Here is a 223,194-nt window from a genome sequence, read left to right on the forward strand (position 1 = left end):
ACGCTCGGTCATCGTCTTCTCGCGGCGGGCCTTGGAGTAGCCGACGAGCCAGCGCAGTGCCAGGGCGGTTGCGCGGCCGGGCTTGACCTCAACGGGAACCTGGTAGGTGGCACCGCCAACGCGGCGGGACTTGACCTCAAGGCTCGGCTTGATGTTGTCCATGGCCTTCTTCAGGGCTGCAACCGGATCCTGTCCGGTCTTCTCCTGCGCTCCGGCGAGGGCACCGTAAACGATGCGCTCGGCGGTGGACTTCTTGCCGTCGACGAGGACCTTGTTGATCAGCTGCGTGACCAGCGGGGAGCCGTAGACGGGATCAACTGCGAGCGGCCGCTTGGGGGCCGGACCCTTGCGGGGCATATTACTTCTTCTCCATCTTCGCGCCGTAGCGGCTGCGAGCCTGCTTGCGGTTCTTGACACCCTGGGTGTCAAGCGCGCCGCGAACGATCTTGTAACGGACACCGGGCAGGTCCTTCACACGGCCACCGCGGACCAGCACGATGGAGTGTTCCTGCAGGTTGTGACCCACACCGGGGATGTAGGCGGTAACTTCAACGCCGCCGTTGAGGCGGACGCGGGCTACCTTGCGCAGAGCCGAGTTCGGCTTCTTCGGGGTGGTGGTGTAAACACGGGTGCACACACCACGGCGCATCGGGCTGCCCTTAAGGGCGGGAGCCTTGGTCTTGGAGACCTTGGGTGAGCGGCCCTTCCGGACCAGCTGCTGAATCGTAGGCACTTATCAGTTCTCCGTTTATCTCGAGATAGATTCTCTGGTTGCAACGCCGGGCTGCCGGCTGTCTGCAGCCTCAGGCGACGCTTTTCAAAGTTTGTTGCCGCAGTGCCCCGAGACGTTCCGTTGAACCGAAAGCGACCGTAGGCGTGCAAAAGTGTGGCATTCGTTGCACAAGAACCCTGCAACCCGGAAACAGGCCCCCACCCGCACTTCGGATAAATCCGGAGAACATGCGAGCGGCCTTCATCCACTGCCACACAAACAATTGTAATAAGTCTAGCAGACTCCACCCACAGCCTGTGACCGGTACTGGCCGGGGTTGAATTCCGGCCTGCCGGCACGTGCGGTCGAAGCCTAGCTCCGCGCCGCCAGGGCCTGCGTGATTTTCCGTGAAGCCTCCTGCAGATGCGGCAGCACGGAGGCCGCCGCTTCCTCCAGTGTAGGACCATCCAGTCCGAGCGTTGCCTGCATCGAGGTATTCAGCGCAGCAACCACTTCACCGGACGGGCTGAAAATTGGGACCGCCACCGAGCGAAGGCCCCGTTCGAGCTCCTGGTCCACCACGGCCCAGCCCTGGTCGCGGACCCGCTGCACTTCTGCGCGCAGATCGGCTTCGGTAGTCAGTGTCCGCTCCGTGAGGGGTTTGAGTTCCACCTCTGCCAGATAGGCCGTGAGCCGGTCCTCCGGCAGGCCTGCCAGCAGGACCCGGCCCATGGACGTGGCGTAGGCGGGGAACCTGGTCCCAACAGTGATCCCGACAGTCATCAGCCGCCGGGTGTGGATCCTGGCCACGTAGACGATTTCGTTTCCATCGAGGATGGAAGCCGAGGTGGACTCATGGATGTCCCGGGACAGATCCTCGAGCAGCGGCTGGGCCAGCTGGGGCAGGGTCTGCCCGGCAAGGTAGGAATAACCGAGCTGGAGGACCAGGGCTGTCAGCTCGAAGCTGCGGCCATCGGTCCGGACATAACCAAGCTCGACCAGGGTCAGCAGGAATCGCCGGGCCGTGGCCCGGGTCAGTCCGGTGCGGCGGGAGACATCGCTGAGCGTCATCTGCACGTGTTCGGCATCGAAAGCCCGGATAACGGACAGTCCGCGGGCCAGCGACTGTACAAACTGGTCGCTGGCCGCGATGGTTTCGCTCATTTATCCCCCATTGAAGGTCCTAGGCTGCGTCCGCGGAAGGTGCGGTCAGCGGCACATCCATCTTGGCGGCAAGCTCCTCGAAGCTGATTCCGAAGGTCTCGCGGACATGGACGCCGTCCTCCTTCAGGAGGAACACCGCTTCATTAGTGTAGACGCGGGTGACACATCCCACTCCTGTCAGCGGGTAGGAGCACTCCGCGACGAGCTTGCTGACGCCTTCCCGGGTGAACAGGGACATCATGACGTAGACGTCCTTGGCTCCGGTGGCCAGGTCCATGGCACCGCCGACTGCTGGAATTGCGTCCGGTGCGCCGGTGTGCCAGTTCGCCAGGTCGCCCGTTGCCGAGACCTGGAAGGCGCCCAGTACACAAACGTCGAGGTGCCCGCCGCGCATAATTGCGAAGGAATCGGCGTGGTGGAAGTAGGAGGCGCCGGGCAGTTCGGTGACCGGAATCTTGCCGGCGTTGATCAGGTCGCCGTCAATTTCGTCGCCATGGGCTTCCGGGCCCATACCCAGCATGCCGTTCTCGGTATGCAGCGTGACGTGCTGCTCCGGGCGGAGATAGTTGGATACGAGGGTCGGCTGGCCGATGCCCAGGTTCACGAAGGAGCCGGGTGCAATGTCCCGGGCGACCAGTTCTGCCAGCTGGTCGCGGTCCAGTTTTTCGCTCACGATGGTGTTCACTGCCTTCTCACTCATGCTGCTGCCGGTGCTTTCTCGCTGGATACCTGGACCAGGGAGTTCACGTAGATCCCGGGGGTGACGATGATTTCCGGATCGAGGTCCCCGGTTTCGACGATTTCACGGACCTGGACAATGGCGTTCTTCGCGGCGGCTGCCATGATTGGGCCGAAGTTCCGTGCGGTCTTGCGGTAGATAAGGTTGCCGGTCCGGTCCGCCTTCAGCGCCTTCACCAGCGCGAAATCAGCGTGGATCGGCGTCTCGAAGACGTAGCCGCGGCCGTCGATCATACGGGTTTCCTTGCCCTCTGCCAGCGGTGTGCCGTAGGCGGTCGGCGTGAAGAAACCGCCGATTCCGGCACCGGCAGCCCGGATGCGCTCGGCGAGGTTGCCCTGCGGAACCAGCTCGAGTTCGATCTCCCCGGCGCGGAACTTGGCGTCGAAGATGTGGGAATCGGACTGGCGCGGGAAGGAGCAGATGATCTTGCTGACCCGGCCGGCACCGATGAGTGCAGCCAGTCCCTCCTCACCGTTGCCGGCGTTGTTGTTCACCACGGTCAGGTCCTTGGCGCCCTGGCGCAGCAGGGCCTCAATCAGCTCGACGGGCTGCCCGGCCTTGCCGAAGCCGCCGATCATCACGGTGGCCCCGTCATAGATTGGCGCGACTGCTTCGTCGGCGTCCTGCAGAATATTCAGCACGGTTCTCCCTGGAAAGTTAGGCTTTGGTGTTTTCAAGTACGACGGCGAGGCCCTGGCCGACGCCGATGCAGATGGCGGCGACGCCCCAGCGTTCACCGGAGGATTCCAGGCGGCGGGCCAGCGTGCCGAGGATCCGGGTTCCGGAGGCGCCCAGCGGGTGGCCGATCGAAACGGCGCCGCCCCAGGCGTTGACGATGTTGGGATCAATGTCCCAGGCATCCATGCAGGCCAGTGACTGCGCGGCGAAGGCTTCGTTAAGTTCGACGGCGGAAACGTCGCTCCAGGAGATGCCTGCCCGTTTCAGGGCGGTATTGGCTGCTTCAACCGGTGCGTAGCCGAAGTACTGCGGCTCGTTGGCGGCCGCTCCCCTGCCGGCGATGCGGGCCAGCGGATCAAGTCCGAGCATCTGTGCTGCGGCTTCGCTGCCCAGCCACGCGGCGGAGGCGCCGTCGTTCAGCGGGGAGGCGTTGCCGGCGGTGACCGTGCCGCCGGAGGGTTCTTCGGAGACGGGACGGAAGACCGTCTTCAGCGTGGCCAGTTTCTCCACGGTGGACCCGGCTCGGATGCTCTCGTCGCGGGAGAGGTCAACGCCGTCCACGGCGACGGTCAGGTTACCGTAGCGCCCTTCATCCCAGGCTTTGGCTGCCAGCTCGTGCGACCGCGCCGCGAAGGCATCCTGGCGTTCCCGGGTGATTCCGTACTTCTCCCGGAGCTGCTCGGTGGCCTCACCGAGGGACACTGTCCATTCCTTGGGCATGTTCCGGTTGACCAGGCGCCAGCCCAGCGTGGTGGAGGCCAGGGTCTGGTCTCCGGCCGGATAGGGCTTTTCGTTCTTCGGCAGAACCCAGGGCGCTCGGCTCATGGACTCGGCTCCGCCGACCAGCATCAGGTCAGCGTCACCGGAGTTGATCTGCCGGGAGGCGATCATTGCGGCGTCCAGGGAGGAGCCGCACAGGCGGTTGACCGTGGTGCCGGGGATGGAGACCGGCAGCCCGGCCAGCAGGGTGGCCATGCGGGCGACGTTGCGGTTTTCTTCGCCGGCGCCGTTGGCGTTTCCGAAGATCACCTCATCGATGCGCTCGGGGTCGAGTCCCGGTGCCCGCGAGACGGCGGCCTGGACCACCTGGGCAGCGAGATCGTCGGGGCGCACCGCTGCGAGGGCTCCGCCGAAGCGTCCGAACGGGGTCCGGACTGCGTCGTAAATGTAGGCCTGATTCACCATGGCTCCTTTGCTGGGTGCTGCATGCGGTATATCCGCGGACGAATCCGCGAACCTCCGTACTGCGTACTGCGTACAGCTTCCAAAAATGTTCGCGGACCGAACATGCGTACAAGATGCGAATTTATCTAAGAATGTCCGAAACCGCCAGCCCTTTCCGGACATGGCGGTTTAAGACGGACGGCGGAAGCCGCCCCGGATGGCCTTGGCTGCGTCAGGCTTCGGTGCTGCCGGCCTCGGCGCTCACTTCGGCGGCGTCCAGTTCGGCGAAAACACCCTGCGCTACCTTGAAGGCCGAGTTCGCGGAGGGAACGCTGCAGTAGATGGCCGACTGCAGGATGACTTCCTTGATCTCATCCCGGGTCAGGCCGTTGCGCAGCGCCGCGCGCACATGCATCGCGAGTTCCTCCAGATGGCCATGGGCGATCAGGGCGGTGAGCGTGATGGCACTGCGCATGGTCCGGTCCAGGCCCGGACGGGTCCAGATGGTGCCCCAGGCATAACGCGTGATCATGTCCTGGAAATCGGAGGTGAACTCGTCTTTTGCTGCGTTGGCCCGGTCCACGTGGGCATCTCCGAGCACCTGGCGGCGGACCGCCATACCTTCGTCGTAGATGTCCTGCTGGGTTTTGGCGCTGTTCTCGCTCACGGAATCGCTTTCTTGTTTTGTGCCGGATTTACTGGGCGGGGCCAAAAAAACTGCTGAGCAGCTTCGCGGTCTCCGCGGGTTGTTCGGCCGGCACCAGGTGCGCGGCATCGGGGACGACGGCGGACCGTCCGTTGGGAACGCCGGCTGCGATCAGCTCGGCGAAGGACGCGGGGGCGACGGCATCCTCCGCGCCGGCCACCGCCAGCACGGGAGCTGAGATTCCGCCCAGGCGCTCCCGGACATCGAATCCGGCCAGGGCCTGGCAGCAGTAGGCATAGGAGAAGCGGTCGGCGTCCTGCAGGGAATGCAGCAGGGCAGCCGAGGTGTCCTTGTTCCGCTCGATGAAGCCTTCGGCAAACCAGCGCTGCGCCGAACCGATCAGGACGGCCGGTGTGCCCTGGCCGCGCACTGTTTCCGCGCGCGCTTCCCAGCCCTCGGCGTCGCCGATCTTGGCACCCGAGCACAGGATCGCCAGCTTCCGGAAAGCCTCCGGGAAGTCGAGTCCCAGCTGCAGGCCGACTGCTCCGCCTAGGGAGACCCCGGCGTAGTAACGGTCCTGGGCGGCGGAGATGTCTCCGGCCGAGACCGCACTGTCCACGAGACCGCTGACTGCTGCGGCCAGTTCCGCCAGGCTGAAGCCTTCTGCTGCTGCCGGGCTGTTGCCGTGGCCGGGCAGGTCCCAGGCGATGACCGTGTACCCGTCGAGCAGCGCCGCGGTGCTGCTCCACAGTGCCGTGCCGGAGGTGCCGAGGGACGGACCGGCGATCAGGACGGGAGCGTCCGGGCCGGCATTGGAGAGTTGTGTTGCTTTAATCTGCGGGACGCTCACGCGTTCGTCCTTCCGGGGTAGGCCGAGACAATTCGGTCGATCAGGGCAGCTGATTGGCCCAGGTAGTTGGCAGGGTCCAGGAGTTCGGTGAGTTCCTGGTCCCCGAGCTGTCCGGCGGGAACGGTCCCGCGCAGCAGCTCGGCAAAGTCTTCACCGGCCAGGGAACGGCCCACCAGCTCCTGGACGCGTTTTTTGCCCTGCCCGGGCTCTCCGTCGTCCAGCAGCGGGGCAACGCGTGCCATGACTTTTTCGCTCACGACCAGTGGGCCGGCGAGCTGCAGGTTCCTGGCCACGGCACCGGTGTGGACTGTCAGTCCCTCGGTGAGTTCAGCCAGTTTCGCCACCGCTCCCCCGGCCAGCCGCAGCAGCTGGCGCAGGGGCTGCCACTCGACGTGCCAGGACCCGCCGGGCCGTTCGTCGTCCGCTGCTCCGGCTGCGGCCTGCAGCATCACGGTGTAGCCGGGTGCCGCCAGGGCGGCGCTGCGGATCAGGACGGAGAGCACCGGATTCTGCTTTTGCGGCATGGCCGAGGAACCGCCGCGGCCGGCTTCACGCGGTTCACTGACTTCGCCGATTTCCGGACGGCTCAGCAGCAGCACATCGTTGGAGATCTTTCCCGCCGCAGCGAGCAGGTCCGCCAGGGATGCGCCCAGGCGGGTGACCGGGAGCCGGTTGGTCTGCCACGGGGCCACGGGATCGGCGAGGCCCAGCCTGCCGGCCAGGTCCGCGGACAGGTCCAGGGGGCTGCGGTCCGCCGCATCGGCGGCGGCAGTGAGGGCCGCCATCGTGCCGGAGGCGCCGCCCCACTGCAGGGGCAGGGCCGCAGCAGTGGTGTCCAGCGCCGCGGTGGCCTGCCCGATCCCGTGGAGCCACTGCGCGGCCTTCAAGCCGAAGGTTGACGGCAGGGAATGCTGGGTCAGGGTGCGGGCCACGCTGACGGTTCCGGCGTGCCGGCGTGCCAGCGCCCCGAGGGCGGTTTCCACCCGGCGTGCGTCCGCCAGAATGGTCTCCAGTGTGCGGGAGGCCATCAGCATCAGGGCTGAGTCCAGGATGTCCTGGCTGGTGGCCGCCTTATGGATGGGACCGGCGGCATCCGGGGCCTCGGCGCGGACCAGCGCCCGCAGGTCGGCCAGGAGGGGAATAACTGGGTTTCCGCCGCCCTGCGCCCGCGCTGCCAGGTCCGCGATGTCATATCGCGAAGCCTGGCAGGCGGGAGCAACGGCGTCTGGAATCCCGGGGTTGATCAGGCCCGCGGAGGCGAGCACCCGCAGCCACTCGAGTTCGACGTCGAGCATGGCCTGCAGCAGTGCCTCGTCGGAGGTCAGCGCTGCGGCGCGGGTGCCGGCCCATGCCGGCGACAGTAGTCCGTAGTCGGCAGTTTCCGCGGAGCCCAAGGAATTACGCTCCCGGGTAGGCGAGGAAGACGGTCTCGTCTTCGCCCTGCAGCTTGATGTCCCAGCGCAGGCCGCCGTCAGCCTCGCGCGCGGCGATCAGGGTGCGGCGGCGGTCCTCCGGGAGGGAGGAGAGCAGCGGATCCTTGGCCAGAGCGGCTTCGTCGTCCGGCAGGTACATGCGGGTGTGCAGCTTGTTCAGCAGGCCGCGGGCGAAGATCACCACCGAGATGAACGGTGCTGAGCCTTCCTCGGTCGGGCCCGGATTCACCGTGGTGAAGGTGTAGTTGCCCACGTTGTCGACGGCGGCGCGGCCCCAGCCTGTGAAGGTGTAGCTGTCCCGGACCAGCGAACCGGTCTGCTGCGGAATGCTGCCGTCTTCATCTGCCTGCCAGATTTCCAGCAGCGCGTCGGGAATGACTTCGCCCGCACCGTCGCGGACCGTTCCCTGGACCCGGATGGCGCCCTTGGCACCGGGGTGGACCAGTTCGTTGTCCTTCGAAAAAGGCAGCGCATAGCCGTAGAACGGCCCGACCGTCTGGCCGGGGGTTGCGGTGAGTTTCTGCTCGCTCATTACTCTGCGTCCTCGTCTTCCATCCAGGTGCGGTTGCTGCCGGTCAGCACGATGTCCCAGTTGTAGCCGGTGCTCCATTCGTGCTGGGTGAGGTTGTGGTCGTATGTGGCCACAAGCCGGTCCCGGGCTTTCTGGTCGGTAATCGACTGGTAGATCGGGTCCAGGGAGAACAGCGGATCACCGGGGAAGTACATCTGGGTGATCATGCGCTGGGTGAAGTCGGTGCCGAACAGCGAGAAGTGGATATGCGCCGGGCGCCAGGCGTTGTAGTGGTTCTTCCACGGGTACGGTCCGGGCTTGATGGTGGTGAAGCTGTAGTTGCCGTCGTCATCCGTGATGCAGCGGCCCACGCCGGTGAAGTTGGGATCGATGGGTGCCGGGTGCTGGTCGCGCTTGTGGATGTAGCGGCCGGCGGAGTTGGCCTGCCAGATTTCCACCAGCTGGTTGCGTACCGGGCGGCCGTCGCCGTCGAGGATGCGGCCTGCGACGACGATCCGCTCGCCGAGGGGTTCCCCGTTGTGCTGGATGGTCAGGTCCGATTCGAGGGCGTGGACATCCTGGTGGCCGAAGGCCGGTGACCAGAGTTCGATCGTCTCGGGATCCGTGTGGTGCGGGTCCTTGGTGGGGTGGCGCAGGATGGAACTGCGGTACGGGCGGAAGTCCAGGCGGGGCTGGGTCTCTTCGGCGTCGCCGTCTTCCAGTCCCTTGCGGTAGGCAGCGTGGACATCCTGGATCTCCGCGGTGATCTCATCCTGCGAGCTCTGTGCCGAGTCCGGGCCCTCCACTGGCTGGTCCTGGGGGAACAGGCCGTTTTCCGTCTCCATGATTTTTCCTTTCAACAGGATGCGTACACGACGCGTCCTCGTCATCGTCCAAGCATCCCAGTGGCTTCTACCACATTACACGCTTGTTCACTTTGTGGACGTGCGTTCACAATACGAACGCAGGTGGTGCCTGGCGGTGTTACTTTTCCGGCCAGCCGGTGTAGGCCTCGGCCAGGTAGGACTGACCGTGGCGGGAGGAAACAACACCGTTAAGCTCTCCGAGGGCCCGCTTGCGCTCGAACGGACTGGCGTCCGTCCGGGTGTGCAGCATGGAGGTCATCCAGTAGGAGAAATTCTGCGCGCGCCAGACCCGTTGGAGCGCCTTGTCGCTGTAGCCGTCGAGCAGCTCCGGGGACTTCGTTGCGTAGAAGGAGTCGATGGCCTCGAAAAGCACCTTGACGTCGGCGAGGGCCAGGTTCAGGCCCTTGGCGCCGGTCGGCGGAACGGTGTGTCCGGCATCGCCGGCGAGGAACATGTTGCCGTAGCGCATCGGTTCACAGACATAGCTGCGGAACTTCAGGACCGTCTTCTCGAAGATCGGGCCGCGCTTGAGCTGGAATCCGTCCGGCCCGTCCACCCGGCGCTGAAGCTCTGCCCAGATCTGCTCATCGCTCCAGGCGCCGGCGTCCTCATTCGGATCACACTGGAAGTACATGCGCTGGACGTTGTCATTGCGCTGGCTGATCAGGGCGAAGCCGTAGTCGGAGTTGGCGTAGATCAGTTCCGGGGCGCTCGGCGGTGCTTCGGTCAGGATGCCGAACCAGGCGAACGGGTATTCGATGAAGTTATCTGTCCGCAGTTCCTTCGGGATGGAACGTTTGCAGATGCCCTGGGATCCGTCAGCGCCGACCAGGATGTCGCAGTGGAGTTCGAAGTCGGTACCTTCAGCGTCCGTGAAACGGATCTTGGGAACCGATGTTGTCTGGTCCAGCACCTCCGTGCCGGTGACGGCGTAGCGGACGTCGCCGTTGTCCCGCTCGCGGGCAGCCGCCAGGTCAACGAAGACCTCGTTCTGCGGGTAGAGCCAGACGGACTCCCCCACCAGCTCTTCGAAGTCGATGCGGTGGCTTACCCCGCCAAAGCGCAGGTCGATGCCGTCGTGCTTGTAACCCTCCGTGAGGACCCGGTCGCTGACACCACCCTCGGTGAGCATGCGCACGCTGCCGTGTTCCAGGATGCCGGCACGGTGGGTGGTGCGGATGGTTTCGTGGTCCCGCTTTTCCACGACGATGTTCTCAATCCCGGACTTTGCGAGCATATGCGAGAGCATCAGGCCAGCGGGACCACCTCCAACGATGCCGACTTGGGTCTTGATGACGGTACGCTCTGCAGCCAACGCTGAACTCCTTTGTGGACAAGCTAAAACTCCGGGAACGGATGCCCCTGACTCAAGTGTGAGGACACGCACATACGCACGGCGAGGCGGTTCTCATTCAATGAGAATTGGTAGCCCCGGATGTCGGAGCCTCTCAGATCGCTGTCTGCTCCGAAACGCCGGCCCGCGGGCCGGCGCCTGAGGTGTAGGTGCCCAGTCCGCGGGAGATGCCCCGGGCGGCAGTCATCAGTGCCGGCACGGTGGCTGCCGTGTTCTCCCGGCCGAGCGGCACCACCACCCCCAGCGCAGCCACCGCGGTGCCCAGCGGACCGAAAACCGGCACGGCGATGCCGGTGGTTTCCGGGTCGACGACGCCGGGCAGGGTGGCGCTGCCTTCCCGCCGGATACCCGCCCACTGCCGCCGGAGGGAATCCGGCGCGGGAAAGGGGGTGGGGTCGCCGCGGTGGCGGTCCAGGAACGCTTCCTGCACGTGCCGGGGTGAGTGGGCCATCATCACCATGCCCGAGGAGGAAATATGCAGCGGCAGCCTGCCGGCGACCTTGGCGAAGTTGGAGACCGAGCCGCGGCTGGAGAGCCGTTCGATGAAGAGCACCTCATCCTCCTGCAGTACGGAGAGCTGGGTGTGCTGGCGGATGACCGCCTGGATGTCCTCCATAAAGGGCATCGCAACCTGCCGCAGGTCAAGGGCGGCGGAGCTCCGGTTCGCCAGTTCCCAGAGCCTTAGGCCAAGGCGCAGTTCGCCCCTGTCCCCACGCTGCAGGACCTGCAGCGCCACCAGCTCACCAGCCAGCCGGTGGGTGGTGGACAGCGGAAGCCCGGCCCGCCGGGCCAGCGTGGCCGCCGGCATGGTGGGGTGTTCGGCGTCGAAAGCCGAGATCAGCCGCAGGATGCGCTCGGCCATGGAGTCGCCGGAGGGTGAATTGGCCATACCCATACTCTGGCACAACTGCTCCGGCGCAACGCCGGGCAGCGGCTGGCGCGGGCTTAAACGGGGAAGGACCCCGCCCAAAGGCGGGGTCCTTCCACTTGGCTTCGCTCCGGTTTAGCGGAACTCACTGCCCATGTCGTAGTCATCCAGCGGGATGGCGTGGAACTCAGGGCTCAGGCCGCCGTCAACTCCGGCGTAGTCGAAGTCGCTGAAGGCGCTCGGGCCGGTGAAGAGATTGGCCTTTGCTTCCTCCGTCGGTTCGACAGTGACCTCGGTGTAACGGGGCAGGCCCGTTCCGGCCGGGATCAGCTTACCGATGATGACGTTTTCCTTGAGGCCGAGCAGCGGATCGCTCTTGCCTTCCATGGCCGCCTGCGTCAGGACGCGGGTGGTTTCCTGGAAGGAAGCAGCGGACAGCCAGGACTCGGTCGCCAGGGATGCCTTGGTGATACCCATCAGCTCCGGACGCCCGGCAGCCGGACGGCGGCCCTCGGAGACCACGCGGCGGTTCTCACTCTCGAAGCGGCGGCGCTCGGCCAGCTCACCCGGGAGCAGGTCGGAATCGCCGGACTCGATCACGGTCACGCGGCGCAGCATCTGCCGGACGATGACTTCCACGTGCTTGTCGTGGATGCCTACGCCCTGGCTGCGGTACACGCGCTGGACTTCGTCCACCAGGAACTCCTGTGCCTTGCGCGGGCCGAGGATGCGGAGGATCTGCTTGGGATCCACTGCACCTGCAACCAGCTGCTGGCCAACCTCAACGTGGTCGCCGTCGGCAACCAGCAGGCGGGCACGGCGCAGAACCGGGTAGGCGATTTCCTCGGAGCCGTCATCGGGAGTGACAACCAGACGCATCTGGCGGTCGGTCTCTTCGATGGTGACCCGTCCGGCCGTCTCGGAGATCGGAGCAACACCCTTGGGGGTACGTGCTTCGAAGAGCTCCTGGATACGGGGCAGACCCTGGGTGATGTCTTCCGCGGAAGCAACACCACCGGTGTGGAAGGTACGCATGGTCAGCTGGGTACCGGGCTCACCGATGGACTGTGCGGCGATGATGCCGACTGCCTCGCCGATGTCCACGGTCTTGCCGGTGGCCAGCGAACGGCCGTAGCAAAGGGCACAGGTACCAACGGCGGACTCACAGGTCAGCACGGAGCGGACCTTGATGTCGGTGACACCGGCGTTGAACAGCTTCTCGATCAGCACATCGCCGACGTCGTCGCCGCCCTTGGCCAGGACGTTGCCTTCCGCATCGGAGACGTCGGTGGCCAGCGTACGGGCGTACGCCGAGTTCTCGACCTCTTCGTGCAGCTGCAGCTCACCGTTGTGATCCGGAACAGCGATCGTGACGTTCAGGCCACGCTCGGTGCCGCAGTCCTCTTCGCGGACAATAACGTCCTGCGAAACATCCACCAGACGACGGGTCAGGTAACCCGAGTTGGCGGTACGCAGGGCGGTGTCAGCCAGGCCCTTACGGGCACCGTGGGTGGCGATGAAGTATTCCAGCACCGACAGGCCCTCACGGTAGGAGGACTTAATCGGGCGCGGGATGATCTCGCCCTTCGGGTTGGCCACCAGGCCACGGATACCGGCGATCTGCCGGACCTGCAGCCAGTTGCCTCGTGCACCCGAGGAAACCATGCGGTTGATGTTGTTCTCGATCGGCATGTTGTCGCGCATAGCCTTGGCAACTTCGTTCGTTGCCTGGTTCCAGATGTCGATCAGTTCCTGACGGCGCTCGTCTTCAGCGATCAGGCCCTTGCCGTACTGGCTTTCAACCTTGGCTGCACGTGCTTCGTAAACCTCCATGATGGCAGGCTTGTCGATCGGAGCAGCGATGTCCGAGATGGCGACGGTAACGCCCGAGCGGGTGGCCCAGTAGAAACCGGAATCCTTCAGGTTATCCAGCGTTGCCGCGGTGACGACCTTCGGGTACCGCTCGGCAAGATCGTTGACGATCTTCGAAAGCTGGCCCTTGTCCGCAACCGACTCAACCCACGGGTAGTCCGCCGGCAGGGTCTGGTTGAAGAGAACCTGGCCAAGGGAGGTCGGGATGAGGGCAGGAGTGCCTTCTTCCCAGCCTTCCGGAGCCGGCTGGTCCTCGCTGGGGATGAAGCCCTCGACGCGGATCCGGACCGGTGCGTTCAGGTGCAGTTCGCCAAGGTCGTGTGCCATCACGGCTTCCGCCATCGAGGAGAACACTCGGCCTTCGCCGGCTGCGCCCTGACGCTTGGTGGTCAGGTGGTGCAGGCCGATGATCATATCCTGCGAAGGCAGGGTCACCGGACGGCCGTCGGACGGCTTCAGGATGTTGTTCGAGGACAGCATCAGGATGCGTGCTTCAGCCTGTGCTTCGGGGCTCAGCGGCAGGTGGACTGCCATCTGGTCGCCGTCGAAGTCAGCGTTGAAGGCGCCACAGACCAGCGGGTGCAGCTGCAGGGCCTTGCCCTCAACCAGCTGCGGCTCGAAGGCCTGGATACCGAGGCGGTGCAGGGTAGGTGCACGGTTGAGCAGCACCGGGTGTTCGGTGATGATCTCTTCAAGCACGTCCCAGACCTGCGGACGGAAACGCTCGACCATGCGCTTGGCGCTCTTGATGTTCTGGGCGTGGTTGAGGTCAACCAGGCGCTTCATCACGAACGGCTTGAAGAGCTCCAGTGCCATCTGCTTGGGCAGGCCACACTGGTGCAGCTTCAGCTGCGGACCAACCACAATCACGGAACGGCCGGAGTAGTCAACGCGCTTGCCGAGCAGGTTCTGGCGGAACCGGCCCTGCTTGCCCTTGAGCATGTCCGAGAGCGACTTCAGCGGGCGGTTGCCCGGTCCGGTGACCGGACGGCCGCGGCGGCCGTTATCGAACAGGGAGTCAACGGCTTCCTGGAGCATGCGCTTTTCGTTGTTCACGATGATCTCGGGAGCACCGAGGTCAAGCAGCCGCTTCAGGCGGTTGTTGCGGTTGATCACACGGCGGTACAGGTCGTTGAGGTCGGACGTCGCGAAACGGCCGCCGTCGAGCTGAACCATCGGGCGCAGTTCCGGCGGGATCACCGGTACGGCGTCGAGGACCATGCCCATCGGGCTGTTGGTCGTGGTCAGGAACGCGTTGACAACCTTCAGGCGCTTCAGGGCACGCGTCTTGCGCTGGCCCTTGCCGTTCTGGATGATCTCGCGAAGGTTCTCGGACTCTGCCTGCATGTCGAAGTCTTCAAGACGCTTCTTGATGGCTTCGGCACCCATGGAGCCTTCGAAGTACAGGCCGTAACGGTCGCGCAGTTCGCGGTAGAGGCCTTCGTCGCCCTCGAGGTCGCCGACCTTGAGGTTCTTGAAGCGCTCCCAGACCTGCTCGAGGCGTTCGATGTTGTTGTCGGCGTCGCGGCGGACCTTGGCCATCTGGCGGTCGGCGGAGTCGCGGGCCTTCTTCTTATCGGCAGCCTTGGCGCCTTCACCTTCGAGACGGGCGAGCTCGTTCTCAAGGTCCTTGGCGATCGCGGCGATGTCGGAGTCGCGCTGGTCGACGAGGTGCTTGCGCTCCAGGTCGTGCTCGGCCTGCAGGTTGGGCAGCTCGGTGTGGCGGTTCTCTTCATCCACCGAGGTGATCATGTAGGCAGCGAAGTAGATGACCTTCTCCAGGTCCTTCGGTGCCAGGTCCAGCAGGTAACCCAGGCGGGAGGGAACACCCTTGAAGTACCAGATGTGGGTAACCGGAGCAGCGAGCTCGATGTGGCCCATCCGCTCGCGGCGGACCTTGGCACGGGTTACTTCAACACCACAGCGTTCACAGATGATGCCCTTGAAGCGGACTCGCTTGTACTTACCGCAGTAGCATTCCCAGTCGCGGGACGGACCGAAGATCTTCTCGCAGAAAAGACCGTCCTTCTCCGGCTTCAGGGTTCGGTAGTTAATGGTTTCCGGCTTTTTGACCTCGCCGTAAGACCAGTTGCGGATTTCGTCCGCAGTGGCAAGGCCGATTCGCATGAGGCCGAACGTGGAATCGTTGGACATGGGTCCCTGTTCTCTCTTGTTCTCTAAATCTGAATGTCTCGGGTACGGGAAGAACTAAGGTGACTACCCCAACGGCGCCGGGTGGTCCGGGTTAGGCGGCTTTAATATTCCGAGCGAGCTCTGCGAGCTGCGGAATTTCGTTGCCGCCGTTCCGGGCCTCCCGGCGCCAGCCGGGATGGAAAACCTAAACCTCTTCGACTGAGCTCGGCTCTGCGCGGGACAGATCAATACCCAGCTCTTCCGCGGCCCGGAAGACTTCTTCATCCGAGTCACGCATTTCAATCGTGTTGCCTTCGGTGGAGAGTACTTCCACGTTCAGGCAGAGCGACTGCATTTCCTTGATGAGCACCTTGAACGATTCCGGAACGCCGGGCTCCGGGATGTTCTCACCCTTCACGATGGCTTCGTAGACCTTGACGCGGCCATGGATGTCATCGGACTTGATGGTGAGCAGTTCCTGCAGGGTGTACGCGGCACCGTAGGCTTCCAGGGCCCAGACTTCCATTTCACCGAAGCGCTGGCCGCCGAACTGTGCCTTACCACCCAGCGGCTGCTGGGTGATCATGGAGTACGGACCCGTGGAGCGTGCGTGGATCTTGTCGTCGACAAGGTGGTGCAGCTTCAGGATGTACATGTAGCCAACGGAGATCGGATCCGGGAACGGCTGGCCGGAGCGGCCGTCGAACAGACGGGCCTTACCGGAAGCACCGATCAGGCGGTCGCCGTCGCGGGTCACGTTCGTGGCATCCAGGAGGTTGGTGATTTCGTCCTCGCTGGCACCGTCGAACACCGGGGTGGCAACAGTGGTGGGAGCGGATTCACGCGGCAGTGCAGGCAGGTCCTTGACCCAGTCCGGCTCTCCCTCGATCTTCCAGCCCTGCTTGGCAGCCCAGCCCAGGTGGATTTCCAGGACCTGGCCAACGTTCATTCGGCCCGGAACACCCAGCGGGTTCAGGACGATGTCGACGGGGGTGCCGTCTTCCATGAACGGCATGTCCTCGATCGGCAGGATCTTGGAGATAACGCCCTTGTTGCCGTGGCGGCCGGCCAGCTTGTCGCCGTCGGTGATCTTGCGCTTGTGGGCAACGTAGACGCGCACCAGCTGGTTGACGCCCGGGGGCAGCTCGTCGTCGTTGTCACGGTCGAAGATACGCACGCCGATGACGGTTCCGGACTCGCCGTGGGGAACCTTCAGGGAGGTGTCGCGGACTTCGCGGCTCTTCTCACCGAAGATGGCGCGCAGCAGGCGCTCTTCGGGAGTGAGTTCCGTTTCGCCCTTCGGCGTCACGCGGCCAACCAGGATGTCTCCTGCTTCAACCTCGGCACCGATGTGGATGATGCCGCGCTCGTCGAGCTGCGAGAGCACTTCCTCGGACACATTCGGGATGTCACGGGTGATTTCCTCGGCACCGAGCTTGGTGTCGCGGGCATCAACTTCGTGCTCCTCGATGTGGATCGAGGTCAGGACATCGTCGGAGACCATGCGCTGGGAGAGGATGATCGCATCCTCGTAGTTGTGGCCTTCCCAGGACATGAATGCCACGAGCAGGTTCTTGCCCAGTGCCAGTTCGCCCTGGTCGGTGGAGGGGCCGTCGGCGATAACGTCGTTGACCTCAACCCGGGTGCCTTCGGAAACGATCACGCGCTGGTTGTAGGCGTTGCCCTGGTTCGAGCGCGCAAACTTCATGATCGGGTAGCTGGTCTCGGTGCCGTCGTCGTTCATGACGGTGACGAGGTCAGCGGACACCTCGGTGACGACGCCGGCCTTGAGCGCGGTGACGGAGTCGCCGGCGTCGATAGCTGCGTACTTCTCCATGCCGGTGCCCACCACGGGACGCTCGGAGCGGAGCAGGGGCACGGCCTGGCGCTGCATGTTCGCACCCATGAGGGCACGGTTGGCATCGTCATGCTCAAGGAACGGAATCAGGGCGGTTGCCACCGACACCATCTGGCGCGGGGAAACGTCCATGTACTCGACCTCGGTGGGCTCGACGAGCACGGGCTCGCCGGATCCGCCGCGGGCACGGACGAGGACCAGGTCCTCTTCGAAGTGGTTGTCGGCACGCAGCGGGGCGTTTGCCTGTGCGATCGTGCGCTCGACTTCGTCGTCTGCCGTCAGGTAGTCGACCTGGTCGGTCACGACGCCGTCCACAACCTTGCGGTACGGGGTTTCGATGAAACCGAAAGCGTTGATCCGGGCGTAGGATGCCAGCGAACCGATCAGGCCGATGTTCGGACCTTCAGGGGTTTCGATCGGGCACATACGGCCGTAGTGCGAGGGGTGGACGTCTCGGACTTCCATGCCTGCACGGTCACGGGACAGACCGCCCGGGCCCAGCGCGGACAGGCGGCGCTTGTGGGTCAGACCGGCCAGCGGGTTGTTCTGATCCATGAACTGCGAGAGCTGGGAGGTTCCGAAGAACTCCTTGATCGCAGCAACGACCGGACGGATGTTGATCAGGGTCTGAGGCGTGATGGCTTCGACGTCCTGGGTGGTCATCCGTTCACGGACCACACGCTCCATGCGGGACAGGCCGGTGCGGATCTGGTTCTCGATCAGCTCGCCCACGGCGCGGATACGGCGGTTGCCGAAGTGGTCAATGTCGTCGACCTCAACGCGGATGTCCACGTCTTCGCCGTTGCGCTTGCCCGGAACAGTCTTCTCGCCGGCGTGCAGCGCAACGAGGAACTTGATCATGGCGACAATGTCGTCGATGTTCAGGACCGAGGCATCAGAATCGGTGATGGCCTTCTCGACGCCGAGCTTGCGGTTGATCTTGTAACGGCCAACCTTGGCCAGATCGTAGCGCTTCGGGTTGAAGTACAGGTTCTCCAGCAGGGTCTTCGCTGCCTCGACCGTGGGCGGCTCTCCCGGACGGAGCTTGCGGTAGATGTCCAGCAGGGCATCTTCCTGGGTCTCCGTGGGATCCTTCTCCAGGGTGGCGCGGATCGAGTCGTACTCGCCGAAGGTTTCCAGGATCTGGCCCTCGGTCCAGCCCAGAGCCTTCAGCAGGATGGTGACGGACTGCTTGCGCTTGCGGTCCAGGCGGACGCCCACCTGGTCGCGCTTGTCGATTTCGAGTTCGAACCAGGCACCGCGGGAAGGGATGATCTTCGCGGTGTAGATGTCCTTGTCGCTGGTCTTGTCAGCGGTGCGCTCAAAGTAGGCGCCCGGGGACCGGACCAGCTGGGAGACGACAACGCGCTCGGTGCCGTTGATGACGAAGGTGCCCTTGTCGGTCATCAGCGGGAAGTCGCCCATGAACACGGTCTGCTGCTTGATCTCGCCCGTGTTGTTGTTCATGAACTCGGCCTTGACGTACAGCGGAGCCGAGTACGTTGCGTCCCGGTCCTTGCATTCGGCCATGGTGTACTTCGGGTCCGCGAATTCCGGCTCGGAGAAGCTCAGGGACATGGTGCCCTGGAAGTCCTCGATCGGGGAGATTTCTTCGAAGATGTCCGAGAGGCCGGAGGTTGTGGCGAAGCCTGCCTCGCCCGCTTCCTGCGCCTTCCTTACGCGTTCCTTCCAGCGCTCGTTGCCGACGAGCCAGTCAAAGCTGTCCGTCTGCAGGGCAAGAAGATTGGGAACATCCAGCGGTTCGTGAATCTTTGCGAATGAAATCCGGGACGCTGCGTTCTCCGGATTGGTAGCGGTTGCATTATTAGAGGTGCTCGAGGCGACCAAGAGGGATCCTTCCACAGACCTTCAGGCGTGTTTCACGCTCCCCCTCTGCACTGACGGACCTGGTCCGCGTGCGTCCTGACCGGGCGTAACGCACGTCGGAATGGTTCAAAACGGAGCATTTTCCATGCATTTGAACGATCCGGACGCCGCCTGGCCCGTGACACAGCCCACCGCTATATGAAGGCTGAAGGTTAAGAGAGGGAAGCAAATATCTACTATATGGCATTGGGGACACAGAAGTCTACCCGGTATTCGAAACCCCTGCCAGCTCAACCCTGGATCCAGCAGCTCTGAACCAAGAGGTTCCTGACTGCGGCTTCCTGTCCGGGGAGCTACGGGCGCGGTGCCAGCGTACCGATTTGTGGCTGGCTAGGAATAAGCGTACCCCAAGTCCGCCGGGTGTGCGCGATTTCCCTGTGCCGCGTCCCGAACCTGGCCCGCTGCCACTTCCACTGCCGGGTCCTCTCCCGCTTCCTTGGCCGGGCTGCCCTGGCCGCAAAGTGCGGGAGTGCGGTGCGGGAAAGGCCCGCCCGGGCGCACTTCCGGCGGTGTGTCCCGCACCACGTCCAAAAGGTAGCCTAGGGGCAGCTGTTTCCTTCAGGAACTGATTCCCTTCGACGAGAGTGGACTGGCCGCATGAGCACCCCAGCAACTGCAGAACCCGGATCAAACCGAGCCATGGACGTGGTGATCGTGGGTGGAGCCCGCACCCCGCAGGGCCGGCTGAACGGCCAGCTGGCTCCGTTTACCGCCGTCGAACTGGGCGCCTTCGCCATCGCCGGCGCACTGGAGCGTTCCGGCGTTGATCCGTCCCAGGTCGACACGCTGATCATGGGGCACGTGGTCCAGGCCGGGTGCGGGCAGAATCCCGCGCGGCAGGCGGCCATCAAGGCAGGCCTGGGCTGGGACGTGCCGACGGTGACCATCAACAAGGTCTGCCTCTCCGGGCTGGCCTCGATTACCGATGCAGCCCGCCTGATCCGCAGCGGGGAGGCCACGGTGGCCGTAGCCGGCGGGCAGGAATCGATGACCCGCGGCCCGCACGTGCTGCCCGGTTCACGGCAGGGCTGGAACTACGGCAGCATGTCGGTGCTGGATTCCGTGGCCCACGACGGCCTCACCGACGCTTTCGACAACGAATCGATGGGTGTCTCCACCGAACGGGGCAACTCCGCCCTGGGCATCGGGCGCACTGCCCAGGACGAGGTGGCAGCTGCCTCCCACCAGCGCGCCGCAGCGGCGGCAGCGGCGGGAATATTCGACGTCGAGATAACACCGGTCACCGTGCCGCAGCGCAAGGGTGAACCGGTGGTGCTGACGGCAGATGAAGGCATCCGTCCGGGCACCACAGTGGAAACCCTTGCCGGCCTGCGTCCGGCCTTCGCCGCGGACGGCACCATCACGGCAGGTAACTCCTCCCCGCTCTCCGACGGCGCTGCCGCCGTCGTGCTGACCTCGCGGGCCTTCGCCGAGGAGCAGGGCCTGGAGATCCTCGCCGTGGTGGGCATGCCCGGCCAGGTGGCCGGACCGGACAACAGCCTGCATTCCCAGCCGGCCAACGCTATATCCCAGGCGCTGAAGCGGGCCGGGTGGACTGCCGGTGACCTGGATTTCGTGGAGATCAACGAGGCCTTCGGATCCGTCGCCGTGCAGTCGCTGCAGGAGCTGGGCATGGACCTGGCCGACTGCAATATCCACGGCGGAGCGATTGCCCTCGGCCACCCGATCGGGGCGTCCGGGGCAAGGCTGGCGCTGCACGCCGCGCACGAACTCAACCGGCGCGGCTCGGGGCGTGCCGCCGTCGGGCTCTGTGGAGGCGGCGGTCAGGGCGAAGCCCTCCTGCTGTACCGCGCGTAGTGGAGGCCGAGCAGGTCCGGGGCCGGGAGCGGGTGCAGGCTGCCGCCCGGGAACTGGGGCTGGACGTAGAGATCATTGACCGCCCGGATGCGTCCTCCCTGGCCGAAGCGGCCGCCTTACTGGGGATCAGCCCCGGGGAGATTGTGAAGTCCTTAGTGGTCCGGCGGAAGGCCGGGGAGTACCTGTTTGTGCTGGTCCCCGGCGACGAGCAAATCTCCTGGCCCAAGCTGCGGGCGGCGGCCGGCGCCAACAAGCTCACCCTGCCGCCGGCCGGGGAGGCCTTCGAAGCCACGGGTTACGCCCGCGGCACGATTACGCCGCTGGGCAGCACCATCAGCTGGCCGGTCTTCGCCGCACCGGCCATCCGGGGCAAACGCGTTTCGATGGGTGCCGGCGAGCACGGGGCCAGCCTATTCGTGAACGGTGATGACCTGCTGGCTGCGTTGGACGCCCAGGTCATCGACATCACCGAACCGCTGTCCCTCCCCTAGTCTGCCCCTCCCCAAGTTCGAAGGCTGCCTCCCGGGGCAAAGCAAAAACCCCCGCTTCCTGTGCAGGAAGCGGGGGTTTTCGAAGCAATGCGGCTGGGCCGCAAGGCAATGCTACTTGAGGGTAACCGTTGCGCCGGCAGCCTCGAGGGCTTCCTTTGCCTTTTCGGCGGTTTCCTTGTTGGCACCTTCGAGGATGGCCTTCGGAGCACTGTCAACCAGGTCCTTGGCTTCCTTCAGCCCCAGGGAAGTCAGCGCGCGGACTTCCTTGATCACTGCAATCTTCTTTTCGCCAGCGGATTCGAGAACAACATCGAATTCGCTCTGCTCTTCGGCAGCTTCAGCAGCGCCGCCGCCAGCCGGACCGGCAACTGCAACAGCAGCAGCGGTGACGTCGAACGTCTCTTCGAAGAGCTTCACGAAGTCGGAGAGCTCGATGATGGACAGTTCCTTGAAAGCCTCAATGAGCTCTTCGTTGGTGAGCTTCGCCATGATGTGGCGTCCTTCCTATAGTTGGTGCTCGCAGGCACCGGAGATTGGATGAGAAGAGGTTCTACTCTTCGGTGGCTGCTTCTGCGGCGGGAGCTTCTTCTGCAGCGGCCGGGGCCTCTTCTGCAGCAGGAGCAGCGGGGGCGCCGCTCTCCTCTTCGAGCTTCACACGCAGCGCATCTGCCGTGCGGGCCAGCATGGACATCGGAGCCTTGAGGACACCGGCGACACGTGCAAGCTGGAACTCACGGGATTCAAGCGCAGCAAGGGCAGCAACACCGGCTGCGTCGAGGTTGTTGCCCTCGAAGACACCGGTCTTGATGATCAGCTGCGGGTTGGTCTTGGCAAAATCCGTCAGGCTCTTTGCAGCCGCAACTGCGTCACCCTTGATGAAGGCGATTGCAGTGGGGCCGGAGAGCTGGCCATCGAATGCATCGATGCCGGCTTCCTTGGCTGCAATGCCCGTCAGGGTGTTCTTCACGACCGAGTACTTGGTGTCCTGGCCGAGCGAACGGCGCAGCTCCTTGAGCTGTGCAACGGTGAGCCCGCGGTATTCGGTTAGGACAGCAGCGGTCGAATCCTTGAAATCGTTGGCGATCTCTTCGACTGCTGACACCTTTGTTGGCGTTGCCATAACCCTCCTTCCGGGGAAATAGTGCCGGTGGATCGGGTCCCGAACATAAAAAACGCCCCGGGCAGATGCACGGGGCTTTACTCAACAGACTGGGTCCGGAGTTCAGTTCGTTCACCTGCGCAGGCCGCCCTATAAAGGGACTTTCGGATGTTTCTCCAACCGGGTTCCACACGTGGAAGACTGATGGTTCAGCCAAACGGTGGGATTGAATGCACATCGACCGACGGTCTTTGGTAGTTCAAGCTTAGGGGAGAATCCCCGGGAGGCCAAATCGCCGGCGCAGCCATGGCCGCGCCGGCGATTCACGCCCCTACAGGTCCCGGGTCCCCGGGCGCAGCAGTTCCAGCGCCCAGGCGGCGGTCGCCGCCGCGGAGCCGCTCCAGACACCCAGCAGTCCCAGCATGTTCTGGCCCGCTGCCTGCATGCCCGGAAGGGCTTCGGCCACCGCGGCAAGCGTGGAGGTCCGCAGTTCCGTGTTGATATTGACCTTTCCGATCCCTGCACCGGGAGCGCGGCGCAGGTCCGCCTCGTCGAGGCCAGAGGCACCGTGCAGGACCAGCGGAACGGTTCCGGCCGCGGCCTTCACCGCACCGAGCCGGTTCCAGTCCAGGTGCGGCTCACCCTTGTAGTTGCCGTGGACGTTGCCGACGGCGACTGCCAGCAGCCCGGCGCCGGAGGCCGCAAGGAACCCGGCCACCAGTGCCGGGTCCGTCATTCCGGCAAAGCGGTCTGCTTCCGCGGCTGCCGAGGCGTCGTCCTCGTCACCGGGCAGGGCTCCAAGCTCAGCCTCCACTACGATGTCCAGCCCCGCCAGTGAGCGCACGACGCCGGCCACGAACGCCGCGTTCGCTGCGGGTTCCAGCGACGAACCGTCGGCGAGGACGCTGTCCGCACCCGCTGTGGCCGCGGCGAGGATGAGCTGCGGGTCGGCGGCGTGGTCCAGCTGGACCAGGACCGGCACGGACGCTGCGTCGGCCAGGCCTCGCAGGGCCGAAATGAGCCGCATCCCGCCAGGTCCCGCGGCGGTCTTGGGCGCCACCAGCAGGATGACCGGCTGTCCGGCCTCCTCTGCTGCGCCAACCACAGCAAGTGCCGTGGTGAAGTCGTAGCAGGTCAGTGCCGGCACGGCACCGCCGTCCGCCAATTCACCGGCAACGACGTCGTTCAGCCGGGCCCGCACGTCAGCCTGCCAGCGGGGACAGGATCAGCCACAGGAGGCTGGTCAGCGCGAAGCCGCAGAGGCCCAGGATGGTGGTGAGCACCGTCCAGGTCTTGAGCCCGTCCGCCACGGACAGGCCGAGGTAACGGGTCACGATCCAGAAACCTGAGTCGTTGACGTGGGAGAAACCGAACGCGCCGAATCCGATGGCAATGGTGATCAGGGCCATCTGCAGGGCGGAGTACTCCCCCGCGCCGACCGATGCGGCCAGCAGGCCGGCGGTGGTGACGATGGCGACCGTCGCCGAGCCCTGGGCAGCGCGCAGCACTGCGGCCAGGAGGTAACCCATCAGCAGGATCGGCAGGCCGGCGGAAGACAGCGTGTCCGCCAGTGCGGTACCGATGCCCGACTCGGTGAGGACTTTGCCGAACGCACCGCCGGCACCGGTCACCAGGATGACGATTGCCGCCGGTGCCAGGGCGGCGTCCATGACCTCGCCCGTTGTGGAGGCGCTCCAGCCGCGGCGGATGCCGAGGAAGATAAAGGCCAGGAACACGGTCACCAGGAGTGCGATGACGGGTGAGCCGATAAGGCCCAGGGCCGGCAGGGCAGCGGACCCCTCGGGAAGGACGACGGCGCTGACCGTTCCGAGCATGATCATCACGATCGGCAGGACGATCAGTGCGATGATCATGGCCGGGCTGGGCGGGGCCTGCACTTCGGTCTTCGTCTTGACGGCGGTGCCGCCGGCACCGGATTCCAGCTCCACTTCGGACTTGCCGCTGCCGAAGAGGCGGAACTGTTCTGCCGTGGCAGGCAGCATCGGGTAGTCACGGCGGTTCATCCACTTGGCAGTGAGGTAGGCCGGCACGCCCAGGACGGCGCAGATGGCCAGGGCAATGATCGTGATCCAGCCAATGTCCGAGCCGATGACCCCCGCGCCGCCGACAATTCCCGGGTGCGGCGGGACAACCACATGCACGGCAAGCATGATCGCTGCCACGGGCAGGCCCACCTTGAGCGGGCTAACACCGGCGGCTTTAGCGAAGCCGTAGATGATCGGCACCAGGATAATGAAGCCGACGTCGAAGAACACCGGGATGGCCAGCAGGAAGGCCGCGGCCGTCAGGGCTGCGGTAACCCGCTTCGGCCCGAGGATCCTGGTGAACTTGCCGGCCAGCGCCTCGGCGCCGCCGGAAAGCTCGATCATCTTGCCGAGCATGGCGCCCAGCCCCACCAGGATGGCGACGGATCCAAGGGTTCCGCCGAGGCCGGATTGGACTGAGGTGATGACTTCATCCAGCGGGATGCCGGCGGCGATCGCCACCAGGACGCTGACAGTCAGCAGGGCCAGGAAGGCCGGAATCTTGAACTTGATGACGGCGAGCAGCAGGACTGCAACGCCGGCCACCGCAATGATCAAGAGCGTCATAGCGCTCATCGGTGTCTCCTTTGACAGGTGCGGGTGATGTTTTTGAACTGTGGAAGGTGTGCCCGGTTACGGGGCGGGGCGGACCGGTGCAACGACCTTGATGACGGCGGAGTCATCCGCTGCGCCCAGGCCGGCTGCCTGGCCCAGCAGGTAGAGCTGTTCGGCGGCTGCGGCGACCGGAGTCGGCAGCGCAGTTTCGCGGGCAGCCTTGGTGACGATCCCCATGTCCTTGACGAAGATGTCGAGCCGGGAGAGCACCTCGGCGCCTTCTTCCTCGTAGGCCTGGAGCATGCGCGGCCCGCGGTTGCCGAGCATGAAGGACGCAGCGGCGCCGGCCTGCAGCGCATCCAGCGTTTTTTCACGGTCCAGTCCGAGGGCGTCGGCCAGGGCCATAGCCTCGGCAGCCGCGGCGATGTGGACACCGCAGAGCAGCTGGTTCACGGTCTTCAGGGCCTGGCCGTCACCGGGCTTGTTCCCGACGATGCTCAGGGTGGAGGCGAGCAGTTCCAGGACGGGCTTGGCTGCCGCCTGGGCTGCTTCGGTAGCACCAACCACGATCAGCAGGTCGCCTTCACCGGCACGCACCGGGCCGCCGGACAGCGGGGCGTCGACGAGTTCAACGTCCTGCTCCGCGAGGCGGGCGGCGACGTCGGTGACCGCGGCGACGCCGACGGTGCTGGTCATCACGACCACGGCGCCGGGCTTCAGCGCCGGGGCGATGCCGGTGTCGCCGAAGAGCACGTCGTTCAGCTGCGCGCCGTTGCGCACGGCCAGCAGGACGGCGTCGGCACCGGCGGCGGCGTCCGCACCGGAGCCGAAAGTCCTGATGCCGGCGGCCTCGGCCAGTTCCAGCCGTGCGGCGGCGATGTCGAACCCGTGCACCGTGAGTCCGGTGGCCAGCCGGGTTGCCATCGGCAGTCCCATGGCGCCAAGGCCCAGGACGGCGACGGTGTAGGCGGTGTTGGCGGTGTTGGCTTTGTTTTCGGTGTTGGTCTGCATGGGGGGGGTCCTTACTGTTCCGAGAGGATTTCGACGACGGCGGCGAGGGAGGAGTCATCGCCGACGTTGCCGGCGAAAACGATGTACGGAATGCCTGCGGCGGGGCCGTCCATCGGCTCCCAGAGGGAGACGATTCCGGGCAGCATCGGACCCCGGACGATGGCACGGCCGATCTGCAGGCCCTTGGACGCAACGTCGGAGGAGGTGATGCCGCCCTTGGCGATGACGAACCGGGGCGGGGCTGCGGCAAGGACACGCTGGACGACGTCGACGACTGCTGCGGAAACGCGGCGCGAGATGTCGAGGGATTCCTCCCCCGTCGAGGCTGTGACCAGCCGGCGGCTGGTGTGCAGGACGACGTCGCCGGCCTTCAGCCCGGCGGCCACCTGGCCGCTGACAGCAGCCAGGTGCTGTTCGCGGGCTTCCGGGTCAATGACGGAGGCAACGTCGATTTCCACGGTGAGCGAGGGCGGGCGGACGTCCTGCAGGTGGTTCAGCTGACGCGTGGTCACCCCGACGTGGGATCCAACCACGATCAGGCCGCCGCGGCTGCGGCCTGCCGGAACGTTCCCGTAGACCTCTTCCGCGGTCAGCGGGGCATGCTGTTCCTGGCCGATGGCGGCGCGCACGAAGGGCGGGCCGACCCGGTAGAGGAACGTCTTGCCGTCGGCTTCCGCACGCTGCAGGCCCAGGGCCAGCAGGCGCAGGTCGTCCTCGGAAACCGCATCGGCAACGACTGGAACCCCGTTGGCGGCACCGGCCAGGGCGGCCGCGACTTTCTCCGGCCCCCCGCGGAGGACGTCCAGGGTGAGCGTAATAACCTCGGCGGCGCTGATCCGACCGCCGGTTTTTTCTTCTACGTAGGCTGCCAGGTGGGAGCTGGCATAGCCGAAGGTCGCGTCGCGGGCGAACTCGGTCTCGGAGATGGGCTGCAGGCCGGCGCCGCTGCGCATGTAGTGGACAGCGCCGATAGTCACCCGGTTGGCATCGGGAAAGGCCGGGACCAGCACGACGGCGTCCGGGGCCCGCAGTCCTGAATCCACCATGGATTCAGCCAGGACGTCGGTCTCCAGCGGGAAGTGTCCGCGCAGGGTGGAGTCACTGCGGGAAACGAAGGCAAGGCGGGCGGCCAGCGCAGCTGCGGCGGCCTGGGCGTTCGCGACGACTTCGCGGTTGATGCGGGCCGCGTCGGCAGGGGCCAGACTGCGGGAATTCGTCAGGACGTAGACGGCAGCTGCACCGGTTGAAAGCGCCCAGGCGAAATCCGCTTCTGCCCAGGAGGTGAGGACCGGGAGTCCAGCCACGGACTGTGTCCCGGTGGGGTCGTCGTCAAGGACGATGAAGACGGCACCGGTGGCACCTTCGGCCACCTCCGCCGCGGAAACGGATACCGCTTCGGGGTAACCGGAGAGCAGGCTCCTCAGGTCTTCCATGAACACTCCTTTGTAATCAGATGTCTGACATCTTACACATGGAAACTGGAGGTCGAAGACTGGCAGGACAGCCGGCTGAAGCCCGCGGTCCTGGAAGGCACCGCGCCAAAACTGGCGGGGCAGGGCAGCGGATCCAGGCCGCAGCTCTCTGGCTAGGACGAACGCAGGACGTGCTCGATCAGGTCCGACTGGGTTTGGTCCATGTGGGCGTCCATGGCGAGCCGGGATTCTTCGGCGTCGCCGGCAGCAATGGCTTTGAGGACCGCGCGGTGCATGGCGATCGCGTGTTCCTGGATAACGGGAACTGCCGAGGTCTCCCTGCGCCCTGCGGACAGCAGCCGCCCCAGTGGCTCGTACATCGCGGGCACCAGAACATTCCCGGAGGCCCGCAGGATCACGTCGTGGAACGCGATGTCCTCACGGACGAACGCATCGACGTCACCCGCGTCCGCCGCCTCACACATGCCGGCCAGATGCCGCTCCAGCAGGTCCAGGTCCTCTGGCTCCCGGCGGAGCGCGGCCAGGGCAGCGGCGCCGGTTTCGATCATGCGCCGGACTTCCAGCAGTTGAAGGGAGACGTTGTTTTCGCCGACACCGTGGGCGGCGGCACGGACCGTGGCTTCCAGCGAGGTCCAGGCCCGGGGCGGGTTGACGTACGTACCCCGTCCGCGCTGGACGTTGACCACGTTTTTGGCCCGCAGCGATTTCAGGGCTTCACGGACGGTGAGCCGGCTGACGTTGGCGGCCTCGGCGATGTCAGCTTCCGAGGGCAGGGCCGATCCGATCTCGATATCCCCATCGATGATGCGGTCGAGCAGCTGGTCCGCGACGGTATCCACCAGCGTCTTGCGTTCCATGCTCCCCCTGAAGTGCAGTCATCCGTCCGGATGTCAGATAACCAATCCTACCCACCCGGACCCGTCATTCAGTGTGCCGCCCCCAGGTGCCGCTGCCACTGCCCGCCCCAGGCCGCGGCCCGGAATCCCAGGGCTTCGTTGATGCGGAGCATGTGCGTGTTCTCTTCAGCGTTCCAGGTGTAGACACGCCGCACCCGGGGCCGTTCCTGCTGCAGCCGCCGCAGGTTCGCCGTCTTGAGCAGCATGCCCAGGCTGTGCCCGCGGTGGGCCCGGAGAACCAGCGTGTCGTCCTGCATCGCGGCGAGGGGCTGTTCCTGCTGCACCCACAGGACGGTGTGGCCAGCCAGGGTATTGGTGGCGAGGTCCCGGACAGCGCAGCAAAGCAGATCCACACCGGCTGCGGCCTGGGCTGCCTCGCTCTCCCGTACCCGCTCCACGTCCCAGGCTTCCTCTTCCCAGTCCAGGTCGCCCATCGGTGCATCGGTGCTCATCCGCTGTTTCAGGTGCGCATAGTCGCCGACCAGGGCATCCGGACACCGTCCGGTCCAGGTTTCCAGCGCATAGCCGGTTCCGGCAGCCGCACTGGCCTGCGCATACAGTGCTGTAAAGTCCGCACCCTCTTCCAGCCGGAGCAGGCTGATCCGTTCCACCTGCTCCAAAACGAAACCGGCGGCCCGGGCAAAACGCGCCGATGCGTCCGCCGGGATCTCGCCCGTTCCGGTGGCCGGGCGAAGTACAGACCCGCCGGCCCCGGTCATGGTCAGCGGGTGCTCCGTTTCCGCGTCCAGCACCCTGCGGCCCAGGGCGGCGGCGTACTCCTCGGCGGCCAGGAGCAGGGCGCGCCCAAGACCGGCGTTCCGGGCGGCCGGATCCACCAGCACATCCACCCATACGGCGTGGGTGTTATCGGTCAGCGGAATAATGAGCAGCGCTGCTCCGGCCGGCTCCGGCCCGTCCGGCAGCAGGATCACCCTCCGGCCTGCTTTCCGGGGCTGCATCACGGCCAGCTGAGCCTCGGGCGACTCAGCAAAGTCCGAGTTGCCCCAGAACCGATGGTTCCGTTCGTTCACCAACCTGGCGACGGTGAGGAACCCTTCGGTGCCCTCCTCCCCCAGCCTTCGGGGGATCGGGTTTTCGCGGACGGGCTGAGCATGGAATTCCATGAATCAATCCTGCTGGTAGCGCTGCTCCCTGTCACCCGTGCCCGGTCACCTGGGCGGCGTGATCGGTGCGGCGGCCATCTGTGCGGCAGCGCGGCGGACGGATATTCCCTGCAGCTCTCCGGTGCGTCCGGTGGCACGGTGCAGATCCGTCCGGCACACGAAAAAGCGGCCGCAGCAAATGCTGCGGCCGCTTTTTAGCCAGGCACAGGGCCTGGGGAAAATGCTATGCGTCGGCGAGGACCTTGGTGACGTTCGGGTCCACGGCGATGCCGGGGCCGAAGGTCGTGGTCACGGTTGCCTTCTGGATGTAGCGGCCCTTGGCAGCCGACGGCTTCAGGCGAAGGACCTCTTCGAGGGCAGCGGCGTAGTTCTCGGCCAGCTTCTGCGCATCGAAGGACGTCTTGCCAATGATGAAGTGCAGGTTGGAGTGCTTGTCGACGCGGAAGTCGATCTTGCCACCCTTGATGTCGGACACTGCCTTGGCAACGTTCGGGGTAACCGTGCCGGTCTTCGGGTTCGGCATGAGGTTACGCGGGCCGAGCACGCGGCCCAGGCGGCCGACCTTGCCCATGAGGTCCGGCGTAGCCACGGCTGCGTCGAAGTCGGTCCAGCCTGCGGCGACCTTTTCGATCATGTCGTCGGAACCAACGAAGTCGGCGCCGGCAGCGATAGCTGCTTCAGCCTTCTCGCCGGTGGCGAAGACGAGGACGCGGGCGGTCTTGCCCGTGCCGTTGGGAAGGTTGACCGTGCCGCGGATCATCTGATCGGCCTTGCGGGGGTCGACGCCCAGGCGGAAGGCAACCTCAACGGTTGCGTCCGTCTTGGACGGGTTGGTTTCCTTCGCCAGTGCTACAGCTTCAACCGGCGCGTACAGCTTGTCCGCGTCGATCTTAGCTACAGCGGCTTCATATGCTTTGCTGCGCTTTGCCATCTGCTTTTTCTCCTTGTGCAGTTGTGGTCTGTCGGACCGCGCTCGGCCCTGCCACGTGCCGCCCGTCCCGTCAGGGGTGGTGCGGCGATGATGTTTTGGTTTTGCCCGGGCGGACCCGTGCGGGTGGTGCTTGATTAGCCTTCGACGGTGATGCCCATGGAACGGGCGGTGCCGGCGATGATCTTCGCTGCGGCCTGCACGTCATTGGCGTTCAGGTCGTCCATCTTCTGGGTGGCGATCTCTTCCACCTGTGCCTGGGTCAGCTTCGCAACCTTGACGGTGTGCGGGGTGCCCGAGCCCTTGGCGACGCCGGCTGCCTTCTTGATCAGCTCAGCTGCCGGAGGCGTCTTGGTGATGAAGGTGAAGGAGCGGTCTTCGTAGACCGTGATTTCAACCGGGATAACGTTGCCGCGCTGGGATTCCGTTGCAGCGTTGTACGCCTTGCAGAATTCCATGATGTTGACACCGTGCTGGCCAAGCGCAGGACCAATCGGAGGAGCCGGGTTGGCGGCACCTGCATTGATCTGCAGCTTGATAAGGCCGGTGACCTTTTTCTTGGGGGCCATGAAAGGGTCCTTCTCTAAATTATGTTCCCGAAGGACAGGAGCGTCCATCCGGGTGGTGGCCGCCATGGCGTGGCGGCCGTACGCTGCCGGCCAGGATAAAGCGGTCCTGGGGCAGCGAAGTTCTGGTTACTGGATCTTCGTGACCTGGCCGAAGCCCAGCGTTACCGGAGTCTCGCGCTCGAAGATGGTCACCAGGACCACGAGCTGCTGCGATTCAGGCTTGATCTCGGAAATCGTCGCGGGGAGGGTCTCGAACGGTCCCTCGTTGACGGTGACGGATTCGCCAACCTCGAAGTCCACGGCAATTTCGGACTGGGCTGCCTTCGCAGGAGCACCGCCGGCAGTCGTCGGGGATACCACGGTGTGCTCAAGCATGGAGAAAACTTCATCCAGGCTCAGCGGGACCGGGTTGTGTGCGTTGCCTACGAAGCCGGTGACACCGGGGGTGTGGCGGACAACGCCCCACGAAGCATCCGTCAGTTCCATGCGGACCAGGACGTAGCCCGGGATGCGCACACGGTTGACGATCTTGCGGGTGGTGTTCTTGATCTCGACGACTTCCTCCATCGGAACCTGGATTTCGAAGATGTTCTCTTCCATGTCCAGGGTCTGGATGCGGGTCTCGAGGTTCGCTTTTACGCGGTTCTCATAGCCGGCGTAGGAGTGAATGACGTACCAGTCACCCTCCTGGCGGCGCAGTTTTGCCTTGAAGGCAACAACAGGGTCTTCTTCGGGCTCGTCGGCAGGCGCGGCATCCGCGGCGTCGTCGGCTGAAGCCTCCTCGACAGGGGCTTCTTCCGCGTCTTCGGCCGATGCGTCACCGTCAGCCGCCGCGGCGTCTGCTTCGGTAACCTGCTCCTCGGCATCCAGATCAGCGGTTTCTTCATTGATCTGTGATTCGAGTTCTTGCTCGGACACGTAGATTCCTGCTTTCTTCTTCAGAGCCTTATTGGGTTTGTCACTAGCTCAGTTCTTCGGCATAACCACCGCAGCTGCGGACGAAACGCCGTCGGGGGCTAGCTTTCGCCGCTGCCCGAACCGAAGATCCACAGTGCGCCAGTACCAAAGACAAAGTCCAGAACCGACACGATGATCATCATGACGACCACGAAGGCCATAACCACGATGGTGTACCTCAGCAGCTCCTTGCGGGTGGGCGTCACCACCTTCTTCAGCTCAGCAATGACCTGACGGAGGAAGAGGGCGATACCGCCAAAGAAGCCGCGCTTCTTAGGCGACTTGCCTGAGGGGTGTCCCTTGGAGCTGCTGGCAGCTGTCTCGGTCACCTTTCGCCTCACTCATCTGTTCGGTTCACAGTCCCGCAGCGCGTGCCGGGGAACTGCTGCTTCATGAAGGACTGCGTTAGACGGCGAAACCGACGTCATGCGCAGGGCAGACAGGACTCGAACCTGCAACCTGCGGTTTTGGAGACCGCTGCGCTACCAATTGCGCCACTACCCTTTGGGAGAATCCCACTTTACCGGTTTCCCTGCCCTCGACCTAACCGGACGTGGGCATAAACCAGCATCGAGAGATCAACACCGAGGATCAAGTCTACGCAATCTTTTGCCCTGAGTCGAACCGGCCCGCCAAGTGCCGGCGCGGGACCAGCGGCGGCGGGCCTTTAACCCCGGGACGCACCGGGCCGTGCCAGTGTAAAAGACTGAAATGTGACCGCGTCGCGCCTAAGCTTGGCTTCCATAAAGGAACGGTAAACGTTGCCTTACTAAGAGCCCCGCATCGGGGCTGACAAAAGCAAACCGCACCAAACCAGACGGGAACGCCATGCCTTCCAACGGCCGAATCTCAGAACGCATCGCCTCCATTGCGGAATCCGCCACCCTTGCCGTCGACGCAAAGGCCAAAGCCCTGAAGGCCGCGGGCCGTCCGGTCATCGGTTTCGGCGCCGGCGAGCCTGACTTCCCGACGCCGGGCTACATTGTGGACGCGGCCGTGGCCGCCGCCAAGGACCCGCGGTTCCACCGCTACTCCCCCGCTGCCGGGCTGCCGGAATTGAAGAAGGCAATTGCGGAAAAGACCCTCCGGGACTCCGGCTACAGCGTCGATCCGGCGCAGGTGCTGGTGACGAACGGCGGCAAGCAGGCCGTCTATGAAGCGTTCGCCACCCTGCTGAACCCCGGGGATGAAGTCCTGGTGCCTTCCCCCTACTGGACCACCTATCCCGAGGCCATCCGGCTGGCGGGCGGAGTTCCCGTCGAGGTCTTCGCCGGCCCAGAGCAGGGCTACATGGTGACCGTCTCCCAGCTCGACGCCGCTTTGACCGACAAAACCAAGGTGCTGCTGTTCGTTTCCCCGTCCAACCCCACCGGAGCGGTCTATCCGGCGGAGGAGGTCGCTGAGATCGGCATGTGGGCAGCGGACCACGGCCTGTTCGTCGTGACCGATGAAATCTACGAACACCTGACCTACGACGACGTGCCCTTCACCTCGATTGCAACGCGCTGCCCGGAGCTGGGCGACAAGGTTGTCATCCTCAACGGTGTGGCCAAGACCTACGCCATGACCGGCTGGCGGGTGGGATGGATGATCGCCGCACCGGACGTCATCAAGGCAGCCACCAACCTGCAGTCCCACCTCTCCTCCAACGTCTCGAACATCTCGCAGATGGCAGCGCTGGCCGCTGTTTCCGGGCCGCTGACGGCCGTTGATGACATGAAACTGGCCTTCGACCGCCGCCGCAGGGCCATGGTCGAGGCACTGAACTCCATCGACGGCGTCAACTGCCCCATGCCCGAGGGTGCCTTCTATGCCTACGCCGACGTGCGCGGGCTGCTGGGGCGGGAATTCCCGGGTGCTGCCGGCCCCCTGCGTCCGCAGACGTCCGCGGAGCTGGCGGCGATGATCCTGGATACCGTGGAAGTCGCCGTCGTACCGGGTGAAGCCTTTGGCCCGTCCGGCTACCTGCGCCTGTCCTACGCCCTGGGCGACGAGGACCTCAAGACCGGCATGGACCGGCTCAAGGACTTCCTCGGCCAGGCCAAGAAGTGACCCGCGCCCGCTAGAGCAGCCTGCGGGCTGCAGCCCACCTGGTCAGTTCGTGCCGGGAGGAAAGCTGCAGCTTCCGCAGGACTGCGGAGACGTGGGTTTCCACCGTCTTGACGGAGATAAACAGTTCCTTGGCAACTTCCTTGTAGCTGTAGCCGCGGGCGATCAGCCGCATCACTTCGCGTTCGCGTGCCGAAAGCCGGTCCAGCTCGTCATCTACGCTGACGGCGGTGGACGCCCCGAACGCATCGAGCACGAATCCGGCGAGCCGGGGGGAAAACACCGCGTCGCCCCCGGCAACGCGGAGGACGGCGTCGGAAATCTCCGTGCCGGAAATGGTCTTGGTGACGTAACCGCGGGCGCCGGCCCGGATCACTGTCACAACGTCCTCCGCCGCATCGGAGACGCTCAGGGCCAGGAAACGGGTCGTAGCCAGCAGGTCTGCGCAGCCGGCAATCACCTCGGCTCCTCCGCCTCCGGATCCGCCGGGCAGATGCACGTCCAGCAGCACTACCTGCGGCCGGGACTGCCGGATCGCGGCGACGGCGGCCTCCACGGTTGCTGCCTCGGCAAGGACGTTGACCCGTCCGTCCAGGTCCGCTTTCAAACCTGACCGGAAAATGGCGTGGTCATCAACCACCACCACCGATACTGGCTGGGCTGCTTCAAGGGGCGGTGCTGCGCTGCTCACCTGTTCTCCGTTTCCCGTTCAGACTGTGCCGGTGCGTCCGCGCCGGCCAGGGGCAGTGCCAAATGTATCTCGGTGCCGGCGCTGCTGCTCTTCACCCTGGCTGTACCGCCGTGCCGCTGCATGCGGCCGACGATTGATTCCCGCAGCCCCAGCCGGTCCTCCGGAACGGCATCCGGGTCGAATCCGCTCCCGCGGTCCCGGACGAACACCTCTGCGGCGTCCGGCCGGCACTCCAGGTAAAGCGAAATCTGGCCGCCAGCATGCTGGGCGGCATTAAACAGCGCTGCCCTTGCCGCCTGCACCAGCGCCGAGCTCTGCACCGTCAGCTCAGCCGTGCCGACGGCGACGAAATCCACCGGGTGGCCGTACGCGTCTTCGACTTCCGCCGCAACGCCTTTCAGGGCGTCAGCCAGGGTTCCGGTGCCTTTCTCCGGATCGGCGTACAGCCATTGGCGCAGTTCACGCTCCTGGGCCCGGGCAAGCTTGATGACCTCGGACTCGGACCCGGCCCGGTTCTGGATCAATGCCAGGGTCTGCAGCACGGAATCATGCAGATGCGCTGCGATCTCGGCGCGCTCGGTCTGGCGGATGCGTCCAGCCCGCTCCGTCTGGAAAGCCCGCCAGTACTTCACGGCCCAGGGAGCCAGGACCAGTGCGATGCCCGCCAGGACAGCCAGGGAAGCCAGCACCGCCGGCACCAGGACGTCCCAGGTGATGGAGCCGGAGAGGATCAGCAGGAAGCCGGCGATCACGAGCAGCAGCCCGATAATCAGCCGGGTAAGGCCGGACTTGCGGTCCGCTCCGGCGCCAGCCACCAGGCCGGCCCGGCGGGAGGCATCCAGCTGGGACCAGGCCAGGACGGCTCCGGATGCGATCGCCGCAAACGGCAGGAGCATCCCAAGGTTGATTTCCGCGCCCAGCCGCTGGGCCACGACTGCGGCCGCCGCCAGCAGCAGCAGCAGGCCGATCAGGATTTCACGGGTGCCGATTGCGGTTTTCCCCGGCGCTGCCCGGTTGCCCTGCTCCTCTTGCAGGTAGCGGGCAAAGTTCTCCGCCACACTACGCGGATTCCGTTCACCCGACGCTGCTTCTTCCTCCGTAGTCGGCACCATGATCCAGAGCCAGGCGTACAGGATGACGCCGGCACCTGCCAGCAGCGACAGCACAGCCATCAACACGCGGACGGTACGCACCGGCATGCCCAGGTGCGCGGCCAGTCCCGAACAGACACCGGCCACCACCCGGTCCGGGGAGCGGAGCAGGGGAGGTCTCATGCCATAATCCAAACACGGCCGGACGGCAAAACCGCCACCCGCTGGAAAGCCTGCGCACGGTATCAGGGGCAGGTTCAGGGGTCCCTCAGGGGGATCCCCGATGCGCCGGGGCGTCCCGGACGGAAGACTGGAAGCATGAACTCGCATCCATCCGAGCCCGGAGACGGGCAGCCCGCCACAACGGGATCCACGCAGCATCTGCCACCACAGGAGCCCCAGGGCCAGGTTCCCTTCCGCCGCAGCTCCGGGGACAACTCATTCTTCACCTGGCTCCGCCAGCTGGGAATCCAGCGCTCACCACAGCGCTGGATCGGCGGCGTTGCCGGCGGAATCGCCCAGCGCACCGGCCTTGACCCGACACTGGTCCGCGGACTGGTTATCCTGCTCTCACTCTTCGGTGTGGGCGTTGTCTTTTACGGCGTGGCCTGGGCACTGCTGCCCGAGCCCGACGGCCGGATCCACCTCGAGGAGGCGATCCGCGGCACCTGGAGCTCCGGAATGACCGGTGCCCTGACGTTCACCATCCTCGGCTTCGGGGCCCCGGGAGTCTCCTTCTGGGCCGAGGACGGATGGCTTGGCGGAATCTTCTGGGGACTGTTTTGGATCGCCGCCATCATCCTGTGCATCTACTGGGTGACCACCCGCAGCCACGCAAAATCAGCCGGTCCGGCCGCGCATCAGCAGCCACACCAAGGGCCGCAGCCGGGAGCGTATCCGGCCGGCAACCGGCCCGGAGAAAACGGCCGTCCCGGAGAAAGTCCAGCCGGTTTCGACGGGAATGCCCCAGATACCCCGGGCCCGCGCACCAGCGCGTTTCCGGCCGCCGGGTATCCCGGCCCGGATGCCCCGACGATGCCGCTGCCAGCCCCGGGCGGTGCCCACGAGTACAGCCGAACCCCGGGAGCACCCGAGCGCGGATTCGGCGGAGCCTACGTACAGTTCCCGCCGCCCGCTCCGAAAGCCGTGAAACCTTCTACCTCCGCTCCCGCATCCTGGGCTGCGCTTATCTGTGGGACGGCCCTGCTTGCCGCAGGCGTCCTGCTCGCCCTGGATTACGCCGGGATCTACGATTTCCGCTCCCCTGCGGCCGTGGCACTGGCCGGAGCCGCAGTGGTGCTGGGCCTTGGCATCGTCGGCCTCGGTGCGGCGGGCCGGTCCTCAGGAATCGCGGGCGGCCTCGCCGTCGTGTCCCTGATCGCGGCAGTGCTGTTCGGCGGAAACTACGCCTACCGCAACGTGGCCGTCGCCAATGACGTCAACTGGAACGCCGGCCAGTCCGGCACGGCCCGGGAGGGCTACTCCATGGCGGCCGCCGGCGGGAACCTTGACCTCCGAGGTCTGGCCGACGACGTGAAAGACGGGGATGTCCGGGTGCCGGTGAGCATCGCAGCGGGAGACCTGGTGATCCTGGTTCCGGACGATGTCCGGGTTTCGATCGAGGCGGATATGGCCATGGGCAACATCGACCTGGACCGCAGCGGGACAATCACGTCAACCGGAGGTCTTTGGGCCGGCAGGCAGCTCCCGGACCTGAACCCGGATGCCACCGGCAACCGGATGATCATCCAGATCAAGGGTGTCGCCAGCAACGTCCTGGTGACCACAGATGAAAGCAGCCTCGACTGATGAGTGAATTCAGGAATGAACCCCGCAACCACGACGCCGCATCCTCCGGCACCTTTTCGGCATCGCCGTCAGACGAGGTCTACGTCCCCGAGCCGGAGACCGAACACCGCCCGCTGCGGGTGGGCACCATCGTCTGGGGCCTGGTTCTCGCAGCCCTGGGCGGACTGATCCTGGCCGTCCAGCTCACCGAAATCCGGCTCGATGCAGGCATGGTCCTGCTCGGCGTACTCATCGGAGCGGGTGCCGCGCTGGTGATCGGCGGGCTAATCTCCGTCCTGGGCCGGAGCCGGAACCCCTGACCGCGAGCCGCTGCCGGCGCGCGCCACCGCTGAACCGCCCCCGCTGTATGGAAAACACCACTGAATGGAAAGCAGGCAGAAAAACTCCATGGAAAAGTTCTACAACGCACTGCGCTCATCACCGATCAAACGTGCACGCGGCGGCTGGATCGCCGGGATCTGCGCCGGAATCGCCCAGAAGTTCGGCTGGGATGTGTCACTGGTCCGGATTGCCGTGCTGCTGAGCTTCCTGCTCCCGTTCATCGGCATCGGCACCTATCTGGTTGCCTGGCTGCTGTTGCCCACCACGGACGGAAAAATCGTCCTGGAACGGCTCATCGGCGGCTGAGGCGCTGCCGGGGCAGGGAAGATTCCGCTGCCCCGGCGCTCCGTGCCCGCCGCGGGTGCCAGCATGGCGCCCGCTCGTGACTAGAATCGTAGGAGGCCGCCGCTCACCTACCAGATCCAGGGGTCACGCTAATGAAGATCGGCATTCTCACCAGCGGGGGCGACTGCCCCGGGCTCAATGCGGTGATCCGCGGAGCGGTGCTCAACGGCATCAAGACGCATGACGTGGAGTTCGTAGGATTCCTTGACGGCTGGCGGGGTGTGGTTGACGGGGACATCATCGACCTGCCCCGTACCCGGGTCCGCGGTATTTCCAAGCAGGGCGGCACCATCCTTGGCACGTCCCGCACCAACCCGTTCGAAGGTCCGAACGGCGGGCCGGAGAAAATCAAGGCCACGCTGGACCGGCTGGGCATCGACGCCGTCATCGCCATCGGCGGCGAAGGCACCCTGGCAGCCGCGCAGCGGCTGACCGACGCGGGACTGCACATCGTGGGTGTGCCCAAGACGGTGGATAACGACCTCGACGCAACTGACTTCACCTTCGGATTCGATACTGCCGTGCAGATCGCCACCGAGGCCATCGACCGGCTCCGCACCACGGGCGAATCCCATCACCGGTGCATGGTGGCCGAAGTAATGGGCCGCCACGTCGGCTGGATCGCCCTCCACTCCGGCATGGCAGCCGGAGCCCACGCCATCCTCATCCCGGAAAAGCCAGTCAGCCTGGACCAGATCGCGCAGTGGGTCAATGAGGCCAGGGACCGTGGCCGCGCCCCCCTGGTGGTCGTCGCCGAAGGCTTCGTCACCACGGATATGGAAGCTCCGCATTCCGAACGCGGACTGGATGCCTTCGGACGGCCGCGGCTCGGCGGGATCGGTGAACTGCTCGCCCCGGAAATCGAGGCGCGGACCGGCATCGAAACGCGGGCCACTGTCCTGGGCCATATCCAGCGCGGCGGTGTTCCCACCGCGTTCGACCGGGTGCTTGCCACCCGGCTGGGAATGGCAGCCGTGGATTCCGTGGTGGAGGGCCTGTGGGGCACCATGGTCTCGCTTCATGGCACCGACATTGTCCGGGTCGGATTCGAAAAGGCGCTGGGCAACCTCAAGACCGTTCCGGAACGCCGCTACGAAGAGGCCGCCATTCTTTTCGGTTAGGCGGCCTAACAAATGGCCCCAGCGGCTTGCGCTGCCCTCCTCCACCCCGTGTAGGTTGAAGCTCATGCAGCTAGACACGAGCACGATTTCCATAATCCAGCTGGCCTGGTCCCGCAGGCTCGGTCTTGACGATGACGCGCTGGCAGCCGCGGACAGCGATGAGCGCATCTACGATGTCCACGAGGAAGCCAGCGAGGTCTCCTTCGTCAGGCTCTTCGGGCGCGAGGTCTTCTCGGGTCCCGCCTGGGCGGCTGCGCAGGTCAGGTCCAAAAGTGCCGCCGAACTCAGCAGCGGCGCGGCGCTGATGCGGCTCTCTGCGGACCACGGCGGCCGCGGGACTGGCACCGAGCATCTGTTCTACGCGGATTTCTATCCCGAGGTGCCCGCCAGCGAACTGGCCATTGCCGAAGACCGCCGTTACGCCGAAACCCTGGAACGCCTCTGCCCGCCGGACGACGTCCTGGAAGCAAAGCTCAGCGCCCGTGAGGCCCTGTTCCTGCTGATGGACGACGCCAACCCCGAAGTTCCGGCTCCCCTCGCGGGAGCGGGCTACAGCATCAAGGACGGCATCCTCGCGGATATGGGTGCCCTCACTGCCCCCGGCCACCGCATGCGCGGCCTGGGCAGCTACATCAGCGCCATAGCGGTGGAAGACGCCATGGCCGCGGGTTTGATTCCCCAGTGGCGGGCCCCGTTCAACAATGTCGGAGCCTCCCGCACCGCAGCCGGTGCGGGATTCGTTGCGGCGGGAATCCGGGCCTCCGTGGCCCTTCCGGCCTGAGCTGGGTCAGCGGCCTGAGCGGGCCCTGCCGGTTTGAGCTAAGTCAGCGGGGTAACCGGGCGCTAGGCCAGGATGTCCAGCAGCTCCGTGCGCTGAAAGTAAGCTGCGGCCGCCCGGGCTGAGGGATTTCCGGCGTCGGGGTCTGCTCCCGCTGCCGCCAGCACACGGACCACGTCCGCGTAGCCCTTGAACACCGCACCGGCCAGCGGTGACTGACCGCGGTCATTGAGGGTATTAACCTCCGCACCAAGCTCAATAAGCAGCGCCGTGGCTGCGGAATGGCCGTGATAGGCCGCGAGCATCAGCAGCGAATCCCCGGCAGCGTTGGTGAGCGTGGCGGGTACGCCGGCGCTGACATAGGTCCGGAGCGTTTCCGTGTCACCGGCGCGGGCGGCGTCAAAGAGCCGTTCCGCCAGCGCCAGCGTCTCCTGGTCGGCTTCGGACTGTGCGTCCGGGGAAGCGTCGGGAAATTCAGTCATCAGTTATTCCTTTCCGTCCGCGGCGCCCGCAGGAAGCCGGTCTGCCGGCCCACTGCCTGCCCTGCGCCGGGGGACACAATCAGTTCCTGTGCCGCGGCGTACAGTTCACCGCCGTCGTCCACCACCAGGTCCGCGGAGGGGTCCACGGAGCGCTTGACCAGGGCCAGGGCCACCGCGCCCATCTCATAGTGCTGCGCTACGGAGGTCACGCGCCCCACCTCCCGTTCGCCAAACAGGATCCGGCTGCCGGCCTCCGGCAGGGTGTGCTGGGAGCCGTCCAGCTGCAGGAACACCAGCCGGCGGGGCGGGCGGCCCAGGTTATGGACCCGCGCGATTGTCTCCTGCCCCTTGTAGCAGCCCTTGTCCAGGTGCACGGCGGTACGGATCAGGTCCAGCTCATGCGGAATCGCTTTGTCGTCGGTTTCCGCGCCGAGCCGGGGCCGCCAGGCGGCAATGCGAAGGGCTTCGGCCGCCATGGACCCGGCGAGGGTCCGGCCGGAGTCCGCCACGGCCTGCTCAAGGCCGGAACGCGGAATGAGGTACTCGTGCCAGGGCCGTTCGAGTCCGGGGTGGTCTGCTGATTCAGCTTCCGTGTAGGCGTAGCCTCCGGGCGAGACCCTCGGCCACGGATCCGTCCACACCAAATAGTCTGTCCAGGCCGGAACCTGGGTCACCGAACCGGCGGCCGCCCACTCTTCGCTGACATCCTGGACTTCGACACGGAGGGTGAACTTCATGCTGTTCAGCCAGGCCGCCAGGGCGGGTGCATCGTTCCCCTCGACGATCAGCCACGTGCGTTCACCGTCGTCCAGGACCCGGGCGTCGTGCTCGATCCGGCCCTGCACGCTCAGGAGCAGCAGCTCGGTGCTTTCCCCCGGGGCCAGGGACAGGAGCTTCTGCGAAGACAGGGTATTCAGCCAGCTCAGCCGGTCGGGACCGGAGACGGTAACAACACCCCGGCTGGAGAGGTCGGTGACAGCTTCTCCCCTGGCCAGCGCCCGCTGCTCCCGCAGCGGGTCGCCGTAATGGGCAGCGGTACCGGAATCGAGGCCGCCGGCTTCAACGGCTCCGGCGCGGGCAAGCAAGGGGCTTTTGGGGCTCATGTTAAGTGCAACGTCCTTGGCGTGGAGGAGTATTCCGGCCGCGGCACTCCGCCCGTCCCGGGGCGGGCAACCGGGCCGGCTAAGACTGCTTTTTCAGGATGGCTGAAGCATGTGCTTCCAGGGCTTTGCCCTCGGCAGCTACATCCCACCGCCAGTACAGGTCACCGTTGACCAGGCCGTAAATGCGGGTCGCGGCGGTGTATTCCTTGGAGTTGACGCCGCGCATAACCAGGTCGGTGGTCAGCTGGATCTGCGGGCCCTTGATCTGCCCGTAGTACAGCTCGGCAATACCGCCGGGGTGCACGATGGTTGCCGTGATGTCGAAACCGCCGGCGTCGTTGCGCAGGGCTTCGACTTCATCGGCGCTGCGCAGGGCAGGCACAATGTCGGCGGGAATCAGGCCCGGCCCGCCGTCGGCGTCGTTCAGGGGACGGTCCAATGCCCAGAAACCGGTTTCCACGGCAAGCGGGCGCAGGACGGTACCTTCCTCGTCCGTCAACCAGCTTTCCGCCGTGTACTGCAGGTACGGCAGGCCGTTCTGCGTAAACGTGACCCGCTGCGTGAAGTGCTCGGAGCCGGCTTCACCTTCACCGAGCCGGCCGGAGCCTTCCCAGACTCCAAGGAGCCAGGACAGCGGAACCAGTCCGGGTGTCAGATCTGTGGGGATCTCCATTGGCATGGCAGGGGCCCTTCCCTTGGATTACGGGGTAATACGGGGTGGGAGGCTACTTCTGGCCTTTGTACAGGCGCGCCACTACGAGGCCTGCGAAGCCAGCCATTGCCAGGCCGGTGATACCCAGGAGGACGATGAAAAAGATTTCGAGAGCTACAAGCGACATGCCTACATCCTAACCCGCTCACCGGATGCTTTGTCTCCTGTGACGGCCGGGGACGGTACCTCCCGCCCCGCCTAGGGGATGAGCAGGCGGCCGACGAAGTAGACGGCCGTGCCAAGCGCGAGGACCGGGGCGAGTCCTGCCGAGAGGACGCCGAGCAGCCCGGGTGCCTCATCCCGGGTCAGTGCCAGCCGGCGGACAGCTGCGATCACTCCGGCACAGACGGCGCCGATGACTGCCCCGGCGGCAACCGGCAGCCCGGGAACCAGCGCTGCGGCCGCTCCGCCCGCAACTGCCCCGGCGACGACGGCGAAGGGCGCAGTGATGCGGTCCGGCAGCGGAATCAGGCAAACCAGGATGGCACTGAGAATGGCTGCGCCACTGGCGGTGATCAGTCCGTAGGATCCTTCCGGAGCAGGCAGCCGGTCCGCCGCCACCCAGCCGGAAGCCATCCCGGAGATCAGGGCGCCGCCAATAACTCCGATGGTCGATTCCAGCCGGTGGGCCTGGCCGGTGCCGCGCAGCAGCTGGATCAGGAAGACAGATCCGACTCCGACGGCGGTGAAAGCCGGCAGCCAGGTCAGCATGGAGGTGGCCGGGGCCAGGTAGGCGGCTGCGACACTGCCGGCGCCAACAATGGCCAGGACGCCACCCTGGGTCTTGCGGGCGGGCACGCCCAGCAGGTAGGGCCAGCCGAATCCCGCGAGCGCCGCGGCGGCTCCCGTAACTATGGCCGTCGCCTCGACTGAAAGGTACGAAGCCACCACGATGCCGATCAGGACAACTGCCGCCGGCACCGCAATGCTCCAAAGTTTCACCCTAGCCATACTGCCTTATTACGCGGCACGGATAAAAGCTACGGCCTGCGGGCGGATCGGTGGATATACTTTCACCACTCTTCGGCCGCTGAGGACCGGATGGATAACGTGCCCGACGATGTGCGCCCAACTTTCGGAGGACCTATGCCGCACATTCTGCTTCTCACCAACAGCTCCGGGGCGTCTGTTGAAATCCTGCCCGCGCTGGAATTGCTGAACCACAAGGTCCATGTGGTCCCCGCGGAACCGACCGCCCTGCTGGATATTGAACCCTGCGACGTTGTGCTGGTGGATGCCCGCAAAGACCTGATCGGCGCGCGTTCCCTCACCCAGCTGCTCAAGGCCACCGGACTGGATACCCCCCTGATCCTGGTCCTCACCGAGGGCGGCATGGCAGCGGTGGCCGCGAACTGGCTCGCGGACGACGTCGTCCTGGACAGTGCCGGGCCGGCGGAACTCGAAGCCCGCCTCCGGCTGGCCGTCTCCCGCACCCAGGCGGCGTCCGGGGCGGCCAGCACCGAAATCCATGCTTCGGGTGTGGTGATTGATGAGGCCAGCTACACGGCCCGGGTCAGCGGCACCGCACTGAACCTCACCTACAAGGAATTTGAACTCCTCAAGTACCTGGCCCAGCACCCCGGACGGGTCTTTACCCGGGACCAGCTGCTCCACGAGGTCTGGGGATACGACTACTACGGGGGCACACGAACGGTGGACGTCCATGTGAGGCGCCTCCGGGCGAAGCTGGGACCGGACCATGAGAACCTCATCGGGACCGTGCGCAACGTGGGATACCGCTTCACCCGCACCCGCACTCCGGAGGACCAGCCGGCCGCCGCGCGGCACGAGAGCTGACGCGTCTCCCCTCCCGCGCCCTTGGGCGGTTAGGCTTCTTCAATGAGCGAGAACCCCCTGACCAGATGGCCTATCCTCACTACCCGCGGTGCCCCGGACGAGGCGGCTCTCCGCGGAATCCGGGAATTGGCCGCAGCGGCCGCCGAAGCCGACGGGAATCCTCCCCTGTCGGAGCAGACCCTCGTTGACCTGCGCTCCCCGGACGCCGATCCGGACCTGCTGCGGGTGTACTCGACCCTGGCCCTGGATGAGCACTCCGATCCTTCCACCGCCCAGTACCTGGCCGGCGTCGCCGTGCTGAACTCCCCGCCGGGCGATCCGGAAGCCGGAGTGCTGGAACTGGTGGTCCATCCGAACTACCGGAACCAGGGTGTCGGCACCGCGCTGGCGCAGGCTGTGCAGGCGGATACCGGCAGGGGCGTCAAAGCCTGGTCACACGGGAACCATGAGGCCGCCGTCGAGCTGGCCGCCCGCTTCGGCTACCGCCCGGTCCGGGAACTGTGGCGGATGCGCCTCTCCCACGACGCCCTGGAAAAGGAGCTGCCGGCACCCGCACTGCCGGATGGCGTGGTGCTGCGGCCGTTCGAGCCCGGCCGCGATGAAACGGCGTGGCTGCAGGCCAACGCCGCCGCTTTCGCCCACCATCCTGAGCAGGGGGCGATGACCCGGGCCGACCTTGCGGCCCGCATGGCAGAGGACTGGTTCGATCCTGCGGGATTTCTGCTGGCAGTCCGCGAGTCCGACGGGGAGCTGCTCGGTTTCCACTGGACAAAGGTCCATCCCCGCAGCGGCAGCCACCCTGCCATGGGCGAGGTCTACGTGGTGGGCGTGACCCCTCAGGCACAGGGCAGCGGACTGGGCAAGGCCCTGACCCTGGCCGGAATCGAGCACCTTCGGCAGGCGGGCCTGCGCGCGGTGATGCTCTACGTTGACGCGGACAATGCTCCCGCCGTCGCACTGTACCGCCGGCTCGGTTTTGTCCGCTGGGACGTGGACGTCATGTACGCGGCCGAATAGCCGTCCGCGGCTTGTAGTGTTGAGAATGACGGCCGCCCAGGCACTCCGGTTCCCGGGAGCCGAAGCAGCCAGCCAGAACTGCCAGGGAGAAATACTATGGATTCCGAGACCGTAGCCAGCACGCGGTTGTCCTTCGGTTCTGCCGAAGCGATGCCCGCACCGCGGGCCACGCAGGACCGCATCGACATTCCGGATTTCGGTCCCGCCCTGCTGCCGAGCGGCGACATCACCCCGGACCGTTTCCTGGACCGGGAGATCAGCTGGCTGCATTTCAACGCCCGGGTGCTGGAACTGGCCGAGGATCCGGAGCTCTACCTGCTGGAACGCGTCAGTTTCCTCTCGATCTTCGCCTCCAACCTCGATGAGTTCTTTATGGTCCGGGTGGCCGGCCTGAAGCGCCGCATCGCCACCGGCCTGGCCGTTCCCTCCGCAGCGGGACTCAGCCCCATTGAACAGCTGGAGGAGATCACCCAGGCCGGCTACCGGCTGCAGCAGCGGCACGCAGAGGTTTTTGCGCGGCAGATCCGCCCGGCGCTGGCGGAGGAGAACATCCACCTGGTCAGCTGGAAGGAACTCGACGACGCTTCGAAGGCCCAGCTGCACCGGCAGTTCGCGGCGAAGGTCTTCCCGATCCTCACGCCCCTCGCCGTGGATCCGGCGCATCCTTTCCCGTACATCTCCGGCCTGTCGCTGAACCTTGCCGTAGTGGTCCGCAACCCGGTCAGCGGCAAGGACTTCTTCGCCCGGGTCAAGGTGCCGGACCAGCTGCCGCGGCTGATTTCCGTGGACGGTCCCCGTGCCGGAACCGTTGCGGGACGCACCGCCAGGTTCATCCCGCTGGAAGACATGATCGCCGAGCACCTGGACCAGCTTTTCCCCGGTATGGACGTGGTGGAGCATTACACCTTCCGCGTGACCCGCAACGAGGACCTCGAAGTTGAAGAGGACGACGCCGAGAACCTGCTCCAGGCGCTGGAGAAGGAACTGCTGCGCCGCCGGTTCGGGCCGCCGGTCCGGCTGGAAGTCACTCCGGACATCAACCCTGGCGTCCGGGAACTGCTGGTGCGCGAACTCGGTGTCGAAGAGGACGAGGTGTACACCCTGCCGGCACCGCTGGACCTGCGCGGCCTCAGCCCGATCAGCCGAATCGACCGGCCGGACCTCCACTACCCCAAGCAGGTTCCGCACACCTCGCTGCACCTGAAGGAATCCGAGACCTCCAAGCCCGCCGATGTCTTCGCCGCCATGCGGCGCCGCGACATCCTGCTGCACCACCCCTACGATTCCTTCTCCACCTCCGTCCAGGCGTTCCTGGAGCAGGCGGCTGCTGATCCCCGGGTGCAGGCGATTAAGCAGACCCTGTACCGGACCTCCGGTGACTCCCCCATTGTTGATGCACTGATCGACGCCGCGGAGTCCGGCAAGCAGGTCCTGGCACTGGTGGAAATCAAGGCCCGCTTCGACGAACAGGCGAACATCTCCTGGGCGCGGAAACTGGAGCAGGCCGGGGTGCACGTGGTGTACGGCATCGTCGGGCTCAAGACGCACTGCAAGCTCTCCCTGGTGGTCCGCCAGGAAGTGGACGGCCTGCGCCGCTACTGCCATATCGGTACCGGCAACTACCACCCCCGCACTGCCCGCTACTACGAGGACCTGGGCCTGCTCACCGCGAACGAAAAGGTGGGTGAAGACCTCACCAAGCTCTTCAACCAGCTCTCCGGCTACGCCCCCAAGTCCACGTTCAAACGCCTCCTGGTGGCCCCGCGGTCCGTCCGATCGGGACTGATCGACCGGATTGAACGGGAAATCGCCAATAAGAAGGCCGGCCTTCCCGGCCGGGTGATCATCAAGGTCAACTCCATGGTCGATGAGGCAATCATCGACTCCCTGTACCGCGCTTCCCAGGCCGGTGTCCAGGTTGACGTGATCGTCCGCGGTATCTGTTCGGTCCGCCCGGGGGTTCCGGGATTGAGCGAGAACATCACGGTCCGTTCCATCCTGGGCCGCTTCCTCGAACACTCCCGTGTGTTCGCCTTCGCCAACGGCGGGGACCCGGTGGTTTTCATCGGCTCCGCGGACATGATGCACCGGAACCTCGACCGCCGCGTCGAGGCGCTGGTGCAGCTGGGTTCACCGGACGACATCACCAACCTGATCGAGCTCATGGACCGTTATCTGGACCCCGGGACCGCCAGCTGGCACCTGGATGCGGACGGCATCTGGACCCGGCACCATAAGGACGCCAACGGGAACCTGTTGGAGGACGTGCAGTCCTGGCTGCTCGCTTCCCGCTCGCGCCAGCGCGCGCTGGTGCGCCGTTGATACAGGGTTCCACGGGCTCCGCGCCCGCATCGGATGGACCGGGACCGGCCGCCTCGGCGCTCTCCCTCCCGGAGGACGGCCGGGATGCCCCGGAGGAGACGGCTGCCCTGCTGCTGGGTGAGACGCCCTACGCCCTGGATCTGTCCGGCGAGCCGAAGGTCGTGGCCGCCGGAGCTATCTGCTGGCGGGTGCAGGCCGACCAGCTGGAGGTTTTGATGATCCACCGGCCGCGTTATGACGACTGGTCCTGGCCGAAGGGGAAGCTCGACGCCGGCGAAACAGTTCCTGAGTGCGCCGTGCGGGAGGTGCGGGAAGAAATCGGGCTCCACATCAGGCTGGGCATCCCGCTCCCCCAGACCCGGTATCCCGTGGCATCCGGCCTCAAAGCCGTGCACTACTGGGCCGCCCACGTTGAGTCGGCTAAACCGCGGCCCGACGGCAAGGAGGTCGACGGTGTACGCTGGTGCGCCCCCGAGGAAGCTGCCGGGCTGCTGACCAACCCCACCGACCGGCTGCCGCTGGAGGCCTTGGTGGCAGCGCACGAGGCCGGTGACCTGGCCACCTGGCCGCTGATCGTCGTCCGGCATGCGAAAGCCAAGCCCCGGTCCTCCTGGGCCCGGGCCGAGGGCGAACGTCCGCTCGCAGCCACCGGCCAGCGCCAGGCCAAGGCCGTGGCCCGCCTGCTGGTGGCCTGGAGCCCGGACCGGGTGGCCACAAGCCCCTGGCTCCGCTGCGTCCAGACCATGGGCCCCTACGTAAATGCGCGCAAACCGAAGTTTAAGACAGTGGACGCGCTGACCGAGCACAGCGCCAAACGCAAGCCCGGGAAGGCCCGCGCCGCCGTCGATAGTCTGTTTGAGAAAGCCAAGCCGGTGGCGCTGTGCACCCACCGGCCGGTCCTGCCCCTGGTCTTCGAGGTCCTGTCAGCGCACATGGCGGACGCCATGTCAGCCCAGCTTCCGGACAAGGATCCGTATCTGGTTCCAGGCGAGGCCGTGATCTGCCATGTCAGCCGGCGCAATCCGCGGCGGATCGTCTCACTGGAGCGGTACCGGCCCTTCGATGACTAGGGCTGCGGCGGCTGGGGAAAACCCACGGGAGTGCTTAGCCTAGCCTTGGCGAGCTAAGCCTATCCGTCCTTTTCTGCGCAGGTCAGCACGCATATTGTTAGCGTCATGAGCAAATTCACTGAACTCCTTGAAGCCCAGATCGGTAACGAATTCAATGCCTCGCAGCAGTACGTGGCCATGGCCGTGTACTTCGACGGCGAGGACCTCCCGCAGCTGGCCCGCCACTTCTACGCGCAGTCAGTGGAAGAGCGTAATCACGCGATGATGCTGGTCCAGTACATGCTGGACCGGGACCTGCCCGTCCGGATCCCCGGGATTGAGCCGGTCAAGAACGATTTCGCCGATGTGGTGGAGCCGATTTCCCTGGCCCTGGCCCAGGAAAAGCAGGTGACCTCCCAGATCGAGGCGCTGTTTGCGGCGGCCCGCGCGGAAGGTGACGCCCTCGGCGAGCAGTTTATGCTGTGGTTCCTCAAGGAGCAGGTGGAGGAAGTCGCCTCGATGAGCACGCTGCTTGCCGTGGCCCGCCGGGCGGACAACCTGTTCGACCTGGAGAACTTCATGGCCCGCGAGCGCGTGGGCGACGGCGGCGACGACGCAGGTGCCCCCGAGGCCGCCGGCGGCGCCCTCTAAGGGTTGCCCTCAAACCCTTGACCCCCGGAGTTATGTATCAAATACTCGGTACATTCGATTCATAGCTCCGGGGGATCCTTATGGCAGCGGTAGTCCTATCCACACTCGGCACCCTGCTGTTCTGGGCGGTTGTCCTCACCTTGATGGTGCTGTCCGTCCGGCCCAAGCCGGGAACGGACGCCCGGACCGTCACTGAGGCCGCGCAAAGGTATGCCCGCCGGATCGGGATCGTTGCCCTGGCAACGGCTATGTGGCTCCCCGGTGTCCTGCGGCCCGCGCTCGTGGAAGCGAGCGGGGACCTGTGGTGGAACGGCCACTTCAGCATCCCCGCCGCGCTCCTGCAGCTGGGGCCGCCCACAGTCTTCGCACTCGCAGTCCTCGCCGTCGGTGAACTGACCTGGCCGCGGCCGCGTGGCGCTGTCCGCACCGCCGTCCTCCGGCACCGCAGCCTAAGCACGCTCGTGCCAGGGTATATGGCCTGCGTTGCCCTGATCTTCCTGGTCCTGGATCTGCTGGTCCTCGGGACCGTGCTTCAACGCGATCCCTTCTCGCCACCAGCCATGGCACTGCTGTTCGGATGGCTGCCGTGGCTCCTGCTGACCGCCGGAGCCACGGCGGGAATCCTCAAACTCATCTCCGTGCGGCCCATGGTTCCAGGCACCACCGTGGAAGCGGACGCCGCACTGCGCCGGGCCTCGGCTCACCGGGTCCTGCGGGTAGCCGCCGCCCTCCTGATGTCGTTGAACACGTCCGGCGCCATCTTCCTCTCCAACTACCCCACACCGCCTGGGCTGAGCCAGACGGGGGATGTCCTGCGGATTATCAGTCTGCCCCTCTTCTACGCCGGCCTGTTTGCCCTGCTGAAGCGCGCACCGCGGGTGCCGCTGCCCGAGGCTCCGGAGGACGAGCCGCTGGGGCAGGCCGAAGCTCCCCCGCGGTCGCCGCTGGCGGTCAGGTCCCTTGCGGCGAGCCTGCGCCTCACCCTCGCCGGTCCCATCGCCGCCGCCGCAGCCGGATCGGTCATATTCGCCCTGACCTGGCAGGACCGGGCCGGTGCGCTGCTGGCCGTGGCAGGCGGCGCGGTGGTGTTCCTGGTTATGTCATTCGTCACGGATCGCTGGATTGCCCGGCACACGGTGCGCCTCTGCAGCGGGAACACCGGGAACACCGGGAGCATCGGCGAGCTGGACCCGGAGGACCTGAATTTCCTCCGACCGCCCCGCTGGCTGGGGTGGACCGCCACCGGTGCCGCCGCCGTCGTCCTGCTGATCCAGCTGGGCTCGGCGCTGATTGGGCCGTCGGTTGACCCGGCAGCCCGCGCCTATGCCGTGGCTGCTGCCGCAAGCGCTTACGGCCCGCAAGGGACGAATCCCCCGGGCCTAACCATTGACACCGTTGACATTGACCCGTTCTTTGACTGGCGCTTCGCCCTTTCCGCAGCCGTCCTGGTACTGCTGCTGCCCGTGTTGACGGATTTCCTCTCCCGCCGGGTCCTGGAGCGTCCCGCTTTCCCAGCCGCAGACCGCACCGTGGACCTGCGCCTGCGCCGCGTGGCGCTCTTCCGGATCGCCCGGACCACAGCGGCTGCCAGTGTTGCGGCCGTGGGGGTCTCCATCTTCAACCTCTCGCTGCACAGCGCCTGGGCACACAGCTCCTGGAACGGCATCGAACTCGAACCGCCGCTGACCTGGCTGGCACCGCTGGTCCAGCAGGCAGGCGCGGGGGCCTGGCTGTGGCTGCTGGCCGCGCTGGTCATTGCGCTGCGGCAGTTCGGCCCGTCCCACTTTCCGGACCTGCCGGGGTACGCCGACCGTGAGGACGTTCCTCCGGCCCCACAGCCATGAGTGCCCGCATCAGTGTGGATCTGGAGTCTCCGGTTCCTCCGTATGAGCAGATCCGCGGTCAGGTCAGCGCGCTGGCTGCTTCCGGCGTCCTCTCGCCCGGCGACCGGCTGCCCACCATCCGGATGCTGGCCGCGGACCTCGGCGTCGCCCCGGGCACCGTGGCCAGGGCCTACAAGGAGCTCGAAGCCGAAGGCACCGTCACCGCCATGCGCAGGCGCGGCACGGTCATCGCCCCGCGGCCGCTGGAAACACGGTCCGTGCAGGCCACGCCGCCGGAGCTCACCGCCGCCGTCGAGAACCTCCTCACACTCGCCCGCCGGCACGGCATCAGCGGCCCCGCGCTGCTTCAGCTGCTGGGGACGGCATTGCGCTCTGCGCCCGGGGACCATCAACGCACGCCCACTACACTGGAGCAGTGACCACCATTCCCACACCGTACGAAGACCTGCTCCGCGACGTCCTGGCGAACGGGACCCAAAAGTCCGACCGCACCGGCACCGGCACCCGCAGCGTTTTCGGCCGGCAGATGCGCTTCGACCTCAGCACGTCCTTTCCGCTGATCACCACCAAACGGGTGCACTTCAAGTCCGTGGCGCTGGAACTGCTGTGGTTCCTGCGCGGGGATTCGAATGTCCGCTGGCTGCAGGAACGCGGCGTCAGCATCTGGAACGAGTGGGCGGACGACGACGGCGAGCTGGGCCCGGTCTACGGTGTCCAGTGGCGCTCCTGGCCCACTCCGGACGGCGGGCAGATCGACCAGATCGAGAAGCTCATTGACGGGCTGAAGGCGAACCCCGATTCACGCCGGCACATCGTCACCGCCTGGAATCCGGCAGAAGTGGAGAACATGGCCCTGCCGCCGTGCCACGCGATGTTCCAGTTCTATGTCGCGGACGGAAAACTCTCCTGCCAGCTCTACCAGCGCTCCGCGGACACGTTCCTGGGCGTCCCCTTCAACATTGCTTCCTACGCCCTGCTGACCCTGATGGTGGCGCAGCAGGTGGGCCTGGAGCCCGGTGAGTTTGTCTGGACCGGCGGCGATGTCCACATCTACGACAACCACATGGACCAGGTCACCGAACAGCTGTCCCGCGAGCCGTTCCCGTATCCTCAGCTGCGGCTGCGGCGGAAGCCGGCCAGCATCTTCGACTATGAGCTTGAGGACTTCGAGGTCCTGGATTACCAGCACCACCCCGGTATCAAAGCACCTATCGCCGTGTGAAAGGGCATTCGCCTTGAATGAGAAGAACAAGTCCGCTGCTTCCACCCGCTACTACCCTGCCGGCGATCCGGGGAAGCCTGGACTGGAGCTCGATGAAGCCCTGGCTGCCCGCGGGTTCGGCACAACGGGCGTGCCGCTGGTCGGGATGATCTGGGCTCAGACGGGCGACGGCGTGATCGGCAAGGACGGCGGGATGCCCTGGCACCTGCCGGAGGACCTGGCCCATTTCAAGGCCAGCACCCAGGGACATCCGGTGATCATGGGCCGGCGCACCTGGGAATCCTTCCCGGAGGCTTACCGGCCGCTGCCCGGCCGCACCAACATCGTGATCTCCTCCCGCCCGGGACTGGCAGCCGAGCTCGGCCCCCAGGGCGCCGTCGTCGTCCCCTCCCTGGAAGCCGCCCTGGAAGCTGCTGAGGGCAGCGAAGGCAGCAGCCAGATCTGGATCGTGGGCGGGTCCCAGCTGTACGCCGCAGCTGAACCGCTGGCTGATGTTGCAATCGTCACGGTGATCAACACGGAGACCGAGGGGGACAGCTACGCTCCCCGGCTGGGACCGGACTGGACCTTTACCGCCGTCAGCCCTGCCCAGGACTGGTATACCTCCGCCAACGGGCTGCAGTACCGTATTGCCCTGTGGACCCGGAACCGCGGCGTAACCGATCAGGACAGCGGCCAGCCACTGGCCTAGACTGATTCCCATGACATCAGCAGCTACCTCTGTTCCCACCGCGGGCTTCGTCGGCTGGCGGGGCATGGTCGGTTCCGTCCTTATGCAGCGCATGCAGGATGAAGGCGATTTCGACCTGATCAACCCCGTCTTCTTCTCCACCTCGAACGCGGGCGGCCAGGCACCGGCCTTCGCCCAGGGTGCCGGCACCCTGGAAGACGCGTACGACATTGAGACTTTGGCCAAGCTGCCGATTATCGTCACCACCCAGGGCGGCGACTACACCGCCGAGGTCTACCCCAAGCTGCGCGACGCCGGCTGGGACGGCCTGTGGATCGATGCCGCCTCCACGCTGCGCATGGATGACAGTGCGATCATCGTGCTGGATCCGGTCAACCGCGACGTCATCGACGCCGGGCTGGCCCGGGGCGTAAAGAACTTCGTGGGCGGCAACTGCACCGTGTCCTGCATGCTCATGGGCCTGGGCGGGCTGTTCCGCAACGGGCTCGTTGAGTGGGGCACCTCCATGACCTACCAGGCAGCCTCCGGCGGCGGCGCCCGCCATATGCGTGAACTGCTGAACCAGTTCGGCACCCTGAACTCCGCCGTCGCGGCCAACCTGGCCGATCCGGCGTCGGCCATCCTGGAAATCGACCGCGCGGTCCTGGCCCAGCAGAAGGATCCGTCCATGGATGCTTCCCAGTTTGGGGTTCCGCTGGCCGGTTCCGTCATCCCCTGGATCGATGCTGACCTGGGCAACGGGCAGTCTAAGGAGGAGTGGAAGGGCGGAGCGGAGACCAACAAGATCCTCGGCCGCCACACCGCTGAAGCTGCCAGGATTCCGTTCGACGGTCTCTGCGTCCGCATCGGTGCCATGCGCTCCCACTCCCAGGCCCTGACCCTGAAGCTCACCGAAGACCTTTCCATCGGCGAGATTGAGCGGATCATCGACGCCGACAACGAGTGGGCGAAGGTGGTTCCTAACACCAAGGAAGCCACCATGGCGGAGCTGACCCCGGTAGCGGTCACCGGCACGCTGGACATTCCCGTGGGACGGATCCGCAAGCTGGAAATGGGTCCGCAGTACATCAGCGCCTTCACCGTCGGCGACCAGCTTCTCTGGGGCGCGGCCGAGCCGCTGCGCCGGATGCTGCGCATCGCGACCGGAAACCTGTAGCCTCACAAAACGCGGAAAGCGGCCGTTTGGAATTCCAAACGGCCGCTTTTTTGCTGTTCCGGGGAGCCGGGCGTCAGTCTGCGCCGACGGCGGCAGCTTCCTCCGGCACGGTGTGCGGATCCGGGTCGCCGCCCTCCTGGCGGAGCAGCAGCAGCCCCGCCGCTAAGGCACAGCAGATGGCACCCACCCAGAACGGGGCCCGCAGGCCCAGCCACCCGGCCACGTGACCCACCAGCACGGCGGAAACTGCTCCGCCGAACCAGCGCAGGAAGTTGTAGCCGGCGCTGTTGACGGCGCGCGGGGCCGTTCCCGAACTCATGGCGGTACCGGTGAAGAGGGTGTTCAGGATGCCGGAGAAGATACCGGACACGATGATCCCGATGACCACAACGGTCTTGTTGCCGACGGCCATGGCGAGCAGGACCAGGGCGTAAATCAGCACGGCGAGGACGGCTCCTCCGCGTTCGCCGAACCACCGGGCCACCTTGGGGGCAAGCACCACGCCGGAGACTGCCACGCACAGGCCCCAGCCGAAGAAGACGAAGCCCACGTAGAAGGCGCCTTCCTCCAGGACGAAGGGTGCCCAGGCGATGATGGCGAAGAACGCCGCCGTGTAGAAGGCCGATCCCAGGGAGGTCAGGAGCAGGTTGCGGTTGCGCAGGGCCAGGAGCGGGTCGATGAGCCGGATCCGCTGACGCTGGGCCTTTCCCTTGTCCTTGGCCAGCATGGTGGCGCAGAGGATGACGCCAACAGCCATCAGCACGGCGGTGCCGGCGAACGGACCGCGCCAGGAGATGGTGCCCAGTGCGGCGCCCAGGAGCGGCCCGACGGCGAGTCCGACGCCGAGGGCGGCCTCATACAGCAGGATGGCACCGGCCTGGCCGCCGGCCGCTGCGCCGACGATAACCGAGAGGGCCGTGGCGATGAAGAAGGCGTTACCCAGTCCCCAGAGGGCGCGGAGCCACACCAGTGACTCGATGCTGTTCACCAGGGCGCAGGCTCCGGCGGCCAGCACAATCAGCACCAGACCGGTGATGAGCGTCCGTTTGGCTCCGAACCGGTAGGACATCACCCCGGTCAGCAGCATGGCCACCACCTGGACACCCAGGTAGGAGCCGAAGAGCAGCGTGGTTTCTGTGGGCGACGCTCCCAGTTCCTCCGTGATGGTGTTGAGGATGGGATCAACCAGTCCGATGCCCATAAAAGCGATCACGGCGGCAAAGGCAGTAACCCAAACCGTTTTCGGCTGCCCCCGCAGCGCATCCGTAAGCCGCGGATGTGCCGGATGGGGTTCAGTGGCTGCGGCTTTGCTCATGTGTTTGTTTGCCTTTCCGGTTGCGTATTAGTTCTCTTCGTTCTCCGCAGGCACGGCTCCGGGCCCGTCCTCTGCGGGCCCCGGCCCCAGTGCCAGCAGGCGCCCAATGGCCGGAACCGCACCCTCCAGCAGCCTGCGGTCTGCCTCGGGCAGGCGCTCGAGCAGCAAGGCAAAGGCCTGGTTCCGCCGGGTCACCAGCTCCTGCACCTGTTTCCGGCCCTTCTCGGTCAGATCAATGACGACCGCCCTGCGGTCCCCAGGGTCCGCCCGGCGCTCGACCAGCTCCAGTTTGACCAGGCCGTTGACCACCGACGTGGCCGACGGGAGCTGAACGCCTTCCAGCGCTGCCAGCTCACCCATCCGCAGGGGGCCACGGTCCACCAGAGTGGTCATGGTGGAGGACTGCGACGCCGTCAGGTCCCACCCCGGAAGACGCCGGCGGCTCAGATGGTAGAGCCGGGGCAGCATCGGGCGCAGCTGCCGGGATAGTTCGAGGGATTCATCGAAGCTCATGGTTAGAAAGTCTAACTATTCAAGAGCCGAAGTTTAAATCAGTGCGGAGTCCATGCCCCCTGCGGCAGCAAAAAAGCGGCCGCCCGGAGATCCGGACGGCCGCTTACGGCAGGTGGTTTACAGGGAGCAGTTGATCAGCAGCGGCTCCGGCTGCAGCCGGATACCAAACGCCAGTTCGACGCCGTCGGCCACCGCACGGGCGATCGCCAGCAGGTCCTGTGCCGACGCATCGCCGCGGTTGGTCACGGCGAGGGTGTGCTTAGCGGACAGGGAAGCGCGGCCGCCGGCGATCCCACTCCCCGGGTTTCCGGGCAGTCCGAAGCCTTTGCCGAAGCCCGCATGCTCGATCAGCCAGGCGGCACTGAGTTTGACCATGCCCGGTTCGGCTACCGGGTAGCGCGGCGCCTCGGCGGGAAGCCTGTCCGCGTCTGGAGCCGGAAGGATGGGGTTGGTGAAGAAGGAACCGGTGCTGTGGGTATCGGGGTCAGCAGGGTTCAGGACCATGCCCTTGCCGGCTCGCAGCCTGAGCACTTCGCGGCGGACATCGGTGGCGTCGGCGCTGTCTCCAACTTCCACACCGAGCGCCCGGGCCAGCTCGGCGTAGCGGATCGGTGCACTGGCTGTGCCTTGGGTGAGGGAGAACTCCACGCTCAGCACAACATAGCGGGGAGAACCGTTGACGGTGGTGCGCTTCAGGAGGGAATCGCGGTAACCGAATTCCAGTTCCGCGGCGCCGAAGCGGCGCAGCTGCCGGGTTTCGCGGTCCCAGGTCTGCACGGAGACGATGCTGTGTGAAACGTCGGCTCCGTAGGCACCCACGTTCTGCACCGGCGTCGCTCCGGCCAGGCCCGGGATGCCGGAGAGGGCTTCCAGCCCGGAATACCCCTCGGCCACGGTGTGGGCGACGAGCTCATCCCAGGGTTGGCCGGCCTGGGCTTCGACGACTGCGGTGCCGCCCTTGCCGTTGCGGATGGTTACTCCGCGGTTCCCGACATGCACTACTGCACCGTCAAAGCCGGTGTCGGAAATCAGCAGGTTGGATCCTCCACCCACCAGCAGAAGCGGTTCGGACGCCTCGTCCGCCGCCCGGACCATGCCGATGAGCTCATCCGGCGTTTCGGCCAACAGGTAGCGCCGCGCGGGTCCGCCCACGCGGGATGTAGTCAGTGATGCCAGCTGCATCGAGGTCAGTGCGCTCACCAGATCCGGACGACCGCCTGCGCCTTAACCAAAACCTTCTGGCCGTTGAAGGTGACAGTCAGGTCCACCCGCGCGGTGGAGTTGTCGACGTCGAGCGCCCCGATGGTGCCGGTAACGTTCACAACCGCACCGGGAGCATCGTCGAGGTCCTCGACGAGCACCGGCCGGGTGAAGCGGGTCTGGTAGTCCAGCACGGCCCCGGGATCGCCGATCCAGTCGGTGACCAGCTGGACAGCAGCGCCCATGGTGAACATACCGTGCGCGATCACGCCGGGCAGTTCCACCGACCGGGCAAACCGTTCGTTCCAGTGGATCGGGTTGAAGTCGCCGGAGGCACCGGCGTAGCGGACCAGGTCCGCCCGGCTGATCTCCAGCGTGGTGCTGCCGATTTCCTGGCCGGCTGCCAATTCACTGAGTGCAATGGACATGGTTACTGGCCCTCTCCCCGGACGAGGATGGATGAAACAGTGGTGGCGACCCTTTCGCCTTCCAGCGTGGAGATTTCCGCACGGGTGCTGATCAGGGCGCCGTCGCCCATGGCACGCACGGAGTCGACGTGAAGTTCAGCCACCAGTTCGTCGCCGGCCACAATGGGCCGGTGGTGGGTGAACCGCTGGTCGGCATGGACCACGCGGGAGAAATCGATCCGGGCCTCGGGATCGTTGATCAGCTGGGCGTCGGCCTGCTGGGCCACGATGATCGCGAACGTCGGAGGGGCGACCAGGTCCGCATAACCGAGCTTCTCCGCGGCGGCGGTCTCGAAGTGCGCCGGATGGGTCGCTTTCACCGCACGGGCGAACTCGCGGATTTTCTCCCGCCCCACCTGGTAAGGCTCCCCCGCCGGGTAGCTGCGGCCCTGCAGGTCGGGGTTGATGCTCATTTGTTTCCCTTCATCCGGCGTTTGGCGTCGCGGGCACGCACCACCATACCGCTGAGGTGCGCGCTCATGCCCACCACGATCACCGGCAGCGCAAGGTACATAATGATCTGCTGGTTGGTCACCGCCCCGAGGAGGACCATCAGGATTCCGGCGCCCGTCACGGAGAGCGCAATGACGACCAGACGGCGGTACAGCGGAGATCCGGTTTCCCAAGGGGTGTTAAGCATGGTTTCAGAATACAGTCGGGGCCCCGGCGTTACCGAAACCGTGTGGCCGGCGCCGCACCGAAGCAGCCGGGCCGGTTTAGAAGAGCGATTCCTGCAGGGCAGGCAGCGCAGTGCGGAACCGGCCCAGTTCCAGCCGCTGCCCCTTGAGCTGGGTGAGGTCCGCCAGGAATCGGAGCTCCGCGCTGTCCGTCGACACCAGCGCGGTGCTGCCCAGCAGGCCGTGGATCAGCAGGCCGTGCTCACCGGAAGCCAGCGGCAGCGGATAGATTCCCGCGCCGCCGTGGCCCAGCACCGCATCAAAGGCTGCCGGGCGGGGCCAGGAATCCTTGACCACCTGGAAGCCTTCGGGGTCCAGAGTGAAGAGCAGCGCCCGGGCGGCATCCGCGTGGGCGGTGTTGATGTCCGTGATGGATTCTGCCGGAAGCGGAGCTGCCAGCGACGCACATTTTGCCCCGGACCGTACGGCCTGGGTGAGGCCGAGGCCGGAGGACACCGTGTCCTCCAGGATCCGCACCCGCAGCCCATCCGCGGCCCGGGCCACGTACTGAGCCACAACGGCGCCCTGCTCCGTCAGGCGCAGCACCCTCCGCTGGTCTGCTGCGGTTCCCACCTTGGTGGTGCCGTCAGCAAAGGTGGCGATATAAAGCCACTGCGGCCGGGAAAGATAGCTCCGCAGCCCGGCCGGCAGGGGCCCGCCGCGGTGGCTGTTGTGCACCAGCCGGCCCTCATCGCGGGCAAAGCAGCTCCCGCACTGGTAGCCGCGTTCAGCCGGGGCCTGTGCCGGGCAGGGAGGGGACCCGCGGCCGGTTTCCCGCACCAGGTCATAGCCCAGGCAGTACCGCGGTGACCCGGGCTGGATCCGGAAACGCAGTTCGGTGCCGGGGTCGAGCCGAAACAGATGCGTGCTGCCGCCGGGTGTCTGCAGCCTGAGCGCCGCACCTCCGTCATCCCAGGCCGTGCCGGCGCACAGGCAGCGAAGGTCACTCATCAAAGCGGACGGTCATTCGTGCACGGCCTCCGGGCGCGGAAAGGGGTGGGGCAACATTTCACGGTACCCCACCCGCTGCCGCCGGTTGCCGCAGGGATCAGCGGAACGCGGGAAGACCGGTGAGCCGCTGCCCCAGGATCAGGGTGTGCACTTCATCGGTCCCTTCGTAGGTGCGGACCGACTCCAGGTTGTTCGCGTGGCGCAGCGGCGAGTAGTCCAGGGTGATGCCGTTGCCGCCGAGGATCGTCCGGGCCTCCCGTGCGATGGCGATGGCCTCACGGACGTTGTTGAGCTTGCCGACGGAAATCTGGTGGTTCTGCAGGTTTCCGGCGTCCTTGAGCCGGCCCAGGTGCAGGGCGAGCAGGAATCCCTTGTTGATTTCCAGGGCCATGTCCACGAGTTTCTGCTGGGTGAGCTGGTAGCCCGCCAGGGGTTTGTCGAACTGCAGCCGGTCCTTGGAGTAGGCGAGGGCGGCCTCGAAGGAGTCCCGGGCCGCTCCCATGGCGCCCCAGATGATGCCGTAGCGGGCTTCGTTGAGGCAGGAGAACGGACCGCGCAGGCCCTGCGCGTCAGGGAGCAGCGCGTCGGCCGGGAGGCGCACGTCAGTGAGTTCGATCTCGCACTGGATGCTGGCCCGCATGGAGAGCTTCGGCTCGATCGGTGTGGCGGAGAACCCCCTGCTTCCGGTGGGAACCACAAAGCCGCGGATGCCGCCGTCGGTCTGCGCCCAGATCACGGCCACGTCAGCCACATTGGCCAGGCCGATCCAGCGCTTGGTTCCGTTCAGCACCCAGTCTTCACCGTCCCGCCGCGCGAAGGTCTTCATGGCGGACGGATCGGAACCGGCCGTGGGTTCGGTCAGGCCGAAACAGCCAATCAGCTCGCCCTTTGCCATGCCGGGCAGCCACTGGGACTTCTGCTCCTTGGAACCCCATTTGGCGATGGCACTCATGGCCAGGGACCCCTGCACCGAAACAAACGTCCGCAGCCCGGAATCGCCTGCCTCAAGTTCGGCACCGGCAATGCCGTACTCCACCGCTGTGCGCCCGGCGCAGCCGTAGCCCTGCAGGTGCATCCCCAGCAGGCCAAGCCTGCCCAGCTCCGGGACGATCTCCAGCGGGAAGTGCGCTGCCTCGAACCAGCCGGCAATATTCGGCCGGATCGCTTCGTCCACGAAGGTCCGCACCGTGGATCGCAGGGCCAGCTCCTCACCGCTGAGCAGGGAGTCGAAGTCAATCAGGTCAGCAGGTTCCAGGGTTTCCCCCGTGGCAGCAGATGCAGTTTGGGTCATGAGCCCACGCTACGGTCGCCGGCGACATGCGTCATTGAGCATTCCGGCCACGTTAGCCGCCGATGACGGATGATTTGTCCTATGGTTTCACTCACTGAGCTCAGCATGGCCCTCGGATCCAGCCTGGTGCCCGTGAGCCGCCGGACCCTCCCGTCCCGTCAGCTCACCGGCGTCCATGTGTCCGAGCTGGAGGATCCCACGCCGTATCTGGAGGGCGGGGAGCTCCTGCTGACCACGGGTATGCCGCTCGGCGGTTCCCCCTCCGCCGCAGCCGGCTATGTGGCCCGGCTCCGGGCGAAGGGTATCCACGCCCTGGGGATCGGACTCGGCCCCTGGCTGGAGCAGGTTCCCGCGCAGCTGGCCGAGGCCTGCGACGAGGCCGGGATCCATCTGTTGACGGTGCCCGACGGCGTGCCCTTCCAGCAGGTCTCCCGCGCTTTCTGGGGTCTGTCAGCCCGCAGCGGGCAGGCCGACCTGCTCGGCAGCCTCGGCACCCAGACCGCCCTCGCACAGGCGACGATGCGGCCGGACGGAACCTCCGCCGTCGTCCGCGGACTGGCGCAGGCACTGGGCGGCTGGGCCGCGTTCCTCCCGGCGGACCAGGGACCGGCCCGGTACTGGCCGGAAAGCACCGGACCCCTCCTCCCCCTGCTGCGGACCGAAACCGTCCGGCTGAACCGGGCCGGCACGCATTCTGCCGCCACCTTCGAAATCCACGGGCAGGCCGTTGTGGAGTATCCGATTCCGGTGAGCGGGCGCACCGGAAGGCTCCACGGCTTCCTCGCGGTTGGACCGGGGCGGAAGCTCACTGCGGCGGACCGCCAGGTCATTATGACCGTCTGCACGCTCCTGGCACTGAAGGCCAGGCAGCGGGAAGCCGCCTCCGGCACCACCTCGGCGCTGGCTTCAGCCGCGGCCAAGCTGCTGCTGCACGGGCACCCGGAAGCAGCCCGGCTCCTCACCGAGGAAGTTGGGCTGGCCGAGCTTCCGCAGCGGGTGCGGGTACTGGCGCTTCCGGCCGACGGCGCCGATGCCCCGGAGCTGGTTCGGCGTGCCCGGGCGCTGGTCCCCGAGGGCGGAGTGCAGCCGCTCCCCCGGGCTCTGGCGGCCTGCTCCCTCCGGTACGAACGCGAGGGGGTCCTCTACGTCCTGCTACCGCACGACGGGTTGCCTGCGGAAGCTGACGCGGGACCGGAAACCGCTGTCATCGCGGCAGAGACCGCGGTTCCCGGGCTGGGCGGCGTCGTCAGTGAACCGGTTTCCCTGGGTGAGGTGGCGGGCCTGGTTCCGGGGCTGCGCCGCGCGCTGGGTCAGGTTCCCCCGGGTGTGCTGGCCGGCACCGGCAATCCTCACCACGCCGCGGCGCAGGCCTGGGTGCAGAAACTGGCGCAGTATCCGCGGGCTGATCTGGTCGGCACCGTCGCCGAGTACCTCCGGCACCGGGGACACTGGGAAAACACCTCCCGTGCCCTGGGCGTGCACCGCAACTCGCTGCGGCACCGTATCGGGATCGCTGTTTCCCTGCTGGGTGTGGATCTGGATGATCCGGATGTCTCCGCGCCGCTGTGGCTGGAGCTGCGCCAGTACGAGCGGTAGCCAGCGGGCTGCTCCGGGACCGGCAGGCCTGCCCCGTCAATGCTGAGGCTATAGCTGCGCCGGCAGGCCTGCTTCCGCCTCCCCCGTGGTTTCCGTTATCGCTTCCGCAGTGCCTTCCGTCCTGTCCCGCAGCCAGGCGACCACTTCGCCGGTGTGCTGTCCGAGCCTCGGCGGAGCCTCGGACCGGGGTGCCAGAGGTGGATCCCAGAGCGCGGGATGCCGGATCTGCCGTCCGGCGGCCTGCCCGGAGGAATCCTGCACTTCCATGGTGGGCTGCAGGCCCAGCGACGCGGCGTATGCGATGCCCTCATCGATTCCGGCGACCCTCCCTGCGGGGACTCCGGCACCGGTCAGGCGCTGCTGCCAGACGGCGGCCGGTGCGGTTTCCAGCAGCTCCTCGATCAGGGGAATCAAAACGTCCCGGTGCTCCACCCGCGCGCTGTTCGTGGCGAACCGGGAATCGGTGGCCAGGTCAGGGGCGCCCAGCTGCTCCGCCAAGCGGGCAAACTGGGAGTCATTTCCGCAGGCGACGGCCAGCGGCCCGTCGGCGCAGCCCAGCAGCTGGTACGGCACGATCGAGGGGTGTGCGTTGCCCATCCTGGCCGGGACTGACCCGGAACCGAGATACGCCTGGGCCTGGTTCACCAGGGCGCCCTGCAGGCTGGAGAGCAGGTTCAGCTGGATGTGGCTGCCCCGGCCGGTGCTGCGGCGGGCCTGCAGCGCGGCAAGAACGGCAATGGCGGCGTCCTTCGCGGTCAGTACGTCCACCAGCGCCACTCCGGCCTTCATCGGCGGACCGTCAACCTCGCCGGTGATGCTCATCAGCCCGCCCAGGGCCTGGACCACAAAATCGTAGCCGGGAAGGTCCCGTCCACCTTCAGCGCCGAAACCCGAAATGGAGACGCAGATGAGGCCCGGGTTCTCTGCACTGAGTTCCGGGTACGCCAGGCCCAGCCGGGCAAGACCGCCCGGCTTGAAGTTCTCCACCAGCACGTCCGCGCGGAGGGCGAGTTCCCGCGCCAGCCGCCTGCCGCCGTCGTCGTTCAGGTCCAGGCACACGGACTCCTTGTTCCGGTTCACGGACTCGAAGTAGGTGGCGCCGGTTCCCGACCAGGGCGGTCCCCAGCTGCGCGTGTCATCGCCGGCACCGGGGCGTTCCACCTTGATCACCCGTGCACCCAGGTCGGCGAGCGTCATGCTGCACAGCGGCCCGGCCAGCACCCGGGAGAAATCGGCTACCAGGATTCCCTCGAGCGGACGCTGCCCGTCTGTCACCGCAGAGCTGCCGGCTGCGGATTCCTCCAGTGCTGGTTCTTCGCTGGGCACAGGGATGCTCCCCCTTCGCTAGGCCCGGGAGGCTGATTCCCCCGGATGCTTCCACCCTAGGCAGTGGGCCGGAAAAGCGCAGGGACTTCTCATCCAATGTGCTGGACAACCTGCACAGGACCCGGAGCAGGTTTAGACAGCGGTCCGCCCCGGCTGCCACGGGGTATCCCGGGCAGCCGGGGCGGATATGCGGGCAGGCCTAGGCGTGCTGGCCGGCGTGCTGGCCTTCGGAGATTTCCTCTACGACCTTGTCGTTGAAGGCCGGAAGATCATCCGGTGTGCGGCTGGTGACCAAGCCCTGGTCCACGACCACCTCTTCATCGGACCAGTTAGCACCTGCGTTGCGCAGGTCCGTGGCGAGAGTGTGGAAGGACGTCAGGTCCCGTCCCTTCACCACGCCGGCGTCGATCAGCAGCCAGGGGCCGTGGCAGATCGCCGCCACCGGTTTACCTGCTTCGAAGAAGTTACGGGTGAACCGTCGTGCGTCTTCGTTTACGCGCAGGTAGTCGGCGTTGATCACGCCGCCGGGGAGGACCAGTGCGTCGAAGTCCGCAGCGTTGGCCTTGGCAACATCCAGGTCAACGGTGAACGTATCTGCCTTGTCCACGCCGTTGAAGCCCTGGAGGGTGCCGCTGGCCGGCGAGACCAGCACCGGCTGGCCGCCGGCCTGCTTCACCGCGTCCCAGGGGCTTGTAAGTTCAATCTGCTCCACACCGTCCGTGAGCAGGAAAGCGACCTTCTTGCCGGAAATATCATGTACTGACATTTTGCCTCCGTTCGTGGGTCAGGCGGTCCGGCCTGGACCGCCGCTGCCTTCCACCCTAGGAACAAGAGCCAATACTAAGCAAGCTGACGAACTAATCTTTTTGCTACAGGCCCTCGGCGACGGCGGCGGCAGCCTTCAGCCAGGCCCGCTGGGTTGCCGGCCGCAGGGAGGCGTACCGAATCTGGCCCTTCACCAGCGCAGGGTCATAAGGAATGGTCACAGCGGCCCGGGCCAGTACCTTAAAGGCTTCGGCCACCCGGCGGGCCTGGGCTTCGGTGCCGTTGCGGTCAGCCTGGGAGACAATCACGACGGCGCCGCGCGCCAGCTCGGCGGAGCGCCCACCGCGTTCCTGAAGCGCCTCCAGCAGCAGGGCTCCAGCCTCCGCATGCTCTTCGACGGTGGTCGTCGCGATGACCAGCTGATCGGTGTGGTCAATCATCCGCAGCCAGCGTTCGGCACTTTCGTCATTGCCGGAGTCCACGATGTTCAGCCGGAAGTATTTCGAGGCCACTTCATGCAGGGCATCGAAGTCTGCCTGGGTGACCTTCTGCTCGGAGGCCAGGACATTCGGATTAGAGCGGAGGACGTCGTACTTGTCATCGGTCTGGTGGTGCACAAACCGGGCGAGCATCGCCGACTGCGCCACCGGTGAGAGCAGCAGCCCGGTCTCCGGGAGCAGGTCCATAACGGTGGAATCGTGCTGCGCCTGTTCCGTGCGCCAGCCGAGGGTTCCGCGGGTTTCGTTGTTGTCCCACGCCAAAACCGGCCCGCCGCCGTTGCGGGCAAACAACGCTGCCAGCATCACTGTGGTGGGGGTCTTGTTGGCTCCGCCCTTGCCGTTCACCACGGAAATGGTCCGCGGTCCCGGCCAGTGCTGGCTGACGGCACGGGTGTCCCGCCGTTCGGCGAGCTCCTTGGAGGACGGTGCGATGCGCAGTCCCATGGAGGCCAGGAAGCCGCGGAATCCGCGTGCTGCCGGAATCTTCGCGGTGCCGGTGTCCAGGAAGGTCGCCCGGCGGACGTCGTTAGGCTCCCCGCGGACGGCAAGGCGCGTGCGTTCGCGCAGGTCCGCGGGCATCTGGGCGGGGGCCGGGGGCAGCACCGCAACCTCGGCCGCGGGGCGCGCGGTGCCGTCTTCCACGGGTGCTTCAGCATCGCCGGAAGCTACAGGGGCATCGGAGGGAAGAGCACCGCCGGAAGGGGCGGCGTCATCGGCTGGCCCCGAACCGTCCACGAGGGGAAGTTCTTCGGAGTTTACCGGCGGTTCAGCCGGCGGCTGAGGAAGGGCGGCGGGGAAAACCGACGCCGGAAGATCGCTCAGCAGCGGAATCCGGGACATGCCGGCCGTCGCCGGCTCCGGGCCGTCCCAGGCATAGGTGGGCGCTTCCGTTGCGGGCACCTGTTCCAGTTCTCCGGCACCCCGGGCCGGTTCCGTTTCGTTCGGGAGCTCGTTTGACAGTTCCTCGCCGGAAGGCAGCCCACTGGCTGGCTGCAGCGACTCGGTTTTCTCCACGGCGTCGGTTTCTTCCACCGGGTCAGTTTCTTCCACAGGGGCGGCATGCTCGGTAGAGATGTTCGTATCGCTTTCAGTTGTCGATGCACCCGCGCCGGGCGCCCCCACGCCAGCACCGGCCAATTCTGCCTGGGTTTCGGACCCCGCGGCCTCGTGGTTTTCCGGGACAGCGGATCCGGCTTCCGTCCATTCGCGTAACTCATACGCAGGTTCGGTTTCCCCGCGTCCCTGGGCTGCACGGCTCCGGCGTCCGGTTGCGGCCGGCGCGGCCGCGTTTCCACCGTCATCCTGACCGTTGTCCTGGACGCTGGTATCCCAACCGCTGGTGTTCTGAACCGTCCCCCAAGGGCCCTCGACCGCAGCCTCCGCGGGCGCAGCAGCAGCCGCGTCTTCCCCGTCCGGTGCCTGGTCTTCGGTCTGTGCGGCTAACCGGGCTTCCGCGGCCCGGCGGCCCCGCCGGGTGGACAGGGGCTCCGGTTGTCCCGGAGCGGGCAGGTTTTCAGTCATCGGGTCTGCATCTTTCGTTCCGTGCTCGGTGCGATTGATCGGGACGGCGTGCTCTTCTCCCAAGCGATCCTACAAGCCCACGCCCTTCACCGACGGCCCGCAGGGCCGGGAGCGTGCTGCCCTAATGGGCGAAAACACTGTCCCGACAAACAAAATGACCCTCGGAGTAACCTCCGAGGGTCAATCTGTAGCGGTGGGGAGGCTCGATCTCCCGACCTCACGATTATGAGTCGTGCGCTCTAACCAACTGAGCTACACCGCCATAAATGAGTCAAGCCCGCGTGCTAAAGCCATTGCGAACAACAGGCTTAGAAACGCGGACCCTCCCATTGAGAGCCCCGACCGGGAATCGATCCCGGGACCTCCATCTTACCAAGATGGCGCTCTACCACTGAGCTATCGGGGCATCGCCCCCACCGGGGCAACGACATAAAACTCTACCAGCACTTTCTCCGCATCGCGAAATCGATTCGGGCCAAACCGGCCTTCTGTGACAGACAACACTGTTTCAGCAGGTCAGCGGCCGGTCGCGCCGCCCCAAGTGCCACCGTGGACTTACACTCTAGGACAGGAAACAACAGGGTTTCCAAACCGCGGTTTCCCCGCCGGCTGGGTCAGATATTTACAGGAGCGCGCGGATGCCAAGGCAGATGGAACCCGGAACAGTCGTGGGCGGCAGATACCGGCTGCAGGAGCGGATCGGTGCCGGTTCCATGGGATCGGTGCACCGCGCAGTTGATGAACTCCTGGGCCGCGACGTGGCAGTGAAGCTCATTGCCTCCCGTGCCCGCACGGATGAGGAACGCCGTCGTAATGAAGCCGAAGCGAAAGTTCTCTCCCAGCTCAACCACCACAGCCTGATTACTTTGTTCGATGCCGGCACCGAAGTCTCCCCTTCAAGCACCTCGATTGTGTGGCTGGCCATGGAACTGGTTCAGGGCTCCGACCTGAGCCGCCGGCTGGCGAAGGGCAGGCTGCCCGTGCGTCAGGTGGCGCACCTGGCGTACGACCTGGCGATCGGCCTGGATTACATGCACCGCGGCGGCATTGTGCACCGGGATATCAAGCCCGCGAACATCCTCCTCTTTGACTACCGGGAAGATGAAACCCGGCTGCGGGCCAAACTGACCGACTTCGGCGTAGCCCAGATGGCCGGAGACCCTAATCCGCAGAGTGAGGAATTCACCGGGACCGCCGGATTTATGAGTCCGGAGCAGGTCCGCTCCGAACCTGCTGGCCCGCACAGCGATGTCTATTCGCTGGGCCTGGTGCTGCTGCGCTGCCTGACCGGTGAACGTGCCTTCCCCGGCATGGCGGTGGAGAGTGCCCTGGCCCGGCTGTTCCGCGGCCCGGTGATTCCGGACTCGCTGGGGCCCCAGTGGGTTGCAATCCTCCGGGCTATGACGGCCCTTGACCCCGCCGACCGGCCCTCGGCCCATGAAGTGTCGGAGGCCATGCAGGACCTGGCTGCGGCAGGGCGCGGACGGCGCAGCACTGCGGCATCCGACGACCCCGAGCGCATCCGGGCCGCCGAGGAACTGGGAGCAGCGTCCGAAGCGGAGTCGGATCCGGCGCTGGACCGGATCACTGCCGTGGCTGCACGGATCCTGGGCGTCCCGGTAGCGGCTGTTTCCATTGTGGGCGCGGACCGGGTCTGGACAGCGTCGGGCAGCGGCACACGCCGTGGCTCAACGGCCTCAGGCGACTCATTGTGCCCACAGACCGTCCGGGAGGACACGCCGTTCATCGTTGATGACGTACAGCATGACCCGCGCACCGCCGCTAACCCCCTGGTGACCGGTTCCCCCGGTTTTGGCTTCTATGCCGGCGTACCGCTGCGCAACGCCGACGGCCTGGCTCTGGGCACCCTGTGCATCATGGACCGGAAGGCCCGCAGCCTCACCGGCGACCAGGAAGCCACCCTTCGCGACCTCGCTGCCTTGGCAGCGGATGTGCTGCAGCTGCGCCGGGACGCCCGGGGCAGAAACGAACCCCCGGGCTGCGACAAACCTCTGGACGGCGAACTGACTGTGGCAGACTGACTCGAAACCGCGCCGGCAACGGCAGCGTTCCAAGGGGGCGGCATGGAAGAAGGCAACAACCCGGTTGTTCCAGCAGCATGGGAGTTCCTAACCATGGCCATTGGAGCTGCCATCCTGGTGCTGGCCGTCGCCGCGATGATCTCCCTGGCCCGTGACAAGGCCCTTGCGCCGTCCGTGAAAATCCTGTGCCTCCTGGGAATCCTCGCGTTCCCGGTCCTGGGACCAACCGTATGGTTTGTGCATCTCCACCGCTCCCGGCGCAGCCACACCGGAGCAGCGATTGGACGCCTCAAGGGGCGTTAAACGCAGGAAGGGCGCCCCGGAGGACGCCCAACCTGTTAGTAACTCTTAGTCGCGGAAGCGCGGCTTGCGGGCACCGGCACCGGCACCTGCGGGCTTGCTGAAGCTGCGGTCGCCGTCGAACTTCTTCTTGTACGGGCGGTCGGAGCCACGGTCACCGAAGGACCGCTCGCCGTCGCGCTTCTTGAAGTCCTTCTTGTAACCGCGGTCAGCGCGGTCGCTCGAGCCGCCTTCACGGGCCGGACGGCGTCCGTTATCCAGTTCCAGGTGGATCAGCTCGCCGCCGATCCGGGTGCGGGACAGGGCGCGCAGCTGGTCCTTGGACAGATCTGCGGGCAGTTCCACCAGGGTGTGGTCGGCACGGATGTCGATGCCGCCGATCTGGGCGGAGGACAGGCCTCCCTCGTTGGCGATGGCGCCGACGATGGAGCCGGGCATCACGCGCTGGCGGCGGCCGACGGCGATGCGGTACGTTGCGTTGCCTTCGGTCAGGGCGCGCGTCGGGCCGCGGGAGCCGAAGCCGTCGTTGCGGCCTTCGGAACGCTCGCGCTGGCGGGCCGGAGCCTGCGGAATTTCTTCCATCAGCAGCGGGCGGCCGGCCTGGGCCATAACAACCAGGGCTGCGGCGACTTCCTCGGCGGGAACGTCGTTCTCGGCAATGTACTTGGTGACCAGTTCGCGGAAGACGGAGAGGTCTTCGGACTTCATGGTCTCCGTGATGCGGTCGGAGAACTTCGCCAGGCGCTTGGCGTTGACAACGTCAATGCCGGGCAGCTGCATGTGCTCAACGGGCTGGCGGGTAGCCTTCTCGATGGCGCGCAGCAGGTACTTCTCGCGCGGGGTCATGAACAGGATCGCGTCACCGCTGCGGCCTGCACGGCCGGTGCGGCCGATGCGGTGCACGTAGGACTCGGTGTCGTGCGGGATGTCGTAGTTGAAGACGTGGCTGATGCGCTCGACGTCCAAGCCGCGGGCGGCGACGTCGGTGGCGACCAGGATGTCGATCTTGCCGTCGCGCAGGGCCTCGACAGTGCGCTCACGCTGCTGCTGCGGGATGTCCCCGTTGATGGCGGCAGCCTTGTAGCCGCGGGACTTCAGCTTGTCGGCGAGGTCCTCGGTGGCCATCTTGGTGCGGACGAACGCGATAACGCCGTCGAAGTCCTCGGTCTCGAGGATGCGGGACATGGCATCGAGCTTGTGCGGGCCCATGACCTGCACGTAGCGCTGGCGGGTGTTGACGCCGGTGGTGGTCTTGGACTTGACCGTGATTTCGGCGGGGTTGTTCAGGTACTTCTTGGCGATCTTGCGGATCGCGCCCGGCATCGTGGCGGAGAAGAGGGCAACCTGCTTCTCATCCGGGGTGCTGGAGAGGATCTGCTCCACGTCTTCGGCGAAGCCCATGCGCAGCATTTCGTCGGCCTCGTCCAGGACCAGGTACTGCAGGTTGGACAGGTCCAGGGAACCCTTGGAGATGTGGTCGATCACGCGGCCCGGGGTTCCAACAACAACCTGGGCGCCACGGCGCAGGCCGTTCAGCTGGGGGCCGTAGGGGGATCCGCCGTAGACGGGAAGGACGGTGAAGTCATCCATGTGCGCGGCGTAGGAGGTGAAAGCCTCGGCTACCTGCAGGGCCAGCTCGCGGGTCGGGGCCAGGACCAGGATCTGGGTGTCCTTGGTGGGTCCGTTGACCTCGGCCAGTTCAGCCATGCGGGAGAGGGCGGGAACAGCGAACGCTGCGGTCTTGCCGGTACCGGTCTGGGCCAGGCCGACGACGTCGCGGCCTTCGAGCAGAACCGGGATGGTGGCTGCCTGGATGGGCGACGGCGTCTTGTAGCCGACGTCGGTCAGGGCAGCCAGAACGCGGGCGTCAAGGTTAAAATCGGTGAACAGAACCTCGTTGGCTTCTTCAGCTTCAACGGGCGCTTCTACAATGTCTTGGGCATTCTCAGGCACGGGAAATATATCCTCATCAGTGGGGCCGGGCAGCCGGTCTTTGCGGCTGCGAGTACATAAGTCCGGGCACTGTTGCAATCCCAGGCAGGACTCTCCGTCACAGCTGTGGGCCGGTGTCACTGGATTGCGACTTCAGCTCGGTGTGACGATTTCTTTGCCGGCGCTCCCAGGAGATGAATCTGCCCGCATTTTGAATGCGGGCCCCAACACAACGTATACCTGCAGGAACTTTGCCCGCAGGAAAATCAGGGAATACCGGAGTGGGGGACTCTTCAAGTGTACGGCATCCCGGCCGCCGGACCAGCCGCAGGCACCGTGAGGTCCGGCACAGGGCTTCGAATCGCGGCTCCGGCCGGGCTGCGGGCCAGGCTCCGGTTTTTCGTGCGGCTGTTATCCCGCGGCGGGGACGGCCGGTTTCCGCGCCAGGACCTTCCGGATTTCCGGCGACAGATAGTTCCCGGCCTCTCCGGCTGCCAGCAGCAGCTCCCGCTGCCCTGATGTGGGGCCGGTGAAGATGTCGGCGACGGTTACCCCATGTTCCGGCCGGTGGATGACCTCTATCGTGTCCCCTGCCTGGATGGTTCCGCGCTTGATGACCCGCAGGTAGGTTCCCAGCCTTCCGGCCGCGGCGAAGCGGGCCACCCACCGGGGCTGGCCCATGTACTGGGCGAAATTCCGGCACGGTGTCCGTGGGCAGGTGACCTCCAGGACCACGGTGCCGCCGATCTGCCAGCGCTCCCCCACCACTGCACGGGAAACGTCGATTCCGGCGACGCGCAGGTTCTCACCAAAGCGGCCCGGCGGAACGGCTTCCCCAAGCTCCGCTTCCCAATACGCGGCGTCTTCCTGCGAATAGGCGTAAATGGCTTTGGATTCCCCGCCGTGGTGCTTGCGGTCTGCCTGCAGATCACCGGTCAGTCCCAGCGCATAGACCTGCACCGGCCCCTCAACGGCGCGCTTGTCGATCGCGGTCACACCGGTCGCGTCAGAGGTGGGCAGCAGGGTGTGGAGCCGGCAGGCGGCCAGCAGGGTTCCGGTGCTCATGGGCACCAGTCTAGGACCGCGGCACCAGGTCGACGGCGGAGGCTTGCCCGGTGCGCCACCATCCCTTGGGCCGGCCCGGCCAGAGCAGGGCGAACCACCAGGCCAGCATCGCGGCCCCGCAGAACACTCCGGCGCTGGCAGCCATCAGCCACAGGACGGGTTCCTGGGCGTTCAGGTCTTGTGCGCCAAGGACCTGGGCCAGGGTTTTGGGTGAAAAGTAAAACACGGTCACGGAGGTGCAGAGCAGCACCCAGCCGGTGATCCGCAGACCCCGCCGGCCGGCGGGAAGGCTCAACAGTCCGGCGCCGATGAGCGGTAGGAACACCGCCACCCAGACCCAGTGGTGGGACCAGGAGACCGGTGAAATCAGCAGCATCAGCAGTGCCGCGGCGGCAAGCGCCAGCAGGTCGGATCCAGCAAGCACCGCCAGCCGGATGACGACGGCGGCGGCAGCGGCCGCTGCCAGGCTCAGCAGCAGCCAGTATGGCGTCACCTCGGCCTGCGGGCCGGTGAAGTGCAGCAGTGCCCCGCGGATGGAGAGGTTGTCCACGTAGGCTCCGCCGCCGACCCGCGAGGTGTCCGGGAGAAGTTCGCCCCAGTAGATTTTGGATTCCCTCGGCAGGATGAGGAAGCCGAGGCCGAAGGCGGCGAGGAAGCCAAAGGCCATGTTCCGTAGTCCGCGCCAGTCCCCGCGGACCAGGTAGTAGAAGGCGAACGCCAGCGGCGTCAGCTTGATTCCGGCGGCCACCCCGGTGAGGAGGCCGCGTGGCCAGCCTGGCCGGCGCTCCAGGAAGTCCAGCATCACCAGGGCAAACAGGAGTATGTTGATTTGCCCGAAAGCCAGGGTTTCCCGCCACGGGCCCAGTGCTGCCACCAGCCCGAAGGTCAGCACCGCTGCCGGACGCAGCCAGAAATCCCGCAGGACCGCCTTGGCACTGTGTTTGCCGCTGAAGTGGCTCACCAGCCACAACGCGGTCAGTGCGGTCAGGACAAGGGAGATCCCGAAGAAGATGTCTCCGCCGGCCTTCGGGCCGAAGGGCGCAAAAAACACGAACAGCAGGGCCGCGGCCGGCGGATAAGTGAACATCAGGGCCGGATTGGCACCGTTCGGAACGCTCACCGAATACAGCTCTCCGCTGGCATCAATGATGCTCTGTCCTCCGGTCACGTAGACCGTGAAGTCCAGTCCGTCGCGCGGAGCCAGATCCATCGCCAGGAAGAGAAGGCCTGCGGCAGCCGCGCCCGCGCCGAGCACAAGGGCAGCTGCAGCCACCCGCGAACGCAGTACCCTGGCCATTTAGCCGTCCCTCCTGCATCGCCGCCATTGGGCGGGCGAGCGAGGGTCACTCTACCGGCGCGGAAACCGCTGCGGCGCTGAACCGGCCGAAATTAACCAGGTAGTTCCCGTGATTCATCTGACGGCCGGCCAGTCTCCGCCGTCCCGGCCTGGTGCGGCGTGGAGATACGGTTAGAACTGCACAGGAATGAGCGGGCGGAACGTTGTGCCGAACAGCGGAGCCGACGCTATCTAAGGAGACCTACTTGAGCAGTTCCAATCTGCCTATGCCCGGCACCATGCGGCTTGCGTTCCTGGCATGGCTGGTAGCCGCCGTCGTCCTGCTCCTGGCCGGCGGCTCGTTTCTCTTTACGGCCCAGACCCAGCGGCAGGACAGCCAGGGCTTGCTGACGCTGGGTGTCCTCGGTGCCGCGCTGGGTTTGCTCACCGCGTTCTACGCCGTCCGGCTCCGGCATGGCAAGCGCAGCAGCCGGGAAACCCTGACTACCCTGGGGCTGATCGCCGGCGTTCCGCTGCTGTTCCGCGGCCCTTCCCTGATGGCCCTGGGCGCGCTGCTGCTGGCCTGCGCTGCCCTCCTCTGGCTGCCGCCGAGCAGCCGCTACTTTGCCGCCCGGGATCCGAAGGTCCGCAGGCGCAGGCTTCCCGGCCGCCGCTGACACGCCGTCATAAGCCCAGCCAGACACGCAAAAAGCCCGCCGGTCCGCGTTCGAACCGGCGGGCTTCTGCGTGCGTCCCGGCGCTGAGTCCTAGAGCTGCTTCAGCGCCTGGTCCAGGTCTGCGATGAGGTCCTCAAGGTCCTCGATCCCCACTGAAAGCCGCAGCAGGTTCTCCGGAACGGCCAGCTCGGTTCCCTTCACCGAGGCATGGGTCATTTCCGACGGATAGTTCATCAGCGATTCCACGCCGCCCAGGGATTCGGCCAGTGTGAAGACCTTCGTGGATTCAGCGACCTTGCGGGCGGCGGCTTCACCGCCCTTGAAGGACACCGAGACCATACCGCCGAAGTCCTTCATCTGTGCCTTGGCCAGTTCGTGTCCGGGATGGTCTTCCAGCCCCGGGTAGAGCACCGATTCTACGGCCGGCTGGTCCAGCAGCCACTTGGCCACGGCCATGGCGTTGGTGGAGTGGCGGTCCATGCGCACCCCGAGGGTCTTCAGCCCCCGGGTGGTCAGCCAGGCTTCCATCGGTGCCGAAACCGCACCGACAGCGAACTGGATGAAGCCGATCTTCTCCGCCGCGCCGTCGTCGTTCAGGATCACCGCACCGCCCACAGCGTCGGAGTGCCCGCCGATGTACTTGGTGGTGGAGTGCACCACGATGTCCGCGCCCAGTGCCAGCGGCTGCTGCAGGTAGGGCGAGGCAAAAGTGTTGTCGACTACGAGCAGGGCACCGGCGTCGTGCGCGGCCTGGGCGATGGCAGCGATGTCGGAGATCTTCATCATCGGGTTGGACGGCGTTTCGAGCCAGACCATTTTGGTGTTCCCGGCGACGATCGCTGCCTGCAGCGCGGCGGCGTCGGACATATCCACGGCCGCGTTGGTAATCCCCCAGGGCGAAAGGACCCGGTTGATCAGCCGGTAAGTGCCACCGTAGGCATCGTTGCCGAGGACAATGTGGTCCCCGGGAGCCAGGAGGGCACGGATCAGGGAATCCTCCGCAGCCAGGCCGGAGCTGAAGGAAAACGCGTGGCGTCCGCCTTCCAGCGCCGCCAGCTGTTCCTGCAGCGCGTCACGGGTCGGGTTGGTTCCCCGGCCGTATTCATAGCCGTTGCGCAGCCCGCCGATCCCATCCTGGGCGTAGGTGGTGCTCTGGTAAAGCGCCGGGATCACCGCTCCGGTGGTGGGGTCCGGGGACTGCCCGGCGTGGATCGCTCGCGTGTTGAAGCCTGTGCTCATGGTTTTCCTCCTGGTGCCGGTAGCGGCGGGATGGGTCGGCGGATGGCGCGGTTAGGCGCTGAGATAGGACAGCAGGTCGTGGCGGGTGAGGATTCCGACGGGAGCCCCGTCCTGGGTCACCATCAGCGCGTCGTTTTCCTGCAGCCGTTCCCTGGCAGCGGCAACGGATTCGCCGGCGCCGATCAGCGGCAGCTTCTCCCCCAGGTGTGCACTGACCGGGTCGGTGGGCTTGGCCTCCCCGCGGAACAGCTTCTCGGTCAGGGAACGCTCGTCCACGGAACCCGCAACTTCCCCCAGGACCACCGGTGGCTCCTGGGACAGCACCGGGAGATAGGAAACGCCGTACTCGTTGAGGATGCCGATGGCGTCCAGCACTGTCTCGCCCGGGTGGGTGTGGACCAGATCCGGAAGTGCCCCGGACTTGGTGGCCAGCACATCGCGGACGGAGGCTTCCTCTTCGTCCCCGGCGAGGAAGCCATAGGACTTCATCCAGCCGTCGTTGAAGATTTTGCCCATGTAACCGCGTCCGCTGTCCGGCAGCAGGACAACGACGACGTCTTCCGGCCCCAGGTCCTTGGCGGCCTGGAGCGCGGCGACCACCGCCATGCCGGAGGAGCCGCCCACCAGGAGGCCTTCCTCGCGGGCGAGCCGGCGGGTCATGGCGAAGGAAGCGGCGTCGTTGACGGCAATCACCTCGTCCGGAACGGACGGGTCGTAGTTGCCCGGCCACATGTCCTCCCCTACGCCTTCGACGAAGTAGGGGCGGCCGGTGCCGCCGGAGTACACCGAACCTTCGGGATCCGCGGCGATAACCCGCACCGGACCGGAGGGGCGGTCAGCCGAAATTTCCTTCAGGTAGCGGCCGGTGCCGGTGATGGTGCCGCCGGTGCCCGCGCCTGCCACGAAGTGGGTGACCTGCCCGTCAGTGTCCTTCCAGATTTCCGGGCCGGTGGATTCGAAGTGACTGGCCGGGGCAGCGGGGTTGGAGAACTGGTCCGGCTTGTAGGCACCCTCAATTTCGCGGACCAGGCGGTCAGAGACGCCGTAGTAGGAGTCGGGGCTGTCCGGGGCGACGGAAGTAGGCGTGACCACCACTTCGGCACCGTAGGCCCGCAGCACGTCGCGCTTCTCCACCCCCACCTTGTCCGGGGTCACGAAAATGCATTTGTAGCCCTTTTGCTGGGCCACCAGGGCCAGGCCGACGCCGGTGTTGCCGCTGGTCGGTTCGATCACGGTTCCGCCGGGCTTGAGTTTCCCCTCGGCTTCCGCGGTTTCGATCATCCGGACCGCGATCCGGTCCTTAATCGACCCCCCGGGGTTGAGGTACTCCAGCTTCACCAGCACCGTGGCTTCAATGCCTTCGGTGACGTGCTGCAGTTTTACCAGCGGAGTGTTGCCGATCAGGTCCAGGACAGTGTTGGCATACTTCATGGGCACCACGTTACTGGCTAAGTCTTTCCGGATCAGGTGGCGCTGAACACGGCGTAGCAAACCGGCCCGGCGCCCTGGGCTGCGGCTTCCGTTACATCAGCTGGGCTTCTCCTTGGCGGCGGCCGGTTTTGGGACAGAAGTGGTCTTGGTCCGTGCGAGCATGGTGGCATGTCCTCCGGCACCGCAGTTTCCTCCTCAGACCGTTGGGGCGCCGCCCCCTGCCGGTCCGGAGTGTCCAGCGCCGCGGTTGCCGGGTTCGAGTTCTCCCGGCCCCTGGATCTCGCCGGAACCCTGCGTGTTTTAGCCCATGGACGCGGGGACCCGACCGTCCGGATCTCCGGATCCGAGGCCTGGCTTGCCTTCCGTATGCCGTCCGGTCCCCTCACGCTGCGGCTGGTGCAGCAGGCGGGCCCCGTCCTGTCCGGAGGACGCGTGGCGGCACAGGCCTGGGGTCCCGGCGCCGCCGAGGCACTGGGCTCAGTACCCGCACTGCTGGGCGAATTCGATGACTGGCGTACCTTCGACGAGCCTGATTTCCTGGCCACCCTCCCGCACGGCCTGCAGGAAGCGCGGCGTCGGCATCCCGGTATCCGGCTGCCCAGTACCGGGCGGATCATCGACTCCCTGGTTCCTGTGGTGCTGGAGCAGAAGGTGACCGTCATGGAGGCCACCCATGCCTGGCGTTATTTAGTTCAGCGCTTTGGGGACCCTGCGCCGGGACCTGCGCCCGCCGGATTAATGGTTGCGCCGGACGCCGCGGGCTGGCGGAAAGTTCCGAGCTGGGACTGGCACCGTGCCGGCGTCGACACCCAGCGTTCGCGCACCGTGCTGCGTGCCTGTTCCGCGGCGTCGGGCCTGGAACGCCTGGCGCAGCAGGCGCTGGGGCCGGAGGTTTCGGCGAAGCTGCAGTCCCTGCCCGGGATCGGGCCCTGGACCGCGGCCGAGATTCTGCAGCGCACACACGGCTCCCCGGACGACGTCTCGGTCGGGGACTTCCACCTGGCCGCCTATGTTGGTGCCGCTCTAACCGGCCAGCGGACCGACGACGCCGGGATGCTGGCACTGCTCGAACCGTGGCGCGGGCACCGGCAGCGCGTGGTGCGGCTGATCGGGCTGACGGGATTCCGCAAACAGGCCTACGGTCCGCGGCTGGCCCCTCAGGACCACCGGCGGCACTGATCCACTGCCCCGCAGTAGCGACCCCGGGGCAGGCGCGGCCTGTACAGAATTGCTCTGTGCCCGATAGACGTGTGACCGATTGTTCTGTGCCCGATTAGCCTGGGCCCGGCTGGACACGGTTTTGCCGGGCCGCAGCTCAAGTGGATCCACTGAATTGACACGTCCAAGGGCATGGGTTTCACTATTACACACAATGGAATATTAATTCCGCTTTATGAAATTTATTGGGGAAGCCCCGTGGCAAGGGGTTTCCCGCGTACCCCCGGACCAACCCCAAAGGACCGTCAATGCTGCTCCACGACTTCAATGAGGCCAGCCGCGCGGAGGTCACCGCCGCACTCCTCCCCTGCCTTGACGTTCCGCGCTGGGCCGCCCAGATCGCTGACGCCCGTCCTTTCGCCTCCACCGGCGACCTGCTGCGTTTTGCCGGGGACGCTGCCGCTCCCCTCTCCTCCCGCGAGGTCGAGGCCGCCCTGGCCCGGCACCCCCGGATTGGTGAGCGCGCTGCGGGCGAGAACGCCGAAGCTCAATGGTCCCGGCAGGAACAAGCCGGGCTGGGCACTGCACCGGAGACGGTCATAGCCGCCCTGGCCGAGGGCAACCGCCGGTACGAAGAGAAATTTGGCCGGGTCTTCCTGATCCGCGCCGCCGGGCGCACCAAAGAAGAGGTCCTTGAGGCACTCCGGGAGCGGATCAACCTCTCCGCCGCCGAAGAGGAACACATTGTGCAGCAGCAGCTGCGCCAAATCGCAGTTCACCGGTTGGAAGGAATGATCTCCCAGTGACAACCTCACACATCACCACGCACGTCCTGGACACCGCCGCAGGAAAGCCCGCAGCAGGGATACCCGTCCGCCTAAGCTCCCTCGAAGACGGCATCTGGACCCAGCTGGCAACGTCCGAAACGGATGCCGATGGACGCGTCAAGACCCTTGGCCCCGCGGCGCTGCCCTCCGGGACCTACCGCCTGGAGTTCACCACCGCAGAGTACTTCGCGCGGCAGAATACGCCGGCGTTCTTCCCCGAAGTCCTGCTCACCTTCGATGTTGACGGCGGCGAAGCCCATTACCACGTCCCGCTGCTGCTGAGCCCGTACTCCTTCTCCAGCTACCGCGGCAGCTGACCCGGCCGTGCGGCAGCGGCCGGCATCGCGCTGCCGCACTGCACCCGTACCCGCTGTGGCAGCGCTGCCACAGCCTTCGACTCCTTCTACTCTCTTCAACGATGAAACGAGGCTGCAATGGCTGCAGGCGAAGACACGTCCCCCATCCTCAGCGGGCTGACAAGCCAGCTGCCGGACCGTGACCCGGAAGAAACTGCAGAATGGATTGAATCCCTGGATGAGCTAATCCGCTCGCAGGGTACGGAGCGGGCGCAGTTCATCATGCGTTCCCTGCTCCAGCGGGCAGGCTCCCGCTCCGTCGGCGTCCCCATGGTGACCACCACCGACTACGTCAACACCATCCCGGTGGACCAGGAACCCGAGTTCCCCGGCGATGAGGAAGTTGAACGCCGCTACCGTGCCTGGCTGCGCTGGAACGCTGCGATCATGGTCCACCGCGCCCAGCGCCCCGGCATCGGCGTCGGCGGCCACATCTCCACCTACGCCGGAGCCGCGACCCTGTACGAAGTGGGCATGAACCACTTCTTCCGCGGCAAGGACCACCCCGGCGGCGGCGACCAGGTCTACTTCCAGGGCCACGCCTCCCCCGGCGTCTACGCCCGGGCCTTCCTCGAAGGCCGGCTGTCCGAAGAGGACATGGACGGGTTCCGGCAGGAGAAGTCCCGCGAGGGACACGCCCTGTCCTCCTACCCGCACCCGCGGAACATGCCCGATTTCTGGGAATTCCCCACCGTGTCCATGGGCATCGGCCCGATGAACGCGATCTACCAGGCGCAGTCCAACCGCTACCTGCAGAACCGCGGGCTCAAGGACACCTCCGACCAGCATGTCTGGGCGTTCCTGGGCGACGGCGAAATGGACGAGCCGGAATCGCGCGGCCTGCTCCAGCTCGCGGCGAATGACAAGCTCGATAACCTCACGTTCGTGGTGAACTGCAACCTGCAGCGCCTGGACGGTCCGGTGCGCGGCAACGGCAAGATCATGCAGGAACTCGAAGCGTTCTTCCGCGGTGCCGGCTGGAATGTCATCAAGGTTGTCTGGGGCCGGGAGTGGGACTCCCTGCTGGAGAAGGACAACGACGGCGCGCTGGTGGACATCATGAACTCCACCCTCGACGGCGATTACCAGACGTACAAGGCCGAGTCCGGCGGGTTCGTGCGGGAGCACTTCTTCGGCAAGACCCCGCAGACCAAGGACATGGTCGCTGACCTCTCGGACCAGGACATCTGGAACCTCAAGCGCGGCGGGCACGATTACCGCAAGGTCTACGCCGCGTACAAGGCTGCCACCGAGTTCAAGGGCAAGCCCACGGTGATCCTGGCGCACACGGTCAAGGGCTACGGCCTGGGCACGCACTTCGAGGGCCGTAACGCGACGCACCAGATGAAGAAGCTGACCCTGGATGACCTCAAGGCCTTCCGGGACCACCTGCGGATCCCGATCAGCGATGAGCAGCTCGAAGCCGATCCGTACCAGCCCCCGTACTTCCACCCCGGTGCTGATTCCCCCGAGATCAAGTACCTGCTCGAGCGCCGCCGCGAGCTCGGCGGCAACGTTCCCGAACGCCGTGAGCAGCACGCCCCGGTGAAGCTGCCCCCGGCAGGCTCCTACGCAGTTGCCAAGAAGGGTTCCGGCAAGCAGTTCGCGGCCACCACCATGACCTTCGTCCGGCTGCTCAAGGACCTGATGCGGGACAAGGACTTCGGTGACCGGCTGGTCCCCATCGTCCCGGACGAATCACGCACCTTCGGCATGGACGCTTTCTTCCCCACCGCCAAGATCTACAACCCTGACGGCCAGAACTACCTCTCCGTGGACCGGGACCTGATGCTGGCGTACAAGGAATCCCCCGCCGGGAAGCTGCTCCACCCCGGCATCAACGAGGCCGGTGCAGTGGCAGCGTTTACCGCTGCCGGCACAGCGTACGCCACCCACGGCGAACCGCTGGTTCCGGTCTACGTGTTCTACTCGATGTTCGGTTTCCAGCGCACGGGAGACTCCTTCTGGGCAGCAGCTGACCAGCTGGCCAGGGGTTTTGTTATTGGTGCCACGGCCGGCCGCACCACCCTGACCGGTGAGGGCCTGCAGCACGCCGACGGCCACTCTCCGATCCTGGCCTCCACCAACCCCGCGGTGAAGACCTACGATCCAGCCTACGGATACGAGATCGGGCACATCATGCGCCACGGCCTCGAAGAGATGTATGGCGAAGGATCCGCTGACCGGAACCTCATGTACTACCTGACGGTCTATAACGAACCAATAATCCAACCGGCCGAACCGGAGGATCTGGATGTTCAGGGGCTGGTCCGCGGGATCTACCGGGTATCCGCATCGGCGGCAGAGGGGCCTAAGTGCCAGCTGCTGGCCTCCGGGGTATCCGTTCCCTGGGCCGTGGAAGCCCAGAAGCTGCTCGCCGAGGATTGGGGAGTTTCCGCCGATGTCTGGTCCGTGACCTCCTGGACCGAGCTGCGCCGTGACGGCCTGGCCGCCGAGGAAGAATCCTTCCTCAACCCGGATGCCGAGCCGCGCGTGCCGTTCGTGACCCAGCAGCTCGCCGGCGCTGAAGGGCCGGTTGTGGCCGTCACCGACTACATGAAGGCAGTTCCGGACCAGATCCGGCAGTTCCTGCCGAACGAATTCGCCTCACTGGGGGCGGACGGCTTCGGCTTCTCGGATACCCGTGCTGCGGCCCGCCGATACTTCAAGAACGACACCCACTCCGTGGTGGTCCGCACCCTGCAGCTGCTCGCCGCGCGCGGCTCGGTGGGTGCCGACATCCCTGCCTACGCCATGGACCGCTACAAACTCCTGGACGTTAATGCAGGAACCACCGGCGGGGCCGGGGGCGACGCGTAGGTCCGGCGGGCTCTGGCTCCAGAACTCTGGCTCCAGAGCTTGGATTGCAGGGACTTGCGTCCAGGGCTTGGATTGCAGGGACTTGGCTCCAGGGATTCCCAGACCGGGAATCCCTGGGCCGGCATTCCTGTTCCGGCACAGCTGCGCTGCGCTGCGCCGGAATGCTCGCCGGAATGTTTGCCGGAGGGGCGTTTACCTGACCGCCGGGGATTCCCTGGCTGCGCGCCTGCGGCCGAAGGGACGCCACTTCAGCCAGCGGAGGCGGTCCTTGGAACTCTTCCGCCTGGACGGCAGGAAAAAGTCCGGATCTGCGCCCCCGCCTGCCGGAAAATAGAACTCCTGTGCCGCCACGGACTTCAGTACCGGCGGCTTCACTGTCTTCTCTGCATCAGGGGACACCTTGACTCACTTCCTTCCATAAAGTGGAAAAAGATTCTTGTTATGTGAAAACAGTAACTGTCGGCACTTTCGCCGGTCAAGGGTTCCGCCGCCCTCACGGGGATTCCGGCGGGCGGATCAGAAAATCTGGCAGAAGGCATTTACGTTGCTGATTGCCTCGGGTACTGTGAAGGCTACTTCGTGACCCAGGTCACGTAACCTGGGAGCAGCAGGCAGGGTTGTAATGAGCTGACATCAACCGATGTCGGCTCATTTTTTATGAGCCGATCCACAACGAGTGTGCAGATGACCGCTTCACACCCAATTTCAATATGAAAACTTATTTCCATATAACGGAAGTTTGGAGAAGGCCATGAGCAGCAAGATCATCTTGGGAGACAACCAGTTCGGCAAGGCCGAAGTCCGGGTCGTAAAAATCTCGAGGGACACCGCCCGGCACGAAATCGAAGACCTCAATGTGACCTCCCAGCTGCGGGGTGATTTTTCCGCAGCCCATCTGGAGGGCGACAACGCACACGTCGTTCCCACCGACACACAGAAGAACACCATCTATGCCTTCGCACGGGAGGGCATCGGGGCCCCCGAGTCCCTTCTCCTGCGCCTGGGCGACCACTTCACCTCCAGCTTTGACTGGGTCACCGGCGGCCGGTGGGAAGCGGAAGCGTACAGCTGGGACCGGATCCAGGCCCACGGCACCGGACACGACCACTCCTTCGTGCGCAGCGGCCAGGAAATCCGCACCGCGGTCCTGGTCCGTGAGGGCGGGACCAGCCACCTCATCGCAGGACTGCGGGACCTCACCGTCCTGAAGTCGACCGAGTCAGGCTTCACCGGATATCCCAAGGACCGGTACACCACCCTGCAGGAGACCACAGACCGCATCCTGGCCACGGACATCGCCGCCCGCTGGCGGTTCAAGACGGGCACGGATTTCAGCAAGGTCGACTTCAACAAGAGCTACAACGACGTCCGGGCGCTGCTGCTGGAGGGTTTCACGGAGAAATACTCCCATGCCCTGCAGCAGACCCTGTTCGACATGGGAACCAAGGTCCTCGAGGCCCACAGCGACATCGACGAAGTCAAATTCTCCATGCCCAATAAGCACCACTTCCTGGTGGACCTCTCCCCGTTCGGCCTCGATAACCCCAACGAAGTCTTCTTCGCTGCGGACCGGCCGTACGGGCTCATCGAAGCCACCGTCAAACGCGAAGACGCGGCTGGCGCGGAAACCGCCTGGTCCGGCATCGCCGGATTCTGCTAGAAGCGCTGTTCCGCACCAGAGCGCACAACGCCCCAAGAGCAGTACAAGCAGTACAAGCAGTACAAGCAGTAACCATGCCTTAGAAGCAGTAACCATGCCTTCAAGGCACACTCACTCCGCATCCACATCCGGAAGGGTGCACCGCCGGCACCGGCGGTGCACCCTGCAGCCTCATTTTGTTAGCCAGACCACTTCAGAAAAGACGAAGACGTCTGCCATGAACCAAGGAAGTCTGCTATGACCATGAAAAACCGCCGGAATGGCGAAACCCTGCAGCGCCGCAGCCATCAGCACTCCAGCCGCCCGGAAGACGAACGGCTCCCGCTCGGAAGCACCTTCGCCTACGGCTTCCAGCACGTCCTGACCATGTACGGCGGAATCATTGCCGTTCCCCTCATCATCGGCCAGGCAGCTGGCCTCTCCTCCGCCGACATCGGCATCCTGATCGCCGCCGCACTGTTTATGGGCGGACTGGCCACCCTGCTGCAGACACTCGGCCTTCCCTTCTTCGGCTCGCAGCTGCCGCTGGTACAGGGGGTGTCCTTTGCCAGCGTCGCCACCATGGTCGCCATTGTGTCCGGTGGAGGCGGCCTTCCGGCAGTTTTCGGCGCCGTCATTGTCTCCGCCGCGATCGGCCTCCTCATCGCACCCGTGTTCTCCCGGATCGTCCGGTTCTTCCCACCGGTGGTCACCGGAACTGTCATCACCACCATCGGCCTGACCCTGATGCCCGTCGCCGCGAACTGGGCCATGGGCGGTAACCGGACGGCCGAAGACTACGGAAGCATGGCGAACATCGGGCTGGCTGGCGTCACCCTCGTGCTGGTCCTCCTGCTCAGCAAGGTCGGCAGCGCCACGATCTCCCGGCTGTCCATCCTGCTGGCGATGGTCATCGGCACGCTGGTCGCCGTCGCGGCCGGCGTCGCCGACTTCTCAAAGGTCGGCGAGGGCCCAATTGTCGCTTTCCCGACGCCGTTCCACCTCGGAGCGCCGACATTTGAAATTGCCGCCATTATCTCCATGCTGATCGTGGTCCTGGTGATCCTCACCGAAACCATGGCCGACATCCTGGCTGTCGGCGAGATCGTCGGCACCCGCACGGACTCCAAGCGGATCGCGGCCGGGCTGCGGGCCGACATGGCCTCCAGCCTGGTTGCCCCTGTCTTTGGCTCCTTTACCCAGAGCGCCTTTGCCCAGAATGTGGGACTGGTTGCCGTCACCAAGATCAAGAGCCGCTATGTGGTGGCCGCCGGCGGCGTCATTCTGGTCCTGCTGGGACTGCTGCCCATCATGGGGCGCCTGATCGCAGCCGTCCCCACCGCAGTGCTCGGCGGCGCCGGAATCGTCCTGTTCGGAACGGTGGCCGCCAGCGGTATCCGCACCCTGGCCAAGGTCGAATACAAGAACAACATGAACCTCATCATCGTGGCCACCTCCATCGGGTTCGGTATGCTCCCGATCGCGGCTCCGACCTTCTACGACGCTTTCCCTGCCTGGTTCGGCACGATCTTCCACTCCGGCATCAGCTCGTCTGCGCTCATGGCGATCGCACTGAACCTGCTCTTCAACCACCTCAAGGCCGGGAACTCGGAAAACTCGTCGGTCTTCGCCGCCGGAACCGGCCGGGTCATCCGCGAGGAGGACCTGCAGTGCCTGGCAGAAGGGGACCGTTATGAGAACGGACAGCTGATTGACTGCGACGGCAATGTTGTCCCCGTCGATCCGGAGGCACCCAAGCCGGCCGGGACCGCCGGCACGTAGGTCCACGTTCAGCGGATCTGCCCAGGGAACCAGTTGAGGCCCTGACCGTATCGATCAGGGCCTCAACGCCGGCGCACCGGCGCTCAGCGGCGGACGCTCAGTGCTGGTTCAGTTCCTCGGAAATGGCGAGGGCGGCTTCCCGCAGCAGCGGAACGGCCCGCTTGGCGAAGGCGTCATCAACGCGGGAGACCGGACCGGAAACGGAAATCGCGGCCGGAGTCGGGGCGCCGGGGATGGCCATCGCGAAACACCGGACGCCGATCTCCTGTTCCTCCTCATCCACGGAGTAACCGCGTCCGCGGATCAGATTCAGATCCGCCAGCAGCGACTCGATATCACCGATACTCTTCGGGGTCGGCGTGGGCAGGCCCTTGCGCGCAGCGATCCCGCGCACAGTATCGTCGTCGAGCTCCGCCAGGATGGCCTTGCCCATTCCGGTTGCGTGCATGTACCCGCGCCGGCCCACCTCGGTGAACATCCGCATGGAGTGCAGCGAGGGGACCTGGGCAACGTAGAGGACCATGTCGGAATCCAGGACCGCCATGTTGGCCGTCTCACCCAACTGGTCCACCAGGGACTTCAGCTGAGGGCGGGCCAGGGCGCCGAGCTGCTTGTTCGCTCCTTCGCCCAGCCGGATCAGGCGGGGACCGAGGGCATAGCGGCGGTTCGGCAGCTGCCGGATGTAGCCAAGTGTCACCAGGGTGCGCAGCAGCCGGTGGATCGTGGGGAGGGGTAAATCCGTGGAGGCCGAAAGTTCGCTGAGGGTTACGTCGCCCCCGGCATCGGTGATGAGCTCCAGCAGCTCAAATACGCGTTCAACAGACTGCACGCCGCCCGGGGCTTTTTCGCCCATAACGCAGGACTCCTACCAGTTAAGTGTTCCGAAGCTTATCCACATCGTGAAATTACTCTATCGATCTTCCCTGCCCAACGCAGGTTTCCCGTGAATTTGCTTCCCATGTGGGTTGTATTTCCACAGAGTAGATAATAATGTCCATAATACGAAATAACTCAGAGATCCCGAGCAGACCAAGCCCTCTTCGAGGGCCCACACATGGAGGAATCCCAATGGCAAATCCCGGCCCCGGCAACTCGATCACCCTGCGGGTGGAAGCACCCTCCGGTTTCACCGCCACCAGCGAACTGGCGGCTGCCGCCGCTGCCGCCGGTGCTGCCGTCACCGCCCTGGACGTCACCGAGTCCCGCCACGAAACCATCGTGGTCGACGTCACGTGCGATACCACCGGCGACGAGCATGCCCGCCAGGTGGAGGCCGCCCTGAACCAGCTGGACGGCGTCACCGTCCGCAATGTTTCTGACCGGACCTTCCTGATGCACCTCGGCGGCAAACTCCAGGTGACACCGAAGGTCACGCTCAACAACCGCGACGATCTTTCCCGCGCCTACACACCCGGCGTTGCCCGGGTCTGCCTGGCCATTGCGGAAAACCCCGAGGCCGCCCGCAACCTGACCATCAAGCGCAACACCATCGCCGTCGTCACCGATGGCTCCGCTGTGCTGGGCCTGGGCAACATCGGGCCGGCCGCGGCACTGCCTGTCATGGAAGGCAAGGCCGCCCTGTTTAAGCAGTTTGCCAACGTGGATGCCTGGCCGGTGTGCCTGGATACTCAGGACACCGAGGAGATCATCAGCATCGTCAAGGCCCTGGCACCCGTCTACGGCGGCGTGAACCTGGAGGACATCGCCGCGCCGCGCTGCTTCGAAATCGAAAACCGGCTCCGCGAGGAACTGGACATTCCGGTCTTCCACGATGACCAGCATGGAACCGCCATCGTCACCCTGGCCGCGCTGGTCAACGCCCTGCGCGTAGTGGGTAAACAGCTCTCCGAGGTCCGGATTGTTGTCTCCGGTGTCGGTGCTGCCGGCTCCGCCATCATTGCGCTGCTCAAGGCCCAGGGCGCGCAGCACATCATCGCCGCGGGCCGCTCCGGCGCCATTCACTCCGGCGCCCGGTACGACGACGAACACCGGGACTGGATCGCCAAAAACACCAATGAGGAAGGCTTCTCCGGCACACTGCATGAAGCCATGACCGGAGCCGACGTTTTTATCGGCGTGAGCGCACCCCACGTCATCGGTGAAGAGCAGGTCGCCGCGATGGCCGAGAACGCCATCGTCTTCGCGATGGCCAACCCCACCCCGGAAATCGACCCCGCGATCGCTGCCCGGCATGCCGCCGTCGTCGCCACCGGGCGCAGCGATTTCCCGAACCAGATCAACAACGTCCTGGCCTTCCCCGGATTCTTCCGCGGCCTCCTTGATGCCGGGGTCTCCGATATCACTCCGGAAATGCTGGTGGCCGCTGCCCAGGCAATCGCCGGCCGGGTGGCCGACGACGAGCTCAATGCCAGCTACATCATTCCGAGCGTTTTTGACCCGCAGGTCGCCGCGGACGTCGCCGCCGCCGTCGTGGGTGCCGCACAGTCCGCCCGCACCGCCGCTGCTGAACTGGTCGGCTGAGGCATGGCAAAGCACCTCGCTTCCCTGACTCCGCAGGACCTGGACCGGATCGATGCCTCCCTCCAGGGGACGGACCGGTTCCTGGAGCGGAACTACCCGGGCGACGACGGTACCCGCCAGCCGATCCACACTGTTTATGTACCCGCAGACCGGTTCACGCCGGCGCTCGCCGCTGACTGGGGGGCCCAGGCAACCGCCGCGGTTGACGGCCGCGGCGGCCTGGAGCGGCTCGGCGAACTGCTGGGCCTGGAACCGGAGCTTGGAACCGCCGTCGCCACCCGGGTGGCCCGGAAGCTGGCCGAGGAACCCATCGAGGACCTCCGGCTGGACTTCGAGGACGGCTACGGCGACCGGGGCGATGACGCCGAGGACGACGACGCCGTCGCGGCCGCCACTGCCGTGGCTGCTGCCGTGGAAGCCGGAACGGCACCGCCCTTCATCGGCATCCGCTTCAAGTGCTTCGAGGCACCTACCCGGGCCCGCGGGCTGCGGACGCTTGATCTGTTCGTTTCCACGCTGGCCCGGTCCGGTGAGCTCCCCGAAGGACTGATCCTCACCCTGCCCAAGGTCTCCACCGTTGACCAGGTCAAGGCCATGGACGACGCCGTGACCCGGCTGGAGGAGATCCACTCCCTGCCTGCGGGGCGGCTGAAGTTCGAGGTCCAGGTGGAAACACCCCAGCTGATCCTCGGCGCGGACGGCGCCTCGCCGGTTGCGCAGCTGCCGCACGCTGTCCCCGGCCGGATCAGCTCGCTGCACTACGGCACATACGACTACTCCGCGTCGCTGCAGGTCGCTGCGGAGTACCAGTCAATGGAACACCCCGTGGCGGACCTGGCCAAGGAGATCATGCAGCTGGCCGTGGCCGGTACGGGCATCCGCCTCTCCGACGGCTCCACCAACGTCATTCCCGTCGGTGACAATACGGAGAACGCCTGGAAACTGCACGGCAGGCTGGTGCGCCGGTCCCTGGAACGGGGTTACTACCAGGGCTGGGACCTGCATGCAGCCCAGCTGCCCAGCCGGTTTACCGCTACCTATGCTTTCTACCGCGAAGGCCTGCCCGCGGCCGCACTCCGGCTGCGCAACTACGTTGAGCAGACCGGCAGCGGCGTGATGGATGAACCAGCCACGGCACGCGCCCTGGCCGGGTTCATTCTGCGCGGTGTCCAGTGCGGGGCAGTAGGCCCCGAGGAAGTCCTGTCCCAGGCCGGCGTCGGGCTAAGCCGGCTCACCGCCCTTGCCCACCCGCAGCTGGCCGCCAACCCGCGGCTTGCCAGCCCGGCCGCCAATTAAGACCCGCGGCTTGCCAGCCCGGCCGCCAATTAAGAGGAGCACCTTGATGAGCAGTTACTTCTATCCGCAGGGCGGTCTTCCGCCCCAGACCCAGCTCCTTACCGACCGTGCCGTGGTCAAGGAGGCCTACACGGTCATTCCCAAGGGCGTGCTCCGCGACATCGTCACCTCCAATCTCCCGGGCTGGGAGAATACCCGGTCCTGGATCCTCGCCCGGCCCATCGCCGGTTTTGCCACCACCTTCAGCCAGCTCATCGTCGAGGTGGGCCCCGGCGGAGGGTCGGCCAAACCGGAGCCCGAGGCCGGCGTGGAGGGGGTCATTTTCCTCACCCAGGGCAGCCTGACGCTCGGACTCGACGGCGAGACGCACCAGCTCGAAGCCGGCGGCTACGCCTACCTTGCGGCCGGAGCGGACTGGAGCCTGCATAACTCCTCGGACGGAATCGCCAGCTTCCAGTGGATCCGCAAGGCGTATGAGCCGTTGGAGGGTTTCGCGGCGAAGTCCTTCGTGACCAGTGACCAGGAGGTGGAACCCACCCCCATGCCGGGCACGGACGGAGCCTGGGCCACCACCCGCTTCGCGGACCCCAATGATCTGGCGCATGACATGCACGTCAACATCGTCACCTTCCGGCCAGGTGCCTCCATACCGTTCGCCGAAACCCACGTGATGGAGCACGGGCTCTTCGTCCTGGAGGGGAAGGCGGTCTACCGCCTCAACGATGACTGGGTTGAGGTGGAGGCCGGCGACTTCATGTGGCTGCGCGCCTTCTGCCCGCAGGCCTGTTACGCGGGCGGACCGGGGAACTTCCGCTACCTGCTGTACAAGGACGTCAACCGGCAGATCCGGCTCACCTGACCTGTTTCTGCCGCCCTGCCCCAAACAGCCGCGCCCCGCCCTGCCATGGGCCGGGGCGCGGCTGGTTTAAGACCAGCGGCAGGGGTTGACTCCATCGGCACTCCACCCTAGGCTTTTCACATAGCAAGATATTGTTTCCACAATATGAAAAAACTATGAAATAGATGATTGGGGATTTCCCCCTCCGTCCTGAAGGAACCCAATGACGTATTCCGTGAACTGCTCAATCCTCCTGACCGAGCTGCCCCTGCTCGAGCGCCCCGCCGCAGCCAAGGCCGCTGGCTTCGACGCCGTCGAGTTCTGGTGGCCCTTCGATACCTCGGTGCCCTCCGATTCCCAGGTCACGGAGTTCGAGAACGCCATCACCGGGGCCGGCGTCCAGCTCACGGGCCTGAATTTCAACGCCGGAGACATGCCCGCCGGGGACCGCGGCCTGGTGTCCTGGAAGGGCCGCTGCTCCGAGTTCAAGGACAACATCGACGTTGTCGCCGGCATTGGGGAGCGGCTGGGCTGCCGGTCCTTCAACGCTCTCTACGGCAACCGCCAGGAGGAATTCACGCCGGAGGAACAGGACACCCTGGCCGTTAAGAACCTGGCCGCAGCCGCTCAGGGCGTTGCCCGCATTGGCGGCACCGTCCTGCTGGAACCGGTCAGCGGCGCTGCCCGCTATCCCCTCCTGACCGCGCAGGATGCCCTGGGGGTCATCGCCCGGGTCAAGGAAGAAACCGGCGCGGACAACATCAAACTCCTCGCCGACTTCTACCACCTCGCCGTCAACGGCGACGATGTAGCCGCCGTCATCGAAAACCACGCCAAGGACTTCGGCCACATCCAGATTGCCGACAGCCCGGGCCGCGGCGCCCCCGGAACCGGCGAGCTGCCCCTCGGCGAATGGATCGCCCGCAGCCGCGAACTCGGCTACACCGGCCCGATCGGCCTGGAGTACAAGGAACCGGTGCAGACCGCCTTCAGCTGGACCATCCGCCAGCCGGTCTCCAACTAACCCGTGCCTTCCAGGCACCCACATACCTCAGCAAAGGAATCCTCATGAGCAACGTTGCAGTCATCGGTCTCGGAATCATGGGCCTGCCCATGGCCATCAACCTGGTCAAGGCCGGCCACTCGGTCACCGGGTTCAACCGCAGCCAGGACAAGATCGACAAACTCGTCGCCGAAGGCGGCAACGGTGCCGGCAGCATTGCCGAGGCCGTTCAGGATGCCGACGTCGTCATCACCATGGTGCCGGACTCCCCCGACGTCGAAGGCGTAGTCTCCGGCCCCGACGGCGTTTTCGCCAACGCCCGGCCGGGCACCCTGTGGATCGATGCCAGCAGCATCCGCCCGGACGTTGCCAAGCAGCTCGCCGACGACGCCAAGGCCGCTGGAATCCGTGCCCTCGACGCACCGGTCTCCGGCGGAGAGCAGGGAGCAATCAATGCCGCCCTGTCCATCATGGTCGGCGGAGACGCTGCGGACTTCGAGGCCGCCCAGGACGTGCTGAACGCCGTCGGGAAGACCATTGTCCACGTTGGGCCGGCCGGTTCCGGCCAGACCGTAAAAGCTGCCAACCAGCTGATCGTCGCCGTCAACATCCAGGTCCTCGGAGAGGCCGTCGCCTTCCTCGAGGCCTACGGGGTGGACACTGACGCCGCGCTCAAGGTGCTCGGCGGCGGTCTTGCCGGTTCCAAGGTGCTGGACCAGAAGGGGCAGAAGATGCTGGACCGCAACTTCGAGCCCGGTTTCCGGCTTGCCCTGCACCACAAGGACCTGGGCATCGTGACCTCCGCCGCCCGCGAGGCAAACGTCGCCCTTCCGCTCGGCGCAATCGCAGCCCAGCTCGTCGCCGCCACGGTGAACCAGGGCGACGGCGGACTGGACCATTCCGGACTGTTCAAGCAGACCCTCCGGCTCAGCGGCCGCGAGTAAGCCCAAGGCCAACCGGCCCCCAGACGCAGCTGCCCCGGGCATCCCCGCCCGCACCCCAGCACCGAAGCAGACTTTCAAGGAGAACATCATGACTAAGATGCGCACCGTAGACGCGGCTGTCGCCATCCTGGCCAAGGAGGGTGCCACCGAGGCGTTCGGCCTGCCAGGGGCAGCTATCAACCCCTTCTACGCAGCCATGCGGGAACACGGCGGCATCCGCCACACCCTGGCCCGCCACGTTGAAGGGGCCTCCCACATGGCGGACGGCTACTCCCGCGCCCAGGACGGCAACATCGGCATCTGCATCGGCACCTCGGGTCCGGCAGGCACCGATATGATCACCGGCCTGTACGCTGCCTGGGCCGACTCCATCCCGATGCTCTGCATCACGGGCCAGGCGCCCGTGGCCAAGCTGCACAAGGAAGACTTCCAGGCCGTGGACATCGAGTCCATCGCGAAGCCCGTCACCAAGATGGCCATGACCATCCTGGAACCCGGTCAGGTTCCAGGCGCCTTCCAGAAGGCCTTCGCGCTGATGCGCTCCGGGCGTCCCGGACCGGTGCTGCTGGATCTGCCGTTCGACGTGCAGATGGCCGAGATCGAGTTCGACATTGATGCCTATGAGCCGCTGGCAGCTGAGAAGCCGAGGGCTTCGCGCACGCAGCTGGAGAAAGCCCTGAACCTGCTCACCGCGTCCGCGCGGCCGCTGATCGTGGCCGGGGGCGGCGTGATCAATGCCCGTGCCTCCGAACAGCTGGTGGAGCTGGCCGAACTGCTCAACATCCCGGTGATCCCGACGCTGATGGGCTGGGGCTCCATCCCCGATGACCATCCGCTGATGGCCGGCATGGTGGGACTGCAGACATCCCACCGGTACGGCAACGAGACCCTGCTGGCCTCGGACTTTGTGATTGGCATCGGCAACCGCTGGGCGAACCGCCACACCGGCGGCCTGGACACCTACACCGCCGGACGAACCTTCGTGCACGTTGATATCGAGCCAACCCAGATCGGCCGGGTTTTCTCCCCCGACCTGGGCATCACCTCGGATGCCGGGGCCGCGCTGGACGGGCTCCTGGAGCTGGCCAGGGAACGGCAGCGGGACGGACAGCTGCCGGACTACGCGGCCTGGGTGGCGGAGTGCGCCCAGCGGAAGAGCTCGCTGCAGCGCAAGACGCATTTCGAGAACACGCCCATTAAGCCCCAGCGTGTCTACCAGGAAATGAACCGGTCCTTCGGCCGGGACACCACCTACGTGACCACCATCGGCCTCTCCCAGATCGCCGGCGCCCAGATGCTGCATGTGTTCGGCCCCCGGCGCTGGATCAATGCCGGCCAGGCAGGACCGCTGGGCTGGACCGGACCTGCTGCGCTCGGCGTCGTCCGCGGCAAGCCCGATGAGACGGTGGTTGCACTTTCCGGTGACTACGACTTCCAGTTCATGATCGAGGAACTCGCGGTCGGCGCCCAGTTCAACCTCCCCTACATCCACGTGGTGGTGAACAACTCCTATCTCGGACTGATCCGGCAGGCCCAGCGTGGATTCAAGATGGAGCAGAACGTGTCCCTGGCCTTTGAGAACATCAACTCACCGGAGACGGACGGCTACGGAGTGGACCACCTGAAGGTCGCCGAAGGGCTCGGCTGCAAGGCCATCCGGGTGAAGAACCCGGACGATCTGCCTGCCGCCTTCGAGAAGGCCAAGGCGCTGATGGGCGAGTTCCGCGTCCCGGTGGTCGTCGAAGTAATCCTGGAGAAAATCACCAACATCTCCATGGGCACGGAAATCAACAACGTCACCGAGTTTGAGGATCTGGCCGAACGTTCACAGGATGCCCCGACCGCAATCCTGGCACTGCTGGACTAGCGCCTCGGTCCCGGGGCAGCCCTCGCCGCTGCCCCGGGACATCTGACTGATCGAAAGGAAGTACCGGCATGCGTGTGGTCATAGCACCGGACAAGTTCAAGGGGTCACTGACGGCCCCGGACGTTGTTGCTCACCTCACCGCCGGCCTCTGCGCGGTATCCCTGCCAGCCGGACAAACCCTGGAAGTGGACGGCATTCCGGTGGCCGACGGCGGTGAAGGCACTCTGGAGGCCGCCGTCGCCACGGGTTTCACCCGCCGCAGCGCCGTGGTCAGCGGTCCCACCGGGGAACCGCTGACCGCTGACTTCGCTGTCCGCGGCGGCGAGGCAGTCATCGAGATGGCCACCGCTTCCGGCCTCGCGGTGCTGCCCGGCGGTGTGAAGGACGCACTGCGGTCCAGCTCCCGGGGAACCGGCGAGCTGATTACCGCAGCACTGGACGCCGGCTGCACCCGCATCATCCTGGGCGTCGGGGGCAGCGCCGGGACTGACGGGGGCGCCGGCATCCTGCAGGGACTCGGTGTGCGCCTGCTGGACGCGGATGGCAACGACCTTGAGGGCGGCGGCGCAGCGCTGCTCCGGCTCGCCGGCATCGACTCTTCTGCCCTCGACCCGCGGCTGCGGGAAGCACGCTTTGTGCTGGCCAGCGACGTGGACAATCCGCTGCTCGGACCGGACGGTGCCGCAGCGGTCTTCGGACCGCAGAAGGGTGCCTCTGCCGGAGACGTCAAGCTGCTCGATGCAGCCCTGGCACACTTCGTGGAAGTCCTCGGGCAGCACTTCGGACCGCGCGCAGCGGCAGCCGCTAAGGCTCCGGGAGCAGGAGCAGCCGGCGGCGTCGGTTTCGCGGCGCTCGCGGTCCTTGCGGCGGACCGCCGGCCAGGGATCGACGTCGTCCTGGAATTCACCGGGCTTGCGGACCGGCTGGCCGGTGCGGACCTCGTTATTACCGGTGAAGGCAGCCTCGATGAGCAAAGCCTGCTCGGCAAAACCCCGTTGGGTGTTGCCCGGGCAGCTGCCGCGGCGGGTGTGCCTGCAATCGCCGTCTGCGGGCGCACGACCCTGCATGATGACCAGCTCCGCGCGGCGGGCTTCCAGCGCACCTATGCCCTGACGGCGCTGGAAGCCGACACGGACAAATCCATGGCCGGCGCTGGACCGCTCCTGGAACAGGTGGGCGCGGAGATCGCCGGACAGCTTGCCCGCGGACCGCTGCCCGAGCCGGTGGAAACCCGCTGACCACCCGGCCGCAGACCGAATCACCGACCCCTACCGAAGGATTCTCATGACTACGAAGCAGTCCCAGTCCCCGCTCCGTCTCCAGCCCGGCAGCGAAGCCCCCGGTTTCACCCTGTCTGATGCCGTTGGCCGGCAGGTCTCACTTGCCGATTACCGGGGCAGAAACGTCATTGTCTACTTCTATCCCAAGGCGGCGACGCCGGGCTGCACCACCGAAGCCTGCGATTTCCGCGACAGCCTCGCCTCGCTGCAGGGCGCGGGGTACGACGTTCTGGGTATCTCCCCCGACCCGCTCCAGGCCCTGGCTGAGTTCACGGAGGATCTGGGCCTCACCTTCCCGCTTCTTTCCGATGAAGACCACGCCGTTGCCCGCGCCTACGGCGCCTGGGGGCCTAAGGTCCTCAACGGGCAAACCGCGGAGGGCGTGCTGCGTTCCACCGTTGTTGTGGATTCCGATGGCAGGGTGGCACTCGCCCAGTACCAGGTGGACGCTGCAGGACACGTCGCCGCGCTGCGGAACGAGCTGGCGGCCCTGGGCATCTAGAGTTGTCTTTATGACTGCACCCGTTGACCTGACCGCTGTTTTCACTCCCAACCCCGGAGAGTTCTTCCGCGTAAAGCTGGCCTTGGAAATCGCGATTGAGCAGGTCCTGTCCGAACCCGGCTGCCTGCGCTATGAAATCACCGAAGAGTCGGAGGATCGGATTGTCCTGACCGAGCAGTGGGCGTCGGAGGACGATCTTGCCCGCCATGCCAAGGGCGCTGCCAAGCAGGATCTCGATGAATCCCTCAGCGCCCTGCTCGCAGAGCCGGTCGCTCTCCACCGCGGCTAATTTCCTCCTCCCCGGAAGGCAAGACACCCGCTTCCGGGGAGGAACCGCTACGAGCTAAGGTCCAGCCGGTGAAGGGACTCCGGTTCTGCACCAAAACGGCGCAGCACCGCGGCAACGGCTTCCTCGTGCTCGTTGTCCACCGCCGTGTACACCCGCAGCCGGTCTTCGAAGTCCAGCTTTCGGACGTCGGAGCGGAATACCTCGGTGCGGTCCCGGCCGGTGTACACCGTCGTCTCCGTCAGTTCGATTGACAGGGCGCCGGCAACCAGCAGGGCGTCACGCAGCCCGTCGATCCGGTCAGTGTTGACGATTGCACTGATCAGGTGCCGCGGTGCCCGGGGCTGCCCGGTCTGCTCCGGCACCGCTCCCATGCCCCGCCCGCTGGCCGTGGGCCGGGAAGCGATCCCGCCCAGCGAGTAAGCCGCCTGGCCCTGCTGCACCCGGTCCAGGGAATCCTGTTCCGGACCGGGTTCGCGCAGTCCGATGGTCCTGCTGATAACCGCTGCGATAACCCAGCTGAGCACGAAGGAAAACAGCACCACGCAGATGATTGCCACCACTTGGTGCCACAGAAGAAGCCCTCCCCCACCGGCAAACACACCGTCGTCGCTCACCGGATTTATCTCGCTGTCGGCGAAGAACCCCAGCAGCAACGAGCCGGTCACCCCGCCGATGAAGTGCACGGCAATCACGTCCAGTGCGTCGTCGTAGCGGAGGACATGCTTGAGCCGCACCGCGAAGCAGCAGACAACACCGGCGATCAGCCCGATGATGAGCGCGGATCCGGTGTTGACGAATCCGGCGCAGGGCGTGATGGTGGCAAGCCCGGCGACCGCACCGGAGACCCCGCCTACCAGGGTTGAGTGGCCGCTGGTTAAGCGTTCAACAAGCAGCCAGGTGAGCATCGCCGCTCCGCCGGCAACATGTGTATTCACCAGGGCCTGGGCGGCTATGGCGTCTGCCTGCAGCCCGTCACCGGCGTTGAACCCGAACCAGCCAAACCACAGGATTCCGGCGCCGACAAGCATCAGCGGGAGGTTGTTCGGCGAGGTTTTCACCTGCGGCCAGCCGCGGCGCCTGCCCACCACCAGCAGGACCGCGATGGCGGCCGCTCCAGCGGAAGCATGGACCACTATTCCGCCGGCCCAGTCCTGGGCTCCGAGCTGCGCGAGCCAGCCCTTCGGGTGCCAGAGCCAGCGGGCAACCTGTGGGTAGACGAGGATCGAGAACGCTGCCAGGAAGACCGTCCAGCCCGCGAACCGCAGCCGGCCCGCCGTCGCACCCGTCAGCAGCGCCGGCGTGATAATCGCGAACATCATCTGGTAGGCAACGAACGCGAGCGCCGGGATGGTGACTCCCGCGGCCACGGTGTGGAACTGGGGTGTGTCAACATTGATCAGCGCCCAGGCATCAAACTCGCCGAACACTGATGATCCCTTGTTGCTGAAGGCCAGAGTGTATCCAACCAGGATCCAGGTGATCGTGATGATGCCGAGCGGAATGATGTTCTGCATCATCATCGTCAGTACATTGCGCACCGGGACCATACCGCCGTAGAAAAGCGCCAGCCCGGGTGTCATAAACAGCACCAGACCGGCGCAGACGAGGACCCAGGCGGTATCCGCCCCGTTCACCGCGGCCCTCCCGGGCTGCGGCCGGCCGGACTCCACAGAGTGAAGTGCGCCGCTTCCGTCCCGGTCTTATACGCCGGGACCGCTGACTTATCTGTCTTTGGAAAGTTCTTTGGTGAGACGTTGCCGTCTGCCAGGGGTGCGCGCATCTTATCCCTGCTTCCAACTCGTGTACCGCATGAGTGGTGGGCCGCCGGGGTGCCCTGAGACTTGGCATCCCCGGCTCAACGAGTTTACGTGTGCGGCGACGGGCATTAGAAGGCAAAAGGACGCAACCGGGGCACCGAAGGCCGACACTGTTGAGTGCCGGCCTTCGGTGCCCCGAGTGGAACGGCGGTGCATGGCCGCCGCCGGCTGACCGTCCGGACCGGCCGTAAGGATTGGCCGTCCGGACCGGCGCCGAAGGTGCCGGGCGCTAGTTAGCGTTCGCCCCGGTCACCCCGTGCGGGTCAATCACGTACTTGCGGGCGGCGCCCGAGTCGAACTCGCGGTAGGCCTCCGGTGCTCCGTCCAGGTTGATGGCCGTGGCGTTGACGGCCTTGGCGATCTGGACCTTGTCATTGAGGATGGCCATCATCAGGTCCCGGTTGTACTTCATCACCGGGCACTGGCCGGTGGTGAAGGACAGGGACTTCGCCCAGCCGGTGCCCAGGCTCAGGGACAGGGACCCCACCTTGGCGGCTTCGTCGACTCCACCCGGATCTCCCGTAACGTAGAGGCCCGGGATGCCCAGGGCGCCGCCGGCCGCGGTGACGTCCATAAGCGAGTTGAGCACGGTCGCCGGCGCTTCCGTACCTGAGCCGTGCCCGTGGCCGCGGGCCTCGAAGCCCACGGCGTCCACACCGCAGTCCACCTCGGGAACACCGAGCAGCTGCTCAATCTGGTCCCTCGGATCGCCCTTGGAAATGTCCACCGTCTCGCAGCCGAAGCTGCGGGCCTGGGCCAGCCGGTCTTCATTGAGGTCCCCCACTATGACGACGGCGGCGCCGAGCAGCTGCGCGCTCGCGGCGGCCGCGAGGCCCACGGGACCCGCGCCGGCAATGTAGACCGTGGAACCGGTCCGCACGCCGGAGGTGATGGCACCGTGATACCCCGTCGGGAAAATGTCGGAGAGCATGGTCAGGTCCATGATCTTCTCCATCGCCTGGTCCTTGTCCGGGAACTTCAGCAGGTTCCAGTCCGCGTACGGCACCAGTGCGTACTCGGCCTGCCCGCCGACCCAACCGCCCATGTCCACGTACCCATAGGCACTGCCGGGCCGGTCCGGATTCACATTCAGGCAGACTCCGGTTTTGCGTTCCTTGCAGTTTTTACAGCGGCCGCACGAAATATTGAAAGGCACCGACACCAGGTCGCCAACCTTAATGAACTCGACGCCGGGGCCGGTCTCCACGACCTCTCCGGTGATCTCATGGCCCAGAATCAGGTTTGGCGGCGCAGTAGTGCGGCCACGGACCATGTGCTGGTCCGAACCGCAGATATTGGTGGTTACTACTTTCAGGATGGCCGCGTGGGGCAGTTTCCGGCCCACGTTGGCCGGGTTAACGCCCGGACCGTCCTTGAGTTCGAAAGTGGGATAGTCGATGTCCTGGACTTCCACGACACCGGGTTCGATATATGCAATTGCTCGATTGCCGCTCATGTATATTCCTCGCCTTGTTACCTGGGTCTTCATTGACTGGTACTCCCGGCAGGCAGCCCAAGGCTGCCTACTCCCCCCGGGAGCTCAGAGCCTACAACGGAAGCTCCAACACGGCTAGGAGTGAAAATTCCGGGCATCTCAGCCAACCGTGTGAGGGAGCATGGGTTCCCCCGCGTTTCTTTACGGCGGGTCAGCCAGGAGCCACGAGCCACGAGCCACGAGCCAGCCTGCACGGCGCAGGGTTCCCTACCGCTGTCCGGGTTCCGGCCCGACACGGGTTCCCACCGTTTGTTGTGTGGAGTGACTGGTGTGACCTCATCTGCCACAGGAGACTACATAGAGTGGGAACGCGTGTCGCCATGGGCCGCCGGATGTTCCAGACCAGGGCCGGAGAGGTCACGACGGGTCTTTTATGCTCTGGGGGACCACCAGCCCGCCGCCACCCACCGTCACCCCGCAGCTTAACCAACAACGGGGAGCCCCTCCGGTGTGGAGGAACTCCCCGTCGCTAAAAGCCGGGCGGAACGAGCGCGCTAGTTGGCCTGGCCGTCCTGGCCGGCAGCAGCCTGGCCCTTTTCCTGGGCGGCAATCTGCTCGTGGACGGCCTTCATGTCCAGGCCCTTCACCGCTTCAACCAGTTCGCTGAACTGGTTGGCGTTGAGGGCGCCAGGCTGGGAGAAGACCAGGACCTTTTCGCGGAAGGCCATCAGTGTAGGGATCGAGGTGATTCCTGCGGCAGCGGCGAGCCCCTGCTCGGCTTCGGTGTCCACCTTCGCAAAGGTGATGTCCTCGTGCTGCTGCGAGACGGCGTCGTAAACCGGTGCGAACTGCTTGCACGGGCCGCACCAATCAGCCCAGAAGTCAACGAACACAATGTCGTTGTCCTCAATGGTCTCAGGGAACGTTGCCTCGGTGATGTCAATAGTTGCCATAGCTTCAACGCTATCGGTCCCCCGCGGCGATGTCTGCAATTGTTCGCTCAGCGGTGAAGCGCCAGGCTAGCCGACGGACGAAAAACCCATCCTGGTCACTTTGGCGATGACAGGCAGGGCCTGGCGCAGCGTCTCCCGTTCCGTTTCCGCCAGCTGCGCCAGCAGGCTGGCCATCAGGGCAGCGCGACGGGCGGTTTCTCCCACGAGTTTGTGCTCGCCGTCGGGGGTTAGCGTCACCCGGACTCCCCTCGAATCGTCCGGATCCTGTGTGCGCCGGACCAGTCCGGCGTGTTCCAGCCGGATGATCTGCTCAGTGGCACTGGGCACCTTGACGCCGAGGTTGCGGGCAATGTCGCTGACCCGCATACCGTCCCCGGATACCATCCGCAGGGTGCCAAGCTGGTTGCTGGTGAGGCCGAACTCGGTGTCCATGTGGCGCACAAGGAATACTGCTTCACGCAGTGCCTCCCGGAATTCTTCGGCCAGGGGATCCAGTGCCGTGTCCTCGTTCATGGTTAAGAAGACTAGACTGCCTAGCCAATTGGGGCGCCGGGACGTGCCCGAACGGGTGACTTTTCCGGCCAACTTTTTGGCCTGGGCGGAATCAGCCCGCCCAAAGTTTCCGGACAGCGAAAAACCCGTCCCAGCCACTGGCTGGAACGGGTTTTTCTTCGGTGGCAGATGAGGGATTCGAACCCCCGTAGGCATTGCCAGCTGATTTACAGTCAGCCCCCTTTGGCCGCTCGGGTAATCTGCCGAAGGCCTTCTTGCGAAGACTTTGTCCGCGGTAACCGCGGGCAAGACAACTTTACAGAAAATTCTCCCCAGATACGAATCGGGCTCCGGAGTCACAGTCCGCGGGCGATCCGGGCACTGATCTGGGCGTAAAAACGCTCCGCCTGATCCGCCGTTACGCTCCCCCAGGAAACGGCGTTGGCGAGGTCCCGCCGCACTCCGGCCAGACGCTCCTCGCTGCTGGGAACCCGCACAGTGCTGATAGCTGCAGCCGTGTCCGTGGCAGCCGCTGTCCCGGCCTGGCTGCCTGCGGGGAATGAGAAGCTGCCGGTCTCCGGTTCACGTGCCTGGGCGGCTGAGGCGCCAATTCCCGTGACGGAAACCGCGGCGAGGACAGAGGACGCCGCGGCGGTGCGGAAGCGGACTCCGTTGAACCAGGATGAAGTTGCAGGAGCCGGCACAGGCTGGGTGGGATCGGTGTTCTCCTTGTTCATGCCTTCACCTTTTCCCGGCCGAATGTGAGAGCGGTGCATACCGGCTGGACGCGCGCTGTGAACACTGGACTGCCCGCGGGCGCAGCCCACCTATTAGGCTGGTGGGCAGGAACAACCGAACTACCAAGGAGCCACCATGGCCAGTGAGTCGACATTCGACGTCGTTAGCAAGATCGACAAGCAGGAAGTCGCCAACGCCCTGAACCAGGCACAGAAGGAAATCGCCCAGCGCTACGACTTCAAGGGTGTTGGCGCGGAGATCGATTTCAGCGGCGAGAAGATCCTGATGAAGGCCAACTCCGAAGACCGGGTCAAGGCAGTGCTGGACGTTTTCCAGTCCAAGCTGGTGAAGCGGGGCATCTCGCTGAAGTCCTTCGACGACGGCGAGCCTTACGCTTCCGGCAAGGAATACCGGATTGAGGGCACCATGAAGGAAGGGATCGCCCAGGACCAGGCCAAGAAGATCAACAAGCTGATCCGCGACGAGGGGCCCAAGGGCGTCAAGTCCCAGATCCAGGGCGACGAGCTGCGGGTCAGCTCCAAGTCCCGTGATGATCTGCAGGCCACGATGGCGCTGCTCAAGGGCGCGGACCTCGACGTCGACCTTCAGTTCATCAACTTCCGCTAGCCTTCCGCCCGCACGGGCGGCTTCACGCCGGAATAACGGCTGATTAACGACGGCGGCGGCGCCCCGGTGGTACAACCCTCGGGGCAGGCGCTGCCGTCGTCGTCTGCAGGGCTGGGCTACGGCGTCAGTTCGACGTCGTCCGCTGCGGGTCCGTCGGTGCCGGAATCCTGCAGGGCAGCGCCGCCGACCGCTTCACCCATCCAGGTCAGCAGTTCCCAGGAATGGCCGTGTGCTTCAGGGCGCCTCCGGGATTCCAGCACCACGATGCCCGTGTTGCTCAGGGCGTTGTGGATGATGAAGTCCGGCCCAACGTTGTGGGCCCGGGAGGTGGCCCAGGCCCGGATGATCGCCCCGTGGCTGAAAATCACAGGCACCTGGTGGCCGGCGCGGTGCAGTTCCGCGACCACCTCGTCGAACCGGCCCAGCGTTTCCGCGCCGTCCGGGCCGCCGGGCATGGACACGGAGAGGTCGCCGTTCACCCACGCGTACACGGTCTGCAGGTACGAGCGGATGGACTCCGGATCCCCCCGCATTTCCAGGTCTCCGGCGGAGATTTCCCGCAGTCCGTCCCGCACTTCGACCGGCTGGGCCAGCGCGTTTGCCAGCGGCTCGGCCGTGAGCTGCGTACGGATGAGGTTGGACGCGAAGACCGCGCTCACCTGCTCGTGTCCCAGTGCCTGCGGCAGAGACGCTGCCTGGGCCAGTCCCAGTTCGGTGAGCCCGGGCCCGGGCGCCTCCGTGTCCAGGAGCCGTTCAATGTTGGACGGCGTCTGGCCGTGCCGCACGAGGATCAAGCGCACCGATCCGCCTTCCTTTCCTGCTGGGCGCTGCCTGGTCCGGCAGCGCTGCTAGTGGGGTGCCTGGTTAGGAACCGAGCGGGCGGCCGGCCATGTTCTCCAGCCGGCGGATGCGGTCCGCCATCGGCGGGTGGGTGGCCAGCAGACCCTTGACGCCGTTGCGGAAGGGGTTGGCGATCATCAGGTGGGAGGCGTTGACCAGCTTCTGGTCGCTGTTGGGCAGCGGTGCCTGCTGGGTTCCGGACTCCAGCTTGCGCAGCGCGGAGGCGAGCGCCAGCGGGTCGTCAGTGAGCTTTGCGCCGTCTTCGTCGGCGTCGTACTCCCGGGTGCGGCCAATGGCCATCTGGACCAGGCTGGCGGCCAGCGGTGCGAGGATCGCCATCGCGATCATGGCCAGCGGGTTGGCGTTGCGGCGGTCGCCGCCGCCGAAGAAGAGCAGGAACTGGCCCAGGGAGGTGATCACACCGGCAATCGCGCCGGCAACCGAGGAAGTCAGGATGTCCCGGTTGTAGACGTGCATCAGCTCATGGCCCAGCACGCCGCGCAGTTCGCGCTCATTGAGCAGCTGCAGAATGCCCTGGGTGCAGCAGACCGCAGCATTTTTCGGGTTGCGTCCGGTGGCGAAGGCATTCGGGGCCATCGTGGGGGAAATGTACAGCCGCGGCATCGGCTGGTTGGCCTTCGCTGAAAGCTCGCGGACAATCCGGTACATTTCCGGTGCCTGCGCCTCGGTGACCGGAACGGCATGCATGGCCCGGATGGCCAGCTTGTCACTGTTCCAGTAGCTGTAGGCCGTGGTTGCGAGGCCGATCAGCAGGAATATCCAGATGAACGACGAGTTGCCCGTGCCGCTGGAAAGCAGGCCGCCGATGGCCAGCAGCACGGCGAAGAGCACCCCGAAAAGGGCCGCAGTCTTCAAACCGTTGAAATGTTGGTGCACGTGTATCCGATCCTTCCTGGGCGGAAGGCCCCGCCGCCCCTCAGGCCAGCCGGTCCAAGACCTTCCGCGTTACGTTTCAGTACGTTTCTGTAAGGCTTTAACGCTCAAGCGTGCCACACTGTTCCGCGCCAATGCAGGGATACTGTGCCTACGGCACCGGGTTGCGGGCGTCATAACGGGCGAACCCCGGCTGCACTTTGGCCAGGACGGCGACGGCGGCAACGCAGGCCAGTCCCCCGGCCACAGCTGCCCAGCCTTCGCCCAGGAAAGAAGCATCCAGACCGGACACCAGGTCCCCCAGCCGCGGACCGCCGGCGACGACCACCACGAAAACTCCCTGCAGCCGCCCCCGCATGGCATCCGGAGTAGCGGACTGCAGGATCGTTGACCGGAAGACACCGCTGATCGAGTCCGCCACACCGGCCACCCCCATGGCGAGCGCTGCCGGAAGCAGCCAGGGAGAGACGCCGCCGCCGTCGTGCTCTCCTGCCATCACCACCACGGCACCAAACGCTGCCACGGAAAGGCCCCAGGCAACCACCGACCACATCACTGCCAGCCCCTGCCGCCGCACCAGGCCCAGCGGACCGGAGAAGAGGCCGGCCAGAAGGGACCCGGCCGCCACCGCGGCAAGCAGGATGCCGACGGTTTCCGCTCCGCCGCCAAGCATCAGCGCCCCGATGGCCGGGAGCAGTGCCCGAGGCTGGGCCAGCACCATTGCGGCCAGGTCAACGATGAACGTCATGCGGATGTTGGGGCGGGTGCCCAGGAAGGCGAAACCAGCCAGGACCGATTTCAGGCCGGCTTTCTGGACTTCCCCTTCCGGCGGCATGGGCGGCAGCCGGTACAGCGCCCACATGGCGAAAGTGAAGGTGACGACGTCGATCGTGTAGGTCCAGCCGTAGCCCACCTGGCCCACCAGCACCCCGGCAAGGAGCGGCCCTGCCGTCATGGCGAGGCCAAAGGTGATCATGCTCAGGGCGTTTGCTGCCGGCAGCAGTTCGGGCCGGACCAACCGCGGAATGATGGCGCTGCGGGCGGGGTGATTCAGCCCCGCCGCACCGGAGTTGACCGCTATGAGCGCAAACAGCAGCCAGACGTTGCCCACCCCGAACCAGGCCTGTGCGGCGATGCCGATTGTGGTGACCCACAGGATCACTGCGGAGAAGAGCGCAACCTTGCGCCGGTCATAAGCATCCACCACGGATCCGCCATAGAGGCCGGCAAGGACCAGCGGCAGCAGCCCGACCACGCCGAGCATACCGACGTAGAGGCTGGACTGGGTCAGGTCATAGACTTCCAGGCTCACCGCAACCAGGGTGAGCTGGGTGCCGACTGCCGAGAGCGCCGTCCCCGTCCACAGCCGGCGGTATTCCGGACTTTCACGCAGCGGGGTCAGGTCAGCTAGCAGTCTTGGCACCAGAGCAGTCTAGGTGAGTTGCCGCACGGACCCCGCCTGGTTACGTCCGGCCGCACCCCCGTCCCAGATGCGGGGAGAGGGAAGGCCTCGGCTACGGGCCGGCGGTGCCGGCGGGGTCCGTGCTGCCGGCGGGGTCCGCACCGGTCTGCAGGCGCCGCAGCTCGGCAATCCGCAGCCGCAGGAAGATGATCAGCAGCACCAGTGCCCACACCACCAGGACAGCCAGCGCGGCCACCACCAATACGTACAGAATGAAAAAGAGCGCGCCGATCCCTGACATGGCCATCACGTGTTGTCCCCCGGTTGCCGTACCCAAATGTTGTCCCGATGCTACCGCAGGACGCGCGGTGCCGGTCCAAACTATTCCAGGCGGAATACAAAGCATGCTTACGGTAATCTGGTGGCCTGTTGTCGCATCCTAGGAGGCGCACCCATGCTGACCCGCAATGTAGCCGACGGTATCCATCTGGTGGAACATGCCTTCACAAACGTCTATCTCGTGGAGGACAACGGTTCGGTCATGATCGTAGACAGCGGGCTGCCGGCCGCCCACCACGCCATCTCCGGCGCCGTCCGGTCGCTGGGCTACGGACCGGGATCGGTCAGCGCCATTGTCCTGACGCACGGCCACTTCGACCACACCGGCACCGCCGCCAAGCTGCGGTCCGAGTTCCGGGCCCCCGTGCTGGCGCATCCGGCAGACCATTACATAGCAGCGCACCCCTACCGGTACGCTCACGAACGCAGTCGGTGGGCTTATCCGCTGCGCTTCCCCGGATCGCTTCGTTCACTCGGAGCCATGACCATGGCCGGAGCCCTGCTGGTCCGGGGTGTGGCGGACGTCCTGGAACTGGGCCCGGACAGCGGAACAGACCTCCCCGGCAGCCCGGAACTCCTGCACACCCCGGGGCACACCGCGGGGCACGTGGCCCTGCACTTTCCTGGCCGGGGTGCCTTGATTGCCGGTGACTCGATTGTGACGTTCAACCCGTATACCGGACACCGGGGTCCGCAGATCGTCTCCGGCGCAGCGACGGCAGACAGCTCCACCGCGCTCGCGTCGCTGCACGCCCTGGCAGCGACCGGCGCGGACGTTCTGCTGACCGGCCACGGCGAGCCTTGGACTGCAGGCGCGGAAGCCGCCGTCGGGCAGGCCCTGGCCCGCGGGGCTTCGTAGCCGGACGGCCAACGGGACCATCGGCGGCCCAGGAGGATCAGCTCCCAGTAGACAGCGGCTCGCGGCCCAGTTCCTCGGACACGATCCGGTGCAGCGCCGGGTCCCCCACCGGGCGGAAATGGCCCATGGCGTCCAGGACGATGTTGCGTGCCCCCTCAAGCCGGCTGCCGCCGGGTATGTGCGGATCGAAGGACGCATATATCGACGTGATGCGTGAGTTGGCCTGGAGATTCGCCTGCAGCCCGCGCAGGTGCCGGTCCCGCGGGGAGAAGGCGCGGATGGAGGGAACCAGGAACAACCGGGCGTAGGGGGACCCGGCAAACGGGGTATTGATGGCCACGAGGTGGCTGATCCGGTGGCCCTCGGGGCCCAGCATGAGCTGTTTCCCAATGAGTCCGCCCTTGCTGTGCGCAACGATGGCAGCGCGTTCAATGCCCAGCCGCCGCAGATAGGCCTCCACCCGCAGGGTCATTTCGTCCACGGTGCCCCGGTTGTAGCCGAGGGCCTGGACCGCGTGAACGGCATACCCCCGGCCGGCCAGATACTCGGCCAGCGGGCGCAGGAACTGCCAGTTCTCGTACACCCCGGGGATCAGGATCACCGGCTCACGCGGCTCAGCACCCTGGGACGGCCGCAGATAGACCGCCGGATTAGCGGGAGCCAGGAACCCCTGGATCTGCCAACGGGCAACGTAGGCGTAATCGGCGGCCCAGGCGGCAGCGAATCCCAGCCGCCGACGCAGCCGGGCACCCAGGCGGGATCCGTGCCCAGCCTGCCGGCTCACGCCCCTGCCTCCCCCATCCTGCGCACCCACGCAGCGGTTTCAACCGGACGGTTCCACATCAACACGTGCGGCGATTCCGGAATTTCACCAAGCAGGGTTCCGGGCCGGGCCTGCTCCAGCCGGGCCAGCCAGGAAGCCGGCACAATCGGGTCCTTGGCACCGCGGACCACTCCGACGGGCGGGGCGACCAGTGCCAGGCGTTCCTCCAGGCGGTGCTCCATCATCTGCCGCAGCGTCTCGAGGTACCACCGCGGCCCGGCGCGAAGGTAGTCGGTGAACACGATCCGGTTGACGTCGAGGCTCTCGTGCAGCGTGTCCTGGGCCAGGCGGAGGGCCTGCAGCACGGCGGCATGCTCAGCCCGATTGACGGTGGGCGCCAACAGCAGCACCGACGACACCAGGTCAGGAGCCTGGAGTGCGGCCTCCACCGTGACCTGGCAGCCCATGGAATGCCCCACCAGCTGGGCCCGGCTGATTCCGGCGGCCTGCAGCGCCTGGATGACGACGCCGCCATAGGCTGCCATGGACAGGGCCCGCGGCGGGCGCGGCAGGCCGCCGTGCCCAGGCAGCTCAACACAATGCACCCTGTTGTCTACGGACAGCTCCCGGGCCAGCCGCTCGAAGTAGCGTGCCGAAGCGCCGATACCGTGGATCAGGACTACATCCGGGCCCGCAGTGCCGGAGCTGCGCAGTCCGACGTCGCACTCCGCAATCTGCAGGCGCTGCACCTGGGTCTGCGCGTGTGTTTGTGACCCCGTTCCGGGCATTCTGACTCCTTCCGGACGGCAGCCCGTGCTGCCGGTACCACCACCCTAACGCCAGCTTAGGCTGCCCTTATTATGAACTAGTCAGAATAAGGGAGTATGCTCTAGGTCATGACTTCCCCAGCAGCCTCAGCGGCGGCCACTGACAAGTGGTCGGCCGAGTTGCGCGCACACGGACGCCGGGTGACCAAGCAGCGCCTGGCAGTGCTGGAGGCCGTCGACTCCGCTCCGCACGCCGGAGCGGATGACGTCGTGGCCACAGTCCGGGCCACCCTTCCGGACATTAGCCTGCAGTCCGTGTACGTAGTCCTGGCCGACCTGACCGAGACCGGGCTCCTCCGCCGGATCGAGCCGCCGCATTCGCCGGCGCGCTACGAAACCCGAGTGGATGACAACCACCACCACGCGATCTGCACCGGCTGCGGGCGGATCGAGGACGTGGACTGCGCCGTCGGGCATGCACCCTGCCTGACCCCGAGCGACACCCACGGCATGAGCATCCAGATCGCCGATGTCCTGTACCAGGGCCTCTGCGCAGACTGTGCAGCCAAGGCAGCGGACGCCGGCCCGGACAGCGCAGCAAAGACTTCCTGACCCATCGACTTACCAGTTCATCCACAAGAAAGAGAGAGAATGTCGAACTTCACCACTACCCAGACCGGCACTCCGGTTGCCAGTGACGCACACTCGCTGAGCACCGGTGCTGACGGCGCGGTTGTCCTCCACGACCGCTACCTGGTCGAGAAGCTGGCCCAGTTCAACCGGGAGCGGATCCCGGAGCGCATCGTGCACGCCAAGGGCGGCGGCGCGTTCGGCGAATTCACCGTCACCGAAGACGTGTCCAAGTACACCCGTGCGGCTGTTTTCCAGCCCGGCACCACCACCGAGACCGTGCAGCGGTTCTCCTCGGTTGCCGGCGAAATGGGCTCGCCCGACACCTGGCGCGACGTGCGTGGCTTCGCCATGCGTTTCTACACCTCCGAGGGCAACTACGACATCGTCGGCAACAACACCCCGGTGTTCTTCATCCGCGACGGCATCAAGTTCCCCGACTTCATCCACTCGCAGAAGCGCCTTCCGGGTTCCGGCCTGCGCGACGCCGACATGCAGTGGGACTTCTGGACCAACTCCCCCGAGTCCGCACACCAGGTGACCTACCTGATGGGCGACCGCGGCCTGCCGCGTTCCTGGCGTGAAATGCCCGGCTTCGGCTCGCACACCTACCAGTGGATCAACGCTGCCGGTGAGCGCTTCTGGGTGAAGTACCACTTCACCTCCAACCAGGGCAACCATGAGATCACGGGTGCCGAGGCTGAGAAGATCGCCGGCGCAGACGCTGATTACTACCGCCGCGATCTGTACGAGAACATTGCTGCCGGCAACTTCCCGTCCTGGGACCTGCACGTTCAGGTCATGCCGTACGAAGACGCCAAGACCTACCGGTTCAACCCGTTCGACCTGACCAAGGTCTGGCCGCACGCGGATTACCCGCTGATCAAGGTCGGTACGCACACGCTGAACCGCAACCCGGAGAACTTCTTCGCGCAGATCGAGCAGGTTGCCCTGTCTCCCGCGAACCCGGTTCCCGGCATCGGCGCCAGCCCGGACAAGATGCTGATGGCCCGCATCTTCTCCTACCCGGATGCCCAGCGCTACCGCGTTGGCACCAACTACAACCAGCTGCCGGTCAACGCACCGAAGGCACCGGTTCACAACTACTCGCAGGATGGCTCCCAGCGCCACTTCTTCAACTCCCCGGAGACCCCGGTCTACGCCCCGAACACCCTGGGTGGCCCGGTTGCCGACCAGGGCCTCGCCGGCGAAGGCAGCTGGGAAGACGACGGCGCGCTGGTGCGTTCCGCCGCCACCCTGCACTCCGAGGACAGCGACTTCGGCCAGGCCGGAACGCTCTACCGCGAGGTCTTCGATGACGCCGCCAAGGAGCGTTTCCTGGAGACCATCACCGGTGCCGTTTCCGGTGTGCAGCGCCCGCACATCCGCGAAGCTGCCATCCAGTACTGGACGAATGTTGATCCGGACCTCGGCGCGAAGCTGCGTGCCAGCCTCGCCGCCGGTGAGACCACGGCCAACGAGCAGGCCGAGTACGTGGGCGTCGCGGAGTAATCTGCGCGCCTGACGCGCAAAGCGGCCGGACCCCGTCCTGGGGTCCGGCCGCTTTGTCGTTAACCGCGGGGCTGTCCGCTAGCGCGAGGGCCAGTACCAAATGAGCAGCATGGTCACCAGGAACCCGGTGAGGAAGTTCAGTTTCAGGAACCGCTTCCAGCCGGCGTTGGCCTGCTCCGAGCCTTCATCGGTGATCGAGAGGAAGGGCAGCAGGTTCAGCAGGTACGGCACTGCCAGCAGCGAGCCGAGCAGGGCCGGCCACGAGGCCAGGAGCATCAGCAGCCCGGCGGCCAGGTAGGCTGCGGCGGCGAACCAGACCACGGCCCGGGCTCCCAGGACGGTGGCAATCGAGGAGATCCCGCCTTCCCGGTCCGGCAGCACATCCTGGACTGCGCCAAAGGCCTGGCTGGCCATCCCCCACAGGAAAAACGCACCCAGCACAGCCCACAGCCCGGAGGTGAAGTCCGCACCGGCCAGCACCAGCGCATAGAGGGCCGGGGAGACGAAGTGCGTGCTGGAGGTGACGGAGTCCAGGAACGGCCGTTCCTTGAACCGGAGTCCGGGAGCGCTGTAGGCAACGACGGCGAACACGCTCACCGCCAGCACCAGCCAGGAGAGCGGGGAGCCCAGCAGCACCAGCACCACGAGGAACGGCACGTTGGACCCTATGGCGGCCAGCAGCGTGACCCGGTGGAAGCTGCGGTCCAGCAGCGCACCTTCCACCCCGCCCTTGCGCGGGTTCCGCAGGTCCGACTCGTAGTCGAAAACATCGTTGATGCCGTACATCGCCAGGTTGTACGGCACCAGGAAGTACAGTGTGCCGATGATCCAGGTCAGGTCGATCTGCCCGGCCGTCAGCAGGTAGGCCGCGGCGAACGGATAGGCGGTGTTCACCCAGGACAGCGGCCGGGAAGCGACCAGCAGCATCCGCAGAGTGGATCCGGGGGTCCTGACGGCGGGCACGCTCATGGGTTTTCCTCCCGAAGGGGTTTGCCGGAACCGAGCAGTTCCCACAGGGCCGGCAGCAGCAGGACGGCAGCCAGCGGATAGGCGAAGTCCTCCAGCGGCGCGAGCCCGAGGAAGGCCCCGGAGATCCGATCCGGATTGTAGCCAAAGAGACCGGCGGTGATCATCAGGTTATCGAAGACGGCGGTCAGGAGGAGCAGGACGGCGGCGGAGGCGCCCAGCGTGGCGAGGAAAGCCCGGTTGCTGCGGCTTCTCCTGCGCCGGCGGATCAGTGCGGCGGCGAGCACCAGTGCGGCAGGCACCAGGAAGCAGAGGTTCAGGAGCCAGTACGTCACCGCTGCACCCCGTCTGAGCTGCGCAGCTTCCCGCTGCGGGACCGGGCGGCCAGATGCAGGCCCAGGACCCGGATCAGGCCGTAGAGCACCATGGTCAGGTAACAGAGGAAAGCGAGGAAAAATGCTTCTTCGAGCGGGAGGTGCGGTGCCAGTTCCACGCCGAGCATGAACCGGGTCTCCCCCCGGTAGAAGATGTCCAGGCCGATTCCATAAAGGTCCCAGATCAGGAAAAACACCAGGCCCGTCCCGAGCACGACGGCGGCCCGCCAGGGAGCAGCGAAGAAGAACAGCCGGAAGCGATGGTCGAGCAGGACCATGCAGCCGATCGAGGCCAGCAGGCACAGCAGGTAGAGCGCACCCATCAGGCTGCGCCGTCCGCGGTGCGGGCCCCGGGAATACGGGCCCCGGGAACCGGCTCGGGCAGGGCTTCGGTGCCGGTCTCGCCGCGCAGCCGTTTCAGCACCAGTTCGGCACTGATCAGGCACATGGGCAGGCCGATGCCGGGGAGGGTGGACCCGCCCGCATAGAGCAGTCCGTCCACCTTCCGGCTGGCATTGGACCCGCGGAAGAAGGCGCTCTGCTTCAGCACGTGCGCGGGGCCCAGCAGGGTCCCCCGCCACGAGTTGAAGTCCGCGCTGAAGTCCCCCGGACCGACCGTGCGGCGCAGGGTAATGCGTTCAGCGAGGTCGGGGATGTCCGCCCAGACGGCGATCTGATCAATCACGGAGTCGGCCAGTGACTCCAGGCCCGGATCCCCGGTGCCGTTGATTCCGCCGGAGCCAAGCGCTGGGTCGGAGGGAACGGGTACCAGGACAAACAGGTTCTCGTGCCCGGCGGGGGCGGCACCGGCGTCAGTGGCGCTGGGTTTGCAGACATACAGCGAGGCCGGGTCCGGTACCTGGGTGTCCGTTCCGAATATCTTCTCGAAGTTCGCTTCCCAGTCCCGGGTGAAGAGCAGCGTGTGGTGCAGCAGCTGCGGCAGTTCCCCCTTCACTCCCAGGTGCAGCAGGATTCCCCCCGGTCCCGGTACCCGGCGCTCCCAGTACTTCTCCGGATAGGTCTGCAGTTCTGCCGGCAGCATCGCCGTCTCGGTGTGGTGCAGGTCGGCGGCGGAAACGACCAGGTCCGCCGCCAGCAGCACACTGGAACCGGCGGCATCGGTGTACTGGACTCCCGTAGCCCGGGGTTTCCCGGTGCCGGGAGTGGTGCGGATCGAGGTGGCGTTGGCGTTAAGCAGCACCTTAACGCCTTCTGCTTCCGCCAGGTCAGCCATCGCGGTGATGATCCGGGAGAAGCCGCCCTGCGGGTAAAGCACTCCGTCGGCGAGATCCAGGTGGCTCATGAGGTGGTACATGCTGGGCGTGATAAACGGCGAGGAACCCAGGAACACCGCCGGGTAACCGAGAACCTGCCGCAGCCGCGGGTCCGTGAAGCGTTTCGCCACGAAGCTGCTCAACGGCTGCAGCAGCAGCCGGGCCAGCCGCGGTCCGCGGGCCAGCACGTCGCGGCGGAGCAAAGGGGTGAAGGAAGCGAAGGTGCTGTAGAGGAATCGTTTTTTCGCCATGCCGTACACCTCCTCCGCCGAATCGAGGTATGCGGCCAGCTTGGCACCGGCGCCGGGTTCCAGAGATTCGAACAGGGCAATGTTCTTCTCCCGGGTGGCCTGGATGTCCACCGGGCTGCGCTCGTCTTCGAAGTAGACCCGGTACCCCGGATCCAGCTGCACCAGGTCCAGCTGCTCCGCGGCGCTGGTGCCCAGCAGCCGGAAGAAGTGGTCAAACACCTCGGGCATCAGGTACCAGGAGGGGCCGGTGTCGAACCGGAAGCCGTCTGCCTCCCAGCTCCCGGTCCGCCCGCCGATGCTCCCGTTCTTTTCAAGGACGGTCACGTCCAAGCCTTCGCGGGCCAGCAGCGCGGCGGTGGCGATGCCGGTGATGCCCGCACCGATCACGACGGCGGTGCGGGGCTGCGTTGTGCTGCTGCGCTTTGTCCCGTGGCCGGGACTCTTCCGGCTGGACCTGATGGTACGGATCATGGCGCCCTCTCGGCGTCGGGTGCGGACAGGGCCCGTGCGGTGCGGCGCACGCCGTGGGTGAGGACTGCTTCGGCTGCGAGCCGGACCTTAACCGGGTTCGGCACCCGGATCCTGGTGGTGCGCAGCGCCGAAGCAGGAGTGCGGCGCAGCCGGCGGGCCAGTTCGGCGAAGAGTTCCTGGGCCAGGGCCACGGCTGCGCGGCATTCCCGGGGAAGCCCGGCAATTGCCGCCCCGGAGACCAACAGGTCCGCTTCGATGTCGTCCAGGAGCCGGTGCTTGTCTGCCTCTGAGAATGCGTCCACCGTGACCCCTGGGAAATAGCTGCGGCCCAGGGCCTCGAAGTCCTCCGCCAGATCACGCAGGAAGTTCACCTTCTGGAACGCCGCCCCCAGCCGCTGGGCGCCTTCCCGGAGTCGCTTCTCCTCGTCTGCAGGCACCTCCCGGCCGTCCAGGAAACACTGCAGGCACATCAGCCCCACAACTTCGGCGGAACCGTACACATAATCGTCGAAGGATGCCTGGGTGTGCTCCACCCGGTCCAGGTCCGCGCGCATCGAGCGGAAGAACGGTTCGGTCAAGTCCGTGCCGATACCCGTCCGGCGGGCGGTCAGGGCAAACGCATGGACCACCAGGTTCACGCTGTAGCCGGTGCGCATGGCCGCTGCAGTTTCCGCTTCCAGACCGTCGAGCAGGCCCCGGATCTGGGCGGGAGGGATGTCAGCGGCAGATGCGACGCCGTCGACAATTTCGTCGGCAAGGCGGACCAGGGCATAGATCGTTTCGATCTGCCGCCGGGTCTGGGGCAGGAGCAGCCGCGACGCCAGCCCGAACGACGTCGAGTAGGCCTTGATCATCACTGCGGCGGTTTCCATGGCAGCCCGGTTGTAGAGGCGGAGTCCGGTTTCGTGCGCCATGCTCACCGGCCCCGGTTCACGGAGGAGGAGACGACGGCGTCGAGCATCGCTGCGAGCCCGGCCGGAACTTCCGCGCAGTCCAGGTGGCTGCGGGCACTGGCGGCGTAGTCCGCCGCGAGGTTCCGGGCGTAATCCCGGGCTCCGCAGTCCACCAGGATTTCCCTGGCCCGCTCGGCGTCGGCCACTCCCATGTCCGGCCGTCCAATGATGCCGGACAGCTCTGCCCAGCGGGGTGACTGGGCGGCATAGGCGATCAGCACCGTGCGCTTGCCTTCCCGCAGGTCCCCCATGCTGGACTTTCCGGTGGCGCTTTCATTGCCGAAGACGCCCAGCAGGTCATCCACCACCTGGTAGGCGATGCCGGTGTCCCGGCCGAACCGGCCCAGGGCAGCGACGGCGTCGGGCCCGGCTCCGGCCAGCACGGCTCCGGCCCGCAATGGTGCCTCGAAGGAGTACACAGCCGTCTTCAGCCGTTCCATGTCAAGGATGTCGCCAACCGGCGGAGCACCCGGCTGGAAGGAGAAATCGACGTCGATCAGCTCACCGGCCGCCGAGGCGAAGACCGCCTCGTCCAGGATGCCGGCCAGTGTGTCCCGGGTGAAGGGATCCGTGGTGACGGAGTCCAGCATGCGGAACGCTCCGCTGAGGGCCAGGTCTCCGGCAATGATTCCTACGGAGAGCCCCCGGTGCCGGGCCGCATCCGGCGCTTCCCCCGAGGCTTCGGCCCGCCGGCGGTACACCCCGGGAACGTTGTCCTGTCCGCGGCGGACGAAGTCGAGGTCAATCACGTCGTCGTGCACGATCAGCGCCGTGTGCAGCAGCTCGAAGGCCGCGCCAACCCGCGCCGCGGACACCAGGTCCCGTCCGCCGAGGTGGGTGTAGGCGGTCATCACGATCCGGGGGCGCAGCCGCTTGCCGCCTGCAGTGGATTTTTCGAGCGTCTCCCAAAGGCTAAGGTAGCTGGGACTGATACGCCCGGCGCGATCCTTGGCCGCGGCAAAGAACCCATCCAGGACATGTTCCACCTGCTGATGCGCAGTTACCTCGTCAAGCAAGTGTTCTGTGTCCATGCATAAAGTAAACACTCTGATCGTTAGGGGAAGAAATGCCGCAACGCCGGGAAGAGGTCATTCTCGTCGATAACGAGGGCCAAAAGGTAGGTACCGCAGACAAATATTTGGTGCATACAACGGAGACACCGCTCCACCTGGCCTTTTCCACGCATGTTTACTCCCCGGACGGCCGCATCCTCGTGACGCGCCGGGCGCTGGGGAAACTGACCTGGCCGGGAGTCTGGACCAATTCCTTCTGCGGCCACCCGGGCCCCGGCGAAAGCAACCAGGACGCCGTGGTGCGCCGCGCCCAGCGTGAGCTGGGCCTGCAGCTGCGGGACATCGCCGTCGCGGTGCCGGATTTCCGCTACCGCGCGGTGGACGCCTCCGGCATCGTCGAGAACGAGATCTGCCCCGTCTTCACCGCCGTGGCCGAAGCGGATCCGGTGCCGGCAGCCGATGAGGTCATGGACTGGACCTGGACTGATCCGGCGGAACTGGTGCAGGCGGTGCGCCTGACACCGTGGGCGTTCAGCCCCTGGCTGGTGCTGCAGCTTCCCCTGCTGTACCCCGGAGACGCCTGACCCAGCGCTCCCAAGGAGCTTCCTCGCGCCAGTGCACGGCCAGGGTATGGAACGCCCGGCGGAAACGCCGGCGCAGGTTCGCCCCGCCACTCACGGCCCGGGGAGCCATGCCCACCACCAGGGACCGGTCCCATCCGCACCGGTAGTCCAGGCCCACATGGGCACTGAGGCAGACGTCGTCGTGCTGTTCCGCATCATCGGTATGAACGCTGGCACGGACGGACGTCCAGACGGCGGCCCGGAGGGCCAGGTTCGATCCGAAGAGCGGACGGTGGGCCAGCGCCAGGCGCATCGCCTGGTAGTAGGAGCCCAGGTACAGCCAGGTGATCACCGGGCCGAGCCAGCCCGGAAACCCGTAGAACCTGCCCGGGCCGCTGAGCACGGAAAGCTCCGGTTCGTCCGCAAACCGTGCCTCGATGCGTTCCACCCAATCGGGCGGCAGGATGCAGTCAGCGTCACAGCGCGCAATAATCTCCGCCTTCGCCGCGTCGTAGCCCGCTGCTGCCGCCGCCGGGATGCCCGGGCGCAGTTCGCGGATCACGCGGGCACCGAAACGGGCTGCCACGTCGGCGCTGTTGTCGGTGCTGTTGTTGTCCACCACCACAATTTCTGCCGGCTGCCGTGACTGCGCCGCGAGGGAGGCGAGGCACCCTTCCAGCGCCGAGGCGTCGTTCAGGCAGGGAATAACAACGCTGACGCCGGGCTGCGGTGAGGAAGGCATGCACCAGATTTTACGGGGCATCCGCTGGCGGCAGCGCAACGGGCGGCCGCTGCGGCTAACGGATGCTGTGCCTGCCGGTACGGGCTCGGATACCGTAAATGCATGATCGATTCCCTCCTCCGGCGTCCAGCCGGCAGCGCGGAGCTGGTGTCGGACGCGGTCCGTGCCCTGGGCGCGGCCAGTCTGCTGGCCGCCCTGCTCTGGTACGGGCCGGTGGAAGCTGCACTGTTTGCCCTCGTGGCCCTGGGACTGCTGGTCTCCCGCGCGCTGCCAGCGGCGCCGCTGTTCTCCTCGCTGTATGGGCTGACCCTGCTGGTGGCAGCCTGGAGCAGCGTATTGGACCTCTACGCACGGATCAGCTGGTGGGACCTTGCCGTGCACTTCGCGGCGGCCGGTGCCCTCGCCGTGATGGCCTGGTACCTGCTGGCTGCCTTTGGTGCAGTCACTGCCCGGTCCAACGGCCGGCATCTGCCCTTCATAGTCACCGCCGTCGTCACCGCCCTGGGCCTGGCCCTCAGCGTGCTCTGGGAGTTCGCTGAATGGTGGGGCCATACCTTTGTGGACCAGACCATCAACGTCGGCTATCAGGACACCATGGGCGATCTTGCCGCCGGCGGCCTGGGGGCGCTGCTCTCCGGGTACCTGCTGGAGCGGACGCTCCGCCGGTCCCCGGAGGGGGCAGCGCCTGCGTCAGGTGCCGGTGCGCCGCTTCAGCGCCGCTTCCAGTGCTGAGACGAGGCGTTCCACGCGCGGAAGCAGCGGCGTCGGCGTCGGACTCTGCTCCGCCGCAGGCCGTAACCAGCAACAGGCTGGACGCGGCCAGGGTTGCAGCGAGCGCTCCGCGGCGGCGCACGGAAAAGGGCCAGCCGCAGCTGGAAAGCTGCGGCTGGCCCTGCCTAGGTGAGTGGCTACTTACTGGTGTAGCGGGCGTGTTCCTCGTGGGCCCGGGCAACCTCTGAACGGATGTCCTCGATGTCCTTGACCTTGTCCCGGTATTTCTTGTCCATCTGTTCGATCTCCCGCTCTTCCTCGCAGAGAGCCGTGTAGATCCGCTCCCGCTCTGCGTCGTCCGAGGTGTAAGAGAGATCCAGGTAGGCGTTGGCATGGCGGCGGGCATTGTTGACCGCGGTCTGGGCCTTGCCTGCCGGGCTCACCAGGGAAGCGATGATGGTGACCACCAGGATGCCGACGATGACGCTGAGGGAAAGCCCGGTGCTGATTTCCACAACCTGGACGTGCTCGCCGTCGTTGATGAACCACAGGGTGTTCTCATGCAGGGCATGGAGGACCAGCTTCACGCCGATGAACGCGAGGATCGCGGCCAGGCCGATGGACAGGTAGATCAGGCGGTCCAGCAGCCCGTCGATCAGGAAGTAGAGCTGGCGCAGCCCCATCAGGGAGAAGGCCGTGGCCGTGAAGACAATGAAGGTGCTCTGCGTCAGGCCGAAGATTGCCGGAATCGAATCCAGTGCGAAGAGGATGTCGGTTCCGCCGATGGCTATCATCACCAGCAGCATCGGGGTCAGGACCTTCTTGCCGTTCTCAATGGTGAACAGCTTGTCGCCGTCGTAGTGGTCCGTGGTGGGCAGCACACGCTTGGCGATCCGGATGATGAAGTTGTTGGCCTCGTCCTTCTCCCCCTCGGGCTTCAGCAGGTTCCCGGCGGTGATCAGCAGGATCAGGCCGAAGATGTAGAAGATCCAGGAGAAGGAGTTGATCAGGGCCGCGCCCAGGAAGATGAAGCCGGTCCGCGCGATCAGGGCGAAGACAATGCCGAAGAGCAGCACCTTCTGCTGGTCCTCACGCGGCACCCGGAAGCTCGCCATGATGATCAGGAAGACAAAGAGGTTGTCCACCGAGAGGGCTTTTTCCGTGATGTAGCCCGCGAAGTACTCGGTGCCGGCAACGGGCCCGCCAAAGACCAGGACCAGGATGCCGAAAATGATTGCCAGACCCACGTAGATGGCAGACCAGATGGCAGCCTCTTTGAGGGTGGGGATGTGCGCCTTGCGGATGTGGAAGAAATAGTCGAAGGCCAGGAGGCCGAGGATGACGATGATCGTCACTCCCCAGACCAAAGGGGAAACCGTCATGGAATCTCTGCTTTCGTAGGGTATGCCAAATGGGCGTAAGTCTCTCCGGCGGCCTCTGGCCACCCGCTGTCCCCGGCTGGGCATCGGTGCCCTACGTGTTGACGAACTACAGCGTGGAAGGATACTCCCCTACGAACGCACCACTCTACCCGATCCGCAAGCGCACCCGGGCCCTGCACGGCTTAGGCTCCGGATTCGTTTCCGCTGCCCGGCTCCAGCAGCGCCAGGTCCGCCGGGGTGTCGATGTCACGTCCATCCAGCTCGGAGCCGCAGTCCACCAGATCCACAAGACCGGGGTGCGCCGCCAGAAAGGCGCGCGCACCGGCGTCGCCCAGGGCGGTGGCTGCGGCAGCACGGGCGAGTTGCGGAGCAAACAGCACCGGGTGCCCGCGGCGCATTCCGCCGCCGGGCAGCCGGTAGCCGGCGCAGGAGACGCGCGCCGGCTGCGCATGTGCAAGCATTCGGGCAACAGTCGTGGAGGTGAGGCCGGGCTGATCGGCCAGCGCCACCAGGACGGGTTCCTGCGGTGCCAGGCGCAGCGCTTCCGCCACGCCGGCCCGGAAAGAGGAACCCATCCCGGTTTCCCACTCAGAATTGGTGAGCGGGAGGGTGCCGGAGAGGTCCGCAGCAGACTTCACCCGGCGGGATTCGGCGCCCAGGACAACGATGACGCGCGAACAGCCGCCCTCCCGCAGCGCGGCGGCGAGGTGTTCAATCAGGGGACGGCCCTTGTAGGGCAGCAGCGCTTTGGGGCCCAGGCCCAGCCTGGCCCCGGCTCCCGCTGCCAGGAGGACGGCATTTACCATGCAAGTGACAAAATCACACCGGTGCGTTAACCACAACCGCCGCACCAGGAGCGTCCGGGGCGGCGGTGGTTGCGGGCGGCAGCCGGGGGGGCCGGGCAGAGGACTCAGCCCTCGCAGTCCTTGCAGTATTTGGTGCCGTTTTTTTCCACGGCGAACTGGGACCGGTGGCGCACCAGGAAGCAGGAACCACAGGTGAATTCGTCGTCCTGGGCCGGGACCACCCGCACCAGCAGTTCTTCCCCGGAGAGGTCCGCACCCGGCAATTCGAATGCTTCGGCCGCTTCAGATTCGTCTACGTCCACAATCGCTGACTGTTTGTCAGTACGCCGGGCCTGGAGCTCCTCGATGGAAGCAGTTCCGGTGTCCTCTTCCGCTTTTCGCGGCGCGTCATAATCCGTAGCCATCTACAGGCTCACTCTCCAATGTTGATCGGCGGTTCGATCCAGCTCCCCGATGGTAACCGCTCTGCCCGCAAGCGCTGACCGGAAGGCGCAACATGTGCGCAATAATGGGCGAAATAGCCCCGGGCGTGCAGCTGCCCGCCGGACGGTTCCGGCGGGCAGCTGCACGTTCAGTCCAGGAGCCTCCAGTTCAGGAACCTCCAGCCCCGCGGGTTCCGCTTACGGACGGCCCTCAGGCTGCGGCCGCGCAGGATCCATGGTGGTTCCGCCGCCGGAGGTGTGCGAGTGGTCAGCAGGGTTGGCGGTTCCGGCAACCGAGGAGGCTCCACTGCTTCCGCTATTGCTGCCGCCGTCAGAGCCCATCTTGTCCTTGGCCTGCGAAGCAGCGTCCTTGGCCGAGGACGCGGCATCCTTGGCGGCTTCGGTGACCTTCTCCTGGAGTCCGGGGGCCTTCTGCTTGGCCCACTCGGTGCCCTGGTTCACCGTGTCCTGCACCTTGGGATCGTTCCAGAGCGACTTGATCTTCTCCCGGCCTGCCTTCGAGCCAACCAGGTATCCAACGCCGACACCTGCCAGAAAAGCCATCTTCTTAACCATGGTGTTCCTCAATCCCGCCCCGTTCGAGGCATCATGATGTACCGTCAGCCCCGCGGCCACTCGGCCGCAGGGGAATTAAACAGCAACCTTACTACTTGATGGCTATCCGGGCACATCCATCAGGCGGGAGCGGATCAGGAAGCGTTTTCCTTCCGGTGCCTCGAGGGAAAATCCGCTTCCCCGGCCGGTCACGACGTCGACCGTCAGGTGCGTGTGCTTCCAGTACGTGAACTGTTCTGCGGACATCCAGAAGCCGATCCCCTCACCATCCAGATCGAAGGTTCCCAGCAGCACATCCGCGTCCGAGGTCAGGAAGTCCCCGTCCGGATAGCACATGGGCGATGATCCGTCGCAGCATCCACCGGATTGGTGGAACATCAGCGGACCGTGCTGGGCACGAAGTACACGCAGCAGGTCGCGGGCCGCAGCCGTGAGCCCCACCCGGGAAGTTGCCTCCCCGGGCAGGGCCGGTGCGGCATCCAGGACCGAGAGCACTTCCTGGTGCGCGTCCATTAGTACTGCACCACTACGCGTCCATCTACCTTGCCGGCTTCGAGTTCCTCCAGCACGTCATTGATCTCATCGAGTCCGCGGGTGCTCACCTTCGGCTTGATGAGTCCGCGGTCGTAGAAGTCGATCGCCTCGATCATGTCCTGCCTGGTGCCCACGATCGAGCCCCGGATGGTCAACCCTTTCAGGACAATGTCGAAAATCGGTGCGGGAAAGTCCCCGGGTGGAAGGCCATTGAACACGATGGTTCCTCCCCGCCGGGCCATATCCATGGCCTGACCGAACGCCGAGTGGTGGACCGCGGTGACAAGGACGCCGTGGGCTCCCCCGATTTTCTCCTGGAGTGCCGCCCCGGGGTCTTCCTCGCGCGCGTTAACGGTCACCTCGGCGCCGAATTCGCGTGCCAGCGCCAGCTTGTCTTCGGCAATGTCGATTGCCGCGACCCGCATCCCCATAGCCCTGGCATACTGCACCGCGATGTGTCCCAGCCCGCCGATTCCGGAGATCGCCACCCACTGGCCCGGCCGTGTCTCGGTTTCCTTCAGGCCTTTGTACACGGTGACCCCGGCGCAGAGCACGGGGGCAATCGCCACCGGGTCGGCGCCTTCCGGGATGCGCGCGGCGAACCGTGCGTCAACCAGCATGTACTGGCCGAAGGACCCGTTGACCGTGTAGCCGCCGTTCTGCTGCTGCTCGCACAGGGTCTCCCACCCGGTGCGGCAGTACTCACAGACGCCGCAGGCGGACCAGAGCCAGGCGTTGCCCACCATATCGCCCACCTTGATGTCAGTGACCCCCTCCCCCACGGAGACCACTTCGCCCACCCCCTCATGGCCGGGGATGAACGGCGGTGACGGTTTGACCGGCCAATCGCCGTGGGCGGCGTGGAGGTCGGTGTGGCACACACCGGAGGTGACCAGCTTGGCCAGGACCTGCCCGGGGCCGGGGCTGGGGATTTCAACGTCCTGGACCTCAAGGGGATCACCGAGGCCGGTGACTACTGCTGCCTGCATGGATTCCATCTCGTTCTCTCTCTTTACGGGCTAACGGTGTGGACGTGCGCAGGCTTAGAAGAAGCCCTGCTTGGATTCTGCGTAGCTGACCAGGAGGTTCTTGGTCTGCTGGTAGTGGTCCAGCATCATGGAGTGGTTCTCCCGCCCGATGCCGGAGGACTTGTAGCCGCCGAACGCCGAGTGTGCCGGGTAGGCGTGGTAGTTGTTCACCCACACCCGGCCCGCCTGGATATCCCGTCCGGCACGGTAGGCGGTATTGCCGTCCCGGGACCAGACGCCGGCCCCAAGGCCGTAAAGGGTGTCGTTAGCTATCGTGAGGGCCTCGCCGTAATCGGAGAACCGTGTCACGGACACCACCGGGCCGAAGATCTCTTCCTGGAAGATGCGCATGTTGTTCGTGCCTTCGAAGACAGTCGGCTCAACGTAGTAGCCGCCGGCCAGGTCGCCCCCGAGGATGTTGCGCTGCCCGCCGGCCAGGACCTTCGCCCCTTCCTGCCCCGCGATGTCCATGTAGGAGAGGATCTTCTCCAGCTGATCGTTGGAGGCCTGGGCGCCAACCATGGTGTTGGTGTCCAGCGGATTGCCCTGGATCATCTGCCCGGTGCGGGCCAGGGCATCGGACATAAAGCTGTCGTAGATCGATTCCTGCACCAGGGCACGGGACGGACAGGTGCAGACTTCGCCCTGGTTCAGCGCGAACATGTTGAAGCCTTCAAGCGCCTTGTCGTAGAACGCGTCATCCCGCGCGGCGACGTCGGCGAAGAAGATATTCGGGCTTTTGCCGCCAAGTTCCAGCGTGACCGGGATGAGGTTCTGGCTGGCGTACTGCATGATCAGCCGGCCGGTGGTGGTCTCGCCGGTGAAAGCGATCTTGCGGATCCGCTTCGACGAGGCCAGCGGCTTGCCGGCTTCCACACCGAACCCGTTGACGACGTTCAGCACACCGGCGGGAAGCAGATCGGCAATCAGTTCCATCAGCACCAGGATCGAGGCAGGTGTCTGTTCTGCCGGCTTGAGCACGACGGCGTTGCCGGCCGCGAGCGCCGGTGCCAGCTTCCAGGTCGCCATGAGGATCGGGAAGTTCCAGGGGATGATCTGGCCCACCACGCCGAGGGGCTCATGGTAGTGGTAGGCGGTGGTGTTGTCGTCGAGCTGGGAGATGCTTCCTTCCTGCGCCCGGATGGCTCCGGCGAAGTAGCGGAAGTGGTCAACTGCCAGGGGCATATCCGCGGCCAGGGTTTCCCGCACCGGCTTGCCGTTGTCCCAGGTTTCGGCCACGGCCAGCATTTCCAGGTTGTCCTCGATGCGGTCTGCGATGCGGTTCAGGATATTCGCCCGCTCTGCCACGGAGGTTTTGCCCCACGACGGGGCTGCCTTGTGGGCGGCGTCGAGGGCCAGATCGATATCCTCCGAGGTGCCGCGTGCCACCTCGCAGAAGACCCTGCCGGTCACGGGTGAAACGTTTTCGAAGTAGCCGCCCTTAACCGGGGCCACCCATTCTCCGCCGATCCAGTTTTCGTAGCGGGGCTTGAATGAGACGAGGGCATCGCTCTGCCCGGGCTGCGCGTATACGGTCATGACTAACTCGCTCCTTATCTTCGACGACGCCGGTGTCGTTTCGGTCGGTGCAGTGAACCGTACGCCTGCCCACGTTGCATCTACGTAGCAGCCCGCACACCGTGCCGCAGCGGTGTGGCATGACGGAGCCGGCAGGATTATTGTTGCCAAAGGCAACATCTCCGAATAGTCCGGATCTGCTCTCCGGACCCACCCCACAAGGACGGCATATGGCTTCCGATTCCCGCGCCGGCCAGGACGCTCAGCTTCCCAGCCGCTATCTCCGCTACCGCTGGTGGGGCCTGCTGGCCATCAGCCTCGGGGTTGCGATGATCATCATGGACTCCACCATCGTCTCGGTAGCGGTGCCTTCGATCGTCGCCGACCTCGGCATCTCCAGCACCCAGATTCAGTGGGTGCAGGAGATCTATACCCTGCTCTTCGCCGCCCTGCTCCTGACCTGGGGCCGGATCGCGGACCGGGTGGGACGGCGGCGGGTGATGCTGATCGGCGTCGTACTGTTCGTGGCGGCCAGCGTGCTGTGTGCCCTGGCAGAATCCGGCGGCATGCTGATCTTTGGCCGGGCCGTCCAGGGTCTGGGCGGGTCCATGATCCTGCCGACAACACTGGCGCTGCTGAATGCGAACTTCCACGGCCGCGAGCGCGGAATTGCCTTCGCAGTCTGGGGATCGACCATCGGCGGCATGGCGGCTGTTGGCCCGCTGCTGGGCGGGTGGCTCACCGAAAACGCCAGCTGGCGCTGGGCGTTCGGCATCAACGTTCCGGTGGGGCTGCTGATCGTGGCGGGCCTGCTGCTCTTCGTCGCGGAGTCCTCGGAGACCGTGACCGGTGCCGCGCAGCGCCTGGACCTCGGCGGTGCGGCCCTGTCCATTCTTGGCTTCGGCGCGCTGGTCTTCGGCCTGATCGAAGGGCGCACCTACGGCTGGTGGAACGCCTCGGCAGAGGCCCCCTTCCAGGTTGGCAGCCTTTCCCCGGTCCCGCTGGCCTTCCTGGTCTCCGCTGTGGCACTGGTGTCCTTTGTGCTGCTGCAGCGCTCACGGACAGCCGCCGGCAAGGGCGTGATCCTGGACCTGTCCCTGTTCCGTATTCCGTCCTTCGCCAACGGCAACGTCACGGCCCTGATTGTCAGCTTCGGTGAATTCGGATTGATTCTCTCCCTGCCGCTGTGGTTCCAGAATGTGCTGGGCTTCAGCGCTTTTGAAGCCGGGCTGGCGCTGCTGCCGCTGGCGGCCGGATCTTTCCTCGCGAGCGGCGGAGTTGCCGCCCTGGCCAGGAAGTTCAGCCCCATCTTTGTGGTTCGGATGGGGCTCGGGCTGGAAATCATCAGTATCGCGGCTCTGGCCCTCCTGATCCGGCCGGACAGCACGGCCTGGCTGACTTCCCCGATCCTGCTGGTGTACGGCATGGGCGTGGGACTGGCCACTGCCCAGCTCACCTCAGTGGTCCTGGCAGATGTTCCCCTCGCGAAGAGCGGACAGGGCTCAGCTACCCAGAGCACTGCCCGCCAGACCGGATCCGCACTGGGCATCGCGGTGCTGGGGACCGCCTTCTTCACCACGCTTCGCACCGGGACCGAAAACGGGGTGGCCGATTCCCTTGCCGGCGCTCCGCAGCTGAGCGGCGCGCTGGAATCGGTCAATGCCACCTCCGGCGGCAGCATCCCGGCCCTGGCTGCCGATCCGCAGACCGCGTTCATCGCTGACGCTGCCCGGGAAGCGATGACCAGCGGGGCTGCCCTGGCCGGATGGATTGCGGCCGCTGCCCTGCTGATCGGTTTCCTGACCAGCCTGCGCATTAAACCGTCGGTCGGGCCGCAGGCCGACGAGCCCGCGGACACCCGGACCCCGGCGCCGAAGGCCTAAGCCAGGTCCTGCTCGATCCGCTGCAATCCCGCCACGATGCCCGCCCGGCGGGGTGAGCGGGCCGGCAGCAGCTGCAGGGCGAGGCGCCACGCCTCGCCGTCGTCCGCTGCTTCCGGCAGGCGAAGGTACTGGAGCAGCGTGTCACTGCCCGCATCTGCGAGCACGGCTTCCCGCAGCACCGAACTGAGGCTGCGCCGCAGCTCCGTGATCCCGGGCGCCTGGGAGTGCGGCAGGACTTCCCCGCGGTAAATGTTCAGGGCGAGCCGGTGGGCTCCCCGTTCCAGGCAGGAGCGGACCTGGCCGGCGTCGACCACCAGTTCCCGGGGCAGCCGGTACGGGCGGGACTGCGGCACCATATCGGCGCCGGCCGGAGTTTCCCGGGCCAGCAGCTTGCGCAGCCGCAGCATCTCGGCGCGGACTGTGCCCACGGAGGACTGTTCCGGATAGGCCAGGACTGCCAGTTCCTCAGCAGTCAATCCGCGCGGGTGCAGCGCCAGCAGCGCCATCAGTTCAGAGTGCCGCGGGCTCAGGTGCAGGCGGGTACCGCCTACGCACAGGACGGCGGAATCCGCGCCCAGGATCTGCAGGCTGTCCTGGTAGAGGCTGGGACGAGGGTTGGGTACCGGGCTCCGCGTCCGGCGGGGAGCCCGGAACTGGAGGCGTTCAACGTGCAGCTGGGCCTGGGCCGCCGCGACCGTTGCCTGTACCAATGCCAGCGTGTGCACGGCCACGGCCTCTTCCTTGCCCGTGATGTCCACAACGCCCAGGACGGCGCCTGAATCCGGGTCATGGACGGGTACGGCGGTGCAGGACCAGGGATGCACCTGGACACTGAAATGCTCCGCGCCGGCAATCTGCACGCTCCGCCCGGTCACCAAGGCCGTGCCCGGAGCGCTGGTGCCGATGGAGTTCTCTGACCAGTCCGCCCCCGGCAGGAACATCATGCCCTCTGCCCGGCGGCGCAGTTCCGGATCCCCGTCGACCCAAAGCAGCCGCCCCAGCTGGTCCCCGACAGCCACCAGGAGACCGCTTTCCCTTCCGGGCTCCACCAGCAGGCGCTGGATGACGGGCATGATCGAGGCCAGGGGGTGGGAGGCACGGTAGGCCTCGAGATCTTCGTCGCCAAACACCAGGGCGGGCTGGGCATCGTCGGGATTGGGATGGTGCTGCAGGGAACGCTGCCACGACTCTTTGACGCCGGGACGAAGGGTATCCAGGACTTCACCCTGCGCCCGCATGCTCTCATGCGCCCGCCACGCCTCCTGCTGGAGGAACTCCGCCGTCCGGGGCCCACGCTCCCGCACACCACTTCGACTGTGCTGCACCGTCCAACCTATCCGCGCTGATAAGGAGACCGCTTGCGCCGGAAACCCCCCGCGCACCCGCGGGCACGTTTCCGGTGTTCCGGGCAGCCTGAGGCTGCCCGTCCATGGTGACACGTGAAACCCTAAGGTTCCAGAGCAAATCGGGGGTTCCGTCCGGGGTTCCGTTCGTTGATCCGTTCGGTGAGTGGCAGCCCTGGCGGCCCGGCAGCTTGGAAGGCCACCGCAGTTGCACATCCGGATACTCAGCGGACGGCGCTGCCCGCAGCGTGGGATCCGCGGGCAGCTTTCCGGCCCGCGGAAACGGCAGAAGCCGGGACCGCGGATGCGGCCCCGGCTTCTGAAGCTGCGGGTGTTGCGGGTGCTACTGCACGCCCTGCCGGCTGGTCCGGATCATTTCCTCACGGTCCACAACCTTGACGCGTTCGCGGACCAGATCGCCAACACCGGGATCGCCGTGGACGTAGCTGGCGCCCAGCGACATCTCGTGGGCGTCGAGCTGCTTCCAGCCCTGCCAGGTGGTGTACTCAACGCCGCGCTCTTCGAGAAGGCTGATGATGGCGTCCGGTTCCGGCTCTTCGGCAGCGGGCAGCGTCCGGCGGTCTTCCAGCAGGAAGCCGATGGTCTCCAGCGCATCACCCTTGGTGTGGCCGATGAGGCCTACCGGGCCGCGCTTGATCCAGCCGGTCGCGTAGATGCCGGGAATAGGCTGGCCGTCGGTGTCCACCACGCGGCCGCCCTCATTCGGAATCACGCCGCGGCGGGAGTCGTAGCCCACCTCGGGCAGTTCGGAGCCGAAGTAGCCCACCGCCCGGTATACGGCCTGCACGGGGTAATCCACGAACTCTCCGGTGCCGCGGGCGTTGCCGGTGCCGTCGAGTTCGGTGCGTTCCATCTTGATTCCGGCGACCTTGCCCGGAGTGGCGGGATCGTCGTGGATCTCTACCGGGGAGTGCAGGAAATGCAGGTGCAGGCGGCGGGAGGCACCGGTGTCCTGCTCCTCAACGAGCCAGTTGGTCAGCGTGTTGACCATGGTCTTGGTCTGGTTGTTGGTGCGGATCTGCTCATCCGAGGCCTCATCGAACTCGAAGTCCTCCGGGTACAGCACAATGTCCACGTCGCGGGAGTGCGAGAGTTCCCGCAGTTCCAGCGGAGTGAACTTCACCTGGGCCGGTCCGCGGCGGCCAAAGATATGGACATCCGTTACCGGCGACTTCTTCAGCCCCTCGTAGACGTTCGCCGGAATCTCGGTGGTCAGCAGGTCATCAGCGTGCTTGGAGAGGATCCGTGCGACGTCGAGGGCCACGTTGCCGTTGCCGATGACAGCGATTTCCTTGGCGTCCAGGGGCCAGTCCCGCGGAACATCCGGATTGCCGTCATACCAGGAGACAAAATCGGCGCCGCCGTAGGAACCGTCCAGGTCAATCCCGGGAATGTCCAGCGGCGCATCCTTGAGCGCGCCGGTGGCGAAGATGACCGCGTCATAGAAGTGCCGGAAATCCTTGAGTGTGAGGTCGCGGCCGTAGTTCACGTTGCCCAGGAAGCGGATATCCCCGCGGTCCAGGACCTTCTCCAGCGCCTTGACGATGCCCTTGATGCGGGGATGGTCGGGAGCAACGCCGTAGCGGATCAGCCCGTAGGGGGTGGGGTACTGGTCGAAGAGGTCAATGCTGACGTCGAAGTCGCGGTCGGCTTTGGTCAGGATGTCTGCCGCGTAAACGCCGGCCGGACCAGCACCGATAATTGCTACTCGCATGGGACGCTGCGAGCTGTCCGGGGCTGTGTTAGACACGTAAAGTCCTTCTTCTCGGGAGATCTCTGAAAGTCAGGGAGCAAGTCACTGAACGTCACTGAACGCAAATGGCGCACATTTGTTTATTCTAATTGCCGCGTACCACGGCGTCTAAACGGCACCGGCGCCAACCGGCGAAAACGGACACGGAATATGCGCAGGGCGTAGTGCGTTGCACCGCACATGCCCAATGAGCAACCTCCCGGCAGTTCCCCTGCCTACGCCGCCTCAAATACCGCCGCCCGGAATGGGCAGGGACCGCCAGCGCAGGGCACCGCTGCCCCGGCATCGGATGCGGGTCCGCCCGGTACGGTGAACGGGCCCGAGCGGGACGGCAAAATCAGCGGGTCCGGTCTGCTCTTTGGCATTGGCGCCTACGGCATTTGGGGATTCCTGCCGCTGTACTTCCTGCTGCTGGAGCCTGCGGGGCCTGTGGAGATTGTCGCCGCGCGCGTTGTCTTCTCCCTGGTGTTCTGCGCCTTCCTCCTGACGGTGATGCGGTCCTGGCGCCGGGCCTTGACCTCGGTGCGGGATCTGCGGATGCTGGGCACCCTGTCCGTGGCTGCTGTGCTGATTGCCGTGAACTGGCTGGTCTTTTCCTGGGCCGTGCTTAACGGCCATGCAGTCGAGGCCGCCCTGGGCTACTTCATCAACCCGCTGGTTTCGGTCCTGCTGGGCGTTTTCCTGCTGAAGGAGCGGCTTCGGCCCCTGCAGTGGGCCGCCATCTCGGTGGGCTTTATCGCAGTCCTGGTTTTGGCATTCGCCTACGGCAATGTTCCCTGGGTCGCGCTGACCCTGGCGTTCAGTTTTGGTTTTTACGGCCTGGTCAAGAAGGGCGTCGGCGGGAAGGTTGACGCCGTTTCCAGCCTGTCCATCGAGACCGCCGTGCTGGCTCCGCTGGCCGGCGTGGTCCTGGTGGTGATGGCTGCCAACGGCACCGGCACGCTGCTCAGCTTCGGGCCGGCACATTTCTGGCTGCTGGCTGCGTCGGGCATTGCCACGGCCGTGCCCCTGATCTTCTTCGGCGCGGCGGCCAGCCGGCTGCCGCTGACCATGGTGGGGATGCTCCAGTACCTGGCGCCGGTCCTGCAGTTCATCATGGCCCTGGTCGTCTTCCAGGAGGCCATGCCTCCCGAGCGCTGGGCAGGATTTGGGCTCGTATGGCTGGCGCTGGCCATGCTCAGTATCGACATGATGGGTTCCCCGCGCCGGGCCCGGATCCGCCGGGCCGCGGCTGCCCGCACGGCATAGCGGGTGCTGCCGGCAGTGACCACGGGGCCGGAAGCGAGGAAAGCGCAGGACCGGCTGGTCCTGCGCTTTCCTGTCTGCCTGCTGGCTGCTAGGCCGTCTCGGACCGGCGGCCCCGCAGATACACCAGGGCTGCTGCCCCGGCGATGATCATGGCGGCACCCGTTCCAGCGAGCAGCGCCTGGCCGGCTGAGAACCCGGTCGAGGCCAGCTCCGCGGGTGCACCGGGCCCTGCAGCGGTGGCTACGCCGAGCACGTTGACCTCGGCCTGCACAGTGAAGGCCTGCCAGCCGGCCAGTGCGCCGTCCCGTTCGTACAGGGCTACCCGGTGGCCGCCGGCTTCCAGCCCGGCGGGGATGTCGATCCGCAGCAAGCCGTTCGCGTCAACGGTGAAGCTGCCGGCCTTCACGGGCGTGGAATGCAGGAAGACCTGGTATTCGTGTCCCGGCGTGAGCCCGGAAATAGTGAGGCTGCTGCCGCTGGTCCTGGTTTCGAAGCTGCCGCGCGCATCGGGGGTCAGCGCCGCAGGGTCGCTGGTCTGCAGCTCGACGCGTTCTCCAACCCCGGTGGCAGCTGCCGGGTTGTCTGCCGCCGGCTCAGCCGGGACGTCGGTTCCCTCAGGTTCGGAGGTTTCCAGGACCGGAGTTTCCAGCGGATCAGGCGTCTGCGACGGCTCTTCAGGGGAAGGCTCTGTGGATTCCACCGGAGCAGGGGGATCCGTCACCGGTGCCTGCGGGGTTTCGCTGGGTGCAGCCGGCAGAGTCGGCTCGGCCGGCGCTTCGGTCGGCGCCGGTGCCGGCTCCGGCACGGTTTCAGCGGGCGGGTTGCTCGGAGCAGGTTCCGGAGCGGGTTCCGGCGCGGGAGCCGACGGTTCAGTCGAAGGCTCCGGAGCCGGCGCCGTTTCCGCCGGAGGATCAGCCGGTGCAGGCTCTGCAGGCGGTGCAGGCTCCGCGGGCACCGTGGGCTCCGGTGCGGGAGCCGGGGTTTCAGCCGGCGGGGTTTCAGCAGGCGGGGCAGGTACGGCCGTGCCGGCGTACTGACCGAAGTTGACGGTGGCCAGGTACACGCCCTTGTTCGGCCCCTCCGTCAGCTGGACCACGCCGATTCCGATGTCCGTATCCGCAGCACCAAGCATGTTCCCCCGGTGCGGGGCGGAGTTAACCCACCATTGGAAGGCCTGGTCGACGCTCATGTTCCAGGCGATGTTCTCGGAGTACCCCAGCGCGCCCGCCGGGTACTGGGCAGCAAAATCCGGGTTGTGCAGGAAAGTGCCGGCGCCGTGGACGCTGGCGGTCTGCGCAGACCGCAGGGTCCAGTCCTGGGCGACGGCGGCGATGCCGCTGTTCCAGGCCAGCGGCTTGAGTGCATGCTGTGCCCGGTATTCGTTAATCAGTGAGTGGAGCCTGCCGGCCGCCACACCATCCAGTGAAGTGGCCGACGCCGCGGGCAGCGCCACGGCTGTCGCCCCCAGCGCCAGCATCAGGGCAGCGAACGCCCCTGCGAGTTTCCTCAGTCGCATTGTGTAAATCCTTATGCCTCGAGACCCGCGGCAGTCCACCGTGGAGGCCTATGCTGCGCGTCCATCCCCACCGGACGCGACACACCGCATGCGCGCGGTGCTTGACAAGCAATCTAACGCAGACCTCACAGATTCACAACAATCCCTCAATTACCACAAGTCACAGGAGCACCAGTGGTGACATCTTGGACGAGGCACATCTGGCACCAAGTCCCTCAGGCAACGCGCCTACCCCAGGAAGCCCGCGGCGTCGTACAGCATTTCTCCTCCGACGACGGTGCCCATTACCTCCGTTTCGCGGATGCGGGACGGATCAATGCCGAACAGGTCTTCAGAGAGCACCGTGAAATCGGCGAGCATCCCGCGCCGCAGGGTCCCCTTGTCCTGTTCCTGACCGACCGCGTAGGCGGAACCGAAGGTGTACGCACGGACCGCTTCGGCGACAGTGAGCCGCTCTTCCGCACCCAGGACCCGCCCGGAAGCCGTGCGCCGGTTGACCATGTCATGGATGGAGACCAGCGGATTTCCGTCTGAGACGGGTGAATCGGTGGATCCGGGCAGGACCATCCCCGCATTCAGCAGTGATTTCATGCGGTAGATCAACGGCGCCAGTGCCGGTTCGACGGCGTCCATCATGCCGTCACCGAAGTCGGAGATGAAGCTGCCCTGCGGAACTGCCGTGAGTTCCAGGGCTGCTGCCCGGGCCACCTGTGCGTCCGAAGCCAGTGCGAAATGCTCGATCCGGTGCCGCACTCCGGGCCGCGGCAGGATGCGGTGCGCTTCTTCGACCGCATCCATCACATGGTCGATGGCCGCGTCACCGATGGCATGCGTGGCCACAGTCCAGCCGGCGGTGTGCGCTCCGATGATCATGCTGCGGAGCTCCTCGGCGTTGTACTGCATCACCCCGTGGTTGTGCGGTTCGCCATGGTAGCAATGGTGCATCGCCGCGGACCGTCCGATAAAGGAGCCGTCGGAGACGATCTTGACCGGACCTACGCGCAGCCGGTCATCCCCCAGCCCGGTGCGGATCCCCAGATCGAGCCCGAACAGGTCCTGGCCCTTCATGCCTTCCACCGCGTGCAAGGTAGTGCAGTAAGGCATCAGGGTCACCCGGGTGCGAAGGGTCCCCTCCTCCACTGCCTGCTGGTAGGAGTGGAAGTCCAGGGGTGTGTTGCCGACCATGCGGTGGTCCCCGACGCCGGGTTCCGTCACGGAGGTGAGGCCGTACCGCAGCGCCTGACGGCCGGCCAGGCCGAGGTTCCGCTGCACCTCGCCCAGGTCCATGGGCCGGACCATATTGTAAATCAGCACCATGGCCCGTTCCTGGAGCAGCCCGGTGGCGCGGCCTTCGGCGTCGCGCTCCACGTGGCCGCCGGCAAAGTCCGGAACACCCAGGCGGCCCGGGTAGCCGGCCAGCTCAAAGGCGCGGGTACTGGCCGCACCCATGTGGCCGGAGACGTGTTCCAGGAACACCGGCCGCCCGCCGGCCGCCTGGTGCAGGGCCTCGGCGTCGGGATGGGACCCGAGGAAGTTCTGGTTGTAGCCTGATCCACGGACCCAGCCGTCTGCCGGCAGGGTCCGCGCGTGTTCCGCTACGGCCGCGTAGAGCTCCGCCAGGGTCCGCACTTTGCCGGGCCGCAGATCCAGCGCAGCGAGCCGGGCACCGGTCAGTGACAGATGGAAGTGCGCGTCGTGGAAGCCCGGAAACACCGCTGCACCGCGCAGGTCGATCACCTCCGCCGCACTGACGCCATCCAGGTCGGCGTCGAACCCGGCAATCCGTCCGCCGATAACGCCGACGCGGCTGGCAAGGGGATAGTCCGGGTCCAGGGTGTGGAACCGTCCGTTGGTAAAAATGGCATCAATGCGCATGGGTTTTCCTAGGTTTGACCCGGCGCCGGAACAGGTGGGGAACGGTTCCAGCGCCGGGAGACGTGTGGTGGGCGCCGGTCAGGCCGTTGCGTTTACCGGATCGTTGTGGACTGCATGCCGCCGGTTGGCAGCGCGGGAGAGCCCGACGACGCCGAGAATGGTGGCCAGCAGCATGGCGGTGTAGAACGCCGCCACACCCCAGGGACTGCCGTTTGAGCTGTTCAGGATCCACTGCGCCACCAGCGGAGTGGCGCCGCCGATCAGCGACGAGCACAGCTGGTAGGCCAGGGAGACTCCGGTGTACCGGATGTTGGCGGGGAAGGCTGAGGCCAGGGAGTTGGCCAGCAGCGCGTAGTAGGCGGTGCCGCCCAGGCAGGTGATGTACAGGGTGATGGCGATGGCGCCGGGGTTGGCGGAGCTGATCGCCTGGAAGAACGGAACCACCATAACGACCGCCAGTACCAGGCCCCAGACCATAACCTTCACGGCCCCGATCTTCTCCGCGATCCAGGCGGCAATCGGCTGCCAGATGAACTGGAGGATTGCCATTCCGAGCAGGACGTTCAGCATGGTCTGACGCTCGATGCCCAGGGTTCCCGTCGTCCAGGACAGCAGGAACGTGTTGGTGAAGTAGGCCAGGGAGATACCCATGATGGAGGCAGCGATGCCCAGGAAAACGATTGTGGGTGCGGTGCGGAAGACCTCGGCGATGGGAGCCTTGACGACGGTGTTGCTGGCCTTAGCGGCCTCGAAGTCCGCTGATTCTTCGACCTTGAGGCGGATGAGGAGGCCAATGACCACCAGCAGTGCGGAGACCAGGAACGGAATGCGCCAGCCCCAGGAGAGGAAGGCCTCGTCGGGCAGCAGACCCACCAGCATGAAGGCGACCGTGGCCAGGATTGATCCGGCGGGTGATCCCTGTTGGACCCAGGCCCCAGCCATGCCCTTCTTTTTCTCGCTGGCGTTCTCCGTGGCCAGCAGGACAGCCCCGCCCCATTCGCCGCCGACGGCGATTCCCTGCAGTGCGCGCAGGACGATCAGCAGGACCGGAGCCATTACGCCGATCTGGGCGTAGCCGGGCAGCAGGCCGATCAGGGTCGTGGCGCTGCCCATCATGATCAGGGTGATCACCAGGACATTTTTACGTCCGAGCTTGTCCCCGAAGTGGCCGAAGATCATGCCGCCGATGGGACGGGCCAGGAAGCCCACCCAGAAGGTTGCGAAGGACGCCATCAGGGCTGCTGCGGGCGATGCCCCGGGGTAGAAAACATGCCCGAACACCAGAGCGGCGGCGGTGCCGAAAATGTAGAAGTCGTACCACTCGATGGCCGTGCCGACGAAGGCACCCGTGGTGGAACGCTTCTGCCGGGCACCGGCGTCTTGCGTGGAGGAAGCTGTCAAAGTGGAGTCCTAGAGGTGTCTGGCCTGGATTCGGATCCGAGCGGATTGTGATGCAGAACCCACTTTGCGGCAGCGGCAAGATAACTGTCTAATGACTTTTTGGCACAGTGCCATAACCTATGGACATGATGGATCAGCGTGACCTGCAGTATTTTCTGGCCGTGGCCGGCCACGGCACCGTGAGCGCGGCCGCTGCGGCGATCTATGTTTCCCAGCCCGCTGTCTCCCGCCGGATTGCCGGACTGGAGCGGAAACTGGGGGTGCGGCTCTTCCGGCGGACAGCCTCGGGAATGAAGCTCACCCCGGCCGGGGAACGTGTGCGGGAGCTGGCCCAGGACCTGCAGAACCGGCAGGACCGGGCGGATGGTGTGCTGCGGGCCATGCGCCGGGGACATCAGTCCTTTACGGTGGCCTGCCCTGAGACAACAGGGAACTTCTTCATCGCGCCGTTCATTGCCGAGGGCGCACCGATCGCGGACATCCAGCCGGCCCATCCCGGTGAGGTGTATGCCCGGCTGTCCACCGGAGTGGACATGGCGGTCAACACCTCCGAGCCCCCGCCCCACCTGTGCGGACACCATCTGGCGTCGGCACCGGTGTTCGTGCACTTCCGCTCCGGTGACCGGCTGGCCGCTTCCGGCGGCGAAGCGGAGCTCGCCGATGTTGCCCGTGAGGCCGTGCTGCTGCCCGGCCATGGCAGTGCGATCGAGCGAACCGTCCGAAACACTGCCCTGGCCGGGGGAATCGATCTGGCCCTGGCCCGCACCACGAGCAACGGCACCATGGCCCAGGCCATGGCGGCCGCGGGCCACGGAAAGGCGGTCACCATTGAACCGGCAGGCTTTGGCTTGGAGAGCGCCTTCCTGGTCCACCGGGGCAGGCGCCTCAGCGTCGGCCTCTACGCCGGCTGGGAACCGGACCACTATGCTGCTGCGGAACTTGGCGGCCTGGCAGCTGCCCTCGGGGTCTGGATGCAGGCCCGGATTCCCCGCCTGACCACTGTGGGGCCACCGCACACCGCCTCCATCGTTCCGGAGGATCAGCTGCCGCCCTCCTGAGCGCTGCATCCGTCCGGGGGAAACGGGAAGCCCGCGGTACTCCCCAGCAGCTGGGGTGTCCGCGGGCTTCCCTGCAGGCGCAGGTTTGCCGTGCCGGGTTATCCGGTTAGACCGACGGCACGTCCTCCTTGCCGGGAGCTTCGTCCGGCGCACTGCCGGAGTGCCCGACCCGCAGCGTCTCGCCCCGGAAGAACCCGGGGTTGCGCCGGTACATCAGGAGCATCAGCACGGCGCCAAGGGCGATGACGCCCATGCCCAGCACGAAGACCAGGCCCACGCCGCCCACCGAGGAACCGGAACCGTAGGCCGGATCCATGGAGTCCAGTGCCGTCTTCAGGAACATCACCCACAGGATGATGCCGCCAAGGGCCGGGGCCAGGAACTTCACCAGGAAGTTGCGCATGCTGCTGAAGGCTTCGCGGCGGAAGTACCAGACGCAGGCCAGGGCGGTCAGCCCGTAGTAGAAGCAGATCATCAGGCCCAGTGCGGTAATGGTGTCCCACAGTGCGTTCTCCGAGAGCAGCCTGGTGATGACGTAGAACCCCGCGGCAGCCACAGCTGCCGCCACGGTGGCATAACCCGGAGACTTGTGCGCCGGGCTGATCCTGCTGAAGCTGCGCGGCAGTGCCCGGTAGTGTCCCATCGCCAGCAGCGTGCGCGCCGGTGAGACGAAGGTGGACTGCAGTGAGGCAGCTGAACTGCTGAGGATGGACAGGGACATCAGGATGGCGAACGGCCCCATCACAGGACCGGCCAGCACCGCGAAGATGCTCTCCTGGTTGTCCGGGTTGCCGGCGCCCAGCTCTCCGTCGCCGACGCCGGCGTAGGAGATCACGGCGAGGGCAATCATCATGTAGATCAGCACAATCACGAACACCGTGGCCGTAGCCGCGCGGCCCGGTGTCTTCTCCGGGTCCTTGGTCTCCTCGTTCATGGTGAGGGTGACGTCCCAGCCCCAGTACACAAAAATGGAGAGGGACACACCGGCGGCGAACGCCGAGAAGGATTCGACGGCGAACGGGTTGAACCATTCAGCGCTGATCTGGGTGGGGTCAAAGGCCGTCCCGTTGGCTACATGGACGAACGCAGCAACGGAGAACCAGGTGAGCACCACCAGCTGGAAGGCTACGAGGACGTACTGCACCGTTTTGGTGGTTTCAACGCCGCGGTAGGAAATCCAGCAGGCCACGGCAATGAACACGAGCGTCGTTGCTATGTTCAGGGGAAGGTTCAGGGTCAGGTCGGCCAGGGCGTCATTGCCCGTCACCTGCGCCAGCATGAGGTAGAAGAAGTCCACCGCGACGGCGGCGAGGTTCGAGAGCACGATGATGGTGGCGGCAATCAGCCCCCAGCCTCCCATCCAGCCGACCCAGGGCCCAAAAGCCCGGGTCGCCCAGGTGAACGACGTACCGGAGTCCGGCATCGCGGTGTTCAGTTCGCGGTACCCGATCGCCACCAGGATCATCGGGATGAAGCCGACCAGGAAGATCGCCGGCAGCTGCACCCCCACCTCGGAAACGGTGGGGCCCAGCCCCGAGGTGAGGGTGTACGCCGGGGCGATACAGGAGATGCCGATGACGACGGCGCCAATCAGGCCGACCTGCCCGCCCTTCAGTCCCTTGCTGGAGAGCCCGCTTCCTTCTGCGCCCGGGCGCACTGTTTTTGACTTGGCGCTCATTGCGGTTCTCCTGTCTGCGGTGCGGGTGCAGCCGCACTCGAGGTGCCCATGTAGCCGCGGGGAACCACGACCATCGGGACCGGAAGGCTGCGCAGTACCTTCGAGGCCGTGGTCCCCAGGAACAGCTGGTTGTGCAGGGCGAGGCGGCTGGAGCCGATGATGAAGATCTCCCCGTCCTCGAAGTCCAGGTTGTCGACTGCGTTTTCGATGGTGCGTCCCTGCGCGACCTCGCCGGTGACCTGGCACCGGCCGCGGGTGAGGGTTTCAGCCTTGGCGACGCGGTCGGCCACATGCTGCCGTGCTTCGTCCAGGGCAGCGCTCTGAGATGAAGCCAGCGCCACGAGCGAGAGCAGGCGCAGCGGCAGGCCGCGCTGGGCGGCAGACGCGGCGCCGACTTCCAGGACGTCCTCGGCCCCGCGCCGTTCACCGACAGCACAGGTGACCCGGGTAATCGGATCGGTCCGGCTGTAGCCGTACGGCGCCAGGGCCACGGGAACGTGGGCGGCGTGGAGCAGAGCGTTGGCCACGCTGCCCACCGTGTAGCGCTTGAACAGGCCGTTGCTTCCGGCGCCGACCACAATGAGCCCGGCACCGAACTCGGCTGCCGCGTCGATAAGTCCGCGCGCGTCGGAGTCGGCTGCCCGGATGTGGCCCCGCGCCTCGATGTCTTCCGGCACCATGGCCAGGGCCTCGTCCAGCCAGGCCCCGAGCTGCTCAGCCAGCAGCGTGGCGTAGGACCGTTCCGGGGGATAAACCGCCGTATAGGGCGACTGCTCGGGGTCGACCATTACCAGGTCCAGGGACGCCCCCTGGCTGCGCGCAAGCGCACAGGCCAGGTTCAGGGCATCCCGGCCCCGCTCCGTTGCGGCGTAGCCGACTACGTAGCGCACTGGATCTTAGCCTTGAGCCCGGGCGATGATCCGGGCCGCGGTCTGCGCGCCCATCCGGACAGCGCCGTCGACGTGCTGGTAGCCCTCGGCCGCCAGGTCGGAGCTGGACCAGTAGATGGGTCCGACCGGAACCAGCTGGTCCGGGCCGTAGCGGTGCAGGCCGCCCAGGTCGAAGCTGGCGGCGTAGGCGCCGCGGGTCCATTCCTCCGAGCCCCAGTCGGACTCGTAGTAGACCTCGGGGGTCAGCGCCTCGTCGCCCAGGTAGCCGGCGATGGACTGGAGGATGGCCTGCTTGCGCTCCTCGGCGCTGAGCTCGAACATTGCGTCGGCCTTTTCGTCGGAGACGAAGCCGACCAGGGTGCCGCGGGGGTCTTCGTGGTTGGTGTTGTCGTAGACCTCCTGGACCAGCTCGTGCGCGCCGAAGCAGGTGCCGGACAATCCGGCTTCGCGCCAGAACGGGGTGGAGTACACGGCGTGGACCTTGATGACCAGACCCAGGGACTGGTGCTGGTGCATCTGGTGCTGGCGGCGCGGCAGGGGCGGATCGAAGGAGACGCGGGAGTACAGGTTCGGCGGCACGGCCATGACTGCGTAGCGTGCGGTGACGCTGACGCCGTCGGCAATGGCCGTGACGGAGGTGCCTTCTGCGCCCTCGGACCAGCGCAGGGTACGGACCGGAGCATTCAGGACGACGTCGTCGCCGAGTTCGGCTGCCATACGCTCGGAAACCTGCTGCATACCGCCGGCAACGCGGCGGTCGAGGATGAAGTCTTCGTCCACGAGGTTGGAGAAGGAGCCGGCTGATGCCGACATCAGCAGCGCCTGCAGGGTTGAGAAAGAATGCGCCGGCTTGGTCAGCATGCCGCCGGCCACGAACAGGCCGATGTTGTTGCAGGCCTCTTCGTTGCTGGACTGGCTGCGCAGCCAGTGGTGGAAGGACACGGTGTCCAGCTCGCGGGCGTCCGGGTGCGTCCACGGGGCGGCCGGATCGGTCTTGGCCGTAAGTTCGTCCAGCAGGTTGATGAGACGTTCCATTTCCTTGGCCGTCTCTTCGGCGACCGGGAACATCTCCCCCGTGTAGCGGACGGCACGGTGGTCCGCGCCGATGTAGACGGACTCGCCGTCGCGGTAGCGCTGGAAGGTCTCCAGACCCAGTTCCTCCACCAGTTCGCTCAGGACTTCCTGGTCCGGGGAGATCCACTGTCCGCCGATTTCAAGGAAAGCACCGTCGATGGTGTCCGACCAGGTGCGGCCGCCCACCCGGTCCCGGGCTTCCAGCACGGTAACACTCAGGCCGGCGGCCTTCAGCTTCCGGGCGGTTGTCAGGCCGGACGGGCCTGCGCCGATGATAACTACGTCGCGTTCCAGGTTCTGCACAGTATTTCCTCTCTCCTGCGGCCGACCGCCGGCCGCACAAATGAACGCCCGTCACCATCCAGATAAATGAATAGCGTTCATTTTGTATCGACACTCTAGCCGACCCCCGGTGCCGTGGGGAGACTTTGTGCGAATATTAATTTTCGGGCGCCGAAGTGCCCGCCAGACCATCGGAGGAAATGGATGCCGGCAGCACGCACCAAGCGGACGGCAGGGCGTCCGCACCAGCGCGTCCTGACCCGGGAGAACATCACCGGGGCGGCCCTGGCCGTGATCGGCACCAGCGGCTACGGCGGCTTTACCATGTCCTCGCTGGCCGGAAAGCTCCAGGTTGCCCCCTCTGCCCTGTACAACCACGCGTCCTCGAAGCAGGAGGTCCTGCGCTGGATCCAGGACGATCTCATGGCCAAAGTGGACGTCACCGGGTTTACCTCCGGACCTTGGGATGCAGCCGTGCGGACCTGGGCCCGTTCCTACCGTGATGTTTTTGTCCGCCACACCCCGTTGATTCCCGTGATCGCAGTGCTCCAGGTCAGCGGTGCGCCCCGCACCCTGGCCATGTATGAGGCGGTAACGGCCGGATTCCTGCGGGCCGGGTGGGAGGAAGCACGCATCATCCCGGCAATTATCGCGCTGGAATCCTTCATTTTCGGATCAGCGTTCGACGCCGTCGCACCGGAGGATATCTTCGAAACCGGCCCGTTGACCGATGAAAGTCCCCGGTTCAGCTCCGCCGTGGCCGCTGCCGCTACGAGAGTTGGCGGCCAGGGAGCGGATGAGGCTTTTGAGGCCGGTCTGGAGGCCCTGGTCCACGGGTTCTCGATGCCCCGGCAGGAGCAGGTGCCCCGGCACGAAGAACACCACAGCTAACCCGGCTGCAGCTGGGGTCACGAAAAAGGGGCGGCGTCCGGATGAACCGGACACCGCCCCTTTTCAGGTCGTCTTGATGGTCGAGGGCGCTGACGCGCCCTCGGGCTTAGGCCTGGGCGCGGATAGCCGCTTCCAGGACGTCGAGGCCGTCGGAGAGCAGCTCATCGCTGATCACCAGCGGGGGCAGCAGACGGATGACGTTGCCGTAGGTACCGCAGGTCAGGATGATGACACCTTCCTGGAGGCAGGCTGCGGCAATGGCCTTGGCTGCTTCGGCGTTCGGCGTCTTGGTACCCGGCTTCACCAGTTCCAGGGCCAGCATGGCACCGCGGCCGCGGACCTCGCCGATCACGCCGGTTTCCTCGGCAACCTTGCTCATGCGCGGCACCGTGATCTCCTCGATGTGGCGGGCGCGGCCGGCCAGATCCTGGGTCTTCATGGTTTCGATGGCAGCGAGTGCGGAGGCACAGGCCACCGGGTTGCCGCCGTAGGTACCGCCCAGGCCGCCGGGGTGGACGGCGTCGAGCAGCTCGGCGCGGCCCGTGACTGCGGAGAGCGGCATACCGCCGGCAATGCCCTTGGCCATGGTCAGGATGTCCGGGACAACACCTTCATGGTCGACGGCGAACCACTCGCCGGTGCGGCAGAAACCGGACTGGACTTCGTCGGCAATGAAAACGATGCCGTTTTCCTTGGCCCACTCGGCCAGGCGGGGCAGGAAGCCCTCAGCCGGAACGATGAATCCGCCTTCGCCCTGGATCGGTTCGATGAGCAGAGCAGCCAGCTGGTCTGCGCCGATCTGCTTTTCGATGGCGAGGATGGCACGGTTTGCCGCTTCGACGCCGGTGATCTCCGGGTTTTCTTCGCGGAACGGGTAGCTCATCGGCATCCGGTAGATCTCGGAGGCGAACGGGCCGAAGCCGGTCTTGTACGGCATGGCCTTGGCAGTCAGGCCCATGGTGAGGTTGGTGCGGCCATGGTAAGCGTGGTCGAAGGCGACGACGGCCTGGCGGCCGGTGGCAGAGCGGGCGATCTTGACGGCGTTCTCCACGGCTTCGGCACCGGAGTTGAAGAGCACGGTGCGCTTCTCGTGGTCGCCCGGGGTCAGCTCGGCAAGCTTTTCGGCAACCTCCACGTAGCCTTCGTACGGGGTGACCATAAAGCAGGTGTGCGTGAACCGGGCCACCTGCTCCTGGGCAGCGGCAACCACGGCCGGGTCGGAGGCACCCACGCTGGTGACCGCGATGCCTGACCCCAGGTCAATGAAGGAGTTGCCGTCAACGTCCTGGATGATGCCGCCGTCGGCGTCCTGGACGTAAACCGGAACACTGGAAGCGACACCCTTGGCCACGACCGCCGCACGGCGTTCGCTCAGCGCAGCGGACTTCGGGCCGGGGAAAGCCCCGGTGATATTCCGCTTCTGCTCCAGCCGGTAAGTCGGTTCGATGGCTGATGTGCTCATGGTTCTGCCTTTCGGGAACAAGTGTGGGGCGGCGTCAGTCCGCAGTGATCCCCAACTTACGCGTCGGACCAACTCCTCGGGACGGCCACCCGCACAATGGCTGCTCTGTCTTGACGTGCAAACGCCCAATCCCGCCAGCATATAGTTGTTTGGTGCCTATCTCACTTTCCGATCTCCTTGCTGCCGAGGGCCTGGACCTGGCGGTGCGCGGTACCGCCGCAGTCAGTCCCGAGCCGGTGCAGTGGGTTGCCGTCACGGAACTCGAAGATCCCTCTCCTTTCCTGGGCGGCGGAGAGGTGGTCCTCACCACCGGCATGCGGCAGCGGACGGGCGCAGCGCAGCGCCGGTTCGTGGAAAGCGTGCACCGTGCCGGCGCCCTGGCCATCGGCTTCGGCACCGGGCTCAGCCTGGACCGGGTGCCGGGGCCCCTGGTGGAAGAAGCCAACCGGCTGGGACTCCCCGTCTTCGAAGTCCCCTACAACACCCCTTTCATGGCCGTGGGCAAGCTCGTGGCCGACGCGCTATCGGCCGACCATGTAGGCCAGCTCCATGACTTGCTCTCCGGCCACCAGATCCTGGCCAAGGCGCTGCTTTCCGGGCAGGGGCTGGAGGGGCTGCTCCGGGAACTGGCACAGATCCTCGGCACCGAGGTGGCCCTGCATCAGTACGGCGCGCTCATCTATTCCGCCGGTCAGGGTGCCGCCCAGGACGCAACCTGGCACACCACGCCCATCGCCACCGGGCTGCGCGACCGCTGCACCCTCGCCGTGGCCGAACCGTTCCGGGCTCCGGACCTCATAGCCTACGCACAGAGCCTGATCAGCGTGGAACTGAACAACCAGGCCAGGCGCCGGGTACGGGACCGGGCGGTCAACGGCCAGCTGCTGGCGGATATTGTTGCCGGCAAGCTCAGCGGTCCGGACGCAGTGCACCGGCTGCGCTCCTCCGGGGTGAGCACCGACCGGCGGCAGCTGACCCTCCTAGTGGAAGCAGCCGCCTCACAGGCCAGGTCCCTTCCGTCACTGCCACTGCCGGCGGGCTTCGATTCCGCGGTGACCGCGATCCTCGAAGACCGGCTCGTGATCCTGTTCCCGGACGGAAAACCGGCAGAGCTGGCCGGAGTGCTCAGCAGCTACCTCCGGGACGCCGGGCTGGCCGCCAAGGTTGGCGTTGGCGGGGCCTACGCCGATCCGGCAGGCCTGCGCTGGGGCTACTACGAGGCCAAGGAAGGCCTGCTCCGCGGAGCAGCGGTGAATCAGCCGGACCGGCTCAGCCTGGCGTCGCTGCTGATGGCCAGCCGCGACGTGCCGCTGGCCGACCTCGCGGCGGAAGCCCTGGATCCGCTGCTCGCCTTCGACACGGCGCACGACGCCGATCTGGTGGCCACCCTCGAAACGTACCTGGCTCTCAACGGATCGGTCGCCAAGGTGGCGCACACCCTCGGCCTGCACCGCAACACCGTGCGGTACCGGCTTTCACAGATCGCCGACCTCTCCGGGTACGACCCCTCACTCACAGCTGACCGGGTGCATCTGTACCTGGCCCTGAGCGTCCGCCGGCTGGCTGGCTAAGCGAACCGCTGCACCATGCCTGCCGGCAGCAGGGTCCGCAGTTTTGTGCCCGTTTGGGCCGGACTTTACTCTGTAGGAATGGACAAGCCCGCGCAGCCCGCCAGGACCCTTCACTGGGCGGGCGTCGACGACCCCGCACGCCTGGACTCCGCCGTCGTGTCCTTCCGTGCGGGGGAACTGGCTGCCAGCGGCACTTCCACCTGCGGTGAGTACACCGCAGCCTGGACCTTGAACACCTCGCCTGGCTGGGTGACCCGCCGCCTGCAGGTCCACGTCACAGGCGAGGGCTGGGCCAGGTCGCTGGACCTGACGCGGTCAGTGGACGGACGCTGGAATTCCCATGTGGAGACCAGCGGCGACGTTGACCTGCCCGAACCAGGCATCGAAGATCCGCTGGCACTGGATAACGCCCAGGACTGCGACCTCGGCCTGTGCCCGCTGACCAACACCATGCCCATCCTCCGGCTGGACCTGCTCAACAATGCCGCTCCGCCGGACGAAACCCGGCTGACCATGGCGTGGGTTGAGATGCCCAGCCTGCGGGTGCTGGCCAGTGAGCAGGTTTATTCACAGGTCTCCCCCTACCGCGGAGAACGCGGCAGCGCGATCGTCCTCTACTCCTCCGCCACCCGCGGTTTCACCGCGGAACTTACCGTCGACGCCGACGGCGCGGTCCTGGACTACCCTGGCCTCGCCCGGCGGACCAGCTAGGTCTGGATCAGGGCACTCCCACTCGCGGCTAGGATTGAAGTACGCCCGCCTGCAACTTTGGAGAACCCCCGCAATGAGTGAAATGTTCCTGGAAAAGTTCCGCGCCCTGGTCCCGAAGTACCTGGAGGACCAATGGCGCCCGGAGGACGGCATTCCCGCCGCGGAACTGGACGAGCTGCTCGAGGAACACGACTTTTCGATTCCGCTGGTGCTGCGGGAGTTCTATCTGGCGCTCGGCGGCTGCGAAGACCTCATGGAGGCTTTCCACTTCTTCTGGGACCCCGACGAGCTGGAGGTCGAGGACGGCTATCTGCTGTTCCTCGAGGACGAGGACGAGAAATTCACCTGGGGCTTCCGCGCCGACCAGCTGGATGTTCCCGATCCGATCGTCTGGCGCCGCAACAATGCCCGCGGCGACTGGCAGAGCGAAGAGGGCACCTTCAGCGAATACACCTTCGACATGTTCGAGTGGGTTTTCGAGGAAGACGAAGACTAGTACCTCGAGGCCCAGCCTGTTTTTCCGCGGGTGCTCTTCGGCACCCGCGGATCACCGGAAGCGCCTAAGCTTCGCGCTCCACCACGGCTTCGGCGAACGCGGCCAGGGATGCCTTGACCACGGAATCGGGCATTGGAGCCAGCGAAGCGACGGCGTCGGCAGCCCACTGGCGCGCCACTTCCCACGCCTGGGCTGTTGCCCGGTTCCCGCGGACAGCTTCCACCGCGGCGGCCAGCGCCTCATCCGAGGTGAGGTCACCATCGACCAGTTTCAGGACGGCAGCGGCGTCGGCATCCCCCTCAGCGGCGTTGCGGCGCAGGAGCAGGACCGGCAGGGTCGGGACTCCCTCACGCAGATCGGTTCCCGGTGTCTTGCCTGACTTGTCCTTCAGCCCGGCGACGTCAATGACGTCGTCCGCGAGCTGGAAGGCTACGCCCACTTTCTCGCCGTACTCCACCATGATGTCGACGGTCTGCGCGTCCGCGCCGCCGAACAGGGCGCCAAGCTGGCCGGAGGCTGCGATCAGCGAGCCGGTTTTTCCGGCGATAACGGACAGGTAGTGCTCAATGGGATCCTCGCCGTCGGCCGGTCCCACCGTTTCATGCAGCTGGCCCAGGACCAGACGCTCGAAGGTCCGGGCCTGGATGCCCAGAGCTTCGCCGCCCAGCACGGAGACCAGCGACGAGGCGCGGGCAAAGATCAGGTCGCCGGTCAGTACGGCAACGGAGTTTCCCCACACCTCATGGGCGGTGGGCGCTCCGCGGCGGACCGGGGCCGAGTCCATCACGTCATCGTGATAGAGGGTGGCCAGGTGGGTGAGTTCAACGACGACGGCGGCCGTGCGGACGTCCTCATTGCCCGGATCGGTGCCGAGCTGGGATGCCAGGAGGACCAGCAGCGGACGGACGCGCTTGCCGCCGGCTTCGAGCAGGTGCCGGGACGTGGCATCCGCGAAGGGATCGGCATTCGCGATGGCCTCGCGCAGCTGCGTTTCCACTTTGTCCAAACCGGCAACGATGGCTGGCCCCAGGACGGGGTCCTGGGCGAGGGGGGCGAATCCGGGAGGAAGCACCATCTCGGCGTTCCCGGCTGTGGCCGGGCTGGCATTGGTGGATTCAGTCACTGTTCAAGGCTAACTTCTCGTCGGGACAGGTTGGCGGGGTTAGGCATTGCTGGCACCTCCGGGGGCACCCTTGGCCCTGGCGGGCTGCGGAACGGTGTCCTGGTTGGAAGCGGCCGGAACGAGCATCTCCATCAATGCAATCACTCTATCCTCGATCCCTCTGGGGGACGCGTCCACAAGGTTGGCCAGCATGCGGACAACAAACTTCATGAGGACCGGAATCGGCATTCCGGTGCGCAGCGCGAGCTTCATCACCGCGGGTTTGCCGATCATGCCGGCGAAAATCCGGCCGATGGTGAAGTGGCTGCCCCACTCGGAGCGGACGCGGTCCGCGTAGCCGGCCAGAACGCCGTCGTACGCCGCCTGTGCCGCCAGCTGGCCGGGCGTGCCGGCCGCCTGCGTGGCGGAAACAATGTAATCCGCTGCGAACCGCGCAGATTCCATGGCGTAGGAAATGCCTTCACCGTTGAACGGGCTGACCATTCCTCCGGCATCGCCAAGCAGCAGCAGGCCGGGTGAATAGTGCGGGGTCCGGTTGAAGCCCATCGGAAGGGCCGCGCCGCGGATCTCCCCCACCTGGTTCTGAGGCGTGAAACCCCATTCTTCGGGCATGCCGGCGGTCCAGTCCCGCAGGACCTTGCGGTAGTCCAGCCGGCCAAACTCCTTGGAGGAGTTCAGGATGCCCAGCCCAACGTTGGAGGTCCCGTCGCCCACGCCGAAGACCCAGCCGTAGCCGGGCAGCGGATTGCCGGAGGCATCGGGGAGCTCCAGCCAGCCTTCCATCCAGTCGTCGTTGGTGCGCGGTGACGTGAAATAGGTGCGGACGGCCACGCCGAGCGGGCGGTCATCGCGCTTCTCCAGTCCCAGGCTCAGGGCAGTGCGGCTGGAGTTGCCGTCCGCCGCGAGGACAACGTCCGCAGTGAACTCGCGTGTTTGCCCCGTGCGCCGCCCGTTTTCGTCCAGGATGTTCGCGGTGACGCCGCGGACCCGCCCGGAATCGTCCCGCAGTGCCGCGGTCACACTGTGCCGTTCCAGGATGCGGGCACCGGCAGCCTGGGCATGCCGGGCCAGTTCCTCGTCGAAGCCCAGCCGGGTGCGGATCAGGCCGTAGGCAGGGAAATCGGACAGGTCCGGCCAGGGGATTTCGATCGTCCGTCCGGAAGCGATCAGGCGCAGGCCCTTGTTGCGGCGCCAGCCATCGGCTTCCTCATGCGGCAGGCCGAGGAGCTGGATTTCCCTTACGGCGCGGGGGGTCAGGCCGTCCCCGCAGACCTTTTCCCGCGGGAAAGACGTCTTTTCCAGCACGGTCACGTCGATCCCGGCCGAAGCCAGGTAGTAAGCGGCGGTGGAACCGGCGGGGCCGGCCCCGACAATCAGGACGTTCACTTATCCCGCAGAACCAGCGGTATCTGCCGGTTTGACCGCACGGTGGATGGCAACGATCCCGCCGGAGAGGTTCCGGTAGGCCACGTTCTGCCATCCGGCACCGGAGATCCAGGCAGCCAGCCCGTCCTGGTCCGGCCAGGCACGGATGGACTCAGCCAGGTACACATAGGCCGTGGGGTTGGAGGCAACCTTGCTGGCGATCGCCGGGAGGGCGCGCATGAGGTATTCGGTGTACATGGTCCGCCACACCGGCACCACCGGGGAGGAGAACTCTGCAATGACCAGGGTGCCTCCCGGTTTGGTGACGCGGTACATCTCTTCGAGCGCTTTCTGCGGCTCGTTAACGTTGCGCAGACCGAAAGAGATGGTCGCGGCATCGAAGGATTCGTCAGCGAACGGCAGGTTGGTGGCGTCCCCGGCAACAAAATCGATGTCCGGGCGGCGGCGCTTGCCGACCTTCAGCATGCCCAGGGAGAAGTCGCAGGCGACGACCGAGACACCCGCGTCCGCGTACGGCTCGCTGGATGTGCCGGTTCCCGCGGCCAGGTCCAGGACACGCTGTCCGGGACGGGCACCCACCGCATCCACTACCAGCCGGCGCCAGCGGCGCGTCTGCCCCATGGACAGCACGTCATTGACGATGTCGTATTTGGGGGCCACCTCATCAAACATGGCAGCGACTTCATCAGGGCGTTTTTCCAAAGTTGCGCGCTTCACCCGCCCATTGTCTCAAACAATAGTGAGGCCGCCGAACCGGCGGTCTACCCGTTTACCGTTCATCACACACCCGTGTGAGACCGGGCGCCATCTTGGTGCCCGGAATGCAGGCCGCACCCGCAGTCGGAGTAGGGTTGGAGGCACTATGACCACCCTGCGTTCCCTTACCGTTCCCTTGGGCGTGCCGTCAGCCGCCATCGGATTACTGGAGTACCTGGTCCGAGACGACCAGCTCTGCTGGATCCGCCGCGGCGAAGGCCTGGTGGGTTTTGGCGAAACCCTTCGCTACACCTCCTCCGGCCCCGGCCGGTTTGCTGCCGCCCGGAACTGGTGGGCAGATATATCCGCACAGGCCGTGATTGAGGACCAGGTCGCCGTACCAGGCTCCGGGCTGACCGCCTTCGGCTCCTTCGCTTTCTCCAAGCGCTCTCCCTTCCAGTCCCGTCTGGTGGTGCCGGAGATTGTGGTGGGCTCCCGCGGCGGGACCGCCTGGGTCACCCAGACCACTGCGGACCCGGACCTCGTCCTGGACGGCGAGAGTGTCTACACGGCGCTGGCAGGTTTCCTGGACGACATCTCAGGTGAGCAGCTGCCCGAAGCAGGGGACCGGATCCGGCCCGGAGTCCTCTCCGAGTCCGAGTGGAAGAACGCCGTTGCCCGGTCCGTAGCCCACATTGCCGCCGGGGACCTGAGCAAGATTGTGCTGGCCCGGGACATCGTCGCCTCCCTCTCCTCCCCCATTGCCACGGCGCAGGTACTGCGGGAACTGGCGCTGCGTTATGACAGCTGCTGGACCTACGCAGTGGACGGCCTGATTGGCTCCACTCCGGAAATGCTGATCAAGGTGGAAGACGGCAAGGCCCGTGCCCGGGTCCTTGCCGGGACCCTGGACCGCGCCACCGCACCGCTGGATGATCCCGGCTATGCCAAGCGGGTCCTGGCCGGCTCACAAAAGCAGCAGCACGAACACGCGATCGCCATTGATTCCCTGACCCGCCAGCTGGAGCCGTTCACCTCCTCCATGACCAGCCACAGCGAACCGTTCGTTCTGGAACTCCCGAACGTCTGGCACCTGGCCTCTGATGTCACGGCTGACCTGCGCACGGAGGACGGCGCCCTGCCCACTCCCCTGGACCTGGTCGAGGCAGTACACCCCACAGCCGCCGTCTGCGGTTTCCCCACCAGTGTTGCCGGGGAACTAATCAGCGAACTGGAGCACATGGACCGCGGCCCCTATGCGGGACCGGTGGGATGGCTCGACGCCGCAGGCAACGGCGAGTGGGGCATTGCGCTGCGCGGAGCCGTCATTGAAGAGCCCACAGCGGTGCGTCTCTATGCCGGGTGCGGCATCGTTTCGGGGTCGAACCCCGCTGCTGAGCTCGAAGAAACGTGGAGCAAGTTCCGGCCGATGCTTGAGGCGCTCGGACTGGACCGGACCCGCGTGCTCTCGGGCCAGGCTTCCTGAAACTGCGGGGCACTGCAACGCGACGGTACAATCTAGGTAGTCGGAGCGCCGCCGCGGGCGCCCCGCCCTGCCCCCACCGGAGCCACAGCTCCGCAACGATTTAAGGTTCTAACTCCATGCACCACAAATCACGCAAGGCCGTTGCCGCCATCCTGGCCATCGGCGCCCTCAGCCTCTCGGCCTGCAGCTCAGGTTCGGATTCGGCCGACGATTCCGGACTTGGCCTGGTTGACGCAGGCACCCTGACGGTTTGCTCAAACCTTCCCTTCCAGCCCTTCGAATACATCGATGACAACGGCGAATACGCCGGCTTCGATATGGATCTCTCCCGTGAGATCGCTACCGGGATGGGCCTGGACTGGACGCTCCAGAACGTGGGCTTTGACGGCCTGCAGGGCGGTACCGTCCTGGCCGCCGGCCAGTGCGACCTCATCGCCGCCGCAGTGACCATTACCCCGGAGCGCGAAGACAAGCTGGCCTTCTCCGACCCGTACTACGACTCCCTGCAGTCGCTGCTGGTTCCCTCGGGTTCCTCCGTGGCGGCTCTGGAAGACCTCGACGGCAAGAAAGTCGGTGTCCAGCAGGGCACCACCGGCGAGATTTACGCCCGGGAGAACGCCCAGGGCGCCGAAGTCGTCTCCTTCCAGTCCGACGCCGAGCTGTTCCCGGCCCTGCAGGCCGGAAACATCGACGCCGTGCTGCAGGACCTGCCCGTTAACCTGGACCACACCGACGGCGGCAAGTTTGACATTGTTGCCACTTATGAGACCGATGAGGCCTACGGTTTCGCCATGAAGAAGCAGGGCAGCGAGGAGCTGGTTGCGGCTGTCAACGCCGAACTGGCCGAGCTCCGTGCGAATGGCAAGTACCAGGAAATCTACGACCGCTACTTCAGCGAGTAGGAACTACCGCGCCGCTGATGCCGCGGGTCCGGACCAGCCGGAGCCGCGGCGTCAGCGGCGCGCCGGAGCATGTGGCGCACGGCATTCGGGCAAAAACAGCATGCGTACAATCTAGACTGCTTGCCAATGCGGTCAGGGACCTTCGGGTCCCCGCCCGGCTCCGTCCAAGAGAAGGTAGTCACCAATGCTGTACAAAGCACGATCCTCCGTCCTGGCCGCTGCGGCGTTGTCCGCACTGGTGCTCTCCGCCTGCGGCGGAGGCAGCGATGATTCCGCATCGGATTCCGGGCTGAACCTCGTGTCAGAGGGAACGCTCACCGTATGCTCCGATATCCCGTACCCGCCCTTCGAGTACGAGGAGAACGGCGAGTACGTGGGCTTCGATATGGACCTCATCAAGGAAATCGCCTCCGGCATGGGCCTGGAAACGTCCATCCAGGATGTCGGTTTTGATGGACTGCAGGGCGGCACCGTCCTCGCGGCCGGCCAGTGCGACGTCGGTGCCAGCGCCATGACGATCACCGAGGAACGGCAGAAGAACCTGGCTTTCTCCGATCCTTACTATGACTCGCTGCAGTCCATCCTGGTGCCCGAGGGCTCGGACATTTCTTCCATCGAGGACCTGGCCGGGAAGAACGTCGGCGTCCAGCAGGGCACCACCGGCGAAGCCTATGCCCGTGAGAACGCGCCGGATGCCGAGATCATTTCCTACCCCAGTGACGCCGAACTGTTCCCGGCCCTGCAGTCCGGTCGGGTCGATGCGGTGCTCCAGGATCTTCCCGTGAACCTGGGCCACACCCAGGAGGGTGCCTTCACCATCGCCGCGAAGTTCGAAACGGACGAGTCCTATGGTTTCGCCATGAAGAAGCAGGGCAGCGAGGCACTCGTTACCGCCATCAACGAACAGCTCGATGCGCTGAGGGAAAACGGCAAGTACCAGGAAATCTACGACAAGTACTTCACCGAATAACAACGACTGACCCTGCCGTCCCGGGCACACCCCGCCCGGGACGGCGCCATCACTTCCGCGGAAGGCCCATACTTGAAACCGTCCACCCGCAGACGCCTCACCCGGGGCATTCTGTACGCCGTCTTTGTCCTGGCTGTTGTTGCCGTAGTCCTGCTCGCGGACTGGCAGGCGATCGGAGTCAATTTCTTCGACCCCGAGGTGGCCCGCGCGGCCTTCCCGACCATCATCACGGTCGCCGTCAAGAACACCATCATCTACACGGTGATCGCCTTCATCGGCGGAATGATCCTGGGCCTGATCCTGGCCCTGATGAAGCTCTCCCCCGTGGGCCCGTACCGGTGGGCTGCCACGGTCTACATCGAAATCTTCCGTGGCCTGCCGGCGCTGCTGGTCATCTTCGCGATGGCCTTTGCCGTGCCAATCGCCTTCAGCTGGCGGCCGCCGGGCGGCAACGCCGGCGCTGGCCTGATTGCGCTCATCATGGTGTCCGGTGCCTACATCGCCGAGACCATCCGTGCCGGTATCCAGGCTGTTCCCCCCGGCCAGACCGAAGCGGCCCGCTCCCTTGGCATGGGCCCTGCCTGGACCATGGTCTCGGTAACCCTGCCCCAGGCGTTCCGCATCATCACACCCCCGCTGACCAACGAACTGGTCATCCTGATCAAGGACACCTCGCTGCTGTTCATCGCCGGTATGGCCATGCAGGACCGGGAGCTCACCACCTTTGCCCGGGACTCCGTGTCACAGTCCGCCAACTCCACGCCGCTGGTCCTGGCTGCGGTGATGTACCTGATCATTACCCTGCCGCTGACACAGCTGGTCGCCAAACTCGAACGCCACAACCAGAGAGGCCGGTAATCCAGCGTGAGCACCGCAGTACCTACCCCAGCCGCAGGCCAGCCGGCCATTGAAGTCCGGAAGCTGCACAAGTCCTTCGGCGACAACGAGGTCCTCAAGGGCATCGATTTCCACGTTAACCAGGGCGAAGTTGTCTGCGTCATCGGCCCGTCCGGCAGCGGCAAGTCCACCCTGCTGCGCTGCGTGAACCGGCTGGAGGAACCAACCAGCGGCCTCATCCGGGTCGAAGGTGTGGACATCACCGACCCGGAGACAGACCTGGACGCCGTCCGTACCCGCATTGGCATGGTCTTCCAGCAGTTCAACCTCTTCCCGCACCTGAACGTGCTGCAGAACCTGACCCTGGCCCAGCGCCGGGCCAAGAAACGCGGCAAGGCCGAGGCCGAAGAGACCGCCATGAAGAACCTGGCCAAGGTGGGCCTGGCGGACCGCGCGAAGGCGTTCCCCGCGCAGCTCTCCGGCGGCCAGCAGCAGCGGGTGGCGATCGCCCGGGCCCTGTCCATGGATCCGGACATGATGCTCTTCGACGAACCCACCAGCGCCCTCGACCCCGAGCTGGTTGGCGATGTCCTCGAAGTGATGCGCCAGCTGGCGGAGGAGGGCATGACCATGATGGTTGTTACCCATGAGATGGGTTTTGCCCGCGAGGTCGGCGACCGGGTGGTCTTTATGGACGGCGGCGTGGTGGTGGAGCAGGGCGACCCCGTGGAGGTCCTGGGCAACCCCCAGCACGAGCGGACCCGTTCCTTCCTCTCCAAGGTCCTCTAGGGGCCCGTCCGCAGCCGGTTTGGGAAATCACTGCCGGTTTGGGAAATCACTGCCGCTCCGCGGCGGAGCGAAGTCCCAAACCGGCAGCAGAATGCCAAGACCACGCCTTCGCGCTAAGCCTCCCCGGCCAAGGACTCCTTCACGGCCGCCTGCACACGCCGGTGCAGGGCGCGCAGGCCGGTGCGCTGAACCGGCACCTCGATTACCGACCGGCCGCGGATCGGTGCGTCGAGTCCAGCCGAAAGCTCCTCTGCTGTCCGGGCGAACTGGTGGGGCACTCCGTAGCCGGCAGCCAGTCCGGCGATATCCGCCCGGTGCGGGGTGCCGAAGAAACGTTCGACGACGCCGCGGTACTCCTCGCGTTCGCCCAGCTCCCCGTGCTCGAGCAGGCTGAAGATTCCTCCGCCGGAGTCGTTGAGCACCACCAGCTGCAGGTCCGGTTCCGTCTCGCCGTCGCCCAGCAGCAGCCCGCCGGCGTCGTGCAGGAAAGTCAGGTCGCCCAGCAGCAGGCGGGTGGGGATCCCCTGGGCGAGCGCAATACCGGCTGCCGTGGAGATGGTGCCGTCAATCCCGGCCAGGCCGCGGTTCGCGTACACGTCCAGCGGGTGCCAGTGCGTGGACGCCACCAGGTCCACGTCGCGGATCGTGTTGGAGGACCCCAGCACCAGGTTGCCGTCGGACGCATCCCAAACCAGGCCGGCCACGTGCAGCCCGCTGAGCCCGGCCTCGGACGCAAGGAGTGACTGGATGGCGGCTTCGGCCACCGCGGACGCCCGCTGCCAGGAGTCCAGCCAGCCCGGCGCTCCGCTGCCGGCAAAGGCGAGCAGCGCACCCAGATCCGAGATGACCGTCTCCGGCCGTTTGCCCGGCTCAAACCAGTTCACCGGACGGGGCACATAAAGCGCTTTTCTGACCTCAGGCCGGGCCAGGAGAGCAGCTACCGGCCGGGACAGCGTGGGACGGCCGAAGACCACCACGCGTTCAATCTGCCCGCCAAGCTCCCCGAGCAGCAGCCGGTAGGCCGGAATGGCGTTGGGGCCGAACCGGGCATTCGACGAGGGTTCCGCGAACAGCGGCAGGCCGGCGCGCTGGGCGAACATGGCCGCCACTTCCCCGGCGCCGTCGCCGGCAACCACCACGGTGTGGTGCGCTCCGGCCAGCTCCGTCAGGGTTCCGGGTTCCCGTTCGGCCGGTTCGGGAAACAGTATCTCGCTGCCGGCAGCCGCGGCCGGGGCCAGGGCGTCAGCCGTGGTGGGGACCAGCGGGTCGCGGAAGTGCAGGTTGATGTGGACAGGTCCTGCGGGCGACGTCCCGCCGACCCGGCCGAAGGCCGCGGCGATTGCCCCCGCCGGGTCCTCCCCGGCCTCCACCGAGGCGTGGGCGGCCGGGAACCTGCCGAAGATGCCGTGCTGCATGGTGGTCTGGTTGGCGCCGCTGCCGTGGAGCTCGGAGGGCCGGTCCGCGGAAAGGACAACCAGCGGGATACCGGAGTGATGGGCTTCCATGACGGCCGGAAGCAGCTCCCCCACGGCGGTGCCGGAGGTTGTGACGACCGCGGCGGGCCGCTGCCCGCCGCGGGAAAGACCGAGCGCAGTGAAACCGGCGACCCGCTCGTCTATGCGGACATGAACCTGGACCAGTCCCTGCACCTGCGCCTCCGCGAGGGCATAAGCCAGCGGGGCGCTGCGCGAACCGGGGGCCAGCACCACGTCCCGGACGCCGGCCGCGGCGAGGGCTGATACAGCCGAACGCGCGGCCTGCAGCGAGCTAAGGCTGCCCGCCGCTTTTGCCTCGGGAGCGCTGGCGGAGGACAACTGGCGGGGGGACTTCGAAGATCCGGTCACCCCTCCATCCTAGGGTTCGGTTCCGGGACGGTGCCTTCCGCGGCTGCCGCCGGCTCTGCCCGAGTGCCAATCCGCAACCGCCGGGCGGCTACTCCGGCTGGCCGGCAGGTTCCAGCCGGCCATGGACCCGGTCCAGCCGGTCCAGCCACCACTGCCGGCGTTCCGGGGAGGCAGCAAAGCGTTCCAGCAGCTCTTCGGATACCGGCACGTCCCGCACCGCCAGCCCGCCGCCGTCGGGCAGCAGCGGATCCTCCGTGACATCCCCCGCCATCAGCGACAGTGTTCCCAGCCCGCAGGCGTAGGGCAGCCGGGGCAGGGAGGCTGCCAGCGCCACTCCGGCGCGGATCCCCACCGAGGTGTCCAGGGCGGAACTGACGACGGCGGGAAGCCCGGCAGCCGCCACGATCTCCAGGGCCCGGCGGACCCCGCCCAGCGGCGCCACCTTGACCACAATCAGGTCTGCGGCATCTTCGCGTGACACCCGCAGCGGATCGGTTTCCTTGCGCACACTTTCATCGGCGGCGATCAGCACCGGAATACCGCGGCGCTGCAGTTCCAGCCGCACTTCGCGCAGTCCGGCGATCTCCGGCACCGGCTGCTCGGCGTACTCCAGCCCGGCTTCGGCCAGGGATTCCAGGGCCCCGACGGCGGTGGGTACGTCCCAGCCGCCATTGGCATCCACCCGGATCCCGGCATCCGGCAGCAGCCGGCGGACCTCGGCGACCCGGGCCAGGTCTTCCGCCACGGAATGGCCGCGTTCGGCCACTTTCACCTTCACGGCGCTCACCGCTCCGAACCGGGCCAGGACACCTTCCACCTGCTCCACCGGAACGGCGGGCACGGTCCCGTTGACCGGCACCGAGTGCCGGAGCGGGGCCGGGTAGCCGTGCCAGGCCGCTTCCACGGCCGCGGCCAACCAGGGAGCAGCCTCGGCGTCGTCATACTCGGGAAACGGCGCGAACTCCCCCCAGCCCGCCGGACCACGCAGCAGCAGTGCCTCGCGGTGCAGGATCCCGCGGAACTTCACCCGCATGGGGAGCGAGACGACGTGGGCCTGGCCGCTGAGGGTACGAAGGCTGGGAAGAGTATTCAAATCCACCCAGCCAGCCTACCCGCGGGATTACGCCGGACGGCTGCGGGCCCCCACGGCAGCCGCAAAGACTGCTTTCCGCAGCTTCGCCGGCGGCTGCCGGACGTTATTGAGGAGCACCTGTGCGGTGCGGAGTCCGGCGCACAGGAAACCGTCATGGACCTGTGGCACGCTGGAGGGAATGGATACGCGCAATCTCCTGAGCAAACGGACGCCGGCCCGCCGCCGGGCCGGGCATAACCCTGCCCTGTTCCTCTTCGCCGCGCTGCTGGCCGCTGCGGGCGCTGCCCTGACCTATTTCGGGTTTGTGCGCACCACCACCGGGCAGCTGGCAGATGAATCGGCGTGGCGCGAAGCAGAGGTTGTGGCGCCGGCCACCCATGTCCCCGCGCTCACGATCCTGGACAACCTGCCGCTGCTTTCGGTGTTCATCGCCCTGGCCGTCATTGTGGCCGTCACGATCGCCCGGAAACGCCTCTCCCCCGCCATCATCGCCGTGACTGCCATGGTCGTTGCCAACCTGGCGACCCAGCTGCTGAAGAACCTGCTGCTGGACCGTCCGGACCGCGGCGTCATTACCCTGGATTTCAATTCGCTGCCTTCCGGGCACACCACCCTGGCGGCCTCCGCCATGGCCGCCATCTTCCTGGTCGCCTCCCCGCGCTGGCGGCCCGCTGCCGCTGCCCTGGGCGGCACATACGCAGTGCTCGCCGGATCCGCGACCTTCTTCAATCTGTGGCACCGCCCGGCCGACGTCGTCGCTGCGTTCTTTGTGGTTGCCACCTTCACGCTTCTCGGCGGTCTGGTAATGCTGCGGACCAATCCGGACTGGAACACCTGGCCTGCCGGCGGCCGGGCGGTCTCCGGACGGTTCTGGACCGGGCTGTGCATCATCATCGGCGCCCTGGCCCTGACCGCCGCTGCAGCCGTTTACGCTTACGCGCGCTGGGGAACCGGCATTTCGGCGGTGGATGGCAGCCCGCTCTACTTCTGGTCCGGCCTCGCCCTGATTGTCGGAGTCGGCTACAGCCTGGCCGCGCTGGGCTCGCTGCTGTTCAGCCAGCAGGCGGGCGACCGGTAGGCGCCGCGCCCAGCGGAGGCCGGCCCTTGGGCACCCAGCGCCACAGCACCAGCGCCCCTGCGAGTCCCAGCACCGCCGTGGCACCAATCCCCGCCGAGAGCGACAACACGGCGGTGACCCCGGCGAGGAGGCCGGGACCACCGAGGGTGCCGACGTCGGAGAGCAGCCGCCAGATGCCAAGGAACTGCGGGCGTCCGGGCTGCGGGGAAAAGTCCGCGCCAAGCGTCATCACGATCCCGGAGCCGATGCCGTTGCCGAAACCAATGAGCAGGGCGGCAGCCAGCAGGCCAAGCGCGCTGGAGGTCAGCGGCAGCAGGGCCAGTCCCAAAGCCATCAACAGCATGCAGGGCACCGCGACGGCGCGCCGGCCGCGCAGGTCCATGACCCGCCCGGCCGGATAGAAAATCAGCATGTCGATGCCCGCGGAGATGCCATAGATGAGCGCGGTCTGTGTGGGGTCGATGCCCAGGTGCTGCGCCCAGAGCGGGATCACGGCCTGCCGGGTGGCCCGGACGGCGGCAATCAGCAGCACACCGATTCCGACCGTGCGGAATATCCGCGAATGACTCTTCAGGACGGACCTGATGGTGGGCGGAGCAACTGCCTCCACGGCTTCCGCACGTTGTTCGTTCCGCCGGCGCCGGCCCGGCCGCGAAGCTCCGGCGGCCGTGGGTTCCGGCACGGTCAGGCTGAGCAGTCCCGCGGCCAGCGCGGCTGCTGCACCCACCCAGTATGCCCCCGGTGTGCCGGCAAAGTGCATGGCTGCCGCGGCTGCGAACGGGCCAAGGAACACGCCGATCCGGTTGGACCCGCCCAGTGTGGAGAGCGCCCGGGCCCGGTAATGCAGCGGCACCGCTTCGGTCACGTAGCTCTGCCGGGCCAGGCCGAAGACGGCACCGGCCATACCGACCATAAAAACGGCGGCGGCGAAAACCCACAGCACCGGGATGACCGCAGCCAGGACCATGGCGGCCGCGCACCAGGCGGCGGCCCCGACCAGCGCCCACTTCTCCCCAAACCGGGTGGTGATCAGCGTGGCGGGAACATTCGCGGCCAGCGACCCAATGCCGGTCAGGGTGACGACGAGCGCAGCCACGGCAACGGTGGCACCCAGGTCGCTGGCGGTGAGGGCCACAACGGGCAGGATCGCCCCGATTGCGGTCCCGTAGAGGACGGTTGGCCCGAAGGCCGGGACGGCAATGCCGCGCAGGCTGAACGTATCTATTGCTTCAGCCATTTCCACCGGGCGAGGGTCCGCAGCCGAGTGAGCAGTGCCCGTGACTGTTCCGGCCCGTAGGGCAGGATCGGCACGGCCTTGGTCACATCGGTCGAAGCCTGGTCCATGGCGCTGCGGGTCACCGCGACGGCGGTGCGCATCTTGTTCATCTGCGTGCTGACGAAGTCCATGGTCACCGGCTTGCCGTGCCCGGGGACCACGGTGGCGTAGAGGTCTTCCAGGGCGGTGATTTTGCCCAGGGTCCGGATCCAGTCTTTCGGGAAGGAGTCGCCGAAGTTCGGATCGGCTCCCTCTTCCACCAGGTCGCCGGCAAAAAGAACATCGCCGGCACCCACCAAAAGGTCGTGGTTGGTGTGGCCGCGGCCCAGGTGGAACAGGGTGACAGAGATTCCGCCGAGGTCCAGGTCCGCGGGTGTGCCGTGGACCAGCCGGTTCGGCACGGCAATGCCGGTGTGCCTGCCGCTGCCTGCGGCCATGGCCGGTTCGACGGCGGCTACCGCGGCACGTTGCTTTTCGCCCTCTTCGGCGATGACCGCGGCACAGTCGCTGGTCGCCCAGATGTCCTCCACGCCGTGGGCCAGCAGGTAGGCGTTGCCGAAGTAGTGGTCGAAGTGCGCGTGGGTGTTGACGGCGCTGACCGGCAGGTCGGTGAGCTGCCGGACACCATCGAGGAGGGTTTCAGCCTGGGCCGGGCCGGCGCCGGTGTCGATCAGCAGGGCACGGTCATCTCCGATGACCAGCCCGGTGTTCATTCCCCAGCCGGGGTTGGTCCGCACGTAAACGCGCGGCACAACCTCCATCCAGTCATTCGGAATCTGCTGGCCTGCCTGCGTCATGGTGTCCGTCCTTCGGGTCTGTCCGGAAACAAACCTACCGTGTATGGGACATCACAGGTCGGCCAGCACGCTCCCCGGGTTCTCTATTGCGTCGGCGACGTAACGCAGGAAACCTCCCGCGGTGCCGCCGTCGCAGACCCGGTGGTCGAAAACCAGGGTCAGTTCGGTCAGCTTGCGGACGGCCAATTCCCCGTCGACGACCCAGGGCTTATCGATGATGCGGCCAATGCCTAGGATCGCTGATTCCGGGTAGTTGATGATGGCCGCGCTGCCGTCCACACCGAAGACTCCGTAGTTGTTCAGGGTGAACGTCCCGGAGGTGAGCTCAGCCGGGGTGGCTGCCCCGGACCTCGCGGCGGCGGTGAGCCGGCGGATCTCCGCGTCGAGCTCCCGGGCATTCAGTGCCTCCGCATGGCGGATCGAGGGAACCATCAGTCCCCGCTCGGTCTGCGCCGCGAATCCGAGGTTCACGCCGTCGAACGCGAGCAGCTCCGCGTCCGCGCTGCCGCTGCGGACATAGCGGGTATTCAGCTCCGGGAAACGGCGCAGGCCGGCCAGGACGAACCGGGCCAGGAACGCCATCAGTCCCGGGGTATTGTCCGGGTCCCGGCGCTTCAGGCCAGCGCGCAGTTCCAGCAGCGCGGTGGCATCCACATCCACCCAGACGGTCGCTTCCGGGATTTCGCTGCGGCTGGCGCTGAGGTTGGCGGCAACAGTGCGCCGCAGGCCCTTGACCGGAGTGCGGCTGGTGATGCCCAGCCCCGAACGTGTGTCCAGACCGGAGGCAGCACTGCCGGCTGCAGGTGCCGGGGTCAGAGCAGGTGCCGGGGCCGGCACCTGTGCGTCAGCCGGCGCGGGTGTGCGCGGATGGGTGCCGGCAATGGCCTGCTCGACGTCGCGGCGCAGGATTAGTCCGTCCGCACCGCTGCCCGCCAGGGTGGTCAACGGCAGTCCCGCTTCGCGGGCCAGGCGCCGCACCAGAGGCGAAATGCAGCGCGGAGCCTCGAGTGTTGCCGTGGCGGCAGGAGCCGCAGCTGAAACCTCAGCCGCCGGAATAGCGGCCGGCGCGGCAGCCTGCGGAAGCGCTGATCCGCCGGCCCGGCCGGCGCGCGGCGGGCGGGTGCGGCGGTTGGCCCCATGGTTTCCCGGGGTCCCGTAACCGATCAGCACGTTGCCTGATCCGGCCCGTTCCTCCTGCCGGTAGGCTTCACCGGCAGCACCGGGTTCGCCGGCAGCTGGCGGGGCGGCGGGCGCCTCCGGCTCCGGGAGCCCGGCAGCCGCCGTCGTCCGCACGGAAATCAACGGCTTGCCGACGTCGATGCTCTCACCGGCAGCGCCGTGCAGCGTCTCCACCACTCCGGCATACGGCGAGGGGACCTCCACCAGGGATTTCGCGGTTTCCACCTCGGCCACAGGCTGGTCCACGGCGATCGTGTCCCCCTCGGCGACCAGCCAGTTCACCAGCTCGGCATCGGTCAGGCCTTCACCCAGGTCAGGGAGCAGGAAGGTACGCACGCTCACTTGTCCTCCCACTGCAGTTCGTCAACGGTGTCCAGGATCCGGTCCACGCCGGGCAGGAAGAAGTGCTCCAGCTTCGGTGCCGGATAGGGAATATCGAATCCGGTGACCCGCAGCACGGGTGCAGCGAGCGAGTGGAAGCAGCGTTCCTGAACCCGGGCCACCACTTCGGAGGCCACGGAGGCGAAACCCGGTGCTTCGGAAATGACCACGGCGCGGCCGGTCCTGCGCACGGAGGCGCAGACTGTTTCGTCATCGAACGGAACGATGCTGCGCAGATCGATCACTTCCAGGCTGCGGCCTTCCGCGGCGGCGGCCTCCGCAGCGGCCAGGGCCGTGGAGACGGACGGCCCGTAGGCGATCAGGGTGGCGTCCGTTCCCTGCCGGGCGACGGCGGCTGAACCGATCCCGGTTCCGGGCAGGGCGCCGCTGGCTGCATCGCGGGACGCGTCAACGGCGGCCCGCAGCTCGGCCAGGTCCACTTCCTCCTTGGTCCAGTACAGCTTCTTGGGTTCCAGGAAGACCACGGGGTCCGGATAGCGGATGGCTTCGCGCAGCAGGGTGTAAGCGTCGGCGACGGTGGCCGGGGCCAGCACGGTCAGGCCGGGGGTGTGCGCGTAGTAGGACTCCGAGGAATCGCAGTGGTGCTCCACACCCCCGATGCCGCCGGCGTACGGGATGCGGATGACCAGCGGCAGCTTGACCTTGCCGCGGGTGCGGTTGGACATCTTTGCCACGTGGCTGACCACCTGCTCGAAGGCCGGGTAGGCGAACGCGTCGAACTGCATCTCAACGACCGGACGCATCCCGTTCATCGCCATGCCCACGGCCATTCCCATGATGCCGGACTCAGCCAGCGGAGTGTCGAAGCAGCGGTCCTCGCCAAAGCGGGCCGTCAGGCCGTCGGTGATCCGGAAAACGCCGCCGAGCGGTCCGACGTCTTCGCCGAAGATAACGACGTTCGGGTCTGCTTCCAATTCATCGGCCAAGGCAGTGTTCAGGGCCTTGGCGAAAGTCAGGGACACCTTCGTGGGAACGGGTGCCGGTGCGTGGTCTGTGACTGTCATGGTGGTTCGTGTTCCTCTTAGGCCTGGGTCCGGGAGAGTTCGTCCTGCAGCAGTGCTGCCTGCTCGGCCAGCTGCGGGGTCCGGCGCTCATATACGTAGGTGAACAGGTCCATCGGCTCGGGAACCGTGTCGGTGTTCAGGCCGTCGCGGATGCGGGAAGCAACCACCTCGGCGTCCGCGGCCATGGCTTCCTCGGCGGCGTCGTCGAGCAGCCCCAGATCGCGCAGGTAGGTGCGCAGCCGCTTCAGCGGGTCTTTCGGCACCCACTCGGTGACGTCGGCTTCGGAGCGGTACCGGGTGGCGTCGTCGGCATTGGTGTGTGCCTGCATGCGGTAGGTGTGCGCCTCCACCAGGGCCGGGCCCCCGCCTTCGCGGGCCCGCTCGACGGCGGCACCCAGGACGGCCAGGAGGGCGGCGGCGTCGTTGCCGTCCACCCGCTCGCCGGGCATCCCGTAGCCGATGGCCTTGTGCGCCAGGGACGGGGCCACGCTCTGGTTTTTCAGCGGGACGGAGATCGCGTACTCGTTGTTCTGGACGAAGAACACCACGGGAACGTGGAACACTGCCGCGAAGTTCAGGGCCTCGTGGAAGTCGCCTTCGCTGGTGGCGCCGTCGCCGCACATGGCCAGGACCACGGTGTTCTCCCCGCGCAGCTTCGCGGCGTGGGCCACGCCGACGGCGTGCAGCAGCTGGGTGGCCAGCGGGGTGGCCTGCGGGGCGACGTGATGCTCATACGGGTCGTAGCCGGAGTGCCAGTCGCCCTTGAGCAGGGTCAGCACCTGCAGCGGATCAACGCCTCGGTGGACGACGGCGACTGTGTCGCGGTAGGTAGGGAACATCCAGTCGCCGTCTGCCAGGACGGCTGCAGCTGCGATCTGGCAGGCTTCCTGGCCGTGCGAGGACGGGTAGACCGCCAGGCGGCCCTGGCGGACCAGGGCGTTGGCCTGGTCGTTGATCCGCCGGCCGGCAACCAGGCCCTGGTAGGCGGCCCGGAGGCTCTCGCCGTCGGGAAGCGGGTACTTGTCGTTGTGCCGGTGGCTGCCGGCGGCATCGATCAGCTGGACCGGAGAGGCGGAGGGCAGCATGGTGTCGGTGCGGTCCTCGTTGCCCTCCGGACGCTGATTCTGAGCGGATCCGGGGTGTGTGTGGCCGGTGGGAATAGTCATGGAAGCCTCCGTCGGCTTACGGCGGATGCGGACAGGCCTCCCAGCGGCTCACTGCATATCAGCAATTTGATAGCGGCAATTTGCTCACTCAAGCCCAGCCACACGGATGGAATTTCTGTAAGCCCAGTATGGATAAGCTCGCGATTCGCATCCAGCCCTGCTGGAAATCCTAGATTTATCGCTAAGAAAACCGTACTGTGGTGGACAAGTTGCAAAAGTGAGCTGGATTACTTTGAAGGATGTAGACACAATGGCGGAGACCCAGGCCGCGGCTTTGGATGAGATCGACAAGTCCATCCTGGACGAGCTGACCCGCGACGGGCGCGCCTCCGTCAGTGCTGTGGCCGAGGCCGTCCACATCTCCCGCGCCCATGCCTATTCGCGGATTTCCAAGCTGACCAGTTCCGGCGTTCTGACCCGTTTCACGGCAGTGGTGGATCCGGTGAAGGCCGGGCTGCGGTCCAGCGCCTACGTCACGCTCAAGGTCCGGCAGCACTCCTGGCGTGAGCTGAAAGAGGCACTGCGCAAGATTCCCGAGGTGCACCACGTTGCCCTGGTGGGCGGCTCCTTCGACGTGATCCTGCTGGTCCGGGCGGAGGATAACCTGCACCTGCGGCAGGTCATTTTCGACCACCTGCAGTCCATGCCCGGAGTCCTGGACACCCAGACGTTCCTGGTCTTCGAAGACCTCGATATCCGCTGAACCGGGGGCCGCGGTGCGGGTTGTGACCGGACCAGCGGTTTAACCCAGCGGCCGCCGTGGTCCCCGGAAAATCCGGAAACCACGGCGGCCGCCCGCCCACCTGGCCGCAGCCAGCTGCGGCCAGAGTCAGGGAAACTAGTCTTCGTCGTGCCCCTGGTCCATGCTCATCTGGTTTTCGGCGGGCGGAGTCTCCCCCGGGGGCACGCCGCCGCCGGGTTCCAGCCCGGTGACGTTTCCTTCGGCCGGGTCAGGGTTGGCCCGGCTGCCCTTCTCGCTGCTGCCGGTGTGGTTGCCGGTGCCCTCATTAGTCCCCGGTCCCTTCTGCGCCGCAGCTGCCTCCGCGTCCTTGGGCTTGTCCGGATTCGCCGGATCGTTGTTCGGATCGTAGCTCTGTGTCATCGTCGCCTTTCGTTGGGCCCCGCCAGGGGACGGAAATCGATCAGCATGCTGATAAATCCAACCTAGCGGGGCCACGCTGCGGGAGCAATCTCCTATTCGAAGAGGCTCTCCCCCACGAAACCACCCTCCCGCGCGCCCGGCGGGACAGCGAACACCGCCGAACCAACCGGCGTCGTCCACTCATTCAGCAGATCCAGCTTGTCCAGGCGCTCCTGGATGGGCAGGAACTGGGCCGTGACGTCGGCCTGGTAGGAGACAAAGACCTGGCCGGCATCGGAGACGGCTCCCCCGGGCTCCGGCGCGGCGTCGTAATTGTACGAACGCCGCAGGATCCGCTGCCGCGGGTTATCCGGGCGGGCGCGGCGCATGTGTGCGTAGTCCGGAATCACGGTGAAGCCCAGGGCGGTGACGGCTTCAAAGTCCGGTTCATCGTGTTCGGCGGAACCGGTCAGCGGCGCGCCGTTGGCGAGTGTCCGCCCCACCGATTCCTCCCGGCCGCGCCGGTCGAGTTCATCCCAGGTGTCCAGGTTCATCGCGATCCGGCGCACGACGGCGGACGTACCGCCTTCCAGCCAGGCCGGAATGTCACTGTCGCCCCAGACCACGCGGTCGAACTCGGGGGTGCCCGGTACGGGATTCGCCGATCCGTCCACCTGTCCAAACAGGTTCCGCGCCGTGGTGCCGGCCTGTTCGCTGCCATAGGCGCGGCGGAAACCGGACTGGATCCAGTGCACAACGGCGAAGCTCCGGCTGTCCTTGAGCAGCATGCGCTGGGCATGGGCCAGGGTGAGCGGATCATCGGCGCAGAGCTGCAGCAGCAGGTCACCCCCGTTCCAGCGCTCCTGCAGTGCGTCGATGTCGAACGCCGGCAGCGGTGTCAGCCAGCCCGGCGCCAGGTGCGGGGCCACGGCGGCCACGAGGCGGGGCCCGAATCCGAACGTCACAGTGAGCCGTGCCGGCAGCAGGGCCAGTTCGGCTTCCGTGTCCGCCAGGGCGGCCTGTCCCTGGGTGAGGGCGGCGGCGTCGTCGCTCAGCAGCCGGAGCAGGGACCGGATCCGGTCCCTGCCCACGCCCCCGCGCAGGTCCAGTGCCACGAAGGACGCGTGGGCCTGCGGCGGGGTTTCAATGCCTGCCTGATGCTCACCGAAGAACGGGACGGTCTGCCCGCCATTCGCTCCAGCCTCGTCCAGCCCGGTCCGGACCAGCTCCGGGCCTGCCGATCCGCCCCGGCCGGCCGCGAGCTGCGCCCCGGCCGCAGCGACCGCACCCAAACCGGCCGCTGCTCCGCCGAACAGCAGGTGCCGGCGAGCAACACCCGGCTTACGGGGTGATGCTGTTTCCGGGCTCATCAGTGCTCCGCGGTGCCGTGGGACTCACCATCGCCGTGGGCGTGGTCTCCGTGGCTTTCACCTGCGGAGTCCTCCGACCCGTAGTTTTCATTCGCTCCGGCGAAGTCCTTGGCGACGGCCTCGAGTTCGAGGGTACTGCCGTCTGCCAGTTCCAGGGTGATCGGCAGGGTATCTCCGGCGAGGAGTCCATCTTCCAGTCCCATCAGCATCAGGTGGCTGGCACCGGGCTCCAGCAGGTATTCGCCGCCGGCCGGAACCGTGAACCCGCCTTCGATTTGCTGCATGGCCATGGCGCCGTCAGCTCCCATGGCTGTTTCGTGCAGTTCGACGGTTGCCGCTGCGGGCGAGCTCGCGGCCACGACGGTGAGGTCCTCCGCGCCGTCGTTCTTCAGGGTGCCGAAGACACCGGTCATTCCGCCGGCGTCACCGGCTTTGGCCCAGGCTCCGGACAGGGTCAGCTGTTGTGCCTGCTCCGCCGCTGAGGAGGAGGATGCGCCGGGGGCGGGGCTGTCCGTGGCACAGCCTGCGAGGCCGGCGGCGGACAGGGCCAGGACGGCTGCGGCGAGGGTAATTTTTTTCATGGGAAAGGTACTCCAAAGATAGGGGTGCCCCGGGCACACTCATGGTGCCGGGCAAAGGGTTCACGAAAGGACGGCACCGCGCCGGTGCCGCAAAGAGGTGCAGGCGCCGGGCCGTCAGGCCCGGCGCCTCACGGGTGGGCTAGGCGTTTCCGCCGCGGCGGCGCTTGTTCACGGCCACGACAATGACGTAGATGATTACTCCAACGAGGGCACCGCCCAGGGCGGTGAGGACCCAGCCCAGCGGGCCGAAGGTCACGGAGCTGGAGGTTTCTCCGGGGGCGATTGCGGTGGCAGATTCCTCCGGAGCGGATTCCGTGGCCGTGGGAGTGGCTGTCCCGGCTGCTGCCGGGTCTGTAGCGGCTGCACTGGAGACCGGCGCGCCCACGGTGAAGCTGAAGGCACCGGTAATCGGGTGGCCGTCGCTGGAGACGGCGCGCCAGGTGACCTGGTATTCGCCGTCCTCCAGGGCGGGGAGGGGCTGGGCCAGGGTTTCCCGGTTCAGGACCGGTTCGGACTCGATCAGGTTGGCGCCGGAGGCATCTGCGAGGACCACCTGGTTGCCCAGGTCCATCAGTTCGGCGCTGAACACCAGTTCAATTTCGGTGGGCGCTTCAGCCAGCACGGTGCCGTCCTCCGGGGTGGAGGAGACGAGTTCATCGTGGGCCAGGGCCGGCGGGGCGGCCACCAGGAACAGGGCAAGGGCGCCGAACAGGGCGGCGGCAAGAAGGACGGCACGCGCGCGGGCGTGCTGGAAGAGAGAGGTAGTCATTACTGCTTTCCGTTCCGCGGTGCGGGAACTGGGGTTTCGTGTGGATGCGCTCTCAGCGCTTAGGCGGACACGAAAGCAGCCGGGGGGCCACGGTGGCGGAAAGTCAGCAGGGGTATGCCCAGGTTGCGCAGGTTCCGGGGACGGTAGGCGAGCACCTGGGCAACCGGGCGGGCCAGGTGCTCCGGCTGGAACAGCGGAAGCAGGGCTCCGGGCCGCAGCCCCAGGGCTTCGATCAGTCTCCGGGCGGTTTTCTCACCGCACGCCAGCAGCCAAACGGTGGCAGCTGCCGCCAGGGCGTGGCTGGACCACATGATGAATCCCGCAGCGGCGGCAGCCTGGACCGGTTCAGCTGCGAGGGAGTGTTCGGCCACCGCTCCGAGGAAGCCGGCATGGCCGGCGTGGCCGGCCTGCGTTCCAACCGTTGCAGGCGCGGATCCAAGGCTGAAGAGCAGGTGGAACAATCCCTGGCTGAAGACCACTGCCGCGGAGAGGCGGAGCAGTGACAGTGAGCGTCCCGCAAGCAGGCAGCCGGCCATTCCGGACATCGCCAGGGAGAACAGGACAATAGCGGGTTCCGGGGCTGCCCCGCCGCCCAGCACATGCGACGCCGCTGCCACAGCCGTGGCCGCAAACGCTGCGGCCCAGCCACGCACCAAACGTGCGGCACGCACTGTCATTGGTCCTCCTCGGGCGCCGGTTGCCGGGCAGGGTGGTCCTCCGGTCCTGTCATTCTCCCGGAGATCGGCGGTGCTGTCGAATGGAACGGCACCGGATGACGGCCGGACGATTCCGGGCGGCTTGCCGCTCCTTTCGACCGGCCCGGCTTGGGTCAGCCTTTGAAGTGCGGCTTCCGCTTTTCCACGAAGGCGGCGAAGCCTTCCGCATAGTCCTCGGTGCCGCAGAGCACGCCCTGGGCCTTGTTCTCGTCCTCCACGGATTCCCACAGTCCCAGCCGCTGGTCGCGGATCTGGGCGACCAGCTCCTTCGACGCGCGGAACGCTTCGGTGGCGCCGGTGGCGACGCGGGCCACCGTGGCACGGGTGGCTTCCAGCAGGTCATCAGCGGGGAACACGCGGCTGAACAGTCCGGCGGCCACAGCCTCGGAACCGCTCATGAGGTCCGCAGTGTAGATCAGGTCCAGGGTGCGGTGCGCGCCGAGGCGCTCCGTGAAGAGCCAGTGTCCGCCCGAATCCAGGGTTGCGCCGAGGTTGGCAAACGGCGACCCGATTTTCGCATTGTCCGCCACATAGACCACGTCGGTGGCTACCAGCAGGCCCAGTCCGACGCCGAGGCAGGCGCCCTGGGCTGCCGCGAAGGTGGGTGCCGGGAAGGCGGCCATTTTCTTCAGCAGCGGAGTGACGAGGTCCCCCAGGTAGCCGTAGGCGTCGTCGTTGGACGGGTCGACGGCGGAGATGTCGCGTCCGGCGCAGAACGCCCGGCCCTCACCGCGCAGCAGCAGTGCCCGCACCCCGGCGGCCGCGGCGTCGTCGTAGGCCTTGGAGAGGTCAGCCAGTGCCTGTTCGTCCAGGGAATTGAGCTTCCTGGGTGCGTTCAGCACTACTTCAGCGATGCCGTCGCTGATGCTCAGCTCCACCATGGAGCTGGTGGGTGCGGGGGTCTGCTCGCTCATGTTCCTGGGCTCCTAGGCGTCGTAGTCGACGGTGACTTCGGGACTGGTGGGACGGCTCTGGCAGGTGAGGATGTAGCCCTTTTCAATCTCGTCCGGTTCCAGCGCGTAGTTCTCTTCCATCTCCACGGTGCCGGACACGACCTTGGCGCGGCAGGTGCCGCAGACGCCGCCGGCGCAGGCGAAGGGGACGTCCGGGCGTAATCGGAGAGCGGCGTTGAGGATGGACTCGCGGGCATGCGTGGGGCTGGCGACCTTGCCCTGCAGGCCGTCCAGCCGGAAGCTGATTTCGAAGTTGTCTGCGGAGGGGTCCACCTTCACCGGGCGGCCGATCTGGCCTTCGGGCCGGCCTGGCTGGCCGGTGGTGAAGAGTTCAAAGCGCACCTTTTCGGCTTCCACGCCGCGGTCGGCCAGGGTGTCCCGGCACATCTGCACGAGTTCAAAGGGACCGCACAGGAACCACTCGTCCACGTCGCGGGTCGGGAGGACCGACTCGATCAGGGCGCTGAGTTTCTCGGCGTCGATCCGGCCGGAGAGCAGCGGGGAAATGCGCTGCTCACGGGAGAGCACGTGGTGCAGGGCGAAGCGTGAGGGGTACTTGTCCTTCAGATCAGCGAGTTCCTCCAGGAACATCACGTCCATGGCGGCCTTGTTGGCGTACACCAGGTCGAAGCGGACGTTCTCCGACGCCGCGAGCACGGTGCGGGCGATTGAGATGACCGGGGTGATGCCGGAGCCCGCGGCGACGGCGACGAACACGTTCTCTTCGGTGACGTCGATGTCTTCGGGGAGGTTCAGGGCGTTCATCGGGTGCTTGGAGATGAACCCGCCGGTGGGGCTCATGACGTCCAGGACATCGCCTGCCTTGAGCGACTCATTGGCCCAGGTGGAGAACCTGCCGCCCAGATCGCGTTTGATGGCCACCCGGATCTCGCCCGGCGTCGGCTCGGCGCAGATGGAGTAGCTGCGGCGGATGTCCTGTCCCTCCAGGGTGGTGCGGAGGGCAACGTACTGTCCGGGCAGGTAATCGAAGGACCCGGCCAGGTCCGCGGGGACGGCGAATGTTACTTCGATGGCGTCTTCCGTGAGCCGGCGGACTTCGCTGACCGTCAGCGGGTGGAAGGCCGTGCGGCGGGAGGCCGGGGCCGCCCCGGCGGCCTCGGCGGCCTCGGTGGTGGAGGTTGTCATAGTTAGAGCACCTTGAAGTAGTCGAAGGGTTCCCGGCAGTCGCTGCAGACGTACAGCGCCTTGCAGGAGGTGGAGCCAAAGCGGGTCATTTCACGGGTATTGAGGGAGGAGCACTGCGGGCATTTGACGCTGAGTCCCAGCCGGACCGGCCCCGCGGCCGCGCGCCCGGTGGGCGGGGCGATGCCGTAGGCATTGAGCTTGGTCTTGCCGGACTCGCTCATCCAGTCGGTGGTCCAGGCCGGGGCGAGCACCAGGTCCACCTGGACACCGGCGTAGCCCTCAGCCGTGAGCGCGGCCGTGACGTCTTCCCGGATGGCGTCCATGGCCGGGCAGCCGGAATAGGTGGGCGTAATGACCACCCGGACCTGGTTGCCATTCATCAGTTCCACGGCCCGCAGCACCCCCAGATCCTCAATGGTGAGGACGGGGATTTCCGGGTCGCAGACCGTGGCAGCGATATCCCAGGCGGCAGCGGCTGCCGGATCCGCCGGGCGGAGCGCCGTGCTGGATTCCGGGTCCATGCCGGAATCCTTGGCGCTGCCCGCTGTGTGTCCGGCAGGTGCCCCTGCCGCGTTCCTGGCCGTGTCTGTCTCGTTCATGACTGCTACCAGGAGGCGCCGGGATGTTCGCGGGCCAGGACCTGCATTTCTGCCAGGAGGGGGCCGAGGTATTCGCTGTGCAGTCCCTGGCGCCCGCCGCCGGGAGCGGGCTGGACCTCGGGGACCTGGAGCTCTGCCTCGGCCAGCACTGCGCCGATCTTCGCATCGAAGGCCTCCCGCAGGCTGGAGGGCAGGACGGCGGTTCCGTCCAGGGAGCGGACCAGGTCATCGTCTTCAAACAGTTCACCGACGTACGGCCAGACCAGTTCCAGGGCGCGGATCATGCGGGTCCGGGACTCTTCGGTGCCCAGGCCCAGGCGGAGAACCCACTGGGCGCTGTGATCCCGGTGGTAATCCACTTCCTTGACGGCCTTGGCCGCGATGGCAGCGAGCGTCTCATCCTTGGAGGCGAGCAGCGCCGTGTAAAGCTCGAACTGGTAGAACGAAACCACCAGCTGCCGTGCGATGGTCCTGGCGAAGTCGCCGTTTTCCTGCTCCACGATGTGGGCCGAACGGTACTCGCCCTCACCGCGCCAGTAAGCCAGGTCATCTTCGGACTTGCCCCACGCGGTGCCCGCGTAGGTCAGGAAGGACCGGGCGTGGCCGATCAGGTCCAGGGCGATGTTGGAGAGGGCAATGTCCTCTTCCAGCTCGGGAGCACGGGAGATCCACCAGCCCAGGCGCTGGGCCAGGACCAGGGAGTCATCGCCCAGGCGGAGCGCGTATTCGGCAGTGTCAACGGGTGCCTTGGCATCCGATGCGGCGATATCCTCCGGGCGGAGGGCATTTCCCGGGGTGATGCGGGTGGCGCTGTCCGAGCTCACAGGTGCTTCACCCCTTCCGATTTACGGTAGTACGTGGCGTGCCGGTAGTCCTTGCCCTGGGGGGATTCAAAGAACTGGCCCTTGGCATCCGGATCGCTGGAGATGATGGCTTCAGCGGGGACAACCCAGAGCGAAACGCCTTCGTTGCGCCGGGTGTAGAGGTCACGGGCATTGCGGACGGCCATGTCGGCGTCCGGTGCGTGCAGCGAACCGGCGTGGACATGGGAAAGCCCGCGTGAGGAGCGGACAAAAACTTCCCAGAGCGGCCAGGCCGCGTTGACGCCTGTTCCGGGCTGTGCGGAAGAATCCGTGCCTACCGGCTTGGCGCCGTCGTCACCCGTTGTGGAACCGGAAACCATGCTTATGCCACCTCAGTCTTCCGTGCCTGTTTTGCGGCGTAGGCTGCCGCTGCTTCGCGCACCCAGGCGCCGTTCTCGTGTGCTTCGCGGCGCCGTGCCAGGCGCTGGGCGTTGCACGGCCCGCGGCCCGCGAGGACCTCCTTGAATTCGTGCCAGTCAAGGGGGCCGTATTCCCATTTGCCGGTTTCGTCGTTGAACCGGATCTGGTCATCGGGGAGGGTGAGGCCCAGGACCTTGACCTGTTCAACGATCATGCCGACAAAGCGCTGGCGCAGCTCATCATTGGAGAAGCGCTTGATGTTCCACTTCATGGACTGCTGGGAGTTCGGCGAGTTGTCATCCGGCGGGCCGAACATCATCAGGGACGGGGCGTACCAGCGGTTGATTGCGTCCTGCGCCATCTGCTTCTGCGCCTCGGTGCCGTTGGCCAGTTCGAGCAGGATTTCGAACCCCTGCCGCTGGTGGAAGGATTCCTCCTTGCAGACCCGCACCATGGCCCGGCCGTAGGGTCCGTACGAGGCGCGGCACAGCGGCACCTGGTTGCAGATGGCAGCGCCGTCAACCAGCCAGCCGATCGCACCCATGTCAGCCCAGCTGCGGGTCGGGTAATTGAAGATGCTGGAGTAGCGCGCTTTGCCCGCAATCAGATCTTCGGTCATCTTCTCGCGCGGGGTGCCCAGGGTCTCTGCAGCGGAGTACAGGTAGAGTCCGTGCCCGGCTTCGTCCTGCACCTTGGCCATAAGGATGGCCTTGCGCTTAAGCGACGGGGCCCGGGTAATCCAGTTGGCTTCCGGCTGCATTCCGACAATCTCGGAGTGCGCGTGCTGGGAGATCTGGCGGACCAGGGTTTTCCGGTAGCCCTCCGGCATCCAGTCCCGCGGTTCAATCCGTGAATCCTCAGCGATGATCGCGTCGAACGCAGCCTGCCCGGCCTGATCCTCGGCACTGTAGGCCGGGACGGCGTGCAGGTCGCGCTGTGCGTCGGTCTGCGTAGCCATATAAGTCACCTCATTGTTTTCCACGTGGCCGCGGTCCGGACCGCGGAAGTACCCCGGCCAATAATTACCGACCGTTCGTTCAGGATATGCGTGTGAGCGACGGCACGTCAAGACGGCACACCCACCCTGCCGGAACCGCAGCAGGAAAGGCGCCAGCGGCAGGCACGTCCATGGATGCCCCCGGCAACGGCTACCTTAGGAAGGTCACCAATAGAGGCGGGAGGAGCACCATGGCGTACAGCGGACAGTCGGAGCGCACCAGGCTCAAGGCCCGTCTCAAGGAACGTGCCGCTCCTGCCCTGACGGCCCATCTGCTGGTTCCTGCCCTCCTGGGCCTGCTGGGATTCTGCGCCGTTGCCGCCGCGGTGGCTTCCACCAACGGGGTCCTGGGCATTACCGTCACAGGATCCGCCGTCGTCGCCACCCTGCTGCTGGCCGCGGGAGCTGCACCCTATTACGTTCCGGTCCTGCTGGCAGGACAGTGGCAAAAGCCTTTGGGCGTCCTGGCCGCCGTAACAGTTTTCCACCTGCTGCTGTTCGCGACCGTCGGCCGGTCGGTCCTGCTGACGGTACAGGCAGTGCCGGTGGCACTGGCCGGAGGCGGCCTGCTGCTGGCAACCTCACTGTGGTCCCAGTTCCGCCATGGTCCCGCTCCGGAACCCGTCATTGGACCTGCACCGGAATCCGACTCCAGGCCCTTCACACACACCCTGGTGATGGTTGCCGTGAACTGGGTGTTCTTCGCGGCCGCGGGAATGTTCAGTGGCTGGTTCCTGCTCGGCCGCTGAGCCTTCGCCTGCGGCATAACCACCCCGGTCCGCCTTCCGCTGCGGGCAGGGCTGGATATATTCGGAGGATGACTACAACGCAGCCTCCCGTCGCCAAGAAGGTACCCACCGAGCGGATCCACCACGGCCATACGTTCATCGACGACTACGAATGGCTGCGGGAGAAGGAAAACCCCGAGGTAGTCGAGCACCTCAACGCCGAAAACGCGTATACCGCGGCAGTCACCAAGGACCAGGAAGAACTGCGCCGGCAGATCTTCGAGGAAATCAAGGCGCGGACCGTGGAAACCGATTTGTCCGTCCCTGCCCGCAAGCGCGGCTGGTGGTACTACACCCGCACCGAAGAGGGCCAGCAGTACGCGATCCACTGCCGGACCGCAGCACAGGACACCGGGGACCTGCACGCCGACTGGACGCCGCCCGTCGTCGAGCCCGGAGTGCCGGTGCCCGGCGAGCAGGTCCTGATCGACGGCAACGCCGAGGCCGAAGGCAAACCCTTTTTCTCCCTCGGCGGCCTGGCGGTGACGGAAGACGGTCATCTCCTCGCCTACTCCGAAGACAACGCCGGGGACGAGCGGTTCACGCTCCGCATCAAGGATCTGCGGACCGGCGAACTGCTGCCCGACGTCGTCAGCAACGTTTTCTATTCCCTGGCCTTCTCCCCCGACGGCACCCGGGTTTTCTACACCGTGGTGGATGACTCGTGGCGCCCTTACCAGGTCAAGGCCCACACCCTGGGCACCCCGGTGGAGGACGACGTCGTGATTTACCAGGAAGACGACGTCGCCATGTGGACCGGATTCGACCTCTCCGCCGACCGGAGGCAGTTGCTGATCGGCATCAGCACCTCTGAATACAGCGAGTACCGGGTGCTGGACTTCGACGATCCCACCGGCACCGTCCACACCCTCATCCCCCGCAGCGAAGGCATCCTCTACGAGGCAGAGCCGTTCACCCGGGACGGAGTGCGCCAGTACCTGATCACGCACAACCGGGACGCGCTGAACTCGATGGTCTCCCTGGTTGCCGGCACCGAGTTCGCCAAGCCGCTTGCCGAGCAGGACTGGCACACGGTTGTGGCGCACGACGACGCCGTCCGGGTCAACGGGGCATCGGTCACCCGCACGCACGTCCTCGTTTCGGTCCGCAAGGACACCACCGAGCGGGTGCAGATCCTGCCCATGGAAGGTCTCGGCACCCCTGCCCAGGCCAGCCCCACCGAGCCGGCCTTTGACGAAGAGCTGTACACCGCGGGCCTGACCAACGCGGAATACGACTCCCCGATCATCCGGCTGAGCTACACCTCCTACCTCACGCCGCCGCGGGTCTACGACTACGTCCTCGCCACCGGCGAACTGGAGCTGCGCAAGGAAACGCCGGTCCGCGGCGGCTATGACCGGGCGGACTACGTGGCGGAACGGGACTGGGCGACGGCGCCGGACGGCACCAGGATTCCACTCTCCGTGCTGCGCCGCGCGGAGATCGCCCGGGACGGCTCCAACCCGGCACTGGTCTATGCCTACGGCAGCTACGAAATCTCCATGGATCCGGCCTTTAACATTGCCCGGCTGTCGCTGCTGGACCGCGGAGTCATCTTCGTCGTCGCACATATCCGCGGCGGCGGTGAAATGGGCCGGGCCTGGTACGACCAGGGCAAGAAACTCCACAAGAAGAACAGCTTCACCGACTTCGTCGCGGCCACGCAACACGTTGCGGCCTCCGGCTGGGTTGACCCGGCCCGGATCGCGGCTATGGGCGGCTCCGCCGGCGGACTGCTGATGGGCGCCGTCGCGAATCTGGCCCCGGAGAAGTACAAGGCGATCGTGGCGCAGGTCCCGTTCGTGGACGCCCTGACCTCCATCCTTGATCCGGACCTGCCGCTTTCGGCACTGGAATGGGAGGAATGGGGCAACCCGATCACCGATCCGGAGGTGTACCGCTACATGAGCGAATACACCCCGTACGAGAACATCCGTGCCGAGGATTACCCGCGCATCGCGGCGGTCACCAGTTTCAACGACACCCGCGTGCTGTACGTCGAACCGGCCAAATGGGTCGCGAAACTCCGCGAAGTCACCACCGGATCCGAACCGATCGTGCTGAAGATCGAGATGGAGGGCGGCCACGGCGGAGCGTCCGGACGTTACGAGGCCTGGAAGGACCGGGCCTGGGACTACGCCTTTGTCCTGGATGCCCTGGGCGCGCGATCGCTCCTGCCGAGCGCCGGCTCACCGGTTCCGGCCGGAAAATAATCCGCCTCCGGACGGCGGCAGCGGGGACCGGCAACTCTCAGTCCGCGCTGCCCGCCTCCGGTGCGGGCGGCCGCCGCTGCGGGCGGGGCTGCCCCGGCGGGGTGGGACCCGGTTTCGGACTCCGGCGGGAACGGCCCGACCGCCGTCCCTGCCGCAGCAGGCCTACGGCAATCGGAATCACCGTCAGGATCACCACGCCGACGAAGATCAGGTCGAGATTGTCCCGCACAAAGGGCACCCGGTCCCCGAGCAGGAAGCCGAGCAGGGTAACGCTCAGGGCCCAGACGCCGGCGCCGATGGCGTTGTAGGCGATGAACGTCGCATAATGCATCCGCCCAACTCCGGCCACCACGGGGGTGAAGGTCCGGATGATCGGAATGAACCGGGCCAGGACCACCGCCTTGCCGCCGTGCCGGGCGAAGAATGATTCCGCGCGGGTGACATTTTCCTGCCGGAACAGACGCGAATCCGGCCGGTTGAAGACCACCGGCCCGGCCTTGCGTCCGATGAAATAGCCAAGCTGGTCACCGGCAAAGGCGCAGAGGGCGATCAACAGGATCAGCAGCCAGATGTTTATCTGGATCGCGCCGGTTGCCACCAGGAGCCCGGCAGTGAAAAGCAGGGAATCGCCCGGGAGGAAGAACCCCACCAGCAGTCCCGTTTCCACAAACACGATTCCGCAGACCAGCAGGACCACCCAGGGGCCGATTGCCGGGTCTGCGAGAAACACCTGCGGATCCAGCCATTCCGGCAGCAGCGAGGACATGGCTGGCTGCAGCGCACCCGGCGCCGCCTTGGCGAACATCACGTTCACAGGGTAAGCCATGCCCCATCAAGCCGTCTGGGAGCACCGCAGGCCATCGGATTTCCCGGGTCACACAGCCTGCTCAAACTGCGCCAAATTTGACAGTGACAGCGCTCACAGGATTACCTAATGAACATTCGGTAAAGAAAAGTGAGGGCCCCATGGCTGACTACGGTGTCACCGCCCCGGCACGCGAACTGCGTCCGGCCCACCCCATCCTCGAAAACGATGCCACGTCCGAGTGGCTGGGCATCGACGTCGTCCGGCTGGGCGACGGCGAGGCTGTCATCACCATGGAGCTGAGGCCGGAGATGCTCAACGGCTTCGCCATCGCCCACGGCGGTATGGTCTTCGCCTTTGCAGACACGGCCTTCGCGTTGGCCTGCAATCCTTCCACCGCGCAATCCACCGCTGAGATGGACACCATCACGGTGGCATCCGGCGCGGATATCAACTTCATTTCTTCGGCCCGGGCGGGCGAGAAGCTCCGGGCGGATGCCGTCCGCCGCGCAGGCGCCGGCCGAAGCGGTGTCTATGACATCGCCGTCACCGCTGAGGCCCCGGACGGCAGCAGCCGGGTCATCGCGGAATTCCGCGGCCGCTCGCGCACCATCCCGAATCCTGCCCGCCGGGCCTAGCCCGTCTCCGGACTGCCTGCCGGTGCTGGCGAGGCCAGGGCAGGCAGAAAGACCAGAACACTTCCCCTTCCGCCGCATAACCTGCAGAATCAGCCCCACCCCCTCCCCACGAAGGTTCCAGCGCATGAATACCGTTTCCACTGTCAAGGCCACCGCAGCCGACCCCGCCACCCTCGATCCCGAGGAGCTGATGAGCCGGGCGGAAATCGAAGCCCTCCAGCTGACCCGGCTGCAGGAAACGGTGCGCTATGCGTATGAACGGGTTCCGCTGTACACGAAGAAGTTCGACGACGCCGGGGTCCACCCGGACGATCTCAAGGAACTGGCGGACCTGGCCAAGTTCCCGTACACCACCAAGGAAGACCTGCGGCAGAGCTACCCCTTCGGTATGTTCGCCGTCCCCATGGAGCAGGTGGCCCGGATCCACGCGTCCTCCGGCACGACCGGGCGTCCGACGGTGGTTGGCTACACCAAGGGTGATCTGGACCGCTGGGGCACCCTGGTGGCCCGCTCCCTGCGCGCCTCCGGAGTCAAGTCCAGCTACAAAGTGCACAACGCCTACGGCTACGGACTGTTCACCGGCGGGCTGGGCGCACATTTCGGTGCCGAGAAGCTGGGCTGCACCGTGATTCCCATGTCCGGCGGCCAGACCGAGCGGCAGATCCAGATGATCCAGGACTTCGAGCCGGATACCATCCTCTGCACCCCGACCTACCTGCTGACCATTGCCGATGCCATGAAGAAGGCCGGCATCGATCCCCGGTCCACGTCGCTGAAGAACGCCGTGCTGGGTGCCGAACCCTGGACCGAGGAAATGCGCCACGAACTCGAAGTCCTGCTGGACATCGACGCTTGCGACATCTACGGCCTGTCCGAGGTTATGGGCCCGGGGGTGGCCGGCGAATGCGTCGAGACCAAGGACGGCGCACACATCTGGGAGGACCACTTCCGCCCTGAGATCATCGATCCGTTTGATGACACCCGGGTCCTGGCAGACGGGGAGCACGGCGAGCTGGTCTTCACCTCGCTTACCAAGGAAGCCCTGCCGATCATCCGCTACCGCACGCACGACCTCACCCGCCTGCTGCCGGGCACTGCCCGTCCGGGCATGCGGCGGATGGGCCGGATCACCGGACGCAACGATGACATGATCATCCTGCGCGGCGTGAACCTGTTCCCCAGCCAGATCGAGGAAATCGCCCTGCGCATTCCCGCTCTGAGCCCGCATTTCCAGCTGGAAATCACCCGCCCGGACCGTATGGACGAGCTCACGGTCAAGATCGAGCGCCGGGCGGAATCCGGTTCGGAGGACTGCGTCCGCGCCGCAGCCGAACTCAAGGCCCAGATTAAGATCCATGTTGGGTCCTCCTGCACCATCAATGTGGTGGAGCCGGGTTCACTGGCCAGGTCCAGCGGCAAGCTGCGCCGGATCTACGACCTACGCAAAAAGACGGAAACCCAGGCCTAGCCCCGCTTTCGGTTGGCCGGCCTGGTCCGGCCAACCGAACGTTCATGGGAAAATATCCAGATGCCTAAGACTCCGACTTCCCCTGCGTCCCCGCCCGCGTCCGCCAACGGCACCCGCCGGGGCCGGCCGGGCTATGACCAGCAGACCGTGCTGAACATCGCCGTCGACGTCTTTAACCGCCACGGCTACGAGGCAACTTCCATGGGCATCCTGGCGGAGAACCTCGGCATCACGAAGTCCGCCATCTACCACCATGTTCCCTCCAAGGGGGATCTGCTCCGCCTGGCCTTGGAGAACGCCTTGGGCGGGCTGGAGGGCGTCCTGGACGATCCCCGGGCCTCCACCGGGCCCGCCGATGCCCGGCTGGAATTTGTTCTGCGTGGAACCATCCGGGTCCTGACCGACCGCCTGCCGTTCGTGACCCTGCTGCTGCGCCTGCGCGGCAACACCGAGATTGAGCGGGATGCCCTGGCGCGGCGCCGCGAATTCGACCACCGGGTGGCCCAGCTGGTCGACGCCGCCCGTTCCGAGGGTTCGCTGCGCGGGGACATCGACCCGCGCACCACCACCCGGCTGCTCTTTGGCACCATCAACTCCATTGTTGAGTGGTACAAACCCGGAGGGCCCATCGGTGCGGACAAACTCGCCGATGACGTTATTTCCATGGTGTTCGACGGCCTCCACAAAAAGCCCTGAGTTCTCCCGCCTGCTGACGGGTTCCCCGCTGGACCTTTTAGTGTCCTGGACACAGTAAAGCCCGCCTGGATTTCCAGGCGGGTTTTACTGTGTCATTAGCGGACTAGGCGCGTTCCTTCTCCACCAGGGTCAGGACGTCGTAGGTCGCCACGATCTCGTCGTTCTGGTTGTGCAGGACGGCGTCCCACGCCACCTCGCCGTACTCGTCCGTCTCCCGCGGGGTGATGCGCTTGGCGGTGAGGGTGACCCGAATGGAATCGCCCGCGGCCACCGGAGTGATGAAACGCAGGTTCTCCAGGCCGTAGTTGGCCAGCACAGGTCCCGGAGCGGGTTCGACGAACAACCCGGCACCCCAGGACAGCAGCAGGTAGCCGTGCGCCACGATGCCCGGGAAAAACGGGTTCGCCTCGGCGGCTTCCTGGTTGGTGTGGGCGTAGAAGGTGTCACCGGTGCTGTTCGCGAAGGCGGTGATGTCCTCGAGCGTGACCTCGCGCAGTTCCGAGGCCATGGCGTCGCCGATCTTCAGCGCGGCCAGGTCCTTGCGGAACGGGTGGGTCGCGTCGAAGTTCCGGTCCGCTCCGGTGTGCCAGACGCCGGTGACGGCGGTCAGCATGTTCGGTGAACCCTGGATGGCGGTGCGCTGCATGTGGTGCTTGACGGCACGGATGCCGCCCAGTTCCTCGCCGCCGCCGGCACGCCCGGGGCCGCCGTGGACCAGGTGCGGTACGGGTGAGCCGTGGCCGGTCGAACTGCGGGCGTCCTCGCGGTTGAGCACGTGCACGCGGCCGTGGTGGCCGGCGATGCCGGTAACCAGTTCACGGACGGTCTGCGGGTCATTGCTGCAGACCGTGGCGACCAGCGAGCCGCCGCCACGCGCGGCGAGCCTGACGGCGTCCTGCGTGTCCTCGTAGCCGATCACCGAGGCGACGGGCCCGAAGGCCTCAACGGAGTGCAGCGCCTGTGCCTCGGGGTTTTCCCAAGTCAGAAGGACCGGGGCCATGAATGCACCGTTTTCGGCCACACCCCGGGAGCCGTCGGCGTGCACCGTCTCCGGGGCGTCGAGGCTGCCGTAGGCGATGGCGGCACCGGCGTCGAGCAGTGTCTGCACCGACTCCCGGACGCCGTCGCGCTGCTCGGTGGAGGCCAGGGCACCCATGGTGACTCCCTCGGCGCGCGGGTCGCCCAGGACAACGCGCTCGTCGATGCGTTTGGCGGCGGCAGCAACGACGTCGTTCACCAGAGCCTTCGGTACGATCGCGCGGCGGATGCTGGTGCACTTCTGCCCGGCCTTGACCGTCATTTCGGTGACGAGGGATTTCACGTAGGCATCGAATTCCGGAGTGCCGGGAACGGCGTCGGGGCCGAGGATCGAGGCGTTCAGGGAGTCTGTTTCGCTGGTGAAGCGGAGGCCGCCCTCGATGACGTTGGGGTGGTTCTTCAGTTTGCTGGCCGTCGACGCCGATCCGGTGAAGGAGACCATGTCCCGGTAGTCCAGGTGGTCCAGCAGGTCACGGGCGGACCCGGAGATCAGCTGCAGCGAACCGGCCGGCAGAATGCCGGATTCGATCATCATCCGCACAGCGGCTTCGGTGAGGTAGCCGGTGGGAGTGGCGGGCTTGACGATGGTCGGGACGCCGGCGAGGAAGGCCGGGGCGAACTTCTCCAGCATGCCCCAGACGGGGAAGTTGAAGGCGTTGATCTGTACGGCAACGCCGGGAATGGACGTGTAGATGTGCTCGCCGATGAAGGAGCCATCCTTGGACAGGACCTCGGCGGTGCCGTCGATGACCACGGTGGCGTTGGGCAGTTCACGGCGGCCCTTGGACCCGAAGGTGAACAGCACTCCGATGCCGCCGTCGATGTCCACCAGCGAGTCGATCTTGGTGGCACCGGAGCGTGCGGAGATTTCGTACAGTTCCGGGCGGCGGCCGTTCAGGTACTGCGCCAGTTCCTTCAGCTTCAGCGCCCGCTGGTGGAAGGTGAGGCCGGCCAGGCCGCGGTGGCCTGCGGTGCGCCCGTGCTCGACGGCGGCGGCGGTGTCCAGCCCGTCGGTGCTCACCAGGGCCAGGAGTTCGCCGGTGCTGGCATCCCGGACTTCGGCCGGGTTGGCGGCGGCGAGGCTGCCGCGTTCCGGGGTCCACCATTCGTCCTGGACGAAGCTGGGGACGACTTGCACGTCTATGGCGGTTGAGGTCATCTTTGACGGACCCTTTCGATTCTGGACGTTCGTTGTCCGGCCCGGGGGCGGATCAGCGCGTGGTGTTCCGGTGAAGTGCGCGGATAACTGACCGGACGGTCGGTAATCAATCCAGCCTACATGAGAGTGCGCTGGAGCACACCACCGCGGCCTGCCCTCAATCCGTTTTCTCCTGCCGGGTGGGGTTTCTTCGACTTCGTGTTCCGCGTGCCCCGCCCGGGCGCTAGCTTGGACCGCCTGTTCCCCTGACGAAGGAGTCCTGAGATGCGCCGGAACCGGATGAGCGGCTGGAGCCGGGCGGCATTGCTGCTGGCCGTGGGAAGCGGACTGGTTGCCGGAGGGACCGCTGCCCCGGCTTCGGCTGCAGGACCCGGCTCCGCCCAGGGCCAGAGGCACAACACCGCGCACACCACCGGGCAGCACGCCTGGCACAGCCGCGGGCACGGCGAGGGACCACACCAGCGGTGGCAGCACGGCCGGGACCACCAGCACCGGAGCTGGCACCACGGACGGGACCGCAGTTTCGACTACGCCGCGCTGGGCGACTCCTATGCCGCAGGCTATGGCGGCGGCGCGGTGCGCGATGCGTGCGGCCGGACGGCGGAGGGATATCCAGCACTGCTGGACGGGCTCGACGGCGTCGCCTTGGTGTCGAACCAGTCCTGTGCCGGTGCGACGGCACTCAGCACTCCCCCAGGGCCACCCGAGGGCCCGGTGGACCTGCCGGAACAGATCGAGGCGCTGGCGGCTGGCGGGCTGATCGGACGCGGAACCGATCTTCTCACGGTGACGATTGGCGGCAATGATGTCCGGTTTGGCGCGGTAGTCGCGGCCTGCGCCGGTCCGGAGCTGCCGGCCACCTGCGCCCCGGCACTTGAGGCCGCCCAGGCCTACGCCGAAACCACGCTCGCCGCCCAGCTGCGGGAATCACTGGGCCGCCTGCGTTCGCTGGCACCCCGGGCGGAGATCGTCCTGACCGGCTATCCGCACCTGTTCGAGGAAGGCACGCCCGGGCCGCTCAGCCCGCAGGCCCAGGCCCTCTTCAACGAAGGAACGGATAAGCTCAACGCGGTCCTGGCCGCGCAGCTGGGACGGGGCTCGACCTTTGTGGACGTGGTGGACGAGTTCTCCGGGCACGGAGTGGGATCGCCCGAACCGTGGATCATCTTCGATGGCGGGCCGTTTGACCTCCATCCGAACGCCACCGGCTACCGCGACGGCTATCTGGCCGCGTTCACAGCGGATGTGGAGCTGCCCTCACACGGCGGCTGCCGCGGCAGGAGCTGACGGCGGCCACGTCCTGACCGAGGGTTGCCCGGTCCCAAGCCTGCCTGGCCCCAAAGCACGACGGCGGCGCCCGCCACACGCGGGCACCGCCGTCGTCCTGGGTGCTCCAGAGCTACTTCATGTGCGGAACAACCACGGCGCGCCCGCTGAGCTCGCCTGCCTCCAGCTTCCGGTACGCCTCCAGCGCGTTGTCCATGCTGTAGAGCTCCACCTCGGGCTTGATCTGACCGGCGCGGTACATGGCCACCACTTCGTGCAGGTCCTCAATGGTGCCCCAGTAGGTGTTGGTCGTGGTGGACTCGTACGGGGTGGTGAAGAAGCTCCACTCATACGTCCCGCCGGCGATGCCAACCACAGTGAACCGGGACTGCGGTGCCATCGATGCGGCTGCAGTCTTGATGGTCGGACCCACCCCGACGAAGTCGAACGCAGCATCCACACCGCGTCCGCCGGTGATCTCCCGGATGCGTTCCACCTGGCCCTCGCCGCCGGGAACCACGATGGCGCCGGCAGCTTCGGCCTTCCGCATGGCCTCTTCCTTCATATCGGTGGCAATCACCGTGGCGCCGGTGAGTGCCTTGAGGATCTGCACCGCCATCTGTCCCAGCCCGCCAAGGCCGACGACCAGGGCGTATTTGCCGCCCCCGGCCAGGTTCGGCAGGGAGTTCTTGATGGCGTGGTACGGCGTCAGGGCCGCATCGGAAAGCGGTGCCGCGGCGACAGGATCGGCGTCGCCCAGCGGGACCAGGTTCCGGACCGGAACCACCAGGTATTCGGCCATACCGCCGTCGCGGCCCAGTCCCATGCCCAGGTAGGGCATCTCGGCGGCGTTCTCGCAGTAGGTGTCCTGCCCGCGGGAGCAGGCCTTGCAGTGCCCGCAGCCTACCGGCCCGTAGACCAGGTACGCGCCGCCGACCTCCACGCCGCTGACGCCTTCGCCAAGCTCTTCGATCCAGCCGGAGTTCTCATGGCCCAGGACGAAGGCGGGAGGGATCGAGCCCGGCGAGCCTTCGGCGAAGTCCTTATAGAGCGCGACGTCGGAATGGCAGGCACCGGCGCCCGCCACCTTCAGCAGGACCTCGCCAGGGCCCGGCTTCGGCTTTTCGACCTCCGTCAGGGACGGGAAGGTCTGCCACTTCTCAAATACAACTGCACGCATAATGCCTTCTTCTTTGAATCGGTGCGGCGGAGTTTACCCGCCTCCTCCACCATATATGCTTTTACATCTACTTGGCCCGGCGGGAGCGGGGGTTCCGCCACAGGGGCCGGGTGCGCTACTGTTTGCAGTACTTCACGAGATGCGGCCTCCGCGTTCGGCACCGCCGGGCAAGGAACAGCTCCGACTGGCCTCACACCAACCCCATTGTTCGGCGGGTGGTTCGGATGACGAAGCGGTCTGCGCTAACCGGTGCGGACAAGGACAACTCCCCGAAGGACAAACACTGTGACCTACTCCAGTGACTCCCCCATCAGCAGCATCGCTTCCTCGCGCCCGGCCCAGGTACTTCCGTCCCTGCCGGCCGCAGCACTGGCCGAATACGACGACTGGGTCGAGGTGGAAGTCCACGCCGACCCCGGACTCGACGTTATTGCCCTGGTCATTGACGGCACCCAGCAGCTGATGTGGCACCAGGACACGGCACGGGTGGCGCTGGCTCTGGTGTCCGCCGTCGACACCGCTCAGTGGTGCCCCCGGCACTCAACGCTGCTGGTCCCCGGCGGCTTCAACAGTCCCGCGGGCAGCTCTTTTTTCCACTTAGCCGCTACGGAACGGCTGGCCCTGTGCCGGGAGAACCCGGCTGAGGCCAGGCTCCCCCTTCCGCAGTAGCGGCTTCACCCCAGCAGCCGGGCCCGAAGCCGGTCCAGCGTCAGGCTGTCTGCTCCGGCCCGGAGCAGGAAATCCCGGGCGTCCAGGTTCTCCGCCACGGCCAGCAGCTCCTGCTGCGCGGCTGCGATCCGTTGCGCGAGTTCAGTGTCGTTCAAGGGGCGCTCCCGCGGCTGCGTCTGGCGCCGGTGCCATTCATTGATTCCGGCGGCTGCGGCCGCATAGTCCGCGGCGGCCGCTTCCGGTGCTGCGCCGGCGAGCTGCAGCAGGAGCAGGGCGACCAGGCCCGTGCGGTCCCGCCCGGCGGAACAGTGAATGACAACCCCGCCGGGCGGGGCATCCGCGATGGCCTGGGCGACCGCTGCGAATTTCTCCGGCCACCGGGCAAGGTTCGCAGGATAAAAGCGCGGGGAGTTCATGTACGGTCCGGTGAGTGCGGTGAACTCCGGATCGGCGGTTTCCTGGGTGGGCCGGTTCAGGACGGCGATTCCCTGGACGGCCGACGGCGGCAGCAGCGGGTCGGTGTCCCGCCTGCCGATTTCGGTTTCGTTCCGCAGGTCCACGACGGTGCGGACACCGGCGTCGTAGGCCTGTTGCCAGCCCCGCCCGGTGAGCCACTCGGAGCGCCCCATCCGGAAGAGCCTGCCCGGCAGGATACTGCGGCCGCCGGCCACGGGGATGCCCCCGAGGTCCCGGGCGTTGACGGCGCCCTCCCAGGCCACAGTCCGGTTGCTGGCAGCGTCCATGGCTCCAGCGTAGGCGCTGCCGGATTCACTGCCGAAACTGGTGCGGTTGAGGCAGCCAGGGGGGAGGGTCAGCTCCAGTCGAAAAAGCCCTTGCCGGTCTTGCGTCCGAGCTCGCCACGGGCCACCTTGTCCCGCAGGATCTGCGGCGGCTCGAAGCGCGGGCCGAGGGTGGAGGCCAGGTACTCGGCGATGCCGAGCCGGACGTCCAGGCCTACAATGTCCGTGGTCTTCAGCGGGCCGGTCGGGTGCTTGTAGCCCAGGACCATGGCGGCGTCGATATCCTCAGCGGACGCCACGCCCTCTTCGACCATCCGCATGGCTTCGAGGGCAATCGCCACGCCCAGCCGCGAGCTGGCGAAACCGGGAGCATCGTTGACGACGACCGGGGTTTTGCCGAGATCGGCAACCCAGGTGCGGGCTTCAGCGGCCAGCTCCTCGGAAGTCCGCTTGCCGAGCACCACCTCGATCAGGGTCGACGCCGGAACCGGATTGAAGAAGTGCAGGCCGCAGAACCTTTCGGGACGCTGCAGCTTTTCCGCCAGCTCGGAGACTGAGAGCGAGGACGTGTTGGACGCCAGCCAGGCATCGTGGTCCAGCTGTTCCTCGACCGCCACCAACGCCGTCGCCTTCAGGCTGAAGTCTTCCGGCACCGCTTCTACCACCAGGCCGGAGCCGGCGAAGTCTGAATAATCGGTGGACACACTTAGCCGCGCAGTCAGTGCCTGCAGCGGCTCAGACGTGGTGCCGCGCTCGACACTCTTGGCCAGGTTGCCGGCAACGCGCTCGTAGGCTGCCTGGGCGGCGGCGTCGTCACGTTCAACCACTACGACGGCGGCACCGGCTGCGCAGAACGCATGCGCAATGCCTGCGCCCATCCGGCCGCCGCCGAGGACACCGACTTTGGGAGGAACTGTCATTTCTTTTTCTTCCTTTCCAGGAATGCCTGCATACGGTCGAACTTCGCCTCGGACTCGAAGAGGATGCCCTGGGCGAGGGTGTCGATCACCGGGTGCGCCTCGGCCGGTGCGTGGAATACGGACTTGGTGATCCGCACGGCCAGGGGGTCCTGTTTAGCGATGCGGTCGGCCAGTGCGTTGGCAGCATCCAGCAGGTTCTCTGCGTCGTGGACTTCGGTGACCAGGCGGGCTGCCAGTGCTTCCTCGGCATTCAGGACCCGTCCTGCCAGCAGGATTTCCTTGGCCAGCGGTTCCCCCACCAGCTCCTTCAGCCGCCAGGTGGCGCCCGCTGCGGCCATGATACCGAGGGAGGTTTCCGGGTTGCCGATCTTAACGGATGGGGTGCTGATGCGGAAATCGGCGGCGAAGGCCAGTTCCGCTCCCCCGCCGAGCGCGTAGCCGTCCAGCGCCGCAATCACCGGCATCGGCAGCTTGGCGATCCGGGCGAAGATACTGGAGTTGATACCACGCAGGGCATCTTCGCGGCGGCGCTCACGCAGCTGGGCGATGTCCGCACCGGAGGCGAAAACACCGTTGGTGCCGGAGAGGATCAGGATCTTCGGATCGTGTTCCAGCGCGGCGCAGAGTTCGTGCAGTTCATCAACCATGGCCTGGTCGATCGCGTTGCGGACCTCGGGCCGGTTCAGGACGGCGGAAATCCGGTCCTCACCGACGGCGACCTGGAGCGTTGTGAAACCTGAGGCGATATCCGTGAAGTCAGCCACTACACGGCCTCGAGCAGCATAGCGGTTCCCTGGCCCACACCCACGCACATGGTGGCAATGCCGTGGGATGCGCCTTCGCGTTCCATCCGGCCCAGCAGGGTGATGGCGATGCGTGAGCCGGAGGAACCGAGCGGGTGCCCCAGGGCGATCGCGCCGCCGTCGTTGTTCACAATGCCTTCGTCCAGGCCCAGGCGGCGGATGCACGCCAGGGACTGGGTGGCAAAGGCTTCGTTGAGTTCGACGGCGCCGATCTGGTCCAGGCGGACGCCGCTGCGCTGCAGGACCTTCTGGGTGGCCGGAACCGGGCCGATGCCCATGATCTCCGGCGGCACTCCGGCGGAAGCGCCGTCGACAATCCGGGCGCGGGCGGTCAGGCCGAATTCCTTCAGCGCGCGTTCGGACGCGACGATGATCGCGGAGGCGCCGTCGTTCAGCGAGCTGGCGTTGCCGGCTGTAACGATCCCGCCCGGCTTCACCACGGGGCGAAGCTTGCCCAGGACCTCCATCGAGGTGCCTTCGCGGGGGCCTTCGTCGGTGTCCACCACGGTGTCGCCCTTGCGGCCCTTGATAGTGACCGGAACGATCTCGTCCTTGAAGCGGCCGGCGGCAATGGCGGCCAGCGCCTTTTCGTGCGAGCGGACGGCGAAAGCATCGGCGTCCTCGCGGGAAATGTTGTCCGTGGACGCGAGTTCCTCGGCGGTTTCCGGCATGGAGTAGGTCATTTTGCCGTCCCGGGAAAGGTCGCCGGAAACGAAGCGTTCGTTGGCGAAGCGCCAGCCGATCGAGGTGTCAAAGGTGGCTCCGGGCTTGGCGAAGGCCTTGGTCGGCTTCTCTGTGACCCAGGGGGCGCGGCTCATCGACTCAGTACCACCGGCAATGACGATGTCCGCGGCACCTGCCTTGATCATGTGGGAGGCCATGATGATGGCGGAGAGGCCCGAGGCGCAGAGCCGGTTCACGGTAATGCCCGGAACGGTGTCCCCATAGCCTGCCAGCAGGGCGGCCATGCGTGCCACGTTGCGGTTCTCCTCGCCGGCACCGTTGGCGTTGCCGAGGATGACTTCGTCGACGACAGCGGGGTCCAGGCCTTCGCGGGCCACTAGTTCGCGCAGTGTCAGTGCAGCAAGGTCGTCGGGCCGGACGCTGGAGAGCGCGCCTCCGTAGCGGCCCACCGGGGTCCGTACTCCGCCTACGAGAAAAGCCTCAGCCATGTCACTCCCAAGTGTTGGATATCTGCCGCCGGGCTTCGCCGCCCAGCCAGCTGCCGGATTTACCGACCAATCGTTCACTTTAGCGTCCCACGTCACTTTGCGGCCGGTCAACCTGATGACATGCCCCGAAACGGAACCGTGAGCGCCGCCCCGGGGTTAGGCTTGCCGCATTCGCGCTCCGAAAGGAATCCCATGTCCTTCCAGGCTTACCTCGACGCCGTCGAAGCTAAAACCGGACTCACGCCGCGCCAGCTGATCCAACGTGCGGCAGCAAAGGGTTTCGACGATCCGGCGGTGAAGGCCGGGCCCATTCTCGAGTGGCTGAAGGACGAGTACGGCCTGGGGCGCGGTCATGGGATGGCCATGGTCCACGTCATCCAGAAGGGTCCGCGGATCGAAGCTAAGCACGTTGGCACCACGGGCTCCCACAGCGACGAATCTGCGCTCCTCTGGCTGGACGGCAAGGCCAGCAAACCCGCCTAGCTCCTGCCGTTGCGGTGCTGCACCTTGATCCGGCCGGCAACCCCTTCACGGACAGGAGCTGTCCGCATTACCTGCCGGAACCCGGACGGACTGCCCTACGGTGGCTGCATGGCTTACAACATCCAGATCTGCATCGACTGCGAAAACGCCCATGCCCAGGCCGACTGGTGGGCCGAGACCCTCGGCTGGCCGGTGGAGGAAACCAACCAGGAGTTCATCGACGAAATGCTCAGCAAAGGCTTCGCCTCACCGGATGACCTCATCGAGCACAACGGTGTCCGGATGTGGCGCGGCGGTTCCGCCGTCCTGCAGCCGGTTCCGCCGGGATCCCCGGTGCCTCCCCTGCGGATCCTTTTCCAACCGGTCCCGGAACCGAAAACCGTCAAGGACAGGGTCCACCTCGACATCCGGCTGGCTGGAGATAACAAAGATGCTGTCCGCGCGGACCTCGAGGCCCGGGGCGCGAAGTTCCTCTGGGAAGCCACCGAGGGCCCGCACGCCTGGTACACGATGGCGGATCCAGAGGGCAACGAGTTCTGCATCAGCTAAGCAGCCGCAGCACTCCCGCCGTGCCTCCCGCCGCCAGGAGAACCACAATCAGCGGCAACCGGAGCGCCGCAGCAGCCGCCCCGGCGAGTACGCCGGACGCCCTCGGCCAGTCGGCCAGCTGATCACCGTCGTAGAGGGTTGAGGTGGCGGCGACGGCGGCCAGCACCACGGCGATGGCTGCATCAACCGTCCGGTCCGCAGGTTCCGGAAAGCTGTCCTGCTGCCCCAGGGTCACCCCGGCCAACCGCACCAGGTAGGTCGCACCGGCCAGCACCGCGCAGGCCACCAGCAGCTCAGCGTCCACCATGCCACCCCCGAACGGGAAGCATCAGGGCGAGTGCTGCCAGTCCCAGCATGGGCGCCACTCCGCCGGGGACCAACGGCGCAGCCGCGACGGCGATCACCGCTCCGCCGGCCACGGTCAGTGCCGTCCGCCGGTCCCGCAGCTTCCCCAACAGCATGACCAGCAGGACGGTGGGGAAAACAGCATCCAGTCCAAGCGCGGCCGGGTCCGCGACCACATGCCCAAGAACCGTTCCCAGCCCGGCCCCCAGCGGCCAGGCACACAGGACCGCTCCACCCAACCCCCAGAAGGCCCTCCGCTGTGCTGCCGGACCGTCCGCCCGCGAGGCGTAGGCGACCGTCTCATCATTAACCAGGTGGGCACCCGCCAGGCGCGTCCATCCCTTCCCGAGGTACCGGGAGGCAGCAAACCCGTACACGCCGTTGCGCAGGTTGATCAGCAGTGCCCCTAAGGCAGCAACCAGGGGTGACGCCTCGGCGAGCAGGCCGCCCACGAACAGCAGTTCGGCGGAGGCAGCCAGGACGGTGACCGCAAGGGCAATGGTCAGCCAGGGAGGAAAGCCCGCCTGGACGGCGAGCGCCCCATAGGAGACGCCGACGAGCAGCACCGCCGCCGCGATCGAACCCATCTCCAGGGCGTTCCGTACCGAAGTGCCTGTCTTGAATGAACTCATGTTCGATATACTGAACGCACGTTCCGGGTTCGTCAACTCCTGCGCATAGTTTCGTATAGTGAACGAATGGCAGATCCAGAACTTCGACAGCGCATCGGTGAAGCAGTCCGCAGGGAGCGGCTCCGCCTGGGCTGGAGTGCAGCCGAGCTGGCCCGGCGGGCGGGTGTCTCGAAGGGGAACCTGTCCCAGCTCGAATCGGGAGCGGGCAACCCCACGGTTGAGACGCTCTGGGCCCTCAGCGATGCGCTCGGGCTTCCGTTCTCGGTGCTCGTGGACCCCGGCACGGCCGGGCCAACCCTGGTCAGGGCCCATGCAGGGCAGGAGGTTCCCGCTGCGGAGGCCAGCTACAACGCGTCGCTCCTCTCCGCCTGCCCGCCAGGGGCACGGCGGGACCTCTACCTGGTGAAGGCCGAGCCCGGCGAGGCACGGCGGTCCGCCCCCCACCAGCCAGGCACCATCGAGCACGTGGTCCTCATGACCGGATCCGCCGACGTCGGCCCCGAAACGGACGCCGTCCTGCTGGAGCCCGGGGACTATCTGGTGTACCGCGGTGATGCACCGCATGTCTTTGCCGCCAGGGAACCCGGAACAACGGCGATCATCGTGTCCGAACTGCGCTGAAGGTCTGCGCGCGCTACTGCTGCAGCAGTTCCACCGGTACGGAGTACGTAATCACCACGGCGAGCAGGTTCTTGGCGGCATGCACGGCGTAGGAGAGCATGAAGTTGTTCCCGGCCCAGACGTAGACGCCCACCAGCACCGCTCCCATCGCCAGGTACGGCACCAGCACGGGCAGGGAAAACTCGGCCTCCCCCACCACATGGATACCGGAGAACAGCAGGAGCGAGAGCAGGCAGCACACCCAGAGATTCCACCGCCGGGACAGCTTGCCAATCAGCAGGTGCCGGAAGATGTACTCCTCCACAAACGGTGCCAGCACCACAAACAACGGAACAACCAGCCACGGGGACACGGAGACCAGCAGGCTCTGGGCAGCTTCCTGGTTGACGGCGGTCTGCGGCGGACCGGTCAGCAGGACCAGGATCATTGTCGCCACCAGCATGGCGATCACGCTCAAGGGGATGACGCCCAGGGTCAGCCACGGCCGGGTTGCGAGGATCCGGGTCTCACGCACCACATAGCTGCGGGCGGCGGCAAAGGCCAGGACCGCACCCACCAGGTAGAACGTAAAGTTCACCGCATAGGAGGCCAGGACTGGATCCGGGATGACGGTGGTGACTGCGAGGGCCGCAGGCGTCACGGTCAACAGCAGCAGCGCCGCAACGTAGTAGCCCAGCGCTGCGCCGTCGGCCCGGGTGAACCGGTAGCTCAGCGGGGGTTCCTGCAGGACCGCCCGGCGTCGATCTGCGGGCCGGGCCGGGAAATCAGGGGTTGCCATCAATCCACAGTATCGGCCCGGCTCCCGGCAGGCATCACGCTGCCGGATCCGAGGTACCGTGCCTGGCGGAAATCACACCGTAAGTTCCGCCAGGATCTGCGGCATGGCCTCGAGCAGTTCACTGGCCAGGAAGCTGAGCGGACCCTTGGCGGAGGACAACCGGTCTCCGGCCGTGGCGTGCAGGTAGGTGCCCCAGCACGCGCCCTGATCCGGGGAGGCACCGCGGGCCAGGAAACCTGCCACCGCACCGGCAAGGACATCACCGCTGCCGGACGTCGCCAGGCCGGGGTTACCCGCGGGGACCTCCCAGGCCCGTCCGTCAGGCGCGGTGATTCTCCCTTGACTGGTGACCACAGCCCCGTACCCTGCCGCGATCTCAGCTGCGGCGGCCGCGGCGTCATCCACCTCCTCGCGGCCGAGCAGCAGGGCGGCCTCCGTGCGGTTAGGGGTCAGCACCAGCCGTCCGGAGAGCTGCCCGTGAATCCCGCCCAGCTCCCGGAACACCCCGAGCGCGTAGGCATCCAGCACCACGGCTGCCTCCCTTGGAATTCCAGGAACGATTGCCCGGAGCAGTTCAGCGGTGTCCTCGGCGTTGTCCAATCCGGGACCCACCACCACAACGTCGGCGGTGGCCAGGTCATCCGCCAGCACCGCCGGTGCCGCCGCGCCCTCGATCCTGCCTGCCTTTTCCGGGAGCCCGACGGCGCCGCACTCCGGAAGCGCAACGGCGCAGGCAACAGCCACCGGCTCGGCCACCGCGAGGGTCAAGCGGCCTGCCCCGGCGCGGAGCGCGGTGCGGCCGGACAGAAGCGCTGCTCCGGGCGTGCGGCGGGCACCGCCAATGACCAAAACGGTGCCGCGGTCGTCTTTGCCCTCTGCATCCCGGGGGACCTGCCACGTGCGCAGCAGCGCCGGGGTGATCAGCTCAGCGCGGGTGGACATCTTCATCTCCTGCGTGTTCGGTGACCGGTGCGCCTGCTCCGGCCAGGTGGTCGACGACGTTGAAGACGGCCGCCTCCCAGGTTCCGGTACCGGTTGGCCGGACCAGCCGGGTGAGCGATCCGTTCCGGACGCTGCTCGTGGCCGCGATATCCAGCAGCTCCGCTTCCAGCAGGCCCTCACAGACATAGCGCATCAGCAGGATCACGGCATCGTGGCAGATCACTGCCACCCGCCGTCCGTCCTCGGCGTCGTCCAGGTCCCGCAGCAGCGAGCGCAGCCGCAGCGCAACGTCCGCCCAGGACTCTCCGCCGGGCGGCCGGTAGGCAAATTTGCCCAGCCACTGCTTCCGCTGCGCTTCGACGGGATAGCGGGCGGCCACACCGGCGGATGTGAGCAGGTCAAGGATTCCGAGCTCCCGGTCGCGCAGGCGTTCATCGAGCCGGTACGGCGCCAGCCCGGCCAGATCCGCGGTCTGGCGAGCGCGGAGATAGGGCGAGCACCAGACGGATTCCGGCCGCTCCCCCGCAGGCAGGGCGGCCAGCCACACCCCCAGCGCCCGGGCCTGCTGCGTCCCCGCCTCGCTGAGCGGCACATCCGGGTCCCGCAGGCCGACGTCGATGATCTCCGCTCCGGTGAGCTGCGCATGAGTGGCAGCAACGTTGCCCGCGCTTTCACCGTGCCGGATGAGGATCAGCTCTGTTGCACCCATTCGACCGACTCTACCCCCGGCCCCGGCTGGGCCAAGGGCTAGGTCTCGGATCGGACCCGCTCATCGGTTTTTCCGCCGTTGCGGACCGTGAAAGTCAGCAGGAGGCCAAGGGCCGCGAAGACCGCCAGCAGGGTGAGGCCCACGAAGTAACTGGAACTCTCGGCATCGTAGGTTGCCCCCATGACCAGCGGTGGAAAGTAACCGCCCAGGCCACCCGCGGCGGCGATGATGCCGCCCACGGTCCCCACGTCCCGGACCGGAGCAGCGCGTCCCACCCAGGCGAACACCCCGCCGGTTCCGAGTCCGAGGAACAGGGCCATCAACAGGAAAGCCGTCCCGTAAACCCGTTCCTGGCTGGGCTGGAAGGCCACCACCATGGCCAGCACCACGGTTCCGGCGAAGGAGGTGAGCGTGACGATCTTCGGTCCCACCTTGTCAGCGATGGTGCCGCCAATCGGCCGGGCGATCACCGCGGCGACGGCGAATCCGGCGGTGCGGGTGCCGGCCGCCGTCGCATCATAGTCGTAGACGTTGCCCAGATACGTCGGCAAATAGTTGGAGAAGGCCACAAACGCACCGAACACGATACCGTAGAGGAAGCAGAGCTGCCAGGTCACCTTGAGGGTGAAGGCGTGCCGGATCTTCGGCAGCGTCGGTTCCGTCGGCCGGCTCCACGCCGGGGATTCGCGCAGCACCAGCCAGCTCACCACGGCCATGGCTGCCACGATGCAGGCGATGATGAGGTGGGTATTGAAGTACCCCACACCGCTGACCAGCCGCGGAGTGAAGAACGCGGATACCGCGGTGCCCACCATCCCGGCGCCGAAGACACCGGTGGCGAAGCCTTTGCGGGTGCGGTCATACCAGGCCGAGCAGAACGGAATACCGATGGCGAAGACCGTACCGGCGATACCCAGGAAGAAGGCGACGACGACGATGAGGGCGTAGCTGCCCGTCTCCCCGGCCACGGCGGTGAGCAGGACCAGCGGTGCCGTTGTCCCCAAGACGATGGTGAACATCCGCCGGCCGCCGTAGCGGTCCGTCCAGGCGCCAACCGGAATCCGGGCGATGGACCCGACGAGGATGGGCATCGCCACTAGGACGGACGCCTGGGTGGGGCTCAGGTCCATGGACTGCGTATAGCGGGCAGAGAGCGGACCGATGATGGTCCAGGCCCAGAATCCGATGGTCGAGGCCACCGTGGCGGTGATGAGGTTCCGGAGTTGCCCGGACTTCAGATCCGGTGCCGCGGAAGGAGCGGATGAGGCTGCCATGGCTTTCCTATCTGTGGTTCCTCATTGCCGGGGAATGCCCCTGCGGTCCCGGTCCGGGGTGCCCACCGGCGCCCACCCGGGGCGCGGCGGCTGGGCTCCGGGCACCGGCCGTTTTCCACGGGACCGGTACACAATGTAGGGCCGGAAGAGGTACTGCAGCGGTGCGGTAAAGGCGTGCACCAGCCGGGTGAAGGGCCAGATGGCAAACAGCGCCAGCCCCCAGAGCGTGTGGATCTTGAAGGACAGGCTCGCCGCGGTCATCGCAGTGATATCGGGCTGGAAAATGAAGATGGAGCGGAACCAGGGGGACACCGTCTCCCGGTAGGAGGTGACGTTCTGATCGAAGACCGAAATCATGGTGGTGGCAAGGCCTGCCAGCAGGGCACCCAGCAGCACCACGTACATGAATTTGTCGTTCTTGGTGGTGGCCATAAACACCGGGCCGGTGGTCCGCCGCCGGTAGATGAGCAGCACAATGCCCACCAGTGTGCCGATGCCCGCGACGATCCCGATGCTCAGGGCCATCGCGTGGTAGGCACTGTCCGAGATCCCCACCCCCTCGGTCCAGGACCGCGGGATGAGCAGCCCGACGACGTGCCCGACGATCACCGCCAGGATCCCGAAGTGGAACAGCGGAGAGGCAATCCGCAGGATGCGGGCCTCGTACAGCTGGGAGGAGCGGGTGGTCCAGCCGAACTGGTCGTAGCGGTACCGCCAAATGGACCCGAGGACCAGGATGGCGATCACGACATACGGCAGGACACCCCAGAGCATCACGTCCCCCAGGGTGACGTCCACATTTTCCGGCGGAGGTTTTTCCAGTGGAAAGTGAAGCCCGGCGGGTACGGAGCTCATGGTGTTTTCCTCTCCGTCAAGGGCAGCAGCCGCGAGCTGTAGGGCTCCAGCCCCACCGTCTCGGTAGGCGGTCCGTAACCGGCCGTGCGCATCACGGCCTGGGCGTCCTCGGGTGAGACGCCCGGCAGGGTGGAGCAGACCAGGGCCAGCACGTGCTGATAGGGCAGGTCCGCGTCCTTCAGTGCCAGGCGCAACAGCTCCAGCGACGGCCGGTAACGCTGCAGCAGCTCATAGCCGTCCTTGGCGGAGACTTTGGCGGCGAATTCCAGCACCAGCGGCAGGTAGTCGGGGAGCTCCGTCCCGTCGGGCAGTATCCCGTGCTCCCGGTAGATCTCCTTGAACGCGGCCAGTGCTTCACCCCGGCGGCGGGTGTCTCCGTCCGTCCAATACGTCAGGTGCAGGCTGTGCCGTTTCGACAGGTCGAACTCCTGGACGTACTCCGCCTGCACCTGGGGCAGCGGCCTCGCCGTGAACCAATCGAGGAACTCCTGCATGCCGGGACCGGCGGCTCCGACTTCGGCCAGGCTTTCCCGCAGGGTCGGCAGCGCCGCGACCAGGTCCTCGTCGGGGTACTCCAGCAGCAGTGCGGCCGCCTGCCGGATCACGGCGCTGCGCCGCGGGGACCGGTCAGCGTAGGCTTCCGGAGCCACGGTGCCCTTACCGGGCTTGCCGAGCAGCTTCTCCAGCAGGCTCATGTCCGCTCGCCTCCGCCGCCCTGGCCCGGCGGGAACAGCCCCTGCGTGGATCCCCTGCCGTCCCAGTTCAGCAGGTTCACCCGGCCGGTCATGTCCCGGTTCCCGGCCGGGTCATCACCGCGCTGGCGGGCTTCCAAGGCGTTGAAGTTCTCCACCGCCACCGGCATCGGGCGGCCGGAGGCTTCCCCGAACACTCCGGTCTGACCCATCCCCGGGCCGCCCTCTGTATCCAGGGAGCAGCCGATTTCCTCCAGGTTGTGGGCATCCTCAAGATGGGCATTGGGAATCACGTAGCGCTCCTCGTACTTCGCCACGGCCATCAGCCGGTACATCCGCACAATCTCCTCGCCCGTCATCCCCGCGCTCTGGGCGATCGTCTCGTCCGGCGGGTCGCCCAGGGTGATGTTGCGCATGTACGCGCGCATCGCGGCGAGCTTCCGCAGCACCGAGGTCACCAGGTCCGCGTCCCCCGCAGTGAACAGCTCGGCAAGGTATTCCACCGGGATCCGCAGCGAATCGATGGCGCCGAACAGGTTGCCGGCGTCCTCGCCGTCGTGCCCCGTTTCCTTCAGGACATCAACGATCGGGGAGAGCGGCGGGACGTACCAGACCATGGGCATGGTCCGGTATTCCGGGTGCAGCGGCAGCGCCACCCGCAGTTCCTTCGCCAGGGCGTACACCGGGGACCGGCGGGCGGCATCCAGCCAGTCCTCCGGAATCCCTTCGGCCCGGGCCGCGGCGATGACCTCCGGATCGTTCGGATCCATCATCAGGTCCAGCTGGGCCTCGTACAGGTCCTGCTCATTGGGGGTGGCCGCTGCAGCGGTGACCCTGTCGGCGTCGTACAGGAAGATGCCGATGTACCGCAGCCGGCCCACGCAGGTTTCCGCGCACACCGTAGGGATGCCCACCTCGATGCGGGGATAGCAGAACGTGCACTTCTCCGCCTTGCCGGAGCGGTGATTGAAGTAGATCTTCTTATACGGGCAGCCGGTGACGCACTGCCGCCAGCCGCGGCACCTGTCCTGGTCCACCAGCACAATGCCGTCTTCCTCGCGCTTGTAGATGGCCCCGGACGGGCAGGAGGCCATGCAGGACGGGTTAAGGCAGTGCTCGCAGATCCGCGGCAGGTAGAACATAAACGTCTGGTCGAATTCGAACTTGACCTTGTCCTCTGCATCCCGGCGCAGCTTCTCCACCACAGGGTCCCGCTGCGCGAGCTCCGGTGCCCCGCCAAGACTGTCATCCCAGTTCGCGGACCACTCGATCTTCATGTTGTCCCCGGTGATCAGGGACTTGGGGCGGGCGACCGGAAAATCCCTGCCCGCCGGCGCCTGGATCAGGTTCTCATAGTCGTAGGTCCAGGGTTCGTAGTAGTCGCTGAGTTCGGGCTGGACCGGGCTGGCGAAAAGTCCCATCAGCTTCGCCATCCGGCCGCCGGACTTCAGCTTCAGGTTTCCGCGGCTGTTCAGCTCCCAGCCGCCCTTCCACTTCTCCTGGTCCTCGTAACGCCGGGGATATCCCTGGCCCGGACGGGTTTCCACGTTGTTGAACCACACGTATTCGGTTCCGGCTCGGTTGGTCCACGCCTGCTTGCAGGTCACCGAACAGGTGTGGCAGCCGATGCATTTGTCCAGCGCCATCACCATCGCCACCTGGGCCATGATCCTCATCAGTAGCTCACCTCCTGCGAGCGCTTGCGGACCACCGAAACGATGTCCCGCTGGTTCCCGGTCGGGCCGAGGTAGTTGAAGGCCCAGGACAGCTGGGCGTATCCGCCGATCATATGGGTGGGTTTCACCAGGATCCGGGTGACCGAGTTATGGATGCCGCCGCGGCGGCCGGTGGCCTCCGATTTAGGCGTATCGATGATCCGTTCCTGGGCGTGGTGGACGTAGACGACGCCGGCGGGCATCCGGCTGCTGACGATCGCCCGGCCCACCAGCACCCCGTTGGTGTTCACGCATTCCACCCAGTCGTTGTCCGCCACCTCGATCAGTGCCGCGTCCTGCGGGCTCATCCACACGGCGGTTCCGCCGCGGGACAGCGAGAGCATAAACAGGTTGTCCTGGTATTCCGAGTGGATGGACCATTTGTTGTGCGGGGTCAGGTACCGCACCGCGACGGACAGCTCCCCCCGGGTGCCGAGCTGGGGTTCCCCGAACAGCCGGTGCATGTCCAGCGGCGGGCGGAAGATCGGCAGGGCCTCCCCCATGTCCCGCATCCAGTCATGATCCAGGAAGAAGTGCATCCGCCCGGTCAGGGTGTGGAAGGGCTTGAGCCGCTCGATGTTGATGGTGAAGGGTGCGTAGCGCCGGCCACCGGACTCGGAACCGGACCATTCCGGGGAAGTGATCACCGGCGTCGGCCGGTCCTGGGTGTCCCGGAAGGTAATCAGCTTCTCTTCCATGCCCTCGGCGAGGTCCGCCAGCCGCGTGCCGGTGCGTTTCTCCAGGGTCTTGAATCCCTGGACGGCCAGTTCTCCGTTGGTGGTCCCGGAGAACAGCAGGATCGCTTCGGCCATCCGGGCATCGGTGTCGATGGCCGGCCGCCCGCGTGCTGCTCCGGAGTCAAAGACGCCGTGTTTGGCCGCGAGCTGCCGGACCTGCTTCGTCACATCGAACTTGACGTATTTGGTGGTCAGTCCCAGCTTGTCGGCCAGCGGCCCCAAGGCCACGAACTTCTCGCCAATCGCGGTGTAGTCACGTTCCACGAAGGCGAAGGACGGCATGTTCTTCCCCGGTATCGCCGGGATGTCGGTGCCCTTCCAATCCGGGGCATGCCCGCCGGGCTGGGCGATTTCGCCGGGAGTATCGTGGGTCAGCGCGGTGGCCACTACGTCCGTGCGGACACCCAGGTGCTTTCCGGCCTGGCGGGAGAGCTCCTCGGCGAGCAGCCGGAACAGTTCAAAGTCCGACTTCGCTTCCCACGGCGGCGAGATCGCCGGGGTGAACGCATGAACGTAGGGGTGCATGTCGGTGGAGGAGAGATCGTATTTCTCGTACCAGGTGGCTGCCGGGAACACGACGTCGGAGAGCAGGGTGGAGCTGGTCATCCGGAAATCCACGGAGACCAGCAGGTCCAGCTTCCCCTGCGGTGCGTTCTCCCGCCACACCACGTCCTTGGGCCGGGATTCGCTGTGGTCTTCGCCCATCACGTTGTTCAAGGTGCCGAGCAGGTGCTTCTGGAAGTACTCCTCCCCCTTCGCGGAGGATCCCAGCAGGTTGGAGCGCCAGAGGACCAGTGTCCGCGGCCAGTTCTCCGGCGCATCCACGTCCTCCACCGCGAAACGCATGCTGCCTTCCTTGAGCCGGTCCGCCACCCAGCGCGCTTCGGTCCGTGCCTCGCTGCGGGCGACGCCGGCCGCGGCTTCATCGGCGACGTCAAGGGAGTTCTTGGCGTCGAACTGCGGGAAGAACGGCATCCAGCCCATCCGGGTGGACTTGGCGACCACGTCCGCGGAGTGCATCCCGCGCAGATGCCCCTCGGCCAGCGGCGATTGGATCGCATCGGTGGAATAACCGTCGGAGCGGTACTGGTCCGTGTGCATGTACCAAAACGCCGTGCCGATCATAAAGCGCGGCGGCCGGTTCCAGTCCCCGGCGGAGGCCATGGTGGCCCAGCCGGTGATCGGCCGGCATTTTTCCTGACCAACATAGTGCGCCCAGCCGCCGCCGTTGCGCCCCTCGCAGCCGGTGAGCATCAGCATGGCGAGGATCGACCGGTAGGTTACGTCCCCGTGGTACCACTGGCAGATCCCGGCGCCGAGGATGATCATCGAACGGCCCTTGGATTTTTCCGCGTTGGCCGCGAATTCCCGAGCGGTGCGGATCACCGCCGACGGCTTGATCGAGGTCAGTTCCTCCTGCCAGGCGGGGGTGTAGGCGGTGCCGGCGTCGTCGTAACCGGCGGCCCAGTCCCCCGGCAGCCCGTCCCGGCCCACCCCGTACTGGGCCAGCATCAGGTCGAAAACCGTGGTGACCCGTTTCCCGGCCACCTCCATGACGGGCACGCCGCGGTGCACCACGCTGCCGGTGCCGGAGGGATCCTCGAAGACCGGAAGGTCTACGGTTCCGGTCTGCCGGGTCCAGGAGGCGGCGTCGGCCAGGGACAGGGCCGGGCGCACACCCTGCAGGTCAAGGTTCCATTTGCCGGCGTCGTCGTCGTTGTAGCGGAAGCCCAGCGAGCCGTTGGGAACCACCGGCTGGCCGGTGTCCCGGTCCAGCAGCACCGTCTTGAACGCGGCGTCCGCTGCCTCCGTGGCCGGGTTCAGGTCCGCTGCATTGAGGAACTTGCCCGGGACCGTTGTCCCGCCCGGCCCGTCCACCAGGGTCACCAGGAACGGCAGGTCGGTGTACTGCACCACATAGTCCTCGAAGAACGGGACGCGCCGGTCCACAAAGTTCTCCTTGAGGATCACGTGGCCCATGGCCATGGCCAGCGCGGCATCGGAACCGGCCTGGGCAGGCAGCCACTCATCGGCAAACTTGGTGTTGTCCGCGTAGTCGGGGCTGACCGAGACCACCTTGGTTCCCCGGTAGCGGCCCTCCACCATCCAGTGCGCGTCCGGCGTGCGGGTCACCGGGATGTTCGATCCCCACATCATCAGGTAGGTGGCGTCCCACCAGTCCCCGGATTCCGGGACGTCCGTCTGGTCGCCGAACACCTGTGGGCTGGCCACCGGCAGGTCCGCATACCAGTCATAGAAACTGTTCATCACCCCGCCGACGAGGTTGATGAACCGGGCACCTGCCGCGTGGGACACCATGGACATTGCCGGGATGGGAGAGAAACCGGTGCAGTGGTCCGGGCCGTAGTTCTTGATCGTGGACACGTGCGCAGCAGCCGTCATCTCCAGGGCTTCCTGCCAGCTGGACCGGACCAGTCCGCCCTTGCCGCGTGCCTGCTGCCAGGTCCGCCGCTTCTCCGGGTCCGCGACCAGGGCTTCCCACGCCAGCACCGGATCGCCGCCCGCACCGCGTTTGGCTTCCCGGTAGAGATCCAGCAGCACCCCGCGGATATAGGGGTAGCGGACCCGGGTGGGCGAATACGTGTACCAGGAAAAGGCCGCCCCGCGCGGACAGCCGCGGGGTTCATACTCCGGGCGGTCCGGGCCGACCGTGGGATAGTCGGTTTCCTGCGCCTCCCAGGTGATGATCCCGTCCTTGACGTAGACCTTCCAGGAACAGGAGCCAGTGCAGTTCACCCCGTGGGTGGACCGCACCACCTTGTCGTGGCTCCACCGGTTCCGGTAGAACGCGTCCCCCTTGCGTCCGCCCTCGCGGAAAACCGCACGGCCGTCGGCCGTTTCGTCCCAGCGGGTAAAAAACCTGCCGAGTTTGAGCAATGCATCGGATGCGGGGCCGTCTGTCCCCGTAACGGAGCTGCTAGCCATCCTTACAAGCTACGCCGGGGCTCGAAATGCCAACAAGGCCCCGGTCCGGAATCCAGGTGCCGGGCCAGCCATTCAACTTCTGCCCCTCGGAGGGTCCGGAAACGGTCTTTCCCCGCCGCGATAAACTCGACACCGTGAGCACACAACTTCCCGCGCAGGTCTCTGACATCTTCGATCCCCGGCAATGGAGGGTGGTTGGCGGCTTCGACGATTTCTCTGACATGACCTACCACCGCCAGGTGGAGCGCGACGCCGACGGGACGGTTCTGCGGGACCTCCCCACGGTGCGGATCGCCTTCAACCGGCCGGAGGTGCGCAACGCGTTCCGGCCCGGCACCGTGGATGAGCTTTACCGGGCCATGGACCACGCCAGGATGACCCCGGATGTGGCCACCGTGCTGCTGACCGGCAACGGCCCCTCCCCCAAGGACGGCGGGCACTCCTTCTGCTCCGGCGGGGACCAGCGGATCCGCGGCCGTGACGGCTACAGGTATGTAATACAGGACACAGCTGGCGAGACCCAGGAAACCATCGATCCGGCCCGCGCCGGCCGGCTGCACATCCTCGAGGTGCAGCGGCTGATGCGCACCATGCCCAAGGTGGTCATCGCCGTCGTCAACGGCTGGGCCGCCGGCGGCGGGCACAGCCTGCACGTGGTCGCTGACCTCACCATCGCCTCCCGCCAGTTCGGAAAGTTCAAGCAGACGGACGCCACCGTGGGCAGCTTCGACGCAGGCTACGGCTCCGCGCTGCTGGCCCGGCAGATCGGGCAGAAGCGTGCCCGCGAGATCTTCTTCCTGGCCCGCGAGTATTCCGCGGAGGACATGGTCGCCATGGGTGCCGTCAACGAAGCCGTTGACCACGAGAACCTGGAGAAGGTGGCCCTGGAATACGCGGCGGACATCGCCCGGCAGTCTCCGCAGGCCATCCGGATGCTGAAGTTCGCGTTCAACCTGGCCGACGACGGCCTGGCCGGCCAGCAGGTCTTCGCCGGTGAAGCGACCCGGCTCGCCTATATGACCGATGAAGCGGTGGAGGGCAAGGAAGCGTTCCTGGCCAAACGGGATCCGGACTGGTCCAACTTCCCCTACTACTTCTAGGACGTTATGGAACTGCTCCCCGTCCACACGCCCGCCGGTTACAACGCCGGGGACCTGCTCGCCCCGCTGGCCGCTGCCCTGGCCGGTGAAGGTCCTGCCGTGGCTCCGCATGCCGACCCGGCCCAGGTTTTCCAGGGGGAACTGCCCAATGACGACATCGCCCTGGTGATCAGCACGTCCGGTTCCACCGGCACACCCAAGCAGACGATGCTCAGCATCGATGCCCTGGCTGCGTCGTCGATGGCCACCGCACTGTCCCTTAAGCAGGACGGGCAGTGGCTGCTGGCCCTGCCGGTGCATTACATCGCAGGGGTCCAGGTGCTGATCCGGTCCCTCTTTGCGGGAACCGAGCCCGTCCTGCTGGACACCGCGAAGCCGTTCGATCCGGCGGCCTTCACCACGGCAGCCCTGGACATGACGGACAAAACGCGGCTGACGTCGCTGGTGCCCACCCAACTGCACCGGCTGCTCACCGAACCAGCGCCGGATACCCTGCGCGTCCTGCGCCGGTTCAACGCGATCCTGCTCGGCGGCGCGGCCGCCGGTCCGGCGCTGCTGGCCGAAGCCCGCGGCCTGGGACTCAACGTGGTGACCACTTACGGCATGAGCGAGACGGCCGGAGGCTGCGTCTACGACGGCGTTCCGCTGCCGGGCGCGGAGGTCCAGGAATATCAGGGCCGGCTCTGGATCGCCGGGGACATGCTGGCCGACGGCTACCTGGGCGCGCCGGAGCTTACCGCTGAACGGTTCGCCTTCCACTCCGGCAAACGCTGGTTCCGCACCGATGACACCGGGTCTGTAGCCGCAGACGGAAAAGTGTCGGTTTCCGGACGGCTCGACGACGTGATTGTCACCGGCGGGGTCAAGGTTTCCGGCGCCGCGGTGGCTGCCGCTGCCGAGCAGCTGCCGGAGGTGCAGCAGGCCGTGGCCGTGGGCCTGCCCGACGCCGAATGGGGCTCCGTGGTGGGGCTCGCCGTCGTCGGTCCCGTCAATCAGGAACATCTGCGCGGGACAATCCGCGCGGCGCTGGGCGCGCCGGCGGTCCCCAAGACCATGGTGGTGCTGGAACGGATTCCGCTGCTGCCCAACGGGAAAACCGACCGGCTGGCGGTCCGCAGCCTGCTCACTGCCGCCCGTTCCTAGGAACAGCTGCCTCCCCCTGTTTTCGCCCTGCGCTCCGAGGTGCGGGAGAATAGGGCTGCCCGGCACTGCACCGCCGGGTATTCCGCACAAACCTGCCTGAGCAAGCAAAGAAGGAAGATACTGTGGCCACAGCGGCACAATGGTTCGAAGGAGCACGCCCCCGGACACTGCCGATGGCGGTGGCCCCCGTCATCATCGGTACGGCCGCGGCGTTCGATCTGGGATCCTTCCGCTGGGTCAATGCCCTGCTGGCCGCCGTCGTGGCGATCCTGCTGCAGGTCGGCGTGAACTACGCCAATGACTATTCCGACGGCGTGCGCGGCACCGATGACAACCGGGTCGGCCCGCTGCGGCTCACCGGATCCGGGGCCGCCGCGGCCAAGCAGGTGAAGTACGCGGCGTTCGCCTGCTTCGGCGCCGCCATGGCAGCGGGCCTGGCCCTGGTTATCCTGTCCCAGGCCTGGTTCCTGCTGCTGGTGGGCATCGGCTGCATCGCTGCGGCCTGGGGTTACACCGGCGGGCGCAACCCGTACGGCTACATGGGCCTGGGCGACGTGTTTGTGTTTGTGTTCTTTGGACTGGTCGCCACGTTGGGCACCACCTACACCCAGGCCGGCCAGATCAACGCCGCAGCACTGATCGGCGCTGTCTCCACCGGCCTGATCGCCACGGCCCTGCTGATGGCCAACAATGTCCGGGATATCCCGACAGACCGCGAATCCGGAAAACGGACCCTCGCAGTCCGGCTGGGAGACGACGCCGCCCGGATCACTTACGTCATGATGCTCGCCCTGGCGCTGCTGCTGCCCCTGCTGCTGGTGGGCGACTATCCGTGGGTGCTGCTGGTGCTGCTGCTGCTCCCGGCCTGCCTGATGCCCAGCTGGCTCATGCTCAAAGGCAAGAAGCGCCGCAGCCTCATCCCTGTCCTGAAGCAGACCGGCCTGATCAACCTCGGGTTCAGCGTGCTCTACGGTCTGGGACTGGTGCTGACGCAGCTGCTGGTGGGCTAGGAGTCCTCGGAGTTCCCGCTGCCTGGCCGCTGGCTGGCCTGGACCGGATAACACCAAGGACCACGCCCAGAAACAGAACCGCGGAGGCCAGCAGGAACACCAGCGCGATCAGCCAGGCGGCGTCCGTCCAGCCTGCATATCTCCCGTCGGCATGGCCCGGCGCCAGCCCGGCCAGGAGCCCCACGGCACACCAGGACAGCAGGTGGACACCGGCCGCCAGGAGGCCGAGGTGCCCGGCTTGTCTGCCTTGAACGGCCTGAACGGCCTGTTTGGCTTGTTTGGCATGCCGGGCCAGCCTCACCGTTCAGCCGCCCAACAGGTGGCGCTCGTGGGCAAAGGACACCAGCTGAATTCGGGTCCGCAGCTCCAGCTTGTCCAGGACGCTGCGCAGGTGCGTCTTGATGGTGGCTTCGGAAACGAACAGGCTCTGTGCCATTTCGCCGTTGCTGAGCCCCTTCGCGGCTAGGAGGAAGACGTCCCGCTCCCGCGCGGACAGCACCTCAAGGACAGACAGATCAGGCGGCGCCGCCGGAGCATTGCGTGCCGCATGGTCGAATAGCGAGTGGATGGAGCCCGGGGCGATCACGGAGTACCCCGAATGGACCGTCCGGATGGCGGCCAGGAGGAACTCCGGTTCCGCGCTCTTTAACAGGTAGCCGCTGGCCCCCGCCTGAACCGCCTGCACCACCGCCTGGTCCCGGTTGAACGTGGTCAGCGCGATGATCCTGGGGTGTTCGGTCCCGGCTGCATCCGCGTCCCCGATGATCCGGCGGGTGGCCGAAACACCGTCGAGGACAGGCATACGCAGGTCCATCAGCATCACGTCGGGCCGCTGCTCCGCGGCCAGGCCAACGGCCTGCTGCCCGTCACCGGCCTCCCAGCAGAACTCCATGTCCGTCTGGCTGTCAATCAGCATGCGGATTCCGGCCAGGAACAGCGGCTGGTCATCAACCAGTGCAACGGAGATGCGGTCGCCGGCCTCAGGCATTGTCAGTGTCCGTTCCGTCAGGGGTGGGTGCTGCTAGTGCCAGCGGCCGGTTTTCGCGGCCCGCTTCGGACTGTTCGACGCCGGAGCCGCCTTCTGCCCCGGCCCCGGACCCGTACGGGATAAAGACAGTTACGCGGAAGTGTTCGCCGTCGGGTCCTGCAGTGAGCCAGCCTCCTGCCAGATGCGCCCGTTCGCGCATCCCGGCCAGGCCACGGCCGGGCCGCTCGGATGCTTCGGCCGGCTCTGGCTTGTGGGCCAGTTCGGAAGCAGCGTGAAGCGTCAGCCCCGGCCCGCTCCAGTCAAGGTGCAGGCGGACCTCGGTATCCCGGCCGCCGTGTTTCAAGGCATTGGTGAGGCACTCCTGGACAATGCGGAAAACCGCCAGCTGCTGCCCGCTGGAGAGCTCCACCGGCTGGCCGGAGGAACTGTCACGGACCCGCAGGTTGCTCCGCATCCCATCAACCATGTCCGTGATGTCCTTCATCTGCGGCTGCGGCGCCGTCATTCCGTCCTCGCTGACCCCCTCGATCACCCGCTGCGCATCCAGGAGCGCGCTCCGGGCCGAACCGGCAATCGTTTCGAGCGCCTTCAGCACCGGCTGCGGCTGGTCCTTGACCAGGTACCGGGCGCCATCGGCCTGCGCGGCAATGACCGCCAGGGAATGGGCCAGGACATCGTGCAGGTCCCGGGAGATCCTGGTCCGTTCCTGCTCGACAATCAGGTCGACTTCAGTGTCCTCAAGCGTGCTCTGCGCCAGTTCGCGTGCGTGGAATAGGCTGCCTCGCTCCTGGTACAGGGAAAGCAGGAGCCCGACAGCAAAGAATCCCGCCGCTATCAGCAGCAGGAGCGCGAACAGCTGCGGCCCATACGTTCGGAACGTGTACCAGTCCCCGCTGAAGAGCGAAGGGAACCAACCCAGGCCGCTGCTGTAGCGCCAGGACAGCATCAAAACAGCCATCACGGCGGCGAACACCGTATTCGCTGCTGCGGCAACGATCCGGATCCGGGCCGTCCCGGTCCAGGCGATAAATCCCAGTGCCATGAAGGACCCCAGGTAGATGGCCCAGTTGTTTGAGTACATTGGCGCTACCATGCGCGTGAGCTGCCCGAACAGCAGCATGCCGGTCAGTGACAGCGACAGCACCGGCCAGCGGGCCGCGACCGCGATAGCCGCCGTCATCAGCAGGAGCGGCACGGTTCCGGGCCACTCCATCGCAAGGACACCGTACGGACCTCCCATCCGGCCTGCTTCCCCCACGCACCACAGGACGAAGAAAATCACGGCCGCCGCCGGGGCGCCCCAACGCCGGGTCAGACTCAAGACTGGTTCCATGCCTGTCACACTAGCCACGGCTGGAGGACTCAACGCGCTGGAACCGCCCACGGACGGCAATCTCCAACCAGCAGCCAGCAGAATTCATCCCGACAGCCAGCGGGCCGGCATTTATGGCCGTTTCCGCGGGGTGTCGACCTCTCCGGTTTCCTGCCCCGCGGCCAACGCCCGGTACGCATTGGCCAGAGCGCACGCACGGGCCCCAGTTTCGGCGTCAGGCATTGAGAGGACATAACGCTGCCCAAAGCCGGCTTCCAGAACCAGCGCCGGACCGCTGCCCATAATGAAGCCGATGCTGCCGGCATTAAGCCGGTAGCCCCAGCCGCCGAAGTCCATGGCTTTGACATCCTGGACGGATGCGGCGCGTACTTCCTTGTGCGTCAGCGGCATGAGTTTCCAGAAACCGCCGGCCAGGGCGCGGATACCTTCCGGATCGATAACAACACGGCCCTGGCAGAACACCCACAGCAGAGCTGCGCTGGGCACGCCGAGCAGAGCCAGCGCCGGGTGGAGGAAAACGAGGCTCAGCGCCACGGCTGCGCCGGTCCCCAGACTGGTCAGCCACTTCCACCTGCCCATCGAGACGGTGATCTCCATGGTCTCTCCGTTGGCTGCCAGCCCGCGGGCAGCTGTGGAGACGGCTGAGCTTTGATCCGCGGCCGCGCCAGCCAGGGCGGCTGTTGCGGGGCTTTGGGACCGGTCCACATCGCCTGGCCGGTACAGCCGAAAACCGGCGGCAGCGGTCAGCACCGCCAGGGCTGCTGCGGCCCACAGCACGGGGGCAGAGACGGCAGCCTGGGAGGGATCGGCCAAACCGATCTGTCCTGCCACCACCGCGATGAAGAGCCCAGTCATCAGGACACCGAATCCGAGCCCGAAGCCAACTCCGAGCCTGCCGATGAGCTGGGAATGACCACGTGTGAGGACCCCCATCGGGGCAAGCAGGGCACCGCTTCCACCGCCCACAAAAACAGCCATCGCGGCATGGCCCGCGAGGGACATATACCCGTCCACTCCGTCCCGGCCCCAGTGGCTGGCCAGCGGATCCGGGAGTTCTCCGGCGACGCTGAGCATCCAGGCCGCGGCAAGCAGGCTAAGGCCCAAGGGGAGGGTGATCAGTCCGGTCAGCCACCGCCGGTTGTAGGCCTGTTCGGCCTCTGGTGTGCGCACGGTTTCTTCGGTGCGCTCTTCGGTGCGGCTGGCCGGGCTGCGGATGTCGCTCATGGGTGCGAGCCTACCGGAGGCCCGGGACCGGGGCTTGGACTAGGCCGGGGGACGGCGGGCCGCGGCGGGGCGACGGCAGTGCGGGGCGACGGCGGGAGGCCGCGGGCGGGCTTGAGGATGCCGGTACCCGGGCGCCAGGAAACTCCGGAGCCCCGGCCGTCCGGGTTTAGCTTTCGCGGCTTTCGCGGGGCTTACGGTCGGCGTCGATCGCTACGTCGGGGTTCGCGTCGAGCACGGAGTCTTCAGCTTCGGCGTCGTCCAGCTCTGCGCGGTTGCGCGTCGGCGGCGTCTTTTCACTGAACCGGCTCTGCACGCTGCGGGCAGCGGCGTCGCGCATGTCCCGGAAGAACAGATAGGTGACGCACCAGGCCAGGATTGCCGCAACGAGGGCGGAGAGCACTATTCCAAGCTGCAGGAACAACCCGGCAACGAAGAAGACGACCACCAGACCAAGGCGGAGAGCGGTAAATTTCCAGAAAGCCACGGCCCCATTCTACGGGCACTGCCCGGGTCCTGTTCCCAGGTAATTCACCGCTCTCCGAGGTTCCCGGAATTCGTCCGGCCCGGCCGCAGCTGTCTCCACTACAATTGGGGGCATGCCCCGCCTCGTACTCCTCGGCGTCATCGTCGTCGCAGCCTTGATCATCTACTCGCTCATCGACTGCATCATGTCCAAAGCCCACGAAGTGCGCAGCATCTCAAAGACCGCCTGGCTCTTCACGATCGTGCTCCTGCCGGTCATTGGTGCCATCCTGTGGTTCCTGTTTGGGCGCCCGACCCATGGTCCGGAACCGAAGCCGCGGGCAGTGCGGCACCCCACCGCTCCCGATGACGACCCCGAGTTCCTCCGGAACCTGGAAATCCGCCGCCGGCAGAAGGCCAAGGAAGAGGAACTCAAGCGCCGCGAACAGGAGCTGGCGGACCGTGAGAAGCGCGCCAGCCAGAAGAACGACGACGAGAAGCCCAGCAGCAACTAGCCAGCTCCTCGAAGCATAGACCAAGTGCCCCGTTCCGGATCCGTCCGGGCCGGGGCATTTTGCTGTTGGCATGGCACAGCGGGGTGAGGGTCTCGCGGCCGAGCTCCGGTGTGCAGATACGGCGGGATTCAGCACGGTGGCCGTCGCCGGGTGCGCAGATAAAGCAGCCTAGACCGCGGCTAAGTCAGTCGGTTAGTGCAACGCGCCCGGTCCGCGGCAGCCGGATCACGCACAGGCCCGCGCACCCCACCCCCACGCCCACCCCGCCGCACACACACCCACGGCGCCCGGCCCGCCGCACCCGCGCCGCCCGCACCCACACACCAAAAGGCCCCGCCCCGGAACGAGTCCGGGACGGGGCCTGTGGCCAACCTGGCTATCGGGCTAGACGCCGGAGTAGCTGTGCAGGCCGGAGAAGTAGACGTTCACGATCGTGAAGTTGAAGACCACGCAGAGGTAACCGACGATCGACAGCCAGGCAGCACGGGTGCCGGTCCAGCCGCGGGTGGCGCGGGCGTGGAGGTAGCCGGCATAGACAACCCAGATCACGAAGGTCCAGACTTCCTTGGTGTCCCAGCCCCAGTAGCGTCCCCAGGCCTGTTCGGCCCAGACGGAACCAGCCATCAGGGTGAACGTCCAGAGGACGAACGCGACGGCGTTGATGCGGTAGGAGAAGGTCTCCAGCGACTGGGCGGAGGGGACGATCTTGAGGAAGCCCAGGCGTTCCCTGCCGCCGGCACGGGCCTTGGCCTCGCGGTCGGCCTGCAGCAGCTGCAGAACCGACATGGCGAAGGTCAGGGTGAACAGCGCGGAGGCAATCACGGCGACGGACACGTGGATGATCAGCCAGTAGCTCTGCAGTGCGGGGATGAGGTGGCCGACCGGTGTGGGGAAGCCGATGGTGGCTGCCATCATCATGATCAGGACCAGGCCGACGACGAACGTTCCCAGGAACCGCAGGTCGCGGCGGAGCAGGACGAGCAGGAAGACGATGGAAACAACCATCGCGCCCGTGGTGCAGAACTCGTACATGTTGCCCCAGGGCACCCGGTGCGCGGCCAGGCCCCGGGAGACGACGGCGGCGATGTGGATGAGCGCGCCCAGTACCGTCAGGGCGACGGCGACGCGGGCGGCGTTGCGCCGTTCCCCCGTGTAGCCCATGGCGTCATCGGCGGTGAGGGCGGCACTGCTGTCGTCCCACTGGCGGTTGGAGCCTTCCGGCCCGGTGGGAGCACCCGCCGGAACCATCGCCTTTTTGGCGGGAACAGCGGCCTGCACGGTGCCGGCCTTCTGGTCGATGGCCCGGAGCGTTTTGCTGCTCTTGGCCAGGTCCCAGGTGAAGGCCAGGAACGCCACCGTGTAGGTGAACGCGGCCAGCAGCATAAAGAGGTCGCTGTATTCCGCGAGCTGGTAGTCGATGGATGGCATTAGTCGTCCTTACCTGTTTCTTCCGTGCGTCCGGCGCTGCCGGCCACTGATGCGTCGGCCAGGGTTTCCGGGCCGTCCTCCTGCGGAGCGGTCCCGCCCGCCATCCACTTCTTTTCCAGCAAGCCGCGCAATGCTTCGGCTTCGGTTTCCAGGCGGGCATCCTCACCGCGGGCCAGCAAACCGTACTCGACCATTATGCGGCCATCGTCGTTCGTTCCCGTACGCACCCACACCCGGCGGCGGGCCAGGAACAGCGATGCGCTGAGCCCGGTGAGGCTAAGCACGGCGAAAATGAGCACCGCGAACTTGGCCGGATCGTAGTGGACGTCCAGTGCCGCGTAGCGCAGGAGCCCGTCGAAGCTGATGGACCCCTTTCCATCCGGGAGGTCCTGGACCTGGTTCATAGCCAGCACGATGCCGCCGGAGTCCAGGTCCCGGTTGTTCAGCGGCGTCAGCTCATCGGTATCCAAGACAAAAACGTTGCCGGGGACACCCTCGTCCAGGCCCAGATCCCCGTAGTAGGAGTTCAGGTTCAGCTGCGGGTTCACCGGATCGGGGTCTCCGGAGAAGGACACACCATTACCGTCGACCAAGGCCGTGGGCAGGAAGAATCCGACAAAACCAAGCTGGTCCGGCTGCGCGTCAGGCGCCTTGATCACCATCAGCGAGGTGTAGACGCCGTCCGTGGGGACACCAACAACCGGTCCCTGGAAAGCGACATTGCCCTCGCCGTCGCGCACCGTAACCACCGGAGCGTAGCCGTTGCCGACCAGGAACACCCGGGTTCCGCCGATGGTCAGCGGTTCGTTGACCTTGATGGTCTCCGTCCGCGGTTCGTCGTTCGGATCCTCCTTGACCGTCACGGAGGCAGTAAAGTCCAGCGGCTGCACATTGCCGGTGCTGCTCTGCCGGTCAAAGGTGACGTCAAAGTCGTCCAGGGTGACGGAGTAGGGAGCCAGCTGCGACTCGGTGAAGTTGGTGCCGGGGCTGAAGGTGTCGTAGCCAACCAAGGTGTTCACGAAAGTGTCACCTTCAACGACAATGCGCTGTCCGTTGTATCCGAACAGCCCGCCGACGGCGATCGAGGCCAGCACACCGATCAGGGACACGTGGAACACGAGGTTTCCGGTTTCCTTCGCGAAACCGCGCTCCGCGGCGACGGAGGGGCGGTCGGTGTCCAGATCGCGGGCCTCCACCCGGTAGCCCCGCTTCCGGAGTACCTGCGCGGCATCGCCGGCTGCTTCGGCTGCCGTCAGACCGGTGCCGGCAGGTACCGCCAGCGTGCCGTATTCCGGGAGGCGGGAGAGCTTCTTCGGGGTCCGCGGCGGCTTGGAGCGCAGTGCTTTCCAGTGGACCCTGGCCCGGGGAATAACGCAGCCGATCAGGGAGATGAACAGCAGCAGGTAGATCGCGGAGAACCAGGCGGAGGAGTACACGTCGAACAGCTGGAAGCGGTCCAGCCACGGACCACTGCCGGGGTTGTCCTCGAGGTACTGTGTGACGGCGCCCGGGTTGGCCGGCCGCTGCGGAAACAGCGAGCCGGGGACCGCGGCAACCGCGAGCAGCAGGAGCAGGAACAGGGCGGTGCGCATGCTGGTGAGCTGGGTCCAGGCCCAGCGCAGCGTGCCGGTAAGCCCTAGGGCAGGGAGCGCGACGTCGTCGCGCTTGCCGCTGCGTTTTTTCTTGCCGCCGGGCGCCTGTGCCTCCGCGGCGGCAGGCGTATCCGCGGCAGGGGTATCCGCGGGCGGGGTCTGCGTGGTTTCGCTGTCCGGTTCAGGTTTCAACTGGTTCTCATTGTTCTCTGGGGACGGGTTCCGGGGATCCGGCGGGCTGGGAGCATCGTTGTCTTCATCAAATCGGCAGGGTCACACTATCCACCCAGCCTTGGAGTTCGTTGATCCAGAGTGTCCACACACCGGTGGCCATCAGCAGGCCCAGGACGATCAGCATGCCGCCGCCGAAGCGCTGCATACCAACCCGGTGCCGGCGGAAGAAGGAGAGGGCGCCCATACCTCGGCGGAATCCCAGTGCGATGAACAGGAATGGCAGGCCAAGTCCCAGGCAGTAGACAAAGGTGAGCAGAGCTCCCTTGGCCGCAGAGGCATCGTCTCCGGAGAAGGAGAGCAGCTGCACCGCCGAAAGCGTTGGGCCCATGCAGGGCGCCCAGCCAAGTCCGAAGGTGATGCCCAGCAGCGGCGCCCCCCACAGCCCGGCGGGCGGCTTGGCTTCGATTTTGCGGTCCCGCTGGAACCAGGACAGCCCGCCCATGAAGATTACGCCCATCAGGATGATGAGCACCCCCAGCAGCTGCGGGATCCAGGACTGCTCCGCCCCGCGGAGCCACGCTCCAAGCTGTCCGATCCCTGCGCCGATGGCGACGAAAACCACGGAGAAGCCCAGGACAAACAACCCGATTCCCGTGAGCATCCGGCCACGGCGCTGGTTCTCCAGATCCACCCCGGACAGACCCGTGACGTATCCCAGATAGCCGGGCACCAGCGGGAGGATGCATGGTGAGAGGAAGGACACCAATCCGGCCAGGGCAGCAACGGGAATGGCCAGCAGCATCGATCCGTTCAGGATCGTTTCCGCGAAGACATTGGCCGCAGGCAGGGCTGCAGCGGGCAGAGCTGCGGACAGGAGGACGGGCGGCACGGCTGCTACGCGGCCAACGCGTCGCTGATCAGGGCCTTGAGCGTGCCCTTTTCGGCGAGGCCCAGGATTCTTGCCGCGACCCGGCCCTCGCGGTCCAGGACAAGTGTGGTCGGAACTGCCTGCGGCGGCACGAAACGGGTCATGGCCAGCAGCACCTCCCCGTTCCGGTCCTCGAAGCTGGGGTACGGGATGGCGAAGTTCCGCTCGAATGCTTCAGCTGTCCGGGCTTCGTCCCGGACGTTCACGCCGTAGAAGCGGGCTCCGTCCGCCGCGAAGGTTTCGTGGAGCTCCACCAGGTCCGGTGCTTCCTTGCGGCACGGAGCGCAGGCGGCATACCAGAAATTGAGCACGACGACGTCGCCGGCCCAGTCTGCGGCGCTGACTTTCGTCCCGTCAAAGAGAGTGCCGGTCAGCTGCACGGGCTCACCCCGGTCAGAGGCGGCGTATTCCGTGACCGAGCCGTCGCCGGCAATGTAGTTTTTGTTGTCGCCGGCTTTCGCCTGCTCAGCCAGCGGATCTTCCACCGTGCATCCTGCCAACGCAGCGGCCAGCGGCACGCCGAGGGCCAGCCCGGCACCAATCCGCAGGAAGGACCTGCGGTGCATGGCTCCAGCCTGGTTTTCGCTCTCAGATTTCTTCAAGGACTTCCAGCTTTCATCGCGGCAGGGGGGTGGCCACTTCTACAACGCGTAGTAATTGTATTATGCGCCAGGAATGTTCGCGGCGCCGGGCAGCAGGTCAGCGGAGGGCTCGGCATACCGGACGCCGGTAAGGGTTCCGCCGTCGAAATCCAGGGTGGTGACTGAGGTCAGCGTGCATTCCCGGTTGCGGGGGTCGTGCCAGAGGCGGCGCCCCTCGGCGGCCAGGCGGGTGACCCAGATCGGCAGCTGATGGCTGACCAGCACCGCTTCGGCACCGTCGCCGCCCAGCTCCAGGGCGCGGATCCGCGCGTCCTCCACGGCGGCCATCACCCGTTCCACCTGCGCGGCATACGGCTCGCCCCACGAAGGCTTCATCGGATTCCGCAGGAGCGGCCAGTATTTTGGATTCCGGAGCCGGCCTTTGACGCCGGAGAGGCCTTCGAAGCGGTTCTCAGCTTCCAGGATCCGTTCATCGGTGGAGATCTCCAGCCCGAGTGCCGACGCGATGGGCGCAGCCGTTTCCTGGGCACGGGTCAGGGGCGAGGCGACCAGGTGCACCAGCTTTGCGCCGCCGCTGCGTTGCTCCTGAAAATAGGACGCTACGCGGCGCGCCATCTCCTGGCCCAGGGCTGAAAGGTGGAATTCGGGCAGGCGGCCATACAGAACACCGTCCGGGTTGAAGACTTCGCCGTGGCGGACGAGGTGGATCGAGGCTCGGGACATGACTTCAAGTCTCGCAGAGACACCTGTGAAGATTAAATCTTCACAATCACTTGAACCTTTGAGCAATGTGTGTCAAGCTTGATGCAAATGCATCTACTGGTAGCGTTGCAACCGCAGCACTGCCGACTATCACAGGAGTAAAAACATGATCCCCACCGGTCTTAACGCAGGCACCTGGAACCTCGACTCTTCCCACAGCGAGGTCGGCTTCACCGTCCGCCACGCCGGCATCAGCAAGGTCCGCGGCAGCTTTGACAAGGTCACCGCCGTCCTGGAGGTCGGCCAGAGCCTGAGCGATTCGAAGCTCAGCGCCGTGATCGACGCTGCGTCCTTCAACTCCAACGACGCCAACCGCGACGCCCACATCAAGAGCGCTGACTTCTTCGACGTTGAGCAGTTCCCGGAACTGTCCTTCACCGCCACGGGTGTTGAAGGTTCGGGCGAAAACTACAAGGTCACGGGCGATCTCACCATCAAGGGCATCACCCACCAGGTCACCCTGGACGTTGAGTTCAACGGCGTTGCTGTTGACCCCTTCGGCGCCACCCGCGCCGGTTTCGCCGGGACCACCTCCATCAGCCGCAAGGAGTTCGGCCTGACCTGGAACGCAGCCCTCGAAACCGGCGGCGTACTGGTCGGCGACAAGGTCACCATCAACCTGGACGTAGCCTTCGTCGCTGCGTAAGCATTCCGCTTCCCACCCGCGAAAGGCCCGGAACGCCCTACGGCGTACCGGGCCTTTCGCATACCCGGTTCACCCGCGCGGGGTCCGGGAGCAGGTGTTCCAGGTCTCCCGTGCGGTGTGGAGGGCTAGACTGGAGCTGACTTCGCAGACGGGGGATCTGCCCACTGACCGGCACTGACCAGGCACCATCCTCCGGCAGACCATCCACACGGCAGGCGGCTGACATGAGCACTCCCAACACCCCCGAACCCCATGACCCCCAACGCACTGAAGGAACGCCCGCCGGCAGTCCTGGTTCCCAGGGTGTCAACGGCAGCGATCAGGGCCAGGGCAGCGGACCGGCTCCGCAGCGCCCCGAGCCGCGCTACGGACAGTACAGCCAGCCCGAACAGCCTCAGGTCCCTCCGCATGCCGGCCAGCCGGACCAGCCGGGGACACCAGCGCAGCCGGACCAGCAGGGCAGCTACGGACAGGGCCCAGCGGGCCAGCAGCCCGGCGCCTACGGCCAGAATCAGTACGGGCAGGGCCAGTACGGCCAGAACCAGTACGGGCAAGGCCAGCAGCCCGGCACATATAGCCAGGGCCAGTATGGGCAAGGGCAGTATGGCCAGACGCCGTACGGATACCAGGCCGCGCAGCCCTCGGGTTATGCCTACCCCGGCGGGCCGGCCAGCCAAGCCGGGCCTAAGGGGCCGGCCCCGCGTGAGGTGATGATCGGTTTCTGGCTCATCCTGGCCGCCGGCGTCCTGGCCTTCATCAACAACCTGATTACGTCGTTCAACCTTCCGGACCTGCTCACCCCCTCCCAGATCCAGGATCTTCGGCAGACAAACATCGATGTCCAGGATGTCAGTGGATTCCTGATTACCTTCTCGGTCGTCATCGCCCTGATTGGTTTGGGGCTGTACGTCCTGATCGCGCTGTTTGTCCGAAAGGGCCACAACTGGGCACGCATTGTCGGGACCGTCTTTGCTGCCTTCTCCATCTTCGGCCTGCTGGTTTCCCTCCCGGCCTACTTCATGTCGGCACTGGGGATCCTGTCCCTGCTGTCCACTTTGGTCGGAATCGCGGGCATCGTGATGCTCTACCTCAAGCCCAGCAATGCCTTTTTCCAGCGGCACCAGTACAACCCGTACCGCCCGTACTAAAGCAGGTTGCAACAATCTAGCCGAAGGCAGTGCGGGTTCACCGCCGAAGTGGTCACAGCAGGGAGCCGGGGACGTAGCGTTTAATGCTCCACGGGGGCCTGCGGGTTCTTCGTGGAGCACCACTTTCCGGTCTCCTGAAGGCGGCGACGACTATGACGACTCCCCCTGCAGCACCCGATTCTCCCGGCGCTGTCCCGAGTACCCAGGGAACGGGTTCCGCGCATCAGCGCAGCGCGGTCCGGCGAAACCGGCACAGCGCCGAAGCTTCAGCGGAACTGGACGCGCCGGACCACGCAGCACCCAATGCATCCCAGGGCCGCCAGTGGCGGCCCTGGCCAAGCATCGCGCTCAGGCAGGCAATCCACGGCAGATCCGCGTCCAGGCGGCGCGCCACCGCAGCCCACCGGTCCCGTGAGCTGGAGCTCGAGGTATCCGGGACGGCAGCTCAGTCCGCCGCCGGTTCCGGCGCTGACTTCACCGGGCCCGGCGCTGGGTCCACCGGGTCCACCCGGTCCGGCGCAGAGTCCGGCGCACCTGCTGCTGATCCGGGCCTGGACCTGACCACCGCCCGGCGGCCGCGGCGCCAGGCGGCGGAAGCCCAGCCAGCGGCTAAGCTGCCGCCCCGTCCGGAGCATCCGCCCGCTCCCGCGCCCGAACCTCCCCGGCGGCTCCCGGACCGCCGTCCGCGGCTCCGGGCCCCCTTTGCTGTCAACGTTGCTGCCGTCCTCATAGCAGCAGCCGGTGCCCTGCTCCTGGTTGTGGGATTCCGGGCCGCCCTGGACCCCGGCAGGCCCTTCCCTGACGTAGCCCTGCAGCTCCAGCAGCTCAAGGTCCCGCCTGAATCTGTGCTTGCCGTGGTGCGGGTCGCCGATGCCGCCGTCGCGGTCGTGACGTTTGGTCTCTACATTTTCCTGGCCACCCTCGTCCGCGAGGGCAGGAACTGGGCGAGGGTGTGCTGCTGCCTGCTGATCACGGCATCCCTCTTCTTTGGGATCAGGGACAACCTGTCACAGCATGTCGGCGCGGCCCTGCTTGCGGGTACCGGCCTGGCGCTTACTTTCCTGCCGCGCGCAGCTCGTTATTTCGCTCAGCGCCGGTCCGGTCCGCTGCAGCGGTAGGCAGCGGCAGCCTGCCGTGAGGATGCGGTGGTTCAGGGGTCAGGATTGAGCGGTACAGAGGTCAGCGGAGCAGTCGCGCCTGGGCGTCCGTAGCCAGGGCGGAAACCTGGGCCCGCTGTGCGTGGTAGGCCAGGATCTGCAGCTCCGTTGCCATGTCGACTTTTCGGATCTGCACTTCCGCGGGAGCCTGCAGGACCACGGGGGCGAAGCTCAGGATGCTCGTGATCCCGGCATCCACCAGCCGGTCGCACATCCCCTGAGCTGCTTCCGCAGGCACAGCCAGCACGGCCATGTTGGCCCGGGTTTTTTCCAGGATGCTTTCCATCGCCTCGACCGGACTGATCCTGAGCCAGCCGACCTCCTGGCCGACTGCCATCTGGTCCGCGTCGAACAGGGCCACCACTTCAAAGCCGCGGGAACCGAATCCGGGATATCCGGCAAGTGCACGGCCCAGGTGTCCGGCCCCCACAATTGCCACGCGCCAGTCCAGTGTCAGGCCCAGGGCCGCGGAAATCTGCCCGCTCAGGTAGGGAACGTCGTAGCCTACGCCGCGGGTGCCGTAGGAGCCGAGATACGAAAGGTCTTTCCGCAGTTTGGGGGAATTGACCCCGGCGGCCTCGGCCAGTTCCTCGGAGGAGACCCGTTCGATCCCTTCCGTCATCATGGTGCCCAGCACCCTGAGGTAGACGGTCAGCCGGGCAAGGGAAGCAGGTGGGATGTGCCGCCCGTGGCCAGATGCCGCCGGGCTGACCAGGTCTCGTTCATCCGGGATACTCACTTCTGCAACTCCGTCATGTCCTCAGCACCGGGTCGGTCCCTGCGGACCGCCGGCCCGGTAATTTCCCACTCTAGGACCGCTGCTGCTGCCTGACCAAGTGGGTTTTGCCATCCGTGTCCCCCATGCGGCTGCGTATTACGCGGCCAGCAGGCGCCGGAGCCGCGCCTCATCGATCTGCCAGAAATCACGCTGGACCCCGTCAATCATCAGCACCGGGATCTCCTCCGCGAAGCGGTCCAAAAGATCCGGGTCCTGCTCGATTGACCTTTCCTGCCAAGGAATCCCGAGGTCCTTCGAGACCCGGTCAACGATCTGCCTGGCATCTTCGCAGAGGTGGCAGCCGGGGCGGGTGAGCAGGAGGAGGTCGGGAACCGAGGGGCGGGAGCCGGGATCATTCATGACATCAAAGATAGTCCCCTGCGCGGCACGTCGGCGCGGGCCTTGTGTTTTTCAGTAGACTCAATGCATGCCCCGATCCCGTGCCATCCGAGCCGCTGATTCACCGGCCGCGGCAGGTACCCCGGGAGAAGCAGCGTTTTTCGACGTCGACAACACACTGATGCGCGGCGCCAGCCTGTTCCATGTGGCGCGGAAAATGTACCAGCGCAGGGTCTTCACCCTCCGTGAAGCGGCGGGCTTCGCCGCTAAGCAGCTGCGGTTTATGCTCCAGGGCGAGAACCTGAAAGACGTCCACAGCGTGCGCGATGCCGCGCTGGCCTTCGCGACCGGGCTCGCCGCCGAGGACGTCCGGACGCTGGGCGAAGAAGTCTACGACGAGATGATCGTTTCCAAGATCTGGCCTGGGACCAGGGCGCTGACCGAGCAGCATATGAAGGCCGGGCGCCCGGTCTGGCTGGTGACCGGAACTCCCGTGGAGGTGGCGTCGGTGATCGCGAGCCGGCTGTCCCTGACCGGGGCCCTGGGCACGGTCAGCGAAGTAACCGATGGCCTCTACACCGGGCGCCTGGTTGGCGAGTTCCTGCACGGCCCGGCCAAGGCCGAGGGCGTCCGGGTCCTGGCCAAGCAGGAGGGGCTGGACCTCTCCCGCTGCTGGGCCTACAGCGACTCCTTCAACGACGTTCCGCTGCTGACCCTCGTTGGCCACCCCGTAGCCATCAATCCCGATGCCCGCCTGCGCCGGCACGCCCGGGAACACAACTGGCCGGTCTACGATTTCCGGTCGGGCCGCCGGGCCGCAACGTTCGGGCTCAAGACCGCATCCGTGGCCGGGGCTGCCTACGGACTGTGGCGGGGGTTCTCCTGGGTCCGCTCACGCTGACACCCTGCGCACAGCACCCGGGGCACCAGGATGAAGGTACAGCGCTGAAGCAACGGCGTTAAAAAGCTGAAGCCCGCCTAATCCTTATCGGACGGCGGGCTTCTGCGGCACGAAGAAGAATCTACTTCTTATTACGGCGCTGGTGGCGGGTCTTGCGAAGCAGCTTGCGGTGCTTCTTCTTGGCCATACGCTTGCGGCGCTTCTTAATAACTGAACCCACAGAGTCCTCACAAACTGAAATAGGAGCCATGCCGGTCCCGGGGGCCTGAGGCCTAATGGCCCGCGCAGCTTCGGTTCCGGCAGATACTAGCCATGATTGAAACGTTCCTTAACAGGGTACCGCCTTCACGCAGCCTTTCCGGACAGCGTCAGGGCGAACCCGCGGCCGGTTACGGCCGGCCGGCTCAGGCCGTACCGGACTGACGGTCGATCACGGCGTTACGCAGAACCTGCTGCACCGCAGATTCCGGAACGCGGTAAGACCGTCCGAAACGGACTGCCGGAAGTTCTCCGGAATGCACCAGCCGGTAAACGGTCATCTTGGATACACGCATGACATCCGCGACCTCTGACACCGTCAGAAACCGCACGTCCGAGAAATTGCTCTCGTCTGCCATTGATCTATTGTTCCTTCCGCAACCTGCGCCTGATACAACTACGGCACGGAACTCCGCGGCATGCGGTGTTCCTCAAATCCGTTCGTCCAACAGCCCGCGGCGTGTCGCCTTGATGACCATCTCGTGACCGTCTAGCACACCACTCTAGTGGCTAAAGTAACCATAGTGGAAGTTTTTCCCGGTTATTGGGCTCTTTATGAGCGACTGCGTCCCGGTTTGCTGCGGACCCGGCCGAGGCCTCGGGCCGCGTCAACACGCGCGGCGCGGCGGCGGCGGGCAGCAGCGGCCAGAACCGCCAGTATTCCGGCCGAAGTGTCCCAATCCATGCACGCATCCGTGATGCTCTGCCCGTAGGTGAGCGGACCGGGATTGGTGCTGTCGTGGGACTGCGCTCCGCCCACCAGGAAGCTCTCCAGCATCACGCCGGCGATGAGCTGCGCGGTCTCCGTTCCCGATTCGAGCTGGGCGGCCAGTTCCAGCGCCACCTGGGCCTGACGGCGGTGGTCCTTTCCGCTGTTGGCGTGGCTGGCGTCCACAATGAGCCGGGGGTTCAGGCCCTTGGCCGCCAGTGACTGGGAAGCGGCCGCAACGTGGCCGGCGTCGTAATTCGGTCCTGAACTGCCGCCGCGGAGAATCAGGTGCGTGTCCGGATTTCCCGAGGTTCCCACCATTGAGGCGCGGCCCTCGCCGTCGATACCCAGGAAAGACTGCGGCGCAGACGCGGCGGCGCAGGCGTCGAGGGCGATCTGCAGCGAGCCGTCCGTACCGTTCTTGAAGCCCACCGGCATGGACAGTCCGGAAACCAGCTGACGGTGGACCTGGCTTTCCGTGGTCCGGGCACCGATGGCCCCCCAGCTCACCAGGTCAGCGACGTACTGCGGGCTGATGGGTTCCAGGAATTCCGTGGCGACCGGCAAACCCAGTTCTCCGGCCGCAATCAGGAAACGCCGTGCAGCGAACAGGCCGCCGGCGATGTCGTGGCTGCCGTCAAGGTGCGGATCGTTGATCAGGCCCTTCCATCCCACGGTGGTCCGGGGCTTTTCGAAGTAGGCCCGCAGCACCACCAGCAGATCCTGGTTGTGTTCCTGTGCGGCCGCGGTAAGACGCCGGGCGTAGTCCAGCCCGGCCTCCGGATCATGGATCGAGCACGGCCCCACAATAACGAGCAGCCGGTCGTCGGCACCGTCGAGCACCGCCCGGATCGCGTCGCGGCCGCTGCTGACGGTGGAGGCAAGTTCCTCCGAGAGCGGCAGCTCGGCCATGAGGCCGGCAGGTGCAGGCAGCGGGCGGAATTCGCTGACGCGCAGGTCCGAAGTGGTTTTTGAGTGCTGCGTGGTGGTGAGGTTCATTGTCCCGTTATCCGTGTGTGAGCCGGCGGGAGCAGTCTTCAGAACCCCGCCGGATATGGCGAAGGGCAAGGGATGGATCCCCTGCCCTGTTGGCTCTGAAGGTTGGCGTCAGCGAATTATCGCGCGGGCTCCTCCAGAGCCAACGAAAAATACGCATACCAACGGTTAGTCATGTTTAGACCGTAGGCCCACGGCCGGCGCATGGCAAGTTGGGTGCTTTCCATTTCCTTTATGACGCCGCGGACGCTGTCCCCGGGCCTTGGCCGGCGACGCATAACGACGCACGGCGCTGCCCGGTGCATCAGGGTGCAATCTGCCTTGTCACAGGCCCGGGCGCGTCCGTAGGCTCGAAGCACAGAGCAGCATGCTTCGAAAGGCAGTGTTATTCCCTTGACTTCCAAACCCCCGGCCCTGACCCGCCGGTTCCCCCGCGTCCATGACCTTGCACCGTTGATGCAGTTCAAAAAACCGCAGGTGGGACCGGCGGCGAACCTGAAACGGGCCAGTACTGTTTGGGACCTGCGGGACCTGGCCAAGCGGCGCACCCCGAAGGCAGCCTTCGACTACACGGACGGCGCTGCCGAGGCGGAAATCACCCTCCGCAGGGCCCGGGAAGCCTTCGAGAACCTGGAGTTCCGCCCCGGGGTCCTGCGCAACGTCGCGTCCGTGGATCTCTCCACCAGCGTGCTGGGGCGGGAGTCTGCCCTGCCCTTCGGAATCGCACCCACGGGATTCACCCGGATGATGCAGTCCGAAGGTGAATATGCCGGGTCCCAGGCCGCGGAAGCCGCAGGGATCCCCTACACGCTCTCCACCATGGGAACCGCCTCCATCGAAGACGTGGCCGGCGCAGCGCCGAACGGGCGGAACTGGTTCCAGCTCTACCTGTGGACGGACCGGGACAAGTCCCTGGAACTGATCAACCGTGCCGCCGCCGCCGGGTTCGACACCCTGATGGTCACGGTGGACACCGCCGTCGCCGGTGAACGGCTGCGGGATGTCCGCAACGGCATGACAATTCCCCCGGCTCTGACGGTCCGGACAGTATTGGATGCCTCCTACCGGCCCGCATGGTGGTTCAACTTCCTCACGCACGAACCGTTGTCCTTCGCCACGCTCAACCGGTACTCCGGAACCGTGGCCGATCTGATCAATTCCATGTTCGATCCCACGCTGACCTTCGATGACCTCGACTGGCTGCGCCGGGTCTGGAAGGGGAACCTGGTGGTGAAGGGCATCCAGACCGTCGAGGACGCCCGCCGGGCAGTGGACCACGGCGCAGACGGAATCGTCCTGTCCAACCACGGCGGACGGCAGCTGGACCGGGCACCGATCCCGCTCCACCTGCTTCCAGCGGTGGCTGCCGAGCTCAAGGGAAAAACCAGCATCATCCTGGACACAGGCATTATGAGCGGCGGGGATATTGTGGCCGCTCTCGCACTGGGAGCGGACTTTACGCTGATTGGCCGGGCCTACCTGTACGGACTGATGGCCGGCGGCCGGGCGGGCGTGGACCGGACCATCCAGATCCTCTCCTCCCAGGCGGCGAGGACCATGGCACTGATGGGAGTGGACCGGGTGGCGGACCTGACCCCGGACCATGTCCGGCTCCTCTCCGCCTACTCCCCGGTGGCCGCTGCGGCCCAGCGTCCGGTCCTGAGTTAGGGCCGGACTCGCTGAGGGCTGAGCGCAGATAAGGAAAAGGCCCGGCACCGGCGCCCTGGAACGGGCTGCCGGGCCGGGCCTTGCCGGGCCAAATCCGGGGCTAGATAACGCCCAGGGCCAGCATGGCGTCGGCGACTTTCACAAAGCCGCCGATGTTGGCGCCCACGACGTAGTTGCCGGGCGCACCGTATTCATCCGCGGTTTCCGCGCAGCGGTCATGGATGTTCACCATGATCTCGCTCAGCCGCCGTTCGGTGTGTTCAAAGCTCCACGCGTCGCGGCTGGCGTTCTGCTGCATCTCGAGGGCCGAGGTAGCCACGCCTCCGGCGTTCGCGGCCTTGCCCGGGCCGAACAGGACGCCGGCTTCCTGGAAGATTTCAATCGCTTTCGGTGTGCAGGGCATGTTGGCGCCCTCAGCGACAGCGACGACGCCGGACTTCAGCAGTGAGGCGGCATCCGCCTCGCCGAGTTCGTTCTGTGTGGCGCAGGGCAGCGCCACGGTGGCTCCGGCGTCCCAGATGGAACCTCCGGCGACGTAGGAGGCGCCGTTGCCGCGGCGGGTTGCGTAGTCGGAGATGCGGCCGCGCTCGTGCTCCTTGATCTGGCGCAGGAGCGGCACATCGATTCCGGCCTCGTCTACGACATAACCCGAGGAGTCCGAGCACGCGATGACCTTGCCGCCCAGGTACTGGGCCTTGGCGATCGCGTTGATCGCCACGTTGCCGGAACCGGAAACGATCACCCGCTGTCCGTCCAGGCTCATACCCTTGGTTTTCAGCATTTCCTCGACGAACATCACCACGCCGTAGCCGGTGGCTTCGGGGCGGACCAGGGAGCCGCCCCAGCTGACGCCCTTGCCGGTCAGGACCCCGGACTCGTAGCGGTTAGTGATCCGCTTGTACTGGCCGAAGAGGTACCCGATTTCGCGGCCGCCCACCCCGATGTCACCGGCAGGGACGTCCGTGTATTCACCGATGTGCCGGTAGAGCTCGGTCATGAAGGACTGGCAGAAACGCATCACTTCTGCGTCGGACTTGCCCCGCGGATCGAAGTCGGAGCCGCCCTTGCCGCCGCCGATAGGCATACCGGTCAGGGCGTTCTTGAAGATCTGTTCAAACCCGAGGAACTTCACAATGCCCAGGTAGACGGACGGA

213 protein-coding genes, 4 tRNA genes and 1 riboswitch (2 of these 218 cut by a window edge) are annotated in these 223,194 nt (G+C 66.2%); of the genes, 76 read left to right on the top strand and 141 right to left on the bottom strand.

Annotated elements, in window-relative coordinates; genetic code table 11:
- From rpsG to rpoB, 15 genes are all read right to left on the bottom strand, one after another.
- Window positions 1-357 carry the 5' portion of a 30S ribosomal protein S7 gene (gene rpsG, locus ArtHe_RS10550; RefSeq protein ID WP_055239342.1) on the bottom strand. 114 nt of this gene lie to the left of the window's left edge, so the window shows 357 of its 471 coding nt (coding positions 1-357); it begins with the start codon at window positions 355-357; its stop codon lies off the left edge, out of view.
- Between the two features lies 1 nt (window position 358).
- A complete protein-coding gene (gene rpsL / locus ArtHe_RS10555; protein ID WP_055239341.1) occupies window positions 359-733 on the bottom strand; it encodes a 30S ribosomal protein S12 in 375 nt (124 codons plus the stop codon).
- A 351-nt stretch (window positions 734-1,084) separates the two neighbouring features.
- Window positions 1,085-1,876 carry an IclR family transcriptional regulator C-terminal domain-containing protein gene (locus ArtHe_RS10560; RefSeq protein ID WP_248316737.1) on the bottom strand — a complete coding sequence of 264 codons (792 nt, stop codon included), beginning with the start codon at window positions 1,874-1,876 and terminating at the stop codon, window positions 1,085-1,087.
- Window positions 1,877-1,895: 19 nt separating this feature from the next.
- Window positions 1,896-2,576 (bottom strand): 3-oxoacid CoA-transferase subunit B, encoded by a 681-nt coding sequence (locus ArtHe_RS10565; RefSeq protein ID WP_282568682.1) that lies wholly within the window; start codon window positions 2,574-2,576, stop codon window positions 1,896-1,898.
- Entirely contained in the window at window positions 2,573-3,256 is a 684-nt protein-coding gene (locus ArtHe_RS10570) for a 3-oxoacid CoA-transferase subunit A (protein WP_248316738.1), read from the bottom strand. The genes ArtHe_RS10565 and ArtHe_RS10570 overlap by 4 nt, the downstream gene beginning before the upstream one ends.
- Window positions 3,257-3,272: 16 nt before the next feature.
- Window positions 3,273-4,475 (bottom strand): thiolase family protein, encoded by a 1,203-nt coding sequence (locus tag ArtHe_RS10575; protein WP_248319754.1) that lies wholly within the window; start codon window positions 4,473-4,475, stop codon window positions 3,273-3,275.
- Between the two features lie 214 nt (window positions 4,476-4,689).
- Window positions 4,690-5,124, bottom strand: coding sequence for a 4-carboxymuconolactone decarboxylase (pcaC, locus tag ArtHe_RS10580; RefSeq protein WP_282568683.1), 435 nt, complete (start codon window positions 5,122-5,124; stop codon window positions 4,690-4,692).
- A 28-nt stretch (window positions 5,125-5,152) separates the two neighbouring features.
- Window positions 5,153-5,953 carry an alpha/beta fold hydrolase gene (locus tag ArtHe_RS10585; protein WP_248316739.1) on the bottom strand — a complete coding sequence of 267 codons (801 nt, stop codon included), beginning with the start codon at window positions 5,951-5,953 and terminating at the stop codon, window positions 5,153-5,155.
- Window positions 5,950-7,347 (bottom strand): lyase family protein, encoded by a 1,398-nt coding sequence (locus tag ArtHe_RS10590; RefSeq protein WP_248316740.1) that lies wholly within the window; start codon window positions 7,345-7,347, stop codon window positions 5,950-5,952. The genes ArtHe_RS10585 and ArtHe_RS10590 overlap by 4 nt, the downstream gene beginning before the upstream one ends.
- Window positions 7,348-7,351: 4 nt before the next feature.
- Complete coding sequence (gene pcaG / locus ArtHe_RS10595; protein WP_248316741.1) at window positions 7,352-7,918, bottom strand: protocatechuate 3,4-dioxygenase subunit alpha; 567 nt, start codon at window positions 7,916-7,918, stop codon at window positions 7,352-7,354.
- Window positions 7,918-8,742, bottom strand: a complete 825-nt coding sequence (gene pcaH / locus ArtHe_RS10600; protein ID WP_066295984.1) for a protocatechuate 3,4-dioxygenase subunit beta — start codon at window positions 8,740-8,742, stop codon at window positions 7,918-7,920. Before pcaH ends, pcaG begins: the two co-directional genes overlap by 1 nt.
- A gap of 139 nt (window positions 8,743-8,881) precedes the next feature.
- Complete coding sequence (locus ArtHe_RS10605) at window positions 8,882-10,078, bottom strand: 4-hydroxybenzoate 3-monooxygenase (RefSeq protein WP_248316742.1); 1,197 nt, start codon at window positions 10,076-10,078, stop codon at window positions 8,882-8,884.
- Window positions 10,079-10,211: 133 nt separating this feature from the next.
- Window positions 10,212-11,006: an IclR family transcriptional regulator gene (locus tag ArtHe_RS10610; protein ID WP_248316743.1), complete on the bottom strand. Its 795-nt coding sequence runs from the start codon at window positions 11,004-11,006 to the stop codon at window positions 10,212-10,214.
- A 114-nt stretch (window positions 11,007-11,120) separates the two neighbouring features.
- On the bottom strand, window positions 11,121-15,011 hold the full coding sequence (locus tag ArtHe_RS10615) for a DNA-directed RNA polymerase subunit beta' (RefSeq protein WP_248316744.1): 3,891 nt from the start codon (window positions 15,009-15,011) through the stop codon (window positions 11,121-11,123).
- A gap of 184 nt (window positions 15,012-15,195) precedes the next feature.
- Entirely contained in the window at window positions 15,196-18,696 is a 3,501-nt protein-coding gene (gene rpoB / locus ArtHe_RS10620) for a DNA-directed RNA polymerase subunit beta (protein ID WP_248316745.1), read from the bottom strand.
- Window positions 18,697-19,332: 636 nt separating this feature from the next.
- On the opposite strand from rpoB, the gene ArtHe_RS10625 reads away from it, so the two are divergent.
- Both ArtHe_RS10625 and ArtHe_RS10630 read left to right on the top strand, forming a co-directional pair.
- Entirely contained in the window at window positions 19,333-20,553 is a 1,221-nt protein-coding gene (locus tag ArtHe_RS10625) for an acetyl-CoA C-acetyltransferase (protein ID WP_248316746.1), read from the top strand.
- Window positions 20,553-21,044, top strand: a complete 492-nt coding sequence (locus tag ArtHe_RS10630; RefSeq protein WP_248316747.1) for a YbaK/EbsC family protein — start codon at window positions 20,553-20,555, stop codon at window positions 21,042-21,044. The genes ArtHe_RS10625 and ArtHe_RS10630 overlap by 1 nt, the downstream gene beginning before the upstream one ends.
- A 111-nt stretch (window positions 21,045-21,155) precedes the next feature.
- On the opposite strand, the gene rplL is transcribed toward ArtHe_RS10630, so the two are convergent.
- The 13 genes from rplL to ArtHe_RS10695 form a co-directional block, all read right to left on the bottom strand.
- Complete coding sequence (gene rplL / locus ArtHe_RS10635) at window positions 21,156-21,533, bottom strand: 50S ribosomal protein L7/L12 (RefSeq protein ID WP_066296012.1); 378 nt, start codon at window positions 21,531-21,533, stop codon at window positions 21,156-21,158.
- A 61-nt stretch (window positions 21,534-21,594) separates the two neighbouring features.
- The gene (rplJ, locus tag ArtHe_RS10640; protein ID WP_191746901.1) at window positions 21,595-22,164 is read right to left on the bottom strand and encodes a 50S ribosomal protein L10; all 570 of its coding nucleotides are present in this window, start codon (window positions 22,162-22,164) and stop codon (window positions 21,595-21,597) included.
- A 310-nt stretch (window positions 22,165-22,474) separates the two neighbouring features.
- The gene (locus ArtHe_RS10645) at window positions 22,475-23,344 is read right to left on the bottom strand and encodes a class II fructose-bisphosphate aldolase (protein WP_248316748.1); all 870 of its coding nucleotides are present in this window, start codon (window positions 23,342-23,344) and stop codon (window positions 22,475-22,477) included.
- 1 nt (window position 23,345) lies between these two features.
- Entirely contained in the window at window positions 23,346-24,764 is a 1,419-nt protein-coding gene (locus tag ArtHe_RS10650; RefSeq protein WP_248316749.1) for a GntP family transporter, read from the bottom strand.
- 57 nt (window positions 24,765-24,821) lie between these two features.
- Window positions 24,822-25,754 (bottom strand): NAD(P)-dependent oxidoreductase, encoded by a 933-nt coding sequence (locus ArtHe_RS10655; RefSeq protein ID WP_248316750.1) that lies wholly within the window; start codon window positions 25,752-25,754, stop codon window positions 24,822-24,824.
- An 11-nt stretch (window positions 25,755-25,765) separates the two neighbouring features.
- Window positions 25,766-27,187 carry a four-carbon acid sugar kinase family protein gene (locus ArtHe_RS10660; RefSeq protein ID WP_248316751.1) on the bottom strand — a complete coding sequence of 474 codons (1,422 nt, stop codon included), beginning with the start codon at window positions 27,185-27,187 and terminating at the stop codon, window positions 25,766-25,768.
- Between the two features lie 152 nt (window positions 27,188-27,339).
- Window positions 27,340-28,044 (bottom strand): FadR/GntR family transcriptional regulator, encoded by a 705-nt coding sequence (locus tag ArtHe_RS10665; protein ID WP_248316752.1) that lies wholly within the window; start codon window positions 28,042-28,044, stop codon window positions 27,340-27,342.
- A 68-nt stretch (window positions 28,045-28,112) separates the two neighbouring features.
- Window positions 28,113-29,207 (bottom strand): GNAT family N-acetyltransferase, encoded by a 1,095-nt coding sequence (locus ArtHe_RS10670; RefSeq protein ID WP_248316753.1) that lies wholly within the window; start codon window positions 29,205-29,207, stop codon window positions 28,113-28,115.
- Between the two features lie 223 nt (window positions 29,208-29,430).
- Window positions 29,431-30,138 (bottom strand): 50S ribosomal protein L1, encoded by a 708-nt coding sequence (rplA, locus tag ArtHe_RS10675; RefSeq protein WP_066296030.1) that lies wholly within the window; start codon window positions 30,136-30,138, stop codon window positions 29,431-29,433.
- Window positions 30,139-30,272: 134 nt separating this feature from the next.
- Window positions 30,273-30,704 carry a 50S ribosomal protein L11 gene (gene rplK / locus ArtHe_RS10680; RefSeq protein ID WP_066296034.1) on the bottom strand — a complete coding sequence of 144 codons (432 nt, stop codon included), beginning with the start codon at window positions 30,702-30,704 and terminating at the stop codon, window positions 30,273-30,275.
- 126 nt (window positions 30,705-30,830) lie between these two features.
- A complete protein-coding gene (nusG, locus tag ArtHe_RS10685) occupies window positions 30,831-31,622 on the bottom strand; it encodes a transcription termination/antitermination protein NusG (protein WP_066296036.1) in 792 nt (263 codons plus the stop codon).
- A 98-nt stretch (window positions 31,623-31,720) separates the two neighbouring features.
- The gene (gene secE / locus ArtHe_RS10690) at window positions 31,721-31,990 is read right to left on the bottom strand and encodes a preprotein translocase subunit SecE (RefSeq protein WP_083521368.1); all 270 of its coding nucleotides are present in this window, start codon (window positions 31,988-31,990) and stop codon (window positions 31,721-31,723) included.
- Window positions 31,991-32,092: 102 nt separating this feature from the next.
- Window positions 32,093-32,165, bottom strand: a tRNA-Trp gene (locus ArtHe_RS10695).
- Between the two features lie 324 nt (window positions 32,166-32,489).
- Here ArtHe_RS10695 and ArtHe_RS10700 point away from each other — a divergent pair.
- Window positions 32,490-33,713, top strand: coding sequence for a pyridoxal phosphate-dependent aminotransferase (locus ArtHe_RS10700; RefSeq protein WP_248316754.1), 1,224 nt, complete (start codon window positions 32,490-32,492; stop codon window positions 33,711-33,713).
- A gap of 10 nt (window positions 33,714-33,723) precedes the next feature.
- Here the strand turns inward: ArtHe_RS10700 and ArtHe_RS10705 are convergent, their stop codons facing one another.
- Window positions 33,724-34,401, bottom strand: coding sequence for a response regulator transcription factor (locus ArtHe_RS10705; protein WP_248316755.1), 678 nt, complete (start codon window positions 34,399-34,401; stop codon window positions 33,724-33,726).
- A complete protein-coding gene (locus tag ArtHe_RS10710) occupies window positions 34,398-35,675 on the bottom strand; it encodes an ATP-binding protein (protein ID WP_248316756.1) in 1,278 nt (425 codons plus the stop codon). The genes ArtHe_RS10705 and ArtHe_RS10710 overlap by 4 nt, the downstream gene beginning before the upstream one ends.
- Before the next feature lie 135 nt (window positions 35,676-35,810).
- On the opposite strand from ArtHe_RS10710, the gene ArtHe_RS10715 reads away from it, so the two are divergent.
- The 5 genes from ArtHe_RS10715 to ArtHe_RS10735 all read left to right on the top strand — a co-directional run bounded on the left by ArtHe_RS10715 (window position 35,811) and on the right by ArtHe_RS10735 (window position 39,869).
- A complete protein-coding gene (locus tag ArtHe_RS10715) occupies window positions 35,811-37,301 on the top strand; it encodes a PspC domain-containing protein (RefSeq protein ID WP_248316757.1) in 1,491 nt (496 codons plus the stop codon).
- Complete coding sequence (locus ArtHe_RS10720; RefSeq protein WP_248316758.1) at window positions 37,301-37,600, top strand: hypothetical protein; 300 nt, start codon at window positions 37,301-37,303, stop codon at window positions 37,598-37,600. Before ArtHe_RS10715 ends, ArtHe_RS10720 begins: the two co-directional genes overlap by 1 nt.
- 88 nt (window positions 37,601-37,688) lie before the next feature.
- A complete protein-coding gene (locus ArtHe_RS10725; protein WP_066297009.1) occupies window positions 37,689-37,928 on the top strand; it encodes a PspC domain-containing protein in 240 nt (79 codons plus the stop codon).
- A 131-nt stretch (window positions 37,929-38,059) separates the two neighbouring features.
- Entirely contained in the window at window positions 38,060-39,088 is a 1,029-nt protein-coding gene (locus tag ArtHe_RS10730) for a 6-phosphofructokinase (protein ID WP_066296049.1), read from the top strand.
- Between the two features lie 64 nt (window positions 39,089-39,152).
- Window positions 39,153-39,869, top strand: coding sequence for a GNAT family N-acetyltransferase (locus ArtHe_RS10735; RefSeq protein ID WP_248316759.1), 717 nt, complete (start codon window positions 39,153-39,155; stop codon window positions 39,867-39,869).
- Between the two features lie 62 nt (window positions 39,870-39,931).
- Here ArtHe_RS10735 and ArtHe_RS10740 read toward each other — a convergent pair whose 3' ends face one another.
- From ArtHe_RS10740 to ArtHe_RS10755, 4 genes are all read right to left on the bottom strand, one after another.
- Window positions 39,932-40,348 carry an ankyrin repeat domain-containing protein gene (locus ArtHe_RS10740; protein ID WP_248316760.1) on the bottom strand — a complete coding sequence of 139 codons (417 nt, stop codon included), beginning with the start codon at window positions 40,346-40,348 and terminating at the stop codon, window positions 39,932-39,934.
- Window positions 40,348-41,451, bottom strand: a complete 1,104-nt coding sequence (locus ArtHe_RS10745; protein ID WP_248316761.1) for a glycine cleavage T C-terminal barrel domain-containing protein — start codon at window positions 41,449-41,451, stop codon at window positions 40,348-40,350. The genes ArtHe_RS10740 and ArtHe_RS10745 overlap by 1 nt, the downstream gene beginning before the upstream one ends.
- A 79-nt stretch (window positions 41,452-41,530) precedes the next feature.
- Window positions 41,531-42,130, bottom strand: a complete 600-nt coding sequence (locus ArtHe_RS10750; protein WP_066296061.1) for an FABP family protein — start codon at window positions 42,128-42,130, stop codon at window positions 41,531-41,533.
- 231 nt (window positions 42,131-42,361) lie between these two features.
- Complete coding sequence (locus ArtHe_RS10755) at window positions 42,362-43,114, bottom strand: hypothetical protein (protein WP_248316762.1); 753 nt, start codon at window positions 43,112-43,114, stop codon at window positions 42,362-42,364.
- A 135-nt stretch (window positions 43,115-43,249) separates the two neighbouring features.
- On the opposite strand from ArtHe_RS10755, the gene ArtHe_RS10760 reads away from it, so the two are divergent.
- From ArtHe_RS10760 to asd, 10 genes are all read left to right on the top strand, one after another.
- Window positions 43,250-43,960, top strand: a complete 711-nt coding sequence (locus tag ArtHe_RS10760; RefSeq protein ID WP_066296063.1) for a response regulator transcription factor — start codon at window positions 43,250-43,252, stop codon at window positions 43,958-43,960.
- A 42-nt stretch (window positions 43,961-44,002) separates the two neighbouring features.
- The gene (mshD, locus tag ArtHe_RS10765; RefSeq protein ID WP_248316763.1) at window positions 44,003-44,977 is read left to right on the top strand and encodes a mycothiol synthase; all 975 of its coding nucleotides are present in this window, start codon (window positions 44,003-44,005) and stop codon (window positions 44,975-44,977) included.
- A 96-nt stretch (window positions 44,978-45,073) separates the two neighbouring features.
- Window positions 45,074-47,299: an RNA degradosome polyphosphate kinase gene (locus ArtHe_RS10770; RefSeq protein ID WP_248316764.1), complete on the top strand. Its 2,226-nt coding sequence runs from the start codon at window positions 45,074-45,076 to the stop codon at window positions 47,297-47,299.
- 107 nt (window positions 47,300-47,406) lie between these two features.
- Entirely contained in the window at window positions 47,407-48,369 is a 963-nt protein-coding gene (locus ArtHe_RS10775) for an NUDIX hydrolase (protein WP_248319756.1), read from the top strand.
- 105 nt (window positions 48,370-48,474) lie between these two features.
- Window positions 48,475-48,999, top strand: a complete 525-nt coding sequence (locus ArtHe_RS10780) for a ferritin (protein WP_248316765.1) — start codon at window positions 48,475-48,477, stop codon at window positions 48,997-48,999.
- Window positions 49,000-49,079: 80 nt separating this feature from the next.
- Window positions 49,080-50,843 carry a hypothetical protein gene (locus tag ArtHe_RS10785; protein ID WP_248316766.1) on the top strand — a complete coding sequence of 588 codons (1,764 nt, stop codon included), beginning with the start codon at window positions 49,080-49,082 and terminating at the stop codon, window positions 50,841-50,843.
- Window positions 50,840-51,262 carry a GntR family transcriptional regulator gene (locus tag ArtHe_RS10790; RefSeq protein ID WP_248316767.1) on the top strand — a complete coding sequence of 141 codons (423 nt, stop codon included), beginning with the start codon at window positions 50,840-50,842 and terminating at the stop codon, window positions 51,260-51,262. The genes ArtHe_RS10785 and ArtHe_RS10790 overlap by 4 nt, the downstream gene beginning before the upstream one ends.
- Window positions 51,259-52,065, top strand: a complete 807-nt coding sequence (locus ArtHe_RS10795) for a thymidylate synthase (RefSeq protein ID WP_248316768.1) — start codon at window positions 51,259-51,261, stop codon at window positions 52,063-52,065. Before ArtHe_RS10790 ends, ArtHe_RS10795 begins: the two co-directional genes overlap by 4 nt.
- Window positions 52,066-52,078: 13 nt before the next feature.
- Window positions 52,079-52,756, top strand: coding sequence for a dihydrofolate reductase (locus ArtHe_RS10800; protein WP_248316769.1), 678 nt, complete (start codon window positions 52,079-52,081; stop codon window positions 52,754-52,756).
- Between the two features lie 10 nt (window positions 52,757-52,766).
- Window positions 52,767-53,912 carry an aspartate-semialdehyde dehydrogenase gene (gene asd, locus ArtHe_RS10805; RefSeq protein ID WP_248316770.1) on the top strand — a complete coding sequence of 382 codons (1,146 nt, stop codon included), beginning with the start codon at window positions 52,767-52,769 and terminating at the stop codon, window positions 53,910-53,912.
- Between the two features lie 73 nt (window positions 53,913-53,985).
- Here asd and ArtHe_RS10810 read toward each other — a convergent pair whose 3' ends face one another.
- The 8 genes from ArtHe_RS10810 to ArtHe_RS10845 all read right to left on the bottom strand — a co-directional run bounded on the left by ArtHe_RS10810 (window position 53,986) and on the right by ArtHe_RS10845 (window position 60,326).
- Entirely contained in the window at window positions 53,986-55,227 is a 1,242-nt protein-coding gene (locus tag ArtHe_RS10810) for an MFS transporter (protein WP_248316771.1), read from the bottom strand.
- Window positions 55,228-55,254: 27 nt separating this feature from the next.
- Window positions 55,255-55,740, bottom strand: coding sequence for a MarR family transcriptional regulator (locus ArtHe_RS10815; RefSeq protein WP_248316772.1), 486 nt, complete (start codon window positions 55,738-55,740; stop codon window positions 55,255-55,257).
- A 117-nt stretch (window positions 55,741-55,857) separates the two neighbouring features.
- Window positions 55,858-56,931: a UDP-N-acetylmuramate dehydrogenase gene (locus ArtHe_RS10820; RefSeq protein WP_248319757.1), complete on the bottom strand. Its 1,074-nt coding sequence runs from the start codon at window positions 56,929-56,931 to the stop codon at window positions 55,858-55,860.
- 5 nt (window positions 56,932-56,936) lie between these two features.
- Entirely contained in the window at window positions 56,937-57,368 is a 432-nt protein-coding gene (locus ArtHe_RS10825; RefSeq protein ID WP_248316773.1) for a MaoC family dehydratase, read from the bottom strand.
- A 2-nt stretch (window positions 57,369-57,370) separates the two neighbouring features.
- Window positions 57,371-57,820: a MaoC family dehydratase N-terminal domain-containing protein gene (locus ArtHe_RS10830; RefSeq protein WP_066296095.1), complete on the bottom strand. Its 450-nt coding sequence runs from the start codon at window positions 57,818-57,820 to the stop codon at window positions 57,371-57,373.
- Complete coding sequence (locus tag ArtHe_RS10835) at window positions 57,817-58,047, bottom strand: hypothetical protein (protein WP_066296098.1); 231 nt, start codon at window positions 58,045-58,047, stop codon at window positions 57,817-57,819. Before ArtHe_RS10835 ends, ArtHe_RS10830 begins: the two co-directional genes overlap by 4 nt.
- Before the next feature lie 76 nt (window positions 58,048-58,123).
- A complete protein-coding gene (locus ArtHe_RS10840) occupies window positions 58,124-59,035 on the bottom strand; it encodes a DUF2797 domain-containing protein (RefSeq protein WP_248316774.1) in 912 nt (303 codons plus the stop codon).
- Between the two features lie 97 nt (window positions 59,036-59,132).
- Window positions 59,133-60,326, bottom strand: coding sequence for an acyl-CoA dehydrogenase family protein (locus tag ArtHe_RS10845; RefSeq protein ID WP_248316775.1), 1,194 nt, complete (start codon window positions 60,324-60,326; stop codon window positions 59,133-59,135).
- 81 nt (window positions 60,327-60,407) lie between these two features.
- Here ArtHe_RS10845 and ArtHe_RS10850 point away from each other — a divergent pair, with 81 nt between their 5' ends.
- A complete protein-coding gene (locus ArtHe_RS10850; protein WP_248316776.1) occupies window positions 60,408-61,922 on the top strand; it encodes a PucR family transcriptional regulator in 1,515 nt (504 codons plus the stop codon).
- A gap of 48 nt (window positions 61,923-61,970) precedes the next feature.
- Here the strand turns inward: ArtHe_RS10850 and ArtHe_RS10855 are convergent, their stop codons facing one another.
- From ArtHe_RS10855 to ArtHe_RS10875, 5 genes are all read right to left on the bottom strand, one after another.
- On the bottom strand, window positions 61,971-63,197 hold the full coding sequence (locus tag ArtHe_RS10855; RefSeq protein ID WP_248319759.1) for a CoA transferase: 1,227 nt from the start codon (window positions 63,195-63,197) through the stop codon (window positions 61,971-61,973).
- Window positions 63,198-63,447: 250 nt separating this feature from the next.
- Complete coding sequence (locus tag ArtHe_RS10860; protein WP_248316777.1) at window positions 63,448-64,014, bottom strand: type 1 glutamine amidotransferase domain-containing protein; 567 nt, start codon at window positions 64,012-64,014, stop codon at window positions 63,448-63,450.
- Between the two features lie 103 nt (window positions 64,015-64,117).
- Window positions 64,118-66,034 (bottom strand): AAA family ATPase, encoded by a 1,917-nt coding sequence (locus ArtHe_RS10865; protein WP_248316778.1) that lies wholly within the window; start codon window positions 66,032-66,034, stop codon window positions 64,118-64,120.
- A gap of 188 nt (window positions 66,035-66,222) precedes the next feature.
- Window positions 66,223-66,296, bottom strand: a tRNA-Met gene (locus tag ArtHe_RS10870).
- Between the two features lie 72 nt (window positions 66,297-66,368).
- A tRNA-Thr gene (locus ArtHe_RS10875) sits at window positions 66,369-66,440 on the bottom strand.
- Between the two features lie 232 nt (window positions 66,441-66,672).
- Here ArtHe_RS10875 and ArtHe_RS10880 point away from each other — a divergent pair.
- Entirely contained in the window at window positions 66,673-68,076 is a 1,404-nt protein-coding gene (locus ArtHe_RS10880) for a GAF domain-containing serine/threonine-protein kinase (RefSeq protein ID WP_248316779.1), read from the top strand.
- Window positions 68,077-68,118: 42 nt separating this feature from the next.
- Entirely contained in the window at window positions 68,119-68,379 is a 261-nt protein-coding gene (locus ArtHe_RS10885) for a PLDc N-terminal domain-containing protein (protein WP_248316780.1), read from the top strand.
- Between the two features lie 45 nt (window positions 68,380-68,424).
- Here ArtHe_RS10885 and ArtHe_RS10890 read toward each other — a convergent pair whose 3' ends face one another.
- The 3 genes from ArtHe_RS10890 to ArtHe_RS10900 all read right to left on the bottom strand — a co-directional run bounded on the left by ArtHe_RS10890 (window position 68,425) and on the right by ArtHe_RS10900 (window position 72,670).
- Window positions 68,425-70,308 carry a DEAD/DEAH box helicase gene (locus ArtHe_RS10890; RefSeq protein ID WP_248319761.1) on the bottom strand — a complete coding sequence of 628 codons (1,884 nt, stop codon included), beginning with the start codon at window positions 70,306-70,308 and terminating at the stop codon, window positions 68,425-68,427.
- A 411-nt stretch (window positions 70,309-70,719) separates the two neighbouring features.
- Entirely contained in the window at window positions 70,720-71,373 is a 654-nt protein-coding gene (locus ArtHe_RS10895) for an MOSC domain-containing protein (protein ID WP_248316781.1), read from the bottom strand.
- Window positions 71,374-71,383: 10 nt separating this feature from the next.
- Window positions 71,384-72,670: a glycosyltransferase 87 family protein gene (locus tag ArtHe_RS10900; RefSeq protein ID WP_248316782.1), complete on the bottom strand. Its 1,287-nt coding sequence runs from the start codon at window positions 72,668-72,670 to the stop codon at window positions 71,384-71,386.
- A 245-nt stretch (window positions 72,671-72,915) separates the two neighbouring features.
- On the opposite strand from ArtHe_RS10900, the gene ArtHe_RS10905 reads away from it, so the two are divergent.
- Complete coding sequence (locus ArtHe_RS10905; protein ID WP_248316783.1) at window positions 72,916-73,326, top strand: hypothetical protein; 411 nt, start codon at window positions 72,916-72,918, stop codon at window positions 73,324-73,326.
- 90 nt (window positions 73,327-73,416) lie between these two features.
- On the opposite strand, the gene ArtHe_RS10910 is transcribed toward ArtHe_RS10905, so the two are convergent.
- Window positions 73,417-74,565, bottom strand: coding sequence for a cystathionine gamma-synthase (locus tag ArtHe_RS10910; protein ID WP_248316784.1), 1,149 nt, complete (start codon window positions 74,563-74,565; stop codon window positions 73,417-73,419).
- Window positions 74,566-74,616: 51 nt separating this feature from the next.
- A complete protein-coding gene (locus ArtHe_RS10915) occupies window positions 74,617-75,996 on the bottom strand; it encodes a cystathionine beta-synthase (protein ID WP_248316785.1) in 1,380 nt (459 codons plus the stop codon).
- A gap of 168 nt (window positions 75,997-76,164) precedes the next feature.
- On the opposite strand from ArtHe_RS10915, the gene ArtHe_RS10920 reads away from it, so the two are divergent.
- The 6 genes from ArtHe_RS10920 to ArtHe_RS10945 all read left to right on the top strand — a co-directional run bounded on the left by ArtHe_RS10920 (window position 76,165) and on the right by ArtHe_RS10945 (window position 84,578).
- Window positions 76,165-77,175, top strand: coding sequence for a 3-methyladenine DNA glycosylase (locus ArtHe_RS10920; protein ID WP_248316786.1), 1,011 nt, complete (start codon window positions 76,165-76,167; stop codon window positions 77,173-77,175).
- A 287-nt stretch (window positions 77,176-77,462) separates the two neighbouring features.
- On the top strand, window positions 77,463-77,960 hold the full coding sequence (uraD, locus tag ArtHe_RS10925; RefSeq protein ID WP_248316787.1) for a 2-oxo-4-hydroxy-4-carboxy-5-ureidoimidazoline decarboxylase: 498 nt from the start codon (window positions 77,463-77,465) through the stop codon (window positions 77,958-77,960).
- On the top strand, window positions 77,957-78,298 hold the full coding sequence (gene uraH / locus ArtHe_RS10930) for a hydroxyisourate hydrolase (RefSeq protein ID WP_248316788.1): 342 nt from the start codon (window positions 77,957-77,959) through the stop codon (window positions 78,296-78,298). The genes uraD and uraH overlap by 4 nt, the downstream gene beginning before the upstream one ends.
- Before the next feature lie 117 nt (window positions 78,299-78,415).
- Window positions 78,416-81,157 carry a pyruvate dehydrogenase (acetyl-transferring), homodimeric type gene (gene aceE / locus ArtHe_RS10935; RefSeq protein WP_248316789.1) on the top strand — a complete coding sequence of 914 codons (2,742 nt, stop codon included), beginning with the start codon at window positions 78,416-78,418 and terminating at the stop codon, window positions 81,155-81,157.
- Window positions 81,158-81,908: 751 nt separating this feature from the next.
- Window positions 81,909-82,817, top strand: coding sequence for a factor-independent urate hydroxylase (pucL, locus tag ArtHe_RS10940; protein WP_248316790.1), 909 nt, complete (start codon window positions 81,909-81,911; stop codon window positions 82,815-82,817).
- Between the two features lie 243 nt (window positions 82,818-83,060).
- A complete protein-coding gene (locus ArtHe_RS10945; protein ID WP_066297021.1) occupies window positions 83,061-84,578 on the top strand; it encodes a nucleobase:cation symporter-2 family protein in 1,518 nt (505 codons plus the stop codon).
- 97 nt (window positions 84,579-84,675) lie between these two features.
- Here the strand turns inward: ArtHe_RS10945 and ArtHe_RS10950 are convergent, their stop codons facing one another.
- Window positions 84,676-85,431 carry an IclR family transcriptional regulator gene (locus tag ArtHe_RS10950; RefSeq protein WP_248316791.1) on the bottom strand — a complete coding sequence of 252 codons (756 nt, stop codon included), beginning with the start codon at window positions 85,429-85,431 and terminating at the stop codon, window positions 84,676-84,678.
- 215 nt (window positions 85,432-85,646) lie between these two features.
- On the opposite strand from ArtHe_RS10950, the gene ArtHe_RS10955 reads away from it, so the two are divergent.
- From ArtHe_RS10955 to ArtHe_RS10995, 9 genes are all read left to right on the top strand, one after another.
- Window positions 85,647-87,059, top strand: coding sequence for an NAD-dependent malic enzyme (locus ArtHe_RS10955; protein ID WP_248316792.1), 1,413 nt, complete (start codon window positions 85,647-85,649; stop codon window positions 87,057-87,059).
- A gap of 3 nt (window positions 87,060-87,062) precedes the next feature.
- Entirely contained in the window at window positions 87,063-88,355 is a 1,293-nt protein-coding gene (locus tag ArtHe_RS10960; RefSeq protein WP_248316793.1) for an aldolase, read from the top strand.
- A 46-nt stretch (window positions 88,356-88,401) separates the two neighbouring features.
- On the top strand, window positions 88,402-89,214 hold the full coding sequence (locus ArtHe_RS10965) for a bifunctional allantoicase/(S)-ureidoglycine aminohydrolase (RefSeq protein WP_248316794.1): 813 nt from the start codon (window positions 88,402-88,404) through the stop codon (window positions 89,212-89,214).
- Between the two features lie 202 nt (window positions 89,215-89,416).
- Window positions 89,417-90,217, top strand: a complete 801-nt coding sequence (locus ArtHe_RS10970; RefSeq protein WP_248316795.1) for a TIM barrel protein — start codon at window positions 89,417-89,419, stop codon at window positions 90,215-90,217.
- A 44-nt stretch (window positions 90,218-90,261) separates the two neighbouring features.
- Window positions 90,262-91,140 carry a 2-hydroxy-3-oxopropionate reductase gene (locus ArtHe_RS10975; protein WP_248316796.1) on the top strand — a complete coding sequence of 293 codons (879 nt, stop codon included), beginning with the start codon at window positions 90,262-90,264 and terminating at the stop codon, window positions 91,138-91,140.
- Between the two features lie 88 nt (window positions 91,141-91,228).
- Window positions 91,229-93,007 (top strand): glyoxylate carboligase, encoded by a 1,779-nt coding sequence (gene gcl / locus ArtHe_RS10980; RefSeq protein WP_248316797.1) that lies wholly within the window; start codon window positions 91,229-91,231, stop codon window positions 93,005-93,007.
- A 68-nt stretch (window positions 93,008-93,075) separates the two neighbouring features.
- Window positions 93,076-94,245 (top strand): glycerate kinase, encoded by a 1,170-nt coding sequence (locus ArtHe_RS10985; RefSeq protein WP_248316798.1) that lies wholly within the window; start codon window positions 93,076-93,078, stop codon window positions 94,243-94,245.
- Window positions 94,246-94,291: 46 nt separating this feature from the next.
- Window positions 94,292-94,789, top strand: coding sequence for a thioredoxin-dependent thiol peroxidase (bcp, locus tag ArtHe_RS10990; RefSeq protein WP_248316799.1), 498 nt, complete (start codon window positions 94,292-94,294; stop codon window positions 94,787-94,789).
- A 10-nt stretch (window positions 94,790-94,799) separates the two neighbouring features.
- A complete protein-coding gene (locus tag ArtHe_RS10995; protein ID WP_248316800.1) occupies window positions 94,800-95,078 on the top strand; it encodes an antibiotic biosynthesis monooxygenase in 279 nt (92 codons plus the stop codon).
- 47 nt (window positions 95,079-95,125) lie between these two features.
- Here ArtHe_RS10995 and ArtHe_RS11000 read toward each other — a convergent pair whose 3' ends face one another.
- The 6 genes from ArtHe_RS11000 to ArtHe_RS11025 form a co-directional block, all read right to left on the bottom strand.
- On the bottom strand, window positions 95,126-96,712 hold the full coding sequence (locus ArtHe_RS11000; RefSeq protein WP_248316801.1) for an ammonium transporter: 1,587 nt from the start codon (window positions 96,710-96,712) through the stop codon (window positions 95,126-95,128).
- Between the two features lie 412 nt (window positions 96,713-97,124).
- On the bottom strand, window positions 97,125-98,351 hold the full coding sequence (gene fdhA, locus ArtHe_RS11005; RefSeq protein ID WP_066296174.1) for a formaldehyde dehydrogenase, glutathione-independent: 1,227 nt from the start codon (window positions 98,349-98,351) through the stop codon (window positions 97,125-97,127).
- Window positions 98,352-98,884: 533 nt separating this feature from the next.
- The gene (gene trxA / locus ArtHe_RS11010) at window positions 98,885-99,283 is read right to left on the bottom strand and encodes a thioredoxin (RefSeq protein ID WP_248316802.1); all 399 of its coding nucleotides are present in this window, start codon (window positions 99,281-99,283) and stop codon (window positions 98,885-98,887) included.
- 66 nt (window positions 99,284-99,349) lie between these two features.
- The gene (locus tag ArtHe_RS11015; protein WP_248316803.1) at window positions 99,350-99,796 is read right to left on the bottom strand and encodes a MarR family transcriptional regulator; all 447 of its coding nucleotides are present in this window, start codon (window positions 99,794-99,796) and stop codon (window positions 99,350-99,352) included.
- A 162-nt stretch (window positions 99,797-99,958) separates the two neighbouring features.
- A tRNA-Tyr gene (locus ArtHe_RS11020) sits at window positions 99,959-100,040 on the bottom strand.
- A 91-nt stretch (window positions 100,041-100,131) separates the two neighbouring features.
- Complete coding sequence (locus ArtHe_RS11025; protein WP_248316804.1) at window positions 100,132-100,512, bottom strand: hypothetical protein; 381 nt, start codon at window positions 100,510-100,512, stop codon at window positions 100,132-100,134.
- Window positions 100,513-100,648: 136 nt separating this feature from the next.
- Between ArtHe_RS11025 and ArtHe_RS11030 the strand changes: the two genes are divergently transcribed.
- Complete coding sequence (locus tag ArtHe_RS11030; RefSeq protein ID WP_191747349.1) at window positions 100,649-101,140, top strand: YajQ family cyclic di-GMP-binding protein; 492 nt, start codon at window positions 100,649-100,651, stop codon at window positions 101,138-101,140.
- A gap of 116 nt (window positions 101,141-101,256) precedes the next feature.
- Here the strand turns inward: ArtHe_RS11030 and ArtHe_RS11035 are convergent, their stop codons facing one another.
- The 4 genes from ArtHe_RS11035 to ArtHe_RS11050 form a co-directional block, all read right to left on the bottom strand.
- Window positions 101,257-101,940, bottom strand: a complete 684-nt coding sequence (locus ArtHe_RS11035) for a histidine phosphatase family protein (RefSeq protein WP_248316805.1) — start codon at window positions 101,938-101,940, stop codon at window positions 101,257-101,259.
- Between the two features lie 64 nt (window positions 101,941-102,004).
- Entirely contained in the window at window positions 102,005-102,877 is an 873-nt protein-coding gene (htpX, locus tag ArtHe_RS11040; protein WP_066296181.1) for a zinc metalloprotease HtpX, read from the bottom strand.
- A 148-nt stretch (window positions 102,878-103,025) separates the two neighbouring features.
- Window positions 103,026-104,297, bottom strand: a complete 1,272-nt coding sequence (locus ArtHe_RS11045) for an MFS transporter (RefSeq protein ID WP_248316806.1) — start codon at window positions 104,295-104,297, stop codon at window positions 103,026-103,028.
- A gap of 91 nt (window positions 104,298-104,388) precedes the next feature.
- On the bottom strand, window positions 104,389-104,586 hold the full coding sequence (locus ArtHe_RS11050) for a hypothetical protein (RefSeq protein WP_248316807.1): 198 nt from the start codon (window positions 104,584-104,586) through the stop codon (window positions 104,389-104,391).
- Between the two features lie 144 nt (window positions 104,587-104,730).
- On the opposite strand from ArtHe_RS11050, the gene ArtHe_RS11055 reads away from it, so the two are divergent.
- Window positions 104,731-105,474, top strand: coding sequence for an MBL fold metallo-hydrolase (locus tag ArtHe_RS11055; RefSeq protein ID WP_248316808.1), 744 nt, complete (start codon window positions 104,731-104,733; stop codon window positions 105,472-105,474).
- A 37-nt stretch (window positions 105,475-105,511) separates the two neighbouring features.
- Here the strand turns inward: ArtHe_RS11055 and ArtHe_RS11060 are convergent, their stop codons facing one another.
- Together ArtHe_RS11060 and ArtHe_RS11065 are read right to left on the bottom strand one after the other, a co-directional pair.
- The gene (locus ArtHe_RS11060) at window positions 105,512-106,258 is read right to left on the bottom strand and encodes an alpha/beta fold hydrolase (protein WP_248316809.1); all 747 of its coding nucleotides are present in this window, start codon (window positions 106,256-106,258) and stop codon (window positions 105,512-105,514) included.
- Window positions 106,255-107,025 carry an alpha/beta hydrolase gene (locus tag ArtHe_RS11065; RefSeq protein WP_248316810.1) on the bottom strand — a complete coding sequence of 257 codons (771 nt, stop codon included), beginning with the start codon at window positions 107,023-107,025 and terminating at the stop codon, window positions 106,255-106,257. The genes ArtHe_RS11060 and ArtHe_RS11065 overlap by 4 nt, the downstream gene beginning before the upstream one ends.
- Before the next feature lie 108 nt (window positions 107,026-107,133).
- Between ArtHe_RS11065 and ArtHe_RS11070 the strand changes: the two genes are divergently transcribed.
- The gene (locus tag ArtHe_RS11070; protein ID WP_248316811.1) at window positions 107,134-107,616 is read left to right on the top strand and encodes a transcriptional repressor; all 483 of its coding nucleotides are present in this window, start codon (window positions 107,134-107,136) and stop codon (window positions 107,614-107,616) included.
- A 39-nt stretch (window positions 107,617-107,655) separates the two neighbouring features.
- The gene (locus tag ArtHe_RS11075) at window positions 107,656-109,146 is read left to right on the top strand and encodes a catalase (RefSeq protein WP_248316812.1); all 1,491 of its coding nucleotides are present in this window, start codon (window positions 107,656-107,658) and stop codon (window positions 109,144-109,146) included.
- 78 nt (window positions 109,147-109,224) lie between these two features.
- Here the strand turns inward: ArtHe_RS11075 and ArtHe_RS11080 are convergent, their stop codons facing one another.
- The 6 genes from ArtHe_RS11080 to ArtHe_RS11105 are packed head-to-tail and all read right to left on the bottom strand — an operon-like array spanning window position 109,225 to window position 114,451.
- Window positions 109,225-110,115: a prenyltransferase gene (locus ArtHe_RS11080; protein WP_248316813.1), complete on the bottom strand. Its 891-nt coding sequence runs from the start codon at window positions 110,113-110,115 to the stop codon at window positions 109,225-109,227.
- Window positions 110,112-110,447, bottom strand: coding sequence for a lycopene cyclase domain-containing protein (locus ArtHe_RS11085; RefSeq protein WP_248316814.1), 336 nt, complete (start codon window positions 110,445-110,447; stop codon window positions 110,112-110,114). Before ArtHe_RS11085 ends, ArtHe_RS11080 begins: the two co-directional genes overlap by 4 nt.
- Window positions 110,444-110,809 carry a lycopene cyclase domain-containing protein gene (locus tag ArtHe_RS11090; protein WP_248316815.1) on the bottom strand — a complete coding sequence of 122 codons (366 nt, stop codon included), beginning with the start codon at window positions 110,807-110,809 and terminating at the stop codon, window positions 110,444-110,446. The genes ArtHe_RS11085 and ArtHe_RS11090 overlap by 4 nt, the downstream gene beginning before the upstream one ends.
- Window positions 110,809-112,482, bottom strand: a complete 1,674-nt coding sequence (gene crtI, locus ArtHe_RS11095; protein WP_248316816.1) for a phytoene desaturase family protein — start codon at window positions 112,480-112,482, stop codon at window positions 110,809-110,811. The genes ArtHe_RS11090 and crtI overlap by 1 nt, the downstream gene beginning before the upstream one ends.
- Complete coding sequence (locus tag ArtHe_RS11100) at window positions 112,479-113,396, bottom strand: squalene/phytoene synthase family protein (protein ID WP_248316817.1); 918 nt, start codon at window positions 113,394-113,396, stop codon at window positions 112,479-112,481. Before ArtHe_RS11100 ends, crtI begins: the two co-directional genes overlap by 4 nt.
- 2 nt (window positions 113,397-113,398) lie before the next feature.
- Window positions 113,399-114,451: a polyprenyl synthetase family protein gene (locus tag ArtHe_RS11105; protein ID WP_248316818.1), complete on the bottom strand. Its 1,053-nt coding sequence runs from the start codon at window positions 114,449-114,451 to the stop codon at window positions 113,399-113,401.
- Between the two features lie 50 nt (window positions 114,452-114,501).
- Between ArtHe_RS11105 and idi the strand changes: the two genes are divergently transcribed.
- Window positions 114,502-115,032, top strand: a complete 531-nt coding sequence (idi, locus tag ArtHe_RS11110) for an isopentenyl-diphosphate Delta-isomerase (protein WP_248316829.1) — start codon at window positions 114,502-114,504, stop codon at window positions 115,030-115,032.
- Here the strand turns inward: idi and ArtHe_RS11115 are convergent.
- The gene (locus ArtHe_RS11115) at window positions 114,980-115,753 is read right to left on the bottom strand and encodes a glycosyltransferase family 2 protein (RefSeq protein WP_248316832.1); all 774 of its coding nucleotides are present in this window, start codon (window positions 115,751-115,753) and stop codon (window positions 114,980-114,982) included. The two genes, idi and ArtHe_RS11115, sit on opposite strands and share 53 nt — an antisense overlap.
- Window positions 115,754-115,855: 102 nt before the next feature.
- Between ArtHe_RS11115 and ArtHe_RS11120 the strand changes: the two genes are divergently transcribed.
- Window positions 115,856-116,485 (top strand): hypothetical protein, encoded by a 630-nt coding sequence (locus ArtHe_RS11120; RefSeq protein ID WP_248316834.1) that lies wholly within the window; start codon window positions 115,856-115,858, stop codon window positions 116,483-116,485.
- A 176-nt stretch (window positions 116,486-116,661) separates the two neighbouring features.
- On the opposite strand, the gene ArtHe_RS11125 is transcribed toward ArtHe_RS11120, so the two are convergent.
- The 7 genes from ArtHe_RS11125 to ArtHe_RS11155 form a co-directional block, all read right to left on the bottom strand.
- Window positions 116,662-117,846: a TerC family protein gene (locus tag ArtHe_RS11125; protein ID WP_066296227.1), complete on the bottom strand. Its 1,185-nt coding sequence runs from the start codon at window positions 117,844-117,846 to the stop codon at window positions 116,662-116,664.
- Window positions 117,847-118,028: 182 nt separating this feature from the next.
- Entirely contained in the window at window positions 118,029-118,652 is a 624-nt protein-coding gene (locus ArtHe_RS11130) for a nucleotidyltransferase family protein (RefSeq protein ID WP_248316835.1), read from the bottom strand.
- Window positions 118,653-118,756: 104 nt separating this feature from the next.
- Complete coding sequence (locus tag ArtHe_RS11135) at window positions 118,757-119,056, bottom strand: DUF4193 domain-containing protein (RefSeq protein ID WP_248316837.1); 300 nt, start codon at window positions 119,054-119,056, stop codon at window positions 118,757-118,759.
- 216 nt (window positions 119,057-119,272) lie between these two features.
- Complete coding sequence (locus ArtHe_RS11140) at window positions 119,273-119,650, bottom strand: hypothetical protein (RefSeq protein ID WP_248316839.1); 378 nt, start codon at window positions 119,648-119,650, stop codon at window positions 119,273-119,275.
- Window positions 119,651-119,752: 102 nt separating this feature from the next.
- Window positions 119,753-120,163, bottom strand: a complete 411-nt coding sequence (locus ArtHe_RS11145) for a DUF779 domain-containing protein (protein ID WP_248316844.1) — start codon at window positions 120,161-120,163, stop codon at window positions 119,753-119,755.
- Complete coding sequence (gene adhP, locus ArtHe_RS11150) at window positions 120,163-121,182, bottom strand: alcohol dehydrogenase AdhP (RefSeq protein ID WP_248316860.1); 1,020 nt, start codon at window positions 121,180-121,182, stop codon at window positions 120,163-120,165. The genes ArtHe_RS11145 and adhP overlap by 1 nt, the downstream gene beginning before the upstream one ends.
- A gap of 45 nt (window positions 121,183-121,227) precedes the next feature.
- Window positions 121,228-122,751, bottom strand: a complete 1,524-nt coding sequence (locus ArtHe_RS11155; RefSeq protein WP_248316867.1) for an aldehyde dehydrogenase family protein — start codon at window positions 122,749-122,751, stop codon at window positions 121,228-121,230.
- Window positions 122,752-122,960: 209 nt separating this feature from the next.
- Between ArtHe_RS11155 and ArtHe_RS11160 the strand changes: the two genes are divergently transcribed.
- Window positions 122,961-124,613 (top strand): DHA2 family efflux MFS transporter permease subunit, encoded by a 1,653-nt coding sequence (locus tag ArtHe_RS11160; RefSeq protein ID WP_248316874.1) that lies wholly within the window; start codon window positions 122,961-122,963, stop codon window positions 124,611-124,613.
- On the opposite strand, the gene ArtHe_RS11165 is transcribed toward ArtHe_RS11160, so the two are convergent.
- Window positions 124,610-125,851 carry a GAF domain-containing protein gene (locus ArtHe_RS11165; protein ID WP_248319762.1) on the bottom strand — a complete coding sequence of 414 codons (1,242 nt, stop codon included), beginning with the start codon at window positions 125,849-125,851 and terminating at the stop codon, window positions 124,610-124,612. The two genes, ArtHe_RS11160 and ArtHe_RS11165, sit on opposite strands and share 4 nt — an antisense overlap.
- Before the next feature lie 448 nt (window positions 125,852-126,299).
- Window positions 126,300-127,727: an FAD-dependent oxidoreductase gene (locus ArtHe_RS11170; RefSeq protein ID WP_248316876.1), complete on the bottom strand. Its 1,428-nt coding sequence runs from the start codon at window positions 127,725-127,727 to the stop codon at window positions 126,300-126,302.
- A gap of 183 nt (window positions 127,728-127,910) precedes the next feature.
- Between ArtHe_RS11170 and rarD the strand changes: the two genes are divergently transcribed.
- Window positions 127,911-128,978, top strand: a complete 1,068-nt coding sequence (rarD, locus tag ArtHe_RS11175; protein WP_248316881.1) for an EamA family transporter RarD — start codon at window positions 127,911-127,913, stop codon at window positions 128,976-128,978.
- Window positions 128,979-129,066: 88 nt separating this feature from the next.
- Here the strand turns inward: rarD and ArtHe_RS11180 are convergent, their stop codons facing one another.
- The 3 genes from ArtHe_RS11180 to ArtHe_RS11190 form a co-directional block, all read right to left on the bottom strand.
- Window positions 129,067-130,494 carry a CAP domain-containing protein gene (locus ArtHe_RS11180; protein ID WP_248316891.1) on the bottom strand — a complete coding sequence of 476 codons (1,428 nt, stop codon included), beginning with the start codon at window positions 130,492-130,494 and terminating at the stop codon, window positions 129,067-129,069.
- Window positions 130,495-130,722: 228 nt separating this feature from the next.
- On the bottom strand, window positions 130,723-132,369 hold the full coding sequence (locus ArtHe_RS11185; protein ID WP_248316893.1) for an amidohydrolase: 1,647 nt from the start codon (window positions 132,367-132,369) through the stop codon (window positions 130,723-130,725).
- A gap of 78 nt (window positions 132,370-132,447) precedes the next feature.
- Entirely contained in the window at window positions 132,448-133,770 is a 1,323-nt protein-coding gene (locus tag ArtHe_RS11190) for an MFS transporter (protein ID WP_248316910.1), read from the bottom strand.
- 119 nt (window positions 133,771-133,889) lie between these two features.
- Here ArtHe_RS11190 and ArtHe_RS11195 point away from each other — a divergent pair, with 119 nt between their 5' ends.
- Window positions 133,890-134,828 carry a LysR family transcriptional regulator gene (locus ArtHe_RS11195; protein WP_248316912.1) on the top strand — a complete coding sequence of 313 codons (939 nt, stop codon included), beginning with the start codon at window positions 133,890-133,892 and terminating at the stop codon, window positions 134,826-134,828.
- A gap of 106 nt (window positions 134,829-134,934) precedes the next feature.
- Here ArtHe_RS11195 and ArtHe_RS11200 read toward each other — a convergent pair whose 3' ends face one another.
- From ArtHe_RS11200 to ArtHe_RS11210, 3 genes are read right to left on the bottom strand one after another with little or no spacing between them, the layout of a single operon-like run.
- Window positions 134,935-136,506: an APC family permease gene (locus tag ArtHe_RS11200; protein WP_066296257.1), complete on the bottom strand. Its 1,572-nt coding sequence runs from the start codon at window positions 136,504-136,506 to the stop codon at window positions 134,935-134,937.
- Entirely contained in the window at window positions 136,503-137,396 is an 894-nt protein-coding gene (locus ArtHe_RS11205) for a universal stress protein (protein ID WP_248316916.1), read from the bottom strand. The genes ArtHe_RS11200 and ArtHe_RS11205 overlap by 4 nt, the downstream gene beginning before the upstream one ends.
- A 6-nt stretch (window positions 137,397-137,402) precedes the next feature.
- Window positions 137,403-138,773, bottom strand: a complete 1,371-nt coding sequence (locus ArtHe_RS11210) for an NAD(P)/FAD-dependent oxidoreductase (protein WP_248316917.1) — start codon at window positions 138,771-138,773, stop codon at window positions 137,403-137,405.
- Window positions 138,774-138,956: 183 nt separating this feature from the next.
- On the opposite strand from ArtHe_RS11210, the gene ArtHe_RS11215 reads away from it, so the two are divergent.
- Window positions 138,957-139,643, top strand: coding sequence for a TetR/AcrR family transcriptional regulator C-terminal domain-containing protein (locus tag ArtHe_RS11215; protein ID WP_248316918.1), 687 nt, complete (start codon window positions 138,957-138,959; stop codon window positions 139,641-139,643).
- Between the two features lie 106 nt (window positions 139,644-139,749).
- Here the strand turns inward: ArtHe_RS11215 and gabT are convergent, their stop codons facing one another.
- The gene (gene gabT, locus ArtHe_RS11220; protein WP_248316919.1) at window positions 139,750-141,105 is read right to left on the bottom strand and encodes a 4-aminobutyrate--2-oxoglutarate transaminase; all 1,356 of its coding nucleotides are present in this window, start codon (window positions 141,103-141,105) and stop codon (window positions 139,750-139,752) included.
- Window positions 141,106-141,257: 152 nt separating this feature from the next.
- Here gabT and ArtHe_RS11225 point away from each other — a divergent pair, with 152 nt between their 5' ends.
- The 3 genes from ArtHe_RS11225 to ArtHe_RS11235 all read left to right on the top strand — a co-directional run bounded on the left by ArtHe_RS11225 (window position 141,258) and on the right by ArtHe_RS11235 (window position 143,883).
- Window positions 141,258-142,676, top strand: a complete 1,419-nt coding sequence (locus ArtHe_RS11225; RefSeq protein WP_248316920.1) for a PucR family transcriptional regulator — start codon at window positions 141,258-141,260, stop codon at window positions 142,674-142,676.
- Between the two features lie 78 nt (window positions 142,677-142,754).
- Window positions 142,755-143,387 (top strand): putative glycolipid-binding domain-containing protein, encoded by a 633-nt coding sequence (locus ArtHe_RS11230; protein ID WP_248316921.1) that lies wholly within the window; start codon window positions 142,755-142,757, stop codon window positions 143,385-143,387.
- Between the two features lie 73 nt (window positions 143,388-143,460).
- Window positions 143,461-143,883 (top strand): hypothetical protein, encoded by a 423-nt coding sequence (locus tag ArtHe_RS11235; protein ID WP_066296272.1) that lies wholly within the window; start codon window positions 143,461-143,463, stop codon window positions 143,881-143,883.
- 64 nt (window positions 143,884-143,947) lie between these two features.
- Here ArtHe_RS11235 and ArtHe_RS11240 read toward each other — a convergent pair whose 3' ends face one another.
- The 3 genes from ArtHe_RS11240 to ArtHe_RS11250 all read right to left on the bottom strand — a co-directional run bounded on the left by ArtHe_RS11240 (window position 143,948) and on the right by ArtHe_RS11250 (window position 147,109).
- On the bottom strand, window positions 143,948-144,958 hold the full coding sequence (locus ArtHe_RS11240; protein WP_248319764.1) for a polyprenyl synthetase family protein: 1,011 nt from the start codon (window positions 144,956-144,958) through the stop codon (window positions 143,948-143,950).
- Window positions 144,959-145,045: 87 nt separating this feature from the next.
- A complete protein-coding gene (locus ArtHe_RS11245; protein ID WP_248316922.1) occupies window positions 145,046-146,392 on the bottom strand; it encodes a geranylgeranyl reductase family protein in 1,347 nt (448 codons plus the stop codon).
- The gene (locus tag ArtHe_RS11250; protein WP_248316923.1) at window positions 146,393-147,109 is read right to left on the bottom strand and encodes a demethylmenaquinone methyltransferase; all 717 of its coding nucleotides are present in this window, start codon (window positions 147,107-147,109) and stop codon (window positions 146,393-146,395) included. It lies immediately after the preceding gene.
- A gap of 145 nt (window positions 147,110-147,254) precedes the next feature.
- Here ArtHe_RS11250 and ArtHe_RS11255 point away from each other — a divergent pair, with 145 nt between their 5' ends.
- The 5 genes from ArtHe_RS11255 to ArtHe_RS11275 all read left to right on the top strand — a co-directional run bounded on the left by ArtHe_RS11255 (window position 147,255) and on the right by ArtHe_RS11275 (window position 152,072).
- Window positions 147,255-148,574, top strand: coding sequence for an isochorismate synthase (locus tag ArtHe_RS11255; protein ID WP_248316924.1), 1,320 nt, complete (start codon window positions 147,255-147,257; stop codon window positions 148,572-148,574).
- A 116-nt stretch (window positions 148,575-148,690) separates the two neighbouring features.
- Window positions 148,691-149,476 carry a basic amino acid ABC transporter substrate-binding protein gene (locus tag ArtHe_RS11260; protein WP_248316925.1) on the top strand — a complete coding sequence of 262 codons (786 nt, stop codon included), beginning with the start codon at window positions 148,691-148,693 and terminating at the stop codon, window positions 149,474-149,476.
- 184 nt (window positions 149,477-149,660) lie between these two features.
- The gene (locus ArtHe_RS11265; RefSeq protein WP_248316926.1) at window positions 149,661-150,446 is read left to right on the top strand and encodes a basic amino acid ABC transporter substrate-binding protein; all 786 of its coding nucleotides are present in this window, start codon (window positions 149,661-149,663) and stop codon (window positions 150,444-150,446) included.
- Window positions 150,447-150,518: 72 nt separating this feature from the next.
- Complete coding sequence (locus ArtHe_RS11270; protein WP_151723887.1) at window positions 150,519-151,304, top strand: amino acid ABC transporter permease; 786 nt, start codon at window positions 150,519-150,521, stop codon at window positions 151,302-151,304.
- 6 nt (window positions 151,305-151,310) lie between these two features.
- Entirely contained in the window at window positions 151,311-152,072 is a 762-nt protein-coding gene (locus ArtHe_RS11275) for an amino acid ABC transporter ATP-binding protein (RefSeq protein ID WP_066296292.1), read from the top strand.
- A 113-nt stretch (window positions 152,073-152,185) separates the two neighbouring features.
- Here the strand turns inward: ArtHe_RS11275 and menD are convergent, their stop codons facing one another.
- Window positions 152,186-153,916 (bottom strand): 2-succinyl-5-enolpyruvyl-6-hydroxy-3-cyclohexene-1-carboxylic-acid synthase, encoded by a 1,731-nt coding sequence (gene menD / locus ArtHe_RS11280; protein ID WP_248316927.1) that lies wholly within the window; start codon window positions 153,914-153,916, stop codon window positions 152,186-152,188.
- A gap of 88 nt (window positions 153,917-154,004) precedes the next feature.
- Entirely contained in the window at window positions 154,005-155,009 is a 1,005-nt protein-coding gene (locus tag ArtHe_RS11285) for an o-succinylbenzoate synthase (protein ID WP_248319765.1), read from the bottom strand.
- Window positions 155,010-155,187: 178 nt separating this feature from the next.
- On the opposite strand from ArtHe_RS11285, the gene ArtHe_RS11290 reads away from it, so the two are divergent.
- Complete coding sequence (locus ArtHe_RS11290; protein WP_248316928.1) at window positions 155,188-156,087, top strand: phosphatase PAP2 family protein; 900 nt, start codon at window positions 155,188-155,190, stop codon at window positions 156,085-156,087.
- Here ArtHe_RS11290 and ArtHe_RS11295 read toward each other — a convergent pair.
- From ArtHe_RS11295 to pdhA, 5 genes are read right to left on the bottom strand one after another with little or no spacing between them, the layout of a single operon-like run.
- Entirely contained in the window at window positions 156,062-157,324 is a 1,263-nt protein-coding gene (locus tag ArtHe_RS11295) for an MFS transporter (RefSeq protein ID WP_248316929.1), read from the bottom strand. The two genes, ArtHe_RS11290 and ArtHe_RS11295, sit on opposite strands and share 26 nt — an antisense overlap.
- A complete protein-coding gene (locus ArtHe_RS11300) occupies window positions 157,309-158,160 on the bottom strand; it encodes an MBL fold metallo-hydrolase (protein WP_248316930.1) in 852 nt (283 codons plus the stop codon). The genes ArtHe_RS11295 and ArtHe_RS11300 overlap by 16 nt, the downstream gene beginning before the upstream one ends.
- 51 nt (window positions 158,161-158,211) lie before the next feature.
- On the bottom strand, window positions 158,212-159,675 hold the full coding sequence (locus ArtHe_RS11305) for a dihydrolipoamide acetyltransferase family protein (RefSeq protein ID WP_248319766.1): 1,464 nt from the start codon (window positions 159,673-159,675) through the stop codon (window positions 158,212-158,214).
- A gap of 2 nt (window positions 159,676-159,677) precedes the next feature.
- A complete protein-coding gene (locus ArtHe_RS11310; protein WP_248316931.1) occupies window positions 159,678-160,745 on the bottom strand; it encodes an alpha-ketoacid dehydrogenase subunit beta in 1,068 nt (355 codons plus the stop codon).
- Window positions 160,746-160,762: 17 nt separating this feature from the next.
- Window positions 160,763-161,911, bottom strand: a complete 1,149-nt coding sequence (gene pdhA / locus ArtHe_RS11315) for a pyruvate dehydrogenase (acetyl-transferring) E1 component subunit alpha (protein ID WP_248316932.1) — start codon at window positions 161,909-161,911, stop codon at window positions 160,763-160,765.
- Between the two features lie 250 nt (window positions 161,912-162,161).
- Here pdhA and ArtHe_RS11320 point away from each other — a divergent pair, with 250 nt between their 5' ends.
- Complete coding sequence (locus ArtHe_RS11320; protein ID WP_066296314.1) at window positions 162,162-162,614, top strand: Lrp/AsnC family transcriptional regulator; 453 nt, start codon at window positions 162,162-162,164, stop codon at window positions 162,612-162,614.
- A gap of 135 nt (window positions 162,615-162,749) precedes the next feature.
- Here ArtHe_RS11320 and ArtHe_RS11325 read toward each other — a convergent pair whose 3' ends face one another.
- The 11 genes from ArtHe_RS11325 to paaA form a co-directional block, all read right to left on the bottom strand.
- On the bottom strand, window positions 162,750-163,013 hold the full coding sequence (locus tag ArtHe_RS11325; RefSeq protein WP_248316933.1) for a DUF6480 family protein: 264 nt from the start codon (window positions 163,011-163,013) through the stop codon (window positions 162,750-162,752).
- 92 nt (window positions 163,014-163,105) lie between these two features.
- Window positions 163,106-164,362 (bottom strand): Dyp-type peroxidase, encoded by a 1,257-nt coding sequence (locus ArtHe_RS11330; RefSeq protein WP_248316934.1) that lies wholly within the window; start codon window positions 164,360-164,362, stop codon window positions 163,106-163,108.
- Window positions 164,362-164,943: a copper chaperone PCu(A)C gene (locus tag ArtHe_RS11335; RefSeq protein WP_248316935.1), complete on the bottom strand. Its 582-nt coding sequence runs from the start codon at window positions 164,941-164,943 to the stop codon at window positions 164,362-164,364. The genes ArtHe_RS11330 and ArtHe_RS11335 overlap by 1 nt, the downstream gene beginning before the upstream one ends.
- 139 nt (window positions 164,944-165,082) lie before the next feature.
- On the bottom strand, window positions 165,083-165,712 hold the full coding sequence (locus ArtHe_RS11340; RefSeq protein ID WP_248316936.1) for a copper resistance CopC family protein: 630 nt from the start codon (window positions 165,710-165,712) through the stop codon (window positions 165,083-165,085).
- Window positions 165,713-165,771: 59 nt separating this feature from the next.
- Window positions 165,772-166,389 (bottom strand): hypothetical protein, encoded by a 618-nt coding sequence (locus tag ArtHe_RS11345; RefSeq protein WP_248316937.1) that lies wholly within the window; start codon window positions 166,387-166,389, stop codon window positions 165,772-165,774.
- A 152-nt stretch (window positions 166,390-166,541) separates the two neighbouring features.
- Window positions 166,542-167,309 carry an enoyl-CoA hydratase/isomerase family protein gene (locus ArtHe_RS11350; protein ID WP_248319767.1) on the bottom strand — a complete coding sequence of 256 codons (768 nt, stop codon included), beginning with the start codon at window positions 167,307-167,309 and terminating at the stop codon, window positions 166,542-166,544.
- Window positions 167,310-167,354: 45 nt separating this feature from the next.
- Window positions 167,355-168,527, bottom strand: a complete 1,173-nt coding sequence (gene paaE, locus ArtHe_RS11355) for a 1,2-phenylacetyl-CoA epoxidase subunit PaaE (protein WP_248316938.1) — start codon at window positions 168,525-168,527, stop codon at window positions 167,355-167,357.
- Window positions 168,528-168,529: 2 nt separating this feature from the next.
- On the bottom strand, window positions 168,530-169,048 hold the full coding sequence (paaD, locus tag ArtHe_RS11360; RefSeq protein WP_248319768.1) for a 1,2-phenylacetyl-CoA epoxidase subunit PaaD: 519 nt from the start codon (window positions 169,046-169,048) through the stop codon (window positions 168,530-168,532).
- Window positions 169,049-169,131: 83 nt separating this feature from the next.
- Window positions 169,132-169,950: a 1,2-phenylacetyl-CoA epoxidase subunit PaaC gene (paaC, locus tag ArtHe_RS11365; protein ID WP_248316939.1), complete on the bottom strand. Its 819-nt coding sequence runs from the start codon at window positions 169,948-169,950 to the stop codon at window positions 169,132-169,134.
- Window positions 169,947-170,309, bottom strand: a complete 363-nt coding sequence (paaB, locus tag ArtHe_RS11370; protein ID WP_066296336.1) for a 1,2-phenylacetyl-CoA epoxidase subunit PaaB — start codon at window positions 170,307-170,309, stop codon at window positions 169,947-169,949. Before paaB ends, paaC begins: the two co-directional genes overlap by 4 nt.
- Window positions 170,310-170,311: 2 nt before the next feature.
- A complete protein-coding gene (paaA, locus tag ArtHe_RS11375; protein ID WP_248316940.1) occupies window positions 170,312-171,307 on the bottom strand; it encodes a 1,2-phenylacetyl-CoA epoxidase subunit PaaA in 996 nt (331 codons plus the stop codon).
- Window positions 171,308-171,537: 230 nt separating this feature from the next.
- On the opposite strand from paaA, the gene ArtHe_RS11380 reads away from it, so the two are divergent.
- A complete protein-coding gene (locus tag ArtHe_RS11380; protein WP_066296340.1) occupies window positions 171,538-172,095 on the top strand; it encodes a hypothetical protein in 558 nt (185 codons plus the stop codon).
- 68 nt (window positions 172,096-172,163) lie between these two features.
- Entirely contained in the window at window positions 172,164-174,347 is a 2,184-nt protein-coding gene (locus ArtHe_RS11385) for a S9 family peptidase (RefSeq protein WP_248316941.1), read from the top strand.
- 37 nt (window positions 174,348-174,384) lie between these two features.
- On the opposite strand, the gene ArtHe_RS11390 is transcribed toward ArtHe_RS11385, so the two are convergent.
- On the bottom strand, window positions 174,385-175,173 hold the full coding sequence (locus tag ArtHe_RS11390) for a VTT domain-containing protein (RefSeq protein WP_248316942.1): 789 nt from the start codon (window positions 175,171-175,173) through the stop codon (window positions 174,385-174,387).
- A 140-nt stretch (window positions 175,174-175,313) separates the two neighbouring features.
- Here ArtHe_RS11390 and ArtHe_RS11395 point away from each other — a divergent pair, with 140 nt between their 5' ends.
- The 3 genes from ArtHe_RS11395 to ArtHe_RS11405 all read left to right on the top strand — a co-directional run bounded on the left by ArtHe_RS11395 (window position 175,314) and on the right by ArtHe_RS11405 (window position 177,954).
- Window positions 175,314-175,790 carry a hotdog fold thioesterase gene (locus ArtHe_RS11395; protein WP_248316943.1) on the top strand — a complete coding sequence of 159 codons (477 nt, stop codon included), beginning with the start codon at window positions 175,314-175,316 and terminating at the stop codon, window positions 175,788-175,790.
- A gap of 124 nt (window positions 175,791-175,914) precedes the next feature.
- Window positions 175,915-177,258 carry a phenylacetate--CoA ligase PaaK gene (gene paaK / locus ArtHe_RS11400; RefSeq protein ID WP_066296348.1) on the top strand — a complete coding sequence of 448 codons (1,344 nt, stop codon included), beginning with the start codon at window positions 175,915-175,917 and terminating at the stop codon, window positions 177,256-177,258.
- Window positions 177,259-177,318: 60 nt separating this feature from the next.
- Entirely contained in the window at window positions 177,319-177,954 is a 636-nt protein-coding gene (locus ArtHe_RS11405; protein ID WP_248316944.1) for a TetR/AcrR family transcriptional regulator, read from the top strand.
- A gap of 103 nt (window positions 177,955-178,057) precedes the next feature.
- On the opposite strand, the gene paaZ is transcribed toward ArtHe_RS11405, so the two are convergent.
- A complete protein-coding gene (gene paaZ / locus ArtHe_RS11410) occupies window positions 178,058-180,151 on the bottom strand; it encodes a phenylacetic acid degradation bifunctional protein PaaZ (RefSeq protein WP_248316945.1) in 2,094 nt (697 codons plus the stop codon).
- A gap of 264 nt (window positions 180,152-180,415) precedes the next feature.
- On the opposite strand from paaZ, the gene ArtHe_RS11415 reads away from it, so the two are divergent.
- On the top strand, window positions 180,416-181,438 hold the full coding sequence (locus ArtHe_RS11415; RefSeq protein WP_248316946.1) for an SGNH/GDSL hydrolase family protein: 1,023 nt from the start codon (window positions 180,416-180,418) through the stop codon (window positions 181,436-181,438).
- Window positions 181,439-181,550: 112 nt separating this feature from the next.
- On the opposite strand, the gene ArtHe_RS11420 is transcribed toward ArtHe_RS11415, so the two are convergent.
- Window positions 181,551-182,597, bottom strand: coding sequence for an NAD(P)-dependent alcohol dehydrogenase (locus tag ArtHe_RS11420; RefSeq protein WP_248316947.1), 1,047 nt, complete (start codon window positions 182,595-182,597; stop codon window positions 181,551-181,553).
- A 130-nt stretch (window positions 182,598-182,727) separates the two neighbouring features.
- Window positions 182,728-182,865: riboswitch (SAM riboswitch) on the top strand.
- A 17-nt stretch (window positions 182,866-182,882) separates the two neighbouring features.
- Between ArtHe_RS11420 and ArtHe_RS11425 the strand changes: the two genes are divergently transcribed.
- Window positions 182,883-183,266 carry a hypothetical protein gene (locus ArtHe_RS11425; protein WP_248316948.1) on the top strand — a complete coding sequence of 128 codons (384 nt, stop codon included), beginning with the start codon at window positions 182,883-182,885 and terminating at the stop codon, window positions 183,264-183,266.
- Between the two features lie 5 nt (window positions 183,267-183,271).
- Here ArtHe_RS11425 and ArtHe_RS11430 read toward each other — a convergent pair whose 3' ends face one another.
- The 4 genes from ArtHe_RS11430 to ArtHe_RS11445 all read right to left on the bottom strand — a co-directional run bounded on the left by ArtHe_RS11430 (window position 183,272) and on the right by ArtHe_RS11445 (window position 186,901).
- Window positions 183,272-184,009: a tyrosine-protein phosphatase gene (locus ArtHe_RS11430; protein WP_248316949.1), complete on the bottom strand. Its 738-nt coding sequence runs from the start codon at window positions 184,007-184,009 to the stop codon at window positions 183,272-183,274.
- 68 nt (window positions 184,010-184,077) lie between these two features.
- Window positions 184,078-184,926, bottom strand: coding sequence for a 3-hydroxyacyl-CoA dehydrogenase family protein (locus tag ArtHe_RS11435; RefSeq protein ID WP_248316950.1), 849 nt, complete (start codon window positions 184,924-184,926; stop codon window positions 184,078-184,080).
- Window positions 184,923-185,690, bottom strand: coding sequence for an enoyl-CoA hydratase/isomerase family protein (locus tag ArtHe_RS11440; protein ID WP_248316951.1), 768 nt, complete (start codon window positions 185,688-185,690; stop codon window positions 184,923-184,925). The genes ArtHe_RS11435 and ArtHe_RS11440 overlap by 4 nt, the downstream gene beginning before the upstream one ends.
- A complete protein-coding gene (locus tag ArtHe_RS11445; protein WP_248316952.1) occupies window positions 185,690-186,901 on the bottom strand; it encodes an acetyl-CoA C-acyltransferase in 1,212 nt (403 codons plus the stop codon). The genes ArtHe_RS11440 and ArtHe_RS11445 overlap by 1 nt, the downstream gene beginning before the upstream one ends.
- 192 nt (window positions 186,902-187,093) lie before the next feature.
- Here ArtHe_RS11445 and ArtHe_RS11450 point away from each other — a divergent pair, with 192 nt between their 5' ends.
- Together ArtHe_RS11450 and ArtHe_RS11455 are read left to right on the top strand one after the other, a co-directional pair.
- Window positions 187,094-187,384, top strand: coding sequence for a DUF4287 domain-containing protein (locus ArtHe_RS11450; protein ID WP_248316953.1), 291 nt, complete (start codon window positions 187,094-187,096; stop codon window positions 187,382-187,384).
- Between the two features lie 108 nt (window positions 187,385-187,492).
- Window positions 187,493-187,933: a VOC family protein gene (locus tag ArtHe_RS11455; RefSeq protein WP_248316954.1), complete on the top strand. Its 441-nt coding sequence runs from the start codon at window positions 187,493-187,495 to the stop codon at window positions 187,931-187,933.
- On the opposite strand, the gene ArtHe_RS11460 is transcribed toward ArtHe_RS11455, so the two are convergent.
- Window positions 187,926-188,240, bottom strand: a complete 315-nt coding sequence (locus tag ArtHe_RS11460) for an AzlD domain-containing protein (RefSeq protein WP_248316955.1) — start codon at window positions 188,238-188,240, stop codon at window positions 187,926-187,928. The genes ArtHe_RS11455 and ArtHe_RS11460 overlap by 8 nt on opposite strands.
- Window positions 188,227-188,910 carry an AzlC family ABC transporter permease gene (locus ArtHe_RS11465; protein WP_248316956.1) on the bottom strand — a complete coding sequence of 228 codons (684 nt, stop codon included), beginning with the start codon at window positions 188,908-188,910 and terminating at the stop codon, window positions 188,227-188,229. Before ArtHe_RS11465 ends, ArtHe_RS11460 begins: the two co-directional genes overlap by 14 nt.
- 66 nt (window positions 188,911-188,976) lie before the next feature.
- Between ArtHe_RS11465 and ArtHe_RS11470 the strand changes: the two genes are divergently transcribed.
- A complete protein-coding gene (locus tag ArtHe_RS11470) occupies window positions 188,977-189,531 on the top strand; it encodes an XRE family transcriptional regulator (RefSeq protein WP_248316957.1) in 555 nt (184 codons plus the stop codon).
- 13 nt (window positions 189,532-189,544) lie between these two features.
- Here ArtHe_RS11470 and ArtHe_RS11475 read toward each other — a convergent pair whose 3' ends face one another.
- From ArtHe_RS11475 to ArtHe_RS11510, 8 genes are all read right to left on the bottom strand, one after another.
- Window positions 189,545-190,309, bottom strand: a complete 765-nt coding sequence (locus ArtHe_RS11475; protein WP_248316958.1) for a CPBP family intramembrane glutamic endopeptidase — start codon at window positions 190,307-190,309, stop codon at window positions 189,545-189,547.
- Window positions 190,310-190,381: 72 nt separating this feature from the next.
- On the bottom strand, window positions 190,382-191,251 hold the full coding sequence (locus tag ArtHe_RS11480) for an NAD(P)H-hydrate dehydratase (RefSeq protein ID WP_248316959.1): 870 nt from the start codon (window positions 191,249-191,251) through the stop codon (window positions 190,382-190,384).
- Window positions 191,235-191,960: a histidine phosphatase family protein gene (locus ArtHe_RS11485; RefSeq protein WP_248316960.1), complete on the bottom strand. Its 726-nt coding sequence runs from the start codon at window positions 191,958-191,960 to the stop codon at window positions 191,235-191,237. Before ArtHe_RS11485 ends, ArtHe_RS11480 begins: the two co-directional genes overlap by 17 nt.
- A 38-nt stretch (window positions 191,961-191,998) precedes the next feature.
- Window positions 191,999-193,234 (bottom strand): MFS transporter, encoded by a 1,236-nt coding sequence (locus ArtHe_RS11490; RefSeq protein WP_248316961.1) that lies wholly within the window; start codon window positions 193,232-193,234, stop codon window positions 191,999-192,001.
- A gap of 21 nt (window positions 193,235-193,255) precedes the next feature.
- Complete coding sequence (gene narI, locus ArtHe_RS11495; protein ID WP_248319770.1) at window positions 193,256-194,008, bottom strand: respiratory nitrate reductase subunit gamma; 753 nt, start codon at window positions 194,006-194,008, stop codon at window positions 193,256-193,258.
- A 77-nt stretch (window positions 194,009-194,085) separates the two neighbouring features.
- On the bottom strand, window positions 194,086-194,784 hold the full coding sequence (narJ, locus tag ArtHe_RS11500) for a nitrate reductase molybdenum cofactor assembly chaperone (RefSeq protein WP_248316962.1): 699 nt from the start codon (window positions 194,782-194,784) through the stop codon (window positions 194,086-194,088).
- Window positions 194,781-196,457, bottom strand: a complete 1,677-nt coding sequence (gene narH / locus ArtHe_RS11505; protein ID WP_248316963.1) for a nitrate reductase subunit beta — start codon at window positions 196,455-196,457, stop codon at window positions 194,781-194,783. Before narH ends, narJ begins: the two co-directional genes overlap by 4 nt.
- Entirely contained in the window at window positions 196,457-200,179 is a 3,723-nt protein-coding gene (locus ArtHe_RS11510) for a nitrate reductase subunit alpha (protein WP_248316964.1), read from the bottom strand. The genes narH and ArtHe_RS11510 overlap by 1 nt, the downstream gene beginning before the upstream one ends.
- A 134-nt stretch (window positions 200,180-200,313) precedes the next feature.
- On the opposite strand from ArtHe_RS11510, the gene ArtHe_RS11515 reads away from it, so the two are divergent.
- The 3 genes from ArtHe_RS11515 (at window position 200,314) to ArtHe_RS11525 (ending at window position 203,432) form a co-directional block, all read left to right on the top strand.
- Complete coding sequence (locus tag ArtHe_RS11515; protein ID WP_248316965.1) at window positions 200,314-201,279, top strand: 1,4-dihydroxy-2-naphthoyl-CoA synthase; 966 nt, start codon at window positions 200,314-200,316, stop codon at window positions 201,277-201,279.
- Between the two features lie 6 nt (window positions 201,280-201,285).
- On the top strand, window positions 201,286-202,422 hold the full coding sequence (locus ArtHe_RS11520; protein WP_248316966.1) for an AMP-binding protein: 1,137 nt from the start codon (window positions 201,286-201,288) through the stop codon (window positions 202,420-202,422).
- Between the two features lie 122 nt (window positions 202,423-202,544).
- Window positions 202,545-203,432 carry a 1,4-dihydroxy-2-naphthoate polyprenyltransferase gene (locus ArtHe_RS11525; protein ID WP_248316967.1) on the top strand — a complete coding sequence of 296 codons (888 nt, stop codon included), beginning with the start codon at window positions 202,545-202,547 and terminating at the stop codon, window positions 203,430-203,432.
- 304 nt (window positions 203,433-203,736) lie between these two features.
- On the opposite strand, the gene ArtHe_RS11530 is transcribed toward ArtHe_RS11525, so the two are convergent.
- The 4 genes from ArtHe_RS11530 to ArtHe_RS11545 all read right to left on the bottom strand — a co-directional run bounded on the left by ArtHe_RS11530 (window position 203,737) and on the right by ArtHe_RS11545 (window position 207,461).
- The gene (locus ArtHe_RS11530; protein ID WP_248316976.1) at window positions 203,737-204,420 is read right to left on the bottom strand and encodes a response regulator transcription factor; all 684 of its coding nucleotides are present in this window, start codon (window positions 204,418-204,420) and stop codon (window positions 203,737-203,739) included.
- Window positions 204,413-205,741 carry a histidine kinase gene (locus ArtHe_RS11535; protein ID WP_248316983.1) on the bottom strand — a complete coding sequence of 443 codons (1,329 nt, stop codon included), beginning with the start codon at window positions 205,739-205,741 and terminating at the stop codon, window positions 204,413-204,415. Before ArtHe_RS11535 ends, ArtHe_RS11530 begins: the two co-directional genes overlap by 8 nt.
- 123 nt (window positions 205,742-205,864) lie before the next feature.
- The gene (locus ArtHe_RS11540) at window positions 205,865-206,977 is read right to left on the bottom strand and encodes a hypothetical protein (RefSeq protein WP_248316984.1); all 1,113 of its coding nucleotides are present in this window, start codon (window positions 206,975-206,977) and stop codon (window positions 205,865-205,867) included.
- 166 nt (window positions 206,978-207,143) lie between these two features.
- Entirely contained in the window at window positions 207,144-207,461 is a 318-nt protein-coding gene (locus ArtHe_RS11545; protein ID WP_248316985.1) for a DUF4229 domain-containing protein, read from the bottom strand.
- Window positions 207,462-207,573: 112 nt separating this feature from the next.
- Here ArtHe_RS11545 and ArtHe_RS11550 point away from each other — a divergent pair, with 112 nt between their 5' ends.
- Window positions 207,574-207,954: a PLD nuclease N-terminal domain-containing protein gene (locus ArtHe_RS11550; protein WP_066296403.1), complete on the top strand. Its 381-nt coding sequence runs from the start codon at window positions 207,574-207,576 to the stop codon at window positions 207,952-207,954.
- Between the two features lie 384 nt (window positions 207,955-208,338).
- Here ArtHe_RS11550 and ccsB read toward each other — a convergent pair whose 3' ends face one another.
- The 5 genes from ccsB to ArtHe_RS11575 form a co-directional block, all read right to left on the bottom strand.
- On the bottom strand, window positions 208,339-209,382 hold the full coding sequence (gene ccsB, locus ArtHe_RS11555; protein WP_248316990.1) for a c-type cytochrome biogenesis protein CcsB: 1,044 nt from the start codon (window positions 209,380-209,382) through the stop codon (window positions 208,339-208,341).
- Complete coding sequence (locus tag ArtHe_RS11560) at window positions 209,382-211,004, bottom strand: cytochrome c biogenesis protein ResB (RefSeq protein WP_248319771.1); 1,623 nt, start codon at window positions 211,002-211,004, stop codon at window positions 209,382-209,384. The genes ccsB and ArtHe_RS11560 overlap by 1 nt, the downstream gene beginning before the upstream one ends.
- 229 nt (window positions 211,005-211,233) lie before the next feature.
- Window positions 211,234-211,950, bottom strand: coding sequence for a cytochrome c biogenesis protein CcdA (locus tag ArtHe_RS11565; protein ID WP_248319773.1), 717 nt, complete (start codon window positions 211,948-211,950; stop codon window positions 211,234-211,236).
- 92 nt (window positions 211,951-212,042) lie between these two features.
- The gene (locus tag ArtHe_RS11570) at window positions 212,043-212,642 is read right to left on the bottom strand and encodes a TlpA disulfide reductase family protein (RefSeq protein WP_248319774.1); all 600 of its coding nucleotides are present in this window, start codon (window positions 212,640-212,642) and stop codon (window positions 212,043-212,045) included.
- Between the two features lie 96 nt (window positions 212,643-212,738).
- A complete protein-coding gene (locus tag ArtHe_RS11575; RefSeq protein ID WP_248316994.1) occupies window positions 212,739-213,401 on the bottom strand; it encodes a histidine phosphatase family protein in 663 nt (220 codons plus the stop codon).
- A 145-nt stretch (window positions 213,402-213,546) separates the two neighbouring features.
- Between ArtHe_RS11575 and ArtHe_RS11580 the strand changes: the two genes are divergently transcribed.
- From ArtHe_RS11580 to ArtHe_RS11590, 3 genes are all read left to right on the top strand, one after another.
- Window positions 213,547-214,086, top strand: coding sequence for a YceI family protein (locus ArtHe_RS11580; protein WP_066296410.1), 540 nt, complete (start codon window positions 213,547-213,549; stop codon window positions 214,084-214,086).
- Between the two features lie 224 nt (window positions 214,087-214,310).
- Window positions 214,311-215,234 carry a hypothetical protein gene (locus tag ArtHe_RS11585; protein WP_248316998.1) on the top strand — a complete coding sequence of 308 codons (924 nt, stop codon included), beginning with the start codon at window positions 214,311-214,313 and terminating at the stop codon, window positions 215,232-215,234.
- 152 nt (window positions 215,235-215,386) lie between these two features.
- Complete coding sequence (locus tag ArtHe_RS11590; RefSeq protein ID WP_248317000.1) at window positions 215,387-216,352, top strand: hypothetical protein; 966 nt, start codon at window positions 215,387-215,389, stop codon at window positions 216,350-216,352.
- Window positions 216,353-216,413: 61 nt separating this feature from the next.
- On the opposite strand, the gene ArtHe_RS11595 is transcribed toward ArtHe_RS11590, so the two are convergent.
- Together ArtHe_RS11595 and ArtHe_RS11600 are read right to left on the bottom strand one after the other, a co-directional pair.
- The gene (locus ArtHe_RS11595) at window positions 216,414-217,130 is read right to left on the bottom strand and encodes a redox-sensing transcriptional repressor Rex (protein ID WP_248317002.1); all 717 of its coding nucleotides are present in this window, start codon (window positions 217,128-217,130) and stop codon (window positions 216,414-216,416) included.
- Window positions 217,131-217,265: 135 nt separating this feature from the next.
- Entirely contained in the window at window positions 217,266-217,529 is a 264-nt protein-coding gene (locus tag ArtHe_RS11600) for a glutaredoxin family protein (RefSeq protein ID WP_248317003.1), read from the bottom strand.
- 67 nt (window positions 217,530-217,596) lie between these two features.
- On the opposite strand from ArtHe_RS11600, the gene ArtHe_RS11605 reads away from it, so the two are divergent.
- Window positions 217,597-218,409 (top strand): HAD-IB family hydrolase, encoded by an 813-nt coding sequence (locus ArtHe_RS11605; RefSeq protein ID WP_248317007.1) that lies wholly within the window; start codon window positions 217,597-217,599, stop codon window positions 218,407-218,409.
- Window positions 218,410-218,530: 121 nt separating this feature from the next.
- On the opposite strand, the gene ArtHe_RS11610 is transcribed toward ArtHe_RS11605, so the two are convergent.
- The 3 genes from ArtHe_RS11610 to ArtHe_RS11620 form a co-directional block, all read right to left on the bottom strand.
- Window positions 218,531-218,629 (bottom strand): AURKAIP1/COX24 domain-containing protein, encoded by a 99-nt coding sequence (locus tag ArtHe_RS11610; protein ID WP_003792170.1) that lies wholly within the window; start codon window positions 218,627-218,629, stop codon window positions 218,531-218,533.
- A gap of 184 nt (window positions 218,630-218,813) precedes the next feature.
- Window positions 218,814-219,026: a helix-turn-helix domain-containing protein gene (locus ArtHe_RS11615; protein ID WP_055239164.1), complete on the bottom strand. Its 213-nt coding sequence runs from the start codon at window positions 219,024-219,026 to the stop codon at window positions 218,814-218,816.
- Window positions 219,027-219,220: 194 nt separating this feature from the next.
- The gene (locus ArtHe_RS11620) at window positions 219,221-220,375 is read right to left on the bottom strand and encodes a 3-deoxy-7-phosphoheptulonate synthase (RefSeq protein ID WP_248317011.1); all 1,155 of its coding nucleotides are present in this window, start codon (window positions 220,373-220,375) and stop codon (window positions 219,221-219,223) included.
- A gap of 453 nt (window positions 220,376-220,828) precedes the next feature.
- On the opposite strand from ArtHe_RS11620, the gene ArtHe_RS11625 reads away from it, so the two are divergent.
- On the top strand, window positions 220,829-222,040 hold the full coding sequence (locus ArtHe_RS11625; protein ID WP_248319775.1) for an alpha-hydroxy acid oxidase: 1,212 nt from the start codon (window positions 220,829-220,831) through the stop codon (window positions 222,038-222,040).
- A 100-nt stretch (window positions 222,041-222,140) separates the two neighbouring features.
- On the opposite strand, the gene gdhA is transcribed toward ArtHe_RS11625, so the two are convergent.
- Window positions 222,141-223,194: the 3' portion of an NADP-specific glutamate dehydrogenase gene (gene gdhA, locus ArtHe_RS11630; protein WP_066296431.1), read on the bottom strand. The gene runs 287 nt beyond the window's last position; 1,054 of the gene's 1,341 nt are visible here — the last part of the coding sequence; its start codon lies off the right edge, out of view; the stop codon is at window positions 222,141-222,143.

Source organism: Arthrobacter sp. Helios (assembly GCF_023167125.1).
Lineage (GTDB): Bacteria > Actinomycetota > Actinomycetes > Actinomycetales > Micrococcaceae > Arthrobacter_B > Arthrobacter_B luteolus.

What these genes read in the sequence shown, in the direction of transcription:
- ArtHe_RS10560 (WP_248316737.1), bottom strand. Translation starts at nt 1,876, where the DNA reads ATGAGCGAAACCATCGCGGCCAGCGACCAGTTTGTACAGTCGCTGGCC.
- ArtHe_RS10565 (WP_282568682.1), bottom strand. Translation starts at nt 2,576, where the DNA reads ATGAGTGAGAAGGCAGTGAACACCATCGTGAGCGAAAAACTGGACCGC.
- pcaG (WP_248316741.1), bottom strand. Translation starts at nt 7,918, where the DNA reads ATGAGCGAGCAGAAACTCACCGCAACCCCCGGCCAGACGGTCGGGCCG.
- pcaH (WP_066295984.1), bottom strand. Translation starts at nt 8,742, where the DNA reads ATGGAGACGGAAAACGGCCTGTTCCCCCAGGACCAGCCAGTGGAGGGC.
- ArtHe_RS10610 (WP_248316743.1), bottom strand. Translation starts at nt 11,006, where the DNA reads ATGGCCAATTCACCCTCCGGCGACTCCATGGCCGAGCGCATCCTGCGG.
- ArtHe_RS10615 (WP_248316744.1), bottom strand. Translation starts at nt 15,011, where the DNA reads ATGTCCAACGATTCCACGTTCGGCCTCATGCGAATCGGCCTTGCCACT.
- ArtHe_RS10625 (WP_248316746.1), top strand. Translation starts at nt 19,333, where the DNA reads ATGAGCACCCCAGCAACTGCAGAACCCGGATCAAACCGAGCCATGGAC.
- rplL (WP_066296012.1), bottom strand. Translation starts at nt 21,533, where the DNA reads ATGGCGAAGCTCACCAACGAAGAGCTCATTGAGGCTTTCAAGGAACTG.
- rplJ (WP_191746901.1), bottom strand. Translation starts at nt 22,164, where the DNA reads ATGGCAACGCCAACAAAGGTGTCAGCAGTCGAAGAGATCGCCAACGAT.
- ArtHe_RS10650 (WP_248316749.1), bottom strand. Translation starts at nt 24,764, where the DNA reads ATGAGCGCTATGACGCTCTTGATCATTGCGGTGGCCGGCGTTGCAGTC.
- ArtHe_RS10655 (WP_248316750.1), bottom strand. Translation starts at nt 25,754, where the DNA reads ATGCAGACCAACACCGAAAACAAAGCCAACACCGCCAACACCGCCTAC.
- ArtHe_RS10660 (WP_248316751.1), bottom strand. Translation starts at nt 27,187, where the DNA reads ATGGAAGACCTGAGGAGCCTGCTCTCCGGTTACCCCGAAGCGGTATCC.
- ArtHe_RS10665 (WP_248316752.1), bottom strand. Translation starts at nt 28,044, where the DNA reads ATGGAACGCAAGACGCTGGTGGATACCGTCGCGGACCAGCTGCTCGAC.
- ArtHe_RS10670 (WP_248316753.1), bottom strand. Translation starts at nt 29,207, where the DNA reads ATGGAATTCCATGCTCAGCCCGTCCGCGAAAACCCGATCCCCCGAAGG.
- rplA (WP_066296030.1), bottom strand. Translation starts at nt 30,138, where the DNA reads ATGGCAAAGCGCAGCAAAGCATATGAAGCCGCTGTAGCTAAGATCGAC.
- rplK (WP_066296034.1), bottom strand. Translation starts at nt 30,704, where the DNA reads ATGGCCCCCAAGAAAAAGGTCACCGGCCTTATCAAGCTGCAGATCAAT.
- ArtHe_RS10700 (WP_248316754.1), top strand. Translation starts at nt 32,490, where the DNA reads ATGCCTTCCAACGGCCGAATCTCAGAACGCATCGCCTCCATTGCGGAA.
- ArtHe_RS10710 (WP_248316756.1), bottom strand. Translation starts at nt 35,675, where the DNA reads ATGAGACCTCCCCTGCTCCGCTCCCCGGACCGGGTGGTGGCCGGTGTC.
- ArtHe_RS10715 (WP_248316757.1), top strand. Translation starts at nt 35,811, where the DNA reads ATGAACTCGCATCCATCCGAGCCCGGAGACGGGCAGCCCGCCACAACG.
- ArtHe_RS10720 (WP_248316758.1), top strand. Translation starts at nt 37,301, where the DNA reads ATGAGTGAATTCAGGAATGAACCCCGCAACCACGACGCCGCATCCTCC.
- ArtHe_RS10725 (WP_066297009.1), top strand. Translation starts at nt 37,689, where the DNA reads ATGGAAAAGTTCTACAACGCACTGCGCTCATCACCGATCAAACGTGCA.
- ArtHe_RS10730 (WP_066296049.1), top strand. Translation starts at nt 38,060, where the DNA reads ATGAAGATCGGCATTCTCACCAGCGGGGGCGACTGCCCCGGGCTCAAT.
- ArtHe_RS10735 (WP_248316759.1), top strand. Translation starts at nt 39,153, where the DNA reads ATGCAGCTAGACACGAGCACGATTTCCATAATCCAGCTGGCCTGGTCC.
- ArtHe_RS10740 (WP_248316760.1), bottom strand. Translation starts at nt 40,348, where the DNA reads ATGACTGAATTTCCCGACGCTTCCCCGGACGCACAGTCCGAAGCCGAC.
- ArtHe_RS10745 (WP_248316761.1), bottom strand. Translation starts at nt 41,451, where the DNA reads ATGAGCCCCAAAAGCCCCTTGCTTGCCCGCGCCGGAGCCGTTGAAGCC.
- ArtHe_RS10750 (WP_066296061.1), bottom strand. Translation starts at nt 42,130, where the DNA reads ATGCCAATGGAGATCCCCACAGATCTGACACCCGGACTGGTTCCGCTG.
- ArtHe_RS10755 (WP_248316762.1), bottom strand. Translation starts at nt 43,114, where the DNA reads ATGGCTAGGGTGAAACTTTGGAGCATTGCGGTGCCGGCGGCAGTTGTC.
- ArtHe_RS10760 (WP_066296063.1), top strand. Translation starts at nt 43,250, where the DNA reads ATGCCGCACATTCTGCTTCTCACCAACAGCTCCGGGGCGTCTGTTGAA.
- mshD (WP_248316763.1), top strand. Translation starts at nt 44,003, where the DNA reads ATGAGCGAGAACCCCCTGACCAGATGGCCTATCCTCACTACCCGCGGT.
- ArtHe_RS10770 (WP_248316764.1), top strand. Translation starts at nt 45,074, where the DNA reads ATGGATTCCGAGACCGTAGCCAGCACGCGGTTGTCCTTCGGTTCTGCC.
- ArtHe_RS10780 (WP_248316765.1), top strand. Translation starts at nt 48,475, where the DNA reads ATGAGCAAATTCACTGAACTCCTTGAAGCCCAGATCGGTAACGAATTC.
- ArtHe_RS10785 (WP_248316766.1), top strand. Translation starts at nt 49,080, where the DNA reads ATGGCAGCGGTAGTCCTATCCACACTCGGCACCCTGCTGTTCTGGGCG.
- ArtHe_RS10790 (WP_248316767.1), top strand. Translation starts at nt 50,840, where the DNA reads ATGAGTGCCCGCATCAGTGTGGATCTGGAGTCTCCGGTTCCTCCGTAT.
- asd (WP_248316770.1), top strand. Translation starts at nt 52,767, where the DNA reads ATGACATCAGCAGCTACCTCTGTTCCCACCGCGGGCTTCGTCGGCTGG.
- ArtHe_RS10810 (WP_248316771.1), bottom strand. Translation starts at nt 55,227, where the DNA reads ATGAGCAAAGCCGCAGCCACTGAACCCCATCCGGCACATCCGCGGCTT.
- ArtHe_RS10815 (WP_248316772.1), bottom strand. Translation starts at nt 55,740, where the DNA reads ATGAGCTTCGATGAATCCCTCGAACTATCCCGGCAGCTGCGCCCGATG.
- ArtHe_RS10825 (WP_248316773.1), bottom strand. Translation starts at nt 57,368, where the DNA reads ATGTCCATTGCACTCAGTGAATTGGCAGCCGGCCAGGAAATCGGCAGC.
- ArtHe_RS10830 (WP_066296095.1), bottom strand. Translation starts at nt 57,820, where the DNA reads ATGAGCATCAACCCCGACCTGCAGGGCCGCAGCTACCCGGCGGGGGAG.
- ArtHe_RS10835 (WP_066296098.1), bottom strand. Translation starts at nt 58,047, where the DNA reads ATGCTTAACACCCCTTGGGAAACCGGATCTCCGCTGTACCGCCGTCTG.
- ArtHe_RS10840 (WP_248316774.1), bottom strand. Translation starts at nt 59,035, where the DNA reads ATGAGTGACCTTCGCTGCCTGTGCGCCGGCACGGCCTGGGATGACGGA.
- ArtHe_RS10845 (WP_248316775.1), bottom strand. Translation starts at nt 60,326, where the DNA reads ATGACCCAAACTGCATCTGCTGCCACGGGGGAAACCCTGGAACCTGCT.
- ArtHe_RS10850 (WP_248316776.1), top strand. Translation starts at nt 60,408, where the DNA reads ATGGTTTCACTCACTGAGCTCAGCATGGCCCTCGGATCCAGCCTGGTG.
- ArtHe_RS10860 (WP_248316777.1), bottom strand. Translation starts at nt 64,014, where the DNA reads ATGTCAGTACATGATATTTCCGGCAAGAAGGTCGCTTTCCTGCTCACG.
- ArtHe_RS10865 (WP_248316778.1), bottom strand. Translation starts at nt 66,034, where the DNA reads ATGACTGAAAACCTGCCCGCTCCGGGACAACCGGAGCCCCTGTCCACC.
- ArtHe_RS10880 (WP_248316779.1), top strand. Translation starts at nt 66,673, where the DNA reads ATGCCAAGGCAGATGGAACCCGGAACAGTCGTGGGCGGCAGATACCGG.
- ArtHe_RS10885 (WP_248316780.1), top strand. Translation starts at nt 68,119, where the DNA reads ATGGAAGAAGGCAACAACCCGGTTGTTCCAGCAGCATGGGAGTTCCTA.
- ArtHe_RS10895 (WP_248316781.1), bottom strand. Translation starts at nt 71,373, where the DNA reads ATGAGCACCGGAACCCTGCTGGCCGCCTGCCGGCTCCACACCCTGCTG.
- ArtHe_RS10900 (WP_248316782.1), bottom strand. Translation starts at nt 72,670, where the DNA reads ATGGCCAGGGTACTGCGTTCGCGGGTGGCTGCAGCTGCCCTTGTGCTC.
- ArtHe_RS10910 (WP_248316784.1), bottom strand. Translation starts at nt 74,565, where the DNA reads ATGAGCACAGGCTTCAACACGCGAGCGATCCACGCCGGGCAGTCCCCG.
- ArtHe_RS10915 (WP_248316785.1), bottom strand. Translation starts at nt 75,996, where the DNA reads ATGAAGTATGCCAACACTGTCCTGGACCTGATCGGCAACACTCCGCTG.
- ArtHe_RS10920 (WP_248316786.1), top strand. Translation starts at nt 76,165, where the DNA reads ATGTCCTCCGGCACCGCAGTTTCCTCCTCAGACCGTTGGGGCGCCGCC.
- uraD (WP_248316787.1), top strand. Translation starts at nt 77,463, where the DNA reads ATGCTGCTCCACGACTTCAATGAGGCCAGCCGCGCGGAGGTCACCGCC.
- aceE (WP_248316789.1), top strand. Translation starts at nt 78,416, where the DNA reads ATGGCTGCAGGCGAAGACACGTCCCCCATCCTCAGCGGGCTGACAAGC.
- pucL (WP_248316790.1), top strand. Translation starts at nt 81,909, where the DNA reads ATGAGCAGCAAGATCATCTTGGGAGACAACCAGTTCGGCAAGGCCGAA.
- ArtHe_RS10945 (WP_066297021.1), top strand. Translation starts at nt 83,061, where the DNA reads ATGAAAAACCGCCGGAATGGCGAAACCCTGCAGCGCCGCAGCCATCAG.
- ArtHe_RS10950 (WP_248316791.1), bottom strand. Translation starts at nt 85,431, where the DNA reads ATGGGCGAAAAAGCCCCGGGCGGCGTGCAGTCTGTTGAACGCGTATTT.
- ArtHe_RS10955 (WP_248316792.1), top strand. Translation starts at nt 85,647, where the DNA reads ATGGCAAATCCCGGCCCCGGCAACTCGATCACCCTGCGGGTGGAAGCA.
- ArtHe_RS10960 (WP_248316793.1), top strand. Translation starts at nt 87,063, where the DNA reads ATGGCAAAGCACCTCGCTTCCCTGACTCCGCAGGACCTGGACCGGATC.
- ArtHe_RS10965 (WP_248316794.1), top strand. Translation starts at nt 88,402, where the DNA reads ATGAGCAGTTACTTCTATCCGCAGGGCGGTCTTCCGCCCCAGACCCAG.
- ArtHe_RS10970 (WP_248316795.1), top strand. Translation starts at nt 89,417, where the DNA reads ATGACGTATTCCGTGAACTGCTCAATCCTCCTGACCGAGCTGCCCCTG.
- ArtHe_RS10975 (WP_248316796.1), top strand. Translation starts at nt 90,262, where the DNA reads ATGAGCAACGTTGCAGTCATCGGTCTCGGAATCATGGGCCTGCCCATG.
- gcl (WP_248316797.1), top strand. Translation starts at nt 91,229, where the DNA reads ATGACTAAGATGCGCACCGTAGACGCGGCTGTCGCCATCCTGGCCAAG.
- ArtHe_RS10985 (WP_248316798.1), top strand. Translation starts at nt 93,076, where the DNA reads ATGCGTGTGGTCATAGCACCGGACAAGTTCAAGGGGTCACTGACGGCC.
- bcp (WP_248316799.1), top strand. Translation starts at nt 94,292, where the DNA reads ATGACTACGAAGCAGTCCCAGTCCCCGCTCCGTCTCCAGCCCGGCAGC.
- ArtHe_RS10995 (WP_248316800.1), top strand. Translation starts at nt 94,800, where the DNA reads ATGACTGCACCCGTTGACCTGACCGCTGTTTTCACTCCCAACCCCGGA.
- fdhA (WP_066296174.1), bottom strand. Translation starts at nt 98,351, where the DNA reads ATGAGCGGCAATCGAGCAATTGCATATATCGAACCCGGTGTCGTGGAA.
- trxA (WP_248316802.1), bottom strand. Translation starts at nt 99,283, where the DNA reads ATGGCAACTATTGACATCACCGAGGCAACGTTCCCTGAGACCATTGAG.
- ArtHe_RS11015 (WP_248316803.1), bottom strand. Translation starts at nt 99,796, where the DNA reads ATGAACGAGGACACGGCACTGGATCCCCTGGCCGAAGAATTCCGGGAG.
- ArtHe_RS11025 (WP_248316804.1), bottom strand. Translation starts at nt 100,512, where the DNA reads ATGAACAAGGAGAACACCGATCCCACCCAGCCTGTGCCGGCTCCTGCA.
- ArtHe_RS11030 (WP_191747349.1), top strand. Translation starts at nt 100,649, where the DNA reads ATGGCCAGTGAGTCGACATTCGACGTCGTTAGCAAGATCGACAAGCAG.
- ArtHe_RS11055 (WP_248316808.1), top strand. Translation starts at nt 104,731, where the DNA reads ATGCTGACCCGCAATGTAGCCGACGGTATCCATCTGGTGGAACATGCC.
- ArtHe_RS11065 (WP_248316810.1), bottom strand. Translation starts at nt 107,025, where the DNA reads ATGCCCGGAACGGGGTCACAAACACACGCGCAGACCCAGGTGCAGCGC.
- ArtHe_RS11070 (WP_248316811.1), top strand. Translation starts at nt 107,134, where the DNA reads ATGACTTCCCCAGCAGCCTCAGCGGCGGCCACTGACAAGTGGTCGGCC.
- ArtHe_RS11075 (WP_248316812.1), top strand. Translation starts at nt 107,656, where the DNA reads ATGTCGAACTTCACCACTACCCAGACCGGCACTCCGGTTGCCAGTGAC.
- ArtHe_RS11080 (WP_248316813.1), bottom strand. Translation starts at nt 110,115, where the DNA reads ATGAGCGTGCCCGCCGTCAGGACCCCCGGATCCACTCTGCGGATGCTG.
- ArtHe_RS11090 (WP_248316815.1), bottom strand. Translation starts at nt 110,809, where the DNA reads ATGGGTGCGCTCTACCTGCTGTGCCTGCTGGCCTCGATCGGCTGCATG.
- crtI (WP_248316816.1), bottom strand. Translation starts at nt 112,482, where the DNA reads ATGATCCGTACCATCAGGTCCAGCCGGAAGAGTCCCGGCCACGGGACA.
- ArtHe_RS11100 (WP_248316817.1), bottom strand. Translation starts at nt 113,396, where the DNA reads ATGGCGCACGAAACCGGACTCCGCCTCTACAACCGGGCTGCCATGGAA.
- idi (WP_248316829.1), top strand. Translation starts at nt 114,502, where the DNA reads ATGCCGCAACGCCGGGAAGAGGTCATTCTCGTCGATAACGAGGGCCAA.
- ArtHe_RS11115 (WP_248316832.1), bottom strand. Translation starts at nt 115,753, where the DNA reads ATGCCTTCCTCACCGCAGCCCGGCGTCAGCGTTGTTATTCCCTGCCTG.
- ArtHe_RS11120 (WP_248316834.1), top strand. Translation starts at nt 115,856, where the DNA reads ATGATCGATTCCCTCCTCCGGCGTCCAGCCGGCAGCGCGGAGCTGGTG.
- ArtHe_RS11125 (WP_066296227.1), bottom strand. Translation starts at nt 117,846, where the DNA reads ATGACGGTTTCCCCTTTGGTCTGGGGAGTGACGATCATCGTCATCCTC.
- ArtHe_RS11130 (WP_248316835.1), bottom strand. Translation starts at nt 118,652, where the DNA reads ATGGTAAATGCCGTCCTCCTGGCAGCGGGAGCCGGGGCCAGGCTGGGC.
- ArtHe_RS11135 (WP_248316837.1), bottom strand. Translation starts at nt 119,056, where the DNA reads ATGGCTACGGATTATGACGCGCCGCGAAAAGCGGAAGAGGACACCGGA.
- ArtHe_RS11140 (WP_248316839.1), bottom strand. Translation starts at nt 119,650, where the DNA reads ATGGTTAAGAAGATGGCTTTTCTGGCAGGTGTCGGCGTTGGATACCTG.
- ArtHe_RS11145 (WP_248316844.1), bottom strand. Translation starts at nt 120,163, where the DNA reads ATGGACGCGCACCAGGAAGTGCTCTCGGTCCTGGATGCCGCACCGGCC.
- adhP (WP_248316860.1), bottom strand. Translation starts at nt 121,182, where the DNA reads ATGGAATCCATGCAGGCAGCAGTAGTCACCGGCCTCGGTGATCCCCTT.
- ArtHe_RS11155 (WP_248316867.1), bottom strand. Translation starts at nt 122,751, where the DNA reads ATGACCGTATACGCGCAGCCCGGGCAGAGCGATGCCCTCGTCTCATTC.
- ArtHe_RS11160 (WP_248316874.1), top strand. Translation starts at nt 122,961, where the DNA reads ATGGCTTCCGATTCCCGCGCCGGCCAGGACGCTCAGCTTCCCAGCCGC.
- ArtHe_RS11165 (WP_248319762.1), bottom strand. Translation starts at nt 125,851, where the DNA reads ATGCGGGCGCAGGGTGAAGTCCTGGATACCCTTCGTCCCGGCGTCAAA.
- rarD (WP_248316881.1), top strand. Translation starts at nt 127,911, where the DNA reads ATGCCCAATGAGCAACCTCCCGGCAGTTCCCCTGCCTACGCCGCCTCA.
- ArtHe_RS11180 (WP_248316891.1), bottom strand. Translation starts at nt 130,494, where the DNA reads ATGCGACTGAGGAAACTCGCAGGGGCGTTCGCTGCCCTGATGCTGGCG.
- ArtHe_RS11185 (WP_248316893.1), bottom strand. Translation starts at nt 132,369, where the DNA reads ATGCGCATTGATGCCATTTTTACCAACGGACGGTTCCACACCCTGGAC.
- ArtHe_RS11195 (WP_248316912.1), top strand. Translation starts at nt 133,890, where the DNA reads ATGGACATGATGGATCAGCGTGACCTGCAGTATTTTCTGGCCGTGGCC.
- ArtHe_RS11200 (WP_066296257.1), bottom strand. Translation starts at nt 136,506, where the DNA reads ATGAGCGCCAAGTCAAAAACAGTGCGCCCGGGCGCAGAAGGAAGCGGG.
- ArtHe_RS11215 (WP_248316918.1), top strand. Translation starts at nt 138,957, where the DNA reads ATGCCGGCAGCACGCACCAAGCGGACGGCAGGGCGTCCGCACCAGCGC.
- gabT (WP_248316919.1), bottom strand. Translation starts at nt 141,105, where the DNA reads ATGAGCACATCAGCCATCGAACCGACTTACCGGCTGGAGCAGAAGCGG.
- ArtHe_RS11230 (WP_248316921.1), top strand. Translation starts at nt 142,755, where the DNA reads ATGGACAAGCCCGCGCAGCCCGCCAGGACCCTTCACTGGGCGGGCGTC.
- ArtHe_RS11235 (WP_066296272.1), top strand. Translation starts at nt 143,461, where the DNA reads ATGAGTGAAATGTTCCTGGAAAAGTTCCGCGCCCTGGTCCCGAAGTAC.
- ArtHe_RS11240 (WP_248319764.1), bottom strand. Translation starts at nt 144,958, where the DNA reads ATGGTGCTTCCTCCCGGATTCGCCCCCCTCGCCCAGGACCCCGTCCTG.
- ArtHe_RS11255 (WP_248316924.1), top strand. Translation starts at nt 147,255, where the DNA reads ATGACCACCCTGCGTTCCCTTACCGTTCCCTTGGGCGTGCCGTCAGCC.
- ArtHe_RS11260 (WP_248316925.1), top strand. Translation starts at nt 148,691, where the DNA reads ATGCACCACAAATCACGCAAGGCCGTTGCCGCCATCCTGGCCATCGGC.
- ArtHe_RS11265 (WP_248316926.1), top strand. Translation starts at nt 149,661, where the DNA reads ATGCTGTACAAAGCACGATCCTCCGTCCTGGCCGCTGCGGCGTTGTCC.
- ArtHe_RS11290 (WP_248316928.1), top strand. Translation starts at nt 155,188, where the DNA reads ATGGATACGCGCAATCTCCTGAGCAAACGGACGCCGGCCCGCCGCCGG.
- ArtHe_RS11295 (WP_248316929.1), bottom strand. Translation starts at nt 157,324, where the DNA reads ATGGCTGAAGCAATAGATACGTTCAGCCTGCGCGGCATTGCCGTCCCG.
- ArtHe_RS11300 (WP_248316930.1), bottom strand. Translation starts at nt 158,160, where the DNA reads ATGACGCAGGCAGGCCAGCAGATTCCGAATGACTGGATGGAGGTTGTG.
- ArtHe_RS11310 (WP_248316931.1), bottom strand. Translation starts at nt 160,745, where the DNA reads ATGACAGTCACAGACCACGCACCGGCACCCGTTCCCACGAAGGTGTCC.
- pdhA (WP_248316932.1), bottom strand. Translation starts at nt 161,911, where the DNA reads ATGACTATTCCCACCGGCCACACACACCCCGGATCCGCTCAGAATCAG.
- ArtHe_RS11320 (WP_066296314.1), top strand. Translation starts at nt 162,162, where the DNA reads ATGGCGGAGACCCAGGCCGCGGCTTTGGATGAGATCGACAAGTCCATC.
- ArtHe_RS11325 (WP_248316933.1), bottom strand. Translation starts at nt 163,013, where the DNA reads ATGACACAGAGCTACGATCCGAACAACGATCCGGCGAATCCGGACAAG.
- ArtHe_RS11330 (WP_248316934.1), bottom strand. Translation starts at nt 164,362, where the DNA reads ATGAGCCCGGAAACAGCATCACCCCGTAAGCCGGGTGTTGCTCGCCGG.
- ArtHe_RS11335 (WP_248316935.1), bottom strand. Translation starts at nt 164,943, where the DNA reads ATGAAAAAAATTACCCTCGCCGCAGCCGTCCTGGCCCTGTCCGCCGCC.
- ArtHe_RS11340 (WP_248316936.1), bottom strand. Translation starts at nt 165,712, where the DNA reads ATGACTACCTCTCTCTTCCAGCACGCCCGCGCGCGTGCCGTCCTTCTT.
- ArtHe_RS11345 (WP_248316937.1), bottom strand. Translation starts at nt 166,389, where the DNA reads ATGACAGTGCGTGCCGCACGTTTGGTGCGTGGCTGGGCCGCAGCGTTT.
- ArtHe_RS11350 (WP_248319767.1), bottom strand. Translation starts at nt 167,309, where the DNA reads ATGGTGGAGCTGAGCATCAGCGACGGCATCGCTGAAGTAGTGCTGAAC.
- paaE (WP_248316938.1), bottom strand. Translation starts at nt 168,527, where the DNA reads ATGACAACCTCCACCACCGAGGCCGCCGAGGCCGCCGGGGCGGCCCCG.
- paaD (WP_248319768.1), bottom strand. Translation starts at nt 169,048, where the DNA reads ATGGACCCGGAATCCAGCACGGCGCTCCGCCCGGCGGATCCGGCAGCC.
- paaB (WP_066296336.1), bottom strand. Translation starts at nt 170,309, where the DNA reads ATGGTTTCCGGTTCCACAACGGGTGACGACGGCGCCAAGCCGGTAGGC.
- paaA (WP_248316940.1), bottom strand. Translation starts at nt 171,307, where the DNA reads ATGGCTACGCAGACCGACGCACAGCGCGACCTGCACGCCGTCCCGGCC.
- ArtHe_RS11380 (WP_066296340.1), top strand. Translation starts at nt 171,538, where the DNA reads ATGGCGTACAGCGGACAGTCGGAGCGCACCAGGCTCAAGGCCCGTCTC.
- ArtHe_RS11385 (WP_248316941.1), top strand. Translation starts at nt 172,164, where the DNA reads ATGACTACAACGCAGCCTCCCGTCGCCAAGAAGGTACCCACCGAGCGG.
- ArtHe_RS11390 (WP_248316942.1), bottom strand. Translation starts at nt 175,173, where the DNA reads ATGGCTTACCCTGTGAACGTGATGTTCGCCAAGGCGGCGCCGGGTGCG.
- ArtHe_RS11395 (WP_248316943.1), top strand. Translation starts at nt 175,314, where the DNA reads ATGGCTGACTACGGTGTCACCGCCCCGGCACGCGAACTGCGTCCGGCC.
- paaK (WP_066296348.1), top strand. Translation starts at nt 175,915, where the DNA reads ATGAATACCGTTTCCACTGTCAAGGCCACCGCAGCCGACCCCGCCACC.
- ArtHe_RS11405 (WP_248316944.1), top strand. Translation starts at nt 177,319, where the DNA reads ATGCCTAAGACTCCGACTTCCCCTGCGTCCCCGCCCGCGTCCGCCAAC.
- paaZ (WP_248316945.1), bottom strand. Translation starts at nt 180,151, where the DNA reads ATGACCTCAACCGCCATAGACGTGCAAGTCGTCCCCAGCTTCGTCCAG.
- ArtHe_RS11415 (WP_248316946.1), top strand. Translation starts at nt 180,416, where the DNA reads ATGCGCCGGAACCGGATGAGCGGCTGGAGCCGGGCGGCATTGCTGCTG.
- ArtHe_RS11420 (WP_248316947.1), bottom strand. Translation starts at nt 182,597, where the DNA reads ATGCGTGCAGTTGTATTTGAGAAGTGGCAGACCTTCCCGTCCCTGACG.
- ArtHe_RS11430 (WP_248316949.1), bottom strand. Translation starts at nt 184,009, where the DNA reads ATGGACGCTGCCAGCAACCGGACTGTGGCCTGGGAGGGCGCCGTCAAC.
- ArtHe_RS11435 (WP_248316950.1), bottom strand. Translation starts at nt 184,926, where the DNA reads ATGACAGTTCCTCCCAAAGTCGGTGTCCTCGGCGGCGGCCGGATGGGC.
- ArtHe_RS11445 (WP_248316952.1), bottom strand. Translation starts at nt 186,901, where the DNA reads ATGGCTGAGGCTTTTCTCGTAGGCGGAGTACGGACCCCGGTGGGCCGC.
- ArtHe_RS11450 (WP_248316953.1), top strand. Translation starts at nt 187,094, where the DNA reads ATGTCCTTCCAGGCTTACCTCGACGCCGTCGAAGCTAAAACCGGACTC.
- ArtHe_RS11455 (WP_248316954.1), top strand. Translation starts at nt 187,493, where the DNA reads ATGGCTTACAACATCCAGATCTGCATCGACTGCGAAAACGCCCATGCC.
- ArtHe_RS11460 (WP_248316955.1), bottom strand. Translation starts at nt 188,240, where the DNA reads ATGGTGGACGCTGAGCTGCTGGTGGCCTGCGCGGTGCTGGCCGGTGCG.
- ArtHe_RS11465 (WP_248316956.1), bottom strand. Translation starts at nt 188,910, where the DNA reads ATGAGTTCATTCAAGACAGGCACTTCGGTACGGAACGCCCTGGAGATG.
- ArtHe_RS11470 (WP_248316957.1), top strand. Translation starts at nt 188,977, where the DNA reads ATGGCAGATCCAGAACTTCGACAGCGCATCGGTGAAGCAGTCCGCAGG.
- ArtHe_RS11475 (WP_248316958.1), bottom strand. Translation starts at nt 190,309, where the DNA reads ATGGCAACCCCTGATTTCCCGGCCCGGCCCGCAGATCGACGCCGGGCG.
- ArtHe_RS11480 (WP_248316959.1), bottom strand. Translation starts at nt 191,251, where the DNA reads ATGTCCACCCGCGCTGAGCTGATCACCCCGGCGCTGCTGCGCACGTGG.
- ArtHe_RS11485 (WP_248316960.1), bottom strand. Translation starts at nt 191,960, where the DNA reads ATGGGTGCAACAGAGCTGATCCTCATCCGGCACGGTGAAAGCGCGGGC.
- ArtHe_RS11490 (WP_248316961.1), bottom strand. Translation starts at nt 193,234, where the DNA reads ATGGCAGCCTCATCCGCTCCTTCCGCGGCACCGGATCTGAAGTCCGGG.
- narI (WP_248319770.1), bottom strand. Translation starts at nt 194,008, where the DNA reads ATGCTCTGGGGTGTCCTGCCGTATGTCGTGATCGCCATCCTGGTCCTC.
- narJ (WP_248316962.1), bottom strand. Translation starts at nt 194,784, where the DNA reads ATGAGCCTGCTGGAGAAGCTGCTCGGCAAGCCCGGTAAGGGCACCGTG.
- narH (WP_248316963.1), bottom strand. Translation starts at nt 196,457, where the DNA reads ATGAGGATCATGGCCCAGGTGGCGATGGTGATGGCGCTGGACAAATGC.
- ArtHe_RS11510 (WP_248316964.1), bottom strand. Translation starts at nt 200,179, where the DNA reads ATGGCTAGCAGCTCCGTTACGGGGACAGACGGCCCCGCATCCGATGCA.
- ArtHe_RS11520 (WP_248316966.1), top strand. Translation starts at nt 201,286, where the DNA reads ATGGAACTGCTCCCCGTCCACACGCCCGCCGGTTACAACGCCGGGGAC.
- ArtHe_RS11530 (WP_248316976.1), bottom strand. Translation starts at nt 204,420, where the DNA reads ATGCCTGAGGCCGGCGACCGCATCTCCGTTGCACTGGTTGATGACCAG.
- ArtHe_RS11540 (WP_248316984.1), bottom strand. Translation starts at nt 206,977, where the DNA reads ATGAGCGACATCCGCAGCCCGGCCAGCCGCACCGAAGAGCGCACCGAA.
- ArtHe_RS11550 (WP_066296403.1), top strand. Translation starts at nt 207,574, where the DNA reads ATGCCCCGCCTCGTACTCCTCGGCGTCATCGTCGTCGCAGCCTTGATC.
- ccsB (WP_248316990.1), bottom strand. Translation starts at nt 209,382, where the DNA reads ATGCCATCCATCGACTACCAGCTCGCGGAATACAGCGACCTCTTTATG.
- ArtHe_RS11565 (WP_248319773.1), bottom strand. Translation starts at nt 211,950, where the DNA reads ATGCTGCTGGCCATTCCCGTTGCTGCCCTGGCCGGATTGGTGTCCTTC.
- ArtHe_RS11570 (WP_248319774.1), bottom strand. Translation starts at nt 212,642, where the DNA reads ATGCACCGCAGGTCCTTCCTGCGGATTGGTGCCGGGCTGGCCCTCGGC.
- ArtHe_RS11575 (WP_248316994.1), bottom strand. Translation starts at nt 213,401, where the DNA reads ATGTCCCGAGCCTCGATCCACCTCGTCCGCCACGGCGAAGTCTTCAAC.
- ArtHe_RS11580 (WP_066296410.1), top strand. Translation starts at nt 213,547, where the DNA reads ATGATCCCCACCGGTCTTAACGCAGGCACCTGGAACCTCGACTCTTCC.
- ArtHe_RS11585 (WP_248316998.1), top strand. Translation starts at nt 214,311, where the DNA reads ATGAGCACTCCCAACACCCCCGAACCCCATGACCCCCAACGCACTGAA.
- ArtHe_RS11590 (WP_248317000.1), top strand. Translation starts at nt 215,387, where the DNA reads ATGACGACTCCCCCTGCAGCACCCGATTCTCCCGGCGCTGTCCCGAGT.
- ArtHe_RS11600 (WP_248317003.1), bottom strand. Translation starts at nt 217,529, where the DNA reads ATGAATGATCCCGGCTCCCGCCCCTCGGTTCCCGACCTCCTCCTGCTC.
- ArtHe_RS11605 (WP_248317007.1), top strand. Translation starts at nt 217,597, where the DNA reads ATGCCCCGATCCCGTGCCATCCGAGCCGCTGATTCACCGGCCGCGGCA.
- ArtHe_RS11615 (WP_055239164.1), bottom strand. Translation starts at nt 219,026, where the DNA reads ATGGCAGACGAGAGCAATTTCTCGGACGTGCGGTTTCTGACGGTGTCA.
- ArtHe_RS11620 (WP_248317011.1), bottom strand. Translation starts at nt 220,375, where the DNA reads ATGAACCTCACCACCACGCAGCACTCAAAAACCACTTCGGACCTGCGC.
- ArtHe_RS11625 (WP_248319775.1), top strand. Translation starts at nt 220,829, where the DNA reads ATGCAGTTCAAAAAACCGCAGGTGGGACCGGCGGCGAACCTGAAACGG.